This is a genomic window from Sphingobium sp. SJ10-10, from assembly GCF_036038995.2.
Classification (GTDB): Bacteria; Pseudomonadota; Alphaproteobacteria; order Sphingomonadales; family Sphingomonadaceae; genus Sphingobium.
This window is the reverse complement of record NZ_CP158132.1, coordinates 1,752,157-1,973,197: the sequence shown is the minus strand read 5'-3', so window position 1 is coordinate 1,973,197 and position 221,041 is coordinate 1,752,157. Positions and strand designations below refer to the sequence as shown.

Annotated in this window: 229 protein-coding genes, 1 tRNA gene and 2 pseudogenes (2 of these 232 running past the window's edge); 115 read left to right on the top strand and 117 right to left on the bottom strand. The window is 63.6% G+C overall.

What is annotated here, in order from left to right; all coding sequences use genetic code 11:
* Both VVT58_RS09575 and VVT58_RS09570 read left to right on the top strand, forming a co-directional pair.
* Window positions 1-750 carry the 3' portion of an iron ABC transporter permease gene (locus VVT58_RS09575; RefSeq protein ID WP_327752644.1) on the top strand. Its footprint begins 246 nt before the window's first position, so only the last 750 of its 996 coding nucleotides appear in the window; the start codon falls outside the window, past its left edge; the stop codon is at window positions 748-750.
* Window positions 744-1,523: an ABC transporter ATP-binding protein gene (locus tag VVT58_RS09570; RefSeq protein ID WP_327752645.1), complete on the top strand. Its 780-nt coding sequence runs from the start codon at window positions 744-746 to the stop codon at window positions 1,521-1,523. Before VVT58_RS09575 ends, VVT58_RS09570 begins: the two co-directional genes overlap by 7 nt.
* 50 nt (window positions 1,524-1,573) lie before the next feature.
* On the opposite strand, the gene VVT58_RS09565 is transcribed toward VVT58_RS09570, so the two are convergent.
* Window positions 1,574-2,728 carry a penicillin-binding protein activator gene (locus VVT58_RS09565; protein ID WP_087575285.1) on the bottom strand — a complete coding sequence of 385 codons (1,155 nt, stop codon included), beginning with the start codon at window positions 2,726-2,728 and terminating at the stop codon, window positions 1,574-1,576.
* Window positions 2,729-2,811: 83 nt separating this feature from the next.
* On the opposite strand from VVT58_RS09565, the gene rsmI reads away from it, so the two are divergent.
* From rsmI to VVT58_RS09545, 4 genes are all read left to right on the top strand, one after another.
* Window positions 2,812-3,654: a 16S rRNA (cytidine(1402)-2'-O)-methyltransferase gene (gene rsmI, locus VVT58_RS09560; protein ID WP_405053693.1), complete on the top strand. Its 843-nt coding sequence runs from the start codon at window positions 2,812-2,814 to the stop codon at window positions 3,652-3,654.
* Window positions 3,651-4,019 (top strand): YraN family protein, encoded by a 369-nt coding sequence (locus tag VVT58_RS09555; protein WP_327752647.1) that lies wholly within the window; start codon window positions 3,651-3,653, stop codon window positions 4,017-4,019. Before rsmI ends, VVT58_RS09555 begins: the two co-directional genes overlap by 4 nt.
* Window positions 4,020-4,055: 36 nt before the next feature.
* Complete coding sequence (gene gshB, locus VVT58_RS09550; RefSeq protein WP_066555125.1) at window positions 4,056-5,030, top strand: glutathione synthase; 975 nt, start codon at window positions 4,056-4,058, stop codon at window positions 5,028-5,030.
* Between the two features lie 94 nt (window positions 5,031-5,124).
* Window positions 5,125-5,724 (top strand): DedA family protein, encoded by a 600-nt coding sequence (locus VVT58_RS09545; protein WP_087575289.1) that lies wholly within the window; start codon window positions 5,125-5,127, stop codon window positions 5,722-5,724.
* Here VVT58_RS09545 and VVT58_RS09540 read toward each other — a convergent pair.
* Window positions 5,721-6,617 (bottom strand): tyrosine recombinase XerC, encoded by an 897-nt coding sequence (locus VVT58_RS09540; RefSeq protein WP_066555133.1) that lies wholly within the window; start codon window positions 6,615-6,617, stop codon window positions 5,721-5,723. The two genes, VVT58_RS09545 and VVT58_RS09540, sit on opposite strands and share 4 nt — an antisense overlap.
* Window positions 6,618-6,679: 62 nt before the next feature.
* Here VVT58_RS09540 and VVT58_RS09535 point away from each other — a divergent pair, with 62 nt between their 5' ends.
* A complete protein-coding gene (locus tag VVT58_RS09535; RefSeq protein ID WP_405053737.1) occupies window positions 6,680-7,558 on the top strand; it encodes an MBL fold metallo-hydrolase in 879 nt (292 codons plus the stop codon).
* 100 nt (window positions 7,559-7,658) lie between these two features.
* Complete coding sequence (gene nadA, locus VVT58_RS09530) at window positions 7,659-8,645, top strand: quinolinate synthase NadA (protein ID WP_066555137.1); 987 nt, start codon at window positions 7,659-7,661, stop codon at window positions 8,643-8,645.
* Between the two features lie 18 nt (window positions 8,646-8,663).
* On the opposite strand, the gene VVT58_RS09525 is transcribed toward nadA, so the two are convergent.
* Together VVT58_RS09525 and VVT58_RS09520 are read right to left on the bottom strand one after the other, a co-directional pair.
* Window positions 8,664-9,149 carry an SRPBCC domain-containing protein gene (locus VVT58_RS09525; protein ID WP_327752649.1) on the bottom strand — a complete coding sequence of 162 codons (486 nt, stop codon included), beginning with the start codon at window positions 9,147-9,149 and terminating at the stop codon, window positions 8,664-8,666.
* Window positions 9,146-9,469: a metalloregulator ArsR/SmtB family transcription factor gene (locus VVT58_RS09520; RefSeq protein ID WP_327752650.1), complete on the bottom strand. Its 324-nt coding sequence runs from the start codon at window positions 9,467-9,469 to the stop codon at window positions 9,146-9,148. The genes VVT58_RS09525 and VVT58_RS09520 overlap by 4 nt, the downstream gene beginning before the upstream one ends.
* Before the next feature lie 87 nt (window positions 9,470-9,556).
* On the opposite strand from VVT58_RS09520, the gene nadC reads away from it, so the two are divergent.
* Together nadC and VVT58_RS09510 are read left to right on the top strand one after the other, a co-directional pair.
* Window positions 9,557-10,420 (top strand): carboxylating nicotinate-nucleotide diphosphorylase, encoded by an 864-nt coding sequence (nadC, locus tag VVT58_RS09515; protein ID WP_327752651.1) that lies wholly within the window; start codon window positions 9,557-9,559, stop codon window positions 10,418-10,420.
* Between the two features lie 12 nt (window positions 10,421-10,432).
* A complete protein-coding gene (locus tag VVT58_RS09510) occupies window positions 10,433-11,233 on the top strand; it encodes a ribonuclease T2 (protein ID WP_327752652.1) in 801 nt (266 codons plus the stop codon).
* Window positions 11,234-11,267: 34 nt separating this feature from the next.
* Here the strand turns inward: VVT58_RS09510 and VVT58_RS09505 are convergent, their stop codons facing one another.
* Window positions 11,268-11,690, bottom strand: a complete 423-nt coding sequence (locus VVT58_RS09505) for a DUF4112 domain-containing protein (RefSeq protein WP_087575299.1) — start codon at window positions 11,688-11,690, stop codon at window positions 11,268-11,270.
* Between the two features lie 20 nt (window positions 11,691-11,710).
* Window positions 11,711-13,153 carry an ABC transporter substrate-binding protein gene (locus tag VVT58_RS09500; RefSeq protein WP_327752653.1) on the bottom strand — a complete coding sequence of 481 codons (1,443 nt, stop codon included), beginning with the start codon at window positions 13,151-13,153 and terminating at the stop codon, window positions 11,711-11,713.
* A 257-nt stretch (window positions 13,154-13,410) separates the two neighbouring features.
* Here VVT58_RS09500 and VVT58_RS09495 point away from each other — a divergent pair, with 257 nt between their 5' ends.
* The 3 genes from VVT58_RS09495 (at window position 13,411) to VVT58_RS09485 (ending at window position 15,501) form a co-directional block, all read left to right on the top strand.
* Window positions 13,411-14,349: a right-handed parallel beta-helix repeat-containing protein gene (locus VVT58_RS09495; RefSeq protein ID WP_327752654.1), complete on the top strand. Its 939-nt coding sequence runs from the start codon at window positions 13,411-13,413 to the stop codon at window positions 14,347-14,349.
* 220 nt (window positions 14,350-14,569) lie between these two features.
* Window positions 14,570-14,773: a hypothetical protein gene (locus tag VVT58_RS09490; protein ID WP_066561435.1), complete on the top strand. Its 204-nt coding sequence runs from the start codon at window positions 14,570-14,572 to the stop codon at window positions 14,771-14,773.
* A gap of 119 nt (window positions 14,774-14,892) precedes the next feature.
* Window positions 14,893-15,501 (top strand): hypothetical protein, encoded by a 609-nt coding sequence (locus VVT58_RS09485; protein ID WP_327752655.1) that lies wholly within the window; start codon window positions 14,893-14,895, stop codon window positions 15,499-15,501.
* Between the two features lie 68 nt (window positions 15,502-15,569).
* Here the strand turns inward: VVT58_RS09485 and VVT58_RS09480 are convergent, their stop codons facing one another.
* Window positions 15,570-16,982 carry a short-chain fatty acyl-CoA regulator family protein gene (locus tag VVT58_RS09480; RefSeq protein WP_066555153.1) on the bottom strand — a complete coding sequence of 471 codons (1,413 nt, stop codon included), beginning with the start codon at window positions 16,980-16,982 and terminating at the stop codon, window positions 15,570-15,572.
* A 143-nt stretch (window positions 16,983-17,125) separates the two neighbouring features.
* Between VVT58_RS09480 and VVT58_RS09475 the strand changes: the two genes are divergently transcribed.
* The 10 genes from VVT58_RS09475 (at window position 17,126) to VVT58_RS09430 (ending at window position 25,265) form a co-directional block, all read left to right on the top strand.
* Entirely contained in the window at window positions 17,126-18,718 is a 1,593-nt protein-coding gene (locus VVT58_RS09475) for an isocitrate lyase (protein ID WP_327752656.1), read from the top strand.
* A 251-nt stretch (window positions 18,719-18,969) separates the two neighbouring features.
* Window positions 18,970-19,686, top strand: a complete 717-nt coding sequence (locus VVT58_RS09470; protein WP_327752657.1) for a glutathione S-transferase family protein — start codon at window positions 18,970-18,972, stop codon at window positions 19,684-19,686.
* A gap of 134 nt (window positions 19,687-19,820) precedes the next feature.
* Window positions 19,821-21,275 (top strand): 3-isopropylmalate dehydratase large subunit, encoded by a 1,455-nt coding sequence (gene leuC, locus VVT58_RS09465; protein WP_327752658.1) that lies wholly within the window; start codon window positions 19,821-19,823, stop codon window positions 21,273-21,275.
* Window positions 21,272-21,397, top strand: coding sequence for a hypothetical protein (locus VVT58_RS09460; RefSeq protein ID WP_254911578.1), 126 nt, complete (start codon window positions 21,272-21,274; stop codon window positions 21,395-21,397). Before leuC ends, VVT58_RS09460 begins: the two co-directional genes overlap by 4 nt.
* Complete coding sequence (leuD, locus tag VVT58_RS09455; protein WP_327752659.1) at window positions 21,397-22,005, top strand: 3-isopropylmalate dehydratase small subunit; 609 nt, start codon at window positions 21,397-21,399, stop codon at window positions 22,003-22,005. Before VVT58_RS09460 ends, leuD begins: the two co-directional genes overlap by 1 nt.
* Before the next feature lie 57 nt (window positions 22,006-22,062).
* Window positions 22,063-22,386 carry a DUF1476 domain-containing protein gene (locus tag VVT58_RS09450; protein ID WP_066555168.1) on the top strand — a complete coding sequence of 108 codons (324 nt, stop codon included), beginning with the start codon at window positions 22,063-22,065 and terminating at the stop codon, window positions 22,384-22,386.
* A 19-nt stretch (window positions 22,387-22,405) separates the two neighbouring features.
* Entirely contained in the window at window positions 22,406-22,639 is a 234-nt protein-coding gene (locus VVT58_RS09445) for a BolA/IbaG family iron-sulfur metabolism protein (protein WP_066555170.1), read from the top strand.
* A 57-nt stretch (window positions 22,640-22,696) separates the two neighbouring features.
* On the top strand, window positions 22,697-23,029 hold the full coding sequence (gene grxD, locus VVT58_RS09440) for a Grx4 family monothiol glutaredoxin (RefSeq protein ID WP_087575439.1): 333 nt from the start codon (window positions 22,697-22,699) through the stop codon (window positions 23,027-23,029).
* 356 nt (window positions 23,030-23,385) lie between these two features.
* The gene (locus tag VVT58_RS09435) at window positions 23,386-23,763 is read left to right on the top strand and encodes a BlaI/MecI/CopY family transcriptional regulator (protein WP_176392440.1); all 378 of its coding nucleotides are present in this window, start codon (window positions 23,386-23,388) and stop codon (window positions 23,761-23,763) included.
* Window positions 23,760-25,265, top strand: a complete 1,506-nt coding sequence (locus VVT58_RS09430; protein WP_327752660.1) for a M56 family metallopeptidase — start codon at window positions 23,760-23,762, stop codon at window positions 25,263-25,265. The genes VVT58_RS09435 and VVT58_RS09430 overlap by 4 nt, the downstream gene beginning before the upstream one ends.
* A gap of 30 nt (window positions 25,266-25,295) precedes the next feature.
* On the opposite strand, the gene hemW is transcribed toward VVT58_RS09430, so the two are convergent.
* Window positions 25,296-26,486 carry a radical SAM family heme chaperone HemW gene (gene hemW / locus VVT58_RS09425; protein WP_327752661.1) on the bottom strand — a complete coding sequence of 397 codons (1,191 nt, stop codon included), beginning with the start codon at window positions 26,484-26,486 and terminating at the stop codon, window positions 25,296-25,298.
* A 121-nt stretch (window positions 26,487-26,607) separates the two neighbouring features.
* Here hemW and VVT58_RS09420 point away from each other — a divergent pair, with 121 nt between their 5' ends.
* Window positions 26,608-27,141, top strand: coding sequence for a CAP domain-containing protein (locus VVT58_RS09420; RefSeq protein ID WP_351999961.1), 534 nt, complete (start codon window positions 26,608-26,610; stop codon window positions 27,139-27,141).
* A gap of 54 nt (window positions 27,142-27,195) precedes the next feature.
* Here VVT58_RS09420 and rdgB read toward each other — a convergent pair whose 3' ends face one another.
* Both rdgB and rph read right to left on the bottom strand, forming a co-directional pair.
* Complete coding sequence (rdgB, locus tag VVT58_RS09415; RefSeq protein ID WP_327752663.1) at window positions 27,196-27,825, bottom strand: RdgB/HAM1 family non-canonical purine NTP pyrophosphatase; 630 nt, start codon at window positions 27,823-27,825, stop codon at window positions 27,196-27,198.
* A 1-nt stretch (window position 27,826) separates the two neighbouring features.
* Window positions 27,827-28,543 carry a ribonuclease PH gene (rph, locus tag VVT58_RS09410; RefSeq protein WP_066555187.1) on the bottom strand — a complete coding sequence of 239 codons (717 nt, stop codon included), beginning with the start codon at window positions 28,541-28,543 and terminating at the stop codon, window positions 27,827-27,829.
* A gap of 97 nt (window positions 28,544-28,640) precedes the next feature.
* Here rph and VVT58_RS09405 point away from each other — a divergent pair, with 97 nt between their 5' ends.
* The 5 genes from VVT58_RS09405 to VVT58_RS09385 all read left to right on the top strand — a co-directional run bounded on the left by VVT58_RS09405 (window position 28,641) and on the right by VVT58_RS09385 (window position 31,919).
* On the top strand, window positions 28,641-29,156 hold the full coding sequence (locus VVT58_RS09405; protein ID WP_327752664.1) for a DUF6438 domain-containing protein: 516 nt from the start codon (window positions 28,641-28,643) through the stop codon (window positions 29,154-29,156).
* Window positions 29,157-29,199: 43 nt separating this feature from the next.
* Window positions 29,200-30,243, top strand: a complete 1,044-nt coding sequence (gene hrcA / locus VVT58_RS09400) for a heat-inducible transcriptional repressor HrcA (RefSeq protein WP_066555190.1) — start codon at window positions 29,200-29,202, stop codon at window positions 30,241-30,243.
* On the top strand, window positions 30,240-30,794 hold the full coding sequence (gene grpE / locus VVT58_RS09395) for a nucleotide exchange factor GrpE (RefSeq protein WP_066555193.1): 555 nt from the start codon (window positions 30,240-30,242) through the stop codon (window positions 30,792-30,794). The genes hrcA and grpE overlap by 4 nt, the downstream gene beginning before the upstream one ends.
* A 219-nt stretch (window positions 30,795-31,013) precedes the next feature.
* Window positions 31,014-31,637, top strand: a complete 624-nt coding sequence (locus tag VVT58_RS09390) for a PadR family transcriptional regulator (RefSeq protein WP_327752665.1) — start codon at window positions 31,014-31,016, stop codon at window positions 31,635-31,637.
* Window positions 31,638-31,640: 3 nt separating this feature from the next.
* Window positions 31,641-31,919, top strand: coding sequence for a DUF2218 domain-containing protein (locus VVT58_RS09385; RefSeq protein ID WP_327752666.1), 279 nt, complete (start codon window positions 31,641-31,643; stop codon window positions 31,917-31,919).
* Between the two features lie 191 nt (window positions 31,920-32,110).
* Here the strand turns inward: VVT58_RS09385 and ruvC are convergent, their stop codons facing one another.
* The 3 genes from ruvC to VVT58_RS09370 form a co-directional block, all read right to left on the bottom strand.
* The gene (gene ruvC, locus VVT58_RS09380) at window positions 32,111-32,602 is read right to left on the bottom strand and encodes a crossover junction endodeoxyribonuclease RuvC (RefSeq protein ID WP_066555197.1); all 492 of its coding nucleotides are present in this window, start codon (window positions 32,600-32,602) and stop codon (window positions 32,111-32,113) included.
* 142 nt (window positions 32,603-32,744) lie between these two features.
* Window positions 32,745-33,488, bottom strand: a complete 744-nt coding sequence (locus VVT58_RS09375) for a YebC/PmpR family DNA-binding transcriptional regulator (protein WP_066555199.1) — start codon at window positions 33,486-33,488, stop codon at window positions 32,745-32,747.
* A 67-nt stretch (window positions 33,489-33,555) separates the two neighbouring features.
* The gene (locus VVT58_RS09370) at window positions 33,556-33,882 is read right to left on the bottom strand and encodes a heavy metal-binding domain-containing protein (protein WP_327752667.1); all 327 of its coding nucleotides are present in this window, start codon (window positions 33,880-33,882) and stop codon (window positions 33,556-33,558) included.
* A gap of 68 nt (window positions 33,883-33,950) precedes the next feature.
* Between VVT58_RS09370 and VVT58_RS09365 the strand changes: the two genes are divergently transcribed.
* A complete protein-coding gene (locus VVT58_RS09365) occupies window positions 33,951-34,592 on the top strand; it encodes a hypothetical protein (protein WP_327752668.1) in 642 nt (213 codons plus the stop codon).
* Between the two features lie 8 nt (window positions 34,593-34,600).
* Here VVT58_RS09365 and VVT58_RS09360 read toward each other — a convergent pair whose 3' ends face one another.
* A complete protein-coding gene (locus VVT58_RS09360; protein ID WP_327752669.1) occupies window positions 34,601-34,843 on the bottom strand; it encodes a DUF2312 domain-containing protein in 243 nt (80 codons plus the stop codon).
* Window positions 34,844-34,884: 41 nt separating this feature from the next.
* A complete protein-coding gene (locus VVT58_RS09355) occupies window positions 34,885-35,184 on the bottom strand; it encodes a DUF1244 domain-containing protein (RefSeq protein WP_327752670.1) in 300 nt (99 codons plus the stop codon).
* Between the two features lie 104 nt (window positions 35,185-35,288).
* On the opposite strand from VVT58_RS09355, the gene pyk reads away from it, so the two are divergent.
* Window positions 35,289-36,746 carry a pyruvate kinase gene (gene pyk, locus VVT58_RS09350; RefSeq protein ID WP_327752671.1) on the top strand — a complete coding sequence of 486 codons (1,458 nt, stop codon included), beginning with the start codon at window positions 35,289-35,291 and terminating at the stop codon, window positions 36,744-36,746.
* 77 nt (window positions 36,747-36,823) lie between these two features.
* Here the strand turns inward: pyk and VVT58_RS09345 are convergent, their stop codons facing one another.
* Window positions 36,824-37,456: an HAD family phosphatase gene (locus VVT58_RS09345; RefSeq protein ID WP_327752672.1), complete on the bottom strand. Its 633-nt coding sequence runs from the start codon at window positions 37,454-37,456 to the stop codon at window positions 36,824-36,826.
* 8 nt (window positions 37,457-37,464) lie between these two features.
* Window positions 37,465-37,590 (bottom strand): type B 50S ribosomal protein L36, encoded by a 126-nt coding sequence (ykgO, locus tag VVT58_RS09340; protein ID WP_004210176.1) that lies wholly within the window; start codon window positions 37,588-37,590, stop codon window positions 37,465-37,467.
* A 198-nt stretch (window positions 37,591-37,788) separates the two neighbouring features.
* Between ykgO and VVT58_RS09335 the strand changes: the two genes are divergently transcribed.
* Together VVT58_RS09335 and VVT58_RS09330 are read left to right on the top strand one after the other, a co-directional pair.
* Window positions 37,789-38,388, top strand: a complete 600-nt coding sequence (locus tag VVT58_RS09335; RefSeq protein ID WP_327752673.1) for a DUF4136 domain-containing protein — start codon at window positions 37,789-37,791, stop codon at window positions 38,386-38,388.
* A complete protein-coding gene (locus VVT58_RS09330) occupies window positions 38,385-39,515 on the top strand; it encodes a M14-type cytosolic carboxypeptidase (RefSeq protein ID WP_327752674.1) in 1,131 nt (376 codons plus the stop codon). Before VVT58_RS09335 ends, VVT58_RS09330 begins: the two co-directional genes overlap by 4 nt.
* 42 nt (window positions 39,516-39,557) lie before the next feature.
* Here VVT58_RS09330 and VVT58_RS09325 read toward each other — a convergent pair whose 3' ends face one another.
* The 10 genes from VVT58_RS09325 to VVT58_RS09280 all read right to left on the bottom strand — a co-directional run bounded on the left by VVT58_RS09325 (window position 39,558) and on the right by VVT58_RS09280 (window position 47,795).
* Entirely contained in the window at window positions 39,558-40,175 is a 618-nt protein-coding gene (locus VVT58_RS09325; protein ID WP_327752675.1) for a MarC family protein, read from the bottom strand.
* Window positions 40,172-40,831 (bottom strand): DUF4440 domain-containing protein, encoded by a 660-nt coding sequence (locus tag VVT58_RS09320; protein WP_327752676.1) that lies wholly within the window; start codon window positions 40,829-40,831, stop codon window positions 40,172-40,174. Before VVT58_RS09320 ends, VVT58_RS09325 begins: the two co-directional genes overlap by 4 nt.
* On the bottom strand, window positions 40,828-41,721 hold the full coding sequence (gene folD, locus VVT58_RS09315; protein WP_327752677.1) for a bifunctional methylenetetrahydrofolate dehydrogenase/methenyltetrahydrofolate cyclohydrolase FolD: 894 nt from the start codon (window positions 41,719-41,721) through the stop codon (window positions 40,828-40,830). The genes VVT58_RS09320 and folD overlap by 4 nt, the downstream gene beginning before the upstream one ends.
* Window positions 41,718-42,047 (bottom strand): DUF167 family protein, encoded by a 330-nt coding sequence (locus VVT58_RS09310; RefSeq protein ID WP_327752678.1) that lies wholly within the window; start codon window positions 42,045-42,047, stop codon window positions 41,718-41,720. Before VVT58_RS09310 ends, folD begins: the two co-directional genes overlap by 4 nt.
* Entirely contained in the window at window positions 42,044-42,334 is a 291-nt protein-coding gene (locus tag VVT58_RS09305; RefSeq protein WP_007688568.1) for a YggT family protein, read from the bottom strand. Before VVT58_RS09305 ends, VVT58_RS09310 begins: the two co-directional genes overlap by 4 nt.
* Window positions 42,335-42,612: 278 nt before the next feature.
* Window positions 42,613-43,530, bottom strand: a complete 918-nt coding sequence (argB, locus tag VVT58_RS09300) for an acetylglutamate kinase (RefSeq protein WP_066555223.1) — start codon at window positions 43,528-43,530, stop codon at window positions 42,613-42,615.
* Between the two features lie 25 nt (window positions 43,531-43,555).
* Window positions 43,556-44,227, bottom strand: coding sequence for a queuosine precursor transporter (locus tag VVT58_RS09295; protein ID WP_327752679.1), 672 nt, complete (start codon window positions 44,225-44,227; stop codon window positions 43,556-43,558).
* Window positions 44,228-44,333: 106 nt separating this feature from the next.
* Entirely contained in the window at window positions 44,334-45,053 is a 720-nt protein-coding gene (locus tag VVT58_RS09290) for a dienelactone hydrolase family protein (protein ID WP_327752680.1), read from the bottom strand.
* A 166-nt stretch (window positions 45,054-45,219) separates the two neighbouring features.
* Entirely contained in the window at window positions 45,220-46,236 is a 1,017-nt protein-coding gene (locus VVT58_RS09285) for a 50S ribosomal protein L11 methyltransferase (RefSeq protein WP_327752681.1), read from the bottom strand.
* 227 nt (window positions 46,237-46,463) lie between these two features.
* The gene (locus tag VVT58_RS09280; RefSeq protein WP_327752682.1) at window positions 46,464-47,795 is read right to left on the bottom strand and encodes a methyl-accepting chemotaxis protein; all 1,332 of its coding nucleotides are present in this window, start codon (window positions 47,793-47,795) and stop codon (window positions 46,464-46,466) included.
* A 347-nt stretch (window positions 47,796-48,142) separates the two neighbouring features.
* Between VVT58_RS09280 and sdhC the strand changes: the two genes are divergently transcribed.
* Genes sdhC through sdhA form a run of 3 tightly spaced genes read left to right on the top strand, consistent with a single transcriptional unit; the run spans window position 48,143 to window position 50,666 of the window.
* Entirely contained in the window at window positions 48,143-48,475 is a 333-nt protein-coding gene (gene sdhC, locus VVT58_RS09275; RefSeq protein WP_405053692.1) for a succinate dehydrogenase, cytochrome b556 subunit, read from the top strand.
* Window positions 48,475-48,864, top strand: coding sequence for a succinate dehydrogenase, hydrophobic membrane anchor protein (gene sdhD, locus VVT58_RS09270; protein WP_327752684.1), 390 nt, complete (start codon window positions 48,475-48,477; stop codon window positions 48,862-48,864). Before sdhC ends, sdhD begins: the two co-directional genes overlap by 1 nt.
* Window positions 48,864-50,666 (top strand): succinate dehydrogenase flavoprotein subunit, encoded by a 1,803-nt coding sequence (sdhA, locus tag VVT58_RS09265; RefSeq protein ID WP_327752685.1) that lies wholly within the window; start codon window positions 48,864-48,866, stop codon window positions 50,664-50,666. Before sdhD ends, sdhA begins: the two co-directional genes overlap by 1 nt.
* A 785-nt stretch (window positions 50,667-51,451) precedes the next feature.
* Here the strand turns inward: sdhA and VVT58_RS09260 are convergent.
* Both VVT58_RS09260 and VVT58_RS09255 read right to left on the bottom strand, forming a co-directional pair.
* Entirely contained in the window at window positions 51,452-53,740 is a 2,289-nt protein-coding gene (locus VVT58_RS09260; protein WP_327752686.1) for an EAL domain-containing protein, read from the bottom strand.
* 149 nt (window positions 53,741-53,889) lie between these two features.
* A complete protein-coding gene (locus tag VVT58_RS09255) occupies window positions 53,890-55,650 on the bottom strand; it encodes a fatty acyl-AMP ligase (RefSeq protein WP_327752782.1) in 1,761 nt (586 codons plus the stop codon).
* 161 nt (window positions 55,651-55,811) lie between these two features.
* Between VVT58_RS09255 and VVT58_RS09250 the strand changes: the two genes are divergently transcribed.
* From VVT58_RS09250 to VVT58_RS09235, 4 genes and pseudogenes are all read left to right on the top strand, one after another.
* The gene (locus tag VVT58_RS09250; RefSeq protein WP_327752687.1) at window positions 55,812-56,336 is read left to right on the top strand and encodes a RecX family transcriptional regulator; all 525 of its coding nucleotides are present in this window, start codon (window positions 55,812-55,814) and stop codon (window positions 56,334-56,336) included.
* A gap of 78 nt (window positions 56,337-56,414) precedes the next feature.
* Window positions 56,415-56,918: a DUF192 domain-containing protein gene (locus tag VVT58_RS09245; RefSeq protein ID WP_327752688.1), complete on the top strand. Its 504-nt coding sequence runs from the start codon at window positions 56,415-56,417 to the stop codon at window positions 56,916-56,918.
* Window positions 56,919-56,967: 49 nt separating this feature from the next.
* Window positions 56,968-57,366, top strand: coding sequence for an NADH:ubiquinone oxidoreductase subunit NDUFA12 (locus VVT58_RS09240; RefSeq protein ID WP_066555256.1), 399 nt, complete (start codon window positions 56,968-56,970; stop codon window positions 57,364-57,366).
* Window positions 57,363-57,764, top strand: a pseudogene (locus VVT58_RS09235) (DUF2155 domain-containing protein); the annotation flags it as partial. The gene VVT58_RS09240 and the pseudogene VVT58_RS09235, both read left to right, overlap by 4 nt.
* 35 nt (window positions 57,765-57,799) lie before the next feature.
* Here the strand turns inward: VVT58_RS09235 and aat are convergent.
* The 6 genes from aat to cysS all read right to left on the bottom strand — a co-directional run bounded on the left by aat (window position 57,800) and on the right by cysS (window position 64,196).
* Window positions 57,800-58,564: a leucyl/phenylalanyl-tRNA--protein transferase gene (gene aat / locus VVT58_RS09230; RefSeq protein WP_066555257.1), complete on the bottom strand. Its 765-nt coding sequence runs from the start codon at window positions 58,562-58,564 to the stop codon at window positions 57,800-57,802.
* Window positions 58,565-58,745: 181 nt separating this feature from the next.
* The gene (locus tag VVT58_RS09225; protein WP_327752689.1) at window positions 58,746-59,495 is read right to left on the bottom strand and encodes a ParA family protein; all 750 of its coding nucleotides are present in this window, start codon (window positions 59,493-59,495) and stop codon (window positions 58,746-58,748) included.
* Between the two features lie 144 nt (window positions 59,496-59,639).
* On the bottom strand, window positions 59,640-60,365 hold the full coding sequence (locus VVT58_RS09220; protein ID WP_327752690.1) for a cupin domain-containing protein: 726 nt from the start codon (window positions 60,363-60,365) through the stop codon (window positions 59,640-59,642).
* Between the two features lie 204 nt (window positions 60,366-60,569).
* Window positions 60,570-61,940: a class II 3-deoxy-7-phosphoheptulonate synthase gene (locus VVT58_RS09215; RefSeq protein WP_327752691.1), complete on the bottom strand. Its 1,371-nt coding sequence runs from the start codon at window positions 61,938-61,940 to the stop codon at window positions 60,570-60,572.
* A gap of 123 nt (window positions 61,941-62,063) precedes the next feature.
* The gene (locus tag VVT58_RS09210) at window positions 62,064-62,381 is read right to left on the bottom strand and encodes a Rap1a/Tai family immunity protein (RefSeq protein WP_327752783.1); all 318 of its coding nucleotides are present in this window, start codon (window positions 62,379-62,381) and stop codon (window positions 62,064-62,066) included.
* A 285-nt stretch (window positions 62,382-62,666) separates the two neighbouring features.
* On the bottom strand, window positions 62,667-64,196 hold the full coding sequence (gene cysS, locus VVT58_RS09205; RefSeq protein ID WP_327752692.1) for a cysteine--tRNA ligase: 1,530 nt from the start codon (window positions 64,194-64,196) through the stop codon (window positions 62,667-62,669).
* Window positions 64,197-64,529: 333 nt separating this feature from the next.
* On the opposite strand from cysS, the gene VVT58_RS09200 reads away from it, so the two are divergent.
* The 3 genes from VVT58_RS09200 to VVT58_RS09190 all read left to right on the top strand — a co-directional run bounded on the left by VVT58_RS09200 (window position 64,530) and on the right by VVT58_RS09190 (window position 67,073).
* Window positions 64,530-65,222, top strand: a complete 693-nt coding sequence (locus tag VVT58_RS09200; protein ID WP_327752784.1) for a Bax inhibitor-1/YccA family protein — start codon at window positions 64,530-64,532, stop codon at window positions 65,220-65,222.
* A 4-nt stretch (window positions 65,223-65,226) separates the two neighbouring features.
* The gene (locus VVT58_RS09195) at window positions 65,227-65,490 is read left to right on the top strand and encodes a zf-TFIIB domain-containing protein (protein ID WP_066555269.1); all 264 of its coding nucleotides are present in this window, start codon (window positions 65,227-65,229) and stop codon (window positions 65,488-65,490) included.
* Between the two features lie 131 nt (window positions 65,491-65,621).
* Window positions 65,622-67,073 (top strand): mannose-1-phosphate guanylyltransferase/mannose-6-phosphate isomerase, encoded by a 1,452-nt coding sequence (locus VVT58_RS09190; protein ID WP_327752693.1) that lies wholly within the window; start codon window positions 65,622-65,624, stop codon window positions 67,071-67,073.
* A 104-nt stretch (window positions 67,074-67,177) separates the two neighbouring features.
* On the opposite strand, the gene polA is transcribed toward VVT58_RS09190, so the two are convergent.
* From polA to aroQ, 6 genes are all read right to left on the bottom strand, one after another.
* Entirely contained in the window at window positions 67,178-69,964 is a 2,787-nt protein-coding gene (polA, locus tag VVT58_RS09185) for a DNA polymerase I (RefSeq protein WP_327752785.1), read from the bottom strand.
* Between the two features lie 365 nt (window positions 69,965-70,329).
* On the bottom strand, window positions 70,330-71,169 hold the full coding sequence (locus VVT58_RS09180; protein ID WP_327752694.1) for a hypothetical protein: 840 nt from the start codon (window positions 71,167-71,169) through the stop codon (window positions 70,330-70,332).
* 254 nt (window positions 71,170-71,423) lie between these two features.
* Window positions 71,424-71,768: an arsenate reductase (glutaredoxin) gene (gene arsC / locus VVT58_RS09175; protein WP_327752695.1), complete on the bottom strand. Its 345-nt coding sequence runs from the start codon at window positions 71,766-71,768 to the stop codon at window positions 71,424-71,426.
* Complete coding sequence (gene accC, locus VVT58_RS09170; protein WP_327752696.1) at window positions 71,765-73,117, bottom strand: acetyl-CoA carboxylase biotin carboxylase subunit; 1,353 nt, start codon at window positions 73,115-73,117, stop codon at window positions 71,765-71,767. Before accC ends, arsC begins: the two co-directional genes overlap by 4 nt.
* Before the next feature lie 13 nt (window positions 73,118-73,130).
* A complete protein-coding gene (gene accB, locus VVT58_RS09165) occupies window positions 73,131-73,601 on the bottom strand; it encodes an acetyl-CoA carboxylase biotin carboxyl carrier protein (RefSeq protein ID WP_087574415.1) in 471 nt (156 codons plus the stop codon).
* Window positions 73,602-73,684: 83 nt separating this feature from the next.
* Window positions 73,685-74,125, bottom strand: a complete 441-nt coding sequence (aroQ, locus tag VVT58_RS09160; RefSeq protein WP_066555288.1) for a type II 3-dehydroquinate dehydratase — start codon at window positions 74,123-74,125, stop codon at window positions 73,685-73,687.
* 111 nt (window positions 74,126-74,236) lie between these two features.
* Here aroQ and thiS point away from each other — a divergent pair, with 111 nt between their 5' ends.
* The 7 genes and pseudogenes from thiS (at window position 74,237) to VVT58_RS09125 (ending at window position 81,001) form a co-directional block, all read left to right on the top strand.
* Window positions 74,237-75,244 carry a sulfur carrier protein ThiS gene (thiS, locus tag VVT58_RS09155; protein ID WP_327752697.1) on the top strand — a complete coding sequence of 336 codons (1,008 nt, stop codon included), beginning with the start codon at window positions 74,237-74,239 and terminating at the stop codon, window positions 75,242-75,244.
* Between the two features lie 34 nt (window positions 75,245-75,278).
* Window positions 75,279-75,362: pseudogene (locus VVT58_RS09150) on the top strand (succinyl-CoA--3-ketoacid-CoA transferase); the annotation flags it as partial.
* Between the two features lie 9 nt (window positions 75,363-75,371).
* Entirely contained in the window at window positions 75,372-75,812 is a 441-nt protein-coding gene (locus VVT58_RS09145; protein WP_066555294.1) for an HIT family protein, read from the top strand.
* 30 nt (window positions 75,813-75,842) lie between these two features.
* Window positions 75,843-77,141 (top strand): glycosyltransferase family 1 protein, encoded by a 1,299-nt coding sequence (locus VVT58_RS09140; protein WP_327752698.1) that lies wholly within the window; start codon window positions 75,843-75,845, stop codon window positions 77,139-77,141.
* 108 nt (window positions 77,142-77,249) lie between these two features.
* Window positions 77,250-78,884 (top strand): beta-3-deoxy-D-manno-oct-2-ulosonic acid transferase, encoded by a 1,635-nt coding sequence (locus VVT58_RS09135; protein ID WP_327752699.1) that lies wholly within the window; start codon window positions 77,250-77,252, stop codon window positions 78,882-78,884.
* Entirely contained in the window at window positions 78,877-80,160 is a 1,284-nt protein-coding gene (locus VVT58_RS09130; RefSeq protein ID WP_327752700.1) for a capsular biosynthesis protein, read from the top strand. The genes VVT58_RS09135 and VVT58_RS09130 overlap by 8 nt, the downstream gene beginning before the upstream one ends.
* Before the next feature lies 1 nt (window position 80,161).
* Complete coding sequence (locus VVT58_RS09125; protein WP_327752701.1) at window positions 80,162-81,001, top strand: aminoglycoside phosphotransferase family protein; 840 nt, start codon at window positions 80,162-80,164, stop codon at window positions 80,999-81,001.
* Here the strand turns inward: VVT58_RS09125 and VVT58_RS09120 are convergent.
* Entirely contained in the window at window positions 80,988-81,596 is a 609-nt protein-coding gene (locus VVT58_RS09120; RefSeq protein ID WP_327752702.1) for an ATP-binding cassette domain-containing protein, read from the bottom strand. The genes VVT58_RS09125 and VVT58_RS09120 overlap by 14 nt on opposite strands.
* Window positions 81,586-82,284: a molybdate ABC transporter permease subunit gene (gene modB, locus VVT58_RS09115; protein ID WP_066555314.1), complete on the bottom strand. Its 699-nt coding sequence runs from the start codon at window positions 82,282-82,284 to the stop codon at window positions 81,586-81,588. The genes VVT58_RS09120 and modB overlap by 11 nt, the downstream gene beginning before the upstream one ends.
* A gap of 110 nt (window positions 82,285-82,394) precedes the next feature.
* Between modB and VVT58_RS09110 the strand changes: the two genes are divergently transcribed.
* Complete coding sequence (locus VVT58_RS09110) at window positions 82,395-83,141, top strand: HAD-IIB family hydrolase (protein ID WP_327752703.1); 747 nt, start codon at window positions 82,395-82,397, stop codon at window positions 83,139-83,141.
* A 144-nt stretch (window positions 83,142-83,285) separates the two neighbouring features.
* Here the strand turns inward: VVT58_RS09110 and modA are convergent, their stop codons facing one another.
* Window positions 83,286-84,059, bottom strand: coding sequence for a molybdate ABC transporter substrate-binding protein (gene modA, locus VVT58_RS09105; protein WP_327752704.1), 774 nt, complete (start codon window positions 84,057-84,059; stop codon window positions 83,286-83,288).
* A 105-nt stretch (window positions 84,060-84,164) separates the two neighbouring features.
* Here modA and VVT58_RS09100 point away from each other — a divergent pair, with 105 nt between their 5' ends.
* On the top strand, window positions 84,165-85,832 hold the full coding sequence (locus VVT58_RS09100; protein ID WP_327752705.1) for a molybdopterin-dependent oxidoreductase: 1,668 nt from the start codon (window positions 84,165-84,167) through the stop codon (window positions 85,830-85,832).
* Here VVT58_RS09100 and VVT58_RS09095 read toward each other — a convergent pair.
* Together VVT58_RS09095 and VVT58_RS09090 are read right to left on the bottom strand one after the other, a co-directional pair.
* Window positions 85,820-86,995, bottom strand: a complete 1,176-nt coding sequence (locus VVT58_RS09095) for a glycosyltransferase (RefSeq protein WP_066555324.1) — start codon at window positions 86,993-86,995, stop codon at window positions 85,820-85,822. The two genes, VVT58_RS09100 and VVT58_RS09095, sit on opposite strands and share 13 nt — an antisense overlap.
* Before the next feature lie 70 nt (window positions 86,996-87,065).
* Window positions 87,066-87,629 (bottom strand): helix-turn-helix transcriptional regulator, encoded by a 564-nt coding sequence (locus VVT58_RS09090; protein ID WP_327752706.1) that lies wholly within the window; start codon window positions 87,627-87,629, stop codon window positions 87,066-87,068.
* A 99-nt stretch (window positions 87,630-87,728) separates the two neighbouring features.
* Between VVT58_RS09090 and VVT58_RS09085 the strand changes: the two genes are divergently transcribed.
* Complete coding sequence (locus VVT58_RS09085; protein ID WP_327752707.1) at window positions 87,729-88,184, top strand: DUF6456 domain-containing protein; 456 nt, start codon at window positions 87,729-87,731, stop codon at window positions 88,182-88,184.
* A gap of 145 nt (window positions 88,185-88,329) precedes the next feature.
* On the opposite strand, the gene VVT58_RS09080 is transcribed toward VVT58_RS09085, so the two are convergent.
* The gene (locus VVT58_RS09080) at window positions 88,330-88,776 is read right to left on the bottom strand and encodes an NfeD family protein (RefSeq protein ID WP_327752708.1); all 447 of its coding nucleotides are present in this window, start codon (window positions 88,774-88,776) and stop codon (window positions 88,330-88,332) included.
* Window positions 88,773-89,744, bottom strand: a complete 972-nt coding sequence (locus tag VVT58_RS09075) for an SPFH domain-containing protein (RefSeq protein ID WP_066555334.1) — start codon at window positions 89,742-89,744, stop codon at window positions 88,773-88,775. Before VVT58_RS09075 ends, VVT58_RS09080 begins: the two co-directional genes overlap by 4 nt.
* 80 nt (window positions 89,745-89,824) lie before the next feature.
* Here VVT58_RS09075 and VVT58_RS09070 point away from each other — a divergent pair, with 80 nt between their 5' ends.
* Together VVT58_RS09070 and VVT58_RS09065 are read left to right on the top strand one after the other, a co-directional pair.
* A complete protein-coding gene (locus VVT58_RS09070) occupies window positions 89,825-90,640 on the top strand; it encodes a CoA ester lyase (RefSeq protein ID WP_327752709.1) in 816 nt (271 codons plus the stop codon).
* 426 nt (window positions 90,641-91,066) lie between these two features.
* Window positions 91,067-91,816 (top strand): hypothetical protein, encoded by a 750-nt coding sequence (locus VVT58_RS09065; protein WP_327752710.1) that lies wholly within the window; start codon window positions 91,067-91,069, stop codon window positions 91,814-91,816.
* 247 nt (window positions 91,817-92,063) lie between these two features.
* On the opposite strand, the gene VVT58_RS09060 is transcribed toward VVT58_RS09065, so the two are convergent.
* Together VVT58_RS09060 and ubiG are read right to left on the bottom strand one after the other, a co-directional pair.
* Window positions 92,064-92,657 carry a YdeI/OmpD-associated family protein gene (locus VVT58_RS09060; protein WP_327752711.1) on the bottom strand — a complete coding sequence of 198 codons (594 nt, stop codon included), beginning with the start codon at window positions 92,655-92,657 and terminating at the stop codon, window positions 92,064-92,066.
* 5 nt (window positions 92,658-92,662) lie between these two features.
* Window positions 92,663-93,400 (bottom strand): bifunctional 2-polyprenyl-6-hydroxyphenol methylase/3-demethylubiquinol 3-O-methyltransferase UbiG, encoded by a 738-nt coding sequence (gene ubiG, locus VVT58_RS09055; RefSeq protein WP_327752712.1) that lies wholly within the window; start codon window positions 93,398-93,400, stop codon window positions 92,663-92,665.
* A gap of 159 nt (window positions 93,401-93,559) precedes the next feature.
* On the opposite strand from ubiG, the gene VVT58_RS09050 reads away from it, so the two are divergent.
* From VVT58_RS09050 to VVT58_RS09040, 3 genes are all read left to right on the top strand, one after another.
* Window positions 93,560-94,825 (top strand): aspartate kinase, encoded by a 1,266-nt coding sequence (locus VVT58_RS09050; RefSeq protein WP_327752713.1) that lies wholly within the window; start codon window positions 93,560-93,562, stop codon window positions 94,823-94,825.
* A gap of 114 nt (window positions 94,826-94,939) precedes the next feature.
* Window positions 94,940-95,950 (top strand): nitronate monooxygenase, encoded by a 1,011-nt coding sequence (locus VVT58_RS09045; protein WP_327752714.1) that lies wholly within the window; start codon window positions 94,940-94,942, stop codon window positions 95,948-95,950.
* Window positions 95,951-96,101: 151 nt separating this feature from the next.
* On the top strand, window positions 96,102-96,941 hold the full coding sequence (locus tag VVT58_RS09040; protein WP_327752715.1) for a hypothetical protein: 840 nt from the start codon (window positions 96,102-96,104) through the stop codon (window positions 96,939-96,941).
* Window positions 96,942-97,112: 171 nt separating this feature from the next.
* Here VVT58_RS09040 and VVT58_RS09035 read toward each other — a convergent pair whose 3' ends face one another.
* Complete coding sequence (locus VVT58_RS09035; protein WP_327752716.1) at window positions 97,113-97,547, bottom strand: helix-turn-helix domain-containing protein; 435 nt, start codon at window positions 97,545-97,547, stop codon at window positions 97,113-97,115.
* Between the two features lie 102 nt (window positions 97,548-97,649).
* Between VVT58_RS09035 and VVT58_RS09030 the strand changes: the two genes are divergently transcribed.
* Complete coding sequence (locus tag VVT58_RS09030) at window positions 97,650-98,390, top strand: SDR family oxidoreductase (protein WP_327752717.1); 741 nt, start codon at window positions 97,650-97,652, stop codon at window positions 98,388-98,390.
* A 43-nt stretch (window positions 98,391-98,433) separates the two neighbouring features.
* On the opposite strand, the gene VVT58_RS09025 is transcribed toward VVT58_RS09030, so the two are convergent.
* On the bottom strand, window positions 98,434-99,105 hold the full coding sequence (locus VVT58_RS09025) for a winged helix-turn-helix transcriptional regulator (protein ID WP_327752718.1): 672 nt from the start codon (window positions 99,103-99,105) through the stop codon (window positions 98,434-98,436).
* 125 nt (window positions 99,106-99,230) lie between these two features.
* On the opposite strand from VVT58_RS09025, the gene VVT58_RS09020 reads away from it, so the two are divergent.
* Genes VVT58_RS09020 through VVT58_RS09000 form a run of 5 tightly spaced genes read left to right on the top strand, consistent with a single transcriptional unit; the run spans window position 99,231 to window position 101,833 of the window.
* On the top strand, window positions 99,231-99,671 hold the full coding sequence (locus VVT58_RS09020; RefSeq protein WP_327752719.1) for a VOC family protein: 441 nt from the start codon (window positions 99,231-99,233) through the stop codon (window positions 99,669-99,671).
* Window positions 99,672-99,698: 27 nt separating this feature from the next.
* On the top strand, window positions 99,699-100,061 hold the full coding sequence (locus tag VVT58_RS09015) for a DUF1428 domain-containing protein (protein WP_066555377.1): 363 nt from the start codon (window positions 99,699-99,701) through the stop codon (window positions 100,059-100,061).
* Between the two features lie 10 nt (window positions 100,062-100,071).
* Entirely contained in the window at window positions 100,072-100,866 is a 795-nt protein-coding gene (locus VVT58_RS09010; RefSeq protein ID WP_327752720.1) for a VOC family protein, read from the top strand.
* A gap of 11 nt (window positions 100,867-100,877) precedes the next feature.
* Entirely contained in the window at window positions 100,878-101,369 is a 492-nt protein-coding gene (locus VVT58_RS09005; RefSeq protein ID WP_327752721.1) for a VOC family protein, read from the top strand.
* Entirely contained in the window at window positions 101,366-101,833 is a 468-nt protein-coding gene (locus tag VVT58_RS09000; protein WP_327752722.1) for an SRPBCC domain-containing protein, read from the top strand. The genes VVT58_RS09005 and VVT58_RS09000 overlap by 4 nt, the downstream gene beginning before the upstream one ends.
* Window positions 101,834-101,901: 68 nt before the next feature.
* Here VVT58_RS09000 and VVT58_RS08995 read toward each other — a convergent pair whose 3' ends face one another.
* Complete coding sequence (locus VVT58_RS08995; protein ID WP_327752723.1) at window positions 101,902-103,071, bottom strand: pyridoxal phosphate-dependent aminotransferase; 1,170 nt, start codon at window positions 103,069-103,071, stop codon at window positions 101,902-101,904.
* Between the two features lie 175 nt (window positions 103,072-103,246).
* Window positions 103,247-104,404: a pyridoxal phosphate-dependent aminotransferase gene (locus VVT58_RS08990; RefSeq protein WP_327752724.1), complete on the bottom strand. Its 1,158-nt coding sequence runs from the start codon at window positions 104,402-104,404 to the stop codon at window positions 103,247-103,249.
* 150 nt (window positions 104,405-104,554) lie between these two features.
* On the opposite strand from VVT58_RS08990, the gene ptsP reads away from it, so the two are divergent.
* The 6 genes from ptsP (at window position 104,555) to ftsH (ending at window position 112,186) form a co-directional block, all read left to right on the top strand.
* Complete coding sequence (gene ptsP / locus VVT58_RS08985) at window positions 104,555-106,831, top strand: phosphoenolpyruvate--protein phosphotransferase (protein WP_327752725.1); 2,277 nt, start codon at window positions 104,555-104,557, stop codon at window positions 106,829-106,831.
* Between the two features lie 114 nt (window positions 106,832-106,945).
* Window positions 106,946-107,890, top strand: a complete 945-nt coding sequence (locus tag VVT58_RS08980) for a RodZ domain-containing protein (RefSeq protein ID WP_327752726.1) — start codon at window positions 106,946-106,948, stop codon at window positions 107,888-107,890.
* 100 nt (window positions 107,891-107,990) lie between these two features.
* Window positions 107,991-108,884 (top strand): tetratricopeptide repeat protein, encoded by an 894-nt coding sequence (locus tag VVT58_RS08975; RefSeq protein ID WP_327752727.1) that lies wholly within the window; start codon window positions 107,991-107,993, stop codon window positions 108,882-108,884.
* A 7-nt stretch (window positions 108,885-108,891) separates the two neighbouring features.
* A complete protein-coding gene (gene tilS / locus VVT58_RS08970) occupies window positions 108,892-109,836 on the top strand; it encodes a tRNA lysidine(34) synthetase TilS (RefSeq protein WP_327752728.1) in 945 nt (314 codons plus the stop codon).
* A 133-nt stretch (window positions 109,837-109,969) separates the two neighbouring features.
* A complete protein-coding gene (locus tag VVT58_RS08965) occupies window positions 109,970-110,161 on the top strand; it encodes a hypothetical protein (protein ID WP_066555398.1) in 192 nt (63 codons plus the stop codon).
* A gap of 75 nt (window positions 110,162-110,236) precedes the next feature.
* Window positions 110,237-112,186, top strand: a complete 1,950-nt coding sequence (gene ftsH, locus VVT58_RS08960) for an ATP-dependent zinc metalloprotease FtsH (protein ID WP_087574812.1) — start codon at window positions 110,237-110,239, stop codon at window positions 112,184-112,186.
* 339 nt (window positions 112,187-112,525) lie between these two features.
* Here ftsH and aroB read toward each other — a convergent pair whose 3' ends face one another.
* Both aroB and VVT58_RS08950 read right to left on the bottom strand, forming a co-directional pair.
* Window positions 112,526-113,635, bottom strand: coding sequence for a 3-dehydroquinate synthase (gene aroB, locus VVT58_RS08955; protein WP_327752729.1), 1,110 nt, complete (start codon window positions 113,633-113,635; stop codon window positions 112,526-112,528).
* Window positions 113,626-114,174, bottom strand: coding sequence for a shikimate kinase (locus VVT58_RS08950; RefSeq protein ID WP_327752786.1), 549 nt, complete (start codon window positions 114,172-114,174; stop codon window positions 113,626-113,628). The genes aroB and VVT58_RS08950 overlap by 10 nt, the downstream gene beginning before the upstream one ends.
* Window positions 114,175-114,255: 81 nt before the next feature.
* On the opposite strand from VVT58_RS08950, the gene VVT58_RS08945 reads away from it, so the two are divergent.
* The 5 genes from VVT58_RS08945 to VVT58_RS08925 all read left to right on the top strand — a co-directional run bounded on the left by VVT58_RS08945 (window position 114,256) and on the right by VVT58_RS08925 (window position 119,688).
* Entirely contained in the window at window positions 114,256-114,447 is a 192-nt protein-coding gene (locus VVT58_RS08945; protein ID WP_327752730.1) for a hypothetical protein, read from the top strand.
* A 5-nt stretch (window positions 114,448-114,452) separates the two neighbouring features.
* Window positions 114,453-116,261, top strand: a complete 1,809-nt coding sequence (locus VVT58_RS08940; protein WP_327752731.1) for a hypothetical protein — start codon at window positions 114,453-114,455, stop codon at window positions 116,259-116,261.
* Window positions 116,261-117,178 carry a tyrosine recombinase gene (locus VVT58_RS08935; protein WP_327752732.1) on the top strand — a complete coding sequence of 306 codons (918 nt, stop codon included), beginning with the start codon at window positions 116,261-116,263 and terminating at the stop codon, window positions 117,176-117,178. Before VVT58_RS08940 ends, VVT58_RS08935 begins: the two co-directional genes overlap by 1 nt.
* 11 nt (window positions 117,179-117,189) lie before the next feature.
* Window positions 117,190-118,134 (top strand): acetyl-CoA carboxylase carboxyltransferase subunit alpha, encoded by a 945-nt coding sequence (locus VVT58_RS08930; protein ID WP_327752733.1) that lies wholly within the window; start codon window positions 117,190-117,192, stop codon window positions 118,132-118,134.
* 78 nt (window positions 118,135-118,212) lie between these two features.
* The gene (locus tag VVT58_RS08925; protein WP_327752734.1) at window positions 118,213-119,688 is read left to right on the top strand and encodes a M48 family metalloprotease; all 1,476 of its coding nucleotides are present in this window, start codon (window positions 118,213-118,215) and stop codon (window positions 119,686-119,688) included.
* Window positions 119,689-119,758: 70 nt separating this feature from the next.
* Here the strand turns inward: VVT58_RS08925 and VVT58_RS08920 are convergent, their stop codons facing one another.
* Window positions 119,759-119,920, bottom strand: a complete 162-nt coding sequence (locus VVT58_RS08920) for a Flp family type IVb pilin (RefSeq protein ID WP_046764629.1) — start codon at window positions 119,918-119,920, stop codon at window positions 119,759-119,761.
* 138 nt (window positions 119,921-120,058) lie between these two features.
* The gene (locus VVT58_RS08915) at window positions 120,059-120,244 is read right to left on the bottom strand and encodes a Flp family type IVb pilin (protein WP_066555411.1); all 186 of its coding nucleotides are present in this window, start codon (window positions 120,242-120,244) and stop codon (window positions 120,059-120,061) included.
* A 78-nt stretch (window positions 120,245-120,322) separates the two neighbouring features.
* Here VVT58_RS08915 and VVT58_RS08910 point away from each other — a divergent pair, with 78 nt between their 5' ends.
* Window positions 120,323-120,730, top strand: coding sequence for a (deoxy)nucleoside triphosphate pyrophosphohydrolase (locus tag VVT58_RS08910; RefSeq protein ID WP_327752735.1), 408 nt, complete (start codon window positions 120,323-120,325; stop codon window positions 120,728-120,730).
* Between the two features lie 53 nt (window positions 120,731-120,783).
* Here VVT58_RS08910 and bfr read toward each other — a convergent pair whose 3' ends face one another.
* The 3 genes from bfr to VVT58_RS08895 all read right to left on the bottom strand — a co-directional run bounded on the left by bfr (window position 120,784) and on the right by VVT58_RS08895 (window position 122,881).
* Window positions 120,784-121,263 (bottom strand): bacterioferritin, encoded by a 480-nt coding sequence (gene bfr / locus VVT58_RS08905; RefSeq protein WP_327752736.1) that lies wholly within the window; start codon window positions 121,261-121,263, stop codon window positions 120,784-120,786.
* Between the two features lie 148 nt (window positions 121,264-121,411).
* Window positions 121,412-121,582, bottom strand: a complete 171-nt coding sequence (locus tag VVT58_RS08900; protein WP_025547882.1) for a bacterioferritin-associated ferredoxin — start codon at window positions 121,580-121,582, stop codon at window positions 121,412-121,414.
* Window positions 121,583-121,636: 54 nt separating this feature from the next.
* On the bottom strand, window positions 121,637-122,881 hold the full coding sequence (locus tag VVT58_RS08895; RefSeq protein ID WP_327752737.1) for a DUF418 domain-containing protein: 1,245 nt from the start codon (window positions 122,879-122,881) through the stop codon (window positions 121,637-121,639).
* A gap of 62 nt (window positions 122,882-122,943) precedes the next feature.
* On the opposite strand from VVT58_RS08895, the gene VVT58_RS08890 reads away from it, so the two are divergent.
* Window positions 122,944-123,711, top strand: coding sequence for a methyltransferase domain-containing protein (locus VVT58_RS08890; RefSeq protein ID WP_327752738.1), 768 nt, complete (start codon window positions 122,944-122,946; stop codon window positions 123,709-123,711).
* A 157-nt stretch (window positions 123,712-123,868) separates the two neighbouring features.
* Here VVT58_RS08890 and purT read toward each other — a convergent pair whose 3' ends face one another.
* Entirely contained in the window at window positions 123,869-125,038 is a 1,170-nt protein-coding gene (gene purT, locus VVT58_RS08885; RefSeq protein WP_327752739.1) for a formate-dependent phosphoribosylglycinamide formyltransferase, read from the bottom strand.
* A gap of 129 nt (window positions 125,039-125,167) precedes the next feature.
* Window positions 125,168-127,345 carry a phosphoribosylformylglycinamidine synthase subunit PurL gene (gene purL, locus VVT58_RS08880; protein WP_327752740.1) on the bottom strand — a complete coding sequence of 726 codons (2,178 nt, stop codon included), beginning with the start codon at window positions 127,343-127,345 and terminating at the stop codon, window positions 125,168-125,170.
* Window positions 127,346-127,450: 105 nt separating this feature from the next.
* Here purL and VVT58_RS08875 point away from each other — a divergent pair, with 105 nt between their 5' ends.
* Complete coding sequence (locus tag VVT58_RS08875) at window positions 127,451-127,879, top strand: DUF805 domain-containing protein (protein WP_327752741.1); 429 nt, start codon at window positions 127,451-127,453, stop codon at window positions 127,877-127,879.
* 206 nt (window positions 127,880-128,085) lie between these two features.
* Here the strand turns inward: VVT58_RS08875 and VVT58_RS08870 are convergent, their stop codons facing one another.
* Window positions 128,086-128,466 carry a hypothetical protein gene (locus tag VVT58_RS08870; protein ID WP_327752742.1) on the bottom strand — a complete coding sequence of 127 codons (381 nt, stop codon included), beginning with the start codon at window positions 128,464-128,466 and terminating at the stop codon, window positions 128,086-128,088.
* 168 nt (window positions 128,467-128,634) lie between these two features.
* Here VVT58_RS08870 and VVT58_RS08865 point away from each other — a divergent pair, with 168 nt between their 5' ends.
* The 5 genes from VVT58_RS08865 to queA all read left to right on the top strand — a co-directional run bounded on the left by VVT58_RS08865 (window position 128,635) and on the right by queA (window position 132,276).
* Window positions 128,635-128,895 carry an exodeoxyribonuclease VII small subunit gene (locus VVT58_RS08865; RefSeq protein WP_066555426.1) on the top strand — a complete coding sequence of 87 codons (261 nt, stop codon included), beginning with the start codon at window positions 128,635-128,637 and terminating at the stop codon, window positions 128,893-128,895.
* A gap of 26 nt (window positions 128,896-128,921) precedes the next feature.
* The gene (locus VVT58_RS08860) at window positions 128,922-129,830 is read left to right on the top strand and encodes a farnesyl diphosphate synthase (protein WP_327752743.1); all 909 of its coding nucleotides are present in this window, start codon (window positions 128,922-128,924) and stop codon (window positions 129,828-129,830) included.
* 4 nt (window positions 129,831-129,834) lie between these two features.
* Window positions 129,835-130,344 (top strand): pantetheine-phosphate adenylyltransferase, encoded by a 510-nt coding sequence (coaD, locus tag VVT58_RS08855; protein WP_066555427.1) that lies wholly within the window; start codon window positions 129,835-129,837, stop codon window positions 130,342-130,344.
* A gap of 108 nt (window positions 130,345-130,452) precedes the next feature.
* The gene (locus VVT58_RS08850; protein ID WP_327752744.1) at window positions 130,453-131,220 is read left to right on the top strand and encodes a peptidylprolyl isomerase; all 768 of its coding nucleotides are present in this window, start codon (window positions 130,453-130,455) and stop codon (window positions 131,218-131,220) included.
* Between the two features lie 27 nt (window positions 131,221-131,247).
* Complete coding sequence (queA, locus tag VVT58_RS08845) at window positions 131,248-132,276, top strand: tRNA preQ1(34) S-adenosylmethionine ribosyltransferase-isomerase QueA (protein WP_327752745.1); 1,029 nt, start codon at window positions 131,248-131,250, stop codon at window positions 132,274-132,276.
* A gap of 83 nt (window positions 132,277-132,359) precedes the next feature.
* On the opposite strand, the gene VVT58_RS08840 is transcribed toward queA, so the two are convergent.
* A complete protein-coding gene (locus tag VVT58_RS08840) occupies window positions 132,360-133,220 on the bottom strand; it encodes a LysR family transcriptional regulator (RefSeq protein ID WP_327752746.1) in 861 nt (286 codons plus the stop codon).
* Window positions 133,221-133,306: 86 nt separating this feature from the next.
* Between VVT58_RS08840 and VVT58_RS08835 the strand changes: the two genes are divergently transcribed.
* Window positions 133,307-134,452 (top strand): isovaleryl-CoA dehydrogenase, encoded by a 1,146-nt coding sequence (locus VVT58_RS08835; protein WP_327752747.1) that lies wholly within the window; start codon window positions 133,307-133,309, stop codon window positions 134,450-134,452.
* Between the two features lie 106 nt (window positions 134,453-134,558).
* On the opposite strand, the gene VVT58_RS08830 is transcribed toward VVT58_RS08835, so the two are convergent.
* Window positions 134,559-134,897 (bottom strand): DMT family protein, encoded by a 339-nt coding sequence (locus VVT58_RS08830; RefSeq protein WP_327752748.1) that lies wholly within the window; start codon window positions 134,895-134,897, stop codon window positions 134,559-134,561.
* 63 nt (window positions 134,898-134,960) lie between these two features.
* On the opposite strand from VVT58_RS08830, the gene VVT58_RS08825 reads away from it, so the two are divergent.
* The 4 genes from VVT58_RS08825 to VVT58_RS08810 are packed head-to-tail and all read left to right on the top strand — an operon-like array spanning window position 134,961 to window position 139,830.
* Window positions 134,961-136,562 (top strand): carboxyl transferase domain-containing protein, encoded by a 1,602-nt coding sequence (locus VVT58_RS08825; RefSeq protein ID WP_327752749.1) that lies wholly within the window; start codon window positions 134,961-134,963, stop codon window positions 136,560-136,562.
* 36 nt (window positions 136,563-136,598) lie between these two features.
* Window positions 136,599-138,545 (top strand): acetyl/propionyl/methylcrotonyl-CoA carboxylase subunit alpha, encoded by a 1,947-nt coding sequence (locus VVT58_RS08820; RefSeq protein WP_327752787.1) that lies wholly within the window; start codon window positions 136,599-136,601, stop codon window positions 138,543-138,545.
* Window positions 138,545-138,997: a MaoC family dehydratase gene (locus VVT58_RS08815; RefSeq protein WP_066555442.1), complete on the top strand. Its 453-nt coding sequence runs from the start codon at window positions 138,545-138,547 to the stop codon at window positions 138,995-138,997. The genes VVT58_RS08820 and VVT58_RS08815 overlap by 1 nt, the downstream gene beginning before the upstream one ends.
* A complete protein-coding gene (locus VVT58_RS08810; RefSeq protein ID WP_327752750.1) occupies window positions 138,994-139,830 on the top strand; it encodes a CoA ester lyase in 837 nt (278 codons plus the stop codon). Before VVT58_RS08815 ends, VVT58_RS08810 begins: the two co-directional genes overlap by 4 nt.
* A 150-nt stretch (window positions 139,831-139,980) precedes the next feature.
* Here VVT58_RS08810 and VVT58_RS08805 read toward each other — a convergent pair whose 3' ends face one another.
* On the bottom strand, window positions 139,981-140,907 hold the full coding sequence (locus tag VVT58_RS08805) for a DUF2171 domain-containing protein (protein WP_327752751.1): 927 nt from the start codon (window positions 140,905-140,907) through the stop codon (window positions 139,981-139,983).
* Between the two features lie 233 nt (window positions 140,908-141,140).
* Here VVT58_RS08805 and VVT58_RS08800 point away from each other — a divergent pair.
* Window positions 141,141-141,216, top strand: a tRNA-Ala gene (locus VVT58_RS08800).
* 204 nt (window positions 141,217-141,420) lie between these two features.
* Here VVT58_RS08800 and VVT58_RS08795 read toward each other — a convergent pair.
* The 12 genes from VVT58_RS08795 to VVT58_RS08740 all read right to left on the bottom strand — a co-directional run bounded on the left by VVT58_RS08795 (window position 141,421) and on the right by VVT58_RS08740 (window position 156,647).
* Entirely contained in the window at window positions 141,421-143,568 is a 2,148-nt protein-coding gene (locus VVT58_RS08795; RefSeq protein WP_327752752.1) for a TonB-dependent receptor, read from the bottom strand.
* Window positions 143,569-143,723: 155 nt separating this feature from the next.
* A complete protein-coding gene (locus VVT58_RS08790) occupies window positions 143,724-144,773 on the bottom strand; it encodes an NADP(H)-dependent aldo-keto reductase (RefSeq protein ID WP_327752753.1) in 1,050 nt (349 codons plus the stop codon).
* Window positions 144,774-144,893: 120 nt separating this feature from the next.
* A complete protein-coding gene (locus VVT58_RS08785) occupies window positions 144,894-145,217 on the bottom strand; it encodes a hypothetical protein (RefSeq protein WP_066555462.1) in 324 nt (107 codons plus the stop codon).
* 106 nt (window positions 145,218-145,323) lie between these two features.
* Window positions 145,324-146,493, bottom strand: coding sequence for a DNA glycosylase AlkZ-like family protein (locus VVT58_RS08780; protein WP_327752754.1), 1,170 nt, complete (start codon window positions 146,491-146,493; stop codon window positions 145,324-145,326).
* Between the two features lie 55 nt (window positions 146,494-146,548).
* Window positions 146,549-148,198, bottom strand: coding sequence for a Glu/Leu/Phe/Val dehydrogenase dimerization domain-containing protein (locus VVT58_RS08775; protein ID WP_327752755.1), 1,650 nt, complete (start codon window positions 148,196-148,198; stop codon window positions 146,549-146,551).
* 26 nt (window positions 148,199-148,224) lie between these two features.
* The gene (locus VVT58_RS08770) at window positions 148,225-148,602 is read right to left on the bottom strand and encodes an Hpt domain-containing protein (RefSeq protein ID WP_066555468.1); all 378 of its coding nucleotides are present in this window, start codon (window positions 148,600-148,602) and stop codon (window positions 148,225-148,227) included.
* Window positions 148,599-151,409 carry a response regulator gene (locus VVT58_RS08765; protein WP_327752756.1) on the bottom strand — a complete coding sequence of 937 codons (2,811 nt, stop codon included), beginning with the start codon at window positions 151,407-151,409 and terminating at the stop codon, window positions 148,599-148,601. The genes VVT58_RS08770 and VVT58_RS08765 overlap by 4 nt, the downstream gene beginning before the upstream one ends.
* A complete protein-coding gene (locus VVT58_RS08760; RefSeq protein ID WP_327752757.1) occupies window positions 151,406-152,131 on the bottom strand; it encodes a tetratricopeptide repeat protein in 726 nt (241 codons plus the stop codon). The genes VVT58_RS08765 and VVT58_RS08760 overlap by 4 nt, the downstream gene beginning before the upstream one ends.
* Before the next feature lie 204 nt (window positions 152,132-152,335).
* Window positions 152,336-154,651: a xanthine dehydrogenase family protein molybdopterin-binding subunit gene (locus VVT58_RS08755; protein ID WP_327752758.1), complete on the bottom strand. Its 2,316-nt coding sequence runs from the start codon at window positions 154,649-154,651 to the stop codon at window positions 152,336-152,338.
* Entirely contained in the window at window positions 154,648-155,634 is a 987-nt protein-coding gene (locus tag VVT58_RS08750; RefSeq protein ID WP_327752759.1) for a xanthine dehydrogenase family protein subunit M, read from the bottom strand. Before VVT58_RS08750 ends, VVT58_RS08755 begins: the two co-directional genes overlap by 4 nt.
* Window positions 155,631-156,137, bottom strand: coding sequence for a 2Fe-2S iron-sulfur cluster-binding protein (locus VVT58_RS08745; protein WP_327752760.1), 507 nt, complete (start codon window positions 156,135-156,137; stop codon window positions 155,631-155,633). The genes VVT58_RS08750 and VVT58_RS08745 overlap by 4 nt, the downstream gene beginning before the upstream one ends.
* 75 nt (window positions 156,138-156,212) lie before the next feature.
* On the bottom strand, window positions 156,213-156,647 hold the full coding sequence (locus VVT58_RS08740; RefSeq protein WP_327752761.1) for a MarR family winged helix-turn-helix transcriptional regulator: 435 nt from the start codon (window positions 156,645-156,647) through the stop codon (window positions 156,213-156,215).
* A 311-nt stretch (window positions 156,648-156,958) separates the two neighbouring features.
* Between VVT58_RS08740 and VVT58_RS08735 the strand changes: the two genes are divergently transcribed.
* On the top strand, window positions 156,959-157,570 hold the full coding sequence (locus VVT58_RS08735) for a hypothetical protein (RefSeq protein WP_327752762.1): 612 nt from the start codon (window positions 156,959-156,961) through the stop codon (window positions 157,568-157,570).
* Window positions 157,571-157,699: 129 nt separating this feature from the next.
* Window positions 157,700-157,849 (top strand): lmo0937 family membrane protein, encoded by a 150-nt coding sequence (locus VVT58_RS08730; protein ID WP_140404481.1) that lies wholly within the window; start codon window positions 157,700-157,702, stop codon window positions 157,847-157,849.
* A 188-nt stretch (window positions 157,850-158,037) separates the two neighbouring features.
* Here VVT58_RS08730 and VVT58_RS08725 read toward each other — a convergent pair whose 3' ends face one another.
* The gene (locus tag VVT58_RS08725) at window positions 158,038-158,454 is read right to left on the bottom strand and encodes a BLUF domain-containing protein (protein WP_327752763.1); all 417 of its coding nucleotides are present in this window, start codon (window positions 158,452-158,454) and stop codon (window positions 158,038-158,040) included.
* A 270-nt stretch (window positions 158,455-158,724) separates the two neighbouring features.
* On the opposite strand from VVT58_RS08725, the gene VVT58_RS08720 reads away from it, so the two are divergent.
* The 3 genes from VVT58_RS08720 (at window position 158,725) to VVT58_RS08710 (ending at window position 161,326) form a co-directional block, all read left to right on the top strand.
* A complete protein-coding gene (locus VVT58_RS08720) occupies window positions 158,725-159,264 on the top strand; it encodes a PilZ domain-containing protein (protein ID WP_327752764.1) in 540 nt (179 codons plus the stop codon).
* An 82-nt stretch (window positions 159,265-159,346) separates the two neighbouring features.
* Window positions 159,347-159,958 (top strand): response regulator, encoded by a 612-nt coding sequence (locus VVT58_RS08715; protein ID WP_327752765.1) that lies wholly within the window; start codon window positions 159,347-159,349, stop codon window positions 159,956-159,958.
* A 474-nt stretch (window positions 159,959-160,432) separates the two neighbouring features.
* Entirely contained in the window at window positions 160,433-161,326 is an 894-nt protein-coding gene (locus VVT58_RS08710) for a formyl transferase (RefSeq protein WP_327752767.1), read from the top strand.
* On the opposite strand, the gene VVT58_RS08705 is transcribed toward VVT58_RS08710, so the two are convergent.
* The 8 genes from VVT58_RS08705 to VVT58_RS08670 form a co-directional block, all read right to left on the bottom strand.
* Window positions 161,298-162,365, bottom strand: coding sequence for a glycosyltransferase (locus tag VVT58_RS08705; protein ID WP_327752768.1), 1,068 nt, complete (start codon window positions 162,363-162,365; stop codon window positions 161,298-161,300). The genes VVT58_RS08710 and VVT58_RS08705 overlap by 29 nt on opposite strands.
* Window positions 162,362-163,663, bottom strand: a complete 1,302-nt coding sequence (locus VVT58_RS08700; RefSeq protein ID WP_327752769.1) for a lipopolysaccharide biosynthesis protein — start codon at window positions 163,661-163,663, stop codon at window positions 162,362-162,364. The genes VVT58_RS08705 and VVT58_RS08700 overlap by 4 nt, the downstream gene beginning before the upstream one ends.
* Entirely contained in the window at window positions 163,660-164,448 is a 789-nt protein-coding gene (locus VVT58_RS08695) for a glycosyltransferase family 2 protein (protein WP_327752770.1), read from the bottom strand. The genes VVT58_RS08700 and VVT58_RS08695 overlap by 4 nt, the downstream gene beginning before the upstream one ends.
* The gene (locus VVT58_RS08690) at window positions 164,448-165,641 is read right to left on the bottom strand and encodes a hypothetical protein (RefSeq protein ID WP_327752771.1); all 1,194 of its coding nucleotides are present in this window, start codon (window positions 165,639-165,641) and stop codon (window positions 164,448-164,450) included. Before VVT58_RS08690 ends, VVT58_RS08695 begins: the two co-directional genes overlap by 1 nt.
* 65 nt (window positions 165,642-165,706) lie before the next feature.
* Complete coding sequence (locus tag VVT58_RS08685; protein WP_327752772.1) at window positions 165,707-167,212, bottom strand: MFS transporter; 1,506 nt, start codon at window positions 167,210-167,212, stop codon at window positions 165,707-165,709.
* Window positions 167,213-167,316: 104 nt separating this feature from the next.
* A complete protein-coding gene (locus VVT58_RS08680; protein WP_327752773.1) occupies window positions 167,317-169,374 on the bottom strand; it encodes a glycoside hydrolase family 97 protein in 2,058 nt (685 codons plus the stop codon).
* A gap of 143 nt (window positions 169,375-169,517) precedes the next feature.
* Complete coding sequence (locus VVT58_RS08675; RefSeq protein WP_327752774.1) at window positions 169,518-171,113, bottom strand: alpha-glucosidase family protein; 1,596 nt, start codon at window positions 171,111-171,113, stop codon at window positions 169,518-169,520.
* Window positions 171,110-172,942: an alpha-amylase family glycosyl hydrolase gene (locus VVT58_RS08670; protein ID WP_327752775.1), complete on the bottom strand. Its 1,833-nt coding sequence runs from the start codon at window positions 172,940-172,942 to the stop codon at window positions 171,110-171,112. Before VVT58_RS08670 ends, VVT58_RS08675 begins: the two co-directional genes overlap by 4 nt.
* Before the next feature lie 149 nt (window positions 172,943-173,091).
* Between VVT58_RS08670 and VVT58_RS08665 the strand changes: the two genes are divergently transcribed.
* On the top strand, window positions 173,092-174,114 hold the full coding sequence (locus tag VVT58_RS08665; RefSeq protein ID WP_327752776.1) for a LacI family DNA-binding transcriptional regulator: 1,023 nt from the start codon (window positions 173,092-173,094) through the stop codon (window positions 174,112-174,114).
* A 137-nt stretch (window positions 174,115-174,251) separates the two neighbouring features.
* Here VVT58_RS08665 and VVT58_RS08660 read toward each other — a convergent pair whose 3' ends face one another.
* Window positions 174,252-177,032 (bottom strand): TonB-dependent receptor, encoded by a 2,781-nt coding sequence (locus tag VVT58_RS08660; protein WP_327752777.1) that lies wholly within the window; start codon window positions 177,030-177,032, stop codon window positions 174,252-174,254.
* Between the two features lie 274 nt (window positions 177,033-177,306).
* Here VVT58_RS08660 and VVT58_RS08655 point away from each other — a divergent pair, with 274 nt between their 5' ends.
* Together VVT58_RS08655 and VVT58_RS08650 are read left to right on the top strand one after the other, a co-directional pair.
* Window positions 177,307-178,926: a Na+/H+ antiporter gene (locus tag VVT58_RS08655; RefSeq protein WP_327752778.1), complete on the top strand. Its 1,620-nt coding sequence runs from the start codon at window positions 177,307-177,309 to the stop codon at window positions 178,924-178,926.
* A 366-nt stretch (window positions 178,927-179,292) separates the two neighbouring features.
* Window positions 179,293-179,991, top strand: coding sequence for a helix-turn-helix domain-containing protein (locus VVT58_RS08650; protein ID WP_327753363.1), 699 nt, complete (start codon window positions 179,293-179,295; stop codon window positions 179,989-179,991).
* 53 nt (window positions 179,992-180,044) lie between these two features.
* Here the strand turns inward: VVT58_RS08650 and VVT58_RS08645 are convergent, their stop codons facing one another.
* Window positions 180,045-182,375, bottom strand: a complete 2,331-nt coding sequence (locus VVT58_RS08645) for an arylsulfatase (RefSeq protein WP_327753366.1) — start codon at window positions 182,373-182,375, stop codon at window positions 180,045-180,047.
* Between the two features lie 165 nt (window positions 182,376-182,540).
* On the opposite strand from VVT58_RS08645, the gene VVT58_RS08640 reads away from it, so the two are divergent.
* Entirely contained in the window at window positions 182,541-182,777 is a 237-nt protein-coding gene (locus tag VVT58_RS08640; protein WP_066555510.1) for a hypothetical protein, read from the top strand.
* Window positions 182,778-182,870: 93 nt separating this feature from the next.
* Here the strand turns inward: VVT58_RS08640 and VVT58_RS08635 are convergent, their stop codons facing one another.
* Genes VVT58_RS08635 through VVT58_RS08610 form a run of 6 tightly spaced genes read right to left on the bottom strand, consistent with a single transcriptional unit; the run spans window position 182,871 to window position 187,764 of the window.
* Window positions 182,871-183,539, bottom strand: coding sequence for a cytochrome c family protein (locus tag VVT58_RS08635; protein ID WP_327753367.1), 669 nt, complete (start codon window positions 183,537-183,539; stop codon window positions 182,871-182,873).
* 3 nt (window positions 183,540-183,542) lie between these two features.
* Window positions 183,543-183,884, bottom strand: a complete 342-nt coding sequence (locus VVT58_RS08630) for a cytochrome C oxidase subunit IV family protein (RefSeq protein WP_327753368.1) — start codon at window positions 183,882-183,884, stop codon at window positions 183,543-183,545.
* Between the two features lie 9 nt (window positions 183,885-183,893).
* Window positions 183,894-184,595 (bottom strand): heme-copper oxidase subunit III family protein, encoded by a 702-nt coding sequence (locus VVT58_RS08625; protein WP_327753369.1) that lies wholly within the window; start codon window positions 184,593-184,595, stop codon window positions 183,894-183,896.
* Window positions 184,596-184,607: 12 nt separating this feature from the next.
* Window positions 184,608-185,180 carry a cytochrome c oxidase subunit 3 gene (locus VVT58_RS08620; RefSeq protein WP_327753370.1) on the bottom strand — a complete coding sequence of 191 codons (573 nt, stop codon included), beginning with the start codon at window positions 185,178-185,180 and terminating at the stop codon, window positions 184,608-184,610.
* Window positions 185,177-186,895 (bottom strand): cbb3-type cytochrome c oxidase subunit I, encoded by a 1,719-nt coding sequence (locus tag VVT58_RS08615; protein ID WP_327753371.1) that lies wholly within the window; start codon window positions 186,893-186,895, stop codon window positions 185,177-185,179. Before VVT58_RS08615 ends, VVT58_RS08620 begins: the two co-directional genes overlap by 4 nt.
* A complete protein-coding gene (locus tag VVT58_RS08610) occupies window positions 186,895-187,764 on the bottom strand; it encodes a cytochrome c oxidase subunit II (protein ID WP_066561463.1) in 870 nt (289 codons plus the stop codon). Before VVT58_RS08610 ends, VVT58_RS08615 begins: the two co-directional genes overlap by 1 nt.
* 579 nt (window positions 187,765-188,343) lie before the next feature.
* Here VVT58_RS08610 and VVT58_RS08605 point away from each other — a divergent pair.
* The 4 genes from VVT58_RS08605 to VVT58_RS08590 all read left to right on the top strand — a co-directional run bounded on the left by VVT58_RS08605 (window position 188,344) and on the right by VVT58_RS08590 (window position 191,590).
* Entirely contained in the window at window positions 188,344-189,600 is a 1,257-nt protein-coding gene (locus tag VVT58_RS08605; protein ID WP_327753373.1) for a pilus assembly protein TadG-related protein, read from the top strand.
* Entirely contained in the window at window positions 189,597-190,058 is a 462-nt protein-coding gene (locus VVT58_RS08600) for a TadE/TadG family type IV pilus assembly protein (RefSeq protein ID WP_327753375.1), read from the top strand. The genes VVT58_RS08605 and VVT58_RS08600 overlap by 4 nt, the downstream gene beginning before the upstream one ends.
* Complete coding sequence (locus VVT58_RS08595) at window positions 190,055-190,435, top strand: TadE/TadG family type IV pilus assembly protein (RefSeq protein WP_327753376.1); 381 nt, start codon at window positions 190,055-190,057, stop codon at window positions 190,433-190,435. The genes VVT58_RS08600 and VVT58_RS08595 overlap by 4 nt, the downstream gene beginning before the upstream one ends.
* Before the next feature lie 114 nt (window positions 190,436-190,549).
* The gene (locus tag VVT58_RS08590; RefSeq protein ID WP_327753377.1) at window positions 190,550-191,590 is read left to right on the top strand and encodes a rod shape-determining protein; all 1,041 of its coding nucleotides are present in this window, start codon (window positions 190,550-190,552) and stop codon (window positions 191,588-191,590) included.
* 152 nt (window positions 191,591-191,742) lie between these two features.
* On the opposite strand, the gene VVT58_RS08585 is transcribed toward VVT58_RS08590, so the two are convergent.
* The 4 genes from VVT58_RS08585 to alr all read right to left on the bottom strand — a co-directional run bounded on the left by VVT58_RS08585 (window position 191,743) and on the right by alr (window position 195,688).
* Window positions 191,743-192,747 carry a class 1 fructose-bisphosphatase gene (locus tag VVT58_RS08585; protein WP_327753378.1) on the bottom strand — a complete coding sequence of 335 codons (1,005 nt, stop codon included), beginning with the start codon at window positions 192,745-192,747 and terminating at the stop codon, window positions 191,743-191,745.
* 191 nt (window positions 192,748-192,938) lie between these two features.
* Window positions 192,939-193,289: a RidA family protein gene (locus VVT58_RS08580; RefSeq protein WP_066555528.1), complete on the bottom strand. Its 351-nt coding sequence runs from the start codon at window positions 193,287-193,289 to the stop codon at window positions 192,939-192,941.
* A gap of 18 nt (window positions 193,290-193,307) precedes the next feature.
* Window positions 193,308-194,561, bottom strand: coding sequence for a D-amino acid dehydrogenase (locus VVT58_RS08575; protein ID WP_327753379.1), 1,254 nt, complete (start codon window positions 194,559-194,561; stop codon window positions 193,308-193,310).
* Window positions 194,558-195,688 (bottom strand): alanine racemase, encoded by a 1,131-nt coding sequence (alr, locus tag VVT58_RS08570; protein ID WP_327753380.1) that lies wholly within the window; start codon window positions 195,686-195,688, stop codon window positions 194,558-194,560. Before alr ends, VVT58_RS08575 begins: the two co-directional genes overlap by 4 nt.
* 116 nt (window positions 195,689-195,804) lie before the next feature.
* Here alr and VVT58_RS08565 point away from each other — a divergent pair, with 116 nt between their 5' ends.
* A complete protein-coding gene (locus VVT58_RS08565) occupies window positions 195,805-196,275 on the top strand; it encodes an Lrp/AsnC family transcriptional regulator (protein WP_327753381.1) in 471 nt (156 codons plus the stop codon).
* Here the strand turns inward: VVT58_RS08565 and VVT58_RS08560 are convergent.
* Genes VVT58_RS08560 through VVT58_RS08545 form a run of 4 tightly spaced genes read right to left on the bottom strand, consistent with a single transcriptional unit; the run spans window position 196,272 to window position 200,449 of the window.
* Entirely contained in the window at window positions 196,272-197,033 is a 762-nt protein-coding gene (locus VVT58_RS08560; RefSeq protein WP_327753382.1) for a TIGR02186 family protein, read from the bottom strand. The two genes, VVT58_RS08565 and VVT58_RS08560, sit on opposite strands and share 4 nt — an antisense overlap.
* Window positions 197,030-197,944, bottom strand: coding sequence for a sulfite exporter TauE/SafE family protein (locus VVT58_RS08555; RefSeq protein ID WP_327753383.1), 915 nt, complete (start codon window positions 197,942-197,944; stop codon window positions 197,030-197,032). The genes VVT58_RS08560 and VVT58_RS08555 overlap by 4 nt, the downstream gene beginning before the upstream one ends.
* A 49-nt stretch (window positions 197,945-197,993) precedes the next feature.
* Complete coding sequence (locus VVT58_RS08550) at window positions 197,994-199,055, bottom strand: hypothetical protein (RefSeq protein WP_327753384.1); 1,062 nt, start codon at window positions 199,053-199,055, stop codon at window positions 197,994-197,996.
* Window positions 199,052-200,449, bottom strand: coding sequence for a glycosyl transferase family protein (locus tag VVT58_RS08545; protein WP_327753385.1), 1,398 nt, complete (start codon window positions 200,447-200,449; stop codon window positions 199,052-199,054). The genes VVT58_RS08550 and VVT58_RS08545 overlap by 4 nt, the downstream gene beginning before the upstream one ends.
* A 145-nt stretch (window positions 200,450-200,594) precedes the next feature.
* Here VVT58_RS08545 and nhaA point away from each other — a divergent pair, with 145 nt between their 5' ends.
* Together nhaA and VVT58_RS08535 are read left to right on the top strand one after the other, a co-directional pair.
* Complete coding sequence (nhaA, locus tag VVT58_RS08540; RefSeq protein ID WP_327753386.1) at window positions 200,595-201,785, top strand: Na+/H+ antiporter NhaA; 1,191 nt, start codon at window positions 200,595-200,597, stop codon at window positions 201,783-201,785.
* Window positions 201,786-201,938: 153 nt separating this feature from the next.
* Window positions 201,939-202,118, top strand: coding sequence for a hypothetical protein (locus tag VVT58_RS08535; protein ID WP_066555539.1), 180 nt, complete (start codon window positions 201,939-201,941; stop codon window positions 202,116-202,118).
* Between the two features lie 11 nt (window positions 202,119-202,129).
* Here VVT58_RS08535 and VVT58_RS08530 read toward each other — a convergent pair whose 3' ends face one another.
* On the bottom strand, window positions 202,130-202,528 hold the full coding sequence (locus VVT58_RS08530) for a low affinity iron permease family protein (protein WP_066555540.1): 399 nt from the start codon (window positions 202,526-202,528) through the stop codon (window positions 202,130-202,132).
* Between the two features lie 67 nt (window positions 202,529-202,595).
* Here VVT58_RS08530 and VVT58_RS08525 point away from each other — a divergent pair, with 67 nt between their 5' ends.
* From VVT58_RS08525 to VVT58_RS08510, 4 genes are all read left to right on the top strand, one after another.
* Window positions 202,596-202,928, top strand: a complete 333-nt coding sequence (locus VVT58_RS08525) for a hypothetical protein (protein WP_327753387.1) — start codon at window positions 202,596-202,598, stop codon at window positions 202,926-202,928.
* A 139-nt stretch (window positions 202,929-203,067) separates the two neighbouring features.
* Entirely contained in the window at window positions 203,068-204,267 is a 1,200-nt protein-coding gene (sucC, locus tag VVT58_RS08520) for an ADP-forming succinate--CoA ligase subunit beta (RefSeq protein WP_327753388.1), read from the top strand.
* Window positions 204,268-204,381: 114 nt separating this feature from the next.
* Complete coding sequence (locus VVT58_RS08515; protein WP_066561473.1) at window positions 204,382-205,131, top strand: electron transfer flavoprotein subunit beta/FixA family protein; 750 nt, start codon at window positions 204,382-204,384, stop codon at window positions 205,129-205,131.
* Window positions 205,128-206,057 carry an FAD-binding protein gene (locus VVT58_RS08510; RefSeq protein WP_327753389.1) on the top strand — a complete coding sequence of 310 codons (930 nt, stop codon included), beginning with the start codon at window positions 205,128-205,130 and terminating at the stop codon, window positions 206,055-206,057. Before VVT58_RS08515 ends, VVT58_RS08510 begins: the two co-directional genes overlap by 4 nt.
* A 71-nt stretch (window positions 206,058-206,128) precedes the next feature.
* Here the strand turns inward: VVT58_RS08510 and VVT58_RS08505 are convergent, their stop codons facing one another.
* From VVT58_RS08505 to uvrA, 10 genes are all read right to left on the bottom strand, one after another.
* The gene (locus VVT58_RS08505; RefSeq protein ID WP_327753390.1) at window positions 206,129-206,473 is read right to left on the bottom strand and encodes a glycine zipper 2TM domain-containing protein; all 345 of its coding nucleotides are present in this window, start codon (window positions 206,471-206,473) and stop codon (window positions 206,129-206,131) included.
* 173 nt (window positions 206,474-206,646) lie between these two features.
* Entirely contained in the window at window positions 206,647-206,868 is a 222-nt protein-coding gene (locus VVT58_RS08500) for a hypothetical protein (protein WP_087576311.1), read from the bottom strand.
* Window positions 206,869-207,024: 156 nt separating this feature from the next.
* Window positions 207,025-207,207 (bottom strand): hypothetical protein, encoded by a 183-nt coding sequence (locus VVT58_RS08495; RefSeq protein ID WP_066555553.1) that lies wholly within the window; start codon window positions 207,205-207,207, stop codon window positions 207,025-207,027.
* A gap of 63 nt (window positions 207,208-207,270) precedes the next feature.
* Window positions 207,271-207,483 carry a cold-shock protein gene (locus VVT58_RS08490; protein ID WP_066555555.1) on the bottom strand — a complete coding sequence of 71 codons (213 nt, stop codon included), beginning with the start codon at window positions 207,481-207,483 and terminating at the stop codon, window positions 207,271-207,273.
* A gap of 191 nt (window positions 207,484-207,674) precedes the next feature.
* A complete protein-coding gene (locus VVT58_RS08485) occupies window positions 207,675-208,673 on the bottom strand; it encodes a hypothetical protein (RefSeq protein WP_327753391.1) in 999 nt (332 codons plus the stop codon).
* Between the two features lie 95 nt (window positions 208,674-208,768).
* Complete coding sequence (locus VVT58_RS08480; RefSeq protein WP_327753392.1) at window positions 208,769-208,951, bottom strand: hypothetical protein; 183 nt, start codon at window positions 208,949-208,951, stop codon at window positions 208,769-208,771.
* Entirely contained in the window at window positions 208,926-209,474 is a 549-nt protein-coding gene (locus VVT58_RS08475) for a hypothetical protein (protein WP_351999957.1), read from the bottom strand. Before VVT58_RS08475 ends, VVT58_RS08480 begins: the two co-directional genes overlap by 26 nt.
* 48 nt (window positions 209,475-209,522) lie before the next feature.
* Window positions 209,523-209,990, bottom strand: coding sequence for a hypothetical protein (locus tag VVT58_RS08470; protein ID WP_327753394.1), 468 nt, complete (start codon window positions 209,988-209,990; stop codon window positions 209,523-209,525).
* Window positions 209,987-210,835, bottom strand: a complete 849-nt coding sequence (locus VVT58_RS08465) for a ParA family protein (RefSeq protein ID WP_327753395.1) — start codon at window positions 210,833-210,835, stop codon at window positions 209,987-209,989. The genes VVT58_RS08470 and VVT58_RS08465 overlap by 4 nt, the downstream gene beginning before the upstream one ends.
* 55 nt (window positions 210,836-210,890) lie before the next feature.
* Window positions 210,891-213,839, bottom strand: coding sequence for an excinuclease ABC subunit UvrA (gene uvrA, locus VVT58_RS08460; protein ID WP_327753396.1), 2,949 nt, complete (start codon window positions 213,837-213,839; stop codon window positions 210,891-210,893).
* A gap of 123 nt (window positions 213,840-213,962) precedes the next feature.
* Between uvrA and VVT58_RS08455 the strand changes: the two genes are divergently transcribed.
* On the top strand, window positions 213,963-214,535 hold the full coding sequence (locus VVT58_RS08455) for a septal ring lytic transglycosylase RlpA family protein (protein ID WP_327753397.1): 573 nt from the start codon (window positions 213,963-213,965) through the stop codon (window positions 214,533-214,535).
* 547 nt (window positions 214,536-215,082) lie between these two features.
* Window positions 215,083-215,427, top strand: coding sequence for a UrcA family protein (locus VVT58_RS08450; RefSeq protein WP_066555562.1), 345 nt, complete (start codon window positions 215,083-215,085; stop codon window positions 215,425-215,427).
* 71 nt (window positions 215,428-215,498) lie between these two features.
* Here VVT58_RS08450 and VVT58_RS08445 read toward each other — a convergent pair whose 3' ends face one another.
* Both VVT58_RS08445 and VVT58_RS08440 read right to left on the bottom strand, forming a co-directional pair.
* Window positions 215,499-216,242: a LytTR family DNA-binding domain-containing protein gene (locus VVT58_RS08445; protein ID WP_327753398.1), complete on the bottom strand. Its 744-nt coding sequence runs from the start codon at window positions 216,240-216,242 to the stop codon at window positions 215,499-215,501.
* Window positions 216,243-217,355 (bottom strand): histidine kinase, encoded by a 1,113-nt coding sequence (locus tag VVT58_RS08440; protein ID WP_327753399.1) that lies wholly within the window; start codon window positions 217,353-217,355, stop codon window positions 216,243-216,245.
* Window positions 217,356-217,544: 189 nt separating this feature from the next.
* On the opposite strand from VVT58_RS08440, the gene VVT58_RS08435 reads away from it, so the two are divergent.
* From VVT58_RS08435 to VVT58_RS08420, 4 genes are all read left to right on the top strand, one after another.
* Window positions 217,545-217,772 (top strand): hypothetical protein, encoded by a 228-nt coding sequence (locus tag VVT58_RS08435; RefSeq protein ID WP_327753400.1) that lies wholly within the window; start codon window positions 217,545-217,547, stop codon window positions 217,770-217,772.
* Window positions 217,773-217,880: 108 nt separating this feature from the next.
* Window positions 217,881-218,132, top strand: coding sequence for a hypothetical protein (locus VVT58_RS08430; RefSeq protein ID WP_066555568.1), 252 nt, complete (start codon window positions 217,881-217,883; stop codon window positions 218,130-218,132).
* 61 nt (window positions 218,133-218,193) lie between these two features.
* Window positions 218,194-218,553 (top strand): LysR family transcriptional regulator, encoded by a 360-nt coding sequence (locus VVT58_RS08425; protein WP_327753403.1) that lies wholly within the window; start codon window positions 218,194-218,196, stop codon window positions 218,551-218,553.
* Window positions 218,554-218,692: 139 nt separating this feature from the next.
* Window positions 218,693-221,041 carry the 5' portion of a TonB-dependent receptor gene (locus VVT58_RS08420; RefSeq protein ID WP_327753404.1) on the top strand. It continues 9 nt past the right edge of the window, so the window shows 2,349 of its 2,358 coding nt (coding positions 1-2,349); the start codon lies at window positions 218,693-218,695; its stop codon lies beyond the right edge, outside the window.

The window sequence follows — 221,041 nt, the reverse complement described above, 5'->3', positions numbered from 1 at the left end:
CGCAACCCCTTGGCCGAACCCTCCGTGCTGGGCGCGTCCAATGCTGCGGCCCTCGGTGCCGTGGGCGCGCTCTATTTCGGCTTGGCGCAGGCGCACCCGTTGGCGCTTCCGGCCTTGGCCATCGCGACCAGCCTCATCGGCATCGGCGCGCTGTTCCTGCTTGCCGGACCGGCGGAAAGCCCGCTCACCCTGATCCTCGCCGGGATAGCCATCGCCACGCTGGCGGGGGCGGGGATCAGCCTGTCGCTGAACCTCTCGCCCAATCCCTTCGCGGCGATGGAGATCATGAGCTGGTTGATGGGGAGTCTGGAAAACCGTGCCTACGGTCATGTCTGGATCGCGCTGCCCTGCGTGGCGGTCGGGGCGGCGCTGCTGATCGCGGATGGCCGGACGCTCGACGCGCTGACCCTGGGCGAGGATGGCGCGCAGGCGCTTGGAATCGATCTCCGCCGGGCGCGCCTGCGGCTGATGCTGGGCGTCGCCATAGGCGTGGGTGGCGCGGTGGCAGTGTCGGGCGCGATCGGCTTCGTCGGCCTGATCGTGCCGCATCTGGTGCGGCCGATGACGGATCGTTCGCCCTCCGCGATCCTGCTGCCTTCCATGCTGGGCGGCGCGGTGCTGCTGACGCTGGCGGATATCGGCGTGCGGCTGATCCCGACCAGCAGCGAACTCAAGCTGGGCGTACTGACGGCGCTGCTGGGCGTGCCCGTTTTCCTGATCCACCTGATGCGGGAGCGGCGGCTATGGTGACGATCCGCACGCAGGGGCTTTCCGTCCGCCTTGGCCGTCATCCGGCAGTGATCGGCATCGACCTTCATCTGGAGCCGGGACAGCTTGTCGGCATCATCGGTCCCAATGGCGCGGGCAAATCGACCCTGATCCGCGCGATGCTGGGCCTGGTGAAGCGGGAAAGTGGCATCGTCCTGATCGACGGCGCCGACAGTGCGCGCCTGACCCGGCGGGAAATCGCCCGACGCATCGCCTATCTGCCCCAGGGCCAGACCCTGCATTGGCCGCTGGCGGTCGAGCGGCTGGTGGCGCTGGGCCGGATGCCGCATCTGGGGCCGCTCTCGCGCCTCTCGACAGAGGATGAGGCGCAGATCGACGCAGCGCTTGCCCGCGCCGATGTGCTGCATCTCAAAGGGAGGGTGGCGACCGAACTGTCAGGCGGCGAGCGTGCCCGCGTGTTGCTCGCCCGCGCACTAGCGGTGGGCGCGCCTGCGTTGATTGCGGATGAGCCGCTGGCGGCGCTCGATCCGGGGCATCAGATCGATGTCATGGATTTGCTCAAGGCCGAAGCGCGTGCGGGATCGCTGGTCGTCACCGTGCTGCACGATCTTGGCATGGCGGCGCGCTATTGTGATCGGCTGGTGCTGATGGATCGCGGTTCGCTAGTGGCCGACGGCGCGCCACTCGATGTGCTGACCGAGGCGAGCCTCGCCAGCGTCTATGGCATTTCCGCCTGTATTGAGGCGGGTGGCGACTGGCCGCTGATCCTGCCAACGGGGCGTATCAAGAGCTGAACTTGCCGTCGTTCCCGCGCAGGCGGAAACGACGAGAAGGGGTGCGCCCGTTACTCCGCGAAAGCCCGAGGCGCGGGCGCGACCACCGTGAAGGTGCCCGCACCGATCTCGGAAACCTCCAGCGCACGTTCGGCTATCCCGTCGCGTCCGAACCGGAACGCCCCGTCGATTCCGGCAAAGCCCCCCGCATCGCGCAGCCGCGCCGCCGGGAAGGTGGTGCCCGGCTTCCAATCGCGCGCGATCCGCACCGTCAGCAGCACCGAGTCGTAACCCAAAGCCGACAGCCGAAACGGCGCATTGCCATAGCGCGCCCGATATTTGGTCGCGAGTTGGCCGTAGAGGCCATCCGACACGCTGGCGAACCAGGCGCCGCGCAGCGCCGGGCCGGACGCCAGACCGCTGTCGGTGTTCCAGAGTTCCGTGCCCAGCAGCCGCGCCGTCGCGCCGCCATTTTTCCGCACGATCGGCGCCACCTGCATCGCCACCTTGCCGCTGTCCGCGATCAGCAGCGCGTCATAGCTGGAAGATGCCTGCAATTTCTTGACCGCCGCGGTGATCGAGCCCGGCGTCCGGTCGAAGCTCTGCATCGACACCACGGTCCCGCCCACACCCTCGACCGCGCGCAGCAGGGCCGTGCCCGACCGCTCGCCATAGGTTCCCTTGGGCACCAGAGCGGCGAAATGCGACATGCCCTTGCCCTTGGCGAACTGGACCACGCGCTCGATCGACTGGTTGGGGTTATAGCCCATGATGTAGACGCCATTCCCGGCGACGCTGGTGTCGTTGGAGAAGCTGATCACCGGCACATTGGCCCGCGCCGCGATCGGCCCCACAATCCGCGCATCCTCCGCCAGCAACGGTCCCAGGATCAGCTTGTTGCCGTCCGCCAGCGCCTTGTTGACCGCCGCCGCCGCGCCGATGCCGGTGTCATAGGTGGTGATGCGCACCTTGTCGGCCTTGGTATCCAGCAGGGCGAGGGTGGTCGCATTGGCGATGGACTGGCCGACCCCCGCATTGGGTCCGCTCATCGGCACCAGCAGCGCGACGCGATGGCGCAGCGTATCGGTGGGCAGGCCTTCGGTGACTTCCGGGCCGGTCTGCGTGGGTCCGGGCTGAGCCGGACCTGGCCCCTTGGGCACGATCGACTGACAGGCGGCGACCAGCAGCGCAGTGGCTGCGAACAAAATCCGCCCGGCGCGTTGCATCCCCACCCCTTTTATCAAAGCGAACAAGTCCGCTTGCCGGGGGGCATCCGTCTCTGTCATCTGGCGTCCTTATGGAAACTGATATGAATCTTGGTTCTTTGGAGCTTGAGGCTGGGCTTTACATTGTTGCAGGGCCGATCGGCAACCTTGGAGACCTTACCCCCCGCGCGGCGGAAGTCCTGCGGCTGGCCGATGTAGTCGCCGTGGAAGATACACGGGTCAGCGCACGGCTGCTGCGCCATGCCGGGTCTGACCGGCCGATGGTGCCCTATCACGACCATAGCGCCGAAGGGGTGCGCGCCCGCCTGATCGAGCGGATGGCGAGCGAATCGGTTGCGCTGCTGTCCGATGCGGGAACTCCGCTGATCTCCGATCCGGGCTATAAGCTGGTGCGCGACGCCCGCGCCGCGGGGCGCAAGATCACGACGCTGCCCGGTCCGAGCGCCGCCATTGCCGCGCTGACCTTGTCGGGTTTGCCGACCGATCGTTTCCTGTTCATGGGCTTCCTGCCGTCCAAGCAGAAGGCCCGAGGGGATACCTTGGGCGAAGTCGCCGCCCTGCGCGCCACGCTGGTCTTCTACGAAAGCGGCCCGCGCCTGTCCGAAAGCCTTGCCGCCATGGCCGAGCATCTGGGCGACCGTGAGGCCGCCGTCTCCCGCGAGATCAGCAAGACGTTCGAGGAAACCGCCACCGGCACGCTCACCGAACTGTCCGCCCGCTATGCCGACGCGCCGCCCAAGGGCGAGATCGTCGTCATTGTCGGCCCGCCTGGCGAAGCCGCTCCCGCCAGCGCAGAGGATGCCGACGCGGCATTGCTCGAAGCCATGGAACGCCTTCCTGTCTCCAAGGCGGCGGGAGAGGTCGCCAAGAAACTCGGTCTCGACCGCCGCGCCCTTTACGACCGTGCGTTGGAACTCAAAGCGTGAAGAAGCCCCTAAGTGCCAAATTGGCGGCCCAAAAGCGGGGACGGCAGGCCGAACGCATTGCGGGCTGGTGGCTGCGGCTCAAGGGCTGGCAGATCGTCGGCCGCCGCCTGCGTACGCCCGCGGGGGAGGTCGATCTGGTCGCCCGGCGCGGCAAGATGCTCGCCTTCGTCGAGGTCAAGGCCCGCGCAACCGGAGCCGATCTCGACCTGGCCATCGACGAACGCCGCCTTTCGCGGGTTGCGGCGGCGGCGGAAATTCTCTTCCACGACCTTGCAAAACCGGGCGATGACATGCGAATCGACGTGATGCTCCTTGCGCCCGGCCGCCCGCCGCGCCATCTGGCCAATGTCTGGCACGGGGGCTAAAGGCCTTCCTGCTCTGGAAGGGAATTGAACACGCCTATGACCCAGCTCAATCCGCTCACCGTCGCCGTGCAGATGGACCCGATGGAAGGGATCAAGATCGGCGGCGATTCGACCTTCCACATCATGCTGGCGGGACAGGCGCGGGGGCACAGCCTCTATCATTATCTCGCCACCGACCTCACTTACCGCGACGGCCGCGTGCTGGCCAAGGCGCGCCCGGTGAAGGTGCAGAAGGTCGAGGGCGATCATTATGTCTTCGGTGAGCCGGAAACGCTCGACCTTGGCCGCGATGTCGATGTGGTGCTGATGCGCCAGGATCCGCCCTTCGACCTCAGCTACATCACCGCCACCCATTTGCTGGAGCGGGTGCAGGCAGAAACGCTGGTGGTGAACGACCCGGCCTCCGTCCGCAATGCGCCCGAAAAGCTGTTCGTGCTGGATTATGCGCGCTTCATGCCGCCGACGATGATCACCCGCGATCTGGATGAGGTGAAATCTTTCCTCGCCCAGCATGGCGAAGTCGTGGTGAAGCCGCTCTATGGCAATGCTGGCAATGCCGTCTTCCATGTGGGGCAGTCCGGCGCGAATCTCTCGGCGCTGGTGGAACTGTTCAACGCCTCCTGGGTCGAGCCCTTCATGGTCCAGGCTTTTATTCCCGGCGTCGCGGAAGGCGATAAGCGCATCGTCCTGATCGACGGCGAAGTCGCGGGCGCGGTCAACCGCATCCCCGGCGCGGGCGAGATTCGTTCGAACCTTGCCGTCGGCGGTTCGGCGGCGAAAACCGTGCTGACCGAGCGTGAACTGGAAATTTGCGAAGCCCTCAGTCCCGAACTCAAGCGCCGCGGCCTGCTGTTCGTCGGCATCGACGTGATCGGCGGCGAGTGGCTGACGGAGATCAACGTGACATCTCCCACCGGCATCGTCTCGATCGACGCCTTCAACGGCACCGACACAGGCGGCATGATCTGGGACGCGATCGACGCTCGGCTCGCTGCGCGGGCTGCTGCTTGATTTTGTGCTCGTCATCCCGGCGAAAGCTGGGATCTCGCGCCCCAGCCCGTGTTCTATGGAGAGAGATGCCATCCTCCGCCGGAATGACGCATAAATGACCGACTGGGTTCTCCGCCTGATCGACGCGGGCGGCTATTGGGGCATTTTCGCCCTGATGGTGATCGAAAATATCTTCCCGCCAATCCCGTCCGAACTCATCATGGGCATTGGCGGCATCCGCGTCGGACAGGGGCGGATGGACATGGGCTGGCTGCTCTTTGCGGGCACGATTGGCACGACCATCGGCAATTATTTCTGGTATCTGGTCGGCCATGTTCTGGGCTTCGGCCGATTGAAGCCGGTCATCGACCGCTATGGCCGCTGGGCGACGCTGGAGTGGAAGGATGTCGAGGCGCTCGACCATATTTTCGGCAAATATGGGCAGATCGTGGTGTTCGTCTTCCGCTTCATGCCTGCCTTCCGGACGATGATTTCCTTGCCTGCCGGCCTGTTCCGCATGGGCCATATGCGCTTCCTGCTATGGACCAGCGGCGGCGCGTTGGTGTGGAACGTCATCCTTGCCTATGCGGGCTATATTCTGGGCCAGAATTTCCGCGACATCGACAAATATGTCGGTCCTGTGGCGACGGCCTGCGTGATTGGCGCGATCGCCTTTTACCTCTGGCGTCTCGCCACCTGGAAACCGCGCGGCTAAGCTCGCGGATGCGCATTGCGGTAGATGTCGAGCAGATGCGCCGCATCCACCTGCGTATAGATTTGCGTCGAGGACAGGCTGGCATGGCCCAGCAACTCCTGCAACGACCGCAAGTCCGCCCCGCGCCCCAGCAGATGCGTCGCGAAGCTGTGCCGCAACGCATGGGGCGTCGTCCGGTCGGATAGCCCCAGCCGCCCCCGCGCACTCTGTACCGCCCGCCGGATTAACGCTGGCGATAGCGGCCCGCCCCGCGCCCCCCGGAACAGCTGCGCATCCCTTTCCTGCCGGAAGGGACAGAGCGCCACATAGGCCTCGATCGCGTCCCGCACCTGGGGCAGCAGCGGCACGATGCGCATCTTGCCCCGCTTGCCCGTCACCCGCAGCGTCTCGCCCAGCGGCAGCACCGCTCCGGTCAGCCCAATCGCTTCCCCGATGCGCAGGCCCGCCCCGTAAAGCAGCAGCAGCACCGCCCAGTCCCGCGCCCCGATCCATGGCTCGCGCGCCGTTTCGGCAATGTCGCCCGCCAGCGCGATGGCCTCATCGGGCGACACCGGGCGGGGCAGGCCGCGCTTTACCCGCGGACCTTTCATCATCGGCACGCGGGCATCCTCGCCACCGACAAATTTCAGGAAGCCCCGCACCGCCGACAATTCCCGCGCCGCCGAGACATTGCCGATCCCGTCCATCCGCCGCGCCGTCAGATATGCGCGCAGATCGGCCTGCTCGACCCCGGCCAGCAACGCCGCCGTCACCGCTTCGCCGCGATGCTCCTCCAGAAAGGCCACCAGCCGTTCGGCGGTCGCCACATAGGCGCGCACCGTATGTACCGACCGCCGCCGGTCGAGCGCCAGATGCCGCCGCCACTGTTCGCAAAGATCGCCTGAAGCCGTCATGGCGCCACTGTAGGGCAGGGGATCGCCCTTGAAAACCGCCCGGAAATGGGCACATGGGGGATATGGCACCTCCCTTCGACCTGGACGATCTCCCCACGGGTACGCTTATGCGGCTTTCTCCGCTGGTGGGGCGCGTGCTGGCGCCCAATCCGTCGCCCTTCACCTATACGGGCACGCAGACCTATGTGGTGGGCGGGGAGGATGTGGCGGTCATTGATCCCGGCCCGGACGATCCGGCGCATCTCGACGCGCTGCTGGCCGTGATAGGCGGCCGTCCGGTCAGCGCGATTCTCTGCACCCACACCCATCGCGACCACAGCCCCGCCGCCGCGCCGCTCAGCGCGCAGACCGGCGCGCCGATCATCGGCTGCGCGCCGCTGACGCTGGACGATGACGGTCCCCGCGCCGACGCCGCTTTCGACGCCGCCTACCGGCCCGACCGGGTGCTGGCGGACGGCGAACGGCTGGGCGGTCAGGGCTGGACGCTCGCCGCCGTCGCGACCCCCGGCCACACCTCCAACCATCTCTGCTTCGCATTGCTGGAGGAAAAGGCGCTCTTCACCGGCGATCATGTGATGGGCTGGTCGACCAGCGTCGTTTCGCCGCCCGATGGCGACATGGCCGCCTATATGGCGTCGATGCAGCGCCTGCTCGAGCGCGATGATGCCATCTATTATCCCGCCCATGGCGAGCCGGTGGAAAGCCCTCAGCGGCTGGTGCGCGGCATGATGGGCCACCGCAAGCAGCGCGAGGGCCAGATTCTTCGTTTCCTGGAACGCAACGGCGCATCGGAAATCCCGGCCATGGTCACGGAAATGTACAAGGGCGTCGACCCGCGCCTCCACAGCGCGGCGGGGCGATCGGTGCTGGCTCATCTGATCGACCTCGACGGACGCGGCATCGCCGGCGCGACGGGGGATGGACGGTGGCAGTTGCGTTGAAAAAACGCCATGCCGTCTCGATCGCCTGTCAATGAGATGCTGGCCAACAAGCGCAACGCCCGCTAGGGGCGCGCATGGAGGCCCGAGAGGAGTGAGGCACATGACTGCGATGACCACTATCCCGCAGGGGATCGACCTGCGCGCGGAAATCGACCGGCTGCGCAAGGAACGCAACGCCGTCATCCTTGGCCATTATTATCAGAAGCCGGAAATTCAGGACCTGTCCGATTTCGTCGGAGACTCCCTCGAACTCTCGCGCAAGGCGGCGGAGACGGACGCGGACGTGATCGCCTTTTGCGGCGTGCGCTTCATGGCGGAAACGGCGAAGATCCTCAGCCCCGAAAAGATCGTGGTGCTGCCCGACATGGACGCCGGCTGCAGCCTGGAGGACAGTTGCCCACCGGCGCAGTTCAAGGCCTTCCGCGAAGCCCATCCCGATCATATTGCCCTGAGCTACATCAACTGCTCGGCGGAGGTGAAGGCGCTCAGCGACATCATCGTCACCAGCTCGTCGGCGGAAAAGATCCTCTCGCAGATTCCCAAGGACCAGAAGATCATCTTCGGCCCCGACAAGCATCTGGGCGGCTATCTCAAGCGCAAGCTTGGCCGCGATATGCTGCTCTGGCCGGGCGTCTGCATCGTGCATGAGGCGTTCAGCGAGACCGAACTCCTAAAGCTCAAGGCCCAGCATCCCGACGCGCCGGTCGCCGCGCACCCGGAATGCCCGCCCTATATCGTCGACCATGCCGATTATGTCGGTTCGACCAGCGGCATATTGGAATTTTCCAAGACCATGCCCGGCGACACGCTGATCGTCGCCACCGAACCGCACATCATCCACCAGATGCAGAAGGCGGTGCCGGAAAAGACCTTCATCGGCGCGCCCGGCGCGGACGGCAATTGCAACTGCAATATCTGCCCGTACATGGCGCTCAACACGATGGAAAAGCTTTACCTGGCGCTGCGCGACCTCCAGCCGCGCATAGAGATGGACGAGCAGCTTCGCCTCGGCGCGAAGAAGAGTCTCGACCGCATGCTCGAAATGGCGAGCGGTACGGTGGGGCAGGGCGACCTCGGCAACCGTTGATCCAGGGGAAGGGCGGGATCAGCCCCCGCCCATTTCCGCCACCAATTCCGCTACGACCTCTTCCAACTGGTCGAGTCCGCTGTTCGTCCCTTCCTCGAAGCCCTGACCCAGATAATCGTCCCGCATCGCCTTGCTTTCGAAGACGGTGTGATGGGTGAGCAGCGTGCGCCCCTCCGCATCCTCGTCAAAGCTGATCGTCGTCACCATCACCGGCGATCCCGGTTCCTCGAAACTATTGTCGTAGCGGATGCGGCGATGGGGAACGATCTCCAGATAGGTGCCGCCAAAGGGTGGTCCCGGCTCGCCCTCATCGCTGGTCATCTGGAACCGGAAGCGGCCTCCCACCCGAAAATCCATCTCGCATTTGGTGAGCGGCCAGCCCACCGGCCCGAACCAGCGCTTCACATGGACCGGATCGGCATGGGCGGCGAAGACCAGATGGGCGGGGGCGTCGATCAGCCGGGTGATGAAAATCTCGCGGACGGATTGCGGTTCGTCGCTCATGATTCCTCTCCATTCAGATAGGTTTCCAGCCGGTCGTAGCTGGCGTTCCAGAAGACCTCATAATCGCCCAGCCAGTGCGCCGCCGCCCGAAGCGGAGCGGGTTCCAGCCGTACTGGACGGGTCTGCGCGGCCCGTCCCCGCGACACGAGGCCCGCCTGCTCCAATATCTTCAGATGCTTGGAAACGGTCGGCTGGCTGAGGCCGGACGGCTCGACCAGCGCATTCACGGTCGCTTCGCCTTTTGCAAGGCGGCTGAGGATCGCGCGGCGCGTGGGATCGGCCAGGGCGCTGAAAATCCGGTCGAGCTGTGTAGGCTGCAAAATAACGCTCTCCATCTATATAGCTAATAGGCTATATAATGAATCTGGGACTGTCAACCGCCCGGCGACTATGCCACATCGCTCGGCATGACCGCTGATTCTTACTCCTTTTCGCTCCCTGGCTTCGATCTCGACGCCTTCATCGCTTCCACCCTGGCGGAGGATCTCGGCCCCGATGGCCGCGACGTCACCAGCGAGGCGGTGATTCCCGGCGATGCGATCTTCGATGGCGTGATGGACAGCCGTGACGCCGTGACGCTGGCGGGCCTGCCGATCGCCGCCGCCTTCTTCCGCGTGCTCGACCCCGATGTGGAGGTCGAACTGCTGAAACAGGATGGCGACCGCGTGGCGGCGGGCACCGACATCATGCGCATCCGGGGCAAGGCCCGCGCCATGCTGACCGCCGAGCGGTCCGCGCTTAACACCGTCCAGCATCTGAGCGGCATCGCCACCATGACCCGCGCTTATGTCGACGCGATCCTGGGCACCGGCACGACCCTGCTCGACACGCGCAAGACCATTCCGGGCCTGCGCATATTGGAAAAATATGCGACCCGCATGGGCGGCGCGACCAATCACCGCATGGGCCTGTGGGATGCCGCGATGATCAAGGACAATCATGTCGCCGTCGCCGGATCGGTCGAGGAGGCCGTCCGCCGCGCCGCCGCCGCCGGCATCGCCAGCATCATCGTGGAGGTCGACCGTATCGACCAGATCGAACCGGCGCTTGCCGCCGGAGCCACCCATCTCCTCCTCGACAATATGGATGCGCCCACCTTGCGCGGCGCCGTCACACTGGTCGGCGGCCGCGTTCCCACCGAGGCGTCGGGCGGCGTGACGCTGGAAACCATCCGCGCAAAGGCGGAAACCGGCGTCACCTATATCAGCGTCGGCCGTCTGACCCAGTCGGCTCCGGCCGCCGATATCGGCCTGGATTTCGCTTTCGCATAGGGGGTGGGCTTTTTGCTTAAATTTGTGCTGCTGCCGCTCCTGCTCGCGGCGCCCGCGAGCGCTCTGGCGCAGGCGGCACAGTGCCACCTGCCAGCGCGGATGCCCCGCCCGCGCCCGGATTTGCCGAGCGAGAGTCAGGGCCGACGTCTGCTGCCCATAGGCGGCTATACGTTGGCTCTCTCCTGGTCGCCGCAATATTGTGCCGGTGCCGTGGGTGCCGACGATGCCTTCCAGTGCAGCGGCCGCAACGGGCGTTTCGGCTTCACCCTGCACGGTCTTTGGCCCGATGGCATGGGCAAGGACTGGCCGCAATATTGCCGCGCGACCGACCTGCTGCCGCGTCCTGTGATCCGGCAGAATCTCTGCGTCACCCCTTCGACCCAGTTGCTCCAGCATGAATGGGCGAAGCATGGCACCTGCATGACGACGAAGCCGGAACTCTATTTCAATCTCTCTCGCGCCTTATACCAGTCGATCCGCTATCCCGATATGGCCGCGCTGGCCCGCCGCAAGACGCTGACGGTGGGACGGTTTGCCGAGGCCTTCGCCGCCGTCAACAAGGGGATGCGGGCCGATATGATGCGCGTCACCACGACACGCGACAATCGGCTGAGCGAGGTCTGGCTCTGCATGGACAAGGTGTTGGAGTTCGCCCGCTGCCCGAAGCATCAGGGTGGGGCAAGCAACCGGGCCAGTCTGCGCATCGCGCCCGGTCCGAATATTCCCAATCCGAAGCGGACCAAGCCTGCGCCGACAAGTCGGTCCGGCCTGATCCTGCACCTCGATCCCAATGCCGAATTGCCGGAGAATTAGGAGCGACGTTCCCATCCGTCAGCGGCGAAGGAGGCTAACCGTCGATCACCACCGTCGAGGGGTGATGCCTGTCCAGATGCTTGCGGATGATCCGCAGATTCTTTGTGTTGGACTTGTAGAAAAAGTCGAAAATATCCCCGGCGAAGGGAATGGCGCCGATCAGCGTATCGAAGCCGACATTGGCCGCCATGCGGGTGAGTTGCCATTTCGACATGCCCAGATTGCGCGCCTCCCACACCATCCATGCGCCCATCGCCGCCGTGGCGAAATCGCCCACCACCGGGATCAATCCCACCAGACTGTCCAGCCCGACGCGCCGGTTGGTGCCGGGCAGCACGAACAGCCCCTCCAGCAGCGCCTCCATCGCCTCGATCCGCTTGCGCACCGAGGCGGGATCGCGGCCGAACCCCGGCATGTCGCGCACGATCCGGTCGAACTGGTTCTGCGAAATCGCCATCATCTTGTCCTCCAGCAAGCTTAATTGGTGCTCTTGAACAGATGGTTCAATGGGTGTCGCGCCCGTGGCGAGGCCATGAAGCCCGTCAGCCGCCGCGCCACCAGCGACCAGCGAACCGGCGCGCCCAAGGCGACGAAGCCGTTATGCGCCTGCATCAGCGCTTCGGCCTGCGCCACCCGCGCCATGCGTTCCTCCAGGCTGCTGGCGAGGCTCGCCGCCTGCAATTGCGCGTCCGCTTGCGGCGAACAATGCACTTTCCGCGCGCAGCCGATCCGGCCCAGATACCACAGCGCGCTATCATAGGCGGCGACCTCATCGACCAGCCGCAGGTCGGCATCCGCCGTCATGTCGACCCGCTCGACCGCCAGCCCGATCATGCCGAGATCATACCGCACCAATCCGAACAGCATGGTCGCGCCCGGCCCCTTGGGCAGCGCGACGCGCAGCACCGGCGGATCGCCATGCTCGCTGCGCCAGCGTTTCATGACCGCCTGCCCTTGCGCCCAGCGATCCTCCTGCGACAGCCCTGTCCAGTCGGGCACGGCGGGCGGCACAGGCAGGTCGAGCTGCCCCGGCACGATCTGCTCGGTCGTGGCCCATCCGCCGACCGGGAACATCACCGGCAACTGGCTGCGGTCGATCGCCATGTTGATCGCCCGCCGCACGCCGTCATCGTCCAGCAGCTTGCCCCTGTCCCCGTCCTGGCCGGTTATCGCCAGCCCCAACAGCCCCTGCACCGGATCGATCCGCACATCGTCCCGGTCGACTCCGGCAGGAACCAGCAGCGGCAGGTCGGAAAAGCGCCCGCCCAGCACCAGCGCGGATTTCCCCTGCTGAAAGCGGGTGATGGCCAGCGCCGCCCGCTCTGCCCGGACGATCCGGGTCTGCCAGGTGGGCACCGGCAATTCGTCCCCGGATTCGTTCGTCGCCCGCTCCACCGGCGTCAGCACCAGCGCCTTGCCCCGCATCGCGCGGCGATAGGGGCCGGTGCCCCCGTCGCGCGACAGGATCGCCATCTGGGGCTGGGCCAGCATCTGCAGCACATAGGGGCGCGGCGCGGCAAGGCGGATTTCGATCACTTCGCCGGTCATCGCCACGACATCCTGCACCGCGTCCAGCGGCCCGGCCGGGTCCAGCCGCCGCAGCGCCTCTATCCGCGCCATCAGCAGCCGCCCGACATCCTTCGCCATCACCTTGCTGCCGTCCGGCCAGAAGGCGCGGCGCAGGCGGAAGATATAACTGCGCCCGTCATCCTCGACGATCCAGCGTTGGGCCAGCGCCGGCAATATCTCCCCACTTGCGTCGAACGCCACCAATCCCTGCGCAGTGGTTTCCAGGAACAGTTTCGCGCCGGGATCGGGCAGATTCTCCAGCGGTTTGGCGAAATCGGCGGGGGCGCCCACGACACTGACCGTCACCGTTCCGCTGCCTTCGTCCGAACAGCCGCCAAGTATCGCCGCCATCAGGGCGGCCCCGCCCAGGGTCAGGCAGGCAAAAGGCGAGCAGGGGCGGCCGGAAATCATGTCCGGATAAGGCTTAACCCGCAACCGCGTCCGCGCCAACCATCATGACGTGCCTTTTGCGCGCGGACGAAAGGTCATGAAATCCAACCGTCCCGGTCGATGCAAGGGCGGTTTCCCGGCTGTCCCATAGCGGAACAATATTTCGTTAACCATGACTCCGCATTGCTGATGGCTCCTGTGTCTCTATAACTTTCGTTATGCGCCTCTTCTCGACCGTCCTGCTCCTGTCCGCCGCCGTGGCGGCAACCGCGCTGGCGCAGGGCGTTGCCTCGCCCTTCACCGTGGCCGAAAGCGGGCGCAGCTATGCGACGCTCAGCGATGCGATCAAGGCGATCGGCAATGGCCGCGGCACCATATTGGTGGCGCCCGGCAGCTACGCCCAATGCGCGGTGCAGCAGGGGGGCGACCTCACCATCCGCGCGCAGAAACCCGGCACCGCGATCCTCGACGGGGTGGCGTGCGAGGAAAAGGCCGCGCTTGTCCTGCGTGGCCGGACGAGCGCGATCGACGGCCTCATCTTCCAGAATCTGCGCGTGCCCGACGGCAATGGCGCGGGCATCCGGCTGGAAAGCGGCAATCTGACCGTCGCCAACAGCCTGTTCCGCAACAGCGAGGAAGGCATTTTGACGGGCGATGCGCCGGGCAACAGCGTGCAGATCGACAAATCGACCTTCCGCCATCTGGGCCGCTGCGACCGTGACCTTGCCTGCGCGCACGGCATTTATGTGGGCCGTTATGCCAGTCTGACCGTCACCCATTCGCGTTTCGATCAGGGGGATGGCGGCCATTATCTCAAGACACGGACGCCGCACGTCACCATCACCGACAACAGTTTCGACGACAGCGCGGGGCGGCTCACCAACTATATGATCGATCTGTCCAATGGGGCCAGCGGCACGATCAGCGGCAATGAAATGGTGCAGGGCAAGGATAAGGACAATTACAGCGCCTTCATCACTGTCGCGCCTGAAGGCCGAGAGCAGGACAGCGCCAATCTCTCCATCGCCAACAACAGCGCCTCCTTCGTGCCGGGGCTCCAGCGCAGCAGCAGCTTCGTCGCCAATTTTACCGACGATGCGGTGAAGATCGGCCCGAACCGGCTGGCGAGCGGCATCAAGGTCACGGATCGGCGCTGAGCGATTTTGGCCAATGCAAGCCATTAAAGTGATACGTGTTCCTGCGAAGGCAGGAACCCAGTTCCGCCGCTTGTGGATCATCGCACCGTAGGAACTGGGCTCCTGCCTTCGCAGGAGCACGATGCGCTTCAAGAAAAGCAGCGCGAAACAGAACGTCCACTCTCCACCCAAGAATGCATCCGACTTGCGCAACGGTATCGCCGGGCCGATAATCCTGCTCATGCGCACCACCTATAATTCGGCCACCGTTCGCCTTTATCATCTCAGCGACGCCGATGGGGGCGGCGCGGCGACAACCCTGTTCTACGGTCCCTTGAGCGAAGCGATGCTGATTGCCGGGCAACAGCCGCAGGATATGCAGGACGGCCTGTTTCTCGCCACGGACAATGACGTCGTGGCTTATCTCGATCTTATAGAGGGTTAGCCTTCTCTTCTTCCGAAGGCCCGGAAACAGCCGGAACAAAGCCCGCCAACACTGGTTGATCCCTTGCAGGCGGCGGGCGTCGATTGCGGCTTTCCAAGGGCCGCGAGGAGAGAGATGTCATGGTCACTCTGACCCCGCTGGAAGCCGGTTTGGCGCTTCTGGCCCTTGTTCTGGTCGCCGCAATTGCCGTCATGATCGTCACCAACCGCCGCCGCGCCAATCTGCGCGCCAAATTCGGCCCGGAATATGGCCGGACCGTGGAAATGACCGGCAGCCCGCGCAAGGCCGAGGCGGAATTGCAGGAGCGCGAGAAGCGCGTCGCCGCCTTCACCATCCGTCCGCTTTCGCCGCAGCAGGCCGACGCCTTCACCGATGCCTGGGTGCGGGTCCAGGCGCAGTTCGTCGACGATCCCCAAGGCGCGGTGTCGCGGGCCGACGTGCTGCTGACCGAAGTGATGGAGGTGCGCGGTTATCCGATCGCTGACTTCGAGCAGCGCTCCGCCGACCTTTCCGTCGACCATCCGGAAGTGGTCCAGAATTACCGCTCCGCCCATGACATCGCCATTCGCCATGCGCGGGGCGAAGCCGATACGGAAGATCTCCGCCGGGCGATGATCCATTATCGCGCTCTGTTCGATGACTTGGTCCATGAGCCGGTCGATCATCGCATGGCGCCCTCCGTCTCGCGATTGAGACAGGATGATTTGCGCGGGTCTGATCCGCGCTAAAAGGAAAAAGGGGCGGACGGGTCCGGCTCAGGTCAGCCGGACCCGCCACGATCGGCCGTCATCCCGGATTACCCGTCCGCAAACCCGAAAGGCGCGTGAGTCCGCCGGAAATCCTCCGGCAGCATGTCGCGCCCGATCGGCGGGGCGGATCGCGCCATGCACTGGCTGCGATGGCACAGGCGGCAAGTGACGCCGATCGGGGTTGGTTCAGACGGCGTTTCGCCCGCCGTATAGATCAGCCGATGGGCATGTTCCGCCGCGCAGCACAGCGCGATCGCCCGCTCGATCTTCGGCACGCCCCATCCGCCACCCCCTGCCGTCACCGTCCGCGCAATCGAAAAGAAGCGCTGCCCGTCCGGCAATTCCAGCCATTGCGTCAGCAATTCGCGAGGCCGCTCAAAGGCATGATGCACCGACCAGAGCGGACAGGAGCCCCCGTGGCGGGCGAAGGGAAAGCCCGCGCTGTCCAGCCTTTTGCTGACATTGCCCGCATGGTCGACGCGCAGGAAAAAGAAGGGAACGCGCTCCTGTCCCGGCTTTTGTAGCGTGGTGAGGCGGTGCGCGGTCTGTTCGAAACTCGTGCCGAACTGCCGGGCCAGCGCCTCCACGTCATAACGCCGCGCCTCCACCGCCTTGGCGAAGGCGGTATAGGGCATCAGGATCGCCGCCGCGCCATAGCTGGCGAGCGCCCGCCGGGTCAGCCTCCGGCCGCTTTCGCTGGCGAATTGGCCATCCTTCAGCACCGCGTCGAAATCGCGGCGCATCTCCAGATAGGCGATTTGCAGCGCCAGTTGGAATTGCGTGCTCGCCCCGTCCAGCGCATCGTCCAGCAGCACCGCGTCGCGATGCCGGTCCAGCCGCCGCATCGACCCCGCCATGACATCCGAAGGCAAGCGCCGGACGCGCAGATTATGCTTTGTCTTCAGCCAGCCGGAGAGGCCGCCCGCCGCCTCGACCTCTTGACCCAGCTTTTCCCCGGCATCGTCCAGCAGGGGAAAGCTGTTCCGTCTCGCGCCCAGAAAGCGTCGCGATTCGGCCACGGGATCGGGCGCTTCGGCGGCATCCTCCCCCTCCATGCCCGTTGATCCCGCATCTCTATCGGCCAGCGCAAGTTGCTCCTCGCGATAGGCGGTGTGCAACCGCAACAGGGCTTCGGTAATGCCGGGATAATTGACCGCAACATCCCCGGTCGCCAGCGTGGGCAGGTCGATGTCCGCGAACATCGGATCCTTCAGCACCGCCTGCAAACGCGCCGTCTGCTCCGCGCCGCCGTCGCCCGCCAGTTCGCTCATGTCCATCTTGTATGTGCGGGCGAGGCGCAGCAGCATGTCGGCGGTCAAGGGCCGCTGGTTGCGCTCCAGCAGGGCGACATAGCTGGCGGAAATCTCCAGATCCGCCGCCATGTCCGCCTGGGTCAGGCCCAGCTCGCGGCGCAGCCTGCGCAGGCGCGGGCCCATGTAAACCGGACGATCCTTGGCCATCTCGTAAAGCGCTCCTGTGCAGCCTTTACAACTTTACACGCAAATCTTGTAAAGTTCTACAACTGAACTTCGCGCCCTCTGCCGCGCTGCACAAAAGGCGATTAGGTCGGCTTCATTCCCCATCGAGCGATCAAGGACTGAGCATGACCTACCAACAGGAAATCACGAAGGCTGGCACCGCCATCGAGGGCCAGGGCCATTGGGACGGCATCGCGGCCGAATCGGTCGCTCGCATGCGCCTCCAGAACCGTTTCCACACCGGCCTCGACATCGCGCGCTACACCGCCGGGATCATGCGCCGCGACATGGCGGCCTATGATGCCGATCCGGCCAATTACACCCAGTCGCTGGGCTGCTGGCACGGTTTCATCGGTCAGCAGAAGATGATCAGCATCAAGAAGCATTTCGGCACGACCAAGGGCCGTTATCTGTACCTGTCCGGCTGGATGGTCGCGGCGCTGCGCAGCGAATTCGGTCCGCTGCCCGACCAGTCGATGCATGAAAAGACCAGCGTTCCTGCGCTGATCGAGGAACTCTACACCTTCCTCAAGCAGGCCGACGCCCGCGAGTTGGGCATGATGTTCCGCGATCTGGATGCCGCCCGCGAGGCCGGTGACGAGGTCAAGGCGCAGAAGATTCAGCACGACATCGACAATTACGAAACCCATGTCGTTCCGATCGTCGCGGACATCGACGCCGGGTTCGGCAATGCCGAGGCGACCTATCTGCTCGCCAAGAAGTTCATCGAGGCGGGTGCCTGCTGCATCCAGATCGAGAATCAGGTCTCGGACGAAAAGCAGTGTGGCCACCAGGATGGCAAGGTTACCGTGCCGCATGAGGACTTCATCGCGAAGATCCGCGCTGTCCGCTACGCCTTCCTGGAACTGGGCATTGATGACGGCATCATCGTCGCCCGCACCGACTCGCTCGGCGCAGGCCTGACCAAGCAGATCGCCTACAGCAAGGAAGATGGCGACCTGGGCGACCAGTATAACAGCTTCCTTGATGTCGAGGAGGTGACGGACATCAACAGCCTGCGCGGCGATGTCGTTCTGGCTCGTGAGGGCAAGCTGTTCCGTCCGAAGCGCCTGCCGTCGAACCTCTTCCAGTTCCGCACCGGCACTGGCGAGGATCGCTGCGTTCTCGACTGCATCACCTCGCTCCAGAACGGCGCGGATCTGCTGTGGATCGAAACGGAAAAGCCGCATGTCGAGCAGATCGCCGGCATGGTCGACCGCATCCGCGAAGTCGTGCCCAATGCGAAGCTGGTTTACAACAACTCGCCCAGCTTCAACTGGACGCTGAACTTCCGCCAGCAGGTGTTCGATAGCTGGGCCGCCGAGGGCAAGGATGTCAGCGCCTATGACCGGGCGAAGCTGATGAGCGCGGATTATGACGCGACCGATCTGGGCCGGGAGGCCGATGAGAAGATCCGCACCTTCCAGAAGGATGCGGCGGCGCGGGCCGGCATCTTCCATCACCTCATCACCCTGCCGACCTATCACACGGCTGCCTTGTCGACCGACAATCTGGCCAAGGAATATTTCGGTGAGGCGGGCATGCTCGGCTATGTCGAGGGCGTCCAGCGCAAGGAAATCCGCCAGGGCATCGCTTGCGTCAAGCACCAGAACATGTCGGGCTCCGACATTGGTGACGATCACAAGGAGTATTTCGCGGGTGAAGCGGCGCTGAAGGCTGGCGGCGTGCACAACACGATGAATCAGTTTGCGGCCTAAAGGCCGCGGGGGAACCAGTTCGCGGCCTAAAGGCCGAGAGGTAACCAGCTTGCAGCCTGAAAGCTGCTGACAAGTCCGGGTCGTGGGGGTGCAAGCCTCGCGATCAGGGTGGAAGGACTGGACGGCCCGGAGCTGCATGCCCCGGGCCGTTTTTTCATAAGCGCAGCTTGTGTGACCCTCGCTCGTTCCGGCTTTTGTCCCTAAGCGGACGCGCTTATTCTTCGCGCGCCTTTCAACAAGGGGAGAAGCCGATGTCCTACGCCCTCATCACCGCCAACCGGAATTATTCGAGCTGGTCGCTGCGCCCCTGGGTGCTGATGAAGGTGCTGGGCATTCCGTTCACCGACCGGATGGAGCCTTTCGCCGCCGCTGAAAATTACGCGGCCTTTCGTGAGTTTTCGCCAACGGGTCAGGTGCCGGTGCTGATCGACGGCGACCGGACCGCCTGGGATTCGCTCGGCATCACCCTTTATCTGGCGGACCGCCATCCCGGCGTCTGGCCGCAGGAAGAGGCTGCGCGGGCCTGGGCGCAATGCGCCGTCGCGGAAATGCACAGCGGCTTTGCCGCGCTGCGCAACGATTGTCCGATGAATGTCGGGGTGCGGGTGGAACCGCATCTGCCTTCGCCCGCGCTCAACCGGAACATCGCCCGGCTTGCCGAGCTGTGGGGGGAGGGGCTGTCCCGTTTCGGCGGGCCTTTTCTGGCCGGGGACGCCTTTACCGCCGTCGACGCTTTTTACGCGCCAGTGGTGTTCCGGGTGCGGACCTATGGGCTGGACGTCGGGCCGGTCGCCATGGCCTGGGTCGATCATATGCTGGCGCTGCCCGCTTTGCAGGAATGGGAAAGCGCGGCGCTGGCCGAAACATGGCGCGAGGAAAGCCATGAAGCGGAAGTCGGCGCCGCCGGGCGCATCGTGGAGGATCATCGCGCCGCCACTCTTTCGATGCCGCATTTTCCGAGCCGTTGACCGCCAACGGTCAACTTGAAAATGCTCTAACTGTCTGACCTTGCATCATCGCAGCGCGGCTATCTGCGAAAACAGGAAAAATTGGCCGCTTTCCCCCTTTTCCCCCGTCCTGTCTGGGTCTAGGGGGAAGGGCTATGGTAAAGCCCCGCACGCTCTATGAGAAGATTTGGGACGCGCACGTCGTCGAACGCCGTCCCGACGGAACCTGCCTGATCTATATCGATCGCCATCTCGTGCATGAGGTGACGAGTCCGCAGGCATTTGAAGGGCTGCGCCTTGCAGGCCGCAAGGTGCGCCGCGCCGATCTGACGCTGGCGGTGCCGGATCACAACCTGCCGACCACGGTGCGCCGTGATGCGGCAGGCAACCGCATTCCGATCGCTGATCCGGAAAGCGCACAGCAACTCGCCGCGCTGGAAAAGAATGCGCCCGAATTCGGCATCCGTTACTTTGGCGACGCCGATGCGGAACAGGGCATCGTCCATGTCGTCGGGCCGGAGCAGGGCTTCACCCTGCCGGGCACCACTCTGGTGTGCGGCGACAGCCATACCAGCTCGCATGGGGCGCTGGGTGCGCTGGCCTTCGGCATCGGCACGTCGGAGGTCGAGCATGTGCTCGCCACCCAGACGCTGCTGCTGAAACAGTCCAAGACGATGGAAGTCGTGGTCGAGGGCGAGCTGGGCTATGGCGTCACGCCCAAGGATGTGGCGCTGGCGATCTGCGGCCGCATCGGCACGGCGGGCGGCACCGGCTATGTCATGGAATATCGCGGTTCGGTGTTTCGCGACATGTCGATCGAGGGGCGTCTGACCGTCGCCAACATGTCGATCGAGGCGGGCGCGCGCTCGGGCCTGTTCGCGCCCGATGAGAAGACCTTCGCCTATTTGAAGGGCCGCCCCATGGCGCCCAAGGGCGCGGACTGGGATGCCGCCTTGGCCTATTGGAAGACGCTGGTGACGGACGAAGGCGCGGTGTTCGACAAGAGCGTCGTGATCGACGCCGCCGACATTGTGCCCAATGTCACCTGGGGCACCAGCCCTGAGGATGTGGTGCCCGTGACGGGCGTCGTGCCCGATCCGGAGAGCTTTGCTGACGCTTCCAAGCGGGCGGCCGCGCAGAAGTCGCTCGACTATATGGGCCTGACCGCCGGGCAGCGGATGGAGGATGTGGCGATCGAGCATATCTTCATCGGAAGCTGCACCAACAGCCGGATCGAGGATCTGCGCGCTGCGGCCACGCTGCTCAAGGGCCGCCATATCGCCAGCGGCATCAAGCACGCCATGGTCGTTCCCGGTTCCGGTCTGGTCAAGCGCCAGGCGGAAGCCGAAGGGCTGGACCGCATATTCACCGAAGCCGGTTTCGAATGGCGTGAGCCGGGCTGCTCAGCCTGTCTCGGCATGAATCCGGACAAGGTGCCCGCTGGCGAGCGCTGCGCGTCGACCAGCAACCGCAATTTCATGGGCCGGCAGGGGCCGGGGTCGCGGACGCATCTCGTCTCGCCCGTCATGGCCGCTGCCGCCGCCATCACCGGACATCTCACCGACGTGCGCGAACTGTTGGGTGAAAAAAGGGGAGAGGCGGTCGCATGAAAAAGGTTTTCTGGTTGCTGGCGCTAGGTGCGCTGGCGAGTGCCGCCATGGCGGCGACCCTGGGGCGCGCGGAAGATTCGCATCGCTCCGCCGTCAAAAACGCGAGCAAGCAGGCGCATTGATGGAAAAGCTGAATATCGTCGACGGCAAGGCCTATCCGTTCGGGATGAAGAATGTCGACACCGACATCGTCATTCCGGCGCATTGGTTGAAAACCATCAGCCGTGCGGGTCTGGGCAAGGGCGCGTTCGAAGTGCTGCGCAAGGAACCGGGCAATGTCTTCGACGACCCCGACTATGCGGGCAGTCCGATCCTGATCGCGGGCGACAATTTCGGGTGCGGGTCCAGCCGCGAACATGCCGCCTGGGCGCTGGCGGATCTTGGCATCAAGGTGGTGATCGCGCCGAGTTTCTCCGACATTTTCTCCGGCAATGCGTTCAAGAACGGCATATTGACGGTGGTGCTGCCGCAGGAGGCGATCGACCGGCTGATGGAGGTCGCCCAAGGAATCAATGGGACTCCTGACCCGATCCATGTCGATCTGGAGCATCAGACCGTCACGACGCAGTTCCAGGACCGCTTCCAGTTCGAGATCGACCCGTTCCGCAAGCATTGCCTGCTCGGCGGCCTGGACGAGATCGGCCTCACGCTGGGGCAGGCGGACACGATCGGCGCGTTCGAGGCGAAGGACGCCGGAATGCGTCCTTGGCTCGTTCCCGCCGTTGCGTAAGCATCCCGATCTTCCTATTTCGGACGAGACGATCCGTTTTTTATACAGGGCACAGGCATGACCACCTTCGACGACCGCGAAAAGGCCTTTGAAAACATGTTCGCGCATGACCAGGAGATGCAGTTCCGCATCCAGGCGCGGCGCAACCGTCTGCTCGGAGAATGGGCAGCGGTGAAAATGGGCCTGACCCCCGAAGAGACCGACGCCTATGCCAAGGCGGTCGTGCAGGCCGATTTCGAGGAAGCGGGGGACGAGGATGTCATCCGCAAGCTGCTGGGCGACATGACCCAGGCCGGCATTGAGATCGACGAGGCTGGCGTCCGCGCCGCGCTGGACGAGCAGCAGGTCATCGCCCGCCGCACGTTCATCGAAGCCCAATAAGCGTTAGGATCCTCCCGCCGTGCCGATGGCCTCCGACGAAATTGCGGACATGATCCGCGCCGCGATCCCCGATGCGGAGGTCGAGATCACCGACCTTGCCGGGGATGGCGACCATTATGCGGCGCGTGTCGTTGCGGAGAGTTTCCGGGGCATGAGCCGCGTCGCGCAGCAGCGGGCGGTCTATGCCGCGCTCGGCGGGCGGATGGGCGGCGTGCTTCATGCCTTGCAACTCACCACTGCCGTTCCCAATTAACGGCCATCGGACAAAGCGCGCGCCGGATTGCGGCGCCTGACAGGAATGGACCAGATAATGACCGACGCCGTGCAGCAGCGGATTGCTGATATCGTCACTGGCAATGACGTTGTGCTTTTCATGAAGGGCACGCCGCTGTTTCCGCAATGCGGCTTTTCCAGCCGCGCCATCGCGATCCTGGAGCATCTGGGCGTCGCCTATGAAAGCGTCGACGTCTTGCAGGATCAGGCCGTCCGTCAGGGGATCAAGGCTTTTTCCGACTGGCCGACCATTCCGCAGCTCTATGTGAAGGGCGAATTTGTCGGCGGCAGCGACATCATGATGGAAATGTATGAGGCCGGCGAATTGCAGCAGTTGATGGCCGATCAGGGCGTCGCCTTGGCCGACTGAGCTTTTCTTGCGCGAGATTGGAGGCGGTCCGGTTTTCCGGGCCGCTTTTTTATGCTCCGCCGAGTTCCTGCCTTCGCGGGAACATCGTTCGCTGAACCGGATGAGTCAGGGAAACCGGGTGGGAGGATGCGACGGAGACTGGTGCCGCATCCTCCCGGTAGTTGAACGGTTCGGGTATGACTGAAACATAGCAAAGTCAGTGCCAGTTTCAGCAAAGGCTGCATTCCCAGGCTTCGGAAAGGTTAATCGGCTCTGGGCGGGAACCTCCCGTGTAAAGCGCACCGACAGTTTATACCAGCGCGCTTGACTACGGATGTAATCAATGCGATTACGTCTGTAGTCGATTCTGGACGCGGATGATTGCTGTGAGCGAGAAGATCAGCGAAGCGGAACTGGTGGTGATGGAGGCGCTGTGGGAACGCGCGCCGCAGACCGCCACCGATGTGGCGGACCGCGTTGCCGCCGGGCGCGACTGGAGCGTCCAGACCGTCAAGACCCTGCTTTCCCGTCTGATGGCGAAGGATGTCATCGCCGCCGATCAGGATGGCCGCCGCTTTTTGTATCGCCCGCTCGTCGCGCGGGAGGAGTATGTTGCCGTCGAGTCGGGACGGCTGGTCAACCGGCTGTTCGGTGGGCGCGTTTCGCCCCTGGTGGCGCAGCTTGCCAGCGCGGACCAGTTGACGGCGGAGGATATAGCCGAGCTTGAGGAAATCCTGAGGGGATTGAAATCATGAGCGTCTGGATCGCAGAAACGCTGATCGCCTCGACCCTGCTGATGGCGTTGGTCATGCTATTGCGAGGGCCAGTGGCGCGATGGCTGGGTGCGGGAGTGGCCTATTGGCTGTGGTTGCTGCCGCTGGCGCGCATGATGTTGCCCGCTCTGCCGCAGGAGGTCGCCAGCCCTTCGCCCCTGCAGCGGGCGGTGGACCAGGCGGGCCTGTCGACCTTGCTGGATGCGGCGCCGTCCGCGCTTCCCGTCCAGTCGCAATGGAGCATCCCCTGGCTGGAGATCGCGGCGTCGCTTTGGCTGCTGGGCGTTGCTGCCTTCCTGATCGTGCAGGCGATCGGCTATGTCCGCTTCCGGCGTTTCATCCTAGACGACGCGACGCAGATCGGTGAGGAAGGACGCATTCGCCTGATCACCAGCCCACGGGCAGGCGGGCCGCTCGCCTTCGGGGTGCTGCGGCCCATTATCGTGCTGCCCGCCGATTTCGCGCTGCGCTTCGACCCGCAGGAGCAGGCCATGGCGATCGCGCATGAGCGCGCCCATCATCAGGGCGGCGATCTGGCCGCCAATATGATCGCGCTGCTGCTGCTCGGCCTGCACTGGTGCAATCCCATCGCCTGGATCGCCTATCGCGCCTATCGGGCGGATCAGGAACAGGCCTGCGATGCGCGGGTCTTGTCGCTCTACGGGCAGGATCAGGCCCATGCCTATGGCCGCGCCATATTGAAGGCTGCCGGAGGGCGCCAGTTCGCCGGCGCCTGCCATCTCAATCGCATCACTGCGCTCAAAGGGAGGCTGAAAATGCTGTCTGCCCATGAAATGTCGCTGCGCCGGATTAGCTGGGGCATGGCGGCGGTCGCTCTGGTGACTGCATCGGGCTTGGTGCTGACCGCTTCGGGGAGCCGGGCGGCGCAGCAGGTCGCCGCGATCACCGGCAAGGTCGATTCGATGAATTTCGGCCGGCTTGCCGATCTGGTCGCGCAGCCTGCCTCCGCCAGCGAGATTGCGTTGCCGCAACCGCCGGTCGTGCCCGCTGCACTTCAGTCGCCATCCCCTATCAGGGCTGCGGAGGAAGCCGATAGCGTGCCCCTGGCACCTCCCGCCCCGCTTGCCCCTCCGGCGCCCGTTGCCGATTTGGTGCCGCCGATCCCGCCGGTTCCTCCCGCGCTGCCCATGGATATGCGCGATGAGGGCGACCGGGCCTTGTCCCACGCCATCCCGAGCGAAGCAGAAATCCGCCGCATGATGCCGCATGTCGATGTCGCCAATGGCTGCGAAGACGGCAAAAGCGTGAACCGGCGCGAGACGGTCGATGCCGATGGCCACCGCCATATCCGCGTCCGCATTTGCGAGGCGCAGATCTCGGCGCAGGCGCACCGCGCCGCCCGTGCCGGGCTGATCGCTGCACGGGCGCAGATCGCCGCCGCTGCCAGGATGTCGGACAAGATCAAAGCCGATGTGCTGCGCGACCTGGACAAGGAAATCGCGCAGATGGATGGGGAGGAATGAGGCGTTGCGTCGGGTAATCCCCTGCGTCAGTCAGACCGCCACAATTTCGGGCAAAATCGCGTCCAGCAATAGCATGCCGGAAGGTTCGACGTACAGCCGCTGTCCCTGTTGCCGGACAAGCCCATGATCGGCCAATCGTGCGACCGCGTTCCCATCGACAAGAGCCTCGACCGCCAGGCCTGAGAGGCGCGAGATCCGGTCCAGATCGACGCCTTCCTCAAGCCGCAGCCCCATCAGCAGCGCTTCCCTGGCCCGATTGTTCCCATCCAGCGGTTCCTCGCTTTGCAGGCCATGCCCGTTGCGGATGACCGCATTCATCCAGTTTTCCGGCTTCTTGTGCCGCAGCGTCGCCAGCCCTCCGCGCCGGCCATGTGCGCCCGGCCCCACGCCCGCATAGTCGCCATAGCGCCAATAGGTGAGGTTATGGCGGCTTTCCTGCCCTGGCCGAGCGTGGTTGCTGATCTCATAGGCGGGAATGCCGGCCGCCGCCGTCATCGCCTGTGTCTGCTCATAGAGATTGGCGGCATGGTCCGGATCGGCAGGCGTCAGCTTGCCCTGCGCCACCAGCGTCGCAAAGCGGGTGCCCGGCTCGATGGTGAGTTGATAGAGCGAAAGATGGTCGGTGCCGAAGGACAGTCCCTGCGCCAGTTCCGCTTCCCAATCCGCCTCGCTCTGGCCGGGCCGGGCGTAGATGAGGTCGAAATTCACCCGATTGAAAACCGATTGCGCGATATCCAACGCCGCCAATCCCTCACGCACGTCATGGGCGCGGCCCAGGAAATGCAGCGCTTCATCGTCCAGCGCCTGGAGACCAAGCGACACCCGGTTCACGCCCGCCGCCGCCAGATCGGCAAAGCGTGCAGCCTCGACCGAGCTGGGATTGGCCTCCAGCGTGATCTCGATATCGGGCGTGGGCGCCCAGTGGCGCGCCGCCGCATCGATCAGTGCTTCCACGATTCGGGGCGGCATCAGCGAGGGCGTGCCGCCGCCAAAGAAGATCGAGGAGAGCGGCCGCCCGCCGTTCAGTGCCGCTTCATGGGCAAGATCCTTTAGCAGCGCATCGCGCCACGCATCGCTGTCGATGTCCGTCCGCACATGGCTGTTAAAATCGCAGTAAGGACATTTCGAAACGCAAAATGGCCAATGCACATATAGGGCTATGGGGTCGGCCAAGTCCGATGCGTGAGGCGCGGGAGCGGGTATAAAGGGGTCGGGCGACATGAGTGGGGGCGTTCTTAAAGGGCTTTGGCCTGCGCGGCTAGCGTGGGCTGCTGTTTTGCTGACGGTTGCGGGGCAGGGCAGTGCTGCGCCTTCCCGTGGAGCGCCTTCCCTGCCGCCCGCCATGCCTGCTTCCTATTACGGCATGGAGGAAGCGGATCGCGATGACGGCCTGATGCGCGAAGTGATCCTGGGCATGCATAATGAGGAACGCGAATCGCTGGGGCTTTCCCCCTTGGCCTGGGACAGCGCCTTGGCGGCGGATGCGGCGCGTTATGCGCGGCAGATGGCGCAGACCAATATCTTCCGCCATTCCGCACGCGCCAGCCGCGCCATTCCCAGCGGCGAAAATCTCTGGATGGGATCGCGCGGCCTCTATGATTATGAGGTGATGGTCGGCTCGTTCCTGGATGAGAAGCGCTATTTCCGGCGCAGCGGGACTTTGCCTGATCTTAGCACCACCGGCCGATGGGAAGATGTCGGCCATTATACCCAGATCATCTGGCGCGGCACGCGCAAGGTGGGCTGCGCGTTGGGCGAAGGGCAGAGCTACGACTATCTCGTCTGCCGCTATTTTCCCGCCGGGAATGTCTTTGGGCGGAACCCGCTGGACCGGGATGACGGCGCGCCGGCGCAATATGCCAGTGGCGGACGCTGATCGAGGGACAGCCTGTTCCTGCGCAGGAGTACGGCTCGGCTAAAGAGGCGCTCGTCAGAAAACCGTCGCCACCAATTGCGCGAAGGCATCGGCTCGGTGGCTCATGCCGTGCTTCTTCTCCGGCTCCATTTCTCCGAAGCTGATGCTGTGACCATGCGGCTGGAAGATCGGATCATAGCCGAAACCCTTGTCCCCGCGCGGCGGCCAGGTGATGGTGCCGTCGACGCGACCTTCGAACACCTCCACATGGCCGTCGGGCCAGGCCAGCGCCAGAGCGCAGATGAAATGGGCGCCATGGCCCGCTTCCGGTCCCTGGGCCTGGATATTGTCCCAGACGAGCTGCATGGCGAGGCTGAAATCCTTCGTCTCGCCAGCCCAGCGGGCGGAGAAGATGCCCGGATCGCCGTTCAGCGCCTCGACGCACAGGCCGCTGTCGTCCGCCAGGGCGGGCAGGCCGGAGAGGTCCGCCGCCTGCATCGCCTTCAGCTCCGCATTGGCGACGAAGGTCGTGCCGGTCTCGTCCGGTTCGGGCAGGTCCAGCGCGGCGGCGGAGACCGTCTCTATGCCATAGGGCGCCAGCAGCTCGCCAATTTCGCGCACCTTGCCGGGATTGTGGCTGGCGATCACCAGCTTGCCCGGCCCCAGCTTGCGGATCGCCTGTTCCTGTCCGAACTCGTCACTCATCTTATCGTCCCGTTGCCTTGTCCTGCGCCGCGAAGATCTGCGCGCAGCCGATGCGGGCGAGGCGCAGCAGGCGCAGCAGCTCTTCCTCATCATAGGTAGCGCCTTCCGCGGTCGCCTGCACCTCGGCAAATTTGCCGTCGCCGGTCAGGATCAGATTGGCGTCGGCCTCGGCATTGCTGTCCTCGACATAATCGAGGTCGAGAACCGGCGTGCCTTTGTAGATGCCGCAGCTTATCGCCGCGACCTTCTGCACGATAGGGTCTTCGGTGAGGGCGCCCGAAGCGAGCAGCTTGTCGATGGCGATGCGCAGCGCGACCCAACTCCCCGAAATGGCGGCGGTGCGGGTGCCGCCATCGGCCTGGATCACGTCGCAGTCGACGACGATCTGGCGTTCGCCCAGCTTGGCCAGGTCGACTACGGCGCGCAGCGAGCGGCCGATCAGCCGCTGAATTTCCTGGGTGCGGCCGGACTGCTTGCCCTTGGCGGCTTCGCGGCTGCCGCGCGTGTGGGTGGCGCGGGGCAGCATGCCATATTCCGCCGTGACCCAGCCCGAACCCTTGCCACGCAGGAAGGGCGGCACCTTTTCCTCGATAGAGGCGGTGCAGAGAACGCGGGTATCACCGAAGCTGACGAGGCAGCTACCTTCGGCATGGATGGTGAAGCCAGGCTCCATGGTGATTTCGCGCATCTGGTCGGGCGCGCGGCCGGAAGGACGCATAAATTTTCTTCTCCGAAGCGTTGTGTTGGTGCGGCTTAGCGGCAGGTGTGCAGTCTTGCCAGTGGCGATCGAGTCGAAAGATGGTAGAGAGTGGGGCATGGGGACGAAAGCGATAGTTATGTTGGCGGCCACCGCACTGCTGGGCGCTTGCGCGACGGAACAGACCGAACTGGAAAAGCCGACGAAGGTTGGCGACACCATCCGTTTTTCCGCCGGTCCCTGTTTTGGAGCTTGCCCCAGCTACACCCTGCGCGTGACGCCGGACGGGTCGGGCCTGATCGAGCCGGAGCGCTTCACCGCCGTGCCGGGGCCGACGCGCTTTACCGTGACGCCGGTGCAATATCGCCGCTTCCGCACCGCACTGGCGCAGTTCCGGCCCCCGTCCGGCACCGTCAAGCGAATCACGCATGGGGAAAATTGCACTCGCTTCGCGACCGACATGCCCGGCTATGTCATCGAATGGACCCATGGCGAGGCGCAGGCCACGCGGCTGGAATTCCAGTCGGGCTGCATGGACGCAAGCTATGGCAAGTTGCGGGCGACGATCGCATCCATCCCCCGGATGCTGGATATCGCCGCGATGGTGAAGCCAACCCCCGCCAAGGGCAAATGAGCGTGGGCTTGAGCGCCGCCCGCTGCTTGCCTAGATAAGCGTCATGGCGGTCACCCCGATCACCGAGCTTAACGAGCGCGCGCGCGACGTTTTCCGTCTGGTGGTCGAGAGCTATCTCGGCACCGGGCTGCCGGTCGGCTCGCGTACGATCAGCAAGATCGCGTCGCTCAGCCTGTCGCCTGCGTCCATCCGCAATGTGATGCAGGATCTGGAGGAGTTGGGCCTGCTCGCCGCGCCGCATACTTCGGCGGGGCGGATGCCGACCGAAACCGGCCTCAGGCTTTTCGTCGACGGCATGATGCAGGCGGCGGAGCCATCCGTCGAGGAACGGCGCGCGATCGAGGCGGGCATTTCCGAGGGCGGACCGATCGAGGAGGCGCTGTCGGCGGCGACCGCTGCGCTGTCCGGCCTGTCCGCATGCGCCGGGATCGTGATGGTGCCCAAGCGCGAGCCGGTGCTGCGGCAATTCGGCTTCGTGCCGTTGAACGAGCGGCAGGCGTTGGCGGTCTTGGTGGGGCAGGACGGGTCGATCGAGAATCGCGTGGTCGACCTGCCGCTGGGCATCACACCGATGATGCTCAATGAAGCGGCCAACTTCATGTCGGCGCGCTTTGGCGGGCTGACGCTGGCGCAAGCGGGGGAGGCTTTGCAGCGCGAGCTGGAGCATGAACGCCATGCGCTCCAGGGCGCGGCGCGGGAGCTGGTGGAGCGCGGCATCGCGATCTGGTCGCAGGATGCCGATGAGCGTCCCGTATTGATCGTGCGCGGCCAGGCGCATCTGCTGGATGACGGAACCGCCGCCGATCTGGAGCGGGTGCGGCAATTGCTTGAACAGCTGGAGGGCAAGCAGGAAATTTCGCGGCTGCTGGAAAGCGCGCTGGCGGGCAGCGCGACCAAAATCTTCATCGGATCGGAAAACAAGCTCTTTTCCCTTTCGGGTTCTTCGGTCATAGCCGCGCCTTACCGGGGCGGTGACGGCCGGGTGGTCGGCGTGGTCGGCGTAATCGGCCCCACGCGCTTGAACTATGCGCGGGTGATCCCCATGGTGGACTTTACCGCACAGACGCTGTCGAGATTGATGAGATGAGCGAAGACAAACAGAATATCGAGAATACCGAAGTCGTGGATGAACTGCCCGAGGATGCGGCGCCTGCTGGCGACGCGGCGGCGGAGCGGATCGCCGCGCTGGAGAATGAACTCGCGACCGCCAGGCAGGACGTGCTCTACGCCCATGCCGAAACGCAGAATGTGCGGCGGCGGCTGGAAAAGGAACTGGCCGACGCGCGCGCCTATGCCGCGACGGCCTTTGCCCGCGACATGCTGTCGGTGGCGGACAATCTGGCGCGCGCGCTCCAGACGATCCCCGCCGACCTGCGTGAGGATGAGAAGTTCAAGGGGCTGGTGGTCGGTCTGGAAGCCACCGGGCGCGAGTTGGAGGCCGTTTTCGGCCGCAACGGTATTGAAAAGCTGGTGTCGGTCGGCCAGCCGCTCGATCCCAACAAGCATCAGGCGATGATGGAAGTGCCCTCCGCCGATGCCGAACCGGGCACGGTGCTGGTGGAAATGCAGGCGGGCTACACGATCAAGGATCGGCTGCTGCGCCCGGCGCTGGTCAGCGTGGCGAAGAAGCCCGACTGATCTCAGGCTCCTTGCGAGATAAAAGGCCCGCCGAACCAATGTTCGGCGGGCCTTTTTGTTTGCCGGCGCGTGGCTCTGCTACCCGCTCCTGCCTTCGCAGGAGCCCGCGAGTTTTCCGGCAGGCGTCTCTTCGATATAAAAAGATATATCGTAAATCTTGACGTTCGCTATTTTTAAGATATATCTCAAACCATCATAAATCAGTTTGAAGGTTCACATATGCATTTTCATCATTCTCACCACGGCGGACGTCGCGGCTTTGGCTATGGCCGTTTTGCCAGTCCGGAAGGCTTCGATCGCGGCGGCTTCGGCGGTCGTTTCGGGGACGGACCGTTTGGAGGTGGCCGGGGCGGACATTTTGGTGGCGGTCGGGGCGGTGGCCGCCGTCGTCTGTTCGGCAATGACGCGCTCAAGCTCATTCTGCTCAAGCTCATCACGGACAATCCGCGCCATGGCTATGACCTGATCCGCGAGATTGAAGCGCTGTCGGGGGAGGTTTACGTGCCGAGTCCCGGCGTCGTTTATCCGACCCTGACCTTGCTGGCGGACATGGGCCTGATCGCTGAACAGCCCGGTGAAAGCAGCCGCAAGCTGTTCGCGATTACCGAAGCGGGCACCGTCTATCTGGCCGATCATGACGAAGGCGTGAAGCTGGTCATGGATCGCCTGGGTTCGCTCGCGCAAAAGGCGGAACGCACGGATGGCGCGCCGATCCGGCGGGCGATGCACAATCTGGGCATGGCGGTCCGGGCGCGGCTCGAAAAGGAAGGGGCCGACGCTCAGACCATGTTCGACGTCGCGTCGCTGATCGACGAGGCCGCCAGCAAGATCGAAAGGCTGTAGCCCATGGTGTTGACCGCTCATGTTCCGACCGCCAGCGCCAGCCGCTATCTTCAGCAGCTATGCAAGCATTGGGGCCACAAGTTCGAAACCGAATTCGATGCGCAGCAGGGCGTGATCGCCTTTCCCATGGGGCCGATCCGGATGGTGGCGGGGGCGGAAGCGCTCACCGTCACCATCGAACCGCAGGAGGGCGCTGATGTCGAGCGCTTCAAGCAGGTGGTGGCGGACCATCTGGACCGCTTTGCCTTCCGGGAAGCGCCGTTGACTTTCGATTGGCAGTAATGGGTGGAGGGCGGACGGTAGGCTTAGCGCTTTTTCTTGAAGCGCATCGTGCTCCTGCGAAGGCAGGAGCCCAGTTCCTACGGTGCGATGATCCACAAGCGGCGGAACTGGGTTCCTGCCTTCGCAGGAACACGGATGCGATCAATGTCTTGGAATGGCCACTTCCTTATACCTATTGCGAAGGCGCCGCCTTACTTGCGCGGAATCCGACGCGCGCTCGCCAGATGATGGGCGTGTGTAATGGCAACCGCCAAAGCATCCGATGCATCCGGCCCCGCGACTTTCGCGCCGGGGAGAAGGCGGGACACCATGGCGTGGACTTGCTCCTTGGAAGCATTGCCGACGCCGACGACTGATTTCTTGACCAGCCGGGCGGCATATTCGCCCACTTCCATGCCGGATCGCGAGGCTGCGAGCAGCACGACGCCGCGCGCCTGCCCCAATTTCAGCGTGGATTGCGGATTCACGTTGACGAACACTTCCTCGACCGCGGCGCCATTGGGCTGATGTTCGAGGATCAGGTCCGTCAGCGCCAGATCCAGCACCAGCAGGCGCGATGCCAGCGCCATCTCCGAATCGGTCTTGATCTGTCCATTGGCGATATGGGTGAGGCGATTGCCGTCCGCGGCGATCAGTCCCCAGCCGGTGGTGCCGAGACCGGGGTCGAGGCCAAGGATGATCATAAAAATCCCTCTCTCTGAGGGAGAGGGAGGGAGGCGCGAAGCGCCGGAGGGGTGAGGGTGAAGGCAACGGATAGTGCGCCGCCCTCACCCTCCCATGCTTCGCATGGATCCCTCCCTCTCCCGCTGGGAGAGGGGTTTGGGATCAACCCAGCTTCTCCATTACCTCGTCCGAAACCTCATAATTGCCCCAGACGGTCTGGACGTCGTCATCTTCTTCCAGCGTGTCGACCAGCTTCATCAGCGTCGCGGCGTTGCTTTCGTCGACTTCGACGGTGGTCTGCGGTCTCCAGGCGAGCTTGGCGCCTTCAGCCGGACCGAGCTTGCCTTCCAGCGCCTTGGCGACTTCATGCAGCGCGTCCATGGCGGTCCAGATTTCATGCTCGTCTTCGTTCGAGGACACGTCTTCCGCGCCCGCTTCCAGAGCAGCTTCGAAGATCGCGTCGGCATCCCCCGCGCTCGCCGGATAGGTGATGAGGCCCATGCGGTCGAAGCCGTGGCTCACCGCGCCCGACGCGCCCAGATTGCCGCCATTCTTGGAGAAGGCGGTACGTACATTGGTCGCGGTGCGATTGCGATTGTCGGTCAGCGCTTCCACGATGATCGCGACGCCGCCGGGGCCATAGCCCTCATAGCGGATTTCCTCGTAATTCTCCGTGTCGCCGCCGATCGCCTTGTCGATGGCGCGCTGGATATTGTCCTTGGGCATGGACTGCGCCTTGGCGGCGTTGATCGCCAGGCGAAGGCGCGGGTTCATGTCCGGGTCGGGCATGCCCATTTTCGCCGCCACGGTGATTTCGCGGCTCAATTTGGAGAACATCGAGGAGCGCTTCTTATCCTGCGCGCCCTTGCGATGCATGATGTTCTTGAATTTGCTATGGCCGGCCACGGCCTGCTCCTAAACTTGTCTGTGATCCGAAGCGCGCTCTCTAGCGGGCGCGCCCGGCAAGCGCAACTCAGACAAGGATCGCGGTGCCTGAGGCCGTCACCATCAGCATCGATCCGCTTGAACCCACCGTCTCATAATCGAGATCGACGCCGACCACCGCATTGGCCCCCAGCGTTGCCGCACGAGTGCGCATCTCGCTGATGGCCTGTTCGCGGGCGCGCTGTAGCACATCCTCATAAGCGCCCGAGCGCCCGCCGACGATGTCGCGCACGCTGGCGAACAGGTCGCGAAAGAGGTTGGCGCCCACGATCACCTCGCCGGTGACGATGCCGAGATATTCCTTCGCGGGCCGGCCCTCCAGAGAGGGGGTGGTGCTGACGATGATCTCGGTCATGGTCTTCTCAATTCCCAAAAATTTGCATCTGATTTACGTGGATGGAACTAAGGATGAAAGGGATATCGATGGACGTCAACCAGCCGGCTAAGGAACTGAGCTTCTTGGCAACCTTGGCGGCGGATATTGAGCATGCGTTATATCAGGCCGAGGCCTCAAATACGGCATCCGATCGGCGTAATGCTCTGCGTACCATCATTTCCGCCATGGAAGGAGCGGCATGGATTTACCGCATGCATATCCTTTCCGTGGCGCGAGGCATCGATATGTCCACGCCGAGAATGGAGTTCGCCTTTTCCGAAACTCTTTTGTTCGTCAGTGAACAGGGCGAGATCAGGGAACAGAAACGTTTTATATCGACAACGGCGATGATCCGGTTGGCTACAAAAACTGCACAGGAAATGTGCCCCGGCCTTAAGGTCGACTTCATGCATGTGGGTTGGCAGAAACTCAAGGACTCGATCAGGCTTCGTAACCGAATCACGCATCCTAAAAATTTAGAGGATCTGATCATTTCCCGTCAGGATTTGGATGACGCGAAGGCTGGGTTCGACTGGTTCCTGACAGCCGTCGCGGACGTCATGGAAGTGACCCTAAAGGAGTTTTCGGCTTACGTTGCCGATGCGAGGGATATTATTGAGAAGTTGCACGCAGGCGACCCCGACACAGTCGCTCTTTATGAGCGAGTGCGCCGGGCGCCGGATGATTGATTGCGTGCTTATTCCATTCCCAGCGCAGACAGATACGTCTGGAGAATGGCTTCCATTTCCTGGCGGTCGTGGGGTGCCATCTTCCGCAAGCGGACGATCTGGCGCATGATTTTTCCGTCATACCCGTTGGCCTTGGCCTCCAGATAAACGTCCTTGATGTCGTCGCCAATGCCCTTCTTTTCCTCTTCCAGACGCTCGATGCGCTCGATGAAAAGGCGTAGCTGGTCGGCGGCGACGTTGCCCTCGCTCATTTTGTAATCTCCAGTCAATGTGAATCGGTTGGCGAACGCTCCTAATGATTGTCGGCGTTCTTCGCCACACTCTCCTGCATGCGGGCGATCTGTTCCGGCGTCGCTTCGCTCTGATAGCGGGCCTTCCATTGCGCAAAGGGTATGCCGTGGATGATCTCCCGCGCTTCATCCTTGCCGAGAGTGCCGTCGGCCTCGGCAATCCAGTCGGCCAGACAATTGCGGCAGAAACCCGCCGCGCCCATCAGGTCGATATTCTGAACGTCGGTGCGGTGCTGCAAATGCGCCACCAGCCGTCGGAAGGCGGTTGCGGCAACCGCGTCGCTGAGTATGTTGTCGCTCACGGCGAACCCTTTCGCTGATCTACATCATCCTGTCGTGCAGCACGGATAATCGAAAACCGCGCCCTGGCAACCCAGAGGCGACCATGACGGTCAGGAGTTTGGAAATGACAAGATTACCGCCCCGTTCGCGCAAGGTCCGCATCCTCGCGACCCTTGGGCCCGCGAGCGACAGTCCGGAGATGATCCGGGCGCTGTTCGTGGCCGGGGCTGACGCTTTCCGCATCAATATGAGCCACGGGTCGCATGAGGATCATGCCGCGCGCATCGCGGCGATCCGGGCGTTGGAGAAGGAATTCGGCCGCCCGACGACGATTCTGGGCGACCTGCAGGGGCCAAAGCTGCGTGTGGGAACCTTCGAGCGCGGATTGGCGGTGCTGGAAACCGGCGCTGCCTTCGTCCTCGACAGCGATCCGGCGCCGGGCGATTCCAGCCGCGTGAACTTGCCGCATCCGGAGATTTACGCCGCGTTGGTGCCGGAAACCCGGCTGCTGCTGGACGATGGCAAGATGGTGCTGCGGGTCAAGAAGGTGGCGGAGGATCGCATCGACACGGTGGTCGAGGTCGGCGGCACGCTGTCCAACCGCAAGGGCGTCAACGTGCCGGACGTGGTCGTGCCGGTGCCGGCGCTGACCGAGAAGGACCGGCGCGACCTCAGCTTCGCGGTGGAGCAGGGCTGCGACTGGATCGCCTTGAGCTTCGTGCAGCGGCCGGAGGATCTGGCCGAGGCGCGCAAGCTGATGGGCGGCCATGGTGCGCTGATGGCGAAGATCGAGAAGCCCTCCGCCGTGCAGCGGCTGGAGGAGATCATCGAGCTGGCCGATGGCGTGATGGTGGCGCGTGGCGATCTGGGCGTGGAGTTGCCGCCTCAGGCGGTGCCGCCGCTCCAGAAGCAGATCGTGGCGATGGCTCGGCGCATGGGGCGGCCTGTCGTGGTGGCAACGCAGATGCTCGAATCGATGATCAAGGCGCCAACGCCGACCCGCGCCGAAGTGTCGGATGTGGCGACGGCCGTCTATGACGGGGCGGACGCGATCATGTTGTCGGCGGAGACGGCGGCGGGCGACTGGCCGGTCGAGGCGGTGACGATGATGGACAGCATCGCGCATAGCGTGGAGCGCGATCCGGGCTATTTCGGACGCCTGCACTATACCGAAACCAAGCCCGATCCGACGACCGCCGACGCTTTGGCGGAGGGAGCGAGCAGTATCGTCTCGGTGGTTGGCGCGAGCGCGATCACCTGCTTCACCTCCTCGGGCAGCACCGTGCGCCGTGTGGCGCGCGAGCGGCCGATGACGCCGATCCTGGCGCTGACGCCGCGGGCGGACACGGCGCGCAAGCTGGGGCTGACCTGGGGCGTGCATGCGGTGCGGACCAAGGATATCGGCACGTTCGAGGAAATGGTCGGCAAGGCCCGACGCATGGCGCTGCGGCATGACATGGTCGAGAAGGGCGGCAAGATCGTCGTGCTGGCGGGCGTGCCCTTCGGGACGCCGGGGTCGACCAATGTGCTGCACGTCGCGGCGATTCGGGGGGATGAACTTAGAGGGCGGGACGAGGGCTGATTGGGTTCAGGGTGGATGGAGGCGCCCGGTCTTCACCCGTCATGTTGAACAAGTTCAGCATGACGGGTGGTGGTGGGCTATCCTTGCGCGCTGAGTGCGGCGTCGATCAGGCCCAGCGCGGCGAGTTCATCCCGCAATGTGGCTGCATCGCGAAACAGGTGCCCGCGCATTCCCTCTGCCTCCGCCGCTATCACATTTTCTTCCCGGTCGTCGATGAACAGCGCTTGTGCCGCGTGCAGGCCGAATCGCTCAAGCGCCAGCCGGTAGATGGCGGGATCGGGCTTCACCACCTTTTCCACGCCGGAGACGACGATGTCGCGGAAGGGCGCGAACAGTGCGGCTTCGCGGGCATGGAAGGGCGGCCAGAATTCATCGCTGAAGTTGGTGATCCCGAAGAGCGGGATGCCGCAGTCGTCCAGTTCACGGACGATTTCCGGCATGCCCGCGATCGCTGGTCCCACGCTGTCGATGAACTGCTCGCCCCAGAGGTGAATCAGGTCGGCTTGGGCCGGATGGCGGGCGATCAGTTCGGCGCTGGTTTCCGCGAAAGGGCGGCCCCGATCATGCTGCAAATGCCAGTCCAGCGTCACCACATCGTTGAGAAACGCGTCGAGCGCCTGATCGTCGTCGATCAGGCGCTCGTACAGAATCCTCGGATTCCAGTGGTAGAGGACATTGCCGACGTCGAAGATGACGGCGGCTATCCCCACCCCGCTGATCAGCCCTGGCGGGCCTTGAAGCGGCGGTTGGTCTTGTTGATGACATAGGTGCGGCCGCGACGGCGGATCACGCGGTTATCCCGGTGACGGCCCTTGAGCGACTTGAGCGAATTGCGGATCTTCATGGAACCAGCCTTTGAATGAATCTTGCGTGATCGAAAAATCGAAGCGCTGCCCCTATGGGCGAGGCGGCCGAAAGTCAAGGGTAACTACCGCAATTCGCCGCCGTTCATCCCTCATGCAGCAAAGCCATGGCTTCAACGCTTTTAGGGGATTGGCGGCGCGGTGTCGTGTAGAGGATGATATCCTTCGGAGTTCAAGCCATGTTGAAAAAGATCGCCTTTCCCTCCCTGTTGGCCCTTTCCCTGAGCGCGTGCGCCACGGCCATTCCGGCGGTGGAGGTGACGCGATTCCATATCGACAATCCGGCGCGCAGCGGGACGGTCGCCATCGAGGAAATGGCGGGCAATCCCGATGTCGGCCTTGAATTCCGCACCTATGCCGCCGCCGTGGACCAGGAATTGCAGCGGGTGGGCTTCACCCCCGCCAGGGAAGGGGCGAAGAGCGATTATGTCGCGCTGGTGGGCTTCCGCCGAACCTTCCGCGAACCCAGCAGCTATGGCGCCAATGGCAAGCCGGTGAGCGTCGGCGTGGGTGGAGCCGTGGGCAGCGGCGGCTATTCGGGGCTTGGCCTGGGCATCGGCATCAATCTGTCGGGCAAGCCCAAGGGGCAGGTGATCACGGAATTGCAGGTGCAGCTTCGCCGCCGGGCCGATTCGACCACCATCTGGGAAGGCCGCGCGCAGACCGAGGCGCGTGAAGGAACGCCCGCCTCTCAACCCGGTCTGGCGGCGCAGAAGCTCGCGGCGGCGCTTATCGGGGGCTATCCCGGAGAATCGGGCCGGACTATAACCGTCAAATGAGCATCTCCATCACCAGCGCTTTCGACAGCGGCAATATTCGCGTTATTTCCCTTGATGATAGCCCGGCCGGCGTTCGCGCCGAGTTGGAGATCGTCAAGGACCGGCAGAGCGACTTCTACCAATGGTTCCACTTCCGCGTGGCGGGCGTGGCCGGGCGGGAAGTCGAGCTGGCGATCACCAATTGCGGCGCGTCGGCCTATCCCGATGGCTGGCCCGGCTACAAGGCGCGGTTCAGCGAGGATCGGGAGAACTGGCTGCTGGTGGACACCAGCTATGCCGATGGGACGCTGACGATTCGCCTGTCGCCGGATGTCAATGCGGCCTGGCTCGCCTATTTCGCGCCCTATTCGATGGAGCGGCACCATGATCTGGTCGCCTGGGCGGCGTCCCAGCCGGGGGTGGAGCATCGGGAACTGGGGCTGACGCTCGACAAGCAGCCGCTCGACCTGCTGGTGGTGGGCGAGGGGCCGAAAAAGGTTTGGCTCTATGCCCGGCAGCATCCGGGCGAGAGTATGGCCGAATGGTGGATGGAAGGCGCGCTGGAGCGGCTCTGTGATGAGGAGGATGCCGTGGCGCGGCTGCTGCGGAAAAAGGCGACCTTCTACATCGTGCCGAACATGAACCCCGATGGCAGCCGTCGTGGGCATTTGCGGACCAATGCGGCGGGGATCAACCTCAACCGCGAATGGCATGAGCCATCGATGGAGAAGAGTCCCGAGGTTTTCCTCGTGCGGGGGGCGATGGACGAGGTTGGGGTGGACTTTGCCATGGACGTGCATGGCGATGAGGCGATCGCGGCCGTGTTCCTGGCCGGGTTCGAGGGGATTCCCTCGATCACCGAGCGACAGTTGACCCTATATCGCCGTTACCGCGATACGCTCGCTGCCCGGACGCCTGATTTCCAGACGAAGAAGGGCTATCCTTCCGCGCCGGAGGGCAAGGCGAACCTGTCCATGTCCACCAATCAGTTGGCCGAGCGCTTCGGCGCGGTGGCGATGACGCTGGAAATGCCGTTCAAGGATAATGACGACCTGCCCGATGCGGACTTCGGCTGGTCGCCCGCGCGGTCGATCCAGCTCGCCAAGGATTGTCTGGGTGTGCTGGCGGAGATGATCGGAGAGATCTGACCCGACAGGATTTTTCCAGGACGGAAATGAGGCAAACTTCCCCTAAAAACTCGCCTTCAGCCCGTCGATCACGAACTGCGCGGCCAGCGCCGCCAGCAATACGCCGAGCAGCCGGGTGATCACTGCCTCGATCTTGGCGCCCAGCAGCGCCATGATCGGCCCGGCCGCAAGCAGCGATCCCAGCATCAGCATTAGCGTCACGACCACCGCGCCGATCACGACCAGCCGCTCGCTGATCCCCTCCGCGCGCGACATCAGCAGCATGACCGTGGCGATCGATCCCGGCCCCGCGATCATCGGCATCGCCATAGGAAAGACCGACACATCCTCGACTTCCGGTGTTTCCGCGATCTTCTGCGCCCGGTCCTCGCGCCGCTGGGTGCGCTTTTCAAATACCATGTCCATGGCGATAATGAACAGCATGATCCCGCCCGCGATGCGGAAGCTGTCCAGCTCGATCCCCAGCACGCCGAGCAACTGCTTGCCCCAGAGCGCGAACAGCAGGAGGATCGCCGCCGCGATGCCCACGGCGCGGATCGCCATGCTGCGCCGCTGGGCCATGGTCGCGCCAGTGGTGAGGCTGGCATAGATCGGCGCGCAGCCCGGTGGATCGATCACCACGAACAGCGTGACGAAGGCGGAGATGAACAACTCCGTCATCTGCCCGCCGCCACCTTGTCGTCGATCACGGTTTCATAATCCGCGCCGTTCCACATGCGCACGGTCACGCGGCGGCTGCCGTCCGTCGCGACGTCGGCGCTCCAGGTCAGGCTGTCGTCGCCGGACATCGGCGGCGTCTCGCCCTTGTCCGGCTTGCCGCCTGGCGGCGAACCCTCCCCGTCGCGGTTCCGTTTGCAGGTGGCGACCTTGCCGGTCAGGAATTCCGGCGCTTCACGGGCAACGGCGAGCGTGTCGCCATGGTCCATGATCCACTTCCATTCGCCCTTCTTGTCGCGCCGCCAGATGGTGGTGAAATAGCCGACCGACCCGTCCGGCCTTTTCCAGTTGCCGGTGCTGGCCGCCAGATTGCCATCGCAGGACACGATGATGGTAGAGGGTGTCCAGCTCACAGAAGTGGGCGGATCGGCGCGGCCCTTGAGCCACTGCTTCGCCAGCACCCGTTGCGGCGTGAACATCACCGCCTCGTCCGCCGCCGTCTCGCGGAAGGCGGTCCATTGCCCCTTCTGCTGCGCCAGCCGGTTGAAGGCGAGTTCGGCGGCGAAGACGGAGCTGGGATCAGGCTGATAACGCATCGGCGGGCGCGCACCCGCCAAGGCCAGAAAGGTCAGGGCAAGAAACGCACAGCGCGCCTTCACACCCCCTCCGGCTTCGCCAGACCTGCCCGCGCATGGGCCGCCACCAGCGTATTGCGCAGCAGCACCGCGATGGTCATCGGCCCGACGCCGCCGGGAACCGGGGTGATGGCGCGGACATGGGCAAGCGCCTCGGCAGTGGCGACGTCGCCGACGATCCGGCTCTTGCCATCCTCCGTATCGGTGACGCGGTTGATGCCGACGTCGATCACGGTCGCGCCGGGCTTGATCCACTCGCCCTTGACCATCTCGGCCCGGCCCACCGCCGCCACCACGATGTCGGCGCGATGCACGACCGAGGCCAGATCCCGGGTCCGGCTGTGCGCGATGGTGACGGTGCAATTTTCCGCCAACAGCAATTGCGCCATCGGCTTGCCCACGATGTTCGAGCGCCCCACGACCACCGCTTCCAGACCCGACAGATCGCCCAGTTCATCCTTCAGCAGCATGATGCAGCCCAGCGGCGTGCAGGGCACCAGCGCCTCCTGTCCCGTCGCCAGCCGACCCGAATTGACGACATGGAAGCCGTCCACATCCTTGGCCGGATCGACCGTCCCGATCACCGAGGCTTCGTTGATATGGGCTGGCAGCGGCAACTGGACCAGAATGCCGTCCACCCGCTCGTCCGCATTCAGTTCCTCGACCAGATCGAGCAGTTCCTCTTCACCGATGGAGGCGGGGAGCTTGAACTCCATGCTCTCCATGCCGACGGCGACAGTCATCTTGCCCTTGTTGCGGACATAGACCGAACTCGCCGGGTCCTCGCCCACCAGCACCACCGCCAGTCCCGGCTTTCGCCCGGCTTTCGCGATAAAGGCCGCCACCCCGTCCGCGACCTTGCCGCGGAGCGTCTCTGCGAACGCCTTGCCGTCGATGATCTTGCCGATGGTCATGATGCTTCAACCTGTTCCTTGATGATGGCGGAAAGTCTTGCGAACGACAACAGCTCACCGCCCCCCTTGATCCGCAGCCGCTTTAGCCGGTTGGTGTCACCCGATTCCAGCGAAATCGCGCTGCGCGGCCAATCCAGCCGCTTCGCCAGCAGAGCGATCAGCGCCGCATTGGCCTTGCCCTTTTCCGGCACGGCGCGAACGCGGGCACCCAGCCACTGCACGCCCTTTTCATCCGTCCAGACGCCGCCGATCTCCTCCCGCGCAGCGCCCGGCGTCAACCGGACGGCAAGCAGCAGATCGCCGCCGTCCCGGCTCCAGACCGTCACACCAGCCCGAACAGCGGCGGCAATATGGCCTGGCGTATGATGAGAATGCCCAACAACACGACCATGGGTGACAGGTCGAGCGCTCCCAGATCGGGCAGCACCCGGCGGATCGGATTGTATATCGGCGCCGTCATCCGATCCAGCGCGACCATCACAGTGCGCACGAAGTCATTGGAAAGATTGACGACATTGAAGGCGATCAGCCAGCTCATAATGGCCTGAATGATGATGATCCACCACAGCACATCGAGCAGGATGACGATGATCTGATAGAGGGCGTAGGCCATGCGATCTCCGAATTGATGGGAATTCGCTCTAGCCGACGGGATGCCCGCGCCACAAGCGCCGAACCGGATTATTCCACCAAATGCAGGGCTTGTTCGGCCAAGAGCATGGATTTCACCAAGCCGCCATTATACCGCCATGCCATGGACTTTCGCGACGCCACCCTGGATGACGCCCCGGACTGGTGGTCGAGAATACGCAAAAGCTTGGCCCCGATGGCCGAACCCAGCCGGAGCAGCGCTGTCATTGGGCTGATCCGGCGGTGCTGATCAAAAGCCGATTACCGGCGCACTAAAGTACCCGCACCACGATCGGTGAAGATTTCCAGCAGCATCGCATGCGGCACCCGCCCGTCCAGAATGACAGCGGCGTCCACCCCGCCCTCGACTGCGCGCACGCAGGTTTCCAGCTTCGGGATCATGCCCCCGCTGATCGTGCCGTCGGCCTCCAGTCCTTCGATTGCCTTGGGATCGAGATCGGTCAGCAACTGCCCTTGCTTGTCCAGCACCCCGGCCACATCGGTCAGCAGGAAGAAGCGCGACGCGCCCAGTTCCGCCGCGATGGCGCCCGCCATGGTGTCGGCATTGACATTGTAAGTATGACCGTCCGCACCGATGCCCACGGGCGCAACCACGGGGATGATGCCGTCCCGCGACAGCGTGTCGAGGATGCTGCGGTCGACCTTCACCGGATCACCGACGAAGCCCAGGTCGACATTGCGCTCTATGCCCGAATTGGGGTCCGCTTCGCGCTTGCCCAACACCTTTTCGCAGAGGACCAGGCCGCCATCCTTGCCCGAAATGCCGACCGCCCGGCCGCCGGCGCCGGCAATCCAGCCGACGATTTCCTTGTTGATTGATCCGGCCAGCACCATTTCGGCAATCTGCGCGGTTTCCTTGTCAGTGACGCGCAGCCCGCCGACGAACTGCGATTCGACGCCCAGCTTCTTGAGCATCGCGCCGATCTGGGGTCCGCCGCCATGAACGACGACGACATTGATGCCGACCGCCTTCATCAGCACGACGTCTTCGGCAAAATCGCGCGCCGCCTCGGGATCGCCCATGGCATGACCGCCATATTTGACGACGAAGGTCTTGCCCGCATATCGCTGCATATAGGGCAGCGCCTCGACGAGGGTTTCGGCCTTGGCGAGGAGCGCCGGATCGGGGGCGTGCTTGCTGTTCATGCGCGGGCGCATAGGGCCAATGGCGCGCTACCGCAAGTTAGCGATCCAATCGCCGTCCCAAAGCGACCAATCCATAGATGACCGGCGGCACCAGAATGGCCGATAGCGTGACCTTCGCCAGCATCTGGCCCAGCAACAGCTCCCCGATCGGAAAGACGCCGTAAAAGGCGATGGAAACGAAGAGAAGCGTGTCCGCGATCTGGGAGAGGATGCTCGCCACCGCCGCGCGCAGCCAGAGCAGGCGGCCGCCCTCCCGTCCCTTGAGCGCGGCGAACAGGGTCACGTTCAGAGTCTGCGAAATGCCATAGGCGATGATCCCGCCCAGCCAGATGCGCGGCGTGCCGCCCATCATCAGCGCAAAGGCGTCGCGCCGGGCCGGGTCCATGTCGCCCGCCGCCGGAACGGACAGCACGACGATCGAGAGCAATATGGAAGCGATCAGCGGCAGGAACCCCACCTGCACCAGCCGGTTCGCGACCGCCCGGCCATGCAGTTCCGCAACGGCACTGGAAATCGTCACCAGCAGCAGGAAAGCGAAGATTCCCGCCTCTACCGCCAGTGGTCCAAGACCGAACCACGGCCCGATGGCGGAAAGCGGCCCCAGCGTGACCTGCTTGTTCCCCAGCACGCCCGCAATGCAGACCATGCCGCCATAGAAGATCGAAAAGACGAAAAGCGAACGCGCAATCGGCGTGGGAGGGGAAGCCATTGCAGGCACTTACCGGCATTTCATCGGAGTTGGAAGGGATAGGAGGAGCTAACCGATTTTGGCTATTTGCGGAAATGATGTCCGCTCTCCACCCTTAGCTACTGGTTCATCCAAAGAGATCGCCCAGGAAATCGGCCATCGAGCGGAAGCTGCGGCGGTCGGCGTCCGGTTGATAGGCCAGACTCCTTTCCGGCATTTTTGCGTCATGGTCGGTAAAAGCGTGGCCGGTGTGCCCATAGGCGTGAATCTGCCAGTCGCAGCCCGCTTCGGTCAGTTCTTTCGCCAGAGCGATGGTGGCTTCCGGCGGTGCGATCGGGTCGTCCCAGCCGTGGCAGATCAGCAGCTTCGCCGTGATTTTCGCATTGGGGAAGGGTGGCGCTTCATAGACGCCGTGGAAGCTGACGCCGCCCGCTATGTCCGCGCCGGAGCGGGCGAGGTCCAGCACGCATCTGCCGCCAAAGCAGAAGCCGATCGCGGCGGTGCGGGTTTCGTCGGCTTCGTCGAGGGACTTCAGCAGGGCATGGGCGGCGTTGACGCGATCGCGCAGCAGAGCGCGGTCGGCGTTCAGTTCGGCCATGTAGCGGCCCATGTCGGGATCGGCGCGGGTGGTGCGCTTGCCCTGGCCGAAGACATCCGCGACGAGGACGGTATATCCGAGCGCCGCGACCTTTTCGGCATAGGTGAAATCGGCTTCCTTGGTGCCCAGGACATTGGGGAAGAGCAGGATGCCGGGGCGCGGGGCGCTCGCTCTGTCATCGACCACCACCATGCTCTCGAACTGGCCGCCGGAACCTTCATGCACGGTGACGCGGCGGGCGATGGTCATGGGGGTGGTTCCTTGTTCTGGGGATGGGTCAGGACGTGACATTAGGATGTCGTGACGGATCGGCAAAGGGGGAGGGTTTTGGCCAAAGGTGGACATTGATAATATCGTCATCCCAGCGCAAGCTGGGATGACGGAAAAGAATGGCCACTTTCCCCCCTCCCAAATGTCAAAGGCTACCAAATCCCGGCGCTTCGCCACGGGCGTTGCCGTCGATGCGGGTCGGGCGTTTCCAGCCGATCCGGGGGCGTTTGCGCAGGCGCAGCGTCGGCCAGTCGCCCCGGTCGGCGCGTTCGGCAAGGCGCATGCCCTGAGCGCGATAGGCGGAGAGTACCGCATCGGCCTGTTCCTTGAGCAAGCCCGCCAGGACGATAGTGCCGCCTTCCTCCACCAGCGCGCAGAGCGATGGGGCGAGTTCGATCAGCGGGCCGGCCAGGATATTGGCGATCAGCAGGTCATAGGGCGCGCGCGTGGCGATGGCCGGGTGATCCACCCCCGCTGCCGTATAAAGAGCGAGCTGTCCCTGGCCCCTGCCGGTCGCGATGCCGTTGGCGGCGGCGTTTGCCGCGCTGATCTCTACGGCGACCGGATCGATATCCGATGCCGTGGCATAAGCCCGTGGCCAAAGGTGCAGCGCGGCGAAGGCGAGCAGGCCGGTGCCGGTGCCGACGTCCGCGACATTGCCGAACCGCATGCCGACGCGGCGCATCCGGTCGAGCATGATCAGGCAACCCGCCGTGGTTTCATGCTGGCCGGTGCCGAAGGCGCGGCTGGCTTCGATCAGGAAATTGACATGGCCTGACGCTTCCGGGTCGCCGGGAAGGTTGCGGACGTGGAAGCGGCCTGCGGTGACGGGTTCCAGGCCTTGCTGGCTCAATGTCACCCAATCTTCGTCGGGGAGCTGTTCGACCTGCGGCTTGGTGCCGGCGGCGCTGGGGACCAGGGATCGGAGCAGCTTGATCGCGGCGGGGCTGGGCTGGCCTTCGAAATAGGCGTCGAGGCGCCATTTGTCTTCATTGTCCGGTTCCGCCTCGCTGGTCATCAGCACGGGCGGGCGATCCATCAGGGCGAAGGCGGCGATGTCGCCGTCCAGCGCCTCGGCTTCGGCGCGGGTGCAGGGGAAGGTGACTTTCCAGCTTTGCGCCTTAGGCTCGCTGGGCGCGGAAGGGGTGGCAACGTCGTTCATGCCGCCGCCTTTAGACCTTTGGAGGAAAGAGGGGAAGCGGGCGCGTTGGTGGGTGATTGTAAGCGTTGGGCGGAGAGTGGACGGTCTGCGTCGCGCTGCTTTCCGTGCTCCTGCGAAGGCAGGAGCCCAGTTCCTGCGGTGCGATGATCCACAAGCGGCGGAACTGGGTTCCTGCCTTCGCAGGAACACGGATGCGCTCAATGGCCGCAAATGGCCCCAACCGGCCGTCAGGCTACTTGGCGGCCAAAGTCGGAAGAGGCGGCGCGCAGGCTGGAGAGCTTGCCTTCCACGCTCATGAAGCCGCGTTCGAGCTGGTCGATTTCCGACGCGACCACTTCGGTATCCTGGCGGATCGCGCTGATGGTCGAGGACATGGAGTCTGCTGCCAGCGCGGTTTCGTCCACCGCTGCGGTGATCATCGTGACCGTCTGGGCCTGCGCGTCCATGGCGTGGCGAATGCGTTCGGCGCTGGCCTGAACCTCGCCCACAGTGTTGCGGATGCGTTCGTTGGTTTCGACCGACTGACGGGTCGATGCCTGGATGTCAGCGATCTTGCCCGCGATCTCGTCCGTGGCCCGGGCGGTCTGGTTGGCGAGGCTCTTCACCTCCTGCGCGACCACCGCAAAGCCGCGTCCGGCATCGCCGGCCCGGGCCGCCTCGATCGTGGCGTTGAGCGCGAGCAAATTGGTCTGGCCCGCAATGTCGCGGATCAGGCCCAGAATCGATTCGATCGATTTCGCATGGTCGGACAGGGTCGTGGACATGGCGACGGCATCGCCCGACTGGCGGGCGGCGCGCTGGGCGACGTCGGCGGCGCTCTCAACCTCGGTCCGGGCATCCTCGATGGCGCGGATCAGCCCCGCCGAGGTGCGGGCGGCTTCGCGCATGGCCAGGGCGGATTGTTCGGCGGCGGCGGCGACTTCCGACGCCTTGCCCAGCATGCCCCGCGTGGCGGCGGAGGCGTCCTTTGCCTGTTCGCGCAGCGATTCGCCCAGTTGCGAGGCGCCGTCTATCTCCCCCACGATCCGTTGTTCGAACATCGTGCCGAAACGCTGGCGCTCGTTGCGCTGGGCTTCGGCTTCGTCGCCGGCGATGACGTTCGCCATCAGTCCGGCATCGACCATGCTGACCTGCATCATGATATGGACCAGCCGGCGGCGTTCCGTCTCCTCTTCCGTGCGCTGCCAGATAAGGTCGATCAGCTTTTCGTTGGCAGCGGCCACGGGCATCAGCACCGCGCGCAAAGGAGCGCCTTGCTTGCGGGCGTGACGTACGCAGGCAATCGAGGAAATCGCCCATTCGCCCGCTTCATAATAGCCGAGCTTCTGGCGCACATATTCATGCGCCTCCGTCTCTATCTTGGCGAGCGTGGCCGGGCTGAGCTTCGCTTTGAGGTTCGTCTGCTCGACATAGCTGTCGTAGAAGGTGCGCGCCGCTACCGTCACGTTTTCGCCCACCAGGTCGCGAATCTGGCGCAATCCCTGCGCCAATTCTCCATGCGGATCGACCTCCCTCATCATCGCAAGGATGGTGCTTTTGGGCGTGGCGGCTGAAGTCATGTGCGGCAGAACCCCAAATTAATCTCGTTGTAGCGTCGGGAGATAGCGCCATTTGGTTAATCACTTCTTAGGGCCGACCGACATTCGGCGCCAAAGGCTTGTTAACGGCGATTACGAGCGCTTCGGGCGACGAAAAACCCGTATTTCCGGCTTGTGATCATCGGAATGCGGAGTGGCTCGGATCGCGATCGACTGGTCGCTGGGTCAGGGCGGCTTGCCCTCTTGGCGGTTCGCTCCTAAGGGGACGGGACTCGAGGGACAAACATCAGGGACGTAGGGAAGATATGGCGCGAACCACGAGCCGGCCGCTCTCGCCGCATTTGACGATCTGGAAATGGGGGCCAGCCATGGCCGTCTCCATCATGCACCGCGTGACCGGCAACGGTCTGGCGACGGCGGGGGCATTGGGTCTGGTCTGGTGGCTGATGGCCGCCGCATCCGGACCGGAAGCCTATGCGATCTTCGTGAAGTGCGCGACTTCGCCCATCGGCTATCTGGTGATGGCGGGATTGAGCTGGTTCTTCTTCCAGCATCTCTGCTCCGGCTTGCGCCATTTCGTGCTCGACATGGGCGCGGGCTATGAGCTGAAGAACAACAAGAGCTGGTCGCTGCTGACCTTCGTCCTGTCGACGCTCGCCACCCTGGCCTTCTGGGCCGCGATCTGCACGGGGAAATTCTGATGGGTACGGGAACCGGAATCGGCCGCGTTCGCGGTCTTGGCTCGGCCAGGCACGGCGCGCATCACTGGCTGGCGCAGCGCTATACCGCCATCGGCAACCTGCTGCTGGTGCTGTGGCTATTGTTCAGCCTGATCGCCCTGCCGGGCCTGGATTATCAGAGTGTCGTGGGCTGGATCGCCCATCCGCTGGTCGCCGTGCCGCTGATGCTGATGATCGTCAGCATCTTCATGCACCTGCGCCTGGGCATGCAGGTGATGCTGGAGGATTATGTCCATGACAAGGGTCTGGCCTTCTTCTCCATGCTGGTGCTGAACTTCTATGCCTTTGGCGGCGCGGCCGCGGGCGTCTTCGCGATCGCCAAGATCGCCTTCACGGGGATCGTCAAATAATGAGCGAAGCCTACAAGATCATCGACCACACCTACGACACGGTCGTCGTGGGTGCTGGCGGCTCCGGCCTGCGCGCCACCATGGGCAGCGCCGAGGCGGGCCTCAAGACCGCCTGCATCACCAAGCTGTTCCCGACCCGCAGCCATACCGTGGCGGCGCAGGGCGGCATCGCGGCGAGCCTTGGCAATAATTCGCCCGACCACTGGACCTGGCACATGTACGACACCGTCAAGGGGTCGGACTGGCTGGGCGATCAGGACGCGATCGAATATATGGTGCGCGAAGCGCCTGCGGCCGTGATCGAGCTGGAACATGCCGGCGTGCCGTTCAGCCGCAACGACAATGGGACGATCTACCAGCGTCCGTTCGGCGGCCACATGCAGAATATGGGCGCTGGCCCGCCGGTGCAGCGCACCTGCGCGGCAGCCGATCGTACCGGCCACGCCATGCTGCACGCGCTCTACCAGCAGTCGCTGAAATATGACGCGGACTTCTACATCGAATATTTCGCCATCGACCTCATCATGGAAAATGGTGAGTGCCGGGGCGTGATCGCCATCTGCATGGAAGATGGCTCGATCCACCGCTTCCGCAGCAAGGCGGTCGTGCTGGCGACCGGCGGCTACGGCCGTGCCTATTTCTCCGCCACTTCGGCGCATAGCTGCACCGGCGACGGCGGCGGTATGGTGCTGCGCGCGGGCCTGCCGCTCCAGGATCTGGAGTTCGTGCAGTTCCACCCGACCGGCATCTACGGCGCGGGCGTGCTGATCACCGAGGGCGCACGCGGTGAGGGCGGTTATCTCACCAACTCCGAAGGCGAGCGCTTCATGGAGCGCTATGCCCCCTCGGCGAAGGATCTGGCGTCGCGTGACGTCGTGTCGCGCTCGATGGCGATGGAAATGCGCGAAGGGCGCGGCGTGGGTCCGAACAAGGATCACATCTTCCTGCACCTCGATCATATCGATCCCAAGGTGCTTGCGGAGCGTCTGCCGGGCATCACCGAAAGCGGCAAGATTTTCGCGGGCGTCGACCTGACCCGCCAGCCGCTGCCCGTGACGCCGACCGTCCACTACAATATGGGCGGCATCCCCTGTAACTATCATGGGCAGGTGGTGACCAAGGTCGGTGACGATCCCGAAGTCGTGGTGCCGGGCCTCTATGCGGTCGGTGAAGCGGCCTGCGTGTCGGTCCATGGCGCCAACCGTCTGGGTTCCAATTCGCTGATCGACCTTGTCGTGTTCGGTCGTGCTACGGGTCTGCACCTCAAGGAAACGATCAAGCCGAACGGTTCGCATCGTCCTTTGCCGAGCGACGCCGCCGATCTGGCGCTGTCGCGTTTGGATCATTACCGCAACGCCAAGGGCGGCTCGCCCACGGCGAAGATCCGTCTCGAAATGCAGCATACCATGCAGAGGCATGCCGCCGTGTTCCGCGACAGCGCGCTGCTGGCCGAAGGCGTCACCAAGATGGCTGAGGTCAATCAGAGCATGCAGGATGTCGGCGTGTCCGATCGCTCGCTGATCTGGAACACCGACCTCATTGAGACGCTGGAACTGGACAACCTCATGTCCCAGGCAGTCTGCACCATGGTGAGCGCGGAAAACCGCAAGGAAAGCCGCGGCGCCCATGCGCATGAGGATTTCCCGAACCGCGACGACGGCGAATGGATGAAGCACACCGTAAGCTGGTTCGAGGGCTGGGGCGGCAAGGGCGGCAAGGTGACGCTCGATTACCGTCCGGTGCACGATTACACGCTCACGGACGAAGCGGAATATATCAAGCCCAAGGCCCGCGTTTACTGAGACGCGCTGTCAGGCAAGACAAGAAAAGGGCGGACCGTAAGGTTCCGCCCTTTTTCTTTGGAACGGAGGCGGGATCGTCTTCCGCTTGCCGAGCCACAGGCGGAGTTTGTCGTAGCGGGGGTGGTTTAACGCCATGTCCGGAACCGACCATTTCACGCCGAAGTTCACAGTGTACGCGCGCGCGTGCTTGCGCGCGCGTATGCGTGGTGACGCGATGTGCCGAACGTTTCAAAGAGGGATGCGGGATAGACCCGTTGGCGCGAAATAGGACAGGCACAATCCTGCCCCGTCGGCGGAATAGGATGTTTTTTTGGATTCTGTAGCCATTGGGCAACGCATGATCCTTAGCCAGTCCTCCACGGTCAGGATCGGATGATGGGAAGGAGGGTCTGAAAACGATCAAAGGCAGACGTTCATACCAACGTCACCTCGGCCTTGAGCCGGGGTCTCATCTACGACGCGTGGAAAAGAAAGCGGGATGCCGGGTCAAGCCCGGCATGACGAAGGGGCTTTGGCTGCAAGCGACCAAAAGTGGACGTGGGCAATCCGTTCGGGCTGAGCCCTTCGTCTGCCTGCCAAGGCAGGCGCTCAGGATAAACTTGCCTTCGGCAAGTCGAAGCCCTCAGCCGAGCGGAGCGAGGCTCCCATGCTTCGCCTTCGCTCAGCAAGACCCTTCGACAAGCTCAGGGCGAACGGAAACTGAAAGTCCGCCTTTCCACCCCATCACGTCCCTAAGCCAAAGCCTCACCCTTAGCTCACACGCCCACATTTCAACGGTATGAAATCTAAGCCCGGGCGCGCAACTGATCCGCCGGGAAGAGCGCCGCCGCGTCCGACGCCGGCATGGGCCGTCCGAAATAGAAGCCCTGCACCTTGCGGCAGCCAAGGCCGCGGACCATCGCCAGCTCCGCCTCCGTTTCGACGCCTTCCGCCGTGGTCGCCATGCCCAGGCTGTCGGCCAGCGTCACCACGGCGCGGATGATCGCCAGGCTCTCCGCCTTGTTGTTCGACGCCCCCACCACGAAGCTGCGGTCGATCTTGATCGTGTCGAAGCGCGTGCGGCTCAAATAGCCGAGCGAGGAATAGCCCGTTCCGAAATCGTCGAGCGACAGCCTAACTCCCAGCCCCCGCAACTGATCGAGGATCTTGAGCGCCCCCGTATCGGCATTGACGAACACGCTCTCGGTCACTTCCAGTTCCAGCCGCCGTGCATCCAGCCCGCTTTGCGCCAGCGCCGACACCACCGCGCCCACGAAGCTCGGATGCGTCAGTTGCTCCGCCGAGACATTGACGGCGATCCGCGCGGTTTCAGGCCAGCGCGCCGCTTCCTTGCAGGCGGTCCGCAGCACCCATTCGCCAATCGGCCCGATCAACCGCGCCTCTTCCGCAACGGGAATGAACTTGACCGGTGAAATCGGCCCCATTTCCGGATGGGTCCAGCGCACCAGCGCCTCGAACCCGAGGATTCCACCCTCCTGCGCCTCCACCACCGGCTGGAACAGGACGTGCAACTGGTTCTTCTCCAGCGCGTCGCGCAGCGCCAGTTCCAACAGGCGCCGTTCCTCCGCCTGCGCGTGCAGTTGCGGCTCATAGGCGCAATGCATGCCGCCGCCATCGCTCTTCGCGCGATAGAGGGCCAGGTCCGCGCTGCGGATCAGCGCCTCCGATTCGCTGCCGTCTTGCGGCGACACCGCCGAACCGACCGACGCGCCGACATAGAGCGTATGTTCGTCCACCTGATAGGGGGCGGAAAGGCCGCTGATGATCTTGATCGCCAGCTTCTCGATGCCGTGATGTTCCCCCGCCTGCGGGACGACGACGGCAAATTCGTCGCCGCCGATTCGCCCGCAAAATTCCGCGCCGGAACAGATATGCCGCAACCGCCGCGCCACCTGGGTCAACAGCTTGTCACCGATCTGATGGCCGAGCGTGTCGTTCACCGCCTTGAACCGGTCGAGGTCGATCATCAGGAAGGCGCAGCCGGGGCCGCGCCCCGCGCCGCCCGCCATCGCCTTGTCCAGCACATCGCGCAGATGCGTGCGGTTGGGCAGGCCCGTCAGCGGATCGAAACGCGCAAGTTGCGCGATCCGCTCGGCCGATTCCCGCTGCTCGGTAATATCCGATCCGACGCCCCGGAAACCCAGGAACGTCCCTCCCTCATCATAGCGCGGGGATGCCGACAGCTCCCACCAGCACACCACGCCAGCCAGTTCGACCGGCAGGACGATGTTGCTGAAACTCTCCCGCCGTTTCAGATGATCGGCAAGGTCGTGCAATTCGGTCGGGAACAGGCCGCTTTCCCAAGAGCTGCCCGCCAGCAACTGCACCAGCAGCACGCCCTCCGCCTCCGCCGGCGTGCGGCCCAACATTTCGGCAAGGCGCGGCGACACGCCGTTCAACCGCCGCGCAGCATCGGTCTGCCACAGCCAGTCCGACGCGCCATGTTCATATTCGCGCAGCAGCAGGCTGACGACCTCGCTCTTTTCCTCCAGTTGCACGCTGGCGCTGTGCTGACGGGCAAAGGTCCGCGCATAGAGGAAACAGCCGACCAGCAGCGACAGCGCATAGCTGGTGGCGAGCGCCAGCAGCGGCGCCTGATCCCGTCCGCCGAACATGGCAAACAGTCCGACGATGCAGGGCAGCAGGAAGCCGGTCGCCGCCAGCGGGGTCGGGGCATAGCTGATCGCGCCGCAGACCATGACGCAACTGATCAGCGTCCAGTGCGCCACCAACTGGCCCGCGCCATGCCCCGATGACAGCGACATCATGCACGCCGCCCAGACCAGCCCATGGAGCAGGCCGGTAAAGCCGTGAACCCTGAGATCGGTCGCGCTCACCCCGCCGGCGGTCCGCCTGCGTCCCAGAAAGGCGCCGACGCCCATGGAAAGAATCAGCGCAACGCTCCACAGCATCAGGCGGGGGGCCGAACCATGCTGTCCGAAAACCTGCCACAGAAACACGAGGCCGAAGACGTTCATCGCCTGCCGCAGCAGCGCGACATGATCGGCCGAACGCAGTTGCGCGGCCAGCACCCGTTCGGCCGCATCGCCCGGAACGGCGATAAGGCCCATCATCGCCCGAAGCGATATCCGCTCCTGACGAGCCTGTTCAGAGGATGGCCTTTGCCCGCTTTTCACCCTGCCGGTTTAACAGCAAGCGGTTATCAATCCGTAACGCTGGGGCGAAAAAAGCGCAGCGACCGGCAGGCGCCGCGCGAAGGGGATCAGGCGGCGATGTCGTAGGGCCGGATTTCGCCGGTCAGATAGAGGTTGCGCGCCTTCGACCGGCTGAGCTTGCCCGAGCTGGTGCGCGGCAAGGTGCGCGGCGGCACCAGTTCGACCACGCAGTTCATGCCGGTGATCGCCCGCACCCGCTCGCGAATCTGGTCACGCAGCCGCGTGCGCTCGTCATTGTCGGAGGTGCGGCAATGCACCAGCACGGCGGGCGCTTCCTCGCCGCCCGGCGTGGTGATGGCGAAGGCGGCGATGTCGCCCTGCTTGAAGCCGGGAAGCTGTTCCACCGCCCATTCGATGTCTTGCGGCCAGTGATTCTTGCCGTTGATGATGATCATGTCCTTGGCGCGGCCGACGATGTAGAGATAGCCGTCGCTCAAATAGCCCATGTCGCCGGTGTCGAGCCAGCCGTCGACCATGCAGGCGTCGGTCGCCTCCTGATCGCGGAAATAGCCGACCATCAGGCTCGGCCCGGTGGTCCACACCTTGCCGATCTGGCGCTCGTTCAGCTTGGCGCCATCCTCGTCGCGGATTTCCACGATCATGTCGCGCGCGGGCTTGCCGCAGTTGACGATGGAGCGGAAGCGCTGCGGGCGCCCCTCGGTCGCGTCGCCGCCCGACAGGTCGGTTTCCTCGACCAGCTCGACGATGATGCCCTCGCCCGGCGGCATGATGGTGACGGCCAGCGTCGCTTCGGCCAGGCCATAGCTCGGCAGGAACGCCTTGGGGCTGAACCCGGCATCGCCAAAGGCATCGACGAAGCTCTGCATCACGTCCGGGCGGATCATGTCGGCGCCATTGCCGGCCAGCCGCCAGCGCGACAGGTCGAAACGATCCTGCGCCTTGGTTTGGCTCGACATGCGGCGGGCGCAGATGTCATAGCCGAAGGTCGGCGAATAGCTGATCGACGTGCCCTCATTGCGGCTGATCAGGTCCAGCCACGCCAGCGGACGGCGGGCGAAATCCTCTGTCTTCATATAATCCGTCGACACCTGATTGGCGACGACCGACAGGAAGCAGCCGACCAGGCCCATGTCATGATACCAGGGCAGCCAGCTGATGCAGCGGTCGCTGTCCTGCACTTCCATGCCATGGCTGTGCGCGGCAAGGTTGCTCAGCAGCGCATGATGCGTCACCGCCACGCCATGGGGGAAGCGGGTCGAACCGCTGGAATATTGCAGATAGGCGATTTCTTGCGGCTGCGCCTGCGGCAAGTCGCAGGGCGCGGCATCGCGGGCGATGAAATCCTCGAAAGCGATGCTCTCGACATTCATCTGACGGCCGGACTCGCCCGCCATCTCCTCCAGTTCCTTGGGAAAGAGGAACAGCATCGGATCGCAGCTCGATAGCTGGACATTGAGCTGGTCGATATAGCTTTCCTTGCCGCCGAAGCTGGTCGGCAGCGGCAACGGAACCGGCCATCCGCCTGCATAGACGATGCCGAAGAAAAGCTGGGCGAAATCCGCACCCGTTTCCGCCACCAGCGCCACGCGATCTTCCGGCTTCACCCCATGGGCGATCAGCCGGTGGGCGCAGCGAAGCGCGTCCGCGCGCAGTTCGCTGAACGGATAGGGCCGCGCCAGATTCCCCCGCGCATCGTGGAAGTTCAGGCCACGCCGTCCGGTCGCAGCATAGTCCAGCGCTTCGCCCAGCGTTTCGAAGTCCGAAAAACGGCGGGGCAGATCGTCGGTGGTCGGCGTAGGTGCCATCATGCTTTGCGAACCCGTCATATTGGTGTCACCCAATGTCATGTTTGTCATATTCCGGCGCGCCGCTAACAGCTTTCGCGTGACTTTGCACCGGATAGTTGCATTCCAGTCTGGGCTTCTACTCCCAAAGGGGCGGTAAAATTCCGGCCCCACTGTGGCATAATCAAGGCGCCAAAGGCATAAGCACCACATGAAACGTTGCCATGGCCGATAAACGTCTCCCTTCTCCCCTCGACGAAGGAGCCCTGCGCGAGTTGGCGCTGCGCTATGTCGGGCGTTTCGCGACCAGCCGGGCCAAGCTGCTCGCTTATTTGGGCCGGAAAATCCAGGAACGCGGCTGGGGAGGGGAAGACCCCGCCAACCCGCAGGCGCTGGTCGATCGCCTTACGGAACTGCGCTATGTCGACGACGCCAGTTATGCGGTGATGAAAAGCGCCTCGCTTGCCCGCCGCGGCTATGGTGCGCGCCGCGTTGCCGAAACCCTGCGCGCCGACGGCATAGCGCAATCCGATCGCGAGGAAGCCGACACTCAGACCCAGAACGAAGGCTGGACCGCCGCCGACCGCTTCGCCCGCCGCAAGCGCATCGGCCCCTATGCGCAGGCTCGCCCGGACCCGAAACAACGCGAAAAATGGATCGCCGCCTTCCTGCGCGCCGGTCACAGCTATGCCACGGCCCGCCGCTGGACCGACGCCGCGCCTGGGGAAGTGCCGGAAGCGGACATATAGCCCTTTGCCGTTCCCGCGCAGGCAGGAACGGCGATGGAGGAATCGACCGTTCCCGGCGAATAGGCTAACTCCATCCCCATGAAGCGCTTCCCTCTCCTCATCTTCGCCTTCCTCGCGGCCTGTTCCCAGAGCGCCCCCAAAACGGAAAACGCCGCCACTCAACAAACCGCTCTCCTTCCCCTCACCATCCACACCGCCAAAACCACCCACCGCTTCACCGTCGAAGTCGCCCTCACCGGAAAGCAGCAGGAACAGGGTCTGATGTTCCGCAAGTCGCTGGACGCCGATTCCGGCATGCTCTTTCCCATGTCGCCGCCGCGCACAGCGAGCTTCTGGATGAAGAACACGCTGATCCCGCTCGACATGCTCTTCATCCATACCGACGGCAGCATCGCTTTCCTTAAGGCCAATGCCGCGCCCTATTCCCGCGAGCCGGTTTCGGCGGGCATCCCCGTTGCCGCCGTCCTTGAACTGCGCGGCGGCCGCGCGGCCGAACTTGGGATCAAGGAAGGCGATCGCGTCAACTGGGGCGATTGCGACCGGCCGTCCCCGTCAAACCCCCTCAATTTCTGCCCTCGCTGACCAGAACGACCTTGCCAAGCGCCAGCCCCAACGGCTAAGCGCTTCGCCCATGGGAATCCTTGGCAAGATCTTCACCTGGTGGGATGGCGCGACCATCGGCACTTCGCTCTACACCTCCCGCAAGGGCACCAAGGTGGGCGAGGATCATCAGGGCAATGTCTATTATGAAGGCGGCACCGACCCCAATGGCCTGACCCGCCGCTGGGTCATCTATAACGGCCCCAATGACGCGAGCCGCGTGCCTGCCGAATGGCACGGCTGGCTGCATCATACGATCGAGGGCGCGCCGGAAAGCTTCCTGCCGCCGCCGCGCATCTGGGAAAAGGACTTCACCCCCAACGCCACCGGCACCGCTCAGGCCTACCGCCCCTCGGGCGCGCTGGAAAAGGGCGGCCAGCGCCAGAAGGCGACCGGCGACTATGAGGCGTGGAGCCCCGACGCATCATGACGCGGCGCCCGGTGGGACGCTTCCTGCCGATTCTCGGTTGCACGCTGATCCTCGCAAGCTGCGGCGGCGACGACATGCCTACGGAGAACCGGACCGGCCCCGTCCGCATCGAAGGGCAGAAGATCCGCGACGGCGACGAGTCGGCCCTGTCCGGCACGCCGATGAACGAGCGGGTCGCCGTGATCGGCCTGCTCAACAAGCGCAACGGCATCACCACCGATCTGAAGATGAAGCCCGGCGAAGCGCTGCGCGTGGGCGACGCCATCGTCCGGCTGCAAGCCTGCGAAACCACCGCGCCCTGGGAAAATGTTCAGGAAACCGGGGCTTTCGTGCAGCTAGACGTGCGCAGCACCGCCGACAATAAATGGCGCCGCAATTTTTCCGGCTGGCTGTTCAAGGAACGGCCGGACCGCAATGTGGTCCAGCACCCGATCTATGACGTCTGGGTGAGAAGCTGCACGATGGCCTGGCCCGAAACCGGCCCCGACACGGTGAAGCTGGGCGACAAGGGCGAGGTATCGGACGGTGGACCGGCCAAGGCGTCCCCGGCGAGCGGCGAAAATGCCAGTTCCGCCCAGACGCCGGAGCCGCCCGCCAGCACGGCCCGTCCAGCCCCCAGCGCCACGCCGTCGAGCGCCCCCGCCAACGATTGAAGATAATCCCGCTGGCTGATTTCGATCGCGCCCAATGAGCGTAGATGATCGGTCATGAACTGGCAGTCGAGCAGGGTGAAGCCACCGAAGCGCATCCGCGCCGTCAGCCAGGCAAGCGCGACCTTCGACGCATCGGTCCGCCGCGACACCATGCTTTCCCCGAAAAAAGCCTGCCCCAGCGCGACGCCATAAAGCCCGCCGACCAGTTCCTCGTCCTCCCACACTTCGACGCTGTGGGCGAAACCGATCTCGTGCAAATGGCGATAGGCGCGCTCGATCGGATGGTTGATCCAGGTCGAGGGCCGATCCGGCGCGGCTTGCGCGCAGAGCTGAACGATCCCGGCGAAGTCGCGATTGGCGGTCACCCGAAACCGTTCCTGCCGGATCGTCTTGGCCAGCGAATGGGAGATGTGGAAACCATCGAGCGGCATGATCGCTCGCCGCTTCGGCTCGATCCAGTAAACCTCGTCCGCCTCGCGATCGTCGGACATCGGAAACACGCCGATCGCGTAAGCCTGCAACAGCACCAGCGGGTCAATCGTCATCAAGCAAAGACTTAACGCGGGACGCGGCGACGCGCCAGAGCGTTTTCCAAGCAGACAGACACGGCAGTTCGGCGAAGCCAATCATCTGCTGACTTGGAAAACGCGGCAAAACAAAGGTCTAGAGCAGCCGGTCCGATGCAATCGGGTCGGATTCTGCTCCAATAGGACTCGCCCGCACCCTTTAGCGTCGCTGTATCTGCCGCTCGATCGTCGTCCACAGCCCGGCAAAGGCTTGGGCGGACGGGGATGAAGCCGCGAAGGCGCCCAGCGGCTTGCGGCGAACCGCCATCTGCTCGACCGTGCTGGCCATGGGTATGGCGGGCCAGCCGGGTTGGGATTCCAGCGCCGCGCGGTGCAGGGCGCGGCGGCGGTCGACCATGGAATAGACCGGCATGATCGGCGGGTGGCTGCCGCCGCGCTGGACCAGATAGCGGGCGACTTCCCCCATGGCGCGCTGGGCGAGGGGGGAAGGGATGACCGGGATGACGATCATGTCGGCGGCGCGCAGCACCTGTTCGCTGGTTTCGGTGAGGCCGGGCGGGCAATCGAGGATGATGCGGTCATAATCGCGCCCCAGCGTGTCGATCAGCTTGGCGAGGCGTTTCTTCTTGTCCATCTCGCGGAACAGATGGTCGAGGTTGCGCAGCGAGGTATCGGCGGCGATCAGGTCCAGGCCCGGCACGGTCGAGGGCTGGATCAGCTTGCCGACCTCCACATCCTTGCTGAAGATCGCCTGCGCGGCGTCGCGGCTTTCGCTGTCGGTGGAGATCAGCCAGCTCGCCGCCGCCTGCGGGTCGAGATCCCAGAGCAATGTTCGCCGTTTCGAGATGCTTGCGGATGCCCAGGCGAGGTTGATCGCGAAGGTGGTCTTACCCACGCCCCCCTTGAGGCTGTAAACGGCGATGGTCGCCAATTGCGGTTCCTTTGCCATGCGCGGAAGCTATCTTGCTGCACCGCCAAAGCAAGGGCTGAATCATGGCAATGTTACGGCATCGTGACAGTTGGTGCCGATGACGGGTTCGGGCAACGTCGGTCATCCCCGCGAGAGCGGGCATGACGGCGAAGAATGGGGAGTTCAGGCGGGACGGTAGATGGCGTAGACTTTCTTCACATGTTCGCGGCTTTCCCAACTGCAATGCGCGCCTTGTTCGACCAGGAAGATGTCGCCCTTGCGGAAAGTGCCTTCCCGCCCTTCGCCGTCGACGAAGGTGACGCTGCCGTCGAGCAGGTGCATCAGCTCATAATGGCAATAGGGCATGGAAAGGCGATGATAGGGCGTCGAATCCCAGGTGCCGCAGACGAATTCCGTGTCGGCCGAGCGATAGTCGGTGAAGTTGCGGCAGTCGGGCGTCGGGCCGGCCAGCAGTTCGGCCAGCGGTGGGTTGGACGGTTCGAGCGGGGCGCTTGCGTCGATGGGGATGATGGCGGGGCTGCCGTCCGGGCTGCCGTTGCGGCGCATGGCGATGAGGCGGGCGCCCTCGCGGGAGGACCAGGCAAAAGCCGTGCCCTTGGTGATGACGGCGCTCTGGTTGTCGACAAGTGGGGTGGTGCTGTCGGCCGTTTCGAGGGTGATCGCGCCGTCGAGGAGGATGAGGAATTCGTCGTCGGGCAGGGCTTCGACGCGGCCGCGACCCTGGGGCAGGACGACGAGGCTGATCGAGATCGGGCCTTGGGGGAGATCGAGCGCGGCGCGACTGGCGAGGAAGGGATCGCCATGGGCGTCGGCGGGGATCGTCGCGTCCGCCGCAAAGGCGCGCAGGTCGCGGAAGCTGCGGGTGGCGAGGTCCAGTGCTTGCGTCATTCGGCTTCCCTTATCCTATCGAACAAGGGAAGGGAGTAGGTCGGCAAGCGCGGTATATTTTGCTCAAGGCGCCAGTGCTGGCCGGGGATTCTGCTGTATTTACTCATGATTGAAGCGTTTCCGTACTCCTGCGAAGGCAGGAGTCCAGTCCTAAGGTTCGAACTGGGTTCCTGCCTTCGCAGGAACACGAAAGCGCTTTTTCCCTCACGCCGCGGCGCGGCGTTCCTTCAGTTCCTCGTTCAGCATTTCCGCGAGCAGGAAAGCGAGTTCCAGGCTCTGCGCCGCGTTGAGGCGCGGATCGCAATGGGTGTGGTAACGGTCCGCCAGCCCTTCGTCGGTGATCGCCACGGCGCCGCCGGTGCACTCCGTCACATTCTGGCCGGTCATTTCGGCATGGATGCCGCCGCCGAAGCTGCCCTCGGCGCGGTGGACGGCGAAGAAGCCGCGCACTTCGGCCAGGATGCGGTCGAACGGGCGCGTCTTATAGCCATTGGCCGCCTTGATCACATTGCCGTGCATCGGGTCGCAGGACCAGACCACCGGATGGCCTTCGCGCAGGACGGCGCGGACCAGTTTGGGCAGGCCCGCCTCGATCTTGTCATGACCATAGCGGGTGATCAGCGTGATGCGGCCCGCCTCTCGCGAGGGGTTGAGGATGTCGAGCAGGCGAATGAGCGCGTCCGGCTCCAGGCTGGGGCCGCATTTCATGCCGATCGGATTGCCGATGCCGCGCAGATACTCGACATGCGCCGAACCTTCGAACCGGGTGCGGTCGCCGATCCAGAGCATGTGCGCGGAGGTGTCGTACCAGTCGCCGGTCAGCGAATCTTGCCGGGTCAGCGCCTGCTCATAGGGAAGCAGCAGCGCCTCATGGCTGGTGTAGAAGCTGGTCCCGCCTAGCTGCGGTACGGTTTCGGGCGACAGGCCGCAGGCGCGCATGAAGTCGAGCGCCTGGCCGATCTGGTCCGCCATCGCCTCGAACTTCGTGGCCCAGGGGCTGCGGCCCATGAAATCCAGCATCCAGCCGTGCACCCGGTCCAGGCTGGCATAGCCGCCGGTCGAGAAGGCGCGCACCAGATTCAGCGTCGCCGCCGACTGGTTATAGGCGCGGATCATGCGCTGGGCATCGGGCTCGCGCGATTCCGGCGTGAAGGCGATGTCGTTGACATTGTCGCCGCGATAGCTGGGCAGTTCCACGCCGCCGATCGTCTCGGTATCGGCCGAGCGCGGCTTGGCGAACTGGCCCGCCATGCGGCCGACCTTCACGATCGGCAGCTTGGATGCGAAGGTCAGCACCACCGCCATTTGCAGCAGCACGCGGAAGGTGTCGCGGATATTGTTCGGGTGGAACTCCGCGAAACTCTCGGCGCAGTCGCCGCCTTGCAGCAGGAAAGCCTCGCCGGCCGTGACCTTGGCGAGTTCCGCCTTCAGGCTGCGCGCTTCGCCGGCAAAGACGAGCGGGGGAAACTGGCTGAGCTGTGCCTCCACCGCGCCAAGCGCCTGGGCATCCCGATAGACGGGCATCTGAATGCCCTTATGCTCCCGCCAGCTTTCCGGCGTCCACTTCGCCGCCACTTTGAGTCTCCCAAAGATCATAAAATAGGGGCCGCACCTACGCGCAACCAGTGGCTAACGCAAGTTTATAGCGGCGGTGGCGCGTGCCGGGTTCCTATAGCGGCGCGGCCGGGGCGACCGGCCTTATTTCTCGCAAGGATAATGTTCGTTGAGCGCGACGCTGACCAGGACGGAGGCGGGCGCCTTTCGCTGGTCGGGATAGCGGTTGAGATAGGCGATGACGATGCGCTTCACTTCCTCCGCGTCCATCTGCGCGGGCCAGCAATTGGGCTTGGCGCGGCCGATGAACACGTCCTTCTTGATGCCGTCCACCGCGCCGACGATATAGGCGGTGCAGGCGAGCGCATATTCGGGCGCCTTGTTGCGGCATTTGACGAGCAGGGTGGTCCCCGTTTCGAACATATAGGTTTGAGCAGGTGCAGCAACCGGGATTGCCGCCATTGCACTGAGCGCGAAAAGCGCTGCCGTTGCGTGTCTTAGCATGTGCGGAATCTGCCCGTTTCGGCGCGGCCTGTCCAAACGGACCAGCCTTCCCCGCGCACATCCTGCCTCAGATGGGATAAGTTTTCCAGCGGACGGAGGGATAAGGCCTGGTGCCAGGAATTGCCATACTCCTGCGCAAGCGCTTGAACGAGACGCGTGGCTTGTGAGAGCCCAGTCTAAACGGTAATGCAGCCATCAAACGGCCGAACTGGGCTCCCGCCTGCGCAGGAGCACGTTGGGTGTTTAGGCCAGCGCCAAACGCCAGTCCCAGAGGAGCGGGTCGCCGTCCATCACTTCGACGCCGCGGGCGATCAGGGCGTCGCGGATTTCGTCCGACAGGGCGAAGTCCTTTTCGGCGCGGGCGGTCTGGCGGCGGTCCAGTTCGGCTTCGATTTCTTCCGGCGTGATCTGGGCGTCCTTGGGCTGGATACGCAGGTCGGCGCGGTTGATCGTCAGCAGGTTGAGCCCCAGTGCCTGATCGAAGGCGGCGAGCAGGCAAAGCTTTTCGTCCACCGGCACCTTTTTCAGGGCGATCGTCTCTTCCAGCAGCGGAAGGGCGCGCGGGGTCATCAGATCGTCGCTGATCGCGGCGTCGAATTGTTCGAGCAGCGGCGCGAGCTTGGGGTGGAGATTGGCGCGCAGCCAGTCCAGGCGCAACGACTGCCAGGTGATGCCTTCAGCGCGGGCCTTGAGATTTTCGACGCCCATGACGAGGCGCTTGAGGCGGGTGAGGGCGGCGCTGACGCTTTCCGCGCTGAACTCCAGTTCGCTGCGATAATGGGCGCCCAGGCACAGCAGGCGGTAGGCGAGCGGATGCACGCCCGCGTCGATCAGCGAGAAGAGGGTGGTGAAGCCGCCCTTCGACTTGCTCATCTTGCCCTGACGGTCCACCAGGAAATTATTGTGCATCCACCACTGGGCGCCGGTGAAGCCTGCGGTGGCAGCGTCCGGCTCGCCGCAGCAGCTATGGAAAGCCTGATTCTGGGCGATCTCGTTGGGGTGGTGGATTTCGCGATGGTCGATGCCGCCGGTGTGGATGTCGAACGGATGGCCAAGGCGCGCCTCGCTCATCACCGAACATTCGAGGTGCCAGCCCGGCGCGCCCTTGCCCCAGGGAGAGTCCCATTCCATCTGGCGCTGCTCGCCCGGTGGGGACTTGCGCCAGATGGCGAAGTCGGACGGGTTGCGCTTGCCCGCGACGGGATCGATGCGGGCATGGGCTGCGTCGTCGCGACCGCCGGCAAGCGCGCCATAGTCGGGGACGGTGCTGCTGTCGAAATAAAGGCCGGTGTCCAGTTCGTAGCAATGGGCGGGCGCGATCGTCTTGGCGAACTCGATCATCTGCGGGACATAGTCGGTCGCGACCGTCCATTCGCTGGGCGCGATGATGTTGAGGTCCGCGATGTTGCGCTTGAAGGCGTCGGTATAATGGGCCGCTATGTCCCAGATGCTCTTCGCCTGGGCGCGGGCGGCGGCCTCCATCTTGTCGTCGCCCGCGTCGGCGTCGCTGGTGAGATGGCCGACATCGGTGATGTTGATGATGTGGGTGACGTCCAGCCCCTTCCACAGCAGCGTCCGGCGCAGCGTGTCGGTGAAGACATAGGCGCGCAAATTGCCGAGATGGGCGTAATTATAGACCGTCGGGCCGCAGCTATAGACGCGGGCATGGTTCGTCTCGATCGGCGTGAAGGGCTCGACCGTGCGCGTCAGGCTGTTGAACAGGCGCAAGGGGGCGTCGGCATGCTGCTCGGCAGGGGTGAACTGGTCGCTCATGGCGCAGAGCCATGCGGCGGTTCGGGATTGCCGTCAACAGGGGAGGGGAATTGTAACAAATTGTTGCTGGCGGGCCGATCCCTTGCCCCGACCCTTGCACTTAAGCGTTCCCCCACCGATATTGCTAGTGCGGGCCGGGCCCCTCTGGCGGTTGGATGATGTGACATGTCCAGCCGCGATGTCGGACCGCATCGAGTGTGCTCGGTGCAGGTTCGTGAGCGTTTGCCCCCCTCTGACCTCACGAAGACCGCGCCGGGCCACTCGATCCCAAGGCTGTTTCGGCCGTAACTGACTGTTGGATGGAGTATCAACGCCGTGAACAATCCCGTTCGTATGCCGGGCTATGGTGCGAGCCAGACGGCGCAGACCGATGCCGGGCTGCGCGCGCACATGCTGGGCGTTTTCCGCAATATGGGCATCGGCCTGGTCATCACCGGGCTGGTCGCCGCTTTCATCGGCAATACGCCGGTGCTGGCCGCCGCGATTTTCGGCACGCCCTTGAAGTGGGTGGCGATCTTCGCGCCGCTGGCTTTCGTGTTCTTCTTCAGCTTCCGCATCCAAAAGATGACGACGGCGGGCGCGCGCATGGCCTTCTACGCCTTTTCGGGCGTGATGGGCGTGTCGCTGGCCAGTATCTTCCTGGTCTTTACCGGCGGGTCGATCGCGCAGGCCTTCTTCTCGGCCGCCGTGATGTTCCTCGCCATGGCGCTGTGGGGTTACACGACCGGGCGCGACCTGTCGAAATTCGGGTCGTTCCTGATGATGGGTCTGATCGGCATCGTCGTTGCCAGCCTGATCAACATCTTCCTTGGTTCTTCCGCCATGCAGATGGTGATCTCGATCATCGGAGTGGTGGTGTTCACCGGCCTTACCGCCTGGGACGTGCAGCGTATCAAGTCGGAATATTTCGTCTATGCCGGCCATGAGGTGGCGCAGAAGATGCAGGTGATGGGCGCGCTGTCGCTGTACCTCAACTTCGTCAACCTGTTCCAGATGCTGCTCAGCCTGACCGGCGAGCGGGAATAATCGGATGCGGGATCAGGCGGCCGTGTCCGCCATGCTTTGCCCGGTCTGTCATGTGGGACTCTCCATGACGGACCGGCAGGGGGTCGAAATTGACTATTGCCCGCAATGCCGGGGCGTCTGGCTGGACCGGGGTGAACTGGACAAGATCATCGAGCGGTCGGTGGGCGGAGTTCCGGTGCCACCGCCCAGCTATCGGCCGGATCGTGACGACGGGCGATATTATCAGAAGAAACGGAAGAAGAGCTTTCTGGAAGAGCTGTTCGACTGACGGAAAGCGGTCCCGATTGCGGGGCCGTTTTTTTGTCGGCCGGATTCTGGCTTAGGTAAATTCGCGGACTGGCGATAAGCAGGCAAATCATGGTCGATTGCGGCCGATTTCATGGGTTCCGAGTGAGTTATATGTCTGATTTGAGCGCTGCGAATGTTACGCCGGTGATATTGGCGGGCGGATCCGGGACGCGGCTGTGGCCCCTGTCGCGCAAATCCTATCCCAAGCAGTTCGTGCCGCTGTTGGGCGAGCAGACGCTGTTTCGCTCCGTCGTGGAGCGGCTGTCCGGTGCGGGCGAGGGTTTTGCCTTCACCCGGCCGGTGGTGCTGACCAACGCGACCTTCCGCTTTATCGTGGCCGAGCAATTGGCGCAGGAAGGGGTGGACCCGCAAGCGATCATCATTGAGCCTTCGGTTCGCAACACCGCGCCTGCCATATTGGCGGCGGCGCTGCATCTGCTGGCGAGCGATTCCGGTGCGGTGATGCTGGTCGCGCCGTCCGATCATGTGGTGCCGGACGCAGAGGCTTTTCGGGCGGCGGTGAGCCAGGGGCTGGCAGCGGCGCGGACCGGCGATCTGGTGACCTTCGGTATCCAGCCGACCCGGCCGGAGACAGGCTATGGCTATTTGAAGGTCGTGGCGAAGCCGGATGGATCGGGACGGCCGATCAAGCTGGCCCGCTTTGTCGAGAAGCCGGATGCGGCCCGCGCGCTGGAGATGCTGGCGAGCGGCGATCACCTTTGGAATGCGGGGATTTTCCTGTTTGCCGCGAAGGATCTGATCGCGGCATTCGAGCGTCACGCGCCCGATGTGCTGGCGGCGGTGCGGCCCGCTGTCGAAGCGGCGGAAGGCGATCTGGGCTTTTTGCGGCTGTCGGCGGAGGCGTGGGACGCCGCGCCGGATATATCCATCGACTATGCGATCATGGAGCGGGCGGACAACCTGTCGGTGGTGCCCTATGATTCGGGCTGGTCGGACCTGGGCGGCTGGGACGCGGTGTGGAGCCATGCCGGGCCTGACGCCGCGGGCGTGACGGTGGGCGGCGGGGCGACCGCGATCGACTGTAGCGATACGCTTTTGCGATCGGACAGCGACGGCATGGAGCTGGTCGGCATCGGCCTTAGCAACATCATCGCCGTGGCGATGAGCGATGCGGTGCTGATCGCGGACAAATCGCGGGCGCAGGATGTGAAGCTGGCGGTCGAGGCGCTGAAGGCGAAGGGCGCGGTGCAGGCGGAGAGCTTTCCCAAGGATCACCGGCCCTGGGGCTGGGTGGAAGGGTTGCTGACGGGCGAGCGCTTTCAGGTGAAGCGGATCACGGTGCAGCCGGGGCAATCATTGAGCCTGCAGAGCCATTTCCATCGGTCCGAGCATTGGATCGTCGTCGAGGGAACGGCCAAGGTCACGGTTGGCGAGGCGGTGACGCTGTTGACGGAGAACCAGTCGCTCTACGTGCCTGCCGGGGCGAAGCATCGGGTGGAGAATCCGGGGAAGATTCCGGTGGTGTTCATCGAGGTGCAGACAGGGACGTATCTCGGGGAGGACGATATTGTTCGTTATGAAGACCGTTACGCGCGGGGTTGAAAAGTCTTCCGTCATCCCAGCGCAAGCTGGGATCTCATGAGGCTATACCGTGCCCTATCGCCTGAGATCCCAGCTTGCGCTGGGATGACGGGGGTAGGCGGGGTTTAGTGCGCCGCGCCCCAGCTTGGGCCGTGGCCGATCTCTACCCCTAGTGGCACGCTCAGTTTCACGATCGGCTCGGCGGCGCCTTCCATCACGCGGCTGATGACGGCGCTGGCCTGCTCCACATCGCCTTCCGGCAGTTCGAAGACCAGTTCGTCGTGCACTTGCAGCAGCATCTTGACCTTGTGCAGTCCTTCCGCCGCTAGAGCCGGTCCCATGCGGGCCATGGCGCGTTTGATGATGTCGGCGCTGGTGCCCTGGATCGGGGCGTTGATCGCGGCGCGTTCTGCGCCCTGCCGTTCGTGCTGGACCGAGGCCTTGATGCGCGGGAACCAGGTTTTTCGGCCGAAGAGGGTTTCGGTATAGCCCCTTGAACGCGCCTTTTCGATCGTTTCGGTGATGTAGAGGCTGATGCCGGGGAAGCGCTCATAATAGCGGCTGATCATGTCCTGCGCTTCGTCGGCGCTGATCTCCAGCCGTCCCGCGAGACCCCAGCGGCTGATGCCGTAGAGGATCGCGAAGTTGATCGTCTTGGCCCGGCCGCGTGTGTCGCGGTTGACCTCTCCGAACAGTTGCTGGGCCGTGGCGGCGTGAATGTCCTCGCCGTTCGCGAAGGCCTCTTTCAGCGCCGGAACGTCCGCCATATGGGCGGCGAGGCGCAGTTCGATCTGGCTATAGTCCGCCGCCAGGATGACATTGCCCGGCTCCGCGACGAAGGCGTGACGGATCTGGCGGCCGACTTCGGTGCGGATCGGGATGTTCTGGAGATTGGGGTCGGTCGAGGACAGGCGGCCGGTCTGCGCGCCCGACAGGCTGTAGCTGGTGTGGACGCGGCTGGTGTCCCTGTTGATCTGGGCCTGGAGCGCGTCGGTATAGGTGGATTTGAGCTTGGAAAGCTGGCGCCAGTCGAGGATTTTTCCAGCGATTTCCGCGCCCTGGGCCTTCAACTGCTCAAGGATGGTGACATCGGTGGAATAGGCGCCGGACTTGCCCTTCTTGCCGCCTTTATATCCCATTTTCTCGAACAGGATCGCGCCAAGCTGTTGGGTCGAGCCGATGGCGAAGGGCTGGCCCGCCAAGCCATGGATTTTCGTCTCCAGCGCGGCGATGCCGGCGGTGAACTCGGCGGAGAGGCGGGAGAGGGCTTCGCGGTCGACCTTGATCCCTTCATGCTCCATCTTCGCGATCACGGAGACGAGCGGGCGGTCGACCAGTTCATAGACGCGGGTCGCGCCTTCATGGGCGACGCGGGTCTTGAACAGCTTCCACAGGCGCAGCGTGACGTCCGCGTCCTCGGCGGCATATTCGGTCGCCTTGTCGAGCGGGACTTCCGCGAAGCTGATCTGGCTCTTGCCGGTGCCGCACACATCCTTGAAGCTGATGCAGATATGGTTGAGGTGGACCCGTGCCGCCTCGTCCATGCCGTGGCCGGCGAGGCTCTGGCCTGCGTCGAGGTCGAAGCTCATGACGATGGTGTCGTCATAGGGCGTGATCTCGATCCCATGGCGGCGCAGGACCGTGATGTCATATTTCAGGTTCTGGCCGATTTTGAGGACGCTGTCGTCTTCGAGCAGCGGCTTCAACTTGGCAAGGACGAGGGCGAGGGGGAGCTGGTCGGGCTTTTCCGCGAACATGTCCCTTCCGCCATGGCCGACGGGGATGTAGCAGGCGGCGTTGGGGCCGACGGCGAGGCTGACGCCGACCAGCGCGCAGGAGACGCAGTCGAGCATATCGGTTTCGGTGTCGACGGCGACCAGACCTTCGGCATGAGCGGCGGCGATCCAGCGGTCGAGCGCTTCCTCGGTAACGACCGTTTCGTAGAGGCTGCGGTCGATCGGCGGTTCTTCCTCATGAACCGGGGCGGCGGGGGGCGTCGCTTGCGTGACGGCGGCGGCTGCGGTTGCCACGGCCACGGCGGCGGCGGGCGCGCCTGCGCGGGCGAGCAGCGACTTGAAGCCATGATGTTCGAGGAAGGCCTGCAACGGCTCAAGCGGGATGCCCTTGAGCGTCAGGTCGTCCAGCGGTTCGGGCAGGTCCATCGCATCGTGCAGCGCGACGAGGCGGCGCGAGAGGCGCGCCATGTCGGCATGGGCGATGAGATTTTCCTGCATCTTCGACTTTTTCATCGAAGGCGCGGCTTCGAGCGCGGCTTCCAGATTGCCATATTCGCTGATGAGCTTGGCGGCGGTCTTGGGGCCGATGCCGGGGATGCCGGGCACATTGTCGACGCTGTCGCCCATCAGCGCCAGCACGTCGCCCAATTGCTCGGGCTGGACGCCGAACTTGGTCATGACATAGTCGGCGCCGCGCCGCTCATTCTTCATCGTGTCGTACATGTCGACGCCGGGCTGGATGAGCTGCATCAAATCCTTGTCGGAGCTGACGATGGTGACATGCCAGCCCGCCGCGACGGCGGCTTTCGTATAGCTGGCGATGATGTCGTCGGCCTCGAAACCCGCTTCCTCGATGCAGGGGAGGGAGAAGGCGCGGGTGGCGTCGCGGATCATCGGGAATTGCGGGACGAGGTCTTCCGGTGCGGGCGGGCGGTTCGCCTTATACTGGTCGTACATGTCGTTGCGGAAGGTGTGGCTGCCCTTGTCCAGTATGACGGCCAGGTGCGTCGGCCCTTCGGCCTTGCCCAACTCATCGGCCAGCTTCCAGAGCATGGTGGTGTAGCCATAGACCGCGCCGACGGGCTGGCCATGCTTGTTGGTGAGCGGCGGAAGCTGGTGATAGGCGCGGAAGATGTAGCCGCTGCCGTCGACGAGGTAGAGATGATTCTGAGGCATGGGAGGAGGGGATAGCGGGTTATGCGGGGTGGCTCCAGTGGGGTTGTCGGTGTAGGAAGCGGGTTCCCGGTTCAGGGCGGGGGCGATGCGATGGAAAGGGCGGAAATCAGCCATTTTTAGCCCGAAGTTCACAGTGTATGCGCGCGCGTGCCTGGGCGCGCGTGTGGGTTAGGGCGGGATGTGTCGGATGGTTCAAAGAGCGGGGCGGGGATAAGCCGGATGGTGCGGTATAGGACAGACCAAATCGTTCCCCGGTGAAGAAATAGGATGTTTTTCGAGGAGCCTGTGACCATTGGGTTACGGGTAATCCCGAGCTCGGCTTTCAGTAACGGGGAACGTGTCGGTTTGGTGTGGCTTCGTCAGCCTCAGCGAAATGCAGGGCGGACATCGACGCCTCGCGGCATTTCCATAAAGCGCTTAAGCTCGCTAATATCCTTCCACTCTTTGCCGTTGAAAATTTGAACGTCTTCTTTAACGGACTGGCCAAAGCATTGGGGGCATTCAAAGACCGTTGTTGTCAAGTTGATTGTCCCTTTCTGTGCTTTGCCTGCCGAAAATTCTCGCCCTACATGTGCGCCGAATTCTGGGCTATCAACGGGATGAATGTAAACATTATCGTAATATGGTGCAAATTCTTCGATGTCGGTGAAGCTATCCTTCTTTTTTAGCGCTGATCGAAGATATTTTTTGCATCCTTCACAAGATGGTGCGCTTTTTAAAAGGAAATAGACGAACCCTCCACCGATCAAAAACCCGATAAAATCAAACAGCGCTAACCAATATCCAAATGAGCCGACTTCTCCCGTGTCAATTCCAGCGCCACGGCCAACCCGCATATGAATTTTTGTCATCATGATATCGAGATACTGACTGAAGGAAATGAAGTTTGCGACGCTCACGCCATTGACGCTCGCGGTTTTATATTCGAGCCAATAGATGAGGGCTTGAGTAAAAGCCGCAATCACTACCATCTGCATGAACAGTGCGTTCGTCGGTCTTTGATGCAAAAACTTCGCTGCGAGATAATAGCCAGACGCGGCAACAAAGCCACATGCCCCAGCGCCTGCCGGAACAATGACCAAAACCGAAAAGGAAAAGAGGTTGAAGCCGGTCCACATGTGAACAAGCGTAACGAGGCCCGCCGTCGCCAACGATGTGGCCAAACCGGCTAACGCAATGCCGCCTTTTTCAATGACTGTCTGCATGTAGTTTCCCCCGTGATAGGGAGAAACTATCGCCTGTTATCAAATCGCTCAATGAGAATTCTTACGGGAATTGGACGTGCGATGGATGTTACCGAGAGTACTCCAACCTGTCGTTTATCACGGACGGTCGCCCTGCTGTTCTGACATATTTTTATTATGCAATGTGCTCCTGCGAAGGCAGGAGTCCAGTTCAGGTGTTGGTGACATGTCTGAGCGGAGGGACTGGGCTCCTGCCTTCGCAGGAGCACGGTATTTTAGAGGACTTCGCTCACCCGCTCCGGCGGGCGCGCGATCACTGCGCCCTTGTCTGTGATGACGATGGCGCGTTCGATCAGGATCGGATGTTGCGCCATGGCGTCGAGCACCGCCTTGTCGTCCGTGACGTCGAGGCCGATTTCCTTGACCACGCCCTCGCCCTTGCGGACAGCCTCCGAAGGGCGGAGGTCAGCCTTCGCCATCACCGCTTCGATTTCGGTGCGGCTGGGCGGGGTCTTGAGATATTCGACGATCTCCACCTCAACCCCCGGTGTGGCTTCGAGGATCGCGAGCGCTTGCCGCGACTTGGAGCAACGGGGGTTGTGCCAGATGGTCGCCTTCACTGGGCCTCGTCCTTCGCCAGCCACTCTTCCAGCCACTTGATCGTATAGTCGCCGTTGAGGAAGTCCGGGTCGGTCAGCAGCTTCTGGTGGAGCGGGATCGTGGTCTTCATGCCCTCGATCACATATTCCTCCAGCGCGCGTTTCAGGCGCATGATGCAGCCTTCGCGGGTGCGGCCATAGACGATCAGCTTGCCGATCATGCTGTCATAATAAGGCGGCACCTTATAGCCCTGATACAGCCCGCTATCGACGCGGACGTGCATGCCGCCCGGCACATGATAGCTGGTGACGGTGCCCGGCGACGGCGCGAAGGTCCGGGGATCTTCGGCGTTGATGCGGCATTCGATGGCGTGGCCGGAGAAGACCAGATCCTGCTGCTCGACCGAGAGCGGCTTGCCTTCCGCAACGCGTATCTGCTCGCGGACCAGGTCGACGCCGGTGATCATCTCCGTCACCGGATGTTCCACCTGAAGGCGGGTGTTCATCTCGATGAAGTAGAATTCGCCGTCTTCCCACAGGAATTCGATCGTGCCCGCGCCGCGATAGCCCATGTCGGCCATCGCCTTGCGCACGACTTCGCCCATCTTGTCGCGCTCGGCAGTGGAGAGGACGGGGGAGGGGGCTTCCTCCAGCACCTTCTGGTGGCGGCGCTGGAGCGAGCAGTCGCGTTCGCCCAGGTGAATGGCGTTGCCGTTGCCGTCACCGAAGACCTGGAATTCGATATGCCGGGGGTTGCCCAGATATTTTTCCATATAGACGGTGTCGTCGCCGAAGGCGGCCTTCGCCTCCGAACCGGCCTGCTTCATCAGGGTTTCGAGCTGGTCTTCGGACGGCACGACCTTCATGCCGCGACCGCCGCCGCCCGAAGCGGCCTTGATCAGCACAGGGTAGCCGATCTTCGCGGCCACTTCCTTCGCTTCCTCGACGCTGGTGATCGCGCCGGCGGAACCGGGGACCAACGGCAGGCCGAGCGCGCCTGCGGTGCGCTTCGCCTCCACCTTGTCGCCCATGATGCGGATATGTTCGGGCTTGGGCCCGACGAAGGCGATGTTGTGCGCCTCCACGATTTCCGCGAACTGGGCGTTCTCCGACAGGAAGCCATAGCCGGGATGGATCGCGTCCGCGCCGGAGATTTCGGCGGCGGAGATGATCGCGGCGATGTTGAGATAGCTGTCCTTGGCCGCGGGCGGGCCGATGCAGATCGCTTCGTCGGCAAGGCGCACATGCATGGCGTCGGCGTCGGCGGTGGAATGCACCGCCACCGTCTTGATGCCCATTTCATGGCAGGCGCGGTGGATGCGAAGCGCGATTTCGCCCCGGTTCGCGATCAGCAGCTTTTCAATGGCCATAGGTTGCGCGGCCTTATTCGATGACGATCAGCGGCTGGTCATATTCGACCGGCTGGCCGTTATCGACCAGCACGGCCTTGACCGTGCCGGCGGTCGGTGCGGTGATCGCGTTCATGACCTTCATCGCTTCGACGATGACGACGGTGTCGCCCGCCTTCACGGTCGAGCCGACAGGCGCGAAGGGCGCGGCGCCCGGTTCGGCGGCGAGATAGGCGGTGCCGACGATGGGCGAGCGGACGGCGTTGGTGGCCGTTTCGGCCGGGGCTGCTGCCGGAGCGGCGGCGGCAGGTGCGGCGGCGGCAACCGGAGCGGGCGCGGGGGCATAGGCGACGGCAGCGCTGCTGACCGTCCGGGCGACGCGGATTTTGCGGTCGCCGTCTTCCACCTCGATTTCCGTCAGGTTGGTGTCATCGAGAAGGGCGGCGAGATCGCGCACCAGTTGTACATCCACCTGCATTGCGCCCTTTTCAGCCTTGTCGTTCATTTTCAGTCCCTGGACCGTGAATTTCGTTTCTGATGCCCGCGCCTATGCGCATTTGCGCCGGAGCGCAACTTATGTGCGTCGAGTTACAGTTCGAGGGCAGCTTCGAGCGCGAGCATATAAGACATGGCGCCGAAGCCCGCGATGGTCCCTTTCGCCGCCATGCCGACATAGCTTTTGTGGCGGAAGGGCTCGCGCGCATGGGGGTTTGACAGATGGATTTCGATCACCGGCACGGTGATGCCCTTGATCGCGTCGTGCAGCGCGATCGACGTGTGGGTCAGGCCGCCGGGATTGAGGAGGACGGCATGGGCGCCCTCCGCATGCGCCTCCTGCAACCAGTCGATCAGATGGCCTTCATGATTGGACTGGCGGAAGTCGATCTCGACATGGGCGCGGCCCGCGGCGTCCTCCATGCGTTCGGCAATGTCGTCCAGCGTGTCGTAACCGTAGATTTCCGGCTCGCGCGTGCCCAGCATGTTGAGGTTGGGACCGTTCAGGACATAGATTTTGCGCGTTTCGGCCATGACGGTCCCCCTTATGGTTGCGAGCGGGGCATGGACGCCCCTATATGCGCGCTGATCTTTAGCCTTTCGTGTCGCGCCAAGTCGAGACACCTTGTTTGACAGGACAGAGCATTGAGCGTCGACGGTACCATCTCCATCCATATCAATGGCGAGCATCGCCGCGTGCGCGACGGATTGAGCCTGGCGGAGCTGGCGAGCGAACTGGGCTTCGTGCCGGAAAAGGTCGCGGTGGAGCGCAATCTGGAGGTGGTGCCGCGCTCGACGCTGGCGCAGGTGCGCGTCAAGGATGGCGACGAGCTGGAGATCGTGCACTTCGTTGGGGGTGGCGACCATCCGGTCGCGGCGGTGGATGAGGATAGCTGGACCGTCGCGGGCCAGACCTTCCGGTCGCGGCTGATCGTCGGCACCGGCAAGTACAAGAATTTCGAGCAGAATGCGGCCGCGGTCGCGGCTTCGGGGGCGGAGATCGTCACCGTGGCGGTGCGGCGCGTCAATGTGTCGGACCCGAACGCGCCGATGCTGACCGACTTCATCGATCCGAAGAAGATCACTTATCTGCCCAATACGGCGGGTTGCTACACGGGCGAAGAGGCGATCCGCACGCTGCGTCTGGCGCGCGAGGCGGGCGGTTGGGATCTGGTGAAGCTGGAGGTGTTGGGCGAGGCGCGCACCCTCTATCCCGACATGGTGGAGACGCTGCGGGCGACCGAGATTCTGGCCAAGGAAGGCTTCAAGCCGATGGTCTATTGCGTCGACGATCCGATTGCGGCCAAGCGGCTGGAGGATGTGGGCGCGGTCGCGATCATGCCGCTGGGCGCGCCGATCGGGTCGGGTCTGGGCATCCAGAATCGCGTGACGATCCGGCTGATCGTCGAGGGCACCACGCTGCCGGTGCTGGTCGATGCGGGCGTGGGGACCGCTTCGGAAGCGGCGCAGGCAATGGAACTGGGTTGCACCGGCGTCCTCATGAACACGGCGATTGCCGAGGCGAAAGACCCGGTGCTGATGGCCGCCGCGATGAAGGCGGGGGTCGAGGCCGGGCGCATGGCCTATCGCGCCGGGCGCATGGGCAAGCGGATGTATGCCGATCCGTCGAGTCCGTTGGCCGGGTTGATCTGACCGGCATCCGTTCGAAACGAACGCATGCCGGTGAAGCGCGTTCCGTTTTGTCGAACTCGCTCCGGGCGTGACGGCGGAGGAAGTCGCCGCTAAGACAAGCGCGCATTATCTGGCTTAAGGAAGCGCGATGAGCCTCGACGGCACTTATGACGAGGGCAATGTCTTTGCCCTGATCCTGCAGGGGAAAATCCCTTCGACCAAGCTGTATGAGGATGAGCATAGCTATGCCTTCCTCGACATCCAGCCGCAGTCGAAGGGGCATAGCCTGGTCATTTCCAAATGGTCCAAGGCGCGCAACATCCTCGACGTCGAGGATGAGGCGCTGGCGCAGGTTATGGCGACGGTGAAGAAGGTCGCCAATGCCACCCGCAAGGCGCTGGACCCCGACGGCATCCATGTCGCGCAGTTCAACGGCGCGCCCGCCGGGCAGACCGTGTTCCATCTGCACTTCCATATCGTGCCGCGCTGGGAGGGGCAGTCGCGCAACTTCGTCGCGCATGCGCAGGGCGATTTTGCCGATCCGGCGGCGTTGCAGAAGCTGGCCGAAGAGATTCGCGCCCAGTTCTGATGCGCCAAACCCCTGTAAAAGCGATCTGACATGGCGCTCAAGCCCTTCAAGGCTCCCGGTGCGCGGTTGGCGCTGCGTTCCAAGCGGGAAAGCCGGCGCTTTGCCGGCGGTGAACAGCCGGCCGAGATCATCCTCGACATTTCGCGGCTGCTCTCGCGCAGTTTCCATGCCGCGCCGACCGGGATCGACCGGGTCGAATATATCTATGCCCGCGAATTGCTGGAGCGGATGCCGGACCGGCTGGCCTTTGCCGCCGTGCATCCGGCGGGCGGCTATTATGGGCGGCTGAAGGACGCGGCCGTGCGCCAGTTCCTGGCCTTCACGGCGGCGCGCTGGCGCAACAAGGGGCCGGTGGATGAAAAGGAGAGTAAGGCCGCCGTCATCCGCCATCTGATCGCGCTGCGGCCCCGCCCGGTGCCGGTGGCGCAGGGGCCGCGCATTTATTTGCAGGTGTCGCCGCATCATCTGGACGACGCCGATCAGGTCGGCGCGATCCTGCGGGCGGAGGGGGCGCGCTTCGTGACTTTGGTGCATGACGTGATCCCGCTCACCCATCCCGAATTCGCCCGGCCTCAGGGCGCGGAGGAGCATTTGAAGCGGGTGCGGACGATCGACCGCTATGCCGACGGCATCATCGGCAACAGTCAGGCGACGATCGACGCGCTGGCGCCGCATCTGACGCGGGGGCTGGACGGGCGGGTGATCCGGGTGGCGCATTTCGGGGCCGATGCGCCGGACATGGTGGTGGAGGGCAGCCATGCGGTGCCCGAGCGGCCCTATTTCGTCTATATCTCGACCATCGAGCCGCGAAAAAACCATTTGTTGCTGCTGAACATCTGGCGGCGGCTGGTGGAAAGGCTGGGCGATCAGGCGCCGGTGCTGGTGCTGATCGGACGGCGCGGCTGGGAGAATGAGAATGTCGTCGACATGCTGGAGCGCGCCGAAATCCTGCGCGACCATGTGATCGAGGCGGGCAGCGTGCCCGACAATGCAATGAACGCGCTGGTCGCAGGGGCGAGGGCGATGCTGATGCCCTCCTTCGAGGAAGGTTATGGCATGCCGGTGATCGAGACTTTATCGGCAGGCGTGCCGGTGATTTGCAGCGACATCGTCGCGCATCGGGAGGTTGGCGGCGATGCGCCGGATTATCTCGATCCGCTGGATGGTCTGGGCTGGCTGAGGGCCATCGAGGCTTATGGCAAGCCTGATTCACCCGAGCGGGCGGCGCAACTGGCGCGGATCGCGGGCTGGCGGCCGCCGACATGGGAAGCCTATTTCGACACTGTAACCGATATGTTGCAGGAGATGACGGCTTCGGCCTTCGCTTGACGTCTTCCCGTCGGGCGAGCAAGAAGCTGATGTGATTGCGTTTTTTGGCGGCTGAAAGCATCGCTCCATGCGCGCAGGGACTGGACGGGGCAGGGGACGGCTTTTCACGTGAACGCGCCAGCTTTTCTGCGCTCTCCACCCTTTCCGGGAATCAAGTCCGCGACCGCCGCGATCAGCCATCCACGGCAGATCGGGGATGCGCCTGTCGCGGTGGCCGACGCCGTGCTGGAGGCCATGGCCGAGGCGCGGGTGGGCGGCGCTTTCTGGGGCCACAGGCCGGAAGGGATCAGGCTGGTGGCGCGGGAGGGAATAGCCGTGCCGCAAGAAGCGCTGGAAGGTCTTTCCCCGCAGGAAATCGGCCTGGTTGGCGGCGGTCGGCACGGGAATGGCGTTGCGGGGCGTGATCTTCCGTGGCCCGTCGACCTTTGGACGGTGATTGCCGGTGCGCGATCGGTGCATGCGGCGGCGGATGATGAACTGGCGATCATCGCCGGTTTGCTGGGCGTGCCGGTCTATGGGCCTGATCAGCGGCCGGTCGCGGCGGTGGTGTTGCGGGAGGCGGCCCGGTCGGCCGTGGCGGCGGCCCGCTATCGCGATTGTTTCAGCGGCGAGCCGGTCGATGCCCTGCATGCCGTGGCGCAGCTTGCCGATTGGCGGCGGCATCTTGATGGCAATCACGGCATTGCGGCGGCCAGCGGCATGGCCTTTTGGAAGCGGGAGGCGATCCGTCATTTCCTCTGGGATGGGGTTCGCTCGCCCCCTTTCCTGTCGGCGGAAAAGGGCGTGCGGCGGGCGATCAGGCAAGGCGGCGCGCTGGCGGTCTGGCCCTCCCGCGTGCCGTCCGCCGCGATGGACGAAGCGCGACGGCAGGGCGTGACCGTCGCCAAGGTCGAGGACGGCTTTTTGCGCTCGAAGGGGCTGGGCGCGGCGCTGCATCCGCCGGGGTCGGTGGTGGTCGACCGATCGGGCATCTATTATGATGCGTGCTTTCCCAGCGACATGGAAAAGCTGTTGGCGACCCATGCTTTCACTCCGGCGCTGGAGCGGCGGGCGGCGCGCCTGCGGGCCATGATCCGGGCTTCGGGCGTCACCAAATATGGCAAGGATATGGGCCAGATGATCGATCTGCCCCTGGGCCGCCGGACGATATTGGCCGTGGGGCAGGTCGAGGATGATCTGTCGGTCGAATATGGCGGCGCGGGCGTGACGGGCAATCTGGACCTGTTGCAGCGGGTGCGCGCCGCTGAGCCGGACGCTTTCATCGTCTATCGCCCGCATCCCGACGTGCAGGCCGGGCTGCGCAAAGGCCATCTGAGCGACGCTACGGTGCTGGCGGAGGCCGACGCCATCGACACCGGATCGCCGCTGATGGCGCTGGTGCAGGCGGTGGACGAGGTGCATGTGCTTTCCTCCCTCACCGGGTTCGAGGCGCTGATGCGCGACCGGCCGGTGACGGTCCATGGCATGCCTTTTTATGCGGGCTGGGGGCTGACCCGCGATCTTGCCGCGCCCAATGGACGGCGCGGGCGTCGACTCACCCTGGATCAGCTTGTCGCGGGCGCCTTGATTCTCTATCCACGGTATCTGGACCCGGTCACTCGCCTGCCTTGCGGACCTGAAATCATGGTGGAGCGTTTGGCAAGCGGGGCGCCGTCGCCCATGTCATGGCTAATCCGGCTGCGCACTTTACAGGGGAAGTTGCAGAGATTTATGACCTTGTCCGCCGAGTATTTTCATGGTTGACGCGTCCGCCAAAACCTTCCTGTTTCTTCAGGGACCGCATGGCCCCTATTTCGCGATGCTGGCCGATGCGCTGCGGGCGCGGGGGCACCGGGCGCTGCGGATCAACATCAATGGCGGCGACAAGGTCGACTGGCCGGGCGAGGGCGCGACCGACTATCGGGGAACCTTCCGCAACTGGCCGCTCTTCTTCGACGATCATATCGTCAACCATGGCGTGACCGACCTGATCCTCTATGGCGACTGTCGGCCCTATCATGCCTCCGCGCACAAGATGGCGCAGCTGCGCAACCTGCGCGTCCATGTGGTGGAGGAAGGCTATATCCGTCCCGATTTCCTGACGCTGCAGGAAGATGGGGTGAACGGCAATTCGACCCTGCCGCTCGATCCCGAATGGTTTCTGGAGCAGGCGAAGAGCCTGCCGCCCGAGGAGAACGGGCTGGAGCCGCAAATCCCCTCCACCTTCCGCCAGCGCGCCTTCAACACCGGGCGCAACGGCGTGGCGTCGGCGCTGATGCGGCCGGCCTTTCCCTTCTATCGGACGCACCGGCCCAACAGCTTCCTCTGGGAAACGGTGGGCTGGTTCAAGAAGCTGAACCTGCGTCAGAACGAGCGCCGCAAGTCGCGGGAGGAATGGGCGAAGGTCAAGGACCGGCCCTATTTCGCTTTGCCGCTGCAACTGGATTCCGATTATCAGATTCGGGTCCATTCGCCCTTCGGCACGATGCGGGCGGCGCTGCGTTTCGTGATCAAGAGCTTTGCCGCCCATGCCCCGGCCAATACCGCGCTGGTGGTGAAGCGCCATCCGCTCGATCCGGGGCTGGTGGCCTGGGGGCGGCTGACGCGGCGGCTGGCGGCGCAATATGGCGTCGGCGACCGCGTCCTCTATCTGGCGGACTGGGACATTGCCGAAGTGGTCGGCCAATCGCTGGGCGTGGTGACGGTCAACAGCACGGTGGGGACGCTGGCGCTGAATGAGGGCAAGCCCGTCGTCGTGCTGGGCCATGCGGTCTACAAGGTGCCGGGCGTGGTGCACAAACGGTCGCTGGACGAATTCTGGTCCGCGCCGGGGGCGCCCGACATGGCGCTCTATTCGGCCTTCCGCCGCGTGCTGATCGATCGTTGTTTGATCCGGGGCGGATTGCTGAGCGAGGAAGGGTTGCGCCTGCTGGTCGAGAATGCGGTCGAGCGGTTGACCCGCAGACCGCCGGCGCAGGCACCCGTCCGGCGAGGACCGGTGGTCCATGATCTGAACAGCGCCCGCACTGCCGTTCGTTAGAATGGCGGTGTCGCCGCCGACGCTTTCCGGGATAGTGGAGGATAATCTGGCGACCCTGGCGTCGGGCGCCAGCGCGCGGGTTTGCCGCGTCGGGGAGCGTTTTGTCGTCAAGATCTTCCACGCCGCCGTGTCGGAGGAGATGATCGACCGCGAATTCGCCGCTGCGACGCTGGCGGCGGATTGCGGCATCGCCGTCGCCCGGCCGGTCGAGTCCTTGCGGCTGAGGGCGGGGCGGGCGATCCTCTATCCGGAGATTGAGGGGCCGACGATGATGCGCCAACTGCGCGTGCGTCCGCTGCGCAGCGGCGCGATGCTGCGCGACATGGCGGCATTCCATCGGCGGATTCACGACTGCCCGGCGCCGGGGTTGCGGTCGCTGCGGGACGTGTTGCGGACGGACATCGTCTACGGACCTGCGGATGCGGCCTTGCAGCAGGCGGCGCTTCGCCTGCTGGATAGGCTGCCCGATGGCGACCGGCTGTTGCATGGCGATTTTCACGTCAAGAATATCCTGATGACGGACAGCGGGGCGGTCGCGATCGACTGGTCGAAGGCGGCGCAGGGGGCGGTCACGCCGGATATAGTGCGCACGGAAATGCTGATGCGCTTTGGCGAGGGGCCGCAGGATTGGCTGACCAACAGGGCGCGGGACTGGGCGGCGCGATGCTATGCGGATCATTATCGTCGCCTTGCGCCCGGTCATTTTGCCCAGGTGGCGGAGTGGCGGGCCGTGGTTGGGCTGGCCTGGCTGCGCGCGCGGGCGTCGGTGCGGCGGAAGGCTTTTCTGGCCTATCTCAATCGTGCGTTGGCGGAGGTGGGCTTGCCGCTCATAGCGGGATGATGTGATCGGCCAGCCGTTCGACTTCCGCACGGTCGTGGCTGACATAGAGCATCGGCATGGCAAGGTCGTGCTTCATCCGCTCGATCACGGTCAGGATTTCCTCCCGCCGGGCCGGATCGAGCGAGGAAAGCGGTTCGTCCAGCAGCAGGAAACTGGGGCCGGACAGTAGTGTCCGCCCGATCGCGACGCGTTGCGCTTCGCCGCCTGAAAGCGTGGCGGGCCAGCGATCGAGCAAATGGCCGATGCCCAGGAAATCGAGTACCGCCTCGAAGGACAAGGGTGCATCGCCATGCCGACCGTAGAGCAGGTTGGCGCGCACCCGCATATGCGGGAAGAGGCGTCCGTCCTGGAAGACATAGCCTGCCCGGCGTTGGGGGGCAGGAATATTGATGGCGGCGCTGCTGTCGAACAGCGTTTCGCCTGCGACTGCTATCCGGCCGCGATCCGGCGTGATGATGCCCGCGACCATGTTGAGGATGCTGGTCTTGCCCGCGCCGGATGGGCCGAAGAGGGCGACGAGGCCTGCGCCCGCATGGGCATGCAGGATGATGTGGCGTTCACCGATGCGGTGGTCGATCTCGATATCAAAGGACATGGTTGGTCCTTCCGCCGCCAGCCCGGCGGGCGAGCGCTTCGGAGGCGACCAGCGCGGCCAGCGACAGCAGGATCGAGATGACGGCAAGGCGCGTCACCGCCGTTTCCGCGCCGGGCATTTGCAGGGCGGAATAGATGGCGATGGGCAAGGTGCGGGTTTCGCCGGGGACATCGGACACGAAGGTGATCGTCGCGCCGAATTCCCCGATGGAACGGGCAAAGCCGAGCACGAGTCCGGCCAGCACGCCCGGCAGCGCCAGGGGCAGGGAAATGGTGAAGAAGACGCGCCGTCGCTTGGCTCCCAGGGTCTGGGCGGCTTGCTCCAGCCGCCGGTCGATGCCCTCGATCGATAGCCGCATGGCGCGCACCATCAGCGGCATCGCCATGATCGCGGAGGCGAGCGCGGCGCCGGTCCATCGGAACATGAAGCTGACGCCCAGCGCCTGTTCGAACAGCCTGCCAAGCGGCCCGTTCGCGCCGAACAGCAGCAGCAGCAGCCATCCGGTCACGACCGGCGGCACGACCAGCGGCAGGTGCACGAGGGCGTCGACGAGCAGCTTGCCGGGAAAGCGCGACCGGGCGAGCAGCCAGGCCAGCGCGAAAGAGACCGGCAGCATCAGCCCGACCGCGACCAGGCTGACCCGGAGCGACAGCGTAACGATGCCCCATTCTTCGGGAGAGAGGATCATGCCGCCCTCTTTCTAGCAGGATCGTGGAAAATACCAGCCTTCGTCATGGGCATTGCATCGTTCCGGCTCACAGGGCAAATCCGCAGCCTGTCCCTTCTGGAGCTTCCCGCATGAAATCCTTGATTGCCTTCGACCTCGATGGAACCCTTGCCGAGAGCAAGCAGCCGCTGGGCGAGGCGATGGGGGAAGCGTTGGCAAGACTGCTGGAGGTCGCGCATGTCGCGGTGATCTCCGGCGGCGACTGGCCGCAGTTCGACAAGCAGGTGGCGAGCCGACTGCCGGAACGGGCCGATCGTTCGCGCCTGTGGCTGATGCCGACGACCGGGACGAAGCTCTATACCCATGGCGATGGCGGTTGGCGCCCGGTCTATGCCGAATTGTTCGATGAGGCGCAGAAACAGGCGATCCTGGCGGCGTTCGACGCTTCGCTGGAAGCGACGGGCTTCGTGCCGGAACAGGTGTGGGGCGAGCGGATCGAGGATCGCGGCAGCCAGATCACTTTCTCCGCCCTTGGCCAGCAGGCGCCGATCCACGCCAAGGAAGTGTGGGATCCCGATTTCGCCAAGCGCAAGGTGATTCAGGCGGATCTGCGGGATCGCTTGCCGGGCCTGTCGATCAACATGGGCGGGGCGACCTCCATCGACATCACGCGGGAGGGGGTGGACAAGGCCTATGGTCTGAAGAAGCTGCGCTACGCGAGCGGGATCGCGCTGGACGCGATGATGTTCATTGGGGATGCGATCTTCCCCGGCGGGAATGATTATCCGGCGAAGCAATTGGGGCTGGATACGGTGCGGGTGCGCGATCCGCAGGAGACTCTGGCGGTGATCGACGCGATTGTGGCCTGTCAGAAATAAAGCACCACCAATTCCCCTCCCGCAGGCGGGAGGGGTTAGGGGTGGGGGCGAGCGAAGCGAGCTTCTGCCCTGTCCGGTTTGAATTGCCGCTGGCGCGGCATGCCCACCCCCGGCCCCTCCCGCCTGCGGGAGGGGAGAGGAGGGTCAAGGGCGGCTGAAACCGTAGCGGGCGAAGATGCTCTGTCCGGACCGCGACAGCAGGAAGCGGCGAAAAGCTTCGGCCTCCGGGTTCCGGCTCGCGCTCAGCCGTGCGATGGGATAGCGGATCGGCGCATGGCTGCCTGCCGGGAAAATGCCGACCACGACCACGTCCTTCGATGCGCGAGCATCCGTCGCATAGACGATGCCCAGCCGCGCCTCGCCGCGTTCCACCAGGGTCAGGGCCGAGCGGACATTGTCGCCTAGCGCCAGACGGTTCGCGACGCTGGGCCAGACGCCCAGCGCGGTGAGCGCCGCCTTTCCATATTTGCCTGCGGGCACGCTGTCGGGATTGGCCATGGCGAGCCGGGAATCGCCCAGCGCTCTGGCGATCGGCATGCCCCGCGCTATGCGCAGCCGCAGCGGCGCCCGCGCCGGGGCGACCAGCACCAGCCGGTTGCCCGCCATGTCGGCTCGGGTGCCGCGCTGGAGCAATCCCGCCTTTTCGACATCGTCCATCCAGTCTTCATCCGCGGACACGAACAGGTCGGCGGGCGCGCCGCTCCTGATCTGGCGGGCGAGGGCGGAGGAGGCGGCGAAGGACAGGACAGGCCGGGCATGGCGCCGCGCCGCCCAGGCATCGGCGGCGGCGTTCATCGCCTCCTGCATGCTGGCGGCGGCCAGCACCAGCGGACCGCGCTGCTGCGCCATGGCCGGGGCAAGCAGTATATGAAAGAATATAGCGACGAACGTAGCGGCGCGGAGAATCACTTTCGACATGGCTTTGCTTCTGCCAGCTTCGCGCCCTTTTGTCTTGGTCCGCCATCGGTTAAGCGGAGTTTATGACGTTTCGTCCGACCCTGCCGGTCCAGGCCTGATCGCATCGTGGCGGTCGTTCGTTCGCTTTGCGGCCAATGCGGCGTGGGATGCGGCATCCGGGCCGTGACCGGCGAGGGGCGCGAGGCTCGCATCGAAGGCGATCCCGTGCATCCTGCCAATAGCGGCCTGCTCTGCACCCGCAGCGAGGCGCTGAAGGACATGCTCGCTCTGGACGGCCGATTGCTGCGGCCGATGGTGGATGGCCGGGCGGTCGGATGGGATCGGGCCATCGATCAGGCCACGCGCCGGCTTGCCAGCGTCATTGCGCGGCATGGTCCCGGCAGCGTGGCGATGCATGTGCCGGGCGGCCTGCTGACCGAGGATTATTATGTCGCCAACAAGCTGATGAAGGGCTTCATCGGCTCCGCCCATATCGATGCGCCCGCCAGCGCGGCGGGCGGCATGGCGGCGGCGCAGCGTGCCGCCTTTGGCGAGGATGTGATGCCTGCCGCCTATGAGGATCTGGCGCAGGCGGACATGCTGCTGCTGGTGGGGGAAGCGACTGCGCGCCGTCATCCGGTGCTGCATGAGCGCATTGCCGAGGCGCGGGCGGAGCAGGGTGCGCGCCTTGTCCTGATCGCGCGCACGGACGAGGGGCAGGAGGTCGAGGCCGATGAGCGCCTGACCGTCGCGCCGGGCAGCGAGGCGGCGCTGCTGAGCGGGTTGCTGCTGCATTGCTACGATCATGGCGTGCTGGACCGGGATTTTCTGAATCGGAATCTGCTCGTGCCGCCGGACTTTTGGGTGGGCCTGCGCCGGGGGCATGATCTCTGGTCGGTGGCGCGGGCCTGCGGGTTGGCGCCGGGGGAAGTGCGCGGCTTTTATGAGCGGGTGGCGGTCATGCCCCGGCTGGTGACGCTGTTCAGCCCGCATGGCGCGGGGGAGGCAGGGCAGCGCCTGTCGGCCGCCATCCTCAATTTCCATCTGGCGACCGGCCGGATCGGCAAGCCGTGCGCGGCGCCCTTTGCGGTGACGGATGCCGCCAATGGCATGGGCGCGCGCGAAGTCGGATGCCGGGCCGGTGAACTGGCCGCGCACCGGGACTTTTCGATCGAGGCCTTGGCGCAGGTCGGCCGCTTCTGGGGCGCGGCCGCGCTGGCGGACAGGCCGGGATTGTCAGGCGCCGCGCTGGCCGACGCGATCGAGGCGGGACGCATCAAGGCGTTGCTGATGCCGGGCGGCTTGCCGTCGGCTTCGCATCCGATCCGTGGCCTGCTGGAGCAGGTGCCGCTCATCATCCTGACCACGCCGTGGAACGAGCCGGAAGTGGAGACGCTGCGCATGATCGCGCTTCCTGCCCCGGTATGGATCGAAAAGGACGGGACGTTGACCGGCGCCGACCGGCTGATCAGCCGGCAGCGGTGGCTATTCCCGTTGCCCGGAGAGGCCAAGCCCGACTGGTGGATCATGACCCGGATCGCCCAGGCCATGGGCTGGCGCGATGCCTTTCATTATGAGCGGCCCGCGGAAATCTATCGCGAGCATGTGCGGCTGACCGCTTATCGCAATGAGGGGGCGCGGCTGCTGAACCTCAAACGGCATGCGCCTATTTCCAACCCCGCTTATGATGAGCTGACGCCGTGGCGTTGGGGGGAAGTGCCGTTTGATGAAGGGCGCTTTCCCACGCCGGATGGGAAAGCGCGCTTGGTCGCCTTCTGGGATCAGGATTCCTGACCGGCGATCGTGCGCAGATGCTCCAGCAGCGCGTCGCCATTGGCGGCCCAGGTGAAGCGCAGCGCGGTTTCGCGCACCGCTTCCCGTTCGGGCGGGTTGACCAATATGTCGCTGATGGCGGCGGCCAGGGCTTCGGGTTGGCGGGCGACGATCTGTCCCGCTTCGGGCCGGTCGAGCAGTTCGCGCGCGCCGCCGACGTCGCTGATCACGATCGGCGTGCCGCAGGCCAGCGCCTCCACCCAGGCATTGGCCAGGCCTTCGGACGAGGATGGCAGCGCCATGACGTCGGCGGCGGCATAGATGCGCGGCAGCCGGTCATGCGGCACGGACCCCAGGAAGCCGATGCGCCGGTCGACGCCCAGTTCCTCGGCCTGTTTCTCCAGTGCGCGGCGATATTGCCCCTGACCCGCGAACAGCAGCGTGACGCCGGGCAGTTGCGGCAACGCCTGCACCAGCAATTCCTGCCCCTTGCGCGGGATGAGCGCGCCGACGCACAGCACCACCGGCCCTTCGAAGCCCAGGCTTTCCTTCGCCGCCGCCTGGTCGGTCAGTTCGAATCGGTCCAGGTCGACGCCGGTATAATGGACGCGGATCTTGTCTGCATCGATGCCCATGCGCGCCATCGACCGGCGCATCGCGTCGGACACGGAGAGCAGCCCGGCGGCGTCTTCGGCTGCGCGCTGCACCATTTTCCGCGTGCCCCGGCGCATGCCCCAATAATGGATGTCGGCGCCGCGAGCCTTTACCGAATAGGGAATGCCCAGAGCGCGGGAAAGCCGCTGCGCCACCGGGCCGTCGGGGAAGAAGAAGCTGGCGTCGATGACGTCGAAAGGCTGCTGCGCATGCAGGCGCCTGACCAGCGGCAGGATGGCGCGGGTCATGCTGTGGACGTTGAAGCGCCCGCCGAATTTGGGAATGATCGGAAAGACCGGGCGATGGACGGTCAGATCCTTCCACCGTTCCTTGGCGGGCAAGGCGCGCAGGGCGGCATAGCGCTTCGCCTTCGACAGCGGCCAGGGCGGGATGCCCAGCGGCGCGACGACCGTGACCTGGACGCCGTCCCGGCTCGCCAGCTCCCGAGCCTGCCGTTCCACGAAGACGCCGAAATTGGGACGGCTCATGTCCGGGAACAGGGTCGACAGCATCAGGACGTTCAGCGTCATCGCATCTTCCTAACGGGTAGCTTCGCGTCAACCATGGTCAAGGTAGGGTTAAGGATGAAATCGCCTTTGTCTACAGTCGTCTCACCAGTTGGACCGCCACGGCGCCCCAAGGTGGGTCACTTATCACCTGCTGGCGCGTGCCGCTGCCCAAAGGAAGGATGTGCAGCCGGTCGTCCTCGCGCCCGATCAGTCGCCCGAACAGAAAGCGTCCGGCATGGCGCGGCAGCAGCAGGTCGCGGTTGAGCACGCTGGAAAATTCGTCCGGCATGATGCGGCGGCACCAGATTTCATCACCGCTGCGGTAATCCCCGATGCTGCCCGATACCTGAACGCCGACCATCGCATCGACGGGCGCTGGCGGGGGAAGGGAGAGGGGCCGGGTCGGCGCGCGGGCGCCCTCCGGCCCCAGCAATGCGGCGACCGGCACGACATTCTGGCCGGGCAGGGCGACCAGTTCGGAAGAGGCGACGTCCAATGCCCTGGCGATGCGGTTCAGCCAGTTGACCGATACGGTTCGGGTGCCGGTTTCCAGCCGGCCGATGGTCTGGGCGGTGGTCGGGGGAACGCATAACGCGCCGACCTGCTCCAACGTCAGTCCCTTGGCTTTGCGTACCTCCCGGATGCGGGTGATCATATCTCGTCCTGTTTTTTACCTATTTGGTTTTTATGCTTTCCTACAAACTGATGGGCGTGGCAAGTCCCCTTGCATCCAGTTCCAGTAGGGAGACGCGCCATGGCCGTGCAATTTGTCGAACAGATCATAGAGGATCCCTTCGGTCGGGCGCAGAAGGTGGCGGTCAATCTGCACGAATCGCCGCTCGCCTGGCTGCATGCGCGGGGGCATTTGAGCGAGCGGCATTATCTCGCCGGGGACAGGCTGCGCGCTGATTGGGAAAAGGCGGGGCTGGGGCCGCGAATCACCATGCGCTGGGATGCGGCGCCGGGGCAGCGGCAGGGCAGAGGCGCGGGGACGGTCGAGCCGGGCCTTGCGCAACTGTCTGCGCGGGAACGGTTCGACGGCGCGATCCGCGCGGCGGGGCCGGGACTGGCCGATGTGCTGTGGCGCGTCGTTTGCGCGGGCGAAGGGCTGGTCGCGGCGGAAAAGGCGCTGGGCTGGCCGAGTCGCGCGGGCAAACTGGTGCTGACGCTGGCGCTGGATCGAGTGGCGGGGTGGTATCGGGTGGGGTAGGTGAGGCGGGTTTTGGCCGTTCCACACCTAGAGCATCGTGCGGAAAAGTGGGAACCGGTTTTCCGCTTAAAACGATGCGACAACAAGGAATTAGAGCGCGCGCCCTGCGTCCGATTTAGCGCAGCGCGCTCTATAACCGCTGCTCTCAGACCAGCTCTACCTTCAACTCCGATGCCTCCGCTCCGATCACCCTGACCCTCGTCCCGACCGGCGCGTCGGGACCACGGCAGGACCAGACGCTGTCCCCCACCTTCACCCGCCCATGCCCATTGTCGATCGGTTCGACGACGGTGACGATCTCTCCCACCAGCCGCGCCGTGCGGTCGTTGAGCAGCGGATCCTGCGAATCCACCGGATTGGCGGTGTACCAGCGCCGCCCGCCCCACACCGATACCAAGCAGAGGCCCGCGAAAAGCAGCAACTGGAGAGGCACGGAGATCGGGAAGGCGAGGGCCACCAGGCCCGTCACCGCGGCGGCCAGCGCGACCCAGATCAGAAACACGCCGGGTATCAGAACCTCGGCCACGCCGAGCAGCGCGGCGAAGACCAGCCAGCCCCAATGATCGTCCAGCATGGCGAGCCAGTCGGTCATGCCTGCCCCTGCCCGAACGGGCCGCGGCGCGGCGGCGCGGCAGGGGGTGGAGGCGGCGTGATTTCCCCCAATGCCTCCTTCGCCAGCGCGCCGATGCCGCCCAAAGTGCCGATCAACTGGGTCGCCTCGACCGGGAAGAGGATCGTCTTGGCATTGGGCGAGGTGGCGAACTGGCTCACCGCCTCGACATATTTCTGGGCGATGAAATAGTTGATCGCCTGCGCATTGCCATTCGCGATGGCGTCGGACACCATCTGCGTCGCCTTGGCTTCTGCCTCCGCCTCGCGTTCGCGGGCTTCGGCGTCGCGGAAGGCGGCTTCGCGGCGGCCTTCCGCCTCCAATATCTGGCTCTGCTTCTGGCCTTCGGCCTTCAGGATTTCCGAGGCGCGCAGGCCTTCCGATTCCAGGATGAGGGCGCGCTTCTCACGCTCGGCCTTCATCTGGCGGCCCATGGCGTTGACGATGTCGGCGGGCGGGCGAATGTCCTTCAATTCGACGCGGGTGATCTTGATGCCCCAGGCATTGGTGGCGTGATCGACCACCGACAGCAGGCGGGCGTTGATCTCGTCGCGCTTGGAGAGGGTTTCGTCGAGGTCCATCGACCCCATCACCGTGCGCAGGTTGGTGGTCGCGAGCTGCATGATCGCGACATAGAGTTCCGACACCTCATAGGCCGCCTTGGCCGCGTCCAGCACCTGGAAGAACACGACGCCGTCGACCGAGACCATGGCATTGTCCTTGGTGATGATCTCCTGCCCCGGAATGTCGACCACCTGTTCCATCATGTTGATCTTCCGCCCCACCGCATAGAAGAAGGCGGGATAGAAATTGAGGCCGGGGCGCGCGACTTCCGTGAAGCGGCCGAAGCGTTCGATGGTATATTGATAGCCCTGGCGCACGACCTTGACGCTCACCGCCAGATAAAACAGCACCAGGAATGTCACCGTCAGTGCGAATGTCGTCAGCATCGCTGCTTCCCCCCTGAAATCCGCTTGGACTATGACGTGAAATCATGAATGGGAAAAGGCAAAGTGATAGGAGTTTCATCATGTTGTTGCGCCACGCCCGATCGCTGCTGTTCCTGCCCGCGTCGAACCCCCGCGCCATCGCCAAGGCGCGGACCCTGCCCTGCGACATGGTGATCCTGGATCTGGAGGATGCGGTGCCCGACGACCGCAAGGAAGAGGCGCTGGCCAATGCGGTCGAAGCCGTGGCGGAGGGCTTTGGCGGGCGTCTCTGCGCGGTGCGCATCAATGTCGAGGGCGCGCCATCGCATGGGCGGGAGATGGTGGCGCTCAAGGCGTCCGCCGCTGACTATGTCGTGCTGCCCAAGGTGGAAAATCCGCGCCAGGTGAAGAATGTGTTCAGCGTCTGCCAGAAGCCGGTGATCGCGATGATCGAAAGCGCCGCCGGCGTCGTTGCGGCGCAGGCGATCGCGGCGGCGGAGGGCTGCGAGGGGCTGTTCATGGGGAATAACGACCTGCGGCAGGATCTGGGAATTCCGCCGTCGGCCGGGCGGGACGGTCTGGCGCTGTCGCTGCAATCAGTCATCCTGGCGGCGCGCGCGGCCCGGATCGCGGCGTTCGACGGGGTGTTCAACCGGCTGGACGACGAGACCGGATTCGAAAGCGAATGCGCGGCGGGGCATATTCTGGGCTTTGACGGCAAGACGCTGATTCATCCCAGCCAGGTGCCGGTCGCCAATCAGGTATTCGGTCCCGATCCCCAGGCGGTGGCGGATGCGCGGCGGTTGATCGAGGCGGCGACCGGCGGCGCCGAGCGTTTCGAGGGCCGCATGATCGAAAGCATGCATGTCGAGGAAGCCAAGGCGCTGATCGCCAGGGCCGAGGTGGTGACGGCCTAGGCGGCGTGGACAAGTCCGGAGTGGGGGAATGGCCCATTGCGGTCATTCTCAGCCGTTAAGCGCATCGTGCTCCTGCGAAGGCAGGAGCCCAGCCTTGCCCTAGTGGATCATCGCACCGTCTGAACTGGGCTCCTGCCTTCGCAGGAGCGCGGAATATGTTCCGGCTCGGTATGTCCGCCTCCCACACAAATCGGTTAGTCTGGCGGTCCCAGATTTATCCAAGCCGCCGGGCGACGAAAATATCCGGACGGATAATGGCCATTTGATAGCAGGAGATCGACGAAAGGGCGTAATTCCGCGATGTTTCCGGATGCGTCATAAATGTCACTGTCAACAAATAATTAATGGCATTTTTATGGCAAAATGTTAATGTTCGATCTGCGGGGTCCAGCCGATTCTGCGAGGTCCATCATGTCTAGGTTGAGGATGGCGGCGGGTGCCGCCAGTTGTTTCGTTGCGCTCTTTTTGGGCGGTGCTGCGTCTGCGGGGGAGGCACAGTGCTGGCAGCCTTATGAAGTGGAAGCGGCACGAGTCAGGGATTTACAGATCATGTTGATGCTGGGATCGCTGAAGTGCCGGTCGACGAATGGTGAAATAACGGCGAAATACGATAAGTTTAATGAAAGAATGGGAAGCGCCGATAAATATAATAGTGCGTTGAAGCTGCGCTTCATGCGAGAAAATGGCATAGCTGACGGGCAGCGTGCTTATGATGATTTTATAACCAGGCTGGCCAATAGTCATAGCGATGGCGTCCAATCCGCGGGTTTCTGCCAAATGGCCGATACGCTGCTGACCTTGGCGACCAATGCCGGTGAGAATGAACTTCCGATGCTGGCTCGGAATTTCTCGGACAAACCGGCGGGGGTTGGCGATGTCTGTGAACTGAAGACCGCTGCTGCGCCGGCTCCGGCCGTAGTTGCTGCGGACGCAGTGCAAGCGGCGCCGCCGGTCAGTGATCCGGTGACACCGACAGCGGCAGTGGCGGAGACGGCAGCGCCGCCGCCGGTTACGCCGCAATCCGCTGCGGCGGCGCTGGAGGCGGCTGCTGTCGCGCTTCAGTCGGCTGCGGCGAGCCTCAAGACCCAGTCCGGTGCACCGGCCAACGCGGCGACAAAGGATGCCGCGTTGGACGCTCAGCCGACGCTGGTGGCGGTGGCGAAGCCTGTAAGCTGAGAGTTGGAGAGGTGCCGCGCCTTTGGGGGAGCGCGGCATGGGGGTAATCAGGCCCCGGAGCGCTTTTTAGTCCCCGCTGCGTTCCCTTGGACTCCAACTCCGGCTTGCCGGTCTGGATAAGGTAGCGAGCCTTGCGCTGAGCGGTATTGATCGGGCGTGGGCCGTGAATTCTGCGGTGGGTCGACATCGATGATGGCGGCCGGATTCATTCTCATCCGTGGACAGGACAGTTTGTCCTGCCTGATGTTCAGCGCTTTTCATATTTCCAGTTGCGGCCCTTGCCCTCCGCGATCCATTCCACCGCTTGGGTGATGCGCTTGTCGCGCGTCTCGTCGGTCCGGGCATCATTGATCCATTCGCAATAGTCCCGGGTCTTGCCGGGCGTGAACTTTGCCCAGATGGCGGCCGCAGCCGGATTGGCGTCGATGGCGGTGGCGAAGTCGGGATGCAGCGGGAGCGGCGCACGCGGCGCCTTCGGGCCGCTGCGCGGCTTGTCGCCCGCGTCGATCAACGCCATGGCCTTGGCCAGCAAAGCGGTGATGTCCGTGTCGGCGGGCAGGTCGCTCAGGCTTTCGATCCGGCCGAACTGACCCATGGCTTCTTCGCTGGCGCTCTCCGGCTTCACCTTGTCATGCCAGAAGCCGAAGGCGACATGGCGCTGGAAGCTGGCCATGTTGCAGAGATTCCGATCCCGATAGGTGAAGAAGGGCATGCCCCATTTCACCGCCTCCGCAATATCGGGGGAGGCGGCGTGGACCAGGGCGCGCAAATGGGTGAGGATAGGCCGGGCGAAATCGGCCTGCTTCGCGATATAGGCGTCGATGCGGGGATCGCCCGCCATCGCCTTCACCCCTGCCGGTGGCGGGCGGTCAGCAGATAGTTGATCGCCTTGTTGGACGAGAGGATGAAGCCCTTGGCGGGCGTGAAGCTGAGGCCGGTGCTGTCGGTGACTTCCAGGCCGGCGTCCTCCAGCAGCTTCGTCAGTTCGTCGGGGTTCAGGAATTTGTGCCAGTCATGGGTGCCCTTGGGGATGCCGCCGATGCTTTCGCCAATGGTGATCATGGCGAGGCGGGAAAGGGGCGTGCGGTTGGGCGTCGAGAGGATCAGCAGGCCGTCGGGCGCCAGCCTTTCCGCCAGCGCGGCGATGAAGGCGGCGGGGTCCGTGACATGCTCTATCACTTCCATCGATGTGACGAGATCGAAGCCGGTTTCCTCCAACTGCTCCACCGGGGTTGCACGATAGTCGATGGAGAGGCCTTGCCCCTCGGCATGGCTGCGCGCCACGGCGATATTCTCCTCCGCAGCATCGAGCGCCGTCAGCTTCGCGCCCATGCGCGCCAGCGGTTCGGAGAGCAGCCCCGCGCCGCAGCCGACGTCCAGCGCCCGCCGGTCCGCGAGCGGTCGAAAGCTGTGGCTATGCCCCGGCCAATGCCGGTCGATGGCGTCACGAATATAGCGCAGGCGCACGGGGTTGAGCTTGTGCAGCATGGCGCTGCTGCCCTTGGGGTCCCACCAGTCGGCGGCCATGCTGCCGAAATGCGCGGCTTCGCGGGGATCGATGGTGCTGGAAACGGTGTTCGCCATGGCTCCCTGCTATCAGCGTCCGCACGTCCGCGCCACCTGTGCTTTGCTGGTGCGGGGGTTGGGAGGTTGCCATATTCGCCGCTGCTGCTAATAGGAGCGCCGTTTTTGTGCCCATATTGGGCATTTTCTTTCTTTTCAGCAGGCGGGTTCGACAAGCAAATGGCGCGCATCGTGATGAAATTCGGCGGCACCTCCATGGCGGGGATGGAGCGAATTCGCAATGTGGCCGCGCGAGTCAAACATGTCGTCGAACAGGGTCATGAAGTCGCCGTCGTCGTCTCTGCCATGGCGGGCGACACGGACCGGCTGGTCGGATTCTGCAAGGAAGCCTCGCCGCTCTACGACCCGGCGGAATATGACGTGGTGGTCGCCAGCGGCGAGCAGGTGACGAGCGGCCTGCTCGCCATGACGCTGAAGGCGATGGGCGTGGATGCGCGGAGTTGGCTCGGCTGGCAACTGCCGATCCGTACCAACGAAGCGCATTCCAAGGCGCGCATCGGGGAGATCGACACGAACGACCTGCTCGCTTCCATGCGATCGGGCACGGTCGCGGTGATTCCCGGCTTCCAGGGCATGATGGAGGATGGCCGCATCTCCACCCTGGGCCGTGGCGGATCGGATACCTCGGCCGTGGCCGTGGCGGCGGCGCTGAAGGCGGATCGCTGCGACATCTATACCGACGTCGATGGCGTCTACACCACCGATCCCCGCATCGTGGCGCGGGCGCGCAAGCTCGACCTCGTCACCTATGAGGAAATGCTGGAGCTGGCGTCGGTCGGCGCCAAGGTACTCCAGACCCGCTCGGTCGGTCTCGCCATGAAGGAAGGCGTGATCGTGCAGGTGCTTTCCTCCTTCGATGATCCCACCCAGGATGACCTCCCCGGCACGCTGATCGTCAGCGAAGAGGAACTGGAAGCCAAGCTCAAGGAAGACAAGATGGAACGTCAGCTCATCACCGGCATCGCCCATGACAAGAATGAGGCGAAGATCACCCTGACCCGCGTGCCGGATCGTCCGGGCGCCGTGGCGCACATCTTCGGGCCGCTGGCCGATGCCGCGATCAATGTCGACATGATCATCCAGAATGTCGGCCGCGACAAGGGCGAGACCGATGTGACCTTCACCGTGCCCGGCGCGGACCTGGCCCGCGCGCTGGACGTGCTGGAGAGCCAGAAGGACGTGATCGGCTTCAACCGGGTGATCCCGGATACCAAGGTGGCGAAGGTTTCCGTGGTCGGCGTGGGCATGAAGAGCCATGCGGGCGTGGCTTCGACCATGTTCAAGTCGCTGGCCGATCGCGGGATCAACATCCTCGCCATCTCGACCAGCGAGATCAAGGTGTCGGTGCTGATCGACGAGGATGAGACCGAACTGGCGGTGCGCGTGCTGCATACCGCTTATGGGCTGGACGCGCCGGTCGCGTAAGCCTCTTTACTAACGTCGTCATTCCCGCGAAGGCGGGAATCCATCTCCAACGCCATCCCCGGTCACGACGCCGGGAGATGGATCCCCGCCTTCGCGGGGATGACGGGAACAAGAATGAGCAAGACGAAACTGCAATCCCTGATGGCCCGCGGCACCGAATTTCTGGGCTGCGACGTCGCGATCATGTGCGGGGCGATGAGCTGGGTTTCGGAACGGCATCTGGTGGCGGCCATTTCCAATGCGGGCGGCTTCGGCGTGATCGCCTGTGGCGCCATGACGCCGGACCTGCTCGACAAGGAAATTGCGGCGACCAAGGCGCTGACCTCCAAGCCCTTCGGCGTGAACCTCATCACCATGCACCCGCAATTGTTCGAACTGATCGATGTCTGCGCGAAGCATGAGGTCGGGCATGTGGTGCTGGCAGGCGGCCTGCCGCCCAAGGGCAGCATCGAGGCGATCAAGGCGAAAGGCGCGAAGCTGATCTGCTTCGCGCCGGCGCTGGCGTTGGCGAAGAAGCTGGCACGGTCGGGCGTCGATGCGCTGGTGATCGAGGGCATGGAGGCGGGCGGCCATATCGGTCCGGTGTCCACCAGCGTGCTGGCGCAGGAAATCCTGCCCGAAATGGCGGCGCAGCTTCCGGTGTTCGTCGCGGGCGGAATCGGGCGCGGCGAGCTGATCGCGGGCTATCTGGAAATGGGCGCGGCGGGCGTGCAGCTTGGCACCCGCTTTGCCTGCGCGAGCGAGAGCATTGCGCATCCCAACTTCAAAAAGGCTTTCTTCCGCGCTTCGGCACGCGATGCGATCGCCAGCGTGCAGATCGATCCGCGACTGCCGGTCATTCCCGTCCGCGCGCTCAAAAATGCCGGGACCGAGGCCTTTACCGCCAAGCAGCGCGAGGTTGCCAATCTGCTGGACAGCGGAGCGGTCGACATGGGCGAGGCGCAGCTCCAGATCGAACATTATTGGGCGGGCGCGCTGCGCCGCGCGGTGATCGACGGCGATGTCGAGGGCGGATCGCTGATGGCCGGGCAGTCGGTCGGTATGGTGTCCAAGGAAGAGTCGGTGACCGACATCATCGCCCAGTTGATGGACGAAGCGGCGGTGGCGCTGGAGCGGCGCGGCTAGGGTTGTTCACGCCGACCCTGTTCTTGTGCAGGGAAGCGGCGGGATGAAATGAATCCCTTGCCGGATGGGCCGGGTTCCGTTCCGGTCGTCAGGAACGCATGGCTTTGCCATGAGTTTGTTCTGTCCGGATAATGACCAAAGGGATGTAAGGGTGCCGTTGCGTACCGTCGTTCGCCGTTTTCATGAGCTTGCATCTGTCACGGCGCTCGCGCTGATCGCTGGCTGTTCCACGCCCGAGAAGGCGCCGCCGCCCACGCCGCCGCCCCCGGTGGTGCCGACGATCAAGCCCCTGCCGCCCATGGGCGCGGTCGAGGAGATGAGCATTCCGGAAGTGGGCGACGACGGCAAATATCTGACGCCCAATCGCGGAGTGACGGCCAATACCGCGCTTTGGCATGTGCGCATGGCGCTGAACGTCGCGGCGCTCTCCTGCCATGGCGTCTACGAACCGGCGCGCATCCAGTATAATCAGATATTGCATGTGCATGAGGCGGCGCTGCGGGAGGCGAATGCGGCCGTCGACCGCAATTATCTGGTTGCTTACGGCACGGGCGGGCTCAAGGCGCGGGAGTTGCTGAATACCGTCGTTTATAATTTTTTCGCCCTGCCGCCAGTGACGAAAAGCTTCTGCCCTGTCGCGATCGAAGTGGGGGCGAAGGTGCTGGCGATGCCGTCGAACCAGTTGCTGGCCTATGCGCCAGAGGCGCTCACGGCGCTCGAAAAGCCGTTCCAGGATTTCTACGCGGCCTATGCCGATTATCTGCGGCGCCTGGCCGAGTGGCAGTCGCGCTTCGGCGGCACGGTGACGGTGGTGGTGTCGCCCACGCCGCTGCCGCCGCCGCCCACGCCGCCCAAGGAAGTGGCGTCCGGTTTCGTTCCCGCCGCCCCGGTGACGCCGCCTTCGGCCATGGCGCGGGGCGCGCCGGTACGGGTCGAGGTGCCGACCTTTCCGCTGACGCCGATGCGGGAAACCTTCATTCCCGTGCAATAGAGCATCGTGCGGAAAAGTGGGAACCGATTTTCCGCTTAAAAGGATGCGACCACAAGGAATTAGAGCGCGCGCCCTGCGTCTGATTGAGCGCAGCGCGTTCTCATTATCTTTTGTTTTCCGCATTCTGCGAGCCATCGGCTGTTCCAGCCGATTTCAGAATGCTTTAGCCCGTCAGTCGCGCGCGTCGAAGCGGCGGCGGGATTCCTCTACCGCGTCCAGATTGCGCTCTGCCCAGACCCAGACGCCGCAAAAGGCGGCGCTGAGACTGTCGCCCAATGGGGTCAGGGCATAGTCGACGCGAGGTGGCACCACTGGATGGACGGTGCGGGTGAGGAGGCCGTCGCGTTCCATCTGGCGCAGCGTCTGGGTCAGCATCTTCTGGCTGATGCCCTCCACCTGCTGCGCGATGCGGGTGAAGCGCAGCGTGCCCTTTTCCTCCAGCAGTTCGAGGACCAGCAGCGTCCATTTGTCAGCGATGCGGCCGATCAGATCATTCACCAGCCGCTCGATTCGCGGGTCGAGCGGCGCTTCGGGATTGGTGTCGATGAAGCTTTCCGCTTCAGCGATCTGATCGGGAGCGAAGCGTTTTTCCAACGGATTTGCCATTTCTTACCTTCGAGTATGTATGGCACTTCGCGGTGCCTTCTTTCCAAAAGAGAGCGTAACCCTAAATTGCGGTTCACACCATGGCTTTACAGGAGACGACCCATGCAGAAGAGCGGCAACACCATCCTCATCACCGGCGGCGGTTCGGGTATCGGCGCTGCGCTGGCGCATGAATTCCACGCAGCGGGCAACCAGGTCATCATCGCGGGGCGGCGGCAGGCGGCGCTGGATGCCGTGGTCGCGGAGCATCCGGGCATGGCGGCCCTGACCGTCGATATGGAAAATCCCGAAGCGATCGCAACCTTTGCCGGGAAGGTGGTTTCGGATTTCCCGGCGCTCAATGTCGTGATCCATAATGCCGGGATCATGACGGTGGAGAATCGGATCGACCTGGCCGTTGCAGAGGCCACCATCGCGACCAATTTGCTGGGGCCGATCCGGCTGACCCATGCTTTGCTGCCGCATTTGCTGGCGCAGCCCGTCGCGACGCTGATGACGGTGACGTCGGGACTGGCCTTTGTCCCGCTGGCGGCGACGCCGACCTATAGCGCGACCAAGGCGGCGCTCCATAGCTGGTCGCTGTCGATGCGCGAACAGCTCAAGGGCACCAGTGTAGAGGTGATCGAACTGGCCCCGCCGGGCGTGCAGACCGACCTGATGCCGGGCCATGCGGAAAATCCGCAGATGATGCCTCTGGATGCGTATATCGCGGAGGTCATGGGCCTGCTGGGGCAGGAGCCTGCCCTGGAGGAAATCTGCGTCGAGCGGGTGAAGTTCCTGCGCGATGCGGAGCGGCGCGGCGAGTTTGCGCAGGTGTTCGGGATTTTGAACGCGGGGCATTGAGCGGAGAATGTCTACGCCGTCCTGATCCTGGGTGGGTTGGTCCTCAAGAAGCTGGCGTGACCGTCGAAGGCGCTTTGGAGGGCAAGGGGAAGAGGCGGACGAAGCGCCTTGCCAACGCCTTGTCTCCCTCCACCTGAAGCGCGTCCGCGACATCCTCAAAAGTGAGATCGCCATAGATCACGGCGGCCAGCGCATTGCGGTCGCCGGACAGGATCGCGTCCGCACCGGCCGCTTCGCCGCGCTCGGCCGTGAAATCGCCGTCCTTCAGGATCAGGCGGAATTCCTCCTCCCCGAAGCGCAGGCCGATGGTGGCGTTCAAATCACCGATGCGGCCGCGGTCGATCATGGTGCGCAGCGACAGGATCACCGACACGTTGCTCATCGGCATGCCCGGTTGCATCGTGGGCGAGCGGGAGGCCCAGCGGCCCAGCACCTGGAACAATATTTCCGACTCGCGGCCCCATTGCGTCAGCTCATAGATCTGGCTGGCGGCGGGCGGGGGCAGGCGGCGGCGGATGAGGATGCTGGTGGCCTCCAGCTCCTCCAGCCTTTGCGTCAGCACATTGGCGCTGATTCCGGGCAGGCTGGCGCGCAGATCGGTGAAGCGCTTGGGGCCGAGCATCAATTCCCGCATGATGAGGAGAGCCCATCGGTCCCCGATCAGGTCCAGCGCATGGGCCGTCGCGCAGCCATCCTGATATGCCCGTTTTTTCAATCGCCTGCGCCTTTGGTTATTTTTTATAACTTATAAGTTGTATAAGATAATTTGCGAGTGCATGAAGTTCAAGCCAGTGAGTCGCATCGACGACCCTGCAACGGATAATCCCGAGGAGATGTGTGATGTCGAACGCCCCCGCTCCCAAGATGATTTTCGTGAATCTGCCGGTGACGGACCTGCCTGCCTCGATCGCCTTCTATGAGGCGGTGGGCGCGGTCCGGAACAATGATTTTGCCGATGACAGCGCGCAGATGTTGAGCTTTTCGGAAAGCATCCATGTCATGCTGCTGACGCATGAGCGGTTCACGAGCTTCACGCCGCGCAAGATTCCCGATGCGCATGAAACCGCGCAGGTGCTGTTGGCGTTGAGCGAAGCGAGCCGGGCGGATGTCGATGCGACGGCGGACAAGGCGCTGGCGGCGGGCGGGACGGAGCCCAATCCGCGGCAGGACCATGGTTTCATGTATGGCCGCAACTTTGCCGATCTGGACGGCCATATCTGGGAAGTGGCGTGGATGGATATGGAAGCGGCGCTGGCGGCCAATAAGGAAGCGGCCGCCTGAACTCTGCCTTTTCTGAGGAGAGATGCGATGAGCTATATGGACGGTTTCGTGATCCCGGTGCCCAAAGGGAACAAGGAGCGGTATAGGGAAGTGGCGGCCTATGCCGCGCCGATCTTCATCGAACATGGCGCGCTGCGGATCGTCGAATGCTGGGCGAACGACATCAAGCCGGGGAAGGTCAACGACTTCCGTACCGCCGTCATTGCGGAGGAGGATGAGGAGGTCGTCTTTTCCTGGATCGAATGGCCCGACAAGGAAACACGTGACGCGGGCGCGGAGAAAGTCATGAACGACCCGCGGATGCAGCCCAAGGAAGGGGAGGACATGCCCTTTTCCGGCGCGCGGCTGATCTATGGCGGGTTTGAGGTGCTGCTGGACGCCAAGGCTTGAGGAGGCTGGGATGACCGATCTGAACGGCAAATTCTTCTGGTATGAACTCATGACCAGCGATCCCCAGGCGGCGATCGCCTTTTATGGCGGCATCGTCGGCTGGACCGCGCAGGCCTTTGGCGGTGGTCATGACTATAAGGTGATTTCGGGCAGTGCAGGGCCGATGGGCGGGATCATGGCGATCCCGGCGGAAGCCAGGGACTGCGGCATGTCGCCCTGGTGGGGCGGCTATGTCGGCTCTGCCGATGTGGACGCCGATGCGAAGCGGCTGACCGAGGCTGGGGGAACCTTGAAGCGGGCGCCGGAGGATATTCCGGGCGTCGGGCGTTTCGCGGTGATGGCCGATCCGGGCGGAGCCGTGTTCATGCTGCTCAAGGGTTCCAGCCCTGACGGGATGGACGCGCCGTCCCCCATGGCGAACGGGCATGTCGGCTGGCATGAACTGTATAGCGGCGATTTCGACGCCGATCTGGCCTTTTACACGGGCCAGTTCGGATGGGCGAAGGGCGAGGCCATGGATATGGGCGAGATGGGCAGCTATCAGCTTGTCTCCCAGACCGGCGGCACCGACTTCCAGAGCATGACCGGCGGCATCATGCCGCGTCCCAAGGAAGTGCCCGTTCCGGCGTGGCTTTTCTATTTCGTCGTGCCGGATATCGACGCCGCGACGGAGAAGGTGAAGGCTGGCGGCGGCGCCGTGCTGAATGGGCCGATGGAGGTGCCGGGCGGCGCCTGGATCATCCAGGCGACCGATCCGCAGGGCGCGATGTTCGCGCTGGTGGGCATGCGCTCGGCCGAGGGATAGGGAGAGGAACCATGTCAAAAATTTCACCCTGCCTGTGGTATAACGGGCAGGCGGAGGAGGCTGCGCGCTTCTACGTCTCGATCTTCGGCGGGTCGGTGGATTTCATCAGCCGCTATCCTGATGACAATCCCAGCCCCAGCCCGTTCAAGGGCGGGGATGTGCTGCTGGTCGAATTCACCCTGTTCGGGGACAGCTATCAGGCGCTCAACGGCGGGCCGAAGTTCGGCTTTACCGAGGCGGTGTCGTTGTCCGTTTCCTGCAAGGATCAGGCGGAGATCGATCGTTATTTCGACGCCTTGACCGCCGATGGCGGTTCGCCGGGGCCGTGCGGCTGGCTGAAGGACAAATATGGCCTGTCCTGGCAGTTGGTGACCCAGGAGATCATGGACCTCTACAAGACCGGCGACCGGCCGGGCATCCAGCGGATGATGACGGAGATGATGACGATGCAGAAGCTGGATACCGCCCGGATGAAGGCGGCTTTCGAGGGAAAATTGCCATGACCGTGGCGGAGTTCGAACTGTCGGTGACGTGCCATATCGCCGCACCGCGCGGAATCGTATGGAAAGTGTGGACGGACCTGAAGGATGAATGGTTCTGCCCCAAGCCCTGGCGCGCCGAGGTGATAGAGGAGGTTCTGCGGCCGGGCGGACGCAGCGCGGTGCGCATGTTCGGTCCCGATGGCGAGGATACGGGGCCGATGGAAGGGATCATCCTGGAGGTGGTGCCGCAGGAGAAGGTCGTGACGACCGATGCCTATGCTTCGGGATGGATTCCGCAAACGCCCTTCATGACGGCGATCTGGAGCTTTGCCGATGAGGGGGAGGGGACGCGCTTTACCGCGGCCGCGCGCCATTGGGATGCCGAGGCGCTGGAAAAGCACAAGGAAATGGGATTTCATCCGGGCTGGGACCAGATGGCCGAGCAATTCAAGGCGCTGTGCGAAACATCTGCCGCCAGTGCCTGAAACGAAATGACTAAAAAAAGGGCGTCCGATATGCTGGACGCCCTTTCCTGTTTAGCGCGGCGGGCCGATCAGGCCTTGTAAACCTTCTCCACGGCGGCGCAGAACTTGGCCATGTCGTCCGCCGACCCGACGGTGACGCGTGAGACGGTGGGCCAGATCGGCCAGGCGCGGCCGATCTGCACCTTTTCCGGCGTGGCCAGGAGGGCGGTCTGAATCTCCTTGGCGGTCTTGGTCTTCCAGTTCACCATGAACATATTGGCCTGGCTGCCGGGATGCACTTCGATCCCCTTCTTGGTGAGCCAGGCAATGGTTTCCTCACGGTTTGCGATCATCTCTGCGCGGCGGGCCTTGATGAGCCCGGCTTCGGGATAGACCGCATTGCCGCAGGCCATGGCCGTGATCGACAGGCCGCCCGCCGTGGGTCCGAACAGGCCGATGCGCTTCTGGATTTCCGGGTCCGCGAAGGTAAGCCCCAGGCGCACGCCCGCCATGCCGAACAGCTTCGAGAAGGTCCGCATGACGATCAGGTCCTTGCGGCCCGCGACCAGCTTCGCCGCGCTCTGCGCTTCGGAGAAGTGGATATAGGCTTCGTCGACCAGCAGGATAGAATCTGCGGGTTTGTTGGCGAGCAGCCATTCGATGTCGGCCAGCGGCGTCACGGTGCCGGTCGGATTATTGGGCGAGCAGATATAGTAGAGGCCCGCATTGGGGTTGGCGGCCAGCATCGCCTTGACGTCATGGCCCTTGCCGATGGCCTGCGGCGCCTTGGCGATGGGCGCCTTCAGATAATCGGCTGTGCGCCAGGCGGATTCGAAGGTCGGATCGGCGGTGACGAGACCCTTGGTGGGCGAGCAGAAAGCCGCGACCGTGCTGACCAGCGGACCGCCCGAACCCGGCCACAACATGACGTGCGATTCCGGAATGCCCTCCACCTTGGCGACGGTGGCGATCAGGTCGCCCTTGTAATTGTCCGGGTCGTACCAGTTGCCGACCGCAGCGGCCTTGGCGGCGGCCTGGACGCCGGGTTCGAAGGGGCCGGTCCAGCATTCGTTGGAGCCGATGCGGACCGCGCCCTTGATGCCGCGAGCGGCCTGCTGCTGTGCGAAGGCAGGCTGGATCAGCAGGTTGCCGGCTGCTGCCCCGGCCGCCATCAGGGCGGAAATCTTGCCGATCGTGCGGCGGGAATAGCCCCGTTCGATCAGGTCTTCGCGGGCGTGTTTTTCCAACATCATGGTCATGTCGTCTGTTCCCCTTGTTGTTCCACAACTGCGCATATTCCACGGGGAGAAACGAAAAGGGCGGCGCATTTCCACAATGCGCCGCCCCCGATTCTCGAAATTTTATGCGGTTACTGAGCATTCTGAAGTCGGCTGGACAGCCGACGGCTCGCAGAATGCGGCAAAAGCTAACCGATCAGGCCTTCCAGACCTTGTCGATGGCATCGCAGAAGGCCTTCATCTCTTCCGCTGAGCCGACCGACACGCGGGACACATTGGGCCAGATCGGCCAGTTGCGCCCGATCTGCACCTTTTCGGCCAGAATCGCGGTCTGCATGTCCTTGGCGGGCTTGCCCCAATCGACCATGAACATATTGGCCTGGCTGCCCGGAATGACCTTGATCCCCTTCTTCTTGAGATGGGTGATGGCCATTTCGCGGGCGGCGACCATTTCGGCGCGGCGCTGCTTGATCAGATCGGCCTGGGCCACCGACACCGTGCCGCAGGCGACGGCGGTCATCGGCAGCATCGCCGTCACTTGTCCCCCGTCATAGCGCATCATCTTTTCCATGATCGCCGGGCTGGAGAAGGTAAGGCCCAGCCGCATCCCCGCCATGCCGAACAATTTGGAGAAGGTGCGCAGGATCAGCACGTCGTCACGGGTCGCGGCCATCTTCGCTGCGTTCGGGCCGTCGAACCAGTGGATATAGGCTTCGTCGACGACCAGGATCGCGTCCTTGGGCTTGTTGTCGGCCAGCCACTGGATATCGGCCAGCGGCGTCATTGTGCCGGTCGGATTGTTGGGCGAGCAGATATAATAGACGCCCGCATTGGGATCGGCCGCCAGCATCGCTTTCACGTCATGGGCATAATCCTTGGTGAGCGGCACCTTCGTCACCTTGGCGCCCAGCCAGTCGCCCGTGCGCCAGATCGCTTCATAGGCAGGGTTGCCGGTGACGATGCCCCGCGAGGGCGAGGCATAAGCGACGGCGACGCGGCTCAGCGGGTCGCTGGAGCCGGGCCAGGCGGTGATGCGATCGGCCGGGATGCCTTCGACGGCGGCGACGGCGGCGAACAACTTGGCATGTTCGTCATTGGGTTCGTAGCGATTGCCCTCCTGCACCAGCTTGAAGGCGGCTTCCGCAGCGACGGGGAAGGGGCCGGTCCAGCATTCATTGGCGCCGATGCGAACCGCGCCCTCGACCGGCTTGGCGGCTTGCTGCGCCATGGCGCCGGTGACGCGCAGGGCGGCGGCGCCCGCGCCCAGCAAGGCCGCGACCTTGCCCATCTGGCGGCGGGAATAGCCCCGGTCGATCAGATCCTGTTCGAACGCCTTATTGTCGATTTCTGCCATATGCTCGTCTCCCTGACTCGCTGACTTTTGAGATTTTACGGCTGTAAACGAAATCGGGGTCCATTTCCGCTATGCATATGGTGGAAAATCCGCCGAAGCCGCACATATTCGCCTTGGAAAGCGGGCGCGCGATCTGTTAGCGCTTGGCACATGCCCAGCACGCCCGCCGCCGCCGCCCGCCAGATTCTCATCCGCCTGCAGGAAGTCATGGCCGCGCGCACCAGTGCGCAGGCAAAGCTCAACAAGGTGGTCGAGATCATCGGGAAGTCGCTGTCGAGCGAGGTCTGCTCCATCTATCTGGTGCGCGAAGGGGTGCTGGAGCTGTTCGCGACGCGGGGATTGAAGCAGGAAGCCGTCCACGTCACCCGCATGGCGATGGGCGAAGGCCTGGTCGGCATGATCGCCACCAATGTCGAGACGCTCAACCTGGACGAAGCGGCCTCGCATCCCGACTATAGCTATCGCCCCGAAACGGGGGAGGAGCTGTTCCACAGCTTCGCGGGCGTGCCGATCGTGCGGCGGGAGCGGGCGATCGGCGTACTTTGCGTCCAGCATGTCGAGCCGCGCCGTTATGAAGAGGTGGAGATAGAAGCGCTGCAGACCGTGGCGATGGTGCTGTCCGAACTGATCGCCAATGCCGAACTGGCCGACGACGGGCCGGCGGATTCGCGGGTGCAGGACACGGGAACGTCGATCCTGCATGGGCTGCAACTGGTGATGGGCATGGCGCGGGGTCATGCGGTGTTCCACCAGCCGCGCGTCCATATCGAACATACTGTTGCGGAGGATACGGAAGCCGAACGCCAGCGCGTCATTTCCGCTTTCACCAAGATGCGCGAACAGATCGACCGGATGACCGGCACGGCCGAGTTCGGCACGGAGGGCGAGCATCAGGAGGTGCTCGAAACATACAAGATGTTCGCCTATGACGAGGGGTGGATCAGGCGGATCAACGAGGCGATCGACAGCGGCCTGACCGCCGAAGCCGCCATCGAGCGGGTGCAGCAGCGCACCCGCATGCGGATGCGGCAGATCGACGACCCGCTGCTCCAGGACAGGATGCACGATCTGGAGGATATGGCGAACCGGCTGCTGCGCATCGTGTCGGGGCAGTTGGGGACGGCGGCGCAACTCGGTCTGCGGCAGGACGCCATCCTCATCGCGCGCAATCTGGGGCCGGCGGAACTGCTGGAATATGACCGGCGGCGCCTGAAGGGCGTGATCCTGGAGGAAGGATCGCTGACCGCCCATGTCACCATCGTCGCGCGGGCCATGGGCGTGCCGGTGCTGGGGCGCGTGCGGGATGTTCGTCACCTGCTGAATGAAGGCGACCTGATCCTGATGGATGTGGCCGACAACAATCTGCTGATCCGTCCGACGCCCGACATGGAAGAGGCGTTCGAGAACAAGCTGCATGTGACGCAGAAGCGCCGGGCCGAATTCGTCGCGATGCGCGATCTGCCGTCCGTCACCACCGACGGGCAGCGGATCGAGTTGATGGTCAATGCGGGGCTGCGGGAGGATGCGCAGGCGCTAGACATTGTCGGCGCGGACGGCATCGGCCTGTTCCGTACCGAGTTCCAGTTCCTGGTGTCCGCGACCCTGCCGCAGCGGGAAAAGCAGCAGCGGCTCTATCGCGATGTGCTGGATGCGGCGGGGGACAGGCCGGTAATCTTCCGCACCGTCGACATCGGCGGCGACAAGGCGCTGCCCTATATGCAGCGCGATGCGGATGAGGAGCTGGAGGATAATCCCGCCATGGGCTGGCGCGCGCTGCGGCTGGCGCTGGACCGGGACGGGCTGATGAAGGCGCAGGCCCGCGCCCTGCTGGAGGCCGCGGCGGGCAAGATATTGTACGTGATGTTCCCGATGGTGTCCGAACCGTGGGAATATGATCAGGCATGGGCGTTGGTCGAGCATCAGCGCGAATGGCTGGTGGCGCAGAAGAAGAAACTGCCGGTCGCGATCCGCTATGGCGCGATGCTGGAGGTGCCGGCTCTGGCCGAAGTGCTTGACCTGCTGTTGCCGAAACTCGATTTCCTTTCGATCGGCACCAACGACCTGACGCAGTTCCTGTTCGCCGCCGACCGCGCGCATCCGCGCCTGGCGGAGCGCTATGACTGGCTCAGCATCGCCATATTGCGCTTCCTCGACCGCGTGGTGCGTGCCTGCGAGGCCTATGAGGTGCCGGTCGGCGTTTGCGGCGAAATGGGCGGGCGCACGCTGGAGGCGATGGCGCTGATCGGCCTGGGCGTAAGGCGATTGTCGATTACCCCTGCCTCGGTCGGGCCGGTCAAGGCGATGATCCGGACGCTCGATGCGGCGGAACTGCGCAAGGTCATGCGCGACCTGCTGGACAAGGGCGTTACGGATATTCGTTCGGCCCTGGTCGACTGGGCCGGTGAACATGCTATTGAATTGAATTAAGGTGCAGACCCAATGGGATTGCAGCGGCGCATCCGGCCCGATCGGTCCGACGCGGCGTTGACAATCCCTGTCCCGCAATGAGACAAGGCCGGCCTTCAAAAGTCACGGAGCAGCATGGCAGAAGAAGCTGAACAGGAACCCGGCGTCGCGGCGTCGGAACAGCAGCCCAACACTCCGGGCGCGCGTTTGCGTGCCGCGCGGGAGGCGCAAGGGCTGTCGATACAGGATGTCGCCACCCGTACGCGCATTGCCCAACGGCAGTTGGAGGCGATCGAGCGAGACGATTATGCCGCCCTGCCCGGCATTCCCTATGCGGTGGGCTTTGCCCGCGCCTATGCCCGCGCCATCGATGTGGACGAGGTGGCGATCGCCGCCGATGTGCGCAATGCCGTGCATAATTCCGAACTGGGCAGCAACCGCTATGAAGCGTTCGAGCCGGCCGATCCGGCGCGCGTGCCCTCGCGCGCTTTGGCCTGGACTGCGGCGGCCATCGTCGTGATCCTGGTGGCGGGCTTTGCCGTGTGGCGTACGCAGGTGATGACCCCGCCGACGGGGGATCAGATTGCCGCGCAGCAGGCTGCGCCGGCTCCCGTCACGGCGAAACCGGCGGCGGGCGCGCGTCCTGCCGCGCCGGTGGCGCAGACGGTCGTGTTCACCGCCAATGACGATGTCTGGCTGCGCATCTATGATGAGGCTGGCGAACGGCTGAAGGACGGGCTGATGAAGAAGGGCGAAAACTTCACTCTTCCCGCCAATGCCCGCAATCCGATGATCCTGACCGGGCGGCCGCAGGCGTTGACCGTGACGGTCGGGGGCAAGCAGATCGCGCCGCTGGGGCCGCCGGATCGCACCATTGCCGACGTGCCGGTCAATGCCGAGGCGCTGCTGGCCCGCGCGGCCCCTGCTGCGGCGGCGGGCGCAGGGCCAGCGGGGAGCGCTCCGGCCCCGGCTGCCACGGCGCCGATTTCCACTGTCCCGGTTTCCAGTGTCCCGGTTTCCAGTGGGCCGGTTACGCCTGCGCCTGCCGCCCCGGCTCCGGCGCCTGCCGCAGCCGATTGATCCGTTCAGGGGCGATTCAGCGGAATTTGGCGCAAAGTCGCGCTTTACCGGGCGGATTATCGCCCTATGGTTAAGACCGAATTTCAAGTCGGGGATCATCATGCGTAACGCTTTTTTCGCGACGGCAGCACTGGCGCTGATCGCGCTCGCGCCGCCGGTCGCGGCCCAGAATGTCAGCGTCGATGTGCGGGTCGACCGGCTGGAAAAGGAAATGCGCGCGGTGCAGCGCAAGGTGTTTCCCGCCGGCGCGCCGCTGGAGGCGGAGATCACCCGCCCGGCCGCGCCTGCGATGGTGCCGGGGTCGCCATCCTCGACGCCGGTTGCTGACCTGACGGCGCGGGTCAATGCACTGGAATCGCAGCTTGCCTCCATCACCGGGCAGGTCGAGGAAAACAGCTTCAAATTGAAGCAGTTGGAAGATGCGTTCAACCGCTATAAGGCGGAACAGGCCGCGCCCGCCGTGGTGCCGCCGCCCGCCATGGGTCCCTCGGCATCCGTCGCGCCGGCGCCCACCCGGCCTGCCGCGCCCCGCACCGCCGCCAGTGGCGCGAGCGAGGAGCGCAAGGCCGCCGTCGCCGCGATCGAGCGGCCGTCGACGGGCAATGAGGCGGATGACGCCTATACCTATGGTTTCCGCCTGTGGGGCGCGAAATTCTATCCCGAGGCGCAGGCGCAGCTCAAGGCGACCGTCGACAAATATGGCAGCAGTCCGGTCGCCAGCAAGGCCGCGAACCTGCTGGGCCGCGCCTATCTGGACGATGGCAAGCCGGCGCTGGCGTCGGTCGCTTTCTATGAAAATTACCAGAAGCGGCCCAAGGGCGACCGTGCGGCCGACAGCCTGGCCTATCTGGGCGAAGCGCTGATCCAGCTCAAGAAGCCCGCCGATGCCTGCAAAGTCTATGCGGAGCTGGAGCAGGTCTATGGGGGGAGCTTGTCGAACGGCCTGCGCGGCATGATGGACCAGGGCCGGACCAGGGCCAAGTGCACCGCCTGAAGCCCGCATGGCTGAGGGCGATCTTGTAGCGGAACTGAGCCGTGCGGTCGGCGCGCTGGTGGAGGATTTCGGCGGCGCCCGCTTCGGCGTAGCGGTTTCCGGCGGGCCGGACAGCATGGCTTTGCTCGATCTGGCGGCGCGGGCCTTTCCGGGACGGGTCGAGGCGGCGACGGTCGATCATGGCTTGCGCGACGCTTCTGCCGCCGAGGCCGCCATGGTGGCGGACTGGTGCGGCCAGGCCGGGATTGCGCATGCGACGTTGCATCCGGACGGCGCGGTTCGGGGCAATGTGCAAAGCTGGGCGCGGGCGCAGCGCTATGCGTTGCTGGAACGGTGGCGGGTCGAGCGCGGGCTGGACTGGCTGCTGACGGCGCATCATGCCGACGACCAGTTGGAAACGCTGCTGATGCGGCTCAACCGTGGCGCTGGCGTCGGCGGATTGGCGGGCGTGCGGGCGCGGCAGGGGGCGGTGCTCCGGCCCTTGCTGGGGGTGCGCAAGGCGGACCTGCTTGCCTATGCGCTGGAGCGCGACCTGCCGCATGTTGATGATCCCTCGAACAGCGATCCGCGCTTCGATAGGGCTACCTTGCGCACGGCGCTGAGCGGGGTGGACTGGATCGACGTGGCCGCGGCGGGGCGCAGCGCAGCGGCGCTGGCGGAGGCGGAGGAAGCGCTGGAGTGGATGGTCGACGGCCTTGAGGCGCGCCATGTCCTGCCGGACGGGGATGGGCTGGCGCTGGACCGGACGGACTTGCCGCGTGAACTGCTGCGCCGGTTGCTCCTGCGGATGGTAGAGCGGTTGCAGCCGGACGCGGTGCCGCCGCGTGGGGAGGCGATCGACAGGCTGATCGCGGCGGCGCGCCGGGGCGAGAAGATGAGCATCGGCCGACTCATTTTGAAGGGCGGGGACCGCTGGACCCTGAAAGTCGCGCCGCAGCGCCGGTGGCAGTGAAGGATCGTTACGGAAAGGTTCCACGGTCTGGCGCGGGACTCCCACAATCCGTCGATTTGAGGGCGCGCAATGACCTTTCCTTAACGCCTATGCTGGTTAATGAAGCTGAGTTGAGCGTGGGAATTTTCGATTCATGTTTGAATTTGCGGCAGTGACCTATGGCCTGCTGGCCAGTGTCATTCTTTCGGCGGCGCAGCGCAATCACAGGATGGAAAGACCCCATCCGCCGATGCTGCTTTATACGGGCTATATGCTCTGTGGTCTGTCGGCCGGGGTCGCGGTGATCCTGGCCTATATTGCCCTGTCGCAATTTGTCGGCGGCTGAACGGCGGCTGCGCATGCGGCTCTGCTTGCGATTTTGCTGCGGCACCCTATCTTGCCGGGTGAAAGAGAGTGCTGAATGAACGACGAGAAGGACCCGCAGGGTAACCCCTGGATCAAGAGCGCGATGATTTGGGCAGGGGTGATTGTCGCCCTGCTGCTCTTCGTCTCGATGTTCGACAGCCGCACGGCGTCCAGCGCCGGGACGGGCATCGCCTATTCCGAATTCCGCGCCAAGGTGCAGGAAGGGCAGGTCAAGGACGTTGCGGTCGCCACCGACCGGATCACCGGCACGCTGACCAGCGGGCAGAAGTTCAGCACCGTTCCGGTGAACGATCCGGGCCTCACGGGCCTGCTGGACGATTATAATGTCAAATATTCCGGCCAGGCGGAGGAGCAGCCGAGCTTCTGGATGATCCTGATCTACCAGTCGCTGCCGTTCCTGCTGATCCTGGGCATCGCTTTCTTCGTGCTGCGCCAGATGCAGAAGGGCGGCGGCGCGGGCGGTGCCATGGGCTTCGGCAAGTCGAAGGCCAAGCTGCTGACCGAAAAGCATGGGAAGGTGACCTTTGATGACGTCGCGGGCATCGATGAAGCCCGCGAGGAATTGCAGGAAATCGTTGAATTTCTGAAGGATCCTACCAAGTTCGCGCGGCTGGGCGGCAAGATTCCCAAAGGCGCATTGTTGGTCGGCTCGCCCGGTACTGGCAAGACGCTGCTGGCCCGCGCCATTGCGGGTGAGGCGGGCGTGCCTTTCTTCACCATTTCGGGTTCCGATTTCGTCGAAATGTTCGTCGGTGTCGGCGCCTCTCGTGTGCGTGACATGTTCGAGCAGGCGAAGAAGAACGCGCCCTGCATCGTCTTCATCGACGAAATCGACGCCGTGGGCCGCCATCGCGGCGCGGGCCTGGGCAACGGCAATGACGAGCGCGAGCAGACGCTGAACCAGCTTCTGGTCGAGATGGACGGTTTCGAGGCCAATGAGGGCATCATCATCGTTGCGGCGACCAACCGCCCCGACGTGCTGGACCCCGCTTTGCTGCGTCCGGGCCGTTTCGACCGTCAGGTCGTGGTGCCGCGCCCGGATATCGAGGGCCGTGAGAAGATTCTGGCCGTCCACATGAAGAAGGTGCCGTTGGCGCCGGACGTCAATCCGCGCACCATTGCGCGGGGTACGCCCGGTTTCTCGGGTGCCGATCTGGCGAACCTCGTCAATGAGGCGGCTTTGATGGCAGCCCGCCGGGGTAAGCGTCTGGTCGCCATGGACGAGTTTGAGGCGGCCAAGGACAAGGTCATGATGGGCAGCGAGCGTCGCTCCATGGTCATGACCGACGACGAGAAGAAGATGACCGCTTATCATGAGGCGGGTCATGCCATCGTAGCGGTTCATGAACCGGCGTCCGACCCGATCCACAAGGCGACGATCATCCCGCGCGGTCGTGCACTGGGCATGGTGATGCGTCTGCCGGAGCGGGACAGCTACAGCTATCATCGCGACAAGATGCACGCGAACATGGCCGTCGCCATGGGTGGGCGCGTGGCCGAGGAGATCATCTTCGGTTACGACAAGGTGTCGTCGGGCGCTTCGGGCGACATCCAGTACGCCACCAAGCTGGCGCGCGACATGGTCACCCAATGGGGCATGTCGGACAAGCTGGGGCCGCTGCAATATGAGGAGCAGCAGGGCGAAACCTTCCTTGGCTATTCGCAGAGCCAGCGCGTCCATATGTCGGACGAGACGGCAAAGCTGATCGACAAGGAAATTCGCGGGCTGGTCGAACAGGGCTATGCGCGGGCGCAAGAAGTGCTGACGGGTCATGAGGACCAGTTGCACCTGCTCGCCAACGCGATGCTGGAATATGAGACGCTGAGCGGCGAGGAGATTAAGACGCTGCTCGACAAGGGTGAGATCACCCGCGACGACGGCACGACGATCAAGCCTTCGGTGATACCGGCGGCGGGGTCTTCCATCCCGAAGACCCGGCGTCGCAAGGGGCCTTTTGGCGACCCTTCGCCTGCAGGGGCTTAAGGTCGGATCAGCGAGATGCAGGAGGGCGCGGCCAGTTGGCGGCGCCCTTTTGTGTTGGATCGTACGATGATCGCGATTGTTCGGTTTTTGGCCAATTGCAGACCCTTCCTCTCCCAGTGGGACAGGGGCTAACGTCCGCGTCCGCCCTTGGCAGACATTCCCGCCTCGGCGTTAGGGCCAATCGACATTCAGCCCTGACGGCCTGCAAATGACGCTTTTCCGTACTTCCGCTGCTCACGTACTTTTAGTACGCTGCGTTGAAGCGAGGCACGTGACTCGCTTCAAGGGTCACGAAAAACCACCATTTTCGGCACGTCATCATCTGAATGTCGATTGGCCCTAAGCCGCCGCCCGATCCTCGTCCATGAATGCGGCGACATCATCAAGCGCCACATCCTTCGACAGGAAGGTCTTGCCGATCCCCCGCGCCAGCAGGAATGGCAGGGTGCCCGCTGCCATCTTCTTGTCGTGCAGCATATGCGCGACCAGCGCCGCGCCGTCCGCCGTGACATGCGCGCTGGTGAGATCATAAGGCAAGCCCATGGCCTTCAGATGCGCCGTCACCCGTTCCGCATCTTCCGTCGTACATAATCCCAGCCGCGCCGAATAGCGGAAGGCCAGCGCCATCCCCGCAGCGACTCCCTCGCCATGAAGCAGGGTTTGGGAAAAGCCCGTATCCGCCTCCAGCGCATGGCCGAAAGTATGCCCCAGGTTCAGCAACGCCCGGCGCCCGGAGGTTTCCCGCTCGTCCTCACCCACGATCTTCGCCTTGGCGGCGACGCTGCGCTCGATCGCATATTCGCGCGCGTCGGCGTCACCGGCGAGCAGCTTATCTCCCTCCGTCTCGCACCAGGCGAAGAAGTCGGGGTCGTCGATCAGGCCATATTTCACGACCTCGGCGTAGCCCGCCCGCGTTTCGCGCACCGGCAGCGTATCCAGCGTCGACGGATCGATCAGAACCAGCGCAGGCTGGTAGAAGCTGCCGATCAGATTCTTGCCTGCCCGCGCATTGATCGCGGTCTTGCCGCCGACCGAACTGTCGACCTGCGCCAGCAGCGTCGTCGGCACCTGGATGAAATGGCAGCCGCGCTTCAGGATCGAGGCGGCAAAGCCCACCAGATCGCCGATCACGCCGCCGCCCAGCGCCACCACATGGTCGCCGCGCTCGATCTCCAGCGCCAGCAGCGCGTCGAGCAATTCCTCCAGATGACGCCAGCTCTTGGTCTGCTCGCCCGGCGGCAGGATGACCGGCTCGACCGCGACATTGGCGGCGCGCAGGCTGGCCTCCAGCCGGGGCAATTGCGCCTTGGCGACATGCGCGTCGGTGACGACCACCAGCCTGCCTTTCCGCGCATAGCCCGCCAGATGCGCGCCCGCCCGGTCCAGCGCGCCCTGTTCGATCACGATATCGTAACTGCGCGCATCGAGCGCGACGCTGACTATTGCCATTGGGAAAGCTGCTCCATGATGCTGTCGACCGCCACGTCATGCGGCGCGGCAGCGCTTTTCACATGAATGGGGCAAAGCGCGTAAACCGGATTGCGGATGGCGGCGAGTTCGGTCAGCACCGCGCGCGGGTCGTTGCCCTTCAGCAGCGGCCGTCCCTCGCGGCGCGACACCCGATCGACCAGCGTATCGATATCGGCATTGAGCCAGATCGCCAGCGCATGTTCCAGGATCAGCGTCCGCGTCTCTTCCTGCATGAAGGCGCCGCCGCCGGTCGCGATCACCTTGGGCGCGCCGTCCATCAGCCTGGCGATCACCCGCCGCTCGCCGTCGCGGAAATAGGTCTCGCCATAGCGTTCGAACATTTCGGTGATCGTCATGCCTGCGGCCTTTTCGATCTCCTCGTCCGCATCGACGAAGCCGACGCCAAGCCGTGCCGCCAGCCGCCGCCCGACGGTCGATTTGCCGACGCCCATCATGCCCACCAGGACGATGGGGCCGCGCTTCGCACGCGCCGCTGCGGATTTGCTGTTTCGCTGCATGGCGAGCGGGGCTATACATCCCCGCGCCGACAAGGCAAATCGCAACTTTCCTTAAGCTTTGGCCCGGCCAGAACAGGACTCATGAAGCGCAACCGTTCCTACAGCAGTTTTGAAGGCAGCTCGCGCCGTCGTCGCGGCCTTTCCCTGCCAATCATTCCGATCATCGCGGTCGTCGTGCTGGTCGCGATCCTTGCCTTGCTCTGGTCACGCGGCGGCGAAAAGCCGCAAGCTCGCGTGGAAAAAGTCATTCCCGCCGAAAAGCTGGGCCAGTAAGCGGCATGCGGCATCGGCGGGTGAACGCGAAATGGGCGCTGGGGACGCTTGCGCTCGCGCTGGCGCTGCCGGTGGTGGCGCAGGAGACGCCCGAATCCCTGCTGCCGCCCGGCTTTGGCGACGCACCCGAAGCGCCACCATCCGGGGCGCAGCGTCCGGCGCCGACAACGCCCGCGCCGCCGACCGGCCCTTCGCCTGCCACGCCGATTTTGCCGCCCAGCTTCGCCGTCTCTGACGAGGCGGGCGCCAATGCGGCGGAACCGATGAGCGAGGAAGAGCTCGCCGCGGAAAAGGCGAAATATGATCTTCCCGAAAATGCGCATCGCTCGCTGGACCGGGTAGGCCCGCTGACGCCCGAGCGATTGGGCCTGGAACCCAAGGCTTTCGGCGCGCAGTCCGGCCAGTTCCTTGCCACGCTGATGAAGGAAACGCGCGCGCCGATCACCTCGCGCTGGGCCTCCATCCTGCTGCGGCGCGCGTTGCTGACCGCGACCGATACGCCAAAGGACATCAACGGCGCGGACTGGGTGGCCGAGCGCGCCTGGCTGTTGCTGCGCATGGGGGAGGCGGACAGCGCGCGCCTGTTGGTGCAGAGCGTCGATTCCGATCAGTTCACGCCGCGCCTCTATGCCATCGCCATGCAGACCTATCTGGCGACGGCCGATCCGGCAGGCCTGTGTCCGCTGTCGGCGGGGGCGCTGCGGTTCAGCAAGGAGCCGGGCTGGGACATGACCCGCGCCATCTGCCCGGCGCTGTCGGGGGATCAGGGATCGGCCAGCGGCGCGCTCAACCAGGCGCAGCGGCGCGGCGTGGTGCGCGGCATCGATTATCGCCTGGCGGAGAAGGTGGTCGGAACCGGTTTCAACGCCCGCCGATCGGTCAAGATCGAATGGGATGCGGTCGACCGGCTGACCGCCTGGCGCTTTGGCCTGGCGACGGCGCTCAATGTCGAAATTCCTGACGATCTCTATGGCACGGTGGGCTCGCATGTTCGCGCCTGGGAAGCGCGCGCGCCCGCGCTGTCGGCTGTCCGCCGTCTGCCCGGTGCGGAAGTGGCGGCGCGGCTGGGGGTTTTTTCCAACAAGGCGCTGGTCGGGTTCTACAGCCAGTTGCAGGCCGACGGTGACGTGCCCGCCAATGCGGCCGACCGGATCGATGCGCTGCGCACCGCTTATGCGGGGACGGGCACCGAAGATCGGTTGCAAGCGATGCGGACGCTTTGGCAGGATGAGGCGCGGCCTGATTTCGTCGGCCTGATCGCGACGGCGCGGGCTGCCGCGGCGCTGCCCGTTTCGGAATTGGGTGCCCGCGATGCGGCCAATCTGGTCGCGGCGATGTTCACGGCGGGCTATGATCGCAGCGCCGCCCGCTGGGCACGGCTTGCGGCCCAGGCGGGTGGCGATGGCGCGGGCGATCTCTGGGCCTTGCTTGCGGTCGGCGCGCCAAGTGCGGTGGTGGAGATTGGCTCGGGCCGCGTTTCGTCCTTCGCCAAGGCTGCCGATCCGCGCAAGACGCAGATGCTGATCGCTGCGCTGGCAGGGCTTTCCCGGCTCAATGCGCAGGACGGCGCGTCGCTGGCGCAGGATAATGGCTTTAACCTGGGCGTCACCAGCCGCTGGACGCGCGCCATCGACGCGGCCGCCGGGCGGGGCGAGAAGGCCAGTGTCGCGCTGCTGGCGGCGGTCGGCATGCAGACGGCCGACTGGAACCGGCTGCCGCCCTTCCACCTCTACCATATCGTCGCCGCGCTGCATCGCGTCGGGCTCGATCCCGAAGCGCGGATGATCGCGGCGGAGGCGATGACGCGGCTCTGATGGGCGAGGATGCCGCGCTTATCGACCGTTTTTTGGAGATGATGGCGGCCGAGCGGGGCGCCTCCCGCAATACGCTGCTGGCCTATCGGGCCGATCTGCTGGGCGCGGGGGAGATTGTCGGCGGCCTTGCCGTAGCGACAAAGGACGGCATAGCCCAACTGGCGACGGCATGGGCGGAACTGGCCGCGTCTTCGGTGGCGCGAAAATCTTCGGCCCTGCGCGCCTTTTACGCCTTTCTGGAAGAGGAGGGGCTGCGGGCCGACAATCCCTCGGCCGCGCTGCCGCGTCCTGTAACCCGCCGGCCCTTGCCCAAGATTCTCTCGGCGCAGGAGGTCGATTCGCTGTTCGTGCTGATCGCCGGGAAGCTGGACGTCGAGCATCCCTCGCCGCTCGACCTGCGCCTGTCCGCATTGATCGAACTGCTTTACGGATCGGGCCTGCGCGCCACCGAACTGGTGTCGCTGCCGCGGCGGGCGCTGGCATCCGACCGGCCCTTCCTGATCCTGAAGGGCAAGGGCGCTCGCGAGCGACTCGTGCCGATTTCGGATCGCGCCCGCGCCGCCGTGGCGGCCTGGTTGCACCATGTGCCCGCCGATAGCCCCTGGCTGTTCCCCTCCGGCAAAAGCCATGTCAGCCGGATTCGCCTCTATCAGATGGTGAAGGCGCTGGCCGCCGCCGCCGGAATCGCGCCAGAGCGAGTCAGCCCCCATGTGCTGCGCCACGCGTTCGCCACCCATTTGCTGGAAGGCGGTGCGGACTTGCGCGCGTTGCAGTCCATGCTGGGCCATGCCGACATCGGCACCACGCAAATCTATACCCATGTCGACAGCCGCCGCCTGGTCGAACTGGTCAACAGCCGCCATCCGCTGGCTTCCATGACGCATCGGCGCGTTGACGGCGACGTGTCTCCGCCCTAACGCCATGCGCCATGGTTAGTTTTCTCGAATTCGAAAAGCCCATTGCGGAGCTGGAAGCGCGGATCATCGAACTGCGCGCGACCGCCAATGCCGGCGATATCGACATCAGCGGCGAGATCGACAAGCTGGAGCAGCGCGCTTCGAAAATGCTGGTCGACACTTATGCGAAACTGTCGCCCTGGCAGAAGACGCAGGTGGCGCGCCATCCCGACCGCCCGCACTTCAAGGATTATGTCGCGGGCATGTTCGACAATTTCATGCCGCTGGCCGGGGACCGCGCCTTTTCGGACGATCAGGCGATCATTGGCGGATTCGCGACGCTGGGCGAACGGCGCTTGGTCGTGATCGGCCATGAAAAGGGCGACGATACGGCCAGCCGCGTTCGCCATAATTTCGGCATGGCGAAGCCGGAGGGTTATCGCAAGGCGATCCGCCTGATGCAGCTCGCTGACCGTTTCGACCTGCCGGTGGTGACTTTGGTGGACACGTCGGGCGCTTTCCCCGGCGTGCAGGCGGAGGAGCGCGGCCAGGCCGAGGCCATTGCCCGCTCGACCGAACAATGTCTGGCGTTGGGCGTGCCGATGGTGGCGGCCGTGGTGGGCGAGGGCGGATCGGGCGGCGCGGTGGCGCTGGCGGCGGCCAATCGCGTGTTGATGTTCGAACATGCGGTCTATTCGGTGATTTCGCCCGAAGGGTGCGCCTCGATCCTCTGGCGCACGGCGGAAAAGGCCAGCGATGCCGCCACGGCGATGCAGGTGACGGCGCAACATCTGAAATCGCTGGGCGTCATCGACCGCATCGTGGCGGAGCCGATCGGCGGCGCTCATCGCGAGCCGGTGCAGGCGATCGCCAATCTGGGCGCGGCCATCGGCCGGGAACTGGATTCGCTCTCCGGCATGAGCGCCGATGCGCTGCGCACCGACCGCGCCGACAAATTCCTGGCCATCGGGGTCTGATCGCTTAGCCTCTATTTTGGGGAACCTGCGCCTGCTATCCCTCGTTACGCCATGGTAACAGGGGAGGCAGGAGGTAGTGTGAAGCAGTTATCGTCTCTGGCTTATGCGGGGTTGGGCTTCATAGCCTTGGCCGCCGCGCCGTTGGCACTCAGCCAGCAGCGGGCGATTCGGACGGTTTCGTCGATCAGCCCGCAGGAAAAGGAAGCCGGCGCCAAGCAGCATCCCCAATTGCTGAATGAATTTGGCGGCGCCTATGCCGGGCCGCAGGCGAAATATGTCGAGGGCGTGGGCCGTCGCATCGCGGTCCAGTCCGGCCTGTCCAACGCGCAGGGGGACTTTACTGTCACCCTGCTCAATTCGCCGGTGAACAACGCCTTCGCCATCCCCGGCGGCTATGTCTATGTCACGCGGCAGCTCATGGCGCTGATGAACGACGAAGCCGAGCTTGCGGGCGTGCTTGGCCATGAAATCGGCCATGTCGCGGCCCAGCATGGCCAGCGGCGGCAGCAGACGGCGCAACGCAACGCCATTGGCGGCACGCTGCTTCAGGTGCTGACGGGCGCGCTGCTGGGTGATTCGGCGCTGACCGGCTTGCTGCAAAAGGGGATCGGTCAGGGCAGCCAATTGCTGACGCTCAAATTCTCGCGCAGTCAGGAATATGAGGCGGACGATCTGGGCATCCGCTATCTCGCTTCGGGCGGCTATGATCCCAAGGCTCTGTCGACCATGCTGGCTTCGCTGGCGGCGCAGAGCAGCCTGGACGCCAAGGTTGCGGGAAGCGCCCACTCGATGCCCGAATGGGCGAGCACCCATCCCGATCCAGCCTCGCGCGTCGGTCGCGCCGCCCGCAATGCCGCTGCCAGCGGGTCGGCCAGCACCGTGCGCAACCGGGATGCGTTTCTGAATGCATTGGACGGCGTGCTGTACGGCGACGATCCGAAACAGGGGGTGATAGAGGGCAGCCGCTTCCGTCATCCCGATCTGCGGCTGAGCTTCATGGCGCCTTCGGGCTTCGGCATGGAAAATGGCGCGAGCGCCGTCACGGTCGCGGGATCGGGTGGGCAGGCGCAGTTCAGCGCTGCGCCCTATAGCGGCGACCTGTCCGCCTATATCGATTCGGTGTTCGCCAAGCTGGGCGGCGGCAATGGCGGCGTTCCACCCGGCGAGGTCCGCCGCACGACCGTCAACGGGCTCCCTGCGGCATGGCGGACGGTTCGGGCCAGCACCCAGTCGACGCAGGTCGATGCGACCGTCTTCGCTTATGATTTTGGTGGCGGAAAGGCCTATCACTTCCTGTTGCTGACGGCGGCGGGACAGGGAATCGGTCCCTTTTCGACCATGGTCCAGTCGGTGCAGCGCCTTTCGGCGCAGGATGCGGCGGCGATCAAGCCTCGCCAAGTCCATGTCGTCACCGTCAAGGCTGGCGACACCGTCCAGTCCCTGGCCAAGCGCATGGCTTATACGGATTACGCGCTGGACCGTTTCCTGACGATCAATGGCTTGACGGCCAATAGCGTGTTGCGACCGGGCCAGCGGGTAAAGATCGTCACCTGATAAGAGCGGCGCGCAACAAAAAGGGCGACGGAATTGCTTCCGCCGCCCTTTTGCATCAATGCGTTCGAGCTTACTTCAGGTTGCCCGAGACATTGTTGAAGGTGTTGCCGAGCTTGCCGCCCAGGCTGGTCATGGCGCCGATGGCGGCAACAGCGATGAGAGCAGCGATCAGGCCATATTCAATGGCGGTCGCGCCCTTTTCGTTCTTCAGCATCTTGCGGATGAACTGCATTGGAAGTCTCCTTGCCTCAAGTTACACGTTTAACTACCCGGCCGCCCCCCGCTTGAAATGAAGGTCAGCTTCGACTGGTGTAGAGGGGGTGGGTTGATAAAGATTTAATGAGCCGAAAAGGGTGTCAGATATTGATGGTTAATGCGCCAGGACTTCGGTCGCGACATTGTTCCACATGCCGATGGTCTTGTTGGCGACGTTCGACATGGCGCCGATGATGGCGAGGCAGATGAGGGCGAGGATCAGTCCATATTCCACCGCCGTCGCGCCGCGCTGACAGTAGATCAGCTTCCAAAAGCTGAAATTTTTAAACAATGCGCGCATGCCACACCCCATTTACACACAGCCCAGAATGCCCTTGTAAAAGTGGCAGAGTTAACAAACCCCTCAAGCCGGACCATTATGACGATAATTTCTCCTCTTTTGGTGGTCGCCGCCGCTCTGGTCGACGCGGATGGCCGCGTTCTGTTGCAGCAGCGCCCGCCGGGAAAGCCGATGGCGCATCTCTGGGAATTCCCCGGCGGCAAGGTGGAGCCGGGGGAAGCGCCCGAAGCCGCGCTCATCCGCGAGCTGGAGGAGGAATTGGGCATTCGCACGCATGCGAGTTGCCTCGCGCCCGCGACCTTTGCGAGCGAGCCGCTTGGTGACCGCCATCTGCTGCTGTTGCTCTATGTCTGCCGCAAATGGCAGGGCATGGCCGAAGCGCGGCATGCGACCGCGCTCCAGTGGGTCAGGCCCGCGCAAATGTATGCGCTGGACATGCCGCCAGCGGATTTGCCGCTGATCGGTTTGCTCGATTCGCTGATCTGAGGGGAAAGGGCGGGGCGGCGCGCCGGATGGGCCGGCCCCGCTCTTGCGAGGGCTTATTCCTCGGCGGCCTTGCTCTGTAGCTGGACGTAGTTCTGGATACCCATGCGATCGATCATCTCGAACTGGGTTTCCAGCGTGTCGACATGCTCTTCCTCACTTTCGAGGATGTACTGAAACAGATCGCGGCTCACATAGTCGCGGATCGATTCGCAGTAGGCGATCGCATCCTTCAGCACCGGCAACGCTTCATATTCCAGTTCGAGGTCGGCCTTTAGGATTTCTTCCACTGTCTCACCGATCTTCAGGCGGCCGAGCAACTGGAAATTGGGCAGGCCGTCGAGGAACAGGATGCGCTCCGCCAGCTTGTCGGCGTGCTTCATCTCGTCGATCGATTCCTTATACTCGAACTTGGCCAGCTTCTCGATGCCCCAATGGTTCAGCATGCGATAGTGGAGGAAATATTGGTTGATCGCGGTCAGCTCATTTTTGAGAACCTCGTTCAAATATTCGATGATCTTGGCGTCGCCCTTCATGGCGTTCTTCTCCGGCTGTAAGGAAGTGCCGGGATGATAGGCGTTTCGCTTCCGTTTGTTAATCGGGAAAGCCTTGGAAATCCGCCATTTCCCGATGCGCTATTGCGTCGAGTTCGCGGCTGTCAGATGCGTTTGATTCGCAGTGACTTCAAATGGAGGCGCGTTCCGCTGCGATGATCGTGCGGGCGAAGGGCACGCACTGACCGCATTTGGGCCGCCGGCCAAGGCGGGCATAAGCGCTGCATGGGGTTGCGCAACCTTCGCGGGCCACTTCCTTGAGATCCTTTTCCCGAATGGCATTGCAGACACAGACAACCATGCAAATCTCCTGGGATCGGAGATAGCGCAGATGATAATAGGTCGCAATAGGAATTCAGTCGCTGTTGCGAATCTTTTGCGTTTTGCCGTGCGCGAGGCTGCGCCACAGCCATTCTGCCGGTCCTAGCGCGAATCGGCGCTGCCAGAGCGGCGACCAGATCAGCATGAGCGCCCATGCGGCGATGACCAACGGCGGCAGCAATCGGTGCGGCACATGGCCGAACAGCCCAAACCCCCAACCATAGAAGATCGCGCACATGATAAGGCTGCTGCCCAGATAGTTGCTGAGCGCCAGGCGACCGACGGCGGCGATCCGCGCCGTGAAGGGTGCGTCGCGATGGCGCGTGAACAGCCACAGGATCAAGGCGGCCCATCCCACGGCCAGCGGGATGCGGAAGGGGAAAGACCAGGCCAGAACCGACCCCAGCGTCGCGAGGGGTGCGAACCGGCTCGAAATGATCCACGCCGCGAGCGCTGCCATGGGGATCAGTCCGATCAGGAAACAATGCCGCGCGGTTCGCCAATATTGCTCCGCCTGCCAGCGGGCGGTCAGGAAACCACCCTTCAGCATCGCCATGCCCAGCAGCATGAACCCCAGCGTATCGAATGTGACGAATGGCAGCGTCGTCAGCCATTGGCCGCCGAACAGGGCGATATGATGCAGGACGATCCCGGCATAGCCGCCGCGATAGGTCATATATTCGCTCCGGATCGCCGGATGCGCAGGGTCGGTAAGCGAACCGATGAAGTTGGTGAAACCCGCGCTGACGCTGGCTGCCGCGTCGGGCGCCCCGGCGGCATGGCCCCAGGCATATAGCGTGCCGATAAAGGCCACGCAGACCAGGAAATGCACCAGGAAGAAGAGAAAAGCCCATTTGACGAGCGCCAAAGGCTCCTTGCGCACGAACAACAGCGCGGCGAGGCCAACCAGCGCATAGATCATCAATATGTCGCCCCACCACAGCAGCAGATAATGGGCGAGGCCGAAGACGAACAGCCAGGCGGCCCGGATGATCTGCGCCCGTCGTCCGTCGCGCCCGGCCATTTCCTCCTTGTCGATCAGCAGCAGCATCGACGCGCCGAACAGCATGGAGAACAATGCCCGCATCTTGCCATCGGCGGCCAGGAAACCGACCGTCCAGAAGGCGATGTCTCCCGTGGAGAGCGGCCCTGCCGCGGCCGGGCTGAAATAGGCTTGCTCAGGCAGGGCGAAGGCCGCGATGTTCATCCAGAGAATTCCCATGACCGCGCAACCGCGCAGTACGTCCATGGCGGGAATCCGGGAGGAAAAGGCAGTCATCGATCAGGGCCGTCCTTGAAGAGGCTGGAAAAGAGAGTGTGGCTCTGTCAATGCGACTAGCCATGAATGGTCGGCGCAAGCAACGAATAAGCGACGCTTTCGGCGCGGCGGCGGGGCGTTATGACGATCATGCCGGGCCGCAGCGGTTGGCCGCCGCGCTGGTGGCTGATCTCGCGCAGCGGCAGAGGCCCGATGGCGTCGGGCGGATATTGGAGATCGGCTGCGGCACCGGTTTCCTGACGCGCGACATCCAGGCGCGCTGGCCGGGCGCGGAACTGGTGGTGACGGACCTGTCGCCCGACATGCTGGCGCGGGCGGCGACGGGAGGGCTGGTCGCGGGCACATTCCTGACGATGGACGGCGAAGCGCCGATTTTCGAAGGGGAATGGTTCGACCTGATTCTTTCCAGCCTGGCCTTTCAATGGTTCGATGATCTGGAGGGCGCCATTGCCCGGCTGGCAGGATTGTTGCGGCCGGGTGGCAGCCTCATCTTTTCGACCATGGGGCAGGGCAGCTTCACCCGCTGGCGCATGGCGCATCAGGCCAGCGCGGTGAGTGCCGGTATCCCTGATTATCCGTCGCTCGAAACCCTGCGGTCGATGCTGGCGCGTTTCGAGGACGCCTTTGCTTTTGACGAGGATTATGCCCTGGTCTGTGGTGGCGCGAAGGGACTGATCGCCCATCTCAAGGGCATCGGGGCGGTGGTGCCGAGCGAAGGGCGCAAGCCATTGGCACCCAGGGATTTGCGTCGGGTGATGGCGGCCTTTGATGGGGGCGGTGGCGATGATGTTTATCAGGTGCTGTTCGGGCGCGTAACGCGGGCCGGGTAGGTGCGTGGGGTTTAATGACTGCAAATGGTCAATTGTGGACGTTGAAAATATCGTCATCCCAGCGAAAGCTGGGATCTCAGGCGAGAGCGCACGGCCTAGCCTCACGAGATCCCAGCTTTCGCTGGGATGACGGAAAATGAAGGTCCGCCTTCCACCCCTATTCGCTGTAAACGATCCGAACCTTGTCCGCCGCTTCCGCTGCAACGGCCCGCGCCTTGCCAGCATCCTCGGCCCGGGCCAAAGCTACGCCCATGCGGCGATAGGGACGCGTCGTCGGCTTGCCGAAGATGCGCAGATCGATTTCCCCGCCGGGCGTGGAGAGCGCTTCAGCCAGTCCTTCGAACCGGAAGTTGCCTGACTCCCGATCCGCCAATATGACCGCCGAAGCAGCGGCCCCAAGCAGCGTCACTTCCGGCACCGGCAGGCCCAGGATCGCCCGGGCATGCAGGTCGAATTCGCTCCAGTTCTGCGAGATTAGCGTCACCATGCCCGTATCATGCGGACGCGGCGACAGTTCGGAGAAGATGACGTCTTCTCCCTTCACGAAGAATTCCACGCCGAAAATGCCGTAACCGCCCAGATTGTCGACGACCTTGCGCGCCATATCCTGCGCGGCGGCAAGCGCGGCGCTCGACATCGGCGTGGGCTGCCAGCTTTCCTGATAGTCGCCGCGTTCCTGCCGGTGGCCGATGGGCGGGCAGAAGCTGACGCCTTCCCGGCTGCGCACGGTCAGCAGCGTGATCTCATAGTCGAAGGCGATGAATTCCTCGACGATCACGCGGCTGCGGTCGCCGCGCATATTGGCGACGGCATAGGCCCAGGCGGCTTCCAGTTCGTTGGCGCTGCGCACCGTCGTCTGTCCCTTGCCGGAGGAGGACATGACCGGCTTGATGACGCAGGGCAGGCCGGTATGTTCGGCGCCTGCCAGCACTTCCTCCAGCGTTTCGGCATAGCGATAGCGGGAGGTGCGCAGGCCGAGCTCCACTGCCGCGACTTCGCGGATGCGGTCGCGGTTCATCGTCATGATGGTGGCGCGGGCGGAGGGGACGATGGTGACGCCGCGCGCCTCGAATTCGGCCAGAACCTCGGTACGGATCGCCTCGATTTCCGGGACGACGAAGTCGGGCTGATGCTTTTCGATCGCCTTTGCCAGCAGATCGGCGTCGAGCATCGAGAAAACCTCGAACCCGTCTGCCACCTGCATGGCGGGAGCGTCGGCGTAGCTGTCGCAGGCGATGACCTGCGCGCCGAGCCTTTTGGCGGAGATTACGAACTCGCGGCCCAGTTCGCCTGAGCCGAGGAGGAGAATCTTCGCGGTAAAGGCCATGGCGGGGCTCCTTGGAATAAGCTCCTCCCCTTCAGGGGAGGGGTTGGGGAGGGGGCTATCCTCGGGCGCTGCGCTTGGGGCGATCCCCCACCCCCGTCCCCTCCCCTGAAGGGGAGGGGTGAGCATGACTTAAAGTTCCGCGTCCATCAGGGCAGGGAAGAAGCCCTCATGCGCGCCGCGTAGCTCAGCCAGCGCCACACCGATGACCTTATCGCCTCGGCAAGTGCCGATCTTGACGGCGCCCGCAATCTCGACGCCCTGGGCAGCAGTAACGATGTACCGGCCTTGATCCTCGCCAAAGGCGCTCGCGGTCGTAAGAGCGATATTCAGTTCAGCGCCGATCTTCCCGGCCAGCGCCATTTCGGTCACGGCCACCAGCAGGCCGCCATCGGAAATATCATGCACCGCATTGACCTTGCCCGCCGCGATCAGTGCGCGGACGGCTTCGGCATTGGCGCGTTCAGCAGTCAGATCGACCTTAGGCGCATCGCCTGCTTCCCGGCCGGCGATCTCGCGCAGCCAGATCGACTGGCCAAGATGGCTGCCTTCACCGCCAATGACCCAGATCGCGTCGCCTTCATTCTTGAAGGCCACGGTCGCCATCATATCGACATTCTTGAGCAGGCCGATGCCGCCGATCGCGGGGGTCGGCAGGATCGCGGAACCGCCGCCGGTCGCCTTGGATTCGTTGTAGAGCGACACATTGCCCGACACGATCGGGAAATCGAGCGCGCGGCAGGCGTCGCCCATGCCTTCGAGGCAGCCGGTCAACTGCGCCATGATCTCCGGCCGCTGTGGATTGGCGAAGTTCAAACAGTTGGTGACGGCCAGCGGCGTCGCGCCGACCGCCGAGATGTTGCGATAGCATTCCGCGATCGCCTGCTTGCCGCCCTCATAGGGGTCGGCATAGCAATAGCGCGGGGTGCAGTCGGTGCTGATCGCAATGCCCTTTTGCGAGCCATGGACGCGGACCACCGCCGCGTCGCCGCCGGGACGCTGCACCGTGTCGGCGCCGACCATATGGTCGTACTGTTCCCAAATCCAGCGGCGCGACGCGATGTCGGGGGAACCCATCAACTTGACGAGGTCCGCGCCAATGTCGGCGCTTTCGGCAATCTCGCCCAGCGGCTTGACGCCCGACCAGAGCTTATATTCGTCCTTCGGCATCGCCGGACGGTCATAGAGCGGCGCATCGTCGGCCAGGGGTCCAAGCGGAATGTCGCACACCGTCTCGCCCTTGTGGACCAGCACCATGCGGCCGGTGTCGGTCACATGGCCGATCACCGCGAAATCCAACTCCCACTTGCGGAAGATTGCTTCGGCAAAAGCTTCCTTGCCCGGCTGGAGTACCATGAGCATGCGCTCCTGGCTTTCCGACAGCATCATTTCATAGGCCGTCATGCCGGTTTCGCGCTGCGGCACCATGTCCATGTTCAGTTCGATGCCAACGCCGCCCTTGGACGCCATTTCCACCGAGGAGGAGGTGAGGCCCGCCGCGCCCATATCCTGGATCGCGACGATCGCGTCTGAGGCCATCAACTCCAGGCAGGCCTCGATCAGCAGCTTTTCGGTGAAGGGGTCGCCCACCTGCACGGTCGGGCGCTTCGCATCGGCATCGTCACCGAAATCCGCCGACGCCATGGTCGCGCCATGGATGCCGTCGCGGCCGGTCTTGGAGCCGACATAGACGATCGGATTGCCGACGCCCGAAGCGGCGCTGTAGAAAATCTTGTCCGTATCCGCGACGCCCACGGTCATCGCGTTGACCAGGATATTGCCGTCATAGGCGGGGTGGAAATTCACCTCGCCGCCAACGGTCGGCACGCCGACGCAATTGCCGTAGCCGCCAATGCCATGCACCACGCCGCTGATGAGATGCTTCATCTTCGGATGATCGGGGCGGCCGAAGCGCAGCGCGTTCATGTTCGCCACCGGCCGCGCGCCCATGGTGAATACGTCACGAAGGATGCCGCCCACGCCCGTTGCCGCGCCCTGATAGGGTTCGATATAGCTCGGGTGGTTGTGGCTCTCCATCTTGAAGATCGCGGCCTGGCCGTCACCGATGTCGACGACGCCCGCATTTTCACCGGGGCCGCAAATGACCTGCGGCCCTTCGGTCGGCAGCTTCTTCAGATGGATGCGCGAGGATTTGTAAGAGCAATGCTCCGACCACATCACCGAGAAGATGCCGAGTTCGGTGAGATTCGGCTCCCGGCCGAGCGCGTGCAGGACGCGATCATATTCTTCGGAAGAAAGCCCATGTTCGGCGACGACCTGGGGCGTGATCTGGGGTGCGGTGCTGGACATGTGCGCGCCTTTAGCGGGGGAGCGCCCGATAGACAATGCTGACGCTCGCGCACGGGCGAAAACATGATAGCTTTCGCAGGTCGGACGACAAAAGGGGAGTTGCCCATGGAATGGATGCTGTTGCCGCTGCGCCGCTATGCCAAATTCTCCGGCCGGGCGCGGCCCAAGGAATATTGGATGTTCGTCCTGTTCCTGCTGCTCTGCTATGTCGGTGTCGGGATCGTCGAGGGGCTTCTTGGCCTGAGGACGACCGATCACTGGTTCCAGCGCGGTCCCTGGTGGGCCAGTGCAGGCTACAGCACGCGGGGCGGGCCGCTCACCGGCCTGTTCACGCTGGCGATGCTGATTCCCAATATCGCCGTGTCCGTCCGCCGGTTGCACGATACGGATCGCAGCGGCTGGTGGCTGCTGATCGTCTTTTTCCCGATCATCGGCAGCATCGTCCTGCTCATCTTCTTCATCATGAGCGGCACGCGTGGAGCCAATCGTTTCGGCCCCGATCCGGTCGAGGTGGGGGAGCCGGAACTGCGTTGAAGGCTTGGCTTATGCTCCTGCGCAGGCACTCGAACGAGGCGAAGTGGCTCGCGAGAGCCCAGGTTAGGCCTTTCCTCTTTATCGCGAGTTGGGACTGGGCTCCTGCCTCCGCAGGAGCACGTCACCCCAAGTAAAAGCGTCGCTTAAAAGAAAAAGGCCGGCCTCCACGGGGGAGGGCCGGCCCGGATGTGCAGGATGGGAAGAAATCAGGCCTTGCAGCTAACCGCGCTCTTGCCCGGCAGGGTGGCGGTGATCTGCTTGCCCGAACCCTCGACCTTGTAACCCGCGCCTTCGAAGGGCTTGCCGGCTTCTGCGGCGGTCAGCTTGGTCGGCGCGCCGTCCTTTTCGGTGCGCAGATTGGCCGTCTTGTCGTCGCTCATGAAGTCGACGAAGATCAGGCTGTTGTCCTTGCACCGATATTGGCGGCTTTCCTTCACCATCGGCGGCAGCTCTACAGGAGCGGCATTGGCGAGCTTTTCGGCCATGGGATCGGCAGGGCCGCCCACGACTTCGGGTTCGTCATTCTTGTTGCAGGCCGACAGCAGCGCCAGCGCCGCCACGGAGATCAGGGAGAGATGATATTTCATAGCGGTCCTTCTATGTGCATTAGCTACGCCAAGCGTCAACGCAAAACTGCCATAAGTCCGCCAGCCACTGGCGTGACGTCATGACGTTTTCATGACGGGAAGACCGGAATCGGCGGCGATGGCCCATGTGGGCTTGACCGGGCGGGCGGGGGCCGCCAATGCAGGGCAATGGCGCAAGACAGCAATATACAGCAGGGCGATCCATCGCAAATGTCGTTCGAGGATGCGCTGCGCGCGCTCGAATCGATCGTCCGGCGGCTGGAGAGCGGGGACGTGCCGCTCGACGAATCGATTTCGCTTTATTCGCAGGGCGAGTTATTGCGGAAGCGCTGCATGGAACGGCTCCAGGCGGCCGAGGCCCGCATCGCCAAGCTGACACTCGACGCCGACGGCGCCGTGACGGGCGCGCAGCCCTTCGGCACGGACTGAGCGTGCAGAATGCGGGAGAGGCGGCCATGAGCGGAGCCGACGCCGCTCCATCCCTGGTAGCCAGCCGCGCGGCCGCCATCGCGGTGGAGGTCGACCATCTGTTCGACGTGCTGCTGACGGTCCCCGACGATCCGCGCCGGCGCCTCTATGAAGCGATGCGCCATGCCGCCATGGGCGGCGGCAAGCGGCTGCGCCCGCTGTTGGTGCAGGCGGCCAGCGACCTGTTCAACATCTCGCGCGATTCGGCTCTGAGGGTCGGCGTCGCGGTCGAATGCATCCATGTCTATTCGCTGGTGCATGACGATCTGCCGGCGATGGACGATGATGACATGCGCCGGGGCAAGCCGACCGTCCACAAGGCGTTTGACGAGGCGACGGCTATCCTGGCGGGCGACTGCCTGCATGACCTGGCCTTCGAAGTGCTGGCGGATGAGGAAACCCATCCGGACCCCTTCGTCCGGGTCGAACTGGTGAGGGCGCTGGCCATCGCCAGCGGCACCAGCGGCATGGCAGGCGGGCAGATGATGGACCTGGAGGCGGAGAAGGCAAGCTTCGACCTGCCCACCGTCAGCCGGCTCCAGCAATTGAAGACCGGCGCGCTGATCGGCTTCTGCGTGGACGCGGCGGCGATCATGGCGCGCATCCCGCCCGAGGCGCGCACCCGCCTGCACGGCTATGCGCGGGACATCGGCCTTGCCTTCCAGATTGCCGACGACCTGCTCGATGTCGAGGGCGACGCCGATCTCGCGGGCAAGGCGCTGGGCAAGGATGCGGCGGCGGGCAAGGAAACCTTCGTCTCGCTGCTGGGGGTGGACCGGGCGCGGGAGCAGGCCCGCCTGCTCGTGGAACAGGCCAAGGCGCATCTGCATGGGCACGGCCCGGAGGCCGACCTGCTGCGCGCCATCGCGGATTATATCGTGGAAAGGGATCGCTAGGGGCATGAGCAAGCAGAGGGTGGGGGTTTATCCCGGCACATTCGACCCGATCACCTTGGGTCATATGGACATCATTCGGCGCGGCGCGAAGCTGGTCGACAAGCTGGTGATCGGCGTCACGACCAACATCTCCAAATCGCCCATGTTCTCCGACGAGGAGCGGCTGGACATGGTCCGCCGCGAATGCGCCGGGATCGACACGGAAATCGTCGTCACCGGCTTCAACTCGCTGCTGATGGACTTTGCCGAATCGCAGGGGGCCAGCGTCATCATCAGGGGTCTGCGCGCCGTCGCGGACTTCGAATATGAATATCAGATGGCGGGGATGAACCAGCAGATCAACGGCCGGGTCGAGACGGTTTTCCTGATGGCGGACGTCTCGCTCCAGCCGATCGCCTCGCGGCTGGTCAAGGAAATCGCGCTTTACGGCGGGCCGATCCACAAATTCGTCAGCCCCGCCGTGCGCGACGATGTGGTCGAGCGGGTGGCGGCTTTGGGCCTCAAGGGCCAGTAACGGCTTCGATAAAGGCTCCACTCAGCCTTCGTTCAGTTGCCAATCGCCAAGAGGACGCTATCAGAGGCAGCTTGGCATCTGGCTAGAAATATGAGGAAAGCTTCATTCATGCGGTTCACGTCGGCGCTCAAGACCGTGGCGATCGGTTTCGCTCTCTATGCATCGAGCGGCGCGGCCCTGGCCCAGGGCGGCGGCGGACGCAATGCCGAGGAAATGAAGAAGGAAGAGGCTGCCGTCCGCGCGGAGCAGGCCGCCAAGCAGCTTGGCCTCGATCCGGCCTCCAAGCTGCCGCCTGCGACGGTGCCGGTGGACCCGCAGAATGTCTGGGACCTCGATCTGTCGAGCGGCGGCCGCGTACGCATCCAGCTACGCCCCGACATCGCGCCCACTCATGTCGAGCGGATCAAGGAGCTGACGCGTCAGGGCTTCTACAACGGCCTCAAATTCCACCGCGTCATCCCCGGCTTCATGGCGCAGGGCGGCGATCCCAAGGGTGACGGCACGGGCGGTTCGACGCTTCCCGACCTGAAGGCGGAATTCAACCCGATGCCGCACCTGCGCGGTACTGTCTCCATGGCCCGTGCCCAGAGCGATGACAGCGCGAACAGCCAGTTTTTCATCGTTTCCCTGCCGCGCATGCAGCTCGACAAGAAATATACGGTCTTCGGCCGCGTGATCGAGGGCATGCAATATGTCGACGCGATCCATCAGGGTGAGCCGCCCGCCGATCCGACCCTTATCCTCCAGGCGTCGATCGAAAGCGACGGCAAGCCGCCAGTGACGGCGCTGCCGACGCCGCCTGCGCAGGCGCCCTCGATCATCGCGCCGCCTGCGAAGGCGCCCGCGAAGAAGCCGGTTGCGTCGAAGAAGAAGTAAGGCGCCCCGTTTGCGGGGGCAAAAGCCATGCGCGTAGACCTGTTCGATTTCGACCTGCCGCCCGAAAGCATCGCGCTCCGGCCCGCTTCTCCTCGCGATTCGGCGCGGCTGTTGCTGGTATCCGGCAACGCGCCTTTCGAGGACCGGATCGTGCGCGACCTGCCGGGTCTGCTGCGGGCGGGCGATGTGCTGGTGTTCAACGATACCAAGGTCATCCCGGCCCAATTGGAGGGTGTGCGGGGCGAGGCGAGGATTGGCGCGACGCTTCACAAGCGCCTTGGCCTGCGCCAGTGGCAGGCCTTTCTGCGCAATGCCAAGCGGGTGCGCGACGGCGACCGGATCGATTTCGGGGCGGGAGTCACGGCCATATCCGGACCGCGTGACCAGGATGGCGGCGTCACGCTGAGCTTCGAGGGCGAGGAGCCGGTGGAAGTGCTGCTGGAACGGGCGGGACGGATGCCTCTGCCGCCCTATATCGCCAGCAAGCGCCCGACCGACGAACGGGACCGCAGCGACTATCAGACCATGTTCGCGCGGGAAGACGGCGCAGTGGCCGCGCCCACGGCGGCGCTGCATTTCACGCCGGAGCTGATGGCAGCGCTGGAAGCGGCGGGCGTGGGGACGGAAACGCTGACACTGCATGTCGGTGCTGGAACCTTCCTGCCGGTCAAGGCGGATGATACCGACGATCACCGCATGCATGCCGAATGGGGACGGATCGATCAGGCGACGGCGGATCGGTTGAATGCGGTGCGGCAGGCGGGTGGACGACTGATCGCGGTCGGCACCACCAGCTTGCGCCTGCTGGAAAGTGCGGCGGGAGCGGATGGCGTCATCCGTCCCTTTGCCGACGAGACGCGGATTTTTATCACGCCGGGCTATCGCTTCCGGGCGGTCGATGGGCTGATGACCAATTTCCATCTGCCCAAATCGACATTGTTCATGCTGGTGAGCGCCCTGATGGGGCGGGAGCGGATGCGGGCGGCCTATGACCACGCGATTGCGCGGGGTTACCGCTTCTACAGCTACGGGGATTCCTCGCTCCTGCTGCCTTGAGGGGCTATATTGGGGGAGAGCGGATCTCATTTCCGTCATCCCAGTTTTCGCTGATCAACATCCACTTTTGGCCATTTCCCGTCTTACGCCTTTAACGCTGTCTCCAACGCCTTCAGCACCGGCGTTCCCTGAAGCGCCGCCGCCCGCGGGCCATAGAGAAACCCCACCCGCCGCCGCTCGCTGAAATCCTTGAGCGCCACTCGCGCCATGCCGGGCCAGCGATAGCTGTCGGGCATGACCGTAATGCCCAGTCCCGAGGCGACCATCTGCATCACCCGCTCGTCATTGGTCGAGCGGAAGGCGAAATGGGGGCGGACGCCGCGATCGACGAAATAGCGGCTGGTGGCCGAAAGCGCTTCGCAATGGCGGCGGACGATCATGGTTTCCGCTGCCAGTTCCTCTGCCGCAGCCATCTCTCGCCCCGCCAGCCGGTGATTGTCGGACATGGCGATGCCATAGCCTTCCTCTATGATCGTCTGCGGGACGAAGCGGTCCACGCCCGGCCGGATCAGGGTGAGCGCCACGTCGATCCGCTCCGCATCCAATCGCCCCAGCAATTCGCGCTCACTGCCGGGGATGAACTCGATCCGGCCCCGTTCGGCGGGCGCGCAGCTTGCGATCGCGCGGGCCACCGCATCTCCCGATATGCTCAGCAGCACGCCGATGCGCAGCACGGGCGCCTGCTCCGCTTGCTCTCCTGCCAGTTCGGCCAGGTTGAACTCACGCTCGATCCGCCGGGCATGGGTCAGCAACCGTGCCCCGGCCTCGGTCAGTTCGACGCGCTGGTTGCTGCGCAGGAAAAGCGGCGCGCCCACGGCTTGTTCCAGCTTGGCGATGCCGACCGACAGCGTGGGTTGCGATACCAGGCAATGCGCGGCGGCGCGGGAGAAATTGCCCTGGTCGACGACAGCCAGGAAATAGCGCAGGAGATAGCGTTCGATCATAGACAGAAACTATACACTCTGCCGCGCCGTTTCAATTTTTCTTGAAGCTCGTTGAACGATAGGATGCGCGCCAAGGAGAGCCTGCCATGACCGATTTCGATTTCGCTCTGGGCGAAAATGCGGAGATGATCCGCGAAACGACCGCGCGCTTCGCCGCTGACCGCATCGCTCCGCTGGCGGCGGAGATCGACGCCAAGGATTGGTTCCCGCGCGATCTGTGGCCGGAAATGGGCGCTTTGGGTCTGCATGGCATCACCGTGGATGAAGCTGACGGCGGCCTTGGCCTCGGCTATCTCGAACATGTGGTTGCGCAGGAAGAGGTGGCGCGGGCGTCCGCCTCCATAGGTCTCAGCTATGGCGCGCATTCCAATCTTTGCGTCAATCAGATCTGCCGTTGGGCCACGCCGGAGCAGAAGGCGCGCTATCTGCCCAAGCTGATTTCCGGCGAGCATGTCGGATCGCTCGCCATGTCGGAAGCGGGTGCGGGGTCCGACGTCGTCTCGATGAAGCTGCGCGCCGAAAAGCGCGGCGACCGCTATGTCCTTAACGGCACGAAATTCTGGATCACCAACGCCACCTATGCCGACACGCTGGTCGTCTATGCCAAGACCGGGGAAGGCAGCCGAGGCATCACCGCCTTCCTGATCGAGAAGGATTTCGCGGGTTTCTCCATCGGCCAGAAGATCGACAAGATCGGCATGCGCGGTTCCCCCACCGCCGAACTGGTCTTCGACGATTGCGAGGTGCCGGAAGAAAATGTGATGGGGCCGCTCAATGGCGGCGTCGGCGTGCTGATGTCGGGCCTCGACTATGAGCGGGCGGTGCTGTCGGGCATCCAGCTTGGCATCATGCAGGCCTGTCTCGACGTGGTGCTGCCCTATGTGCGGGAACGCAAGCAGTTCGGCCAGCCGATCGGCGCCTTCCAGCTTATGCAGGCCAAGGTCGCGGACATGTATGTCGCGCTCAATTCGGCGCGGGCCTATGTCTATGCGGTGGCGCGAGCTTGCGACCGGGGCAAGACCACCCGCTTCGACGCTGCGGGCGCGATCCTGCTGGCGAGCGAAAATGCAATGAAGGTTTCGCTGGAGGCGGTGCAGGCGCTGGGCGGGGCGGGCTATACCAAGGACTGGCCCGTCGAGCGCTATATGCGCGACGCCAAGCTGCTCGACATCGGCGCGGGAACGAATGAAATCCGCCGCATGTTGATCGGCCGCGAACTGATCGGCGTGTGAATGTGATCCTATCATCGCCCAAGCCCGTTACGTGTTCCTGCGAAGGCAGGAACCCAGTTCAGACGGCGGGACTAGGCTCCTGCCTTCGCAGGAGCACGCCGCGCTCTTATGACCGCCCCACGAACAGGAAACCCACCGCTGCCATGATGCAGAGGAAAGCGGCCAGGTGGCGCCAGTGCAGCGGTTCGCCCAGCACCGTCACCATGAAGCCGCCGAAGATCAGCAGCGCGATGGCCTCCTGCGCGATCTTGAGCTGGCCCGCGCTCCAGCCGCTGGCAAAGCCGATGCGGTTGGCGGGCACGGCGAAGCAATATTCGACGAAAGCGATGCCCCAGCTGATCATGATGACGACAAACAGGGGTTTATTCATCCCGCCTTTCAGGTGCCAGTACCAGGCGGTGGTCATGAACAGATTGGATATAGTGAGGAGCAATATGGTGGGCATGTATGACCTCGGGCGCGCTGACGATCCGTCCTGTGGCACCGTGGGTGGGGGGAAGGCAAGGGCATGAGCGCGCCGACACTGGACACGAAGCTGAGCGCGGAGGCGGAGGCGTTTCGCGCCAATGCCGACCATAACCGCGCGCTGCGCGACGAACTGCACGCCAAGGTCGCGACGGCCGCGCTCGGCGGCAGCGAAGCGGCGCGGGCCAAGCATGTGGCGCGCGGCAAGCTGCTCCCCCGCGACCGGGTGGAGCGGCTGCTCGATCCGGGCAGTCCGTTTCTGGAGGTGGGACAGCTTACCGCCAACGACATGTATCATGGCGAAGTGCCCGGCGCTGGCATGATCGCGGGGATTGGGCGAGTGTCGGGGCGGCAGGTGATGATCGTCTGCAACGATGCGACGGTGAAGGGCGGCACCTATTATCCGCTGACCGTGAAGAAGCATCTGCGCGCGCAGGAAATCGCTTTGGAGAACCGGCTCCCTTGCGTCTATCTGGTCGACAGCGGCGGCGCGAACCTGCCCAACCAGGCGGAGGTCTTTCCCGACCGCGAGCATTTCGGCCGCATCTTCTACAATCAGGCGCAGATGTCGGCGCGCGGCATCCCGCAGATCGCCTGCGTCATGGGAAGCTGCACGGCGGGCGGCGCCTATGTGCCCGCCATGTCGGACGAGACGGTGATCGTGCGCAATCAGGGCACGATCTTCCTTGCTGGCCCGCCGCTGGTGCAGGCGGCGACGGGCGAAGTCATCTCCGCCGAAGACCTTGGCGGCGCGGAGGTCCACGGCCGCCGCTCCGGCGTGGTCGATCATGTCGCGGAGAATGACGAACATGCGCTGACCATCGTGCGGGACATCGTTTCCACGCTCCAGCCAGCGCCGGATATCGACCTGAACCTGCGCGAACCCAAGGCGCCGAAATATGATCCGGAAGAGCTTTACGGCATTATTCCGCAGGATGTCCGCGCGCCCTATGATGTTCGCGAGGTGATTGCGCGGATCGTCGACGGCAGCGAATTTCACGAGTTCAAGGCGCTTTACGGCACCACGCTCGTTTGCGGCTTCGCGCATATCTGGGGGATGCCGGTGGCGATCCTCGCCAATAATGGCGTGCTGTTCAGCGAGAGCGCGCAGAAGGGCGCGCATTTCATCGAACTGGCCTGCCAGCGGCGCATTCCGCTGCTGTTCCTCCAGAATATCTCCGGCTTCATGGTCGGCGGCAAATATGAGGCGGAGGGGATCGCCAAACATGGCGCCAAGCTGGTGACGGCGGTGGCGACAGCCAGCGTGCCCAAGATCACCGTGTTGATCGGCGGCAGCTTTGGCGCGGGCAATTACGGCATGTGCGGTCGCGCTTATGGGCCGCGCTTCCTCTTCACCTGGCCCAACAGCCGTATTTCCGTGATGGGTGGCGAGCAGGCGGCGAGCGTGCTGGCGACCGTCCACCGCGACGCGGCGAAATGGTCGCCGGAGGAGGCCGAAGCCTTCAAGGCGCCGATCCGCCGGAAATATGAGGATGAGGGCAATCCCTATCATGCGACTGCGCGGCTGTGGGACGATGGGGTGATCGACCCGGCCCAGACTCGCGATGTGCTGGGTCTGGCCTTTGCCGCGACGCTCAACGCTCCCGTCGAGGAGGCGCCCCGCTTCGGGGTGTTCCGGATGTGAGGGGGAGAAACCATGACGGACAGTTGGGAGAGGCCGGTGCTTAAATCGCTGCTTATAGCCAATCGCGGCGAGATTGCCTGCCGCATCATCCGCACCGCTCGGCGTCTCGGTGTCCGCACCGTCGCGGTCTATTCCGATGCGGATGCGAAAGCGCTCCATGTCCGGGAAGCCGATGAAGCGGTGCATATCGGTCCATCCCCGGCGCGGGAATCCTATCTGATCGGTGACCGCATCATCGCCGCCGCCAAGGCTACGGGCGCGCAAGCCATCCATCCGGGCTATGGCTTCCTGTCCGAAAATGCGGCCTTCGCCCAAGCGGTGATCGACGCCGGTCTCATCTGGGTCGGTCCCAATCCCGCCAGCATCACCGCCATGGGCCTGAAGGACGCCGCCAAGAAGCTGATGGCCGACGCAGGCGTGCCGGTCACGCCCGGCTATCTGGGCGAGGATCAGGGCGCCGAACGCCTGAAGGCCGAAGCCGACGCCATCGGCTATCCCGTGCTGATCAAGGCGGTCGCGGGCGGCGGCGGCAAGGGGATGCGGCGCGTCGACGCGCCGGAGGCCTTTGCCGACGCACTGCTCTCCTGTCAGCGGGAGGCAGCCTCGTCCTTCGGCAATGATCAGGTGCTGATCGAGAAATATATCCTCTCGCCGCGCCATATCGAGGTGCAGGTGTTCGGGGACAGCCATGGACAGGTCGTCCATCTGTTCGAGCGCGACTGCTCGCTCCAGCGCCGCCACCAGAAGGTGATCGAGGAAGCTCCCGCCCCAGGCATGGACGCAGCGACCCGCGAAGCCATTTGCGGCGCGGCGGTGCGCGCGGCGCAGGCGGTGGATTATGTCGGTGCAGGCACGATCGAGTTCATTGCCGACGCCAGCGAAGGCCTGCGCGCCGACCGCATCTGGTTCATGGAGATGAATACCCGCCTCCAGGTCGAGCATCCGGTGACGGAGGAGATTACCGGCGTCGATCTGGTCGAATGGCAGCTCCGCGTCGCGAGCGGCGAGCCGCTGCCGAAAAAGCAGGAAGAGCTGTCGATCAACGGCTGGGCGATGGAAGCGCGCCTCTATGCCGAAGACCCCGCCAAAGGCTTCCTGCCGAGCACGGGAAAGCTGGAGAGCTTCACGATCCCGCATGCCATAAGACAAACGCAATGGCGGGACGAACGTGGAACTGCAGAACTATCGACCGATTATGACGTGCGCCTGAGAATCGAAACGGGCGTATCTCAAGGTGATGAAATTTCCCCGTGGTACGATCCGATGATCGCCAAGTTGATCTGCCATGCGGAAACACGGCAGGAGGCTCTTATCGGCCTTAGCAAAATGTGCTGGGACAGCCGGATATGGCCAGTGAAGACCAATGCGTCCTTCCTTGGGACACTGGTCGTCATGCCTGATTTTGCGCGCGGCAAGATCGATACCGGCTTCATTGAAAGGCATATGGATGACACGGCTTACGAGGTCGAGCCGCCACAATGGATGCTCGACCAGGTGGCTGAATATTTTGCGGAACGACTCTATCCAAAGGCGTCCGGTCCCAGAGGGCTGCGTCTTAACGCAAGCCCACAAGGCGAGGTCCGATTTTCCGATCAGATAGCCCAGTATAGTGGACGATGGGATAGCCGGATCGGTTACGATCAGCGTCTCTATCCTCTAATCCAAGATGATGGCGATGCAATATTTGTCACCTTGCAGGGCAAAACATGGCGTTTCGTGCCCGCCCGGACTCTGGGCACGGTTGGGGGCGCCGCGTCCGACGGCGCGATCCTTTCCCCCATGCCGGGACGGATCATCGCGGTTTCCGTTGCCAAGGGAGACAATGTCGCCAAGGGTCAGAAACTGGTCACGCTGGAGGCGATGAAGATGGAGCATAGTCTGGTCGCGCCCTTTGACGGGGTGGTGGCGGAACTGGACGCGGCCGAAGGCGGCCAGGTCAGCGAAGGCACGTTGCTGGCGCTGGTCGAGCGGGGAGAGGATTGATGGCGGGCCGCTATTATGACGACTGGCGGATCGGTGACCGGATTGCCCATGAAATCCGCCGCACGGTGACCGAAACCGACAATCTGCTCTTTTCGACCATGACCCATAATCCCCAGCCGCTGCATCTGGATGCCGAAGCGGCCAAGGCGTCCGAATTCGGTCAGATTCTGGTCAACGGCACCTTCACCTTCGCGCTGATGGTGGGGTTGTCGGTGGGGGATACGACTTTGGGCACGCTGGTCGCCAACCTCGGCTATGACAAGCTGGTCATGCCCAAGCCGGTCTTCATCGGTGACACGATGCGGGCGGAGAGTGAGGTGACCGACCTCAAGGAAAGCCGTTCGCGACCCGAAGCGGGGATCGTGACATTCACGCATCGACTCACTAACCAGCGGGACGAAATCGTCTGCCAATGCCTGCGCATGGCACTGTTGAAGAAGAGGCCTGCATGAAGCTCCGTTCGCTGCTTTTCGTTCCCGCCGACCGCCCCGAGCGCTTTGCCAAGGCTGCGGCCAGCGGCGCCGATGCGATCATCCTCGACCTTGAAGATTCGGTTGCGCCGGAACGCAAGGCCTATGGACGGGAGGCGATTGCGGAATGGCTGGCGTCGCCCCGCGATGGCGTGGCCTTCGTCCGGGTGAATCCGTTGGATGGCGATCACACCCGCGCCGATCTTGCCGCCGTGCTGCCCGCGGCGCCCGACGGGATCATGCTGCCCAAGGCGGAAGGGGCGGCTGGCGTTCAGGCGCTGATCGCTTTGGCCGATGGCGCGAATGTCCCGCCGATCCTGCCGATCGCGACGGAGACGCCCGCCGCCATTTTCGAGCTGGGGACGTTCCGCCAGGTCCGCGAAAAGCTGGCGGGCCTGACCTGGGGGGCGGAGGATCTGCCCGCATCGGTCGGCGCTTCGACCTCCCGTGAGGAGGATGGCCGTTATACCGCGCCCTTCGAAATGGCGCGCAGCCTGACGCTGTTCGCCGCCCATGCCGCCGGCGTCCCGGCGATCGACACGGTCTTCCCCCGGATCGAGGCGATGGATGATCTCAAGGCCTATATCGGGCGGGCGCGGCGCGACGGCTTTACCGGCATGATGGCGATTCATCCGGTGCAGGTGGCCGCCATCAATGAGGGCTTCACCCCCAGCGAGGCTGAAATCGCGCGGGCCAGGGCCGTGGTCGAGGCGTTTCAGGCCAATCCCGGCGCCGGGGTGCTGAAACTGGACGGCAAGATGATCGACCGGCCCCATCTCATCCAGGCGCAGCGCGTACTGGCAGCGGCGGAATAAAAAAGGCCCGGCTGAGGGCCGGACCTTTCGTTGTTTTTTTTGCCGTTATCGGCTGTTTCCGCCGATTTCGGGAAACTCCGGAGCGCGCCGCCTGATCCATGCAGGTCGCGCGCTCCTGAAGATCGTCAGAGCTGTCTCGATCCTGCGGGATTACCGATAGCGGCCCTTTTCATAGGTCGAAACGCTGCTGTCGCTGTCATGGCGATTATCATCCTCCTCGCGCGACCCGAACAGAGCCTGCTGTTCGCGCTCGGCGCGCCAGGCCGTCTGGGCCTGGTCGGCGGTTTTCTCCAGCGTGACCTTCTGCGCATCGACCGATCGAATCCAGGAGGAGGGGATCGAATGATGGACGCCGCCCGATGCCTGATCGTTCTTGGTCAGGATGATGCGGTCACCGCGCAGCTTGTCCACGGTGCCGACATGCTCGCCATCGCTGCCGACGACTTCCATATGTTCGCGGACCTGCTGGACAGCCTGGCGTTGCTCGCCGCGCCGGGCGCGCCAATTGCCGAATTCATTGTTGAAACGGTCGCGATTCTCGTTCCGATATTCGGCATAATCGCGGTCCAGCTCGTTGATCCGCTGCTGGCGCCAGGCATAATAATTGGCGTCATGATGTTCGCCATAGTCGTGGTTCACGCCGAAACCGCGCACGCGATAACCATGATCCTCGCTGCCGTAGCCGCTGCGTTCGCCGGTATAGGGCGCATAGCCCCGATTGGGCAGGTAACGGCTGGAATTGGAGGCCGAGGCATAGCCGATGCGGCTGCTCTGATCGCGCGGGTCGCCATAGGGACGGTTGTAATAATCGTCATATTCACGGCGGCGCTCCGCCTCTTCGTCTCCGAACCAGCTGCGGATTTCATCGCCGGCGCGGTCGAAAAAGCCGCGTTCGTCAGGATCATAATCGTCGGGCAGGCGCCTTGACCCCGGACCGCCGAACTGGCCGCGCGTGCCATAGCGATAGCCGCGATCGTCCCGCCAGTCGCGTTGCGCGCGGTAACGGTCGGCATCGCGATCCCGGTCCGTCCAGTTGCGATCGCCGTCACCATAGCGACCTCCGCCTTGGTAACCCATTGTCCGTCTCCTTATCTGCTTTTTCACGGCGTCCAATAACGATCGCCGTCACCGCACCAATGAGCATGCAGCCGCATCGTTCCGGGCGTTACGCAGGAGTAATGTCCCGCCTTTGCCCCGGTAGATCGAGAGCGCCGTGTGACCGAGAAGATCGGTCGGAGGCATTGTCTTTTTTTGCGCAAAAAGACCGTTGCATGGGTGCAATCGCTCGCTTATAGGCAGCGCTCCTTTTAGGGGCCGTAGCTCAGCTGGGAGAGCGCGTCGTTCGCAATGACGAGGTCAGGGGTTCGATCCCCCTCGGCTCCACCAATTTTCCTCTAGGGCACAGAAGTCCTGGAGGTCCAGCATTTCCGTATCCTGCCAAGGCCTCGACAGCCAAGCATTGTCCTCGTGATGATCGAGCTTTCTGCCATTCGCGTCAGCCGCTGGAGCCATTGGCGGCTGGAACGCGAAACCGCCCTCAGGCTTGTCTGCCCGCTATGATCCCGATCATCCGGAGGGCGCACAGGGCCATCAATAGGTGAAGCGAACGTTGAACAATATGGTCGCCGGATCGGGAAAATTTTTATAATAGACGCCCGTTGAAGGGGTGTAGGTAGAACCGACCGGCTTGTCGGCGCCCAATATATTCCTGGCCTGTACGCCGACCTGGAATCGTTCGTCGGGCAGAACCCAGTTGACCGAGCCGTTGACGAAGGTCTGGCCCGGCACATGGTCCTGCGGACGGGCGAGCGCGTTTGCGTAGAAACCGCTCTGATATTGGGCATTGGCCGACAGGCGCAGACGGCTGCCGCTATCGCCCAAGGGCAGGTCATAGGTCGCGCCGCCCGACAGCGAATATTTGGGCGCGTTGATAAGCGGGTTGCCGTCCGCATTCACGCCCGCGCCGCCCGCGCCCTTATAGTCGTCGTAGATCGCCTTCAGATAGCCGCCCGACGCCTGGACGCTGAAGCGATCCGACAGGCGCAGCTCGTTTTCCAGCTCGACGCCCCAGCTATGAGCCTTGCCGGCATTGCCGCGCCGCGAGCCGACATAGGCGGGATCGTAGAAGGAGACCTGAAGATCCTTATAGTCATTGTAGAAGACGGCAAGATTGCTGCGCAGCGCGCTGCCGAACAGCGTCGCTTTCAGGCCGCCTTCATAAGTCGTCACCTTCTCGGGATCATAAGGCAGGGTGGCGAGGTCGAGCCGGGTTGCGCGATTGTCGAAGCCACCCGATTTGAACCCGCGCGACCAGGTCAGATATTGCAGCAGATTGGGCGTCCATTGCGCCTGCAACGACAATTTGGGGGTGATCGCATGCCATGTCTTGTCCGCCTCGCCGGCGATCGACTGGGATACTACATTGCGGTTATTGTCGATCACCTTATTGTCGAAGACGAAGCGCTTCTTCTCGATCGTGCCGCGCACGCCCGCGGTCAGGCTGAATATGTCGGTCGCCTTCCAGGTGCCTTCGCCGAAGACGGCATAGGCGTCGGTATAGGTGATATTGTGCGCCCGCAGCCTGCTGACGGGGGCAGTGGCCACGGCGCCGGTGCGGCTGAAGCCGTCGCGTTCGACGAAAAAGCGTTCGTGGAGGTAGAAGAGGCCGCTGGTGAAGCTCACATCACCGAACTCGCCGTTCAGTTGCACCTCCTGGCTCACGAACTTGTCGTTATAATGGATGAGGTTCTTTTGAATGAGCGCCGCCTCGCCGTCATTATCATAATAGACGGGATTGAGGTTGAAGCCCCCGACCGCCGTGATCGATTTGATCGAAAGGGCGGGGGAGAGGGTGTAGACCAGCCGCAGCGAACCGCTTTGCGCGTTGAGATGCTGGAGCGGTTCGACCTCCGAATAGGAACGGCGGCGGCTGAACGGGCCGGGCTGGTTGACCGGCACATAGGAGCGGCTGTCGCTGCGGTCGCGGGTGACGTTGACGGTCAGCAGCGCATCCAGCCCCTCGATCCCGGTGAAGCGCAGCTTGCCGCGCCAGCCGTCCAGATCGATGCGGTTCACGTCATGGCCCAGCGTCGGGTCATAGGTCACGCCATCGCGCGAGCGGTGGATATAGCTGATGCTGCCCGACAGCGCGTCGCTGACGATCGGTCCGCTGACCAGCGCCCGCGCCTGCACATCGTTGAAGCTGCCATAGCCCAGTTCGGCGGTGACATGGGTGGTGTCGTCGGGATCGCGAGTGATGATGCGCAGCGCGCCGGCGCTGCTGTTGCGGCCGTACAGCGTGCCCTGCGGTCCGCGCAGCAGCTCGACCCGCTCCAGATCGACAAATTCGCTCATCGATCCGATCTGGCGGGGCACATAGACGTCGTCGACATAGACGGCCAGCACCGGCTCCTGGATCGGATCGCTCTCCCCCACGCCGCGCAGCGAGAAGGTCTGGGTCGTGTGGCTGATCGAGGCGCGCGAGACGAACAGATTGGGCACCTGTCCGGCCAGATCGCGGACGTTGCTGATGTTGCGTTCCTCCAGCCGGTCCGGCGTGAAGGCGGAAATGGCGATGGCGGTCTTTTGAAGATCGGTGGCGCGCCGTTCGGCGGTGACGATGATCTCCCCGCTCGCCGCATTATCCTCGGCGGCCGGTGCCTCTTCGGCCAGAGCCGGAGTGACGGCGGCGATCGCGAACAGCGCGACATTGCAGAACAGCAGATGATTGATGTGCATATTGCCCCTTCCCGAAAAATCCTTGGGAGGGGCTTAGGAACGGAGGATCGTTCGTGACCAACGCGTATTGCGCGGCGATCTATGGCTTCTGCCAAACTGTTGAGCGGGGCTTCACGATCGTCACGCCGCTCAAATAATGGCCTGCTTGATGGGACTCAGGGGCAAGGGTCGGGCAGGTCGCGATGGATCGCTTCGATCGCGGCCAGCGCATCCTCTTCCAGTTGGACGCGGATGCTGCCGATGTCGATCTTGAGCTGATCCAGCGATGTCGCGCCGATGATCGTGGAGGTGACGAAGGGCCGGCTGTTGACGAAGGCCAGCGCCAGTTGCGCGGGGTCCAGCCCATGGGCCTGCGCGATGGCGACATAGCGGGCCGACGCCGTCGCCTGGCCGGGCAGGTCGTAGCGCACGAACTGGCGGCTGACGTCGCGGCGCGATCCCCTGGGGATTTGCCCGCCCAGATATTTGCCGGTGAGATTGCCGCCCGCCAGAGGGGAATAGGCAAGCAGCGACACCTGTTCGCGCAGCGCAAATTCCGACAAGCCATATTCGAAGGTGCGGTTGAGCAGATTATAGGCGTTCTGGATCGACGCGACGCGCGGCAGCGCCTTTTCCCGCGACAGGCGAAGATATTCCGACACCCCCCACGGCGTTTCATTGGAGACGCCGAAATGGCGGATCTTCCCCGCCCGCACCAGATCGGCCAGCGTGCCCAGCGTTTCCTCGATCGGAACCGTTTCGGCCGTGTCGGCCAGCCGGGTCAGCCCGCGCACCCCGAAGGCAGGCACTGGCCGGTCGGGCCAATGCACCTGATACAGATCGATATAGTCGGTGCGCAGCCGGCGCAGGCTGTCCTCCACCGCCTGCTCGATATTGCGGCGGTCGAGCCGGTTGTTGCCGCCGCGAAACTCCCGCACCGGATCGCGCGTGGGACCGGCGACCTTTGTGGCGAGCACGATGTCATCGCGGCGGCCGCGGCTTGCGATCCAGTTGCCGATATAGGTTTCGGTCAGGAACTGCGTTTCGCGGGCCACTGGCGTCACCGGATAGGCTTCGGCGGTGTCGATGAAATTGACGCCCTCGCCAAAGGCATGGTCGAGCTGCGCATGCGCCTCCGCCTCGCTATTCTGCGAACCCCAGGTCATCGTGCCCAGGCAGATCAGGCTGACTTTGATCCCGGTGCGTCCCAATATGCGATATTCCATGGCCGATCCCTATCCAGATTTCGGCCCCTCCATAACGGCTGACGAAGGCGGGTCACTCAAGATAATTTGATAGAGCGTTGAGCGCGGCTGCTTTGAAGCCCGCCGGTGGCGCCGGCCGGCTCAGTTGTCGCAATATTCCCAGCGGCCCGCATTGCAGGCGGCCACTGCGCGGCGCCAGGCCGCCATCTCGCGGGCATAATCGGCGCGGGCTTCGGCATAGGCGTCGCGGTCGCTTTGCCGCACGCGATAGCTTTGCCTGTTCCTGGCGTCGCGCTCGCGCACATAGGCGAGCTGCTGCTGGTTCATTCGCTTGATGATCGCGCTGTCGCGTGCCCGCGCCGCGGCGCTGCGCATCGTGGGATCATGCGGATCGTCGGCCAGCGCCGCACCCGGCAATAACGACGCACCCATCATCACCGCGCAAATGAAAGAACCAAGCTTCATGACCATGCGTCCCCTTTTTTCTTGCACCAGCTATTTGCGCGGCGGCCGGAACAAGGCAACCGATTTGCGACGAGCGGCGGTCCGGGCGCCCGCCTGCAAGCGAAAGTCATGGCGCGAGTGGATGGACCGCTTCCAGGTTCAGCCAATTCGCCATCTTGGCCAGTTCGGACCATAAGGCGTCGCGGCTATGATCGGGGGCATCGGGTTCGAGGTGGACCGATTGCACGATCAGCCTGGACGCATGGCGATCCGCCTTGAGGTCCACCCGCGCGACCAATTGGTCGCCCAGCAGGAAGGGCAGCACATAATATCCATGCAGCCGCTTCTCCGCCGGAACGTAGATTTCTATCCGGTAGCGGAAGCCGAAAAGCCGCTCGGCCCGGTCGCGCTCCCAGATCAGCGGGTCGAACGGCGCGAGCAAGGCCTGCGCCTCGATCCGCCGTGGTCGGCGGGCGTCGCGGTGCAACCAGGCATGTCTCCAACCGGGCACGTCCACCGGTATCAAAATGCCTTCTTCGGCAAGCGCATGGATGGCGGGGCGGGCTTCCTCGGGCGATTGGCGGAAATAGTCGCGCAGTTCGCGCCCGGTCGCGATTCCATGCGCCGCTGCTGCGCGTTCGATCAGGGCACGGTGCGCCTCGGCCTCCGTCGGGGTCGGCAGGGCGAGGATGCTCTCCGGAATGACCCGCTCGGTCAGGTCATAGACCCGCTCGAAATTGCGGCGGCGGGTGGCTGTCGTGATGTGTCCTGCCCAGAAAAGCCATTCGAGCGCCCGCTTGGTGTCGCTCCATTCCCACCAGCCCGACTGCCCCTTATGCGCTTCGAAGTCCGATGTCGCCAAAGGGCCGTCCACTCTGATCCGGTCGAGCAGCGCCATCGCCTCCGCCCGCCGCTCGGTCGCGTAGAGGCGCATCCGGCCCCACCCAGCTTCGCCGCGATCGGCCTGCGCCATGCGCCAGCGCAGGAAGGGGTGCATGGCGAAGGGCAGCAGAGATGCTTCATGCGCCCAATATTCGAACAGCTTCCGCCGCCGGCCCGCACCCCAGGCCAGAGTGTCGAGATCGGCACGGTCATAGGCGCCCAATCGCGAAAATGCCGGCAGATAATGCGCCCGCGCCAGAATATTGACGCTGTCGATCTGATGCAGGTGCAGCCTGTCCAGGATTCGCTGGAGATGGATGGGCCGCGGAGTTTCGCTTCGCTTGGCGCCAAAGCCTTGGGCTGAAAAGGCGATGCGCCTCGCCAGCGGCAGCCCTATACGCTCGATCTTTGTCACTGGCACAGGCTAAAGGGCGCTGCCGACGGTGACAATCCCAAACCCGCTATGCCTCTCAAGGGAACAGGCCGCGCAAATGATTGGCCGCGCCGACACGGCTCAAGGCCTCGATCATGGCGGCGGTGCGCAGGTCGACCTTCTCCGCCTGGGCGCGGCGCTGCGTGCGGGCCAGGGCGTCGGTCAATATGTCGCGCATGCGCATGTTGATCTCCTCCAGCGGCCAGGTCAGGTTCTGAAGCCCCTGCACCCATTCGAAATAGGATACGATGACGCCGCCGGCATTGGCCAATATGTCGGGCAGCACGATGATGCCGCGCGCTTGCAGCATGTCGTCGGCCTCCAGCGTCGTGGGGCCATTGGCGCCCTCCGCCACGATCCGGCAGTTGATCCGCGAGGAATTTTCGGCGGTGATCTGGTTCTGCAAGGCGCAAGGCGCCAATATGTCGCAATGCAGTTCCAGCAGGTCGCGGCTGGGAATGATCTCGCCATAGGGGCAGCCGAAAAGCTGCCGGTGCTGGCGGACATGGTTTTTCAGCAGATCGATCGGCAGCCCCTTGGGGTTGTGCAGCGCCACGCTGACGTCGCTGATGCCGATGATCTTCGCTCCGGCTTCGGCCAGGAAGGTGGCGGCATGCATCCCGACATTGCCGAACCCCTGCACCACCGCGGTCGCGCCGTTGAGGTCGAGGCCGATCTGGCGGCAGGTTTCGCTCACCAGATAGGCGAGACCGCGCCCTGTCGCTTCGTGACGGCCCAGCGATCCGCCCAGCACCACCGGCTTGCCCGTCACGACCGAAGGGACGGAATAGCCGACATGCTCGCTATAAGTGTCCATGATCCAGGCCATGACCTGCGCGTCGGTGCCCATGTCGGGCGCGGGAATGTCCTTGTCGGGGCCGATCATGCCGATGAATTCCGACGTGTAGCGGCGGGTGAGCCGTTCCAGCTCGTCCTTGCTGAGCGCGGCGGGATCGACCCTGACCCCGCCCTTGGCCCCGCCGAAGGGCAGTTTCGCGAGGGCGCATTTCCAGGTCATCCACATGGAGAGGGCAGCGACTTCGCCCAGGCTGACGTCGGGATGATAGCGCAGGCCGCCCTTGGTCGGCCCCATGTTCAACACATGCTGTACCCGATAGGCGAAGACGGTTTCGACCTGATCGATGCCGTCGCGCTTGAAGGGCAGGGCGGCGATCTGCGTCCGTTCGGGAAACAGCAGGCGTTGCCGGATATTGGGGTCCAGCCCGGCGATATGGGCGGCCTTCAGAAATTGTTGCTGGGCGAGGTGGAGCATGGCGGACGACCATTCCGCCCCGCGCGCATGGGTCCGTTCCATCGCATAGTGGATCGATCGGATCAGCGTCGCGCTGTTGATGCCGTCCTTGAGCAGATAATCCTCCGCCCCGCCTTCCACGGCCTTGCTGGCTAGCCCCACATCGTCCATCGCGCTCTGGACGATGACGGGGATGCGCAGGTCATGCGCCCGGACGCGATAGAAGGTGTCGAGCGCCGTGCTGTCCGGCAGCATCAGGTCGAGCAGCACCACATCGATCCCGCCGACCTCCAGCCGTTCCAGCGCCTGTCCCAGCGTGCCGGCCAGCACGGTTTCGAACACCGGATTGTCGGATCGGCCGAGCAGCTTCTCGATCAGCCGCGAATAGACCGGATTATCCTCGACCAGCAGGACGGTGATGCGTTTGTGCGTCATGGCGTTTCACCTCAAGTCTTGAGACCTCATGAATCTTGCGTGTTCCTGGCTTGATCCGAATTGCGTCCGCCGAGCCGCGCGGCCAGTTCTGCGAGCAGCCCTTCGATTTCGAAGCGCAACAGGTTCCAGCCGTCCTCCACGTCCCGGAAATTGCTGTCCGCGCCCATTTCTTCCAGGCGGAAAGCCGCGGCCCCCGCCTCGGATGCCGCGAAGATATGCGCCGATCCTTTCAGGCTGTGCGCGGTGCGCTGAAGCTCCTGCGCGTTCCGTCCGTCGATCGCGGCGCGAACCTGCCGCATCATCTCCGGGCATTCGTCGATGAAGACGCCTGCCAGTTCGATCAGCAACTCCTCGTCGCCGTCGGCATTCTTAAGCGCCTTGGTCCAATCAAGAAGCGTGCTCATGGCCCGGACCCTTCCTCGCTATGGGGCTTCGCCGCGCTGGCGAACCGCCCCTCCACAACCTCGTAGAAATCCTCCGCCCGCAGCGGCTTGGAGATATAGTCGTCCATCCCCGCATTCAGGCAGCGTTCGCGGTCGCCGCGCATCGCATGCGCCGTCATGGCCACGATGGGGACATGATCCCCGGTGCCGCGTTCCCGTTCGCGAATGGCGGCCGTGGCCTGGAACCCGTCCATCACCGGCATCTGCACGTCCATCAGCACCACGTCGAAACGATCCTGCGCCAGCGCCTCGACCGCCTGCGCACCGTCCCCGACGATTTTCACCCAGTGCCCGCGCTTTTCCAGCAGGCGGAGCGCGAGGCGCTGGTTGACGGCATTGTCCTCCGCGACCAGCACATGCAGCGACGGGCGGTCGTGAGGCGCCGGCTCGGGCAGAACCGTTTCCTCGCTCACCGTCACCTTCAGCACGGCGAATATGGCCTCCAGCAGTTCGGACTGGCGTATGGGCTTCAGCAGGAAGGCGGCAATGCCGGTCGCCCAGGTGCGGCGGGCCATCTCGTCCTTCTGCGCGGAAGAGAGCATGATCACCGCCGGACGGTCGGCCTCGCTGCCTCGCGCAATTTCCTTTGCGACGGCAAAACCGTCCATGCCCGGCATCATCATGTCGAGCAGCACCAGCCGCAAGGGACGGCCTATCCCGGCCGCGTTGCGCAGCGCGGTCAGCGCCTTCGGACCGCTCTCGACCACCAGCGGCTTCATGCCCCAGCCGCGGATCATCTCGTCCAATATGCGGCGGTTGGTGGCATTGTCGTCGACGATCAGCACCGGCAGGCCGTGCAGCGAGGGCGGTTCGGCTGGCTGGCTGGCCGGTTCGCCCTGCGCCAGCGCGAAGGGGATGGTGAAGTGAAAGACGCTGCCCCGGCCGATGGTGCTATCCAGTTCCAGCCGTCCGCCCATCAACTGCACCAGTTGCGAGGCGATGGTGAGGCCAAGGCCCGTGCCGCCGAAGCGGCGGGTGAAGGAGGTGTCGGCCTGGGAAAAGGCTTCGAAGATTAGTTTCTGCTTGTCCGCCGCTATGCCGGGGCCGGTGTCGCTGACCGCGAAGTGCAGCCGGGCCTGCTGCCCCTCCATCCATTCGACCGCCACATCCATCACCACCTCCCCCCGTTCGGTGAAGCGCAGCGCGTTGCCGACGAGGTTGATCACCACTTGTCGCAGCCGGTGCGGGTCGCCCTCCAGCGCGTCGGGCACGCCGAGCGCGACATGGCAGGCGAGTTCGATCCCCTTTTCGGTGGCGCGCCCGGCAAAGGCCTGCAAGGTGTCGGCCAGCTCGTCGCGCAGGCTGAAGGCCACATGTTCCAGTTCCAGCCGCCCCGCCTCGATCTTCGAAAAGTCGAGAATGTCGTTGATGAGATGGAGCAGCGCGTCCGCCGATTGCGTGATCATGGTCAGATATTCGCGCTGTGATGCGGACAGCCTGGTATCGCTCAGCAGTTCCGACGCGCCGATGACGCCGTTCATGGGGGTGCGGATCTCATGGCTCATATTGGCGAGGAACTGGCTCTTGGCGCGGGTCGCGTCCTCCGCCCGGTTCTTGGCCGCGCGCAATTCGGTTTCGGATTCCTCCAGCTGGATCGTCCGTTCTTCCAGCCGCATGTTGACGCCGCGCAGCTCCGCCGTGCGCTGCGCCACCACCTGTTCGGTGCGCGCCCGCTGGTTGGCGAGCGAAATGAGATAGATGAAGAGGATCAGGGTGACGGCCAGGCCGCCGGCCAGCGCGATGGTGGGCGTGGTTGCCGCCCGCTTGTCGCCATAGGCGCCGGTCGCCGCGGTATAGATGGTGAAAACGCTGTTGCCGATGACCAGGGAGCTGGAATGGAACAGGTCCGAATCCATGGCTGGACCGGCGCCGGGCCGCCGCTTCGTCTTGCTTCCGGGCGCCATGATCGACAGCAGCACCCGCTGCGCCGCCGGGGCGGAGGAATCGAGCAGATAGAGGTCTACGCCCTTCCTGGGCATCAGATCGATCGCGCCCTGGATCACGTCACCGATGCGCAGCACGGCGACCACAAAGCCGGTGAGATGCGCGCGCCGCTGATCGACGGCGATCTGCTCCCCGCCGTCATAGACCGGCGCGAAGACGGCGATGCGGGGCGTATCGTCGCCCATTTGCGGCATGCGGATATGGGCGGCGGCGGCGATCTCGCCGCTGTCGCGGGCGGCCAGCATCGCCGCGTGCGCGAACGGGTCAGATCCCCAGTCGAAGCCCAGCATCTCAGGTGCGCCGCCCAGTGCGGATTCCGCGTAGAATATCGGGAAATAGGCGTCGCGCCGCTCCGCTCCGACGGTTGCCCCATGGGCATTGAGCTGGGTGAACCGGAAAGTCCCGCCATTCGCGCCTGCGCCCTTATCCTCCCACGCCTTGCGCTCGCCGCTGGGCACATAGGGTACCCATTGGACGGAATCGAGGCTGGACAGCCCGGTCAGATAGACGCTGGCAAAGGCCTTGAACTCGTCCGGGCCGACATCTTCCGACGCCTGATAATAGCCCAGCAGAGCCCTGATCACGCTGGTTTCCGAGAAGAATTGCCGCTTGATGCCTTCAGCGCGCTGCTCGGCCTCCAGGGTGAATTCGGTTTCCGTGGACCGGCCCTGTTCAATGACGAGCCATTGCCATACGCCCACGGTCAGCAGCAGGCTGACGACCCCGACCATCAGGGCGAACCAATATTTCACGCCACCTTTCAACCAGTTCCCGGAACCGGTTGCCGTTGGCGCGGCGGCGGGAAGGGGGGCAGGTTCGTTCATGACTGACCGCCCCTTGCAGGAACGGGCTGCCATTCGCGGACCTGACGCTGCGCCTCCGCAATTTGCGCGGGCGTCATACTGCGCGACAGACGGTCCACATTCTGGTTTGCCTTGGCGCGGAGCGATGGCGTGCGGGCGTTGGCCTGGCCCAGCGCGAACCATTTATACGCCGCTACCGGATCACGAGGCACTCCCTGGCCGCCGCCGTAGATAATGCCGAGTTGCACTTGCGCGTCGGCATTGCCCTGGGATGCGGCGCGTTCGAACCAATAGACGGCCTTTAGCTGATTCCTGGTGACGCCCCGGCCGATCATGTAGAGGACCGCCAGCGTGAATTGCGCGCCGATATGCCCTTGTTCGGCGGCCCTGGTGTACCATCGCGCGGCCTCCACCAGATCCTGCTCGACGCCGAATTCGCGCAGATAGATTTCGCCCAGATTGAACTGGGCGTCCGCCACCCCCAGCGCCGCGGCGCGGCGAAACCATTTCATCGCTTCCTTATAATCCTGCCCCGCGCCCTGACCGCGAAGATACATGCGGCCAAGGCTGTTCTGCGCGCGCGGATCGCCATTATCGGCCAGCGACTGAAACAGGCGCATGGCATTGGCATAGTCGCCGCGCCTGTAGGCGGCGGCGGCGTCCTCGAAGGGGCCCGCCAGGCATGGAAGGGAGAAAAGGAGCAGGCCAACCAGCGGCGCTCGCCAGACACAAAAAGGGGCCAAGGCGACAAACGCGCTTCCCCCCTTTCTTCGGGGTTCCGTTTTTCCGCTCCGGCCCCACATGACGGCACCTTTCCGGCATATCGTGCCGGATCGAGTCCAGAATGGACGAGCAGGGACCATATTAACGCAGATAGGGCGGGAAGGCTCGATCTTTCAGAGGGCCGGTGCGGCTATGCGTCCAAAGGCGCATTTCCAAACAGACTCTTAGGGCAGAAGCTTGTCGAGCGTGATTGGCAGGTCGCGCACGCGCTTGCCGGTAGCATTGAAGACGGCATTGGCGACAGCCGCGGCAACGCCCGCCACACCGATTTCTCCGATTCCGCGCGCGCCCATCGGCGCGCGTGGATCGGGGATGTCGGTCCACAGCACGTCGATCTCCGGCACGTCGAGATGAACCGGGACATGATAGTCGGCAAGCGAACCGCTCATGATCCGCCCAGTGCGTTCGTCGAGCAGCGTTTCCTCGGTCAATGCAAGACCCAGGCCCATGATGATCCCGCCGCGAAACTGGCTGGCGGCCGTCTGCGGGTTGAGGATGCGGCCGCAATCGAAGGCGCCGACGATCCGCGACACCCGTACCTCGCCCGTCACCTGGCTGACCTTGACCTCGCAGAAAATCGCGGAGGTGCTGTGCATCGCGAATTTCAACATTTCCAGCGGTGGTCCGCTCTGGCCGGTGGCGCTCACGCTTTTGCGTCCCGCGCGCTTCAGGATCGAGGCGTAGCTTTCGTGACGCGAGGGGTCTCCGATTTTCCGGAGGCCGCCATGGGCCGTTTCGACCTCGCCTGCACGGAGACCGGCAAGCGGGGTATCGTTGCCGGCCAACCGGATCAGTTCCGGGATCAGCTTCGCGCTCGCGGCGGTAATGGCCGCGCCGAGCGATGCCGTCTGGGACGAACCGCCCGCCATGCTGCCGAAAGGCAGGCTGGAATCGCCGATCTCCACGGTGACGTTTTCCAGCGGCAGGCCCAGCCGGTCGGCGGCATGCTGGCGCTGCACGGTCGTCGTGCCCATTCCCATTTCATGGGCGGCGCTGGCGACCGTGGCATGGCCGCTCTCGTCGATCGTGATCCGTGCCGCCATGCCGGGCATGCGCGCATAGGGAAAGGTGCCGCTGGCGCAGCCCATGCCGATCAGCCATTCGCCGTCGCGTTTCATCGCCGGTTCGGCCGATCGCCGGTCCCATCCGAAGCGTTCGGCGCCCATGGCATAGGCCTGCATCAGGTCGCTCTGGGAATGAGGAGCGCCGGATATGGGCGCGCGATGCGCGACATTGCGGCGACGCAGTTCGATGGGATCGAGGCCGATGGCGTGGGCCAATTCGTCCATCGCACTTTCCAGCGCGAAGGTGCCCACGGCTTCTCCCGGCGCGCGCATGAAGCTGTTGGCGAGCAGGTCCAGGTCGATATGGCGCTGCTCGATCTTGAAGGTCTCGGCGGCGTAGAGCGTGCGGCCGGTCATGCTGAACTGCTCGTCGCAGACGCTGTGCAGGGGTTTTACGGAATAGCCGGTATGGATGAGCGCCTTCAGCCGGCCATCGCCATCGGCGCCCAGCGCGAAGCGTTGTTCCGTCGCTGAGCGTCCGCCGATGAGGCGGTGGATGGACTTGCGCGACAGCACGATCCTGACCGGACGCCCGGCGAGCCGCGCCGCCGCTATCGCCAATATCTGGTGATCCCATAATCCCTTACTGCCAAAGCCGCCGCCCACGAAGGGAGACAGCACCCGCACCTGATCTTCCTTGAGGCCGAAAATCTTGGCCAGGGACCCGGCCGTCGCGTGGATCATCTGCGTCGCGTCATGGACCAGAAGCCGGTCGCCGTTCCACTGGACCGTGGCTGCATTCGGCTCGATCGGATTGTGATTCTGCCAGGGCGTGCGATAGACCGCATCGACCTGATGGGCTGCCCCGGCCAGTGCCGCTTCGGCGTCCCCGATGGTGACGGGATTTTTTTCGATCAGGATGGAAGGCGGGGTCCGCGCCCCGGCCTTGCCGTCCTCGAATCGCGTGCGGGCGGAGGCGCGCTGATAGGTGACCGCGATCAGGCTGGCTGCGTGATCCGCCTCTTCCTGCGTGTCGGCCAGCACGACCGCGACGACTTGCCCGTTCCAGTGGATAGTGGCGTCCTGCATGACGGGCAGGATATTGTTGCCAGCCGCTTTCAGGTTGGAAATGCCGATTGCCGGCGGCACCGCCATTTTCGGCGCATTATGGTGCGTCATCACGAGCCGGACGCCGGGCGCGGCCTCGGCGGCGGCCATGTCCAGCCGCCCGATCGTGCCCTTGGCGATCGTGGAATGAACGAAGGCTGCGAACAGCAAGCCGTCCAGCGGAATCTCCGCGGCAAAGCGCGCCGCGCCACGCACTTTTTCGGGACCGTCCAGGCGCGGCTGTTGCGTCCCCAGCGTCACGCGCTTCTCGATCAGCGGATCGGGCCTGCCGCCTGGCAGCCAGCCGGCGGGAACCTGGCCCAGCACCGCGCGGACGCCGCCGACGATGGCATTTTGCAGCTTGCTCATGCCCGCTTCTCCGCCAATTCGCCAAGGACGGCGGTCAATGTGCGGCGGAGAAGGTCGGGCTTGAAGCCATTGCCCGCCAATGTCCGGGCCTCGACGAGTTCGGCGTCGGCCGCCTCGCGAAATGCCGCTTCGGATGGAGCGCGCCCGCGCAAGATCGCTTCGGCCCTGAGAGCGCGCCATGGCTTGGGCGCTACGCCGCCAAATGCCACACCAATGCCATCGATGACGCCATCCTTCACGTCGAGAATGGCGGCAACCGATATCAGCGCAAAAGCGTAACTCGAACGGTCCCGCACTTTGCGATAGGTCGAATGGATCGCGGCCGGCAAGGGCGGCAGGCGGATGGCGGTGATGAGGTCGCCCGGTTCCATCACGGTTTCCAGATCGGGGCGATCGCCGGGCAAGCGGTGAAAATCCACGATGGGGATCGTTCTTTCACCGCTGGTGCCCATGACCTGCACATCCGCGCCAATCGCCGCCAGCGCCACGCACATGTCCGACGGATGGGTCGCCACGCATTGGTCGGAGCCGCCCAGGATCGCGTGATAACGGGTGAAGCCCTCTATCGCATCGCATCCGCTGCCGGGCTGGCGCTTGTTGCAGCGGGCGCCCTCCGGATCGTAGAAATAGGCGCAGCGCGTGCGTTGCAGGATATTGCCGCCGACCGTCGCCATGTTGCGGATCTGGCTCGATGCGCCCGACAGCAGCGCGCGCGATAGAAGGGGGTAGCGCGTCCGTACCGCCGGATGCGCGGCCAGCGTGCCGTTGCGTACCGACGCCCCGATCAGCAGCCCGCCATCCTGCGCCTCTTCAATGGCGGCTGGCAAGCCGGTCAGATCGACCAAGGCGCTCGGTTTCTCCACATTCTGCCGCATCAGGTCGACCAGATTGGTGCCGCCGCCCAGAAAACGCCCCGCGCCGTTCGCGCCCTGGCGCATCGCGTCCACGACATCCCCCGCGCGCCCATAGGAAAAGGGGTTCATGCGTCCGCTCCCGCCATATAGTCTTCGATCGCCTCGACGATCCCGTTATGCGCGCCGCAACGGCAGAGATTGCCGCTCATGCGCTCCCGGATTTCTTCGCGCGTCAGGAGGGGAGCCGCCGAAAGATCGGCCGTCACATGACTGGGGTCTCCGCGTCCGGCTTCCTCAAGCATGGCCAGGGCCGAACAGATCTGGCCCGGCGTGCAATAGCCGCACTGCAATCCATCATGCCGGATGAAGGCTTCCTGCAAGGGATGGAGCCCGCCATCCTCCTGCCCCAGCCCCTCGATCGTGCGGACCTCCCGGCCATCGACCTGCACCGCCAGGGTGAGGCAGGACAATATGCGCTGATCGTCGACCAGCACCGTGCAAGCGCCGCAAGCGCCCTGGTTGCACCCCAGCTTCGTTCCGGTGAGGCCAAGGCGGTCGCGCAGCAAGTCGAGCAGGGAAACCCGCGGGTCCGCGGGCACGGCATAGTCGGAACCGTTGATTATTATCGCCATCGCGCATCTCCGATCGTTTTCGGCGCCCACGCAGGAACAGAAGCCTGCCCAGAGATACTGCGAATTTCGTAGTATTCAAGGTTCGCTCGACGCAATTTTTTCCGTCAGGCGGATCAATTGCTCCTGTTCCTCCCTGTCCAATGCCCGGAGCATCCAGCGGGAAGTTTCCCGATAGGCCGCGATATGATCGTCGACCACATTCCCGCCCTTCTCGGTCGCGCTGAGGGCGACTGAGCGGCGATCGTCAGCGGGACGGCGGCGTTCGATCAACGCCTTGCGGACCAATCGGGCGGTAGCCGACGACATGGTCGTGATCGCCACGTTGAGATAACGCGCGACATCGCTCAGGCCGCAGCCGGGATGGTCCCGGACATAGATCAGCGTCTGCGCATCGAGCGGATTGAGCGCATTCTCTGCCGCTGCCGCCGCCTCCGCGACTTTGAAGCGCCGCGTGAATGTGCCGAACGCCTGCGTTAACTGGTCGACTTGGGACTGGGTAGGTTCGGTCATGGGCATGCGATCACAATTGAGAGAACTGCGCCTATCATAGCGGCGACCATATCTCCATGTCATAGAACCGAAATGTCATAGAACCGAACGGGCGGGATCTTTTCGGCGGACATGGCGTTCCCGAGCTTCTGGCATCGCCGATTTTACAAGGAAGAGGAAACGCAGCTTTCGCCCGAATAACGGCAATATTCGTCCGGCGGGTGAGGCATTCTGACACTGAGCAGCGCATGTCATGGCATCTCGACAGCTAAACGGAACACAGTTGCAGACTGGTTCGTTTTAGAGGTCCGAAAACAAATAGAGGAGAGTATATGCGTGAGATCAGCCTTTCCATGCGCGCGTTCGCTGCTGCATCGGCCTTGTTCCTGGCGACCGCTCCCGCGCTTGCCGGAGATGAGGAGCGCGCTCTTGCCGCGATCGCGCAAGCTCAAGGGAAAATCGACGCCGCCGCCAAGCTGAAGGCCGGCGACTTCGATCCGGCCGTGCTGGCCAAAGCGCAGGCATCGTTGCGGCTTGCGCAGGAACAGCTCAAGAGCGGCAAGGAGCAGGCCGCCATCCGCGCCGCCGTCGACGCGCAGCAATTCGCGGACACGGCGATCGGTGAAAGTCAGGCGCGCACCGATGCCGACGCGCATATGCACGCGGCAACGGCCACGGCCGCGCAGCAGGATGCTGCCGCCGCGAATGCGCGGGCCGACGCCGCCGAACGCGCAGCAGCTTCCGCCGCGGCCGATGCGCGGGCAGCTCGCGCCGCCGCCATCCCGGCGCCCGCAACCACCACTGTGACGACCGAAACCGTCAAGACCGCGCCCGTCACCGTGCGCAAGGCCGCTCCGGTCAAGCGCAAGATCGTGCGCAAGTCGACGAGCCCGGTCCGCGCTTCCGTTGTCGAAAAGACCACGACGACCGTCACGCAGCGATGATCGCAGGACAGGACGGTCTCGGCATCGACGCCGTCCTGTCTTCCTGCGTGAAAGACTGCAGGCGCGGACCGGAACCATTATATCGTGAAGCGATTGCGCTGATACGATCATTCAGAGGCGAGACAGACCATGTTGTGGACGATCCTTATCATCATCCTTGTTCTTTGGGCACTTGGCGCATTTATCGTGCCGGTGGGCGGAGGACTTATCCACCTGCTGCTGGTGCTGGCGCTGATCGTCCTTGTCTATCAGCTTGTCACTGGCCGCCGTGTCCCATGACGAACTGGGATCAATATTCGTGACCGGCGTCGTTGAAATTGATCCGGATCGGTAAGTTTTTCAGGAACGCCCGATCACCTCCCGAATTCTTGGCCATGGTGAAATGGCAGACGTTCTGGAAGGTGACGATCGTGAGACGGACGGACCCTATATCAGCCTGACGGATAGGTAGAGCTTTGCGACCGCTGTCAGCTACGGCCGCGGATCGAGAATTCCGACATCATCTGAATGAGCGCTTCGATCCCTTCATCGCCCTTTTCCAGGGCGTCGTTCAGGGACCGTTCCACTATGTCCGCGACGAAGTGGGAGGGGCCGGCATAAGCGAGCGACCAAGTGACGAAGTGGCGATGGGGCGTTTTTCCCGATGCGATCGTCCTGACGTCGCTGTGCCGCGAGTCTCGCAGGATGCTTGCCTTGAGTTCTTCGATCGCGGCTGGCGCCCCTTCCAGATATTGCGCGAAGCGGCGGCCAGAGAACAGGAGGGCGCCCGTCACGTTCAGCGAACGGTTGCGCGGGACCGAGACATGGACGATTTCCTGGATGCGTTCCTCGGCATCGATCGCGTTCAACTTGCTGGAGCTGATATAGGACCATTGTGCAAGCATGTGCTGATGATGCCATTTGTCTGAAAAAAGTAAAGGCGAGGCGCATGGTGGGACTGGAATGCGCCTCGCCGGTTTTATGGGCCTGCCTCCGAGAGTACGGCCCCCGACAGTCTAAAGGCATGAAGGTTAATGCTGGCCTTCCGCATATTACCGTAAGACTACCTGCCATAGGAACACGCGCGGGTAAGGCGTGGCTTTTATCGAATTCTCGAATCTGCGGGAACCTATATGGCCAAAGAAATAGAACGATCGTCCAATAAGGAGAGCGCGATGATGGAGAAACGCCGTCATCCGCGACAAACCGTATTCAAGACGGCGCTGCTCTACCCCGTTGTCGAGGAAGCCAACCTTTCCGTCGAGAATGTGTCGCACGCAGGGTTGAGCGGACGATGCGCCTTGTCGCTGGGCTTGCACCAGCAGGTTCATGTGAGTTTCGACGAGACCAGCTTTCGTACGGCCGAGGTTCGTTGGATCAATGGTTCCAGATGCGGTCTTCTGCTGGAGGAGACATTGCCCTGGGTTCCCGGCGAGGAGCCCGACATGAACATCGCATCGCAGAAATATGAACCTCGCGGTCAGCGTTTGACGGTGAATTTTTCGGCAACCTTGATAACGTCGACGCCTGTATTGATCGGGACGATCCGCAATCTGTCGGTTGAAGGGATGATGGTCGAAGTGGGTGGCGTGAGCGAGGGAACGCGATTGCTTGTGAAGACCCGGGGTCTGGATGTACGCATGGGACGGGTGCAATGGGCGAGCGGCGGGATGATCGGGATATTCTTCGAACCTCGCCGCATGGCGACGAACTGAGGCTGATAAAAGAAAGGATCGGAGCCGAAACCATAGAGAGCTTCGCGCGTTTGCAGGAAGATGATGGTTTAGGCGATTGGCTATGAACCCTGGATGTCCAGTCTATATCGTGGACCACGATAGCAAGACGCGCCAGTATCTGGTGCGCGTTTTGCGGCCGGAAGGGTTTGAGCCCATGCCCTTTTCTTGCGGCGCCGACTTTATCGAAGCGCTTGATTTCCTGGCCCCCGGCATTGCCCTTGTGGAATTGCACCTTGCGGATATGGGTGGCGTGGCCGTTCAGGAGGAGCTTCTGTCCCGGCGGCTGGACATGCCCCTGATCGTGATGACGGCGTCACCCGACATTCCGACGGCCGTGGACGCCATCAAGCGGGGAGCGGCGGATTTTCTGGAAAAGCCCTTTGCCGACAGCCTGCTTTTCAAAATGCTTGCCGAGGTCCGGCCGATGTTGGAGCGGCGCGCCGAAATCCAGCGACGAAGGGAAAGCGCTGCGGCTCATCTGGAGAGTCTGACGAAAAGGGAATTGGACATTGTGCGGGCGCTCGGTTCCAGCAGCAGCAATAGGGACGTGGCCGATGCGCTCCAAATCAGCGTCAGAACGGTCGAAATGCATCGCGCCAGCATCATGAAAAAATTCGGCGTAAAGAGGTTCTCGGAAATAATCCTCGATCTTTCCGATTCAGCTTTGCCGTGATCGTAAGATAATGTGAATTTTCGGTCTGCCATCATTCAATATAAATTGGATTGGTAATGACAAAATATGATGTTCCCGGCCCGTCATTCGGGTTCGGGATTGTCAAAAAAAAGTGGACGGACCTCAGAGATTCATCTGACAATGAGACATCGCCTATATTCAGGCCATGGTTAACATCGAAAAAACCAGATAAAGATATTGCATTATATGACGATGATTATGGTGAATATTTTAAATCGAAGGAGGAATGCGAAAAAATAATAGACCGATATAAGAAGATACAGCAGGCTATAGCTGCTTCCGAGAATAAGGGCAGGGTAGATCGCTTATGCTGAACGCATGCGCCCCGCGCCATCGATAAGGGGTCGGTCGCGCCGCGCCTTTGGTTAAATTCACCGTTTTTGCGCCAGCCCCAAACCCCCGCGACAGGAATCTCTTGTCTTTCGTCGGGAGAGCATGCGAGTGCCTGCACGCATGCCAAGGCGAAAGGATATATGGCGATGCGGCCTCGTCAAGCAGCCGGTCGCGGCTGTCATCGCGGCGGGCGGCATCGGCGAGCCGGTGAGCTGGATCGGAGAGGAGCCGGATTTCCAGTTCCTGGCCGACCCTTTCGGTTGGCAGGGCGAGGATGGGCGGTTGCACCTTTTTGCCGAGCATTATGATTACCGCACCCGCCATGGGACGATCGTGCGATTGCTGTTCGATGAGGCCATGAACCTGCTCGACCGCCGTCCTTGCCTGGTCGAGCCGTGGCATCTTTCCTATCCGCAGGTCTTTGCCGGGGAAGGGGCGACATGGATGCTGCCGGAGGCGCATCGGTCGGGCGTGCTGACGCTCTATCGCGATCATGGCGGGCTGATCGACTGGCGGGCGGAATGCCGGATCGCGCTCGATTGCGTGCCGGTCGATGCCAGCATCCTGCGGCATGAGGAGCGCTGGTGGCTCTTCTATTCGCCCGCGACCGACAAGCGCACGAAGATCGCGCATCTGCATGTCGCTTGGGCCGACCGGCTGTGCGGGCCATGGACGGCGCATCATGGCAATCCGGTGCGGATGGACCGGCGTTCGGCGCGGCCCGGCGGCACGCCGATGGTGATCGATGGGCGGATCATGCTGCCGGTGCAGGATTGCGCAGACACCTATGGCGGGGCGATCCGGCCGCTCTGGATCGATCGGCTGGATGAGACGACCGTTATGGCTGAGGCGGGGGATGCCCTGGCGTTGCCGGATTCAGCGGGGGTCTATCGGGACGGGATGCACACGCTGACCGCCTGTGGCGACATGACCTTGTTCGATGTGAAGCGGGTCGATCGGTCGCTGCGCGGGCTGATGCTGGATGTCAGGCGCGGGCTTGGCGGATATGGTTGAGGATTGCCGCGCCGGTGGCTGCGAAACGATCCTGCGAGAAGCGGTCAAGCATGTCCCGGCGGGCGGCCTCGCCCATGATGTACAGCCGAGCAGGATCGGTCAGCATCGTTCCTAGAACCTGAGCCAGCCCATCGGGATCGCCGGGGGGCACGGTGAGGCCGGTGACGCCCTGCCGGATCGAGAAGGGCAGTTCACCCACCGCCGAAGCGACGACCGGCAGGCCCGCCGTCAGCGCTTCATGCGCGGCGATGCAGAAGCCTTCGGAGCGCGAGGGTTGGACATAGAGGTGCAGGCCCGACAGGAAGGCGCGGGGATCGTCGGTATAGCCGGTGAAATGGACCGCCACGCCCGCCGCTCGCGCCAGGCTTTCGAGCCGCTCCCGTTCCGCGCCGTCGCCTGCGATGGAGAGGGTGAAGCTTGCCCCCTTCAACTGCGCCAACGCGGCGATCAGCACATCATAGCCCTTGACCGGATGGAGGCGGCCCAGCGTGCCGATGCGGACCGTCTCGCCGGGCTGCCAGGGGCGGGCCTGCGGCATGGCGGGATCGGCGGCGAAGATCGGCCAGCAGAGCAGCCGGTCCTGCGGCACACCCAGCCGCTCCGCCGTCAACGCCGTCACGGATTGCGAATCCCCGATCCAGAGCAGGGCGCGGGAAGCAAGCAGGCGCATCAGCCGCCGGTTCCAGGGCTTCAGGAAAGCGGCATGTTGCCAGCTCATCACCGGCAGGCCCAGCATCGGCCCAAGGATCAGGCCCAATATCGTCGCCCGGCTGAGCGAGGTCCAGATATGGGTGGCGCGCCAGTCCAGCAACTGCCGCCGCAGCCACAAGGCGGCGGCCAAATGATCGCTCAGGCCGCCCTCGCGCACGACCGGGTCAAGCCCGGCCTCCACCATGGCGGACAGACCCCGCCGGTCACGGGGGGTTAGGGCGAAGACGCGCACCTCCGCCCCCGCATCGCGCAGGACGCGGGTGATGGCCGGCACCGGCTGCGCCGCGCCGCCGCCCTCGACCGAGTTGATGACATAGGCGATCCTCAATGGGCGAGGCTCCTGCGCCAGACCAGACCCGCCAGCAGCGCGCTTGCCAGCAGCGCTTGCCCCACCGCCTGCACCCCTGCGCCCATCAGGCCCCATTGATGAAGCAGCAGCGGGAGAACCGGCAGGAAGAGCAGGCTGGCGAAGAGATTGGCGCTCATCGACAGCGCGGGGAAGCCCATGGCGGAAAGGGCGGAACTGCACGGCGGGCCGATCACCGCGATCATCCGCGCCGCGATCAGCACGACCATGACGCTGCCTGCGGCCTTGAACGCCGGACCCGCCAGCAGCGTGACGATCGGCGTGGGGAAAAGCGCTGCGATCACCACCACCGGCGCGGCGGCGGCCAGCGCGATGCCGATCACCCGGCGCAATGTCCGGCGCAGCGGCGCGCCGCCTTGCCCGGCGGCGACCATGCGGGCGAGTTCGGCATAGGCGGTGTTGCCCAATATCTGCGCGGGCTGGGCGATGATGACGGTGGCGCGCTGGGCGACCGCGAACAGGCCCGCCATGGCTGGTCCCAGCACCCAGCCGACGATCAGCGGCGCGATCCGACCCGCCAGTTCGCTCAAGGTGACATCGGCGTTGCTCGCCACCAGGAAGCGCCAGATGCCCGGATTGTCCTGCACTGCGCTGCCGCGTTCGGGGTGGCGCAGGATCGTGCCGAGCCTGTTGAGGGCGCAGATAAGGCCCATGCCCCAGAGCACGGCGAATTCCGCCAGCGCGGCGGCGAGCCATGCGCAGAGAAAACCCTTCAACCCCCAGCCCAGCAGCCAGGCCAATGTCGCACCGATCAGGCGCACCAGCGGCTGCACCATATTGTGCAGGCCGATCAGGTCGAAACGGCCAATCAATTGCAGATAACCCGCCGGAGCCGATCGCACCGATCCCAGCACCGCGAAGCTGTAGGGAATGGCGAAAGCGACGGTTTCCGGCGGCCAGCCCAGATGCGGCCCGACCAGCGGCGCCAGCGCCATGGCCGCGATGATCGCCGCCGCCCCGCCCAGCAGTTCGACCGTCGTGCCGAAGCGCAGCAGCCGGGCGAGGCGATGCGGCGCATCCTCGGCACTCGCCTCCGCGCCATAGCGGACGATCGCCTGCCAGGCGGGAAATTCGACGATACCGACCACCGCTGTCACATAGCCATGGACCAGCACCAATATGCCGTAATCGCGCGGCCCCAATGCCCGCGCTGCGATGATGAGGTAGACAAGGCTGATTAGCCCGGCGCCGGCCTTTCCGCCCAGCACCAGTCCCAGCCCCTTGAAGATTCGCCCTGTGATTCCGGCCCGTTCCGTCATGCGGTAGTGGAAGACCAGTCTTTCCGGCGCAAGGCAATGCCCATGCTGTTGCGGGCGGCGAGGCGCCGGCCCAGAAAGCGGTAGAAATACCAGTTCATCGCGGAGCGTGGGGCATAGCGGTAGAGCAGCCGTTCGCCCCGCGTCCAACTGACGGCCTTGCGCGAGGCGCGCCGGTCGGAGGGAAAGCAGACATGGCCGTGATGATAGACGGTCCGGCCATGCGCCATCACGCGATGGACGATCTCATGATCCTCCAGCACATAGGGCCAGCGTGTTGCATCGAACCCGCCCGCTGCGCGCAGGGCGCTGGCGCGGAATGCCTGGGCATAGCCGCCCGCATGGCATTTGGCGGCGAAGCGGCGGCTCTTGCGCAGGATGAAGGCGATGCGTTGCTGCGATTCCGCCGTGTCCTGGGGGGCGTAGAGATCGATAGCCATGACGGCGGCGGCCCGTGGGTCGCTGTCGAACAGGGCGATGATGCGCTTCACATAATCGGGGGGATAGTGGGTGTCGGCATCGCAAATGGCGACCAGCGGCGTGTCGACCCAGCTTAGCCCCATGGCCATGGCGTGAATCTTGCCCGGCGTCGGGCAGGGGAGGATGGTGGCGCGCTGGCCCAACGGCGCGGCGTGGATGGCGGCCTCCGCCGCGCCGCTGTCGGTCGATCCATTGTCGATAAGCAACAGGCGGAAGCGCTGGTCGCTTTGCGCGGCCAGACTGTCGATGGTGGCGCCGATCCACCCTTCTTCATTGAAGAAGGGCAGGATGATGGTGAGGAGCGGCATCAGGCGGCCCGGACCGGCGGCAGATGGACGACCTTGGCCCGCCGGTCGGTGAGTTCAGCGATCACCGCCGCGGCGCGCTCCGACGAGGGGCGGCCGTCCAGGTCGAAGCTCTCCGCGAACAATCTTTCCTGGATCGGGCGGTAATGGCTTTCGTGCAGCGCCTTCGCTCGATCCAGCGCCGGGCCGAGTTCGTGCGGGCTGGAAATCACTTCTCCCGCCTGCCAGTGCGCGAAATTGGGATCGCCCTGCCAGTCGATGCCGTGGCTGTTGAGGAAGATGCAGGGCCGGGGCCGCAGGAGGAATTCATAGACCTGGCTGCTGGCGTCCCCCAGATAGAGGTCGGCCAGCAGAGTGTAGCTCATGTCGGTCGAGGCGCGGCTGCCAAGGTCGATATGGATATTGTCGCCGTGCAGATAGCGCTTGTCGATCATGCCCGCCCGGTTGACCGTCAGCTTGTCGATGGTGACGATGAAGGGCCGCTCGAACAGCATGACATGGGGGGCGAAGATCAGTTCCTGCTCGTCATGCCGCAGGAAATGGTCCAGCACCTGCCGGCCATGGCTGTACCATGAGGACAGATGCGGCGAGCAATGCGGGTTGTAGAGGGTGATCGGCCGTTCGCGGAAGAAGCTTTGGCTGCGTCCGGCCTGACGGACCATGTCGAACTTGGGATAGCCGACGATGCTGATCGCGTTGGGTTCCACCCCCGCTTCGGCAATTAATCGGCGGCGGATCTTCTCGCCGGAACAGAGGACATGGTCGAAACCGGCGCTGGCCTTGTCGAAGCCGATGGCCCGGTCCCCGGCGCCGTGGCGGGTGTGCACCATGAAGAGATTGTCGAGGCCATAGCGCGTCTTGAGCAGCAGCGAGGTCTTTTCCGCGACGATCAGCATGTCGAGGCTGCGGAAAAAATCCAGATTGTCGCGATAGAAGAGCAGCTTGGCCGCAGGGAGCAGCTTGCCCAGCAGCCCCGCAATGCGTTCCGAACGGGGCGTCAGGGAAAGCCGGACATGCTGGATCGACGAACCCAGCATCGGCCCGGCCAGCCGCTGCACCTCGGCCGCCAGCCGGTCGTTGGTGGTGGCGACGATGATCTCGCCGGGAAAGCCGCCGCTGGCCAGAGCCATGGCGATCGGCAAGCTATGGGCGACCTGATGAATCTGGTCGTGGTTGAACAGAAATCCAATGCGCATGGGACGACGACGCCACGCCCCGGCCGCCACCGCAGTTGCAATTTGTCGTGCGCGAAATTTTTTTGTCAGGCGGCCCTGTCCCGACATCGCAATGTCGCGATGGAGGCGAGCATCATCACGCCTGCAGCGAAAGCCATGGTCCAGATCGGCTCGGTCGGGAAGAAATGCCGCATGATCGTGCCCATGACGGTCGCGACCAGCAGTTGCGGGATCACCACGAAGGCGTTGAACAGGCCCATATAGATGCCGAGCTTCGCCTGCGGCACGCTGGAGGCGAGCATCGCATAGGGCATGGCGAGGGTGGAGGCCCAGGCGATGCCGATGGCGACCTCCGACAGCAGCAGGGCTTGCGCATCACGCAGGAAGAGGAAGGAGAGGAATCCCAGCGCGCCGAGCATCAGAGCGATCGCATGGGTCTGCGCCTGGCCGATGCGGCGGGCGAGCGGTTGGAGCAGGAAGGGCGCGGCGAAGGCGGCGACGCCATTATAGGTGGCGAAGAGGATGCCGACCCAGTTTCCGCCTTCATTATAGGCTGCGCTCGCCGGATCTGCGGACCCGAAGACATATTGGGCGACGACCGGCGTGGTGTAGATCCACATGATGAACAGCGCCGACCAGGTGAAGAACTGGACGAGGGCGAGGCGCTTCATCATGACGGGCATGGCCGCGAAATTGCCGACGACATGGGTGAGCAGATTGTCGCTGCGGCCTTGCCTTTGCAGCCAGCGCGCCGCCATCCGCGCCGCGCCATAGGTGGCGAGCAGGCCGCCAAGCAGATAGAGTTCCTTCTCCAGCGCCCAGAGATGGACGAACGCGACGACCGCCAGTCCGGCGGCGATCCAGAGCAGGCCGCCGGAAGGGACGGGCGGCGCAGTGACCGCTCCGGATTTTTCTTCTATTGGCTCGAAGCGGGCCATCTGTTCGGGCGAATATTCGCGGGTTGTTAGAACGGTCCACAGCACGGCGAGAAACAGTGCCGCGCCGCCGATATAAAAGCTGATCCTGACCGTATCGGGAATGCCCGAACCGACCGCGACATTGGCGACGCCCAGCCGGTCCAGCAGCCATGGCGTGGACGAGCCGATGACCGCCCCCGCACCGATGAAGGCGGTCTGGAGCGCATAGCCTGCCATATGCTGCTCCTTCGCCAGCATGTCCCCGACAAAGGCGCGGAACGGCTCCATCGAAACGTTGAGCGAGGCGTCCAGCACCCACAGCATCATCGCGGCGGCCAGCAGGCTGGGCGCATTGGGCATGCCGAACAGCGCCAGCGCCGCGAACAGCGCTCCCGCGAAGAAATAAGGCCGCCGCCGCCCGAAGCGGCACCATGTCCTGTCGCTATAATGGCCGATGATCGGCTGGGCGAGCAGCCCGGTCAGCGGCGCTGCGATCCACAGCAGCGCCAGATCGTCCAGACTCTCGCCCAGCGACTGGAAGATGCGGCTCATATTGGCGTTTTGCAGGGCAAAGCCGATCTGGATGCCGAAAAAGCCGAAGCTGATGTTCCACAGACCCCAGAAGCCTTGGCGGGGGCGGGAATTAGAAGCCAGATTATCGTGCGGTTGATCCATGCATCCTCAGCCTATTCGCACATATGGTCCATCCCGTGTTCCTGCGAAGGCAGGAGCCCAGTTCAAACGGCAGGACTGGGTTCCTGCCTTCGCAGGAACACGATTCACTCTCGGGTCTTCCCACCCCTTGCCACAAAGCGGATCGCTTCCCCCCCACCCGGCGCGAGATCGATGCGCAGCACATCGCCCTTCTTCACAGCCTTCTTCTCGATCACGATGGCATGGCGCGCCTCGGTGCGATAGTCCGCGCCCGGCCCATCCCCATAAATCTCCGCCACATAAGATCGCCCGGCATCCAGAAAGTCGAGCTTCGCCTGGCTCGACCGCGCTTCCTCATCCCCGATCGCGCCCAGATACCAGTCATTGCTGCCCTTGGCCTTGCGCGCGATGGTCACATAGTCGCCCACCTCGCCGTTCAGCACGCGGGTATCGGACCAGTCGGTCGGCACATCCTTGATGAACTGGAACGGCCCCGGATGTTTGGTGTAGTTCTCCGGCGTATCCGCCGCCATCACGAAGGGCGAATAGAGCACGACATAAAGCGCCAGTTGCTTGGCGATGGTCGACTGGATCGCGCTCCCCTCCGACCCGGAAAGGCTGAGCACGCCCGGCGTGAAGTCCATCGGCCCGCCCAGCAACTGGGTGAAGACGAGGTTCGCTTCATGCTCGGGCGGGTTCTTGCCGCCGATCCAGGCATTATATTCCATGCCGCGCCCGCCTTCGCGCGCCACCCAATTGGGGTAGGTGCGGCGCAGGCCCGTATCCTTCACCGGCTCATGGCTGTCGATGCTGACCTTGTACTTGGCGGCAGTCTGCACGACGCGGAGATAGTGGTTCACCATCCACTGCCCTTCATGCCATTCGCGATGCTGGGAACCATCGGGATCGACCCGCTCGATCTGCCCGGCATCGGTGACATAGCCGGTCTTTACCACCCGCTCGCCATGGTCGGCGGCCCATTTGAACGCGCTGTCGAGCTGGCTGTCATAATGGCTGGCGGAGCCGCCGGTTTCATGATGGCCGATCAGCGTCACGCCCTTCGATTTCGCGTAAGCGGCTAGCCCGTCAGCATCGAAATCCTCGGTCGGCTGCGAAAAGTTCATGCCCTTGCCATTGCCGAACCAGTTGCCGTCCCAGCCGACATTCCATCCCTCGACCAGCACGGCGGGGATGCCGTTGGCGGCGGCGAAGTCGATATAGCGACGGACATTGGCCGTGGTCGCGCCATGTTTCGGCCCTCGCGCCCATGTCCAGTCGCCCTTGATCATGTTCCACCACACGCCGACGAACTTGCCCGGCTTGATCCAGCCTGACACGTCGCCCAGCTTGTTGGGTTCGTTGAGGTTCAGGATCATGTGGTTCATGTAGAGCCCTGCCGCATCGTCCGCGATGGCGATGGTGCGCCATGGCGTCGAAAAACCGGCGTCGCGCGACACTTTGGGCGCGCCGGAACCGGGCGTCAGCGCAGCGCGGAAGATGTTACCCTGTGCCCTTGCAAGGTTCATCCCGGCATAGTCGACCAGGGCCGCCTCATGCAGCGCGACATGGGTGCCGCTGGCGAGCTTCACCGTCATCACCGTCTGCGCGGTGCCGACCGCATCGAGTGGCGTCCTGTTATAGAGATATTCCTCCCGGTTCCATTCGAAGGCGGGCTTCCACCAGGCGGTGCCGTTTTCGGCAAAGGCAAACTGGGTCAGTTCCTCCGCGATATTGGCGTGATGCAGATGGGCCTGATCGGGCAGCGTGTAGCGGAAGGCCACGCCATCGTCGAACAGGCGGAAGGTCACATCCATCTCGCGTTGAAGATCGCTCTTCTCGCGGAAGGCGAGGCGGATTTCATTGTGATTGTCGCGGATGCTGGACCATTCGCCCCAGGGTTGGGTCCATGTCGTGTCGTTCTTGCCCGTCTTGCTGTCGGCCAGCGTCAGGTTGCGCTCGATCTTCGGCGCGTCGGTGAACAGGAAGCCGAGGCGACTGTCCGCGATCAGCGCCTTCCCATCGCGCTGCACGGCGTAGCTGGGGCGGCCTTCTCCATCCAGGCTGACGGTCAGCGTGATGCGGCCATCGGGCGAGGCGGCCTTCGCGACCACATCGGCGCGGGCAGCCACCGGGGCCAGCGAAAGCGCAAGAAGCGGCAAGGCGAGCGCGGTCAGTTTCTTCATGGGGTGTTCCTTTAAGACTCGTGCCCCTTTATCTGAGCCGTGTTCCTGCGAAGGCAGGAACCCGGTTCTGACGGCGGGACTGGGCTCTCGCGAGCCACTCGTCTCACTCGAGTGCCTTCGCAGGAGCACGTTATGCGCTGTTTTTAGACCTGCACGACAAGGCCGGAAGCTGCGGGGAAATGCCATCCTTCGACTCCGCCGGTCGATAGTAACGGTTTCCAGCGTTCGGCCTCACTCGGCGCCCAAACCACAGGCTCGTCCCCAAGGTTGAACACGCAGAGCAACCGCTCGCCCTCATGCTCCCGCTCAAAGGCCAGCAATTCCTCCGGCGTCTCCAGAAAATCGATCGCTCCCACGCGGAGCGCGGGCGACCCGTTTCGCAACGCCAGCACCCGCCGCGTCCAGTGCAGCAGGGAATCCGCATCCGCCTCCTGCACATCGACGGCGAGTGCGCGATGGGCTTCCCCGGCCGGCAGCCAGGGTTTGGCGTCGGAAAAGCCCAGATATTTCGCATCCGCCTGCCACGGCATCGGCGTGCGCGCGCCGTCGCGGGAGAGAGTCAGCGGCCAGTTGGCGATGGCTTCGGGATCCTGCAAATCCTCGAAAGCGATGTCGACCTGCGGCAGCCCCAATTCCTCGCCATAATAAAGGAAGATATTGCCGCGCAGGCAGGCGAGCAGCAGCATCTTCATCCGGCAATAGGCGTCCGGGTCCAGACCCTTGGCCCAGCGGGACACGGCGCGCGGCGCGTCATGATTTTCGAACGCCCAGCTCGGCCAGCCCTCATCGGTTTCGGCAGGCCATTTGACGAGCGCCGTCCTGAGGAATTCGGCGGTCAGCTCCGGCGCATAGAGGAAGTCGAAACCATAGGCCGTATTCAGCCTGCCATCGCCCTGCGTGAAGGCCTTCATCTCTATATCGCTGTCATCGCCGCCGACTTCGGCCACGGTGAAACGGTCCGCATATTCGTCGAAGACTTGACGAACCTTTTCCAGAAACAGCGGAATATTGGGATGGCTCTGGCTGTATTTCTTGATCTGAAAGTCGAAGGGGCGCGTACGCACCTTGCCATTGTCGGGCGCGGGCGGATTGTCGCGCAGTTTCGGATCGTGCATCGAATGGTTGATCGCGTCGATGCGGAAGCCGTCCACGCCCCGGTCCAGCCAGAAACGGATGATGTCGAACACGCTCGCCTGCACTTCGGGATGATGCAGGTGCAATTGCGGCTGCTGCGCCAGGAACTGGTGCATATAATATTGCCCGCGTCGCGCATCCCAGGTCCAGGCCGGGCCGCCGAACACCGACTGCCAGTTGTTGGGTGGCGATCCGTCCGGCTTGGGATCGGCCCAGACATACCAGTCCGCTTTGGGATTGTCGCGGCTGGAGCGGCTCTCGATGAACCAGTCATGCTCTTCGGATGTATGCGCCCAGACCTGATCGACGATGATGCGCAGGCCCAACTCATGCGCCCGCGCCACCAGCGCGTCGAAATCCGCCAGCGTGCCGAAGATCGGATCGACATCGCAATAATCCGACACGTCATAGCCGAAATCGCGCATCGGGCTCTTGAAGAAGGGCGACAGCCAGATCGCGTCCACCCCCAGCGACGCCACATAGGGCAGATGGGCGGTGATGCCCTTGAGGTCGCCAATGCCGTCCCCATTGGAGTCGGCAAAGCTGCGCGGATAGATCTGGTAGATGGCGGCGCCGCGCCACCAGGGCAGAGGGGTGTCGGTCATTGGGGAGAGGCACTCCGGACAGCGCAGACGCTGTAGCTGAGAGGGGGAAGGGAGACGGCGATGCTGCCGGGGGCTGATGCGCTGGCGGCGCATTCGGTTCCGGCCAATGTAGCGAAACGGTCGGAACGGACATCGACCTCGACCTGCGCCTTGATCGGGGCGGCGGAGGTGTTGAAGGCGATCAGCGTTTCCGCGCCGCTCTCGGGATCGAAGCGGGACAGCGCGAAAAGGCCCGGCTGGTCGCCCCGCGCCCGGATGACTTCCCGGCCGCGCCGCAAGGCTGGGTGGGCGGTACGCAGGCGGGCGAGCGCGGCTATCTCCCGATAGAGCGGATGGCCCGCGTCGAAGCGCGGCGTCGCCATGGTGGCATCGGTGCCGATCAGGCGATTGTCATTATAGTTCGCGACCTGGCTGCCAAACATATCCTCCCGAGCGTCCTGATCGCCGCCGTCGCCAACAAAACCCTGCTCGTCGCCATAATAGATGGTCGGCACGCCGCGCATCGTCAGCAGCATGGCGTTGGCCAGCATCACCCGGCGCAGAACTTCCTCCTCGCTCGCCTGCGGGAAGGCCCGGCGGACGAAGGTGGAAAAGCGCCCCGCATCATGGTTGCTGACGAAGGTAGGCAATATCCGCGCCGTTGCCTCGCCATCGCGATAAAGCGCATCGCCCGCCAGCATCCGCTCCCATGTCGCCGTCGCGCCGCTGCCTGCGACCGTCTCCAGCGCCGCCTGCCGGAAAGCGAAGTCCAGCACTGCCGGAAAGCCGCCTTCCTTAGTATGCCAGGCAAGCGGCCCGGCATCCACCGTCTCGACATAGACTTCCCCGAAAATATGGAAATTGGGGATGCCTTTCGCCCTGGCGCGGGCCTGCATGGCGGGAACGAACATCTGCCAGAAATGCGGATCGACATGCTTGGCCGTGTCCACCCGGAAGCCGTCTATGTCGAAGCGGTCGATCCAGCCGCCGAAAATCTCGATCATGCCCGCAATCACGCGGGGGTTCTCGGTCATCAGATCGTCCAGCCCGGCAAAGTCCCCCATGGTCGCGCTCTCGCCCGAATAGGTCGTTTCCCCGCGATTATGATAATGAAGCGGATCGTTGAGCCAAGCCGGAACTTTCATCCGCTCCTCGCCCCTGGGGATAGTGGGCGTATAGGCGTAGGATGGATCGGTCAGCTTCGCGAAATTCGCTTCGCCATGATCCTGATCGCCCGCGAAACCGGCATTGATCGCTTTCCCCCCGACACCACCCTGCCGCTGATAGGGATAATCGGCGCGCGAACGGTATGGGCAGGGCTTGCCGGCGCACTCCCGATACTGGATCACGTCCGCCGTGTGGTTGGCGATGATGTCCATATAGACCTTCATCCCCCGACGATGCGCGGCTTCTACCAGAGCGGCGAAATCGGCGTCGGTGCCGAAATGCGGGTCGACATGGGTGAAGTCGGTGATCCAATAGCCATGATAGCCCGCGCTTTCCTGACCCTTCGGCCCCTGCACCGGCTTGTTGCGGAAGATCGGTCCGACCCAGATGGCGGTGGCGCCCAGCCCCTGAATATAGTCGAGGCGGCGGATCAGCCCTTTCAGGTCGCCGCCATGATAGAAGCCCTTCGCGGCAGGATCATAGCCGGTGACCAGCCGGTCGCCCTTCATGCCCCCCTTGTCGTTGGACTGGTCGCCATTATCGAACCGGTCGGGCAGGAGGAAATAGATGACCTCATCCTGCGGCAGCCGCGCCCGGAAATCGGATGGCTCGGCGGCGAGCAATGAGGCAGGGGCAGCCAAAGCAGCCAGCGCGGCAAACAGCGATGCTTTCCTTCCGCGCATGGAACGTGCCTCCCCTACCGCTTCTGGCTTGATTGCAGCGGCTTTCATAGGGGGTCTTAGTCGGTTCGCACCCACCGGGCCAAGCAGCCGACATACGTATTCAGAGCGGCTGTCTTTCCAATGACGAAGGGCAGGCGTAAGATAAGGCGATGGCCGTCAACGAAAAACCAACGTCCTTCGACATCGCCACGCTCGCAGGGGTTTCCCAGCCGACCGTGTCCAGGGCTTTGCGCGGCGACCGCACCGTCAGCGAAGGCACCCGCAAGCGGATAGAGGCCATCGCCCGGCAGCTCAACTATACGGTCGACAAGAACGCGTCCTCGCTGCGCCGGGGCAAGAGCAACACGCTGGCGCTGCTGTTCTTCGAGGATCTGCTGCCCGACGAAAGCTATATCAACCCCTTCTTCCTCTCCATGCTGGGGCCGATCCTGCAAACCTGTGCGAAGCGGGGCTATGACCTGCTGACCTCCTTCCAGCAGCTTTCGACCGATTGGCATGTCGATTATGAGGACAGCCGCAAGGCGGACGGCATCATCCTGCTCGGCTATGGCGATTATGAAACCTACCGCGCCCGGCTGGAGCAACTGGTGGCGCAGGGGACGCATTTCGTGCGCTGGGGGTCGATGGACGAACATGCGCTGGGCATGACCATCGGCTGCGACAACCGGCAGGGCGGGCGCGACGCGGGGCGGCACCTGATCGAACGGGGACGCCGGAACATCGCCTTTCTGGGCGATGCGTCGAGCCGCTATCCCGAATTTCGCGACCGCTATGCTGGCCTCACGGAGGTGATGCGAGAGGCGGCCTTGCCGGTCGACCTTGGCCTGCATGTCGATGCGCTCTCGACCGAGCAGTCGGGGTATGAGGCCGCCAGGCGCCTGATCGCGCGCGGCCTGTCCTTCGACGCGATCTTCGCGGGTTCGGACCTGATCGCCATCGGCGCGATGCGGGCGCTGGACGAAGCGGGCATGAGCGTGCCGCGGGATGTGGCGCTGATCGGCTTCGACGACATCCCGGCGGCCAGCCTGACGCGTCCGCCGCTGACGACCATCGCACAGGACTATCTGCACGCGGGCGAGGTGCTTGTGGATGCGCTTATCGGGCAGATCGACCGCAAGCCGCTGGAGCCTACGCTGCTCGTGCCAAGGCTGGTCACGCGCATGACGGCATAGTTCGCGTAGTTAACGTGCTCCTGCGAAGGCAGGAGCACATAATTTTTGCAGGTACAAAAAGGGAGGACCGCCACCCCTGAAAGGGGCAGCGGTCCGGGGGAGAACTGCCTGCGTGCAGTCAGGCAGTCGTGGGGACGTTAAAACTTATAAGTCAGACCCAGATAATAGTCCCGGCCATAGCGCTGATAGTCGATCACCTGCCGCGGATCGTCATTCTGATAGGTGACGAAGGGCTGATCGGTCAGGTTCTTGCCTTGCAGCAGGATCGAAAGCCCCTGAAGCGGCCCCGACTGGAACTCATACCCAATCTGCGTATCGAGAATGCCCTCCGCCTTCGCCGTGCGGAAGGTCGGCGCCGCCGAAAGCCCTGCCACTTCGCCCAGGAAGGAGGAGCGGTAACGATAGCTCACCCGCGCCTGGAAACCGGCTTTCTCGAAATAGGCGGTGCCGCTGGCGACCCATTTCGACAGGCCGGGCAAGGTGACGCTTTCCGTCGGGTTGCTGCCATATTCGACCTCGCTATGCGTATAGGAACCGCTGGCGAAGATGCCGAAGCCGTCGAGCGCCGGGCTGAACAGCTTGAACGGCAGGGACGCGGTCGCCTCGACGCCCATGATCGTGCCCTTGCCGGTGTTCGCGGGCGCCTTCAGCAAACCGATAGTGCTGCCCTGCTGCTGGACGATCGCCTGAGCCGCGGGCGGCAGCGTCGAAAGCGCGCCGGAAAAGTCGTAGGCGATATTGTTGTTCGGATCGACGAAGTCCGTTAGATTCTTGAAGTAACCCGAAACCGACACATAGCCGCCGCCACGGAAATATTTCTCCAGCGACAGGTCGATATTGGTCGACTGATAGGGCCGCAGCATGATGTTGCCGCCGTTCGAGCTGAACGGGCTATATTGCGGGTCCGATCCCAGGCCGACTTTCGACAGGTCGACGCTGAACTCCTGGTTGACGCGCTCCTGGTCCAGACGCGGACGCACCATGGTCTGCGCCGCGCCCAGCTTCACGAAGAAGCTTGGCTCCAGCTCGACGGAAATCTGCGCGCTTGGCAGGACGTTGGTGTAGCTGTCCTTGCCCGACACCGGCAGTACGGTCACGACGCCGTTGGCGAAGTTGGAAATCGTGCCGGTCGAGGCCTGCCGCGAATGGATCACCTGCACGCCGATCGCGCCCTTCAGCGGCTTGCCGCCCAGCTCGCCATCCATGGTCAGCTTGGCATAGCCGGTGAACACGTCTTCCTTCACCACATTGTCGCGGACCAGCGAGCCGGGGCGGTTGTCATACACCGCATCCAGCACATTGTCGTACAGATAGAGCGGGTTGAGCGTCAGCATCGCCGGCACGCCCAGATAGTCGAGCGAGACGTTCGATCCCAGCAGCGCCTCGCTCGGCACGGCCACCGACCCCGGCGTTCCGCCGGAGACGGTGCAGTTCGTGCCGCCCGGCGGGCAGAGGAAATAGGACGTATAGGCGCTGGTCTTCTTGCGGCGGCTATAGTTGCCGCCGACTTCCCACTTGGAGAAGATGCTGCCCGAAATGTCCCCGACCAGGTTCGCGCGGAACGACTTCATGTCATCGATGAATTTGGGCCGGTTGAGGAAGCCCGCCTGCACCACCGCCGTCGTGCCGTTATAGCCCCAGCCATTGGGATCGGTCAGGCTGATGATGTTGGTATCGGTATAGTCCAGCGTCGGCATAATCCGGAACAGACCGTTCGACTGTCGCTCGACCCGGACAGTATCCGGCACACCCGAACGAAGATAGCCAGTCCCCGAATAAGTCTCCAGCAGGAAGTCGGTACGCTTGGCCCGCGACCAGCTTGCATCGACATTGAGTTTCAGCGTGTCGTTGAGGCGGATATCATTGTTCCAGCCCAGCGAGATCGTATCCGCCTTGCGCTTGTTATAGTCGTTGCGCTGCACGCCATAGACATTGCTGAAGGTGGCGCCGGTAACGAAGCCGTTTTCGACTGTCTCGTTACTGACACCGACATTGCTGCCCCAGACCAGCGGGAACTCGATACCGCGCAGCCGCTGCTCCTCCTCGAAATGGGAAGCCAGCACGTCGAAGGTCGAATGGAAATTGTCGCTCGGTTGCCATTCCAGCGTGCCGACCGCGCCATAGCGCTTCAACAGGTTCGACTGCACATAGGGCTTGGCGCCGCCGATGATGAGGTTGCCGCTGGCGTCGGTCGGATAGCCCCAGGCATTGAACCGCTCGTCCTGCGAGGGCGTCTGCGAGGCGGAAAAGCCCAGCGACAGGCCCAGCGTGTCGTCCGCGAACTGGTCGATATAGGTGGCCGAAGCACGATAGCCGTAACGCTTGCCGTCGGGATTGAGCTTGTCCATCCCGTTCATCTGACCGCGCAGCGACAGCGCAACCACCCGGTCCTTCTTGTCCAGCGGGCGCAGCATGCGCAGGTCGACCGTACCCGAAATGCCCGCCGCGATCAGGGCGGCGTCGGCGCTCTTGTAGACATTGACGTTCTGGAAGAATTCGGACGGATATTGGTCATATTCGACGCCGCGATTGTCGCCCACCGTCACCTGCTCGCGGCCATTGAGCAGCGTGGTTGAGAAGTCCGGGCCAAGCCCACGGATCGACAGGCGCTGGTCGCGACCCTCCAGCCTCTGGGCCGTCACGCCGGGCAGGCGCGCCAGCGAGTCCGCTATCGATACGTCCGGCAGCTTGCCGACGTCTTCGGCGGAGATCGAATCCACGATCAGCACCGAATCCCGCTTCATCTTCGCGGCGGAGGCCAGCGAGGCGCGGATGCCGGTGACGACGATCGCATCCCCCTGCGGTTCGGCCGGTGCAGCGGTTTCAGCCGTGGTCTGCGCGGAGGCAACCGCCGCGACCGACAGCGAAGCGCCAGCCAGAAGGGTGGCCCGCAGGATGGAATGATGGAATTTGTGCATATGTGGACCCTCCCCAAGACGTATTGCTTGTGTTTCTCGCCACATCGATAGCCGCCCGGCCCATGGTCTGCACAGAATCCCACATACGTATTCAGTGGAACAAATTATCCTATTGAAAATATTTGGTAATCATGAAATCCGCATCGGTAGTCGACGGTCGACGTCCCTGTTTTCGACATGATTTTCGGGGAATTCCGTAGGGTCAAGGCCGCCCTCTTGAAACTGTCGGCGTGGCTGGCATTTTCGTCGTCGGCCGAAAGGATTTTCATGTCATATGGGCCACGACACGGAACCGGCGGGGGAAGGCCTTATGCACCCAATGCAGTTGTTCGAATTGGTGATCGTCATGCTGCTGGCGATCATCGTCCTGCATTATGCCGCGAACAAGCTGGGCCTGCCGCCCGCGGTCGCCCTGCTGGCGGGAGGCGCGCTGTTCGCCTTCCTGCCCGGCCTGCCGGTGATCTCGCTCGACCCGCAACTGGTGCTGGTGATCTTCCTGCCGCCGCTGCTGATGGATGGCGCCTGGTTCATCGCGCTACGGCACCTTCAAAGGCATATGTTCGGCATTGTCGCGCTGGCCGTGGGGGCGGTGATCTTCACTACTGCCATCGTCGCGGCGGTGGCGCACTGGCTGGTGCCCGGCCTTCCCTGGGCAGCCTGCGCGGCGCTCGGCGCCATCGTCTCGCCGCCCGACGCCGTGTCGGCCCGCGCGGTGTTGCAGCGGGTCCATCTGCCGCGCCGCCTTTCGATCCTGCTGGAAGGGGAAAGTCTGTTCAACGACGCCAGCGGCCTTGTCCTCTTCCGCTTCGCCATAGCGGCGGGCGTGACCGGCGCGTTCAGCATGGTCGATGCGCTGCAAAGCTTCGTCATGCTGGCGGCGGGCGGGGCGTTGATCGGTGCCGTCATCGGCGCGCTCTGGGTGCTGACGGTCAAGCGGCTGGACGACAAATATCTGATGATCGCCTCATCGCTGCTGGCGCCTTGGGCATCCTATCTGTTGGCCGAATCCGTCCATGTTTCCGGCGTGATTGCGACGGTCACGACCGGCCTCATCTGCGGCTGGTATCAGCATGTCGTCTTCCCCGCGATGGTGCGGATGAACGGCACGGCCTTTTGGGCGGTGATGATCTTCCTGATGGAGGCGTTCGTGTTCCTCCTCATCGGATCGTCGCTGCGCGGCGTGATCGAGCGTGTGGGCGGTTTGGGCGTGGTGCTGGACGAAATGACGCTGCCCATCCTCGCGATCCTCGCCACGCTCATCGTTGCGCGGTTCATCTGGGTATTCGGTTCGGATGCCGTGATCGCCGGGCTGAGGGCGATGGGCATATGCGGCTACAAACCGCTCGGTCCGCGTTCGGCCACGGTGCTGGGCTGGGCCGGGATGCGCGGCGTGGTGACGCTGGCGGTGGCGCTCAGCGTGCCGGAGGGTTTTCCCGGCCGCGACTTCATCCTGACCACGGCCTTCGCCGTCATCATCGGCACTGTCCTGCTGCAAGGCACGACATTGGGCGCGGTGATCCGCATGGTGAAGCTGGTCGAACCGGAAAGCGACCGCCCGCGCATGACCATGAGCGAGGCCGAAGCCGCCATGGCCCAGGCGCAGGTCCGCATCGTGGAAGTGCACGCCTATGATGCGGAAGGTACGCTGGTCCACCCGCGTCTGCTCGAACGCTATCAGCGTCACGCCGAACTGTCGGTCAGCTATGCGGGGCAGGAGGAGGAGTTTTCGGACAGGCTCCACGCCCATTTCGACCTGGTGCTGAAAGCCATCGCCGCCGGGCGGGCGGAGTTGCTGCGCCTTCACCGCACGGGCGAGATTGACGAACATACGCTTCAGGAACTGGAACGCGATCTCGATCTGGAGGAATTGAGCGCCCTGTCAGCCAAAGCCTGATGCCCGGCCTTTCTGCGTTGGTTTAGGTCGTCCTCTGGGTCGGCGCGATATTAGGCCGTAAACTCATAAATGTCGCGTTCGAGGTTTGAGGCAAAAAGGCCCAGCACAAGGAGAGAGGGCGCAGGAATATGTCGATATTTCAAGCCCTCTCGACGCCGGGATGGGCCTTTTTGGTCAAATCCGCAGGACGCCAAAATGGCTTCCATCTCGAACCGAAATGCGCTTGCAAAGGTGTCCAACCTTCGCGGCGCGCATTTCGGCCCGATATGTTCGCCATTTTGGCGCCTCGAACGCGACATTTATGAGTTTACGGCCTAATGTCAGGCGCTGTTTTTGCCTCCACTTCGCTCTATGCTTCGCGCGCTCATGACGAACCGACCCACGCCCCGTAAACGCCACTCCGTTTCCGCCGCTTCACGGCTGATCCAGGCGGCCGAAGCGCTGTTCGCCGAGCGCGGCATCGACGCCGTCTCGATGCGCGAGATCGCGACCGCCGCCCAATGCGGCGACACCAATGCCGTGACCTATTATTTCGGATCGAAGGACGGGCTGCTCGCCGCCATCTTCGCCGCCCGGGCCGAACAGATGGACGGCACGCGCGGCGAGATGCTGGACAGGCTGGAGGGACAGGGTAGGATCGACGATCCGCTGGCGCTGCTCGGAATATTGTGCCTGCCGCAGTTGCGCCTGATCGATGATCGCGGGCGTCATCCCTATGCCGCCTTCATGCTGCACTATGCGACGCAATATTGGTCGCTCACTCCGGCGTTGTTTGCCCAGACCCGCGACAGGGCGCCGAACCTGCTGCGTCTGATGGGGCATCTGACGGCGCTGGCCGGGCATGTGCATCCTGACATTGCCCGCAATCGCATCCTGTTGTGCAACATGATGCTGCAATGCGTGCTGGTCCGTTGGGACCATGGCGCGCTGGAGGATCGTTCGGTGCCGCTGGCGCAACATGTGCGTGACGTGATGATGACGGCGCGCGCCAATCTGCTTGCTCCCTCGGGGGAAGGAGAGGGCGTACCCGCTTCGGTGGAAGATTGGTTCGCCGGATCAAGCTAGAAAAGGCATCTCCCAAGCTCAGCCCGAACGGAGGAGAGGGGAGATTAAGCACATTATCTCACCCTCACTTCAACCCTTTCCAACGCCCCATTGAACCGGCTTCCCGCACTGTCATAAGCTGCAGGATCGACCGGGCTCACCAGGTCCATCCCCACATCGAAATCTTCGGTATGCGACACCACCTGCGCAAAGGTGCGCTCGACCCGTCCCTGCGCCACCGCCTTGCCATCGACGGTCAGCGTCACAGCGGCTCCACTTGTCGGCACATTCTTGTCCATCGCAAAGTCCAGCCCGATCACATGCGCGCCATTCGCCACCGCAGAGGGGGCCACGATCCGCGTCATATGCGCCGGCGTCAGATTATAGGTAAACGCGATCCGCCCCTGATCGAAAAACAGGCTATATCCGCCAAAGCGCCCGCCCTGCGCCACAAGGACGCCTTTGCCTCCCTCCGCCGGTAGGTTGATCTTGGCCGTCACCGCAAAGGACCGTCCCACCAAGGCGGGCGCTGCGCTCTCCGGAACATGACCGACCGGCGCGCTATAGCTAAACAGCGTCCGCCCCTCATTAGGATCGGGCCGTCCTTTCTGTCCACCCTCGCTGCCATGGATCGGCAGTATGTTGGACAGCGCAGCCTCCGCCCAGAACTGCTCCTTCAAGGTCTCCAGCTTTTGAGGATTCTCCGCCGCAACATCATGTGCCTCGCTGAAATCGCTGCGGACATCGTAAAGCTGCCACGTCCGCTCATCCAGCGGCACGGGCTTGGGCGGCATCCGCTCCCAGGGCGTCACCATCGGCGCGGTCGCGGCGACCCAACCATCCTTGTAGATGCTCAAATTCTGCGCCATCGCGGACACCTGCATGGTACGACGGGAGGGCGCGTCCTTGGCCTGAAAGCTATAGCCCATGCTGATCCCGGTGATCGGCTGCTGCGGCACGCCGTCCAATATCTCCGGCGCCTTCACGCCCGCCGCTTCCAGCACGGTCGGCATGATGTCGCTGACATGATGGAACTGGCTGCGCAGGCCACCCGCATCCTTGATATGCCCCGGCCAGGCCATCACCATGCCGTTGCGCGTGCCGCCGAAATGCGATCCATAGCGCTTGGCCCAGGGAAATGGCGCGTTCATCGCCCAGCCCCAGCCGCCCGGCATCAGATTATAGGCGGTCTTCGTGCCGATCTCGTCAATATGGGCGAGCGCATAGGCCGGGTCTTCCTTGACCCCGCTCAGTGCCGACTGCTCGAACAGCTTGCCGTCGAAACTGCCCTCCGCGCTCGCGCCATTGTCTCCCTGAATGTAGATGATGAGCGTATTGTCCAGTTCGCCATTGTCGCGCAGCTTTTGGATCACCCGTCCGATCTGCGCATCCGCATAGGCAAGCGAAGCCGCATAAGCCTCCATATAACGGGCATAAAGCCGCTTCTGATCGGGCGTCAGGCTATCCCAGCGCGGCAGCGTGCCCGGATGCGGCGCGTCGTCGGTGCCCGGCGGAATGACGCCCAGCTTCTTTTGCCGTGCCACCGTTTCAGCGCGCAGCACATCCCAGCCGGCATCGAACTTGCCCCGGAATTTCGCCAGCCAGTCGGCGGGCGGCTGGTTGGGCGCATGGGCGGTGCCGGTGGCATAATAGAGCAGGAAGGGCTTGTCGGGCGCGGCGGCGTGCTGGCTGTCGATCCAATCCATGGCATGATCGGCCAAGTCCCGCTCCAGATGATAATCGGGCTCGGCGGGCGGGGAGACGGGACTCGTATTTTCGACCAGATTGGGCTCCGCCATGCTGCTGTCGGCGCCAAGGAAACCGTAGAAATATTCAAAGCCCAGCCCCGTCGGCCAGCGATCGAACGGCCCCGCGCGGCTCATTTCCCATTCGGGGGTGATGTGCCCCTTGCCGATCATCGCGGTATTATAGCCATTTTCCTTCAATATCTGCGCCACCGTCCCGGCGCTCTTGGGAATGACGCTGTTATAACCGTCATAGCCCGTCGCCCAATTGGCGACATAGCCCATGCCAACCGCCTGCGGATTGCGTCCCGTCAGCAGCGAGGCCCGCGTGGGCGAGCAGATGGCGGTGGTATTGAACTGGTTGTAGCGCAGCCCGGCCTTCGCCAGCGCGTCGAAGGTCGGCGTCGGCACCGGCCCGCCGAAGGTGCTGCTGGACCCGAAGCCCACATCGTCGGTCATGATGAGCAGGATATTGGGCGCGCCCTTGGCCGCGCGCACTGGCTGCGGCCAGGCGGGCGGGGAGGATTCGGCGGGCGTCCGGCCATAGACTTTCTGCGCAGGCGTATCCTGCGCTGCGGTGGGCAACGGGGTGAGCGCCAGCAGGGACAGCGCGGAGATCGCCGTCCGGAAAAGTGCGGCCGATGAGCGGGCGTACGGCATGGCCACTCCTTGTTGCGGCTGGGCGCGAAAATATTTCACAATAGTGCATATTTCATATTAACGCATGTGATTGAAGTCAAGCGCCATGCACAAGGATTGCCCTTGTCGCGAGCCGTCCGCGACACCATATTCCGGGGTGCAATATGTTGCGCAGCGAGGCGAGCTATGGAAAAGCGGCTACTCCAGATCGAGAAAGCCTGGGAGCAGGCGCTCGGAGATATTTTTCAGCCCTATGTCGACCTGAAACGCGAACCCACGGCCAAGGCCATGGACGCCTTTCGCGCCGTCTTGGGGTCGTCCAGCGACAATGACATCCGTCGACATATCGCCAGGACGGCGGCCCGGCAGGGATCGACATTTCTCAGCCGCTATCTGGTCGAGGAAGACTGGCGGCGGTCTTGAGCTGATTGGGGGAAAGCCAATTCTATCCCCAACCGTCACCCTGAACTTGTTTCAGTATGACGAGGAGAAATATACTGCGGTTCCTTGCTCTTATCATCGGGCCGCGATCGCCTTGGGCTGAGGCAAAGGCGGCGCGCTCGATCCCAAAGTGGCAAGATATTTGATCACCGCCGCCCGATCTTCCGGCTTGCGCAGCCCGGCGAAGCTCATCTTCGTCCCCGGCACGTCCCGCCCCGGCGAGGCGAGGAAGGCGAACAAATTCTCGTAACTCCAATTGCCCTTATGCGCCTGCATGGCGGGCGAATAGGCAAAGCCCCCATGGCTTGCCACTGGCCGCCCGACCACGCCCCACAGGTTCGGCCCGATGCGATTGGGGCCGCCCTGGGTGAAGTCATGACAACTCATGCATAGTTGCACCTTCTGCTTCCCCGCGCCGGCGTCCGCACCGGCGAGCAAGGCGCCCAGATCGGGGGGCGGAGCCACCGTCGCACCGCCGCCACCCACCACCGGCGTCTTGCCCCGCATGTCCCGGTGATAGGCGATCACCCGGCTGCCTTCGCCAGCTTCCGTAAAGCTGGCGGGCCAGTCGCGCTGGATCGAGGCCATGTCGACGCGCGGGGGCATGTCGTCCGTCGGTTTGTAGGCCAGTGCCCCCGGCCTGCTTTGGGTGTAGAGCTTGTCGCTGAACCATCCCAGCCCCAGCAGCGTCACCGCCGCCCCCGCGACGCACAGCCCCACCGCCATCCCGCGCATCCGGCCCATGGCTCAACCCCCTCCGCCCATGAAGATCGCGCGCGTCCAGAAGGCGTAGTTCGCCTCGATCGTCATGATCCGCACCAGTACCAGCAGCACCAGCGGCGGCACCAATATCGCGTAGATCAGCGACAGCCGCTCCCAGGCCATATGCATGAAGATGGACACGATCAGCCCGGCCTTCAGCAACATGAAGATAATGATCAGCATCCAGCGGACGATCCCCTGCACATGCAGATAATCGACCAGATAGGACATGGCGCTCAGCAGGAACAGCAGACCCCACACTTTGAGGTACAGGCTGATCGGATGCTGCTGGCCTTCATGGGCGGCTGACGACGGATTGTCCTGCATGGATTTGCCTCACCACAGATAGAAAAAGGCGAAGATGAACACCCAGACGAGATCGACGAAATGCCAGTAAAGCCCGGCGATCTCGACCGCCGAATAATCGCCCGACTTGTCATAATGGCCCCGCGCCACCTTGGACGCGATGATCAGCAGCAATATGACGCCGCAGGTCACGTGCAGGCCATGGAAGCCGGTGATCATGAAGAAACTGGCGCCGAATTGCGGCGCGCCCATGGGGTTGCCCCAGGGACGGACGCCTTCCTCGAAGATCAGCTTGGTCCATTCGAAGGCCTGCATCCCCACGAAGGTCGCGCCGAACAAAGCGGTCAGGACCATAAGAGCCGCCGTTTTCCGCCGGTCGCGGCGATAGCCGAAATTGACCGCCATCGCCATGGTGCCGCTGGAGCTGATCAGCACGAAGGTCATGATCGCGATCAGGATCAGCGGGATGTCCTGCCCGCCGATATTGAGCGCGAACACTTCCGCCGTATTGGGCCAGGGCAGCACGGCGGACGAGCGCATCGTCATATAGCCGGTCAGGAAGCAGGAGAAGATGAAGGTGTCGCTGAGCAGGAAGATCCACATCATCGCCTTGCCCCAATGGGTATGGCGGAAGACTTCCTGATCGGCGGACCAGTCGGCCGCGATCTCCCGCAGGGCAGGGGCGATGACTTCTTTGTCCGATAGGGTTTGGGCCGATATGCCTTGAACCATGGCGATACATCCTCAAGTCGACAGCAGCAAAGCGACCAGAACCAACCAGATGATCAGCAGAAAATGCCAATAGAAGGCGCATAGGGCGATATTGCGCATGTTCGCCGCCGCCAGCGCGCGCCCGGCGGCAATAAGCCCGCCCATTATGTGGAGGCCATGCAGCGCCGTCAGCAGGTAGAAAAAGGCATTGGCCGGATTGGCGGACAGATAATAGCCCGCCGCCTGATAATGTTTCCACAGCAGCAACTGCCCGGCGAGGAACAGGAATCCCAGCGCGGCCCCCATCATCGCGGCGCGGAGCATCCTTTCCCGTCGCGCCATCTCCCACGCGACGCTGCTCGCCGCCAGCACCAGAGTATTGATCCAGAGCAATGGCGGATCGGGCATCGGCTTCCAGTCGCTGCCATGTCCCATCCCGCCATGCAGGCCCATGCGCATCAGATAGGTCGCCACCAGCAGCGAAAACATCACCATGGCCACGGCGAAATAGGCCAGCATCCCGACCGTCCCCGCAGAGGGGCGATCCCGCTCGACCGGCTGACCCGTTTCCCAGCTTTTCTCGGCAAGGCGCGCAAGGATGCTCATGCGCGTGGCTCCGTCTGGGGGATGAAGTCGCGTTCCGCTCCCGGCACGCTGTAATCATAGGCCCAGCGATAGACGACCGGCAGATGCGGTCCCCAATTGCCATGGGCAGGCGGCGTGTCGGGGGTCAGCCATTCCAGGCTCGCCGCGCCCCAGGGATTGGGATCGGCCTTCGGTCCCCGGAACAGGCTCCAGATCATGTTGAAGAAGAACAGCCCCTGCGCGGCGAACACCACCAGCGCCGCTATGCTGATCCATTCATTGGCCAGGTGCACGGACGGCGGGATGAAGGCGGTCTCGCCCAGCGCATAATAACGGCGCGGCACGCCCAAAATGCCGAGATAATGCATCGGCAGGAAAATCGCATAGACGCCCAGGAAAGTGATCCAGAAATGGAGTTTCCCCAAAGTGTCATTCCACATCCGTCCGAAAATCTTGGGATACCAGTGATAGATGGCGCCGAAGATCACCAGCACCGGCGACACCCCCATCACCATATGGAAATGCGCGACGACGAAGAAAGTGTCGGACAACGGCACGTCGACACTGACATTGCCCAGGAACAGCCCCGACAACCCGCCATGGATGAAGGTGAAGATGAAGGCGATGGCGAACAGCATCGGCACGCGCAGATGGATGTCGCCGCGCCACAGGGTCAGCAGCCAGTTATAGACCTTGATCGCGGTCGGGATGGCGATGATCAGCGTCGATGTGGCGAAGAAGAACCCGAAATAGGGGTTCATGCCGCTCACATACATATGATGCGCCCAGACGAGGAAACTCAATGCCCCGATGATGACGATCGCCCAGACCATCATGCGGTATCCGAAGATATTGCGCCGCGCATGGACGCTGATCAGGTCCGATACGATGCCGAAGGCGGGCAGGGCGACGATATAGACTTCGGGATGGCCGAAGAACCAGAAGAGATGCTGGAAAAGGAGCGGACTCCCGCCTTGCGTGTCGGTGATCGTCCCCATGGACTGCATGGTGGGCATGAAGAAGCTGGTGCCGGCGAAATGGTCGAACAGCATCATGATGGCTGCGACGAACAACGCCGGGAAAGCAAGCAGGCCCATGACGGACGCGGTGAAAATCCCCCACACCGACAGCGGCATCCGCATCAGCGTCATGCCCTTCGTCCGTGCCTGCAACACCGTGGTCACATAGTTGAGGCCGCCCATGGTGAAGGCCGCGACGAAGATGGCGAGGCTCACCAACATCGTCGCGATGCCCCATTGATGCCCCGGCGTCCCCTCGCTGATCGCCTGCGGCGGATAGAGCGTCCAGCCCGCGCCCGTAGGCCCGCCCGGCACGAAGAACCCCGCCACCAGCACGATCACCGACAGCAGATAAAACCAGTAGCTGAGCATATTGACGAAGGGGAACACCATGTCCCGCGCCCCGACCATCAGCGGGATCAGATAATTGCCAAAGCCCCCCAGCAACAGCGCGGTCAGCAGATAGACGACCATGATCATGCCGTGCATCGACACGAATTGCAGATAATTGTCGGGCTGGATCGCCGGAAAGGCGCCGGGAAAGCCCAGTTGCAGCCGCATCAGCGCCGACAGCACCAGCGCCACCAGCCCGATGGAAATGGCGGTCACGCTATATTGGATGGCGATGACCTTGTGATCCTGGCTCCAGACATATTTGGTGACCCAGCTATGCGGATGATGCAGCGGGCGCAGGTCGTCAGCCAAAGTGGTAGCCATCAGCGAATGCTCCAGGAGGCGGGGACGATACAGGCGTTAGCCTTAATGATCAGGATCGACATGGCCGCAGGCGGCGCGTCGGCCAGAATTTGCGCGAAACTCGTCTGCTGGGCCTGCCACGCCGCAAAGGCCTTGGGCGACTCCACGACCACCTTGCCGCGCATCGCATGATGCCCCGTGCCGCACAGTTCGGCGCAGAGAATGTCGAATGTGCCGGTCTTGGTCGGGGTCAGCCAGAAATAGGTGACGATGCCCGGCACCAGGTCCATCTTGGCGCGGAATTCCGGCACATAGAAATCGTGCAGCACATCCTTTGACCGCAGCACGATCTTCACCGGCTTGCCGACGGGCAGATGCAGATCGCCGCTTTCCACCAATATATCGTCACGCCCATAGGGATCGAGCGGGTCGAGTCCCAAGCCATTGTCGGGCGTGATATATTTGACCCCCGCCGCGCCCAGCACTCCATCCGGCCCCGGATAGCGGAAGGACCATTGCCATTGCTGTCCGACCGCTTCGATGACGGTGGCTTCCTTGGGCACGGACACATATTTGCCCCATGCGGCCAGCCCCGGCGCCAGCATTCCGGCAATGCCGATGGCGGTCCAGATCGTCAGCCGCTTTTCGAGCGAACTGTTCTCCGGCTCATAATGCGCCCGATGCCCTGCGCGATGGCGATATTTCACGATCGCCCAGGCCAGGAACAGGTTCAACCCGACAAAAGCCGCAGCGCAAATCCACAGCGTCACGTCGAGCGCGGAATCGATCGATCCCCAATTGGATGCGATGGGGGTGCGCCACCAGGGACTGAACAGGTGAAAGGCAACCGACCCGACCACAAGCATGGCGATGGCTACCGCAACCGGCACAAGCCCTCTCCCCACATAGGACGCTCGCCGCCGTTCCGGCATTTTCGAGTCGTCTCGGTAATGACCGCAGGCACAACCTATAGAAAAAATGTCGATGGGGGAAGCGGTTGAGAGAAGGGGGGACGTGGCGGGCCGCTTTGTGGATATGGGGCGGGCACAATTGGCAGGGGCGGACCCTGATAATCCCGATAATATCGTCATCCCAGAGAAAGCTGGGTTCTCGTGAGGTCAAGCTGTGCGCTATCGCCTGATATCCCAGCTTTCGCCGGGATGACGGAAATGAGATCAACTCACCATCCATTTCTCTTCGCGAGATCGAACCTTCACATGCAGTAAGCTGGAATCCCCTGCTGCAATATCACTTTTGGCTATTTTTCATTTTACTTGAAAAATTCCCAAATATATTCAAATATCTTCTTCGATATCGAGTTGTCATAATAAATAATACTGATATATCTAAAGTTATATACTTTAAAGTATAGCTAATTTATGTTAGATAATAATATTTCATTAACCCACAATATTTAAAATCCCGCTTGTGATCCGGGCTGTTGCCCTGCGCGCAGGAAGGGAATGGAAATGTTCGGCAGATCGATCGGGCGTTTGCTGCGGGACAGGACGGGCAATGTCCTGATGATGGCGGCTGCCTCCATGCCCATATTGATCGGCGCGGCGGGCCTGGCGACCGACACTGTGCAATGGACCCTGTGGAAGCGGCAGGTTCAGCGTCAGGCGGATAGCGCCGCGCTTGCCGGAGCCTATGCGGTGGCGCAGGGTTTCAACGCTTCGGACAGCGCGACCTCCGACATTAGCCGTTTGTCGCTGATCACCCTGTCGCAGACGCCGACGATCGAAAACGCGCCCACGGCGGGTTCCTATGCCGGTAATAGCAAGGCAGTGCGGGTGGTGCTGCAAACCTCGGCGGAACTGCCCTTTTCGAAGATATTGGGTGTGAGGGCGCCAGTCATCTATGGCGAAGCGACTGCCGCCGTGGTGGGCAGCGGCGATTATTGCGTGGTCACGCTCGAAAAATCGAGTGCGGTCGGCATCACGCTCCAGGGCAATGCCACGGTCAATCTGGGCTGCGGCATGGCCACCAATTCGCGCGCGTCGAACGCCGTCACGGCAGGCGGCAGCAGCACGGTGACGGCCACCCCGGTCGCGGCGGTGGGTGGGCTGTCGTCCAGTTCCAACTATGTCTCGCCGACCACGTTGCTGCCCTACAGCATACCGGTGCAGGATCCCTATGCGTCGTTGCCGACGCCCACCGCGTCGGATTTGTCAGGCTGCAATGGCAATGCCAATGTTCAGCCCAACAACAGCAAGTCCATAACGCCAGGTTGCTTCAAGAATTTCGATATCAAGGGCACGCTCAACATGGCGCCCGGCACCTATTTCATCGACAGCACGACCTTCGACATCGGGTCGCAGGCGGTGGTCAACGGCACCGACGTCACCATCATCCTGACCAGCGGCAACGCGACCAACAACCCCGGTTCCATCTCCACCGTCAACATCAATGGCGGCGCAACGCTTAATCTGACGGCGCCGACGGACACCACCAACCCCTATCACGGCGTCCTCTTCTACCAGGACCGGCGGGCGCTGGATTCGGGAAGCAACAAGATCAACGGCAACGCGAGTTCCGTCCTGCAAGGCGCCTTCTATTTTCCAGGCCAGGCGATGGAATTCAGCGGCACGTCGGGCATGACCACCACCTGCGTGAAGATGGTCAGCAAGCGCGTCACCTTCATCGGCAACAGCAATATCGTCAATCAATGCGACAATAAGGGCGTCGATAAAATCGTCGCGACGCTGGTGAGGCTGGTGGGATGATGAAGCGGCTTTTCGCTGATCCAACCGGCAACAGCACGGTCGAACTGGCGATTATCATGCCTGTTCTTGTGTTGCTGACCTTCATGGCGGGGGATGTCGCCATGGCGTTCAAGGCGAAGATCACGCTCCAGCGTGCGGCCGAGCGTGCGGCGCAGATGGCGACTGCGGGCGGATACAGCACCACATCCTCCAACAATTATAGCAATTTGAAGGCGGATGCCGCTTCAGCCGCCGGTGTTTCGACGAATAACGTCACCGTCACACCCACGCTGGTTTGCGACAGTACGGCGCAAACCACGCCTGATTACTGCACCGCGACCCAGCAGATGAAGCGCTATGTCGCGATCACTATTTCAGGAACCTATACGCCTATGTTCGCCAAACTCATGCCCGGCAGCAGCAAATGGTCGTCTCAGGGGATCGCGCTCACCGGCTCATCCTCGGTGCGCCTGCAATGATGCGCCTGATACGCGATCAGCGCGGTGCGGCGGCGATCGAATTCGTCCTTGCCGTGCCGCCTTTCATCATGCTGTTGATGGGCGCGCTCCAGCTCGGCATCATCGCCTGCGCGCGCACCGGCCTGCAACATGCGGTGGATGAAGGTGCGCGCTATGCCAGCATCTATCCCACGCCTTCCGACACCGACATCATCGCCAAGGTGAAGAGCCGCGAATTCGGCCTGGATTCGGCTTATACCAACGATCCGACTATCGTAACCGGGACCCAATATGGCGTTCCCTATAAGGAAATCACCATGACCTATTCCCGGCCGCTGAATTTCATCGTATACCAGACGCCGTCACTGTCGATCAGCTATACCCGCCGATCCTATTAACGGCTCAACTGGCCTCACTTACCGGACGGGCTGTCGCAGCGCCCTTCTGCTGGGCAAGGCGACTCTGCAGGGGGAGCCGTCCCGCACCCCCAGTACAGATTGTCCGCCAAATCGATGAAACTGCCGCGCTTCTTTTCCTCGTCCGCCTGCGACATGGCCATCGATCTGGGCACCGTCAACACGGTCATCTATGTGCGTGATCGCGGCATCGTGCTCAACGAACCCTCGGTCATCGCGATCGAGACGCGGGACGGCATCCGCAAGGTCAAGGTCGTCGGCAACCAGGCCAAGCTGATGATGGGCAAGACGCCCAATGGCATCCAGGCGATCCGCCCTCTACGCGACGGCGTGATCGCGGACATCGATGTGGCCGAACAGATGATCAAGCATTTCATCGACAAGGCGCTGAACGGCGCCAACCGCTTCGGCCGCCGTCATGAGGTGGTGATCTGCGTGCCCACGGGCTCCACCATGGTGGAACGCCGCGCACTGCGCGATGCCGCGTCGAACGCCGGCGCCTACAGGGTCCAGCTTATCGAGGAACCCATGGCCGCGGCGATCGGCGCGGGCCTGCCCGTCACCGAACCGCGCGGCGCGATGGTGGTCGACATCGGCGGCGGCACGACGGAGGTGGCGGTCCTCTCCCTGCGCGGCATCGCCTACAGCAATTCGGCCCGCGTCGGCGGCGACCGGCTGGACGAAGCCATCGCCTCCCACATCCGCCGTACCCACAATCTCATGATCGGTGAGGCTACGTCGGAACGCGTGAAGTGCGAGCTGGGCGCGGCGACCCCCCCTCAGGACGAAGGCCGCCGCATGATCGTGAAGGGCCGGGATCTGGTCAATGGCCGCCCGGCGGAAATGACGATCAGCGAGGCGGAGATCGTCGACGCTCTCTCCGAGCCGGTCGGCCAGATCAAGATGGCGGTGATGACCGCGCTGGAACAGACCGCGCCGGAACTGTCGGCCGATATCATCGAGGAAGGGATTACCCTGACCGGAGGCGGCGCGCTGCTCCAGCGCCTTGACGAAGCGCTGTCCGAAGCGACGGGCCTGCCGGTCACGGTCGCGGACAATCCGCTGATATGCGTGGCGATGGGCGCGGGCAGGGCACTGGAAGACCGCGCTTACGATGGCGTTTTGACGATTTCCTGACAGCCGCCTGCCAATGGGTGAACGGCAGGCGTGGGTGGAGCGAGCTGTCCTTTCCTTGAAGGATAGCGTGCTCCTGCCTTCTCAGGAGCACGGCGCGTTTAACGGGCGGCAATCGGCCAAAGCGGAACATCGCTTCGGCCCGCTTCCGCCGCTTACCCCCCCCGCCCATAGGCAACCACGGTCTCGACTTCCGCCTTGTCGCCCAGCACCACGCCGACTCGCTGGTGCAGCCCGGTCGGCTTCACGTCCATGATCCGCGCATAGCCGTTGCTGGCCGCGCCCCCGGCCTGCTCGACCAGGAAGGACATGGGGTTCGCCTCATACATCAACCGCAGCCGCGCCTTGTCGGCATAGCGATGATCCGCCGGATAGAGGAAAATCCCGCCGCGTTTCAGGATGCGATGCACGTCCGCCACCATCGAAGCGGTCCAGCGCATGTTGTAATCCTTGCCCAGCGGCCCCTCGGTCCCTTGAATCCGCTCCTCGACATAGCGGGCGATGCCCGGCGACCATTGCCGCCGCCGCGCCATGTTGATGGCGAATTCGGCATTGCCCTGCGGCATCTGCATCGGTCCGTCGGTCATCCGCCACGATCCGATTTCCCGGTCCAGCGTGAATTCATAGACCCCCGTGCCGATGGTCAACACCAGCAGCGTCTGCGGCCCGTAAATGGCATAGCCCGCCGCGACCTGTTGCGTGCCCGGCTGGAGGAAATCCTGCTCCGTCACCTCGCGGCCCGAACATTCCTCCGGCGCCTTCAGCACGGAGAAGATCGTGCCGACGCTCAGGTCCACATCGATATTGCTCGACCCGTCGATCGGATCGAACAGCAGCAGATATTCGCCCTTGGGATAGCGATTGGGGATGCGATGGATCGTCTCCATCTCCTCCGAAGCCATGGCGGCCAGATGTCCACCCCATTCATTGGCATCCAGCAGCAGTTCATTGGCGATCACGTCCAGCTTCTTCTGAACCTCGCCCTGCACATTCTCGCTGTCCAGGCTGCCCAGCACCTCGCCCAGCGCGCCCTTTGACACGCTATGGCAGATCGTCTTGCACGCGCGCGCGACGGTTTCGATCAGCAGGCGCAACTCGGATGGCAGGGCATTGGCCTGTCGCTGCTGCTCGATCAGGAAGCGGGTGAGGGTGATGGACATAGGCGGCTTACTCGCTCAAGAAATATGGCGAGCGGTTGCGCGCCATGCATGGAATCGAGCTATGCCGTAGCGGTCGGACGGGCATTGGAAAAGCGCCAATTCATGAAGCGGACGTCATGAAATCGGCTTTGGGGGACGACCCGTTCACCCATCGGGACTGGCCGCGAAGCGCGGCCAGTCGCCGCGTCTGATTATAGCGCCCTGGCGGCGGTGATGATGATCTCCACCTTATAGTCGGGGCTGGCGAGCTTCGCTTCGCCGGTCGCACGGGCAGGCGCCTCGGCGTCCGCTATCCAGCCATCCCAAACCGCGTTCATTTCGGCAAAATCATTCATGTCGGCCAGCCAGATCTGCGCCATCAGCATATGGTTCTTGCTGCTGCCGGTGCGCTCCAGCAGGGCGTCGATCTCGGCCAGCACGGCCTTGGTTTGGGCGGTCACGCTCTCCCCCGGCGCGCCGATCTGCCCGGCCAGATAGATGGTGTCGCCATGGATGACGGCCTCGCTCATGCGCGGGCCACGGTCGATGCGGGTGATTGTCATGCGGAACGCTCCTTTAGGTTATGAATAGCGGCTGATGGCGAGATCGGCGGTTTCGATGGCGGGCTTCCGCCCGCCGATGATGTCCGCGATCACATGCCCCGATCCGCAGGCCATGGTCCACCCCAATGTGCCATGCCCGGTGTTGAGGAAGAGGTTCGGGATTTTCGTCGGCCCGATCACCGGGGTACTGTCCGGCGTCATTGGCCGCAGCCCGGACCAGAAGCTCGCCCGACCCAGATCGCCCGCGCCCGGAAACAGCGAACCCACCGAATATTCCAGCGTATCCCGCCGCGCCTTGGGCAGTCCCTTGGAATAGCCGGAAAGTTCCGCCATCCCGCCGACCCGGATGCGGTCGCCAAGCCGCGTGATCGCCACCTTGTAGCTTTCGTCGAGCAGCGTCGACACCGGCGCCCGCTCTTCCTCTACGATCGGCACGGTGATGGAATAGCCCTTCACCGGATAGACTGGCAGCCTGATCCCCAGCGGCGCCAGCAGCAGCGGCGAATAGCTGCCCATCGCCACCAGCCAGGCGTCCGCATAGACATGCCCCTTGTCGGTCTCGACATGGCTGACCTTGCCATCCTTCGTGGCGATCCGCCCGATGGTGCGTCCGTTGAGGAAGGTCACGCCCTTGGCCTTCGCCATCTCCGCCAAGGCATTGGTGAACTTGAAGCAATCCCCGGTCTCGTCATTGGGCAGCCGCAAGCCGCCCGCCAGAGGCACCCCGCTGCCGGCCAGCCCCGGCTCGGCCGCGATGCAGCCCGCCGCATCCAGCACTTCGAAGGGCACGCCGTCCGCCTTCAGCACCGCAATATCCTTGGCGATGCCGTCAAGTTGCTTCTGCTCGCGAAACAACTGCAACGTGCCCTGCGATCGCTCGTCATAGGCGACGCCCGTTTCCCGCCGCAGATCGATCAGCCGGTCGCGGCTAAACTCCGCCAGCCGCACCATCCGGCTTTTGTTGATGGCGTAGGAGCGCTCATTGCAATTGCCCAGCATTGCCACCATCCAGCGCAGCATCGCCATGTCCATCTGCGGCCGCAAAATCAGCGGCGCATGTTTCATGAACAGCCAGCGCAATGCCTTCATCGGTATCCCCGGCGCCGCCCAGGGCGAGGCATAGCCTGGCGAAATCTCCCCCGCATTGGCGAAGCTGGTTTCCAGCGCGGGGCCGTCCTGCCGGTCGATGACCGTCACTTCATGCCCCGCCTGCGCGAGATACCAGGCGGAGGCGACGCCGATCACGCCGCTGCCGAGAATGGCGACCTTCATGCTGTCATGCTCCGTCTGTGCCGGATCGCCGCCGTCCTTTGAATGTCGCGGCGATAGCGATGTCCGAGTTGGGTCAGGATTTCATAGGAAATGGTGCCGGCGTCGGCGGCGACCTGATCCACCGTCTGATGGGGGCCGAGCAATTCCACTGGGGCGCCGGGATAGAGAAACATGTCCGGCACATCGGTCACGTCCAGCGTGATGCTGTCCATCGATACCCGCCCCACGATCGGCGCGCGATGGCCCGCGATGAAGGCGGAACCGCTGTTGCTGAGATGGCGCGGCCAGCCGTCGGCATAGCCGACCGCTATGGTCGCGATCTGCGTGGGCCGCTTGCAGCGGTGGGCTACGCCATAGCCGACGGCCGCGCCCGTGGGGACGTTCCGCAACTGGATGATCCGCGCCTCCAGCGCGACCACCGGCCGCATGAGGTGGAGTCCTTCTTGCGGTGCCCCGCCATAAAGGGCGATCCCGGCACGGACGATATCGAAATGCCGGCCTTTCAGGAAACTGCCGCCGCTATTGGCCAGCGAACGCGGCACGCCGGGGAAATGCTGGCTCAACGCCTCGAAATTCGCGCTTTGCGTGGCGTTGGAGGCGGCATCGGGATGATCCGCGCAGGCCAGATGACTCATCAGCAGCCGGAGGTCGACGCCCTCCAGCCGCTCAGGCTCTGCGGCGAGGATGGCGACCTCTTCGGGGGGCAGGCCGAGCCGCGACATGCCGCTGTCGACTTGCAACGCTGCGGGCAGGCTCTGCCCCCGTTCCCGCGCCAACATTGCCCAGCGCCCGAGTTGATCGAGCGAGTTCAGGACTGGAATCGCTCCGATGGCCGCGCAATCCCGCTCGGCGCCGGGTTGCAGGCCGTTGAGGATGAACAGTGAGATTTCTTGCCCAAGCACGGGTTTGAGCGCCACCGCTTCGCTGAGATGCGCGACGAAGAAATGGCGGCATCCCGCATCCATCAACGTTTCGGCAACGATGTCCGCGCCCAGGCCATAGCCATCCGCCTTGACCACGCCGGCAACGGTTGCAGGCGCGACTTGCCGCTGAATGATCCGGTAATTTTCGGCCAACGCGTCCAGATCGATGCGAAGCACGGCCCCGGCGGTATCAACAGGCTGCATGACGCCCCCTTTCGGGAGGAGAGTATCGCGCCGCTTGATGAAAATGCTCTCAAATGATCGCAGAATCGTCTAAGAAAGAGGAGTTATTGAATGATCCATCACAGGAAATGCAACAAATGGCAGAATCGCTCGACGCTGTGGACCGCTCGATCATCCGGCTGCTGCGGCTTAACGCCCGCCGCCCCAATTCGGAGATCGCGGCGGAAATCGGCCTGTCGCCTTCGGCCTGTCACCGGCGTATCCGGCTGCTGGAGGATGCGGGCGTCATCCGGGGCTATACGATCGTGACCGCGCCCTTGGAAAAGGAAGGGCGGGCGGTCGACGTTCTGGTGCAGGTGACTCTCGACCGGCAGACGGAGGATTATCTTGCCCGTTTCGAACATGCCGTGCGTCAATGCCCGGAAATTCGGGAATGTTTCCTGATGACCGGAGGGGTCGATTATTGGCTGCGTGTCGAGACTGAAAGCGTGGCCGCCTATGAAGCGATCCACAGCGAAATCCTCTCCCGCATGCCCGGCGTCACCCGCATCAACAGCAGCATCGCCATGCGCGATGCGCTGCGTCCGCGCAAAGCGGGGCGGCGCTAAATCCGCTTCGCGATCGCGCCCGCCGCCCAGCCCATGCCGACCGCCAGCATCATCGCGACCAGCCCATAGACGAACGGCCATTGCTCGGCCGCGACGGCCATGAAGCGCTCGAAACCGGACTTGCGGATGGTGATGTCGCGCACGGCCGCCGCCACCACGCGGCCGTCCTGCACCAGAAAAGTCTCGGCCGTATAATCGCCTACGATCACCCGCGCCGATAAGGGCAGACGCGCCCGGTAGAGCACGCCGTCGGTGATCTCCACCGTGCCCTGCTGCTCGACATAAAGGCCGGCCCGCTCGCGCAAATCGATCAGCCCCTTCTGGAATCGGTCCAATTCCGCGCTGTCGTTGAGCGAAGAGGGGGAAAGCTGGAGCTTGTCCACGCCCATTTCATAGATCGCCGCCGTTCGTTCATCGACCACCTTGTTGATCGGCCGGGAGGAAGCGATGGCATAGAAGCTGGGAGCCGATCGGAAGCGCGTGCTGTCGGCATTGACCCAGATGCCCGCGACCTTCTGTTTCTCGCGCATGGTGATGGACTGGTCCGGGCCTTTCAGCACGACCATGATGTCGGCGGGTTTCTTCGGCCGCCGTCCGTCGGGATAGACGATCGCCCCGAACAGCAGCAGGTCGGCGCCGGTGAAGCTGTACTGGATCTCGACGTCGCGCTGCGACACGTCCGGCACCAGCATCGGTTCGTCCGCCGAGCAAAGCAGCAGCAGGGCAGGGGGCAGGGCCAGAAGCGCGCGCCGCTTCACCGGACCTCAACCGTGTATATTTCGTCCGGCCGGAATCCCAGACCCAGCGCCATGCGCGCCGCCACCAGCAGCACGATGGCGGCGAGGAGAATGCGCAGATATTCCGGACGGATCGTCATCGAAATGCGTGTTCCCACCTGCGCGCCGGTCACGCTGCCGATCAGCAGCAGCAGCGCCAGCACCAGATCGACCGCATGGGTCGTCATGGCGTGCATCATCGTCGTCGCCATGGTCACGAACAATATCTGGAACAGCGACGTGCCGACCACCGACTGGGTCGTCATGCCCAGTAGATACAGCATCGCCGGAACCAGGATGAACCCACCACCCACGCCCAGCAACATGGTGAGGATGCCCGTCGCCATGCCCAGCAGCAGCGGCGCCAGCGGTGAGATATAAAGGCCCGATCGGTAGAAGCGCCACCGCATCGGCATGGCGGCGACCAGTGGGTGATGCCGCCGTTTGCGCGCCTGGACCTTCCTGCCGGTTTTGAGCGCGATCAGCGCCTGGATGGATTCCTTCGCCATCAGCGATCCGATGCCGCCCAGCATCAGCACGTAGAGAATGCCGATCACCGTGTCGATCTGACCGACGGCTTGCAGCAGCCGGAAGATGAGCACGCCAAGGCCCGCCCCCACCACACCGCCCGCGATCAGTACGCCGCCCATGCGGAAATCGACCGTGCCGCGCGACATATGCGTGAACACGCCGGAAACGCTGGCGCCCGTGACCTGGCTCGCGGCGGAGGCTGCCGCGACGGTCGGCGGAATGCCGTAGAAGATCAGCAAAGGCGTGGTCAGGAACCCGCCGCCGACCCCGAACATGCCTGACAGCAGGCCCACCACGCCGCCCAGGGCAATGATGACCAGCGCATTCACCGACAGGTTGGCGATGGGCAGATAGAGATCCATGCGGTTCTTGGGTTAAGCCCAATATGCGGAGAGATAAAGGCGCTCGCGCTTAAAAATCCGCCCCGAGCGTCACGGCAAGGCCCGAAGCCGGTGCGGCCCGGCCCGCGATCCGCTCCCGCCATTCGATGCCGAGCCTGGCCGCCACGGGTTTGAGCGGCAGGCGGATCTGGAGCTCCGGTCCGATGTCCAGCCGTTCGACCTGCGGCTGCGCGCCGCCGGAGAGGCTGACGCCAAGCCTCAAGGGTGAATGGCTGATCGGTGAGAGCAACGATATCTTGCCGTCGACGAAAAAGTCGTTCGATCGGAAACCGACCATGCCGCCCTGGGCATAGGCTTCGACCTCCAGCGAGGGAGCGACCCGCACTGGCCCGAAACCGCCCACCGCCATCACGGCATTGGCGTCGCGCCCGCCCTTGCCCAGCGCAATCCGCCGCTCAGCCGCGAAGCTGATGGGGATGGTGCGCGCCGGCTGCCAGGCCAGACCCAGCGCGCCTTCGGGAGAGGCTGGATCGTTCAACGCGGTACTGGCCCGCGCATAAGCGGTCGCTCGGCTGGATGCGTGGGGGGTGAGGTCGAAATCGACGCGGACACCCGCTTGCGATCCGCCAAGCCGGCCTCCCGTCACGGCATCGGCCCGCGTGGCGCTGCCCTCGCGCCACAACAGCCAGGCGCTGCCGTGCCAACGGTCGACGACTGCGGGATGAGAGGACGCCAGGGGCAAAGCGGGAGCGGGATTGATCGCCGGAGCGGCTTCCATGGTCTTTTCCGCAGCTTGCGCGGCGGGCGTTGCTTCCTCGGCAACGGGGATGAAGGCAGATGTCATCCTCATCGTCCCGCCCGACCGGGGAGACGTCTGAAAAGCCATGAGTCGGGCGATGGGCGAAGGCCTCGGCCTTGATGGCGTGACGCTCCGCCAAGCCACCGGACCATCTTTGTCCGCTGAATCGGCCTCGTTCTTCGAATAGGCAGTGGAATGGAAAGCCCCGCCGCCGCTGCCCTCCATCGCGTCACTGAAGAGATAGGCTGCGGGACTGGCCAGGCGGATCGCGACCCAGCCAAGCATGACAAGGGTGAAGAAGCGGACTGGCCGCCCGCGCGCGGCATCGTTCATGCCGGGGATTCCAGATCGGGGAAGCGGTGCTGCGTCTTGTCCCATGTCAGTGGCTTGCCGATCAGCGATTGGAGATATTGGAAGACTGCGCGCCGGGCAGCCATCATCGCGATGATGTTGGCGATGAGGGTGCGCGGTATCGCTCCCAGCCCGAAGGCCCAGCCATAGTTCAGCCCTGAGAAGATGGCGCGCATCGCCATGCGCCAGGTCATGAAGCCGAAATTGACCCACAGCAGCGCTTCGATCACGCGTGAGGGTCTGGGCGCATGGAAGGTGCTGAAGAGGCTAGCTGCCAGCAGCGCGCCCCAAAGCAGCAGCGCCAGATAGGCCGTGAATAGAACGAAGGCGGAAAGGGCGGCGCCGCGATCCCGCATGCGCATCCACCATTCGGCGGGTCCGCCCTGCCAGCCCATGCGGTCCCATCCGGCGAGCGAAATGCCGACCATCCAACGCGCCTTCTGCTTGACGGCATCCTTCAGATTGTCGGGAAAATATTCCTTGGTCGCGACAAGATGCCCGTCGCTGTCGCGCATGCGGACGAACACGCCGCGCCCGCCCATATTGCTGATGCGCAGGCCGACCTCATAATCTTCGGTCAGCGATCCCGGATCAAACGGACCGCCATTGGCTGGATTCACCAGCCGCTCCAAAGTTTGCCGCTCGAATGCGCAGGCCACGCCTGCCGATGGCATGGAAGCGCCCATCGCTTCCCGCACCGTCAGAAACTTCCCATGACTTTCTGCGAATTCATCGCAATAATGATTGGTAATGGCTTTCGCCCACCAGCCGCCATGACCGGGCAGAGGCAGAACAGGCAGTTGGACGAGCTGAAACCTGTCCGTCATCACGTCGAACAGGCGGATTTCGTCGCGATGGACCACATCTTCCGCATCATGCAGCGCGACCGCCTTGAAACTGACGCCCGTGCGCGCTTCCTCCTGCAACATGGCGCGCCAGGCCACGTTCAGACAATCCGCCTTGGTGGTCGGCCCGTCCCGTTCGTTGATGCACAGGATGAGCCGCTCTTCCCCGGCAGCCAGAGGCGCGATGGCATCCAATGTCGCCTGATCATTGGGATAGACACCAACGAAGATGCGATAGTCGCAAGCCCCCCAATTGACGAGCGCATTGCGCAGCATCGGCCCGATCACATCGGCTTCCCGCCACGCCGGGATGAAAATGGCGATACGCCCCGGTTGCGAGGACGCGGGCAAGGTCGCGGTCGTCATGCGTTGATGGCGGGAATAGACGATCAGCCTGCGCCATAAGCGCCGGCTCAGGAAAACCAAGTCTATGATGAAATCGTCGATGCCGCTTATCGTCAGTGCCACCACCGCGAAAAGCAGAATTTCATGATGAACCCCCGCCAGAAAGGCGAAGACACTTTCCCCCACGGATTGCGCTCCCACTATCCCTGGGCGGCGGCTATGGCAGCAAATAATTGATTCTCAAATAGATATTCGTTTCGTTATCGTAATATTTATAAATTTGATCTGTCCGCAACATTTCTTAAAGGATGGCGCCGGGGAGTGCGTCGCCATGTTGAACCGTCCGCCCTCGGCGTTGCGTGATTTCTTGACCGGTGAAGCCGGCGGCGGTGTCCTGCTGATGCTGGCCGCGGCGATGGCTATGCTCTTCGCCAATCTGCCGGGAGCGGCTGGGAATTTCTATCACGTTCTGGTCCATGCCGAAATCGGTCCGGAATTGAAGTCCAGCCTTGGCCGCATGACCGTCCATTCATGGGTCAATGACGGTTTGATGGCGATTTTCTTTCTGCTGGTCGGTCTGGAGATCAAGCGGGAGATGATCGACGGAGGCCTTTCGACCTGGGAACGCAGGCGATTGCCGTTCGTCGCCGCGGCAGCGGGGATGGTTGTGCCGGCCTGTCTCTATCTCGTCTTCGTGGGGGGGCAGTCCCGGTTTTCCAGTGGCTGGGCCATTCCGGCGGCGACGGACATCGCTTTCGCCATCGGGGTTTTGGCGCTGCTCGGGCGGCGGGTGCCGGCCTCGCTCAAATTGATGCTGACGGCGATCGCGATCGTCGATGATATGGGCGCGGTCGCGATCATTGCATTGGTGTATACGCAGAGCATCGATCTTCCGGCTTTGGCGGGCGCCGCGGCAGCGCTTTTTCTGATGTTCGGGCTCAACCGTCTTGGGGTTCAGAAGCTCACGCCCTATCTGCTGGCTTTTGCGGCCCTATGGTATTTCATCTTGCTGTCGGGCGTGCATGCAACGGTGTCCGGCGTGCTGACGGCGATGTTCATTCCGATCAAGCCGACCCCCGGTGCGCCCGATGCCGCCGACAGCCCCCTGCATCGGCTCGAACATGCCGTGCACCCTTGGAGCGCCTATCTGATCGTGCCGCTTTTCGGCTTCGTGAATGCCGGCGTATCGCTTGACGGGGCGGCGTTCGCTGCGCTGCTCACGCCCTTGCCGCTGGGCGTGGCCGCCGGTCTGTTCCTGGGGAAGCAGATCGGCATTTTCGGCGGGATCTGGGCCGCTGATCGCTGGCGGCTTGCGGAACGGCCTGCCGGCGCGAGTTGGGTGCAGGTTTACGGTATGGCGCTTCTTTGCGGCATCGGCTTTACCATGAGCCTCTTCATCGGCGCCTTGGCATTCCCCGGCTCTCCCGCGCTTGTCGAGCAGGCGAAGATCGGCATTCTCGCCGGGTCGCTGCTGTCCGCCGTCGCGGGTTATCTTATTTTGCGAAGCGCAAGGCACTTTTGAAAGACGGGATTATCCGCTAGACTGCTCTGCCCATGCGTTGGATGGAATCGCACGGCGATCGGCCCGATGCTATCTTGCGCGTGCCGTAGAGCGACTCGCACTCGATGCGAACCCCAACCAATCTCTTTAAGCGATCAGGTAGGAGGGTGAAATATGAATGGGAAGATGGATGTCAACTATCTGCTGCACAGACAGCAAGTTGCACTGATCCGCGCGCAAATGAGCCGGTCGGCCAAAGGCCGGGAAGCCTATGAAGGCCTCGCGCGCGGCTATACCGATCAGATAGACGCCTACAGGCGCGAAAATGAAAGGCTGGTCGATCTGGCGCATTAGCGCGTTGGCGATCACCGCCGCTCGATCAGGCGTTGGATCGATAGGCGGTGCCTTTCGTCGTCGCTGCATTCCTTTTCCAGTACCGTCTTGATCCGCTCCAATTCCGCTTCCGTCAGATGCTCGATACCGATGAACTCGTTCCGCGCCGTCGATAGGGCGCGGATCAGTTCGTCCATCTTCGCCTGAATGGCGGAGCCGTCGCGATTTTGCGCATTCTGGATCAGGAAAACCATCAGAAATGTGACGATTGTCGTGCCGGTGTTGATGATGAGCTGCCAGGTATCGGAATAATGGAAGATCGGCCCGGTCACGATCCATCCCAGGATCACCAACATCGCCAGGATGAAGGCGGCGGGCTGGCCCGACCAGCTAGCGATTTTATGCGCAAAAGCTGTAAAAATCCTGTCCATCTCTATTTTCTCCGCAGGCGCGGCCCTATTTAGCCTCTGTTCAGCCCATGCTTGCCATGAAGGACCGATGACGACCATCCCTCTCCGTTCGCTGGCCTGCGGGCTCGGCGCTTCGCTCCTTCTTGCCTCCTGCGCGACGGTGTCGCCCGAATCGCGCCTGCGCGTCGGGCTGATAGATGCGGGAGTATCGCCCTCCATGGCCGGTTGCATGGCTGAACGGATGGCGGACCGCCTGAGCTTGACGCAGCTTCGCAGGCTTCAGTCCCTGGCCTCGCTTCGCAAGTCTCACATGGGCGACATGACGGTCGACCGCTTCCTCTACAAAGTCCGCGCGCTGGAGGACCCGGAGATTTTCGCCGTGACGAGCAAGGCGGCGCTCATCTGCGCCATCGACCGCTGATTTTGCAATAAATCGGCGCATCGCTTCGCAAAGGTTTTGCAATTTTGCAAAGTCGTTTTGCGAAATCTGCTGGCGTTGCCCGTTTGCCTGTGCTTAGCCGCTGGACATCAAGTTTCAGCGGAAAGGACGGGCGAGCCCCATGAACATCCACGAATATCAGGCGAAGGAATTGCTGGCGAAATATGGCGCGCCGATCGCCGCCGGCTACGCCGCCTTCTCCGTCGAAGAAGCCGTCGACGCCGCCAAGAAGCTGCCTGGGCCGCTCTATGTCGTGAAGTCGCAGATCCACGCCGGTGGCCGCGGCAAGGGCAAGTTCAAGGAATTGGCTCCCGAAGCCAAGGGCGGCGTTCGCCTGGCCTTCAACCTGGATGAGGTGAAGGCCCACGCCACCGACATGCTCGGCAATACGCTGGTCACTATCCAGACCGGTGAAGCGGGCAAGCAGGTCAACCGTCTCTATGTCACTGACGGCGCCGACATTGCGAAGGAATTCTACCTCGCTCTGCTGGTCGACCGCGCCAGCAGCCGGATCGCGCTCGTCGTGTCGACCGAAGGCGGCATGGACATTGAGGAAGTCGCTCATTCGACTCCCGAAAAGATTCACAGCTTCTCGGTCGATCCCGCGACCGGTTTTCAGCCGCACCATGGCCGTTCGGTCGCCGCTGCGCTGGGCCTGACCGGCGATCAGGCGAAGCAGGCCGCCAAGGTGGCCTCGTCGCTCTATGCCGCTTTCCTCGACACCGATGCCGAGCAGATCGAAGTCAATCCGCTGGCGCTGACCGAGCAGGGCAATCTGCTGGTGCTCGACGCCAAGGTCGGCTTCGACGGCAACGCCATGTTCCGCCACAAGGACATCGCCACACTGCGCGACCTGACGGAAGAAGATGCGGCGGAAGTCGAAGCTTCGGAATATGACCTCGCCTACATCAAGCTCGACGGGAATATCGGCTGCATGGTGAACGGCGCGGGCCTGGCCATGGCGACCATGGACATCATCAAGCTGAACGGCGAATTCCCTGCCAACTTCCTGGACGTCGGTGGCGGCGCTTCCAAGGAGAAGGTGACCGCGGCCTTCAAGATCATCCTGAAGGATCCGGCGGTGAAGGGCATTCTCGTCAACATCTTCGGTGGCATCATGAAATGCGACATCATTGCCGATGGCATCGTCGCCGCCGCCAAGGAAGTGAATTTGTCGGTTCCTCTGGTCGTGCGCCTGGAAGGTACGAACGTCCAGCAGGGCAAGGACATTCTCGCGGCTTCGGGCCTGGCTATCGTCCCGGCGGACGATCTGGGCGACGCAGCCAAGAAGATCGTGGCGGAAGTGAGGAAGGCAGCCTGACGCAGCTTTTCGCCTGAACCAGACACCAAAAGGGTGCGGGTGGTCCGGAAACGGACTGCCCGCGCCCGTGTTCGCGTTGGCGGACTTGGCGTGAATGAAGGAAGGATGTTGGAGATGAAGATCCTTGTGCCCGTGAAGCGGGTGATCGATTATAATGTGAAGCCGCGCGTGAAAGCGGATGGGACGGGCGTCGATCTGGCGAACGTCAAGATGAGCATGAACCCGTTTGACGAGATCGCGGTCGAGGAAGCCATTCGCCTGAAGGAAAAGGGCGTTGCGACCGAGATCATCGCGGTGTCGATCGGCGTTGCCAAGGCGCAGGAAACGCTGCGCACGGCGCTGGCTATGGGCGCGGACCGCGCGATCCTGATCCAGACCGACGATGAAGTCGAACCGCTGGGCGTGGCCAAGCTGCTCGCCAAGGTGCAGGAAGAAGAAGGCGCTGGCCTGATCATCCTGGGCAAGCAAGCGATCGATGACGACAGCAACCAGACCGGCCAGATGCTGGCGGCGCTGCTCGGTCTGCCGCAGGGCACTTTCGCCAGCAAGATCGAGGTCGAGGGTGACAAGGTCAGTGTGACTCGCGAAGTCGATGGCGGCCTGGAGACGGTGAAGCTCAACGTCCCGGCGATCGTCACCACCGACCTGCGGTTGAACGAGCCGCGCTATGCCTCGCTGCCCAACATCATGAAGGCGAAGAGCAAGCCGCTCGCGAACAAGACGCCCGCCGACTATGGCGTGGATATCTCGCCGCGTCTGGAGACGCTCAAGGTTGCCGAACCGCCCAAGCGTTCGGCTGGCGTGAAGGTGGCCGATGTCGATGAACTGGTCGCGAAGCTGAAAGCTCTGGGAGTTGCCGCATGAAGACGCTTGTGTGGGTTGAACATGAGGGCGGCGCCGTCAAGGACGCGACCCTTTCCGCCGTCACCGCTGCATCGAAGCTGGGTGAAGTGCATCTGCTGGTTGCCGGCGCAGGCGTCGGTGGTGTGGCTGAGGAAGCCGCGAAGATCGCGGGAGTGGGCAAGGTCCATGTTGCGGATGACGCTGCTTTCGGCCATGCGCTGCCCGAGAATGTCGCGCCGCTGATCGTCGAGCTGATGGGCCACCATGACGCATTTGTCGCGCCGGCCACCAGCAATGGCAAGAATATCGCGCCGCGTGTCGCCGCCCTGCTCGACGTGATGCAGATCAGCGACATTCTTTCGGTCGAGAGCGAAGACAGCTTCACCCGTCCGATCTATGCCGGCAACGCGATCGCGACCGTCAAGTCGAAGGACGCCAAGAAGGTCATCACCGTGCGCGGCACGGCTTTCGAGAAGGCGGCCCGTGAAGGTGGTTCGGGTGCGGTGGAAGCCGTGTCCTCGACCGGGGATAAGGGTATTTCCTCCTTCGTCGGCGCGGAGATCGCCAAGCTGGAGCGTCCGGAACTGACCTCGGCCAAGATCATCGTGTCGGGCGGCCGCGCGCTCAAGGACGGCGAGACGTTCGAGCAGGTCATCTTCCCGCTGGCGGACAAGCTCGGTGCGGCGGTCGGTGCGAGCCGCGCCGCTGTCGACGCAGGCTATGTGCCCAACGATTATCAGGTCGGGCAGACCGGCAAGATCGTGGCTCCCGAGGTGTACATCGCGGTCGGTATCTCCGGCGCGATTCAGCATCTGGCGGGGATGAAGGACTCAAAGACCATCATCGCCATCAACAAGGATGAGGATGCCCCGATCTTCCAGGTGGCCGACATCGGCCTGGTGGGGGATCTCTTCAAGATCGTGCCGGAGCTGGTCGAAAAGCTCTGAAAATCATTGCCCCATAATAGGGTGTGAAGAGGGCGCGGGCTTTGAGTCCGCGCCCTTTTTTGGTGTCCGCCTTATTCGCAGCGGACGTCGCTCTTGTCGATAGCTCGCCCCGCCAGCGCGCCGCCAGCGCCGCCCAGGATCGTGCCCAGCGTCTTGGAACCGCCCGGAGCGATGATGTTGCCCAATACGCCGCCCGCTATGGCGCCGACGATGGTGCCGGTGGTGCCGTCGTCGCGCTTGCAATAATAGCGGCCGTCATTGTCGCGGTAGATATAGTCATTGTCACCGATCGGGCGGCCGCTGGTGCGCTGGCCATAGGTGGGACGGTCGTAGCCATAACGGTTGCCGTCGCCATCGGAAACGCAGGCCGTCAACGGCAGTGCAAGCAGTGCGGCTGCCAATAGGGGGGGGCGCATGGTTCTTCTCTCCTCATTTTATCCCTGCTTTGGGATTAACCCGCCTGAGAACCAGAAGTTGCGCAAAATAGTCCGCCCGCCGCGGCCGCCCGAAAGGGGGAAGGGCAACCGGGCGGGCAGGGAAGCCAACGGCGAGAGGGTATTCGGCCGCTGGGAAATCATTCTGGCTGGCGTCAGGACACCAATGGCGCGCTGCGCGCGCTATGGGTCGCAGGGGACACGAGGTTCGGGTTGGCGTCCAGGGAGGTCTCGCCTTCGCGGCGTTTGTCGAGGTCGGTTCTGGCCTGGTTGTAGCGGGCCACGAGGTCGTCCTTGAACTCGGTCAGCTTGCCTTCGTCATAGAGTTTCTTGCCGACATAGCCGGCGATCGCGCCGAAGATCAGGGTGCGGATCATGGGATAGTCTCCTTGTTCCGGGTGGATTTGCAAGGATAACATCGCCTGTAAGGATCGGTTCCGGGGCCGTGCGGCAGAGCGAGCGGGGCAGTCGATGCAAGGAGCAGGGCGCGCAGGCGGCGCTGGTCCGATGGGATAAGGCGAGGAGCGGCGCGTTCAGATCGCGGCTGCGGCGGCCTCGCGGCGGGCGCGGCTGCGGTCGACGAATTCCTGCCGCTGCGCCATGATGATGAAGGCGGCTTCCGAACGGAGGCAGCGTTGACGAACATTGTCCAGGGTGGTGGCGTCGGCTTCGCTCCGGGCCTGACTGGCGAGGGCGCGGAAATCGGGATTGGCCATGAGACGCTCCTTGGAAAAGGGGCGGGCGCCATGCGAAACGGCGCCCGTCCTGTCAGCAGCGCATTATTCTGCGTGCTGGATATTCACCGCCGCCATCTTGCCGCGCTTGTCCTGCTCCAGATCATAGGAGACGCGGTCCTTTTCGCGCAGCGTGGCGAGGCCAGCGCGCTCGACGGCGGAGATGTGGACGAAGGCGTCCGGGCTGCCGTCATCGGGGGCGATGAAGCCATAGCCCTTGTCGGCGTTGAAGAATTTGACGGTTCCGACGATGCTCATTTGGGTAGTTTCCTTCTTTCACGCGGCGCGTCCAACGTGGACGGGCCGGTTGCTAGAGGGGCAGGGAAAGAAGGAGTTTGGTGCCGCAAAGCGCCGAAGACCGTCGATTTGCGACTGTAGCATCGGCGTATGTAAGCGCTTTGGGGCGAAATAGCAAATTTGGCCCAAAGCAAAGCCGCGCCGGGCAGCCATCATCCCGCGTCTTCCAGCGCGGCAAAGCCGAAAAAGACGTCGCGGGCGCGGGCGGCGGCATCCTGATAGGGGCGGCGCTGCTGCGCATCCCACGCGGCCAGCGCTTCTTCCTCCTGGGGGCTCAGGTCGCGCTCATAGGCGTCGATGTCGTAGATATCGTCGCTTTCATTGCCGTCGAAACCGGGCGGCGCGGGATAGTCGGTGCGCCAGCTTTCCCGATATTCGTCCCACCATATGCCGCGCAGCCGGGCGGCGGCCTCCTCCGGCGGGAGGGTCGCCCGTTCGACGGGCGATGCCGCCGAAATTGGGCGAAGTTCACACCGTTCATCGAGGGGGTCGGCTTTGCCGCGTTCGCTGAGGGCCATCCGCGCCGCGACGAACAGCGCGGCGGACGCGCCCGGCGACAGGGCGGTGGCGGCCTGTTCGATGGCGGGCGTATCGAGCATGGCGGCGTCTAGCGGCTCGGCCTCGTCCGTTTCGCGGGGCTGCGGTTCCGCGCCGGAGGGCGCCGCGTCGGTGCGGTCCGCCGCCTGCTCATCCGGGCAGATCAGGTCGAGATAGGCGGCGAAATCCTGCGCCACGACGCGGGCGAGCGCGGCGTCGCTGCCGTCGGGCGGGCTGTCCGCCATGCGATCCAGCCGCGCGAGCATCGACATGGCGAGCCGGTTGTCGTGGCGGTGGCGGGTGATTTTGTTGGCTTCCGCGTCTTTGCGGATCACTTCCTCGCTGCCGGTGAGGGCGCGGGCGAGCAGTTCATCGGCAAGGCGCGCGCGGGCGATGAGGATGGCCGCGTCCCAGCCGAGGCGAAAGGCCGCGCCGTCGCGGCGGATGCGCAGGGCATAGGCCGAGCGCGTGGAGATGAACGCGGCGTCGCAGGCCGCGCGTATGACGCCGGTGGCGGCGAGGGTTTCGAGGAAGTGGCGCTGGCGAGCGGGGCTCCAGCCGTCGGCGCGGATTTGCTGCGCGGGCGTGGGGAGGGGAGGGAATTGGCAGGTCATGGCAAAGCTCCTTTTTATGGGAGGGTTTGCCGGGGAGATACTATGGGGGAGGGTCTGTAGGACAGAACAAAATGGGAACGATTGGGGCGGGCGGTTTACCAGTTGCCCCCGGCGTCCTTGATGGCTTTGAGCAGCGCCTTCTTGCTGGCCGTGCGGCGGGTGCCGCTGTTGCGGGGCATGTCGGCGTCGGTGATGCCGAGTTCGGCGCGGCGGCGTGCGATCTTGCGCCCGAGTTCTTCGAGCGTGATCGGTTCAGGGGTTGAGGTCTTCGACGCCATAGTCGCCTGCCGTTTCGTAGCGGATGCGTCTTTCCATATAGCCCAGATCGAGGTCTTCGGACAGAGCGAAGAGGGTGCGGGCCTGATCCAGCATATCCTGCGCGGTGCCGGAGGCATATTGGCCCATGCGGTCAGCAATGATGTCTTCTGTCGCGATCACCTCGATAATGCCGCAGTTGCCAACGCGGATGGGACGGACCCGGTCGCGTTCCGCCTGTCCGTCGAGAAGAGTTGACGACACCACTTCGAAGCCGAGTTTTAAATCGGAGTGTATCCATCCGCGCGTCGCCATGCCGGGGCCGGAAGGGCGCACAAAGCCATGTTCGATAAGAATATCCTCGAAACTGGTCTGTGCGCCAGTTACGATGTCGAAGTCGCCAGTGTTGATGCTGCTCAGAGAATAGATTTCGACCGCTGCACCACCGACAAGGATAGGGCGTGAAAGGCTAGCTGCCGCCATTGCATCGCTGATGCGGGCGAACATTTCGAGCGCGGCCGTAAATTCGGGCCGGTAAGGATTCATAGTCGTCTCATTTAGACTGCCTATGTTTGGTAACCTTAAGCTGAACGCTTAGTCCTTTTTAATAAGAAAATTGGCAAGCCCCAAATAACCTTGATCTGGAGTTGATCGATCACGAGTCACATCAAAAAAAGCACGCAATTCTTTATCGCTAAAGTTCTTCAGCTTTTCCGTCACAATCAAACGAAATTCGTCTGAACTATCAGGCTCAAATTTAAGACCGAACTTATCTGCTAGAGAAGACAGCATTTTTCTTGAAGATGGGGAATTTTCTCTAATGCCTCTAATCAGATTGTCCCGTCTTTTTTTTAACAATGCATCCGTTTTCAGCGCAGGCTTTGTTTTCTGCCTGACCTTCGTAATTTCTGTTGAACTTTCATAAAGAATAGATAATTCTCGGAAAAATGTATCTGATCGTCTTTCCGTAAGAATGCCGAGAGCGGTTTTGATGTCACGTTCTGAGAATTTTTCTCGAAGCAACAAAAGCTCTAATATGAGCTGGCGAGCTTGTGTTGTCATAGTCCTATACTCTTCATGAACTCTGCGCCGAGAGCCTTAAACTCGTCGATCACCCACCAGCGTGCATAATCTGTCATAAATATGGGATCGCCGTCTCTCGCTCCTCGAGGGTATGAATCCGAATGCCGGAGTTCATTGGAAAATATCGGCCACCCATGCTGATTGGCAACGGCAATGACGTCGTTTCTGCCTGCGATATGCTCCGGTTTGACCTGTTGAGGGTCAGCGTCGGTGAAAACGATACCCGCAATATCTAAATGATGCTGCCCGTATGATGAATGGAAATCATTGATCGACCGCACTAGCAAAGGCAAACCGATTGCGGCCAAAAATTCTGGCTTCACAGGTATAAGAACGTATCGACTTGCTCGATAGGCAGCTACAGTCAAAATGGATTCAGTAGGTGCACAATCTATAATGATCAAATCATAATTTTCAGCGTGTTCTGCTAAAAATTTGGCAAGGAGATGATCCTTGGATGTAGGATTTTTCAACGTCCATGCGAGTTCGAGCCTAGACGGAATAAGATCAATCAGGCTCCCATCTTGCCATCTCTTTATTGGGGTGATCACGCTGCTAGCGGAAACAGGAGATGGCGCAGGATTTCCCAAAAATGCTGGTGTAAATTGCTCAAGTATATTGACTATTGTCGGTTTATTCTGCTTGATGTGGTCAAGGTATTTTTTTACCCCCATTAAATACTGACTGGCGTTCGCTTGGGGATCCAAGTCAACAACAAGAACTCTTTTATTTTGCGTGTGGCTCGCAAACCAAGCAAGGTTGAATGCAAGCGTAGTTTTGCCAACTCCGCCTTTCATGTTTATTAAAGAAACTACTACCGGCATAAATCCCCCTTTTGCCTTAAGTATATTTTTGAGTTTCCCGATCTACAAGAGGATATTACTCCGCCGCCACTGCCTCCATCCCCAACAACGGCGCGAGATAGCGCCCGGTAAAGCTTCGGGCGTTCTTCGCGACCTTTTCCGGCGTGCCTTCGGCCACTACTTCACCGCCCTTGACGCCGCCCTCTGGCCCCATGTCGATGATCCAGTCGGCGGTCTTGATGACGTCCAGATTATGCTCGATCACGACCACGCTGTTGCCCTGTTCGACCAGCGCGTGGAGGACTTCGAGCAGCTTGCGGACGTCCTCGAAGTGGAGGCCGGTGGTGGGTTCGTCCAAGATATAGAGCGTGTTGCCGGTGGCGCGGCGGGAGAGTTCCTTGGCGAGTTTGACGCGTTGGGCTTCGCCGCCGGACAGGGTGGTGGCCTGTTGGCCGACCTTGACATAGCCGAGGCCCACTTCGGCCAGCATCGCCATCTTGTCGCGGATGGGGGGGACGGCCTTGAAGAATTCCACCGCGTCCTCGACCGTCATGTCGAGTACGTCGGCGATGCTGTGGCCCTTGAACTTCACCTCCAGCGTCTCGCGATTGTAGCGGGCGCCGTGGCAGACGTCGCAGGTGACGTACACATCGGGGAGGAAGTGCATCTCGATCTTGATGAGGCCGTCGCCGGTGCAGGCTTCGCAGCGGCCGCCCTTGACGTTGAAGGAGAAACGGCCGGGCTTGTAGCCGCGGGCTTGGCTCTCCGGGAGGCCCGCGAACCAGTCGCGGATGTTGGTGAAGGCGCCGGTATAGGTCGCCGGGTTGGAGCGCGGGGTGCGGCCGATGGGCGACTGGTCGATGTCGATCACCTTGTCGCAATGTTCGAGGCCGGTGATCTTGTCATGCGGCCCCGCGACGATGCGGGCGCCGTTGAGGGCGCGGGCCGAGGCGGCGTAGAGGGTGTCGATGGTGAAGCTGGACTTGCCCGAGCCCGATACGCCGGTGATGCAGGTGAAGGTGCCGAGCGGGATGCTGGCGGTGACGCCTTGCAGATTGTTGGCGCGGGCGTTGTGGACGGTGAGTTTCTTGCCGGTGCCCTTGCGGCGCCTGGTCGGGACTTCGATGCGGCGGGTGCCGTTGAGATAATCGGCGGTCAGACTGTCGCGGTGGGCGAGCAGTTCGTTGAGGCTGCCCTGGGCCACGATCTCGCCGCCGTGGACGCCTGCGCCCGGCCCCATGTCGACGATATAGTCGGCGGTGCGGATCGCGTCCTCATCATGCTCCACGACGATGACGGTGTTGCCGAGGTCGCGCAGGCGTTTCAGGGTGATGAGCAGGCGGTCATTGTCGCGCTGGTGCAGGCCGATCGACGGTTCGTCGAGGACGTAGAGGACGCCCGAGAGGCCGCTGCCGATTTGCGACGCGAGGCGGATGCGCTGGGACTCGCCGCCGGACAGGGTGCCGCTGGTGCGGTCGAGGTTGAGGTAATCCAGGCCGACATTGTTGAGGAAGCCGAGGCGCTCCACGATTTCCTTGAGGATGGCCTTGGCGATCTGGTTCTGCTGGTCGTTGAGGTGGGTGGGGAGGGTCTGGAAGAAGCGCAGGGCGTCGACCACGGAGCGGCGGGTGGACAGGGAGATGTCTTCCCCGGCGATCTTGACGGCGCGGGCTTCGGGCTTGAGGCGGGCGCCGTCGCATGTCTCGCACGGCATGGCGGTCTGATATTTGCTCAGTTCCTCGCGCATCCAGGCGGATTCGGTCTGGAGCAGGCGGCGGTTCAAGTTGCCGATTACGCCTTCGAAGGGTTTCTTGACCTCATAGCTTTTCTTGCCGTCGACGAAGCGCAGGGTGACGGGTTTGCCTGCGGTGCCGTGGAGGATGATGATTTTCACCTCTGCGGGGAGGTCTTGCCATGGGGTTTCGAGGGAGAAGCCGAATTCTTTGGCGAGGCTGCCCAGGACTTGCATATAATAGGGGCTGGGCGGGTTGGACTTGGCCCAGGGGACGATGGCGCCTTTTTTCAAGGACAGGGCTTCGTTGGGGACGACCAGTTCGGGGTCGAATAACTGCCGTTCGCCGAGGCCATCGCAGGCGGGGCAGGCGCCTTGCGGGGCGTTGAAGGAGAAGAGGCGGGGCTCGATCTCCGATATGGTGAAGCCGCTGACGGGGCAGGCGAATTTCTCGCTGAAGACGATGCGGTTGGCGGGGATTTCGGCGTTTTTCATTTTGCCGGCGGTTGCGCTTTGCCCACCCCCGGCCCCTCCCGCCTGCGGGAGGGGAGAGGTGAGGTCGGCTACGGTGCCGTCCGCCAGGTCGACATAGGCCAGGCCATCCGCCAGTTTCAGGGCTTGTTCGAAGCTGTCCGCGAGGCGGGTGGACATGTCGTCCGTGACGGCGAGGCGGTCGACGACAACTTCGATGTCATGCTTATATTTCTTGTCGAGGGCGGGGGCGTCCTCGATCGCGTAGAGTTCGCCGTCGATGCGGACGCGGGTGAAGCCTGCCTTTTGCCACTCCGCCAGTTCCTTGCGATATTCGCCTTTGCGGCCGCGCACCACGGGGGCGAGGAGGTAGAAGCGGGTGCCTTCGGGGAGCTGCATCACGCGGTCGACCATCTGGCTGACCGTCTGGGCGCTGATGGGGAGGCCGGTCGCGGGCGAATAGGGGATGCCGACGCGCGCCCAGAGGAGGCGCATATAGTCGTAGATTTCCGTGACCGTCGCCACCGTCGAGCGGGGGTTGCGGCTGGTCGTCTTCTGCTCGATGGAGATGGCGGGGGAGAGCCCCTCAATATGCTCGACATCGGGCTTCTGCATCATCTCCAGAAACTGGCGGGCATAGGCGGAGAGGGACTCCACATAGCGGCGCTGACCCTCGGCATAGATGGTGTCGAAGGCGAGCGAGGATTTGCCCGAGCCGGAGAGGCCCGTGATCACGATCAGGCTGTCGCGGGGGAGGTCGACGTCGACGCCCTTGAGGTTGTGCTCGCGCGCGCCGCGCACGGAAATAGTGGTGAGACTCATGGGCGTGTTGTTCCAGATTTGTTCTTTGAGGGCAAGGCCCGGTCGGGCGCAAGATAGGGTCTGCGCGGTGAAAGGAAAAGGCGGCGGCTTTTCTCCGGCGGGTGGCTGGGTTAGGGCTGGGGGATGAGCGGGATTTCGGTTCGGATGCGGTGTGGGGCGCTGGTCGCCGCGGTGGCGCTGGCGGCCTGTGGCGGGGGCGTCAAATACCGGCCGGTGAGCGACCTGCCGGTGCGCGTGGGGAAGCCTTATAGCGTGCGGGGCGTGACCTATGTGCCTGCCGCCGATCCGCGCTACGACTATCTGGGCTATGCGAGCTGGTACGGGCATGAGTCCGGCAGCCAGACGGCCAATGGCGAACGCTTCGTTCCCAAGGCGGTGACGGCGGCGCATACGACCTTGCCCCTGCCGAGCTATGTCGAGGTGACGTCGCTGGAGACGGGGCGGACCATATTGGTGCGGGTGAACGATCGCGGACCGTTTGCCGGGCGGGGGCGGATCATCGACCTGTCGCGGGGCGCGGCGGAGCAGTTGGGGATCAGGGCCACCGGGCACGCGCCGGTCCGGGTGCGGGTGGTGGAGCCGCCGGAGAAGGACCGCAGGAAGCTGCGCGAGGGGAAGGAGGCGCCCGAGCGGCCGACGGTCGACGACCGGGCATTGGCCAATTTGCGGGCGCAGCTTGACGCGCAGGGACGCTGATGTCGTTCGTGGAAGCCTGTCGTCGGTTCATCCCCGATGGATGCTGCCGGGCGGGACGGGTCGACGGATCATCGAATGGGAAAAACGGTCGTTCGGCACTGGCGCTATGATGATGATCGACACAGCGATGACCCGGTACGGATCGGCCGGTGCGAGGTCGTCTCGCTGGTAACAGTTTGAAAGAGATCCCGGAGAGCCCGACAGCTTCCTGGATGCACCCCCGGCCTTTCCCTTGCGCCGGGGGTGCTTTTTTATATGCGCCGCTTGTTAAACATTTGTAATTTTACGCTAGGGAAAGCTTGTTTTTTTGGTGTAAAATTGTCGTTCGTCCAAGCCAGACTGCATTTGGTCGACAAGGGCGTCGTTGGCAGACCGGGCTAGGTGCCGGTCGAAAGCGAAAAGCGGTGCATTGGCAATCATCCTAAACAGGCTGGGCGAAGACAGAGACGATGAACTGTTCGAGGCCTTTCTCTTCTCTTCGCTTGAGGCCCGCCCCGAATTTCGCGCGAGCGGGCCGGTAAAAGCATAGCGTTGAGGAGACATTGCCATGACCGCCATCAAGTTCGCCGCCGCCCTTGCCACCATAGCCGCCCTGGGCGTCGCCGGCACCGCGTCCGCCATCGAATTCGAGTCCAACGGGAAGAGCGTCGAGGTCAGCTATCATGATCTGGACCTGTCGAAGAAGAGCGACCAGCGCATCCTGAACGTCCGGATCAAGCGCGCCGCCGCAAAGGTCTGCCCGACCAGCGACGCCACCGCCGCGATCGCGAAGTGCCAGCAGGTCGCCGCCGCGCATGTCCGCAATTCGGTGGAACTGGCGGTCGCCAAGGCGCAGAGCGGCGAGCGTTTTGCCGATATGGGCAAGGAAAAGCCGGTCGGCGCCGGGAACTGAATTTCCTGGATTGGTTTTGGAAAAAAGGCCCGGTTTCCCGGGCCTTTTTTCTTGGGAAAAGAAATGCGAAGTCACCGCCCCGCCATGGCCCGGGCGTTGGCGAGATAGGTGCGGCCGATGCGGATTTCCGTATCGTCGGCCAGACAGGCGGACCAGACGCCGCTGCCGTCGTGGCGCAGCCGGGCGATATGGTCGCGGCGCACGATATGCGATCGGTGCAGGCGGACGAATTGCTGCGGGTCGAGCCGGTTTTCCAGCGAACTGATCGTCTGGTGCAGGAGATAGCTGTTGGCTCCCACATGCAGGCGCATATAGTCGCGTTCCGCCTCGATCCGATCGATCTGGGCGGCGCCGATGCGGATCAGTTCGGAGCGGTGCGGCACCCAGAATTCCTCGGCCCATTCCGGTTCGTCCTCCGCGCTGGTGGCGGGGGAAGGCGCGGCGCGGTTGCCCAGGGCTTGCTCGACCCGGTCGATCGCGCGGGACAGGCGTTCGTGGGCGACCGGCTTTAACAGATAGTCCACGGCGGCGAGGTCGAAGGCCTCCACCGCGAACCCCTCGAACGCGGTGACGAAGATCACCGCCGGGCAGATGCCCATGCGGGAGGTGGCTCGCGCCACGCCGATGCCGTCGAGCAGCGGCATGGCGATGTCGAGCATCACCAGATCCGGCTCCAGCCCCTCGATCAGGCGCAGCGCGGCCTCGCCGTCGCTTGCGGTGCCGACCAGGGCGATGCGCGGTTCACGGGCGCACAGCATCTGGAGGCGTTCGACCGCCAAAGGTTCATCGTCGACGATCAGCGTCCTGATGGTCATTCAGATACTCCGGCGGATGATGGGAAGGGTGAGGTCTACGACAAAGCCGCCGCCGGGACGCGGGCCATAGTCGATCCGGCCCAGTGCGCCGAAGCGGGCGGTCAGGCGATCGCGCACATTGGCGAGGCCGATGCCGCTGCCCGCATCGGCTTCGCTCGGCGGCTTGTCGCCATTGTCGTTGACGCTGAGGTGGAGCATGCCGTCCTCTTCCCGCGCTGCGATGGTGATGGTGACGGGGCTGGACGTGCGCGACACGCCATATTTGATCGCATTTTCGACCAGAGGCTGCAGGATCAGGCCGGGCACGCAGGCGGTGAGAAGCCCGTCCGGAACCTGGATGCTGGTGGAGAGGCGATCGGGGAAGCGGACCGCCTCGATATCCAGATAGAGTTTCTGGAGGTGCACTTCCTCCTCCAGGGACACATCCTCCAGCGGGTCGCCGGTCAGGCTGGTGCGATAGAAATTGGAGAGGGAGAGGATCATCTGTTCCGCCTCGTCGCGCCGGTCCTTCATGACGAGGGAGGAGAGCGAATTCAGCGTGTTGAACAGGAAATGCGGGTTCACCTGATAGCGCAGGGAGCGCAGTTCAGCCTGTTGCGCGGCCTGTTCCAGCCGGACGGCGCGGCGTTCGGTGCGGTGGGCTTCGCTGGCGTAGGAAAGGGCGAGATACAGACCGGCCCAGGCGGCGAGGAAGAAATAGCGGCTGATCGCGTCTTCCACGATCTGCATCAGGGCGAAACCCTGTTCGCTGGCATATTTCTGATAGTCAGGATCGGGGAAGAGGGATGCCGGATCGTAGATGTTGAAGACATAGAAATTGGCCGCCGCCGTCGCCAGCGCGAAGGGCGCGGCCAGGGTGAAGGCGGCGATGATGCGGGTCGTCAGCGGCTGGCGGTCGAAGCGGCGCAGGCAGAGATAGAGAACCCAGGTGACGACGATGCCGATCACCGTCACCACGGCGCGGCGGGCGGCCATGGCCCCCTGCGCCTCGAACCCCATGACCGAAGCGCGCAGCGTCACCAGCACCGCGTAGAAGAACCAGAAACCCAGTATCGAATAAAGTGCGGCCGTCGGCGGCACGCCCGGCTCGCCGTCTTCATTTTTTATGATCATGAGGAAAAGTCTAGGCCAAGGCGCGCATGCTGTCGCCCCTTGGCGGCGAAGCTGGTCGAAGGGTTCCATGCGTTGGTCGATCAAGGAGAGTGGGGTCGATCAAGGAGAGCGGGGTCGATGAGCGGAACCGCTTGTCGATGCCGCCCGTTGATCCGGAGAGGCGCCGCTTGCGCCGATAAGGAGAGAGTGATGAGCGACAAGACGGATATTCGTCCCAACAGCCGCGAGGAAGCGGGCGACAAGCGCCCGACCGATGCGCAGGACCATGCCGTGACCCAGGAAGAAAAGCTGGACGAGGGGTTGAAGGACAGCATGGATGCGTCCGATCCCCCCTCCGCCACCGCGCCGGGCGATCATGGCGATCCGGTGCCGTCTTCGGGCTTTCCTGAGGGGAAGGATAGGAAGGACGAGCGATAGACGGCCAGTCATGGACGGCCAGTCATAGACGGGTTGCGAAATCGTGATATGATCGGTTGGGAAGGCGGCGGCGACGCTGCTTTTCGCAGGTGAGAGGAGCTACTTCATATGCCGACTTCCGCCACTCCCGCGATCGAACGCATTGCCCGCGTGCTGGCCGGGCGCCAGCTCAGCCTGAATGGCGGGGGCAGCGATCCGCATGCGGCGAGCGCAGTCGATGCCAGTTGGCACAATCATGTCGACGATGCCTATGCGATCCTGCACACGCTGCGCGAACCCGATGCGCAAATGGCGCAAGCGGGCGACGTGGCGGTGTGGCGCAGCATGATCGGCGCGGTGCTGGAGCGCAGGGCCGGCTGATCCGGGCCGATCAGGCAAGCAGCGCATTGGCCTGCGGGGGCCGCCATGTCATAATGGCGGCATGAGTGGGCCGGCGCTGAAGATCAAGATACAGATTTATTGTGGCGGGGAGATCGCCATGGGTCCGGGCAAGGCCGACCTGCTGGACGCCATTGCCAGCGAGGGGTCGATCTCCGCTGCCGGGCGCAAGTTGCGGATGAGCTATCGGCGGTGCTGGATGCTGGTGGACGTGATGAACCGTTGTTGGGTCATGCCGCTGGTCGCGACATCGAGCGAGGGGGCGCGGCTGACCGATTATGGCGCCGGGATATTGGCGCGCTATCGGGCGATGCAGGCGGCAGCGACGGGCGTGGCGGATGCGGCGCACTGGCCCGATCTGGCGGCGGAGGTGCGGCTGGAGCCGCTGCCGGTGCAGGGGTGAGCGGGGAATAATGTCTTTGATGGAGTGATGCTGCCTGTGCCTGCGCGGGACCATGCGGCGCCGTTCGATATATACGAATATATATAGCGAATCATTTGCGATCCCTATAGGAGCCTGCCCCATCATAGAGGGGGGCATCATGAAATTCGGTTCGCAGGGGGTTTTGGCGGCTGTTCTGGCTTCGGTGGCGGTTCCGGCGGTCGCGTCGGCGCAGACGCCTGAGATGGAGGGGGCGGCGGATGTCGTCATCGTCACCGCGAGGCTGCGGGAGGAAGACCCGCAGCAGGTGCCCGCTTCGCTGAGCGTCGTCGGCGGCGAGGAGTTGACGCGGACCTATACGGTCAACACCAACCAGTTGAGCCAGTTGGTGCCCGCGCTCAACTATAGCTCGGCCAATCCGCGCAACACCGCCTTCACCATTCGCGGCCTGGGGTCGAGCGTGGTGGCGGTGAGTCAGGCCAATGACGGGCTGGAGCCGGGCGTGGGCTTCTATGTCGACGGGGTCTATCATGCGCGGCCTGCCACGGCGGCGTTCGACTTTGCCGATGTCGAGCGGATCGAGGTGCTGCGCGGGCCGCAGGGCACCTTGTTCGGGAAGAACAGCGTGGCGGGCGCGATCAGCATCGTCACGAAGAAGCCGGGCTTCGATTTCGGGGCGGAGGCGGAGCTTTCCTATGGAAGCCGCGATTTCGTGCAGGCCAAGGCGGCGGTGACGGGGCCGGTTGCGGGCGATGTGCTGGCCTTCCGGCTGTCGGGGTCGGTAACGCGGCAGGATGGCTATATCTGGAATGTGGCGCAGGGCGAGCGTCAGAATGATATCCGCAATGACGCCATTCGCGGGCAGTTGCTGTTCCAGCCTTCGCCGGACTTTTCGTTGCGGCTGATCGGGGATTGGGCGAATTTTCGGAATGATTGCTGCGCGCAGCTTTTCGTGCGGGTGGCGCCGACCTTGAAGCCCGCCGCGCAGCGCTATGCTTCGCTGGCGGCCAATGCGCCGGGTGGGCCTTATGCGCCGCCGAGTTTCAATCCCTATGACCGGGTGACGAGTAATGACGCGCCCTTGGGCGTGGATACCGATGAGGGCGGGGTGTCCGCGACCGCCGACTGGAAGTTGGGCGGGACGACGCTGACCTCGATCAGCGCGTGGCGTTTCTGGAACTGGGATGCGGCGAACGATCGCGACTATACCGGGCTGCACATCCAGACGACGCAGCATATTCCCTCGCGGCAGGACCAGTTCAGCCAGGAGTTCCGGATCGGGTCCAATGTGCCGGGACCACTCGAATATGTGGCGGGGCTCTATTATTTCCACCAGAAGATCACCGGGCGGCCGATCAGCATTTATGGGCCGCTGGCGACTTATTGGTTGCTGCCAGCGAGTGCGACGCGGACGTCGGCGCTGCTTGATGGTTATCAGACCGATGGGCGGACCGATTTCCGCAGCGAAAGCTACGGCATTTTCGGGGAAGTGACCTGGCGGCCGGTGGAGCGGTTCGCGGTGACGGGTGGGTTGCGCTATACCTATGAGGAGAAGGACGGCGTCTATGACGTGCGGACCTTTGGCGGGGTGGCGCCGACGGCGGCGTTGCAGGCGGACCAGCAATCCATCCTGCGGGCGCAGAGTTACAGCGCGCATGATGGCGATGGCAGCGCGTCGGGACGGGTGAATGTCGCCTATGATCTGATGGAGGGGATCATGGGCTATGTCGGCTTCGCCAAGGGGCAGAAGTCGGGCGGGATCAACATGTCGGGTCTGCCGGTCAATGCCTCCAACCAGGCGGTGCTGACCACCGCCGTCGTCCGGCCGGAGACGAACACCACCTGGGAGGCGGGGTTCAAGACGCGGCTGTTCGATGATGCGCTGACCTTCAATATCGATGCCTATCATATCGACGTGACGGATTTTCAGGCCAATGTGGTCGACAGTTCGGCCACGGTGGCGCTGCGCAGCTATCTGGCCAACATTCCCAAGGTGAGGGTGAAGGGCATCGAGTTCGACGCGGCGGCGCGAATCGGATCACGGCTGGTGCTGCGGGCTTTGGGTGCCTATTCGGACGGCAAATATGTGCGCTATCCCAAGAGCCCTTGTCCGATCGAGCGGACCGGCACGGGCACGGCGCAGTGCGATCTTTCGGGGCAGCGGATGCCGGGCCTGCCGAAATGGGTCGGATCGGCGGGTGGCGAATATCATGTGCCGCTGGCGATCGGAGCGCGGGAGGGCGAGTTGTTCCTGCGCGGGGATGCGGTGACGCGGACCCGGCTTTTGGGGGATGCCACCGGATCGGCCTATACCGTCATCAAGGGCTATACGCTGGTCAATGGCAGCATCGGTTATCGGTCGCCGCGATGGGAAGTGGCGGTGTTCGCGCGCAATCTGTTCGACAAGGATTATATGCAGAATCTGACGGTGCAGGCCGGGAATAGCGGGTTGATCGTCGGGACACCCAGCGAGCCGCGCACGGTGGGCGTGACGCTGCGGACGAAATGG

Bases quoted from the DNA above. Each gene is read 5' to 3' on its own strand.
- VVT58_RS08980 (WP_327752726.1), top strand. From the start codon at position 106,946: ATGGCAGAAGAAGCTGAACAGGAACCCGGCGTCGCGGCGTCGGAACAG.
- VVT58_RS08660 (WP_327752777.1), bottom strand. From the start codon at position 177,032: ATGCACAAATTCCATCATTCCATCCTGCGGGCCACCCTTCTGGCTGGC.
- VVT58_RS08485 (WP_327753391.1), bottom strand. From the start codon at position 208,673: ATGACCTGCCAATTCCCTCCCCTCCCCACGCCCGCGCAGCAAATCCGC.
- VVT58_RS08990 (WP_327752724.1), bottom strand. From the start codon at position 104,404: ATGGCAGAAATCGACAATAAGGCGTTCGAACAGGATCTGATCGACCGG.
- VVT58_RS09525 (WP_327752649.1), bottom strand. From the start codon at position 9,149: ATGAGCGACGAACCGCAATCCGTCCGCGAGATTTTCATCACCCGGCTG.
- VVT58_RS09295 (WP_327752679.1), bottom strand. From the start codon at position 44,227: ATGGCTTCCCCTCCCACGCCGATTGCGCGTTCGCTTTTCGTCTTTTCG.
- VVT58_RS08795 (WP_327752752.1), bottom strand. From the start codon at position 143,568: ATGCACATCAATCATCTGCTGTTCTGCAATGTCGCGCTGTTCGCGATC.
- VVT58_RS08700 (WP_327752769.1), bottom strand. From the start codon at position 163,663: ATGACGGAACGGGCCGGAATCACAGGGCGAATCTTCAAGGGGCTGGGA.
- VVT58_RS08790 (WP_327752753.1), bottom strand. From the start codon at position 144,773: ATGGAATATCGCATATTGGGACGCACCGGGATCAAAGTCAGCCTGATC.
- VVT58_RS08755 (WP_327752758.1), bottom strand. From the start codon at position 154,651: ATGAGCAAGCTGCAAAATGCCATCGTCGGCGGCGTCCGCGCGGTGCTG.
- leuD (WP_327752659.1), top strand. From the start codon at position 21,397: ATGGAAAAGCTGAATATCGTCGACGGCAAGGCCTATCCGTTCGGGATG.
- VVT58_RS08630 (WP_327753368.1), bottom strand. From the start codon at position 183,884: ATGCAGGACAATCCGTCGTCAGCCGCCCATGAAGGCCAGCAGCATCCG.
- ubiG (WP_327752712.1), bottom strand. From the start codon at position 93,400: ATGGCGAACACCGTTTCCAGCACCATCGATCCCCGCGAAGCCGCGCAT.
- VVT58_RS09470 (WP_327752657.1), top strand. From the start codon at position 18,970: ATGTCCTACGCCCTCATCACCGCCAACCGGAATTATTCGAGCTGGTCG.
- VVT58_RS08940 (WP_327752731.1), top strand. From the start codon at position 114,453: ATGCGGCATCGGCGGGTGAACGCGAAATGGGCGCTGGGGACGCTTGCG.
- alr (WP_327753380.1), bottom strand. From the start codon at position 195,688: ATGCAGCCTGTTGATACCGCCGGGGCCGTGCTTCGCATCGATCTGGAC.
- VVT58_RS08640 (WP_066555510.1), top strand. From the start codon at position 182,541: ATGGAAAAGCGGCTACTCCAGATCGAGAAAGCCTGGGAGCAGGCGCTC.
- VVT58_RS09065 (WP_327752710.1), top strand. From the start codon at position 91,067: ATGGCGGCGGGTGCCGCCAGTTGTTTCGTTGCGCTCTTTTTGGGCGGT.
- VVT58_RS09545 (WP_087575289.1), top strand. From the start codon at position 5,125: ATGACCGACTGGGTTCTCCGCCTGATCGACGCGGGCGGCTATTGGGGC.
- VVT58_RS09390 (WP_327752665.1), top strand. From the start codon at position 31,014: ATGCATTTTCATCATTCTCACCACGGCGGACGTCGCGGCTTTGGCTAT.
- VVT58_RS09080 (WP_327752708.1), bottom strand. From the start codon at position 88,776: ATGACCGACTGGCTCGCCATGCTGGACGATCATTGGGGCTGGCTGGTC.
- accB (WP_087574415.1), bottom strand. From the start codon at position 73,601: ATGAACGACAAGGCTGAAAAGGGCGCAATGCAGGTGGATGTACAACTG.
- VVT58_RS08785 (WP_066555462.1), bottom strand. From the start codon at position 145,217: ATGAAGCTTGGTTCTTTCATTTGCGCGGTGATGATGGGTGCGTCGTTA.
- VVT58_RS09370 (WP_327752667.1), bottom strand. From the start codon at position 33,882: ATGACCGAGATCATCGTCAGCACCACCCCCTCTCTGGAGGGCCGGCCC.
- VVT58_RS09405 (WP_327752664.1), top strand. From the start codon at position 28,641: ATGGGGACGAAAGCGATAGTTATGTTGGCGGCCACCGCACTGCTGGGC.
- rph (WP_066555187.1), bottom strand. From the start codon at position 28,543: ATGCGTCCTTCCGGCCGCGCGCCCGACCAGATGCGCGAAATCACCATG.
- VVT58_RS09305 (WP_007688568.1), bottom strand. From the start codon at position 42,334: ATGGCCTACGCCCTCTATCAGATCATCGTCATCCTGCTCGATGTGCTG.
- VVT58_RS08690 (WP_327752771.1), bottom strand. From the start codon at position 165,641: ATGCGCATTGGATTTCTGTTCAACCACGACCAGATTCATCAGGTCGCC.
- VVT58_RS08910 (WP_327752735.1), top strand. From the start codon at position 120,323: ATGACGATAATTTCTCCTCTTTTGGTGGTCGCCGCCGCTCTGGTCGAC.
- VVT58_RS08590 (WP_327753377.1), top strand. From the start codon at position 190,550: ATGAAACTGCCGCGCTTCTTTTCCTCGTCCGCCTGCGACATGGCCATC.
- VVT58_RS09280 (WP_327752682.1), bottom strand. From the start codon at position 47,795: ATGACTTCAGCCGCCACGCCCAAAAGCACCATCCTTGCGATGATGAGG.
- nadC (WP_327752651.1), top strand. From the start codon at position 9,557: ATGACCGCTGATTCTTACTCCTTTTCGCTCCCTGGCTTCGATCTCGAC.
- VVT58_RS08430 (WP_066555568.1), top strand. From the start codon at position 217,881: ATGCCGACTTCCGCCACTCCCGCGATCGAACGCATTGCCCGCGTGCTG.
- purL (WP_327752740.1), bottom strand. From the start codon at position 127,345: ATGTCCAGCACCGCACCCCAGATCACGCCCCAGGTCGTCGCCGAACAT.
- rdgB (WP_327752663.1), bottom strand. From the start codon at position 27,825: ATGAGTGACGAGTTCGGACAGGAACAGGCGATCCGCAAGCTGGGGCCG.
- ptsP (WP_327752725.1), top strand. From the start codon at position 104,555: ATGCCCAGCACGCCCGCCGCCGCCGCCCGCCAGATTCTCATCCGCCTG.
- VVT58_RS08805 (WP_327752751.1), bottom strand. From the start codon at position 140,907: ATGGGTTACCAAGGCGGAGGTCGCTATGGTGACGGCGATCGCAACTGG.
- VVT58_RS08825 (WP_327752749.1), top strand. From the start codon at position 134,961: ATGAGCGCGCCGACACTGGACACGAAGCTGAGCGCGGAGGCGGAGGCG.
- VVT58_RS09225 (WP_327752689.1), bottom strand. From the start codon at position 59,495: ATGGCAAAGGAACCGCAATTGGCGACCATCGCCGTTTACAGCCTCAAG.
- VVT58_RS08530 (WP_066555540.1), bottom strand. From the start codon at position 202,528: ATGGACAGGATTTTTACAGCTTTTGCGCATAAAATCGCTAGCTGGTCG.
- VVT58_RS09480 (WP_066555153.1), bottom strand. From the start codon at position 16,982: ATGGCCAAGGATCGTCCGGTTTACATGGGCCCGCGCCTGCGCAGGCTG.
- VVT58_RS08735 (WP_327752762.1), top strand. From the start codon at position 156,959: ATGCGTGAGATCAGCCTTTCCATGCGCGCGTTCGCTGCTGCATCGGCC.
- VVT58_RS08750 (WP_327752759.1), bottom strand. From the start codon at position 155,634: ATGAACCCCTTTTCCTATGGGCGCGCGGGGGATGTCGTGGACGCGATG.
- VVT58_RS09125 (WP_327752701.1), top strand. From the start codon at position 80,162: ATGGCGGTGTCGCCGCCGACGCTTTCCGGGATAGTGGAGGATAATCTG.
- VVT58_RS09570 (WP_327752645.1), top strand. From the start codon at position 744: ATGGTGACGATCCGCACGCAGGGGCTTTCCGTCCGCCTTGGCCGTCAT.
- sdhA (WP_327752685.1), top strand. From the start codon at position 48,864: ATGAGCGAAGCCTACAAGATCATCGACCACACCTACGACACGGTCGTC.
- VVT58_RS09260 (WP_327752686.1), bottom strand. From the start codon at position 53,740: ATGATGGGCCTTATCGCCGTTCCGGGCGATGCGGCCGAACGGGTGCTG.
- VVT58_RS08710 (WP_327752767.1), top strand. From the start codon at position 160,433: ATGCCAAGGCGAAAGGATATATGGCGATGCGGCCTCGTCAAGCAGCCG.
- argB (WP_066555223.1), bottom strand. From the start codon at position 43,530: ATGCGCCCGCGCATGAACAGCAAGCACGCCCCCGATCCGGCGCTCCTC.
- VVT58_RS09360 (WP_327752669.1), bottom strand. From the start codon at position 34,843: ATGAGCGAGGGCAACGTCGCCGCCGACCAGCTACGCCTTTTCATCGAG.
- VVT58_RS08580 (WP_066555528.1), bottom strand. From the start codon at position 193,289: ATGACAATCACCCGCATCGACCGTGGCCCGCGCATGAGCGAGGCCGTC.
- VVT58_RS09220 (WP_327752690.1), bottom strand. From the start codon at position 60,365: ATGACGCAAGCACTGGACCTCGCCACCCGCAGCTTCCGCGACCTGCGC.
- VVT58_RS08470 (WP_327753394.1), bottom strand. From the start codon at position 209,990: ATGACAACACAAGCTCGCCAGCTCATATTAGAGCTTTTGTTGCTTCGA.
- VVT58_RS09060 (WP_327752711.1), bottom strand. From the start codon at position 92,657: ATGGCGGGCGATCCCCGCATCGACGCCTATATCGCGAAGCAGGCCGAT.
- VVT58_RS08840 (WP_327752746.1), bottom strand. From the start codon at position 133,220: ATGATCGAACGCTATCTCCTGCGCTATTTCCTGGCTGTCGTCGACCAG.
- VVT58_RS09070 (WP_327752709.1), top strand. From the start codon at position 89,825: ATGTTGTTGCGCCACGCCCGATCGCTGCTGTTCCTGCCCGCGTCGAAC.
- ruvC (WP_066555197.1), bottom strand. From the start codon at position 32,602: ATGATCATCCTTGGCCTCGACCCCGGTCTCGGCACCACCGGCTGGGGA.
- VVT58_RS08445 (WP_327753398.1), bottom strand. From the start codon at position 216,242: ATGACCATCAGGACGCTGATCGTCGACGATGAACCTTTGGCGGTCGAA.
- VVT58_RS08810 (WP_327752750.1), top strand. From the start codon at position 138,994: ATGAAGCTCCGTTCGCTGCTTTTCGTTCCCGCCGACCGCCCCGAGCGC.
- VVT58_RS08975 (WP_327752727.1), top strand. From the start codon at position 107,991: ATGCGTAACGCTTTTTTCGCGACGGCAGCACTGGCGCTGATCGCGCTC.
- VVT58_RS09540 (WP_066555133.1), bottom strand. From the start codon at position 6,617: ATGACGGCTTCAGGCGATCTTTGCGAACAGTGGCGGCGGCATCTGGCG.
- sucC (WP_327753388.1), top strand. From the start codon at position 203,068: ATGAACATCCACGAATATCAGGCGAAGGAATTGCTGGCGAAATATGGC.
- VVT58_RS09180 (WP_327752694.1), bottom strand. From the start codon at position 71,169: ATGCAGACAGTCATTGAAAAAGGCGGCATTGCGTTAGCCGGTTTGGCC.
- nhaA (WP_327753386.1), top strand. From the start codon at position 200,595: ATGTTGAACCGTCCGCCCTCGGCGTTGCGTGATTTCTTGACCGGTGAA.
- VVT58_RS08675 (WP_327752774.1), bottom strand. From the start codon at position 171,113: ATGACCGACACCCCTCTGCCCTGGTGGCGCGGCGCCGCCATCTACCAG.
- VVT58_RS09245 (WP_327752688.1), top strand. From the start codon at position 56,415: ATGAAGCGCTTCCCTCTCCTCATCTTCGCCTTCCTCGCGGCCTGTTCC.
- VVT58_RS08645 (WP_327753366.1), bottom strand. From the start codon at position 182,375: ATGCCGTACGCCCGCTCATCGGCCGCACTTTTCCGGACGGCGATCTCC.
- VVT58_RS08830 (WP_327752748.1), bottom strand. From the start codon at position 134,897: ATGCCCACCATATTGCTCCTCACTATATCCAATCTGTTCATGACCACC.
- tilS (WP_327752728.1), top strand. From the start codon at position 108,892: ATGGCTGAGGGCGATCTTGTAGCGGAACTGAGCCGTGCGGTCGGCGCG.
- VVT58_RS09450 (WP_066555168.1), top strand. From the start codon at position 22,063: ATGACCACCTTCGACGACCGCGAAAAGGCCTTTGAAAACATGTTCGCG.
- VVT58_RS08775 (WP_327752755.1), bottom strand. From the start codon at position 148,198: ATGACGCACAAACGCATCACCGTCCTGCTGGTCGAGGATAATCCGGTC.
- polA (WP_327752785.1), bottom strand. From the start codon at position 69,964: ATGCCTCAGAATCATCTCTACCTCGTCGACGGCAGCGGCTACATCTTC.
- aat (WP_066555257.1), bottom strand. From the start codon at position 58,564: ATGACGATTGACCCGCTGGTGCTGTTGCAGGCTTACGCGATCGGCGTG.
- VVT58_RS09490 (WP_066561435.1), top strand. From the start codon at position 14,570: ATGCGCACCACCTATAATTCGGCCACCGTTCGCCTTTATCATCTCAGC.
- VVT58_RS08875 (WP_327752741.1), top strand. From the start codon at position 127,451: ATGGAATGGATGCTGTTGCCGCTGCGCCGCTATGCCAAATTCTCCGGC.
- VVT58_RS09120 (WP_327752702.1), bottom strand. From the start codon at position 81,596: ATGTCCTTTGATATCGAGATCGACCACCGCATCGGTGAACGCCACATC.
- VVT58_RS08635 (WP_327753367.1), bottom strand. From the start codon at position 183,539: ATGGGCCGGATGCGCGGGATGGCGGTGGGGCTGTGCGTCGCGGGGGCG.
- VVT58_RS09495 (WP_327752654.1), top strand. From the start codon at position 13,411: ATGCGCCTCTTCTCGACCGTCCTGCTCCTGTCCGCCGCCGTGGCGGCA.
- VVT58_RS08995 (WP_327752723.1), bottom strand. From the start codon at position 103,071: ATGACCATGATGTTGGAAAAACACGCCCGCGAAGACCTGATCGAACGG.
- VVT58_RS08890 (WP_327752738.1), top strand. From the start codon at position 122,944: ATGAATGGTCGGCGCAAGCAACGAATAAGCGACGCTTTCGGCGCGGCG.
- VVT58_RS09335 (WP_327752673.1), top strand. From the start codon at position 37,789: ATGTTGAAAAAGATCGCCTTTCCCTCCCTGTTGGCCCTTTCCCTGAGC.
- VVT58_RS08585 (WP_327753378.1), bottom strand. From the start codon at position 192,747: ATGTCCATCACCCTCACCCGCTTCCTGATCGAGCAGCAGCGACAGGCC.
- VVT58_RS09430 (WP_327752660.1), top strand. From the start codon at position 23,760: ATGAGCGTCTGGATCGCAGAAACGCTGATCGCCTCGACCCTGCTGATG.
- VVT58_RS08510 (WP_327753389.1), top strand. From the start codon at position 205,128: ATGAAGACGCTTGTGTGGGTTGAACATGAGGGCGGCGCCGTCAAGGAC.
- VVT58_RS08435 (WP_327753400.1), top strand. From the start codon at position 217,545: ATGAGCGACAAGACGGATATTCGTCCCAACAGCCGCGAGGAAGCGGGC.
- VVT58_RS08505 (WP_327753390.1), bottom strand. From the start codon at position 206,473: ATGCGCCCCCCCCTATTGGCAGCCGCACTGCTTGCACTGCCGTTGACG.
- VVT58_RS09285 (WP_327752681.1), bottom strand. From the start codon at position 46,236: ATGAACGACGTTGCCACCCCTTCCGCGCCCAGCGAGCCTAAGGCGCAA.
- VVT58_RS09005 (WP_327752721.1), top strand. From the start codon at position 100,878: ATGTCAAAAATTTCACCCTGCCTGTGGTATAACGGGCAGGCGGAGGAG.
- pyk (WP_327752671.1), top strand. From the start codon at position 35,289: ATGACAAGATTACCGCCCCGTTCGCGCAAGGTCCGCATCCTCGCGACC.
- VVT58_RS08915 (WP_066555411.1), bottom strand. From the start codon at position 120,244: ATGCGCGCATTGTTTAAAAATTTCAGCTTTTGGAAGCTGATCTACTGT.
- folD (WP_327752677.1), bottom strand. From the start codon at position 41,721: ATGACCATCGGCAAGATCATCGACGGCAAGGCGTTCGCAGAGACGCTC.
- VVT58_RS08480 (WP_327753392.1), bottom strand. From the start codon at position 208,951: ATGGCGTCGAAGACCTCAACCCCTGAACCGATCACGCTCGAAGAACTC.
- coaD (WP_066555427.1), top strand. From the start codon at position 129,835: ATGAGCAAGCAGAGGGTGGGGGTTTATCCCGGCACATTCGACCCGATC.
- uvrA (WP_327753396.1), bottom strand. From the start codon at position 213,839: ATGAGTCTCACCACTATTTCCGTGCGCGGCGCGCGCGAGCACAACCTC.
- VVT58_RS09190 (WP_327752693.1), top strand. From the start codon at position 65,622: ATGTCTGATTTGAGCGCTGCGAATGTTACGCCGGTGATATTGGCGGGC.
- VVT58_RS09030 (WP_327752717.1), top strand. From the start codon at position 97,650: ATGCAGAAGAGCGGCAACACCATCCTCATCACCGGCGGCGGTTCGGGT.
- VVT58_RS09505 (WP_087575299.1), bottom strand. From the start codon at position 11,690: ATGGCGATTTCGCAGAACCAGTTCGACCGGATCGTGCGCGACATGCCG.
- cysS (WP_327752692.1), bottom strand. From the start codon at position 64,196: ATGAGCGACCAGTTCACCCCTGCCGAGCAGCATGCCGACGCCCCCTTG.
- VVT58_RS09050 (WP_327752713.1), top strand. From the start codon at position 93,560: ATGGCGCGCATCGTGATGAAATTCGGCGGCACCTCCATGGCGGGGATG.
- VVT58_RS09015 (WP_066555377.1), top strand. From the start codon at position 99,699: ATGAGCTATATGGACGGTTTCGTGATCCCGGTGCCCAAAGGGAACAAG.
- VVT58_RS08450 (WP_066555562.1), top strand. From the start codon at position 215,083: ATGACCGCCATCAAGTTCGCCGCCGCCCTTGCCACCATAGCCGCCCTG.
- VVT58_RS08425 (WP_327753403.1), top strand. From the start codon at position 218,194: ATGAGTGGGCCGGCGCTGAAGATCAAGATACAGATTTATTGTGGCGGG.
- VVT58_RS09195 (WP_066555269.1), top strand. From the start codon at position 65,227: ATGCGGGATCAGGCGGCCGTGTCCGCCATGCTTTGCCCGGTCTGTCAT.
- VVT58_RS08475 (WP_351999957.1), bottom strand. From the start codon at position 209,474: ATGAATCCTTACCGGCCCGAATTTACGGCCGCGCTCGAAATGTTCGCC.
- rsmI (WP_405053693.1), top strand. From the start codon at position 2,812: ATGAATCTTGGTTCTTTGGAGCTTGAGGCTGGGCTTTACATTGTTGCA.
- aroQ (WP_066555288.1), bottom strand. From the start codon at position 74,125: ATGGCCGAAACGCGCAAAATCTATGTCCTGAACGGTCCCAACCTCAAC.
- grpE (WP_066555193.1), top strand. From the start codon at position 30,240: ATGAGCGAAGACAAACAGAATATCGAGAATACCGAAGTCGTGGATGAA.
- VVT58_RS08730 (WP_140404481.1), top strand. From the start codon at position 157,700: ATGTTGTGGACGATCCTTATCATCATCCTTGTTCTTTGGGCACTTGGC.
- gshB (WP_066555125.1), top strand. From the start codon at position 4,056: ATGACCCAGCTCAATCCGCTCACCGTCGCCGTGCAGATGGACCCGATG.
- VVT58_RS08620 (WP_327753370.1), bottom strand. From the start codon at position 185,180: ATGAGCATCCTTGCGCGCCTTGCCGAGAAAAGCTGGGAAACGGGTCAG.
- VVT58_RS08850 (WP_327752744.1), top strand. From the start codon at position 130,453: ATGCGGTTCACGTCGGCGCTCAAGACCGTGGCGATCGGTTTCGCTCTC.
- grxD (WP_087575439.1), top strand. From the start codon at position 22,697: ATGACCGACGCCGTGCAGCAGCGGATTGCTGATATCGTCACTGGCAAT.
- VVT58_RS08770 (WP_066555468.1), bottom strand. From the start codon at position 148,602: ATGAGCACGCTTCTTGATTGGACCAAGGCGCTTAAGAATGCCGACGGC.
- aroB (WP_327752729.1), bottom strand. From the start codon at position 113,635: ATGGCAATAGTCAGCGTCGCGCTCGATGCGCGCAGTTACGATATCGTG.
- VVT58_RS09250 (WP_327752687.1), top strand. From the start codon at position 55,812: ATGGCCGATAAACGTCTCCCTTCTCCCCTCGACGAAGGAGCCCTGCGC.
- VVT58_RS09035 (WP_327752716.1), bottom strand. From the start codon at position 97,547: ATGGCAAATCCGTTGGAAAAACGCTTCGCTCCCGATCAGATCGCTGAA.
- VVT58_RS09140 (WP_327752698.1), top strand. From the start codon at position 75,843: ATGGCGCTCAAGCCCTTCAAGGCTCCCGGTGCGCGGTTGGCGCTGCGT.
- VVT58_RS08555 (WP_327753383.1), bottom strand. From the start codon at position 197,944: ATGGATCTCTATCTGCCCATCGCCAACCTGTCGGTGAATGCGCTGGTC.
- VVT58_RS09325 (WP_327752675.1), bottom strand. From the start codon at position 40,175: ATGACGGAGTTGTTCATCTCCGCCTTCGTCACGCTGTTCGTGGTGATC.
- VVT58_RS09000 (WP_327752722.1), top strand. From the start codon at position 101,366: ATGACCGTGGCGGAGTTCGAACTGTCGGTGACGTGCCATATCGCCGCA.
- VVT58_RS08895 (WP_327752737.1), bottom strand. From the start codon at position 122,881: ATGACTGCCTTTTCCTCCCGGATTCCCGCCATGGACGTACTGCGCGGT.
- VVT58_RS08500 (WP_087576311.1), bottom strand. From the start codon at position 206,868: ATGATCCGCACCCTGATCTTCGGCGCGATCGCCGGCTATGTCGGCAAG.
- ykgO (WP_004210176.1), bottom strand. From the start codon at position 37,590: ATGAAGATCCGCAATTCGCTCAAGTCGCTCAAGGGCCGTCACCGGGAT.
- VVT58_RS08720 (WP_327752764.1), top strand. From the start codon at position 158,725: ATGATGGAGAAACGCCGTCATCCGCGACAAACCGTATTCAAGACGGCG.
- VVT58_RS09095 (WP_066555324.1), bottom strand. From the start codon at position 86,995: ATGACGCTGAACGTCCTGATGCTGTCGACCCTGTTCCCGGACATGAGC.
- VVT58_RS09130 (WP_327752700.1), top strand. From the start codon at position 78,877: ATGGTTGACGCGTCCGCCAAAACCTTCCTGTTTCTTCAGGGACCGCAT.
- VVT58_RS09365 (WP_327752668.1), top strand. From the start codon at position 33,951: ATGGACGTCAACCAGCCGGCTAAGGAACTGAGCTTCTTGGCAACCTTG.
- VVT58_RS09420 (WP_351999961.1), top strand. From the start codon at position 26,608: ATGCCTGCTTCCTATTACGGCATGGAGGAAGCGGATCGCGATGACGGC.
- VVT58_RS08715 (WP_327752765.1), top strand. From the start codon at position 159,347: ATGAACCCTGGATGTCCAGTCTATATCGTGGACCACGATAGCAAGACG.
- nadA (WP_066555137.1), top strand. From the start codon at position 7,659: ATGACTGCGATGACCACTATCCCGCAGGGGATCGACCTGCGCGCGGAA.
- modA (WP_327752704.1), bottom strand. From the start codon at position 84,059: ATGTCGAAAGTGATTCTCCGCGCCGCTACGTTCGTCGCTATATTCTTT.
- VVT58_RS09500 (WP_327752653.1), bottom strand. From the start codon at position 13,153: ATGGCGGCGATACTTGGCGGCTGTTCGGACGAAGGCAGCGGAACGGTG.
- VVT58_RS08695 (WP_327752770.1), bottom strand. From the start codon at position 164,448: ATGCCGCTCCTCACCATCATCCTGCCCTTCTTCAATGAAGAAGGGTGG.
- ftsH (WP_087574812.1), top strand. From the start codon at position 110,237: ATGAACGACGAGAAGGACCCGCAGGGTAACCCCTGGATCAAGAGCGCG.
- VVT58_RS08950 (WP_327752786.1), bottom strand. From the start codon at position 114,174: ATGCAGCGAAACAGCAAATCCGCAGCGGCGCGTGCGAAGCGCGGCCCC.
- VVT58_RS08440 (WP_327753399.1), bottom strand. From the start codon at position 217,355: ATGATCATAAAAAATGAAGACGGCGAGCCGGGCGTGCCGCCGACGGCC.
- VVT58_RS08670 (WP_327752775.1), bottom strand. From the start codon at position 172,942: ATGCGCGGAAGGAAAGCATCGCTGTTTGCCGCGCTGGCTGCTTTGGCT.
- VVT58_RS08535 (WP_066555539.1), top strand. From the start codon at position 201,939: ATGAATGGGAAGATGGATGTCAACTATCTGCTGCACAGACAGCAAGTT.
- VVT58_RS09145 (WP_066555294.1), top strand. From the start codon at position 75,372: ATGAGCCTCGACGGCACTTATGACGAGGGCAATGTCTTTGCCCTGATC.
- VVT58_RS08600 (WP_327753375.1), top strand. From the start codon at position 189,597: ATGATGAAGCGGCTTTTCGCTGATCCAACCGGCAACAGCACGGTCGAA.
- purT (WP_327752739.1), bottom strand. From the start codon at position 125,038: ATGGCCTTTACCGCGAAGATTCTCCTCCTCGGCTCAGGCGAACTGGGC.
- VVT58_RS08725 (WP_327752763.1), bottom strand. From the start codon at position 158,454: ATGCTTGCACAATGGTCCTATATCAGCTCCAGCAAGTTGAACGCGATC.
- VVT58_RS09085 (WP_327752707.1), top strand. From the start codon at position 87,729: ATGGCCGTGCAATTTGTCGAACAGATCATAGAGGATCCCTTCGGTCGG.
- VVT58_RS09010 (WP_327752720.1), top strand. From the start codon at position 100,072: ATGACCGATCTGAACGGCAAATTCTTCTGGTATGAACTCATGACCAGC.
- VVT58_RS08745 (WP_327752760.1), bottom strand. From the start codon at position 156,137: ATGGCGATAATAATCAACGGTTCCGACTATGCCGTGCCCGCGGACCCG.
- VVT58_RS09075 (WP_066555334.1), bottom strand. From the start codon at position 89,744: ATGCTGACGACATTCGCACTGACGGTGACATTCCTGGTGCTGTTTTAT.
- VVT58_RS08815 (WP_066555442.1), top strand. From the start codon at position 138,545: ATGGCGGGCCGCTATTATGACGACTGGCGGATCGGTGACCGGATTGCC.
- VVT58_RS08650 (WP_327753363.1), top strand. From the start codon at position 179,293: ATGACGAACCGACCCACGCCCCGTAAACGCCACTCCGTTTCCGCCGCT.
- VVT58_RS09200 (WP_327752784.1), top strand. From the start codon at position 64,530: ATGCCGGGCTATGGTGCGAGCCAGACGGCGCAGACCGATGCCGGGCTG.
- VVT58_RS09330 (WP_327752674.1), top strand. From the start codon at position 38,385: ATGAGCATCTCCATCACCAGCGCTTTCGACAGCGGCAATATTCGCGTT.
- VVT58_RS08615 (WP_327753371.1), bottom strand. From the start codon at position 186,895: ATGGCTACCACTTTGGCTGACGACCTGCGCCCGCTGCATCATCCGCAT.
- VVT58_RS08605 (WP_327753373.1), top strand. From the start codon at position 188,344: ATGTTCGGCAGATCGATCGGGCGTTTGCTGCGGGACAGGACGGGCAAT.
- VVT58_RS08930 (WP_327752733.1), top strand. From the start codon at position 117,190: ATGGTTAGTTTTCTCGAATTCGAAAAGCCCATTGCGGAGCTGGAAGCG.
- VVT58_RS08740 (WP_327752761.1), bottom strand. From the start codon at position 156,647: ATGACCGAACCTACCCAGTCCCAAGTCGACCAGTTAACGCAGGCGTTC.
- sdhC (WP_405053692.1), top strand. From the start codon at position 48,143: ATGGCCGTCTCCATCATGCACCGCGTGACCGGCAACGGTCTGGCGACG.
- VVT58_RS08655 (WP_327752778.1), top strand. From the start codon at position 177,307: ATGGGCCACGACACGGAACCGGCGGGGGAAGGCCTTATGCACCCAATG.
- VVT58_RS09045 (WP_327752714.1), top strand. From the start codon at position 94,940: ATGAGCAAGACGAAACTGCAATCCCTGATGGCCCGCGGCACCGAATTT.
- VVT58_RS08525 (WP_327753387.1), top strand. From the start codon at position 202,596: ATGACGACCATCCCTCTCCGTTCGCTGGCCTGCGGGCTCGGCGCTTCG.
- VVT58_RS09090 (WP_327752706.1), bottom strand. From the start codon at position 87,629: ATGATCACCCGCATCCGGGAGGTACGCAAAGCCAAGGGACTGACGTTG.
- VVT58_RS08680 (WP_327752773.1), bottom strand. From the start codon at position 169,374: ATGAAGAAACTGACCGCGCTCGCCTTGCCGCTTCTTGCGCTTTCGCTG.
- VVT58_RS09020 (WP_327752719.1), top strand. From the start codon at position 99,231: ATGTCGAACGCCCCCGCTCCCAAGATGATTTTCGTGAATCTGCCGGTG.
- VVT58_RS09460 (WP_254911578.1), top strand. From the start codon at position 21,272: ATGAAAAAGGTTTTCTGGTTGCTGGCGCTAGGTGCGCTGGCGAGTGCC.
- VVT58_RS09475 (WP_327752656.1), top strand. From the start codon at position 17,126: ATGACCTACCAACAGGAAATCACGAAGGCTGGCACCGCCATCGAGGGC.
- VVT58_RS08870 (WP_327752742.1), bottom strand. From the start codon at position 128,466: ATGAAATATCATCTCTCCCTGATCTCCGTGGCGGCGCTGGCGCTGCTG.
- modB (WP_066555314.1), bottom strand. From the start codon at position 82,284: ATGATCCTCTCTCCCGAAGAATGGGGCATCGTTACGCTGTCGCTCCGG.
- VVT58_RS08465 (WP_327753395.1), bottom strand. From the start codon at position 210,835: ATGCCGGTAGTAGTTTCTTTAATAAACATGAAAGGCGGAGTTGGCAAA.
- VVT58_RS08685 (WP_327752772.1), bottom strand. From the start codon at position 167,212: ATGGATCAACCGCACGATAATCTGGCTTCTAATTCCCGCCCCCGCCAA.
- VVT58_RS08595 (WP_327753376.1), top strand. From the start codon at position 190,055: ATGATGCGCCTGATACGCGATCAGCGCGGTGCGGCGGCGATCGAATTC.
- VVT58_RS08900 (WP_025547882.1), bottom strand. From the start codon at position 121,582: ATGGTTGTCTGTGTCTGCAATGCCATTCGGGAAAAGGATCTCAAGGAA.
- VVT58_RS09565 (WP_087575285.1), bottom strand. From the start codon at position 2,728: ATGCAACGCGCCGGGCGGATTTTGTTCGCAGCCACTGCGCTGCTGGTC.
- VVT58_RS08945 (WP_327752730.1), top strand. From the start codon at position 114,256: ATGAAGCGCAACCGTTCCTACAGCAGTTTTGAAGGCAGCTCGCGCCGT.
- VVT58_RS08835 (WP_327752747.1), top strand. From the start codon at position 133,307: ATGACCGATTTCGATTTCGCTCTGGGCGAAAATGCGGAGATGATCCGC.
- VVT58_RS08495 (WP_066555553.1), bottom strand. From the start codon at position 207,207: ATGGCCAATCCCGATTTCCGCGCCCTCGCCAGTCAGGCCCGGAGCGAA.
- VVT58_RS08455 (WP_327753397.1), top strand. From the start codon at position 213,963: ATGAGCGGGATTTCGGTTCGGATGCGGTGTGGGGCGCTGGTCGCCGCG.
- queA (WP_327752745.1), top strand. From the start codon at position 131,248: ATGCGCGTAGACCTGTTCGATTTCGACCTGCCGCCCGAAAGCATCGCG.
- VVT58_RS08920 (WP_046764629.1), bottom strand. From the start codon at position 119,920: ATGCAGTTCATCCGCAAGATGCTGAAGAACGAAAAGGGCGCGACCGCC.
- VVT58_RS08565 (WP_327753381.1), top strand. From the start codon at position 195,805: ATGGCAGAATCGCTCGACGCTGTGGACCGCTCGATCATCCGGCTGCTG.
- hrcA (WP_066555190.1), top strand. From the start codon at position 29,200: ATGGCGGTCACCCCGATCACCGAGCTTAACGAGCGCGCGCGCGACGTT.
- VVT58_RS08665 (WP_327752776.1), top strand. From the start codon at position 173,092: ATGGCCGTCAACGAAAAACCAACGTCCTTCGACATCGCCACGCTCGCA.
- VVT58_RS09255 (WP_327752782.1), bottom strand. From the start codon at position 55,650: ATGACATTGGGTGACACCAATATGACGGGTTCGCAAAGCATGATGGCA.
- hemW (WP_327752661.1), bottom strand. From the start codon at position 26,486: ATGTCGCCCGACCCCTTTATACCCGCTCCCGCGCCTCACGCATCGGAC.
- VVT58_RS08865 (WP_066555426.1), top strand. From the start codon at position 128,635: ATGGCGCAAGACAGCAATATACAGCAGGGCGATCCATCGCAAATGTCG.
- VVT58_RS08575 (WP_327753379.1), bottom strand. From the start codon at position 194,561: ATGAAGGTCGCCATTCTCGGCAGCGGCGTGATCGGCGTCGCCTCCGCC.
- VVT58_RS09535 (WP_405053737.1), top strand. From the start codon at position 6,680: ATGGCACCTCCCTTCGACCTGGACGATCTCCCCACGGGTACGCTTATG.
- VVT58_RS08550 (WP_327753384.1), bottom strand. From the start codon at position 199,055: ATGAACGATGCCGCGCGCGGGCGGCCAGTCCGCTTCTTCACCCTTGTC.
- sdhD (WP_327752684.1), top strand. From the start codon at position 48,475: ATGGGTACGGGAACCGGAATCGGCCGCGTTCGCGGTCTTGGCTCGGCC.
- VVT58_RS08965 (WP_066555398.1), top strand. From the start codon at position 109,970: ATGTTTGAATTTGCGGCAGTGACCTATGGCCTGCTGGCCAGTGTCATT.
- bfr (WP_327752736.1), bottom strand. From the start codon at position 121,263: ATGAAGGGCGACGCCAAGATCATCGAATATTTGAACGAGGTTCTCAAA.
- accC (WP_327752696.1), bottom strand. From the start codon at position 73,117: ATGGCCATTGAAAAGCTGCTGATCGCGAACCGGGGCGAAATCGCGCTT.
- VVT58_RS09485 (WP_327752655.1), top strand. From the start codon at position 14,893: ATGGTCACTCTGACCCCGCTGGAAGCCGGTTTGGCGCTTCTGGCCCTT.
- VVT58_RS09240 (WP_066555256.1), top strand. From the start codon at position 56,968: ATGGGAATCCTTGGCAAGATCTTCACCTGGTGGGATGGCGCGACCATC.
- VVT58_RS08490 (WP_066555555.1), bottom strand. From the start codon at position 207,483: ATGAGCATCGTCGGAACCGTCAAATTCTTCAACGCCGACAAGGGCTAT.
- VVT58_RS09435 (WP_176392440.1), top strand. From the start codon at position 23,386: ATGATTGCTGTGAGCGAGAAGATCAGCGAAGCGGAACTGGTGGTGATG.
- VVT58_RS08625 (WP_327753369.1), bottom strand. From the start codon at position 184,595: ATGGTTCAAGGCATATCGGCCCAAACCCTATCGGACAAAGAAGTCATC.
- VVT58_RS08935 (WP_327752732.1), top strand. From the start codon at position 116,261: ATGGGCGAGGATGCCGCGCTTATCGACCGTTTTTTGGAGATGATGGCG.
- leuC (WP_327752658.1), top strand. From the start codon at position 19,821: ATGGTAAAGCCCCGCACGCTCTATGAGAAGATTTGGGACGCGCACGTC.
- VVT58_RS09385 (WP_327752666.1), top strand. From the start codon at position 31,641: ATGGTGTTGACCGCTCATGTTCCGACCGCCAGCGCCAGCCGCTATCTT.
- VVT58_RS08515 (WP_066561473.1), top strand. From the start codon at position 204,382: ATGAAGATCCTTGTGCCCGTGAAGCGGGTGATCGATTATAATGTGAAG.
- VVT58_RS09110 (WP_327752703.1), top strand. From the start codon at position 82,395: ATGAAATCCTTGATTGCCTTCGACCTCGATGGAACCCTTGCCGAGAGC.
- VVT58_RS08765 (WP_327752756.1), bottom strand. From the start codon at position 151,409: ATGAACGAACCTGCCCCCCTTCCCGCCGCCGCGCCAACGGCAACCGGT.
- VVT58_RS09290 (WP_327752680.1), bottom strand. From the start codon at position 45,053: ATGACCATCGCCCGCCGCGTCACCGTGCATGAAGGTTCCGGCGGCCAG.
- VVT58_RS09210 (WP_327752783.1), bottom strand. From the start codon at position 62,381: ATGGCGGCAATCCCGGTTGCTGCACCTGCTCAAACCTATATGTTCGAA.
- VVT58_RS08860 (WP_327752743.1), top strand. From the start codon at position 128,922: ATGAGCGGAGCCGACGCCGCTCCATCCCTGGTAGCCAGCCGCGCGGCC.